This is a genomic window from Haemophilus sp. THUN1692, assembly GCF_059704395.1.
In genome coordinates this window covers 862,137-1,091,022 of record NZ_AP046579.1, presented here as the reverse complement: position 1 = coordinate 1,091,022, position 228,886 = coordinate 862,137, and the positions used below count along the sequence as shown (strand labels likewise).

Below are 228,886 nucleotides of genomic sequence, written 5' to 3'. Positions count from 1 at the left end.
GCATTCTATTTATTAAAAAGCCGTGATATTGGTTTTGCCAAACGTTCATTCTCTGTTGCGGCAACCTTTGGTTTTATCGCGGCATCAGCGGTGTTAATTATGGGGGATGAATCAGGTTACGACATTGGTAAAGCACAACCAGTGAAATTGGCTGCAATGGAAGCCGAGTTTGAAACTCATCCTGCGCCAGCGCCATTTCATCCAGTTGCAATTCCAAATACTGCAGAAATGAAAAATGATTTTGCGATTGAGATCCCATATTTGGGTGGTTTAATTGCAACGCGTTCTTTAGATACTGAAATTGTTGGTTTGAAAGATATTCAAGCGAAAAATGAAGGTCGTGTTCGTAACGGTATGGTAGCTTACGATTTATTCACGCAATTAAAAGCAGAGAAAAAATCAACAGGCCACGTAAATCCAGAAACTAAAGCAAAATTTGATGAAGTAAAAGGTGATTTAGGTTTTGGTTTATTATTAAAACGTTACACAGATAAAGTTGTAGATGCAACAGATGAACAAATTAAACAAGCTGCTCGCGATACTATTCCAAACGTAGGTCCTAACTTCTGGGCATTCCGTGGGATGTTAGCAGCTGGTGGTTTAATTATTTTACTGACCTTCGGCGCATTTGTTCAAAATTTACGTAACAAAGTCACTTCTTCTCGCTTATTGCTTAAAGCATTGCTTTGGAGTATCCCATTGCCAATCTTAGCAATTGAATTTGGTTGGTTCTTAGCTGAGTATGGTCGTCAACCTTGGGCAATCTATGAAGTTTTACCTGTTGGGGTATCGGCGTCTCAGTTAAGTACTGGCGATTTATGGTTCTCTATTGGTTTAATTTGTGCGCTTTATCTTGCGTTCATTATTGTTGAGATGTATTTGATGTTTAAATATGCGCGTTTGGGTCCAAGTGCGTTAAAAACCGGCAAATACTACTTTGAACAATCATCTAAATAAGCAGGAGATGAATTATGATTGATTATGAATTTCTACGTTTTATTTGGTGGGTGTTAGTCGTTGTATTATTGATCGGTTTCTCTGTAACTGATGGATTTGATATGGGCGTGACCGCACTTTTACCTGTAACAGGTAAAAAAGAAGTCGAACGCCGTATTATGATCAACTCTATTGCCCCACATTGGGATGGTAACCAAGTTTGGTTGTTAACTGCAGGCGGCGCAGTATTTGCGGCATGGCCAATTGTATATGCAGTTTCATTCTCAGGTTTCTACATCGCTTTAGTATTGGTTTTAGCAGCATTATTCTTACGTCCATTGGGTTTTGAATATCGTGCAAAAATTGATAACCCGACTTGGCGTTCAGTTTGGGATTGGGGACTATTCGCAGGTGGTTTTGTACCATCATTAGTATTTGGGGTGGCTTTTGGTAATTTATTACAAGGTGTTCCATTCCATTTCAACGAATTGACTCAAGTAACTTATACTGGTTCATTCTTCGAATTATTAAATCCATTTGCATTATTGTGTGGTGTTATTAGCTTATCAATGCTTGTGACTCACGGTGCGAACTGGTTACAAATGAAAACCACCGAAGAATTGCGTGATCGTGCTCGTTCAGTAAGCCAAATCGGTGCTATTGTGACTTTAATTGCATTCGTATTAGCTGGAGCATGGTTATACTTTAAAGAGGGTTATGTAGTAACGAGTGTTGTGGATCACTACGCGCCATCTTCTCCAATGAATAAAGAAGTTGCTGTTGAAACTGGGGCGTGGTTTAGAAATTTCAATGAAATGCCAATTCTTTGGATTTTCCCTGCATTAGCAGTAGTTGCTGCGCTATTAAATACGGCATTTTCTAAAGCTAATCGTTGTGGTTTCGCATTCTTTTTCTCTGCATTAACAATGGCTGGTGTGATTATTACTGCTGCAGTATCTATGTTCCCATTTGTGATGCCTTCAAGCTCACACCCTGAACAGAGTTTGTTAATGTGGGATGCAACTTCAAGTGAATTAACATTAACGTTAATGTTGATTTTTGCACTTATCTTTGTGGCTATTTCTTTGGCTTATACTATTTGGTCTTATTCGAAGATGTTTGGTCGCTTAGATGCGAATTTCATTGATGAAAATAAACACTCATTATACTAAGGAGATTAATATGTTATATGTAATTTGGGTAGTGGGTGTGTTATTAGCTATATTTGCCAGTGCGAAATTAACCATTGGCAAAGAAAAAGCAGGAAAATTTGACGAGTAATATGATTCATTCACTCTATCAATTAATTAATAAGGGTTCGTTTCGAACCCTTTCATTTATTTTAGCGCTAGGACTAACAGCCGTATTTTTCTTTAATATTGATAATTTTTCAACATTGTTACGAAATGATTCTCCTTGGTGGATTTTGATGATCTTTTGGGGATTGATTACGGTTTGGATTCATGGAATCGGATTTGAAATTAAAAGCGTAATTTGGAAACTAATTTTCTTACCTTATATCGCTTATATCATTATATTGATTAGTGCTGTAGAGCATTTTTATTTACGAGGATGATTTTTTTCTTCGGCATATTGCTTATCTAAAAAACAGGTTCTAAAATATCCGACCTATTGCGGTGGGCAAAGCTTAATAATGTCAAAAAAAACCTTCTCTCTTCCCGTTCGAGTATATTATGAAGATACTGATGCTGGTGGCGTTGTGTATCATGCTCGTTATTTGCATTTTTTTGAGCGGGCTAGAACAGAATATTTGCGAGCGTTAAATTTTACGCAGCAAACTTTATTACAAGAACAACAACTCGCGTTTGTTGTCAAATCGCTCGCTATTGATTATTGCGTTGCGGCAAAATTGGATGATTTACTCACGGTAGAAACAGATGTCATAGAGATAAAAGGCGCAACAATCCTTTTTGAGCAACGACTTATGCGTGATACGGTGATGTTATCAAAGGCTACAGTCAAGGTAGCCAGTGTTCATCTTAGCAATATGAAACCTGTGGCGCTTCCTAAAGAAGTAAAAGCTGCGTTTTACAACCTAAAATAAACTTTTCGGAGTATGCAATGACTGCAGAATTGAATTTTTTAGATCTTTTTCTAAAAGCAAGTATTGTTGTTCAACTTGTAATTGTGATTTTGATTTCATTCTCAATTATTTCTTGGGCGATTATTATCCAACGTAGCCGAGTTTTAACGGCTGCTTTAAAAGAAGCGAATACTTTTGAAGACCGTTTCTGGTCTGGTGAAGATTTGAATAAGCTATATGAAGGATTATCAAATCGTCGTGATATTTTAACGGGTAGTGAGCAAATTTTCTTTGTTGGTTTCAAAGAGTTTTCTCGCTTGAAACAAGTGAATCCTGATGCGCCTGAAGCGATTATTAAAGGAACTACGCGAGCAATGAATCTTACAATGAATCGTGAAGTTGAAAGCCTTGAAAGTCGCGTACCATTTTTGGCTACAGTAGCTTCTGTTAGCCCTTATATTGGTTTATTCGGAACTGTTTGGGGTATCATGCACGCTTTTATGGCATTAAGTGGTGCTAAACAAGCAACTTTACAAATGGTTGCTCCTGGTATCGCTGAGGCTTTGATTGCTACTGCAATCGGTTTGTTTGCTGCTATTCCGGCTGTAATGGCTTATAACCGTTTAAGTTTACGCGTGAATGCTATCGAACAGAATTACGGTAACTTTATTGATGAATTTACGACGATTTTACATCGCCAGGCTTTCGGCAAAGCACCACACTAAAATATAGAAAAAATATACCGCACTCTTTAGTTAAGTGCGGTGAAAAATAAGAGAGATTTGAATTATGGCTCGTCGTCAGCGTAAAGATATTAAATCTGAAATTAATATTGTACCGTTTTTGGATGTATTGTTAGTGCTTGTGTTGATCTTTATGGCAACAGCACCAATTATTAGCCAAAGCGTACAAGTGGAATTGCCGGATTCAGTGCAAAGTCAAAATGTATCTAATGAAGATAAAGTGCCGGTAATTCTTGAAGTTTCAGGGGTTGGACAATATGCGATTTCTATTGGCGGAGAACGTCAAGAAGGGTTAACGGAAGAAATGGTGACACAGTTATCTCGACAAGAATTTGATAAAGATAATAACACACTATTTTTAGTGGGTGGGGCTAAGGAAGTTCCCTATGAAGAAGTGATTAAAGCACTTAATCTGCTCCACCTTGCTGGAATTAAATCTGTTGGTTTAATGACAAACCCAATTTAACTAAGTAGGTAACCGTGCAAAATAATCGACAAAAAAAAGGCGCAAATGCATTTGTTATTTCTATAGTGATGCACCTTGTTTTGTTTGGATTGTTGATTGTCAGCTCTTTCTACCATACAGTTGAAATTATGGGTGGTGGTGAAGGTGATGGTGATGCTATGGGGGCAGTAATGGTCGATACTGGCTCTGCAGCGCAAGAATGGGGTAGAATTCAACAACAGAAAAAGGGGCGAGCTGATAAACAGAAGCGTCCAGACCCCGTTGTTGAAGAAAAACTGCCACAACCTAATCAAGAAGAGATTAAGCGTCAACAGGAAGTTCAACGACAAGAAGAGTTAAAACGTCAGCAAGAACAGCAACGTCAGCAAGAAATAAAAAAACAACAAGAGCAAGCTCGTCAAGAAGCGTTGGAAAAACAGAAACAAGCTGAAGAGGCAAAAGCTAAACAAGCTGCTGAAGCTGCAAAATTAAAAGCAGATGCAGAGGCTAAACGTTTAGCTGCAGCAGCAAAACAAGCTGAAGAAGAGGCGAAAGCTAAAGTGGCGGAACTTGCGGCACAAAAAGCAAAACAAGAAGCAGAAGCCAAAGCAAAAGCTGAGGCTAAAGCGAAAGCAGAAGCTGATGCAAAAGCTAAAGCTGCTGCTGATGCTAAGGCAAAAGCTGATGCAGAAGCTAAAGCTGCTGCAGAGGCGAAAGCTAAGGCTGCTGCCGATGCTAAAGCTAAAGCGGATGCTGCAAAACGAAAAGCTGACCAAGCCAGTTTAGATGATTTCTTAAATGGCGGAGATATTGGTGGCGGTAGTGCATCTAAAGGCGGAAATGCGAATAAAGGTGGAACTCAAGGTAGCGGTGCTGCGCTTGGTTCTGGCGATGGAGGCAAAGTAGGAGATCAATACGCTGGAGTGATTAAGAAAGAGATTCAACGTCGTTTCTTAAAAGATCCAAGTTTTGCAGGAAAAGTTTGTCGTATTAAAATTCAATTAAGTCGAGATGGAACAATCTTGGGATATCAAAAAATTTCGGGTCCTGATGATATTTGTACAGCAGCATTAAGTGCGGTGGCTAGAACGAAAAAAGTTCCTGCAGCTCCATCGGATACTATCTATGAGAAATATAAATCGCCAATTATTGACTTTGATATTCGATAATTCTTTAGAACAATTTATTGTTAAATTTTAAAGGTAACAAAATGAAATTATTAAAACGTTTAGTGAGCGTATTAGCGATTGTACTTGCTGTTGTAAGCAATGCATTCGCTGATGATGAAGTTCGCATTGTAATTGATGAAGGGGTTGATGGTGCACGTCCCATAGCTGTTGTGCCGTTTGCAGGATCTGCTCCAGAAGATATTAGCAAAATTGTTGCTGATGATTTACGTAACAGTGGTAAGTTTAATCCTATTGCAGTGTCTCAGATGCCTCAACGTCCAACTTCAGCTGCTGAAGTAAATCCTGAAGCTTGGTCTAATATTGGAATTGACGCAATTGTGGTCGGACAAGTTGTTCCGTCTGGTAATGGTTATAGTATTACTTATCAATTAATTGACACCGTTGGTGCATCAGGTACGCCAGGGGCGGTATTAATGCAAAATAGCTATACAGTGACAAATAAATGGTTACGCTATGGTGCCCATACTGTTAGTGATGAAGTTTTTGAAAAATTAACAGCGATCCGTGGTGCCTTTAGAACTCGTATCGCTTATGTTGTGCAAAAAAATGGCGGTTCACAACCCTATGAAGTTCGTGTTGCAGACTACGATGGCTATAATCAATTTATCGTAAATCGTAGCTCTCAACCAATTATGTCACCAGCTTGGTCTCCAGATGGTCAACGTTTAGCGTATGTGTCCTTTGAAAATAAAAAATCACAACTTGTTGTACAAGATTTAAATTCTGGTGCTCGTAAAGTAGTGGCTTCTTTCCCTGGACATAACGGTGCTCCCGCATTCTCTCCAGATGGTTCACGTTTAGCCTTCGCATCTTCACAGGATGGCTCATTGAATATTTATGTGATGAGTTCTCACGGCGGCGCGCCGACTCAATTAACTCGTGGCGCAGGTAATAATACAGAACCATCTTGGTCTCCTGACGGTAGCTCAATTTTATTTACATCCGATAGAAGTGGTTCACCACAAGTTTATCGTATGAGTGCAAACGGTGGTGGTGCAACACTGGTTGGTGGTCGCGGTAGTGCACAAATTAGCGCTGATGGCAAAACCCTTGTGATGATTAATGGAAACAATAATGTAGTTAAACAAGATCTCACATCTGGTGCATCAGAAGTACTTAGTACGTCTTTCTTAGGCGAAAGTCCAAGTCTTTCACCAAATGGAATTATGATTATTTATAGCTCTACACAAGGCTTAGGAAAGGTGCTACAATTAGTTTCTACAGATGGTCGCTTCAAAGCGAGCCTTCCAGGAAGTAATGGCCAAGTGAAATTTCCTGCTTGGTCGCCATACTTAACTAAATAAAGAAAACTCATTGAGGAGAAATCTAATGAACAAATTTGTTAAATCATTATTAGTTGCAGGTTCTGTAGCTGCATTAGCTGCTTGTAGTTCATCCAACAACGATGCTGCAGGCAATGGCGCTGGCCAAACTTTTGGCGGTTACTCTGTTTCTGATCTTCAACAACGTTACAACACCGTATATTTCGGTTTTGACAAATACAACATCGAAGGTGAATACGTTCAAATCTTAGATGCACACGCAGCATATTTAAATGCAACTCCAGCTGCTAAAGTATTAGTAGAAGGTAACACTGACGAACGTGGTACACCAGAATACAACATTGCGTTAGGTCAACGTCGTGCAGATGCAGTTAAAGGTTATTTAGCTGGTAAAGGTGTTGATGCTGGTAAATTAGGCACAGTATCTTACGGTGAAGAAAAACCTGCAGTATTAGGTCACGATGAAGCTGCATATTCTAAAAACCGTCGTGCAGTGTTATCATACTAATTCTTAGTATTTCTAATACTTGAAAAACAGGATCCATTTTTATTGGATCTTGTTTTGTTTTCATCGTTTGTAATTTAACCAATTAGTTTGAAAGAATGAATTTATTCTTTTGATTCTAAAACAAATGCGCTATCATTAATTCGTCAACACAGTGGGTCGTTAGCTCAGTCGGTAGAGCAGCGGACTTTTAATCCGTTGGTCGAAGGTTCGAATCCTTCACGACCCACCACTCTCTGATTTAGTTGTCCAGTTGGGTTGTTAGCTCAGTTGGTAGAGCAGCGGACTCTTAATCCGTTGGTCGAGAGTTCGAGCCTCTCACAACCCACCAAATAGAGTTTTCTAAGTATTGTAAGTTTTCTCTTTAGAATTAATAACTTACGTACTTTTTGTTTCTGGATAATCATCCAGTTTGTCGTTTTCTGCTATTCTGCTTTACCTAGCAAGGCGAGTGTTTGACGAGAATTTGACTTGATTCACGTATGACAATAAATGGTCGGCATTTAGGTGTGCATACTTCTGAACCATTTCTATCGTTTCCCATCCGCCTAACTCTTTGAGTACCATTAGCGGTGTTCCACGTTGGATATGCCAGCTTGCCCAAGTGTGACGTAAATCATGAAATCGGAAATTCTTAATATTGGCTCGCTGCAAGGCGCGCTTAAAATCCCTTCGTGAAATATCATCACGTAGTTTCCCTGTTCCGCTATGAAAAACATAGGGAGACACTTGATATTTCATCCTTTCTTTGATTAGATTAATTGCGTCATCACTTAAAGGCAGAGAACGTCCGCGTCCAGATTTTGCAATATCGCCAGTAACTATTGCCATTTTGTTAGCAAAATTAATTTTATCCCACGTCATTGACAAAATCTCCGTCATTCTAGCCCCCGTCAATAAGGCGAACTGGCAGACATCTTTCATCCAATTAAGATTTAAGCTATCTAATAATCGCTCTGCTTCCTTTTCAGTAATCCAGCGGATGCGTTTTTTGGGTTCGCTATTTTTAGCGATATAAGGCACGACATCAATCCAACCAGCTTGCTTTGCCAGATTGATTGCCCGCATAATGGACGAACGATAGCGGTTTTGGGTTGCTGGGGAAAGTATTTTCCCTGTGCGTACAACGTGCGTAGGAATCGCATTTTGAATATCTTCACTTGTTAAAGAACTAAGCAACTTGTTCCCGATTTCATCGCGCCAATATTTGGCGTGCTGAATTTTGGTGAGTTTGTCTTTTTTATGCTCTGCGTCTTTGAGCAATAAAATTAAGGCTTGCTCCACCGTTTTTTCGGGCTTTTTGTTAAGCTGCTCCACTTGCCATGCTTCGTGCTTGAGCTTATCGTGGAGATGTTGAGCTAATTTTTTGTCAGTTGTTTTACTACTGCATCGAACTCGCTCGCCGCTTGGTGTGGTAAAATCGATTTGCCACACGCCATTTTTATTTTTTCGGATCGGCATTTTTGTTTCTCCTGTGTATCACCGACCTTCGCATATAGATCGCTGAGATTTTCAGCTTTTTTGCGATTGCGATCAAGATCGGATTTAAAAACTCGCCACATTCTAGACCCTTCCATTTGGAAAAATCCCCACTTTAATTTATTTTTCCGCACGGTTGTTTCGCTAAGGTTCAAGCACTTTGCAACATCGCGAATAGTGAGCGTTTGTTCCATATTTCCTCCAATAAAAAACCGCCCATAAGAGCGGTGGTTTGTTAATATTGTTGTGTCTGTTCGGTGTGACAGATTTTGCCGTCACAGTCTTGATTAAGATTTAGGGCGTGCGCCATATACACCACAAATGCACACACGAGCGTAATGATTAATTTGTTCATTTTCTGTTCCTTTTGTCGGATTTTAGGTGTGAGAATCCGCCGCAGGCTTAAAAAAGTGCGGTCGGATTTTGTGATGTTTTACGCGTTAAAAGATATTTTTTTAATTTGCGTTAGTGATGGATTTTCTATTTGTTGTGCGAGCAGTTTTTCGCCCTCGTGTAAAAAATAAGAAAATTCACTAAGTAGGCTATTTGCACGGCTGGTAAGCTCGTTGCTTTGGTAATGGCGAGCTATGCCGAGTAAAGCAAATTGTTTTTCTTGATAGAAAATAACTTTCTCTGCCAGTTTTTGAGCCAGTTTTGCATGTTTCATAATGGCATCAAAAATATATTCAGGGATGATAACTTCTTCGCCTTTTTTAAATAAACCATCAAGATTTAGGGTAAGAAAGTGAATGTATTTAATGGCTTGAGAAAGTTGTTCTTGAGAAAGTTCATCAATGTGTTCGACGCCAAATTGTTGATGAATCAGTTGATAAACTTCAGAATAGATGAGCCCTTTTTTATTTACTAAGAAGCTGATGGCATTACGTAAGCCAGCGCGGTCATCAACGGTAGTTTTTTGTTGCGGTTGTTGCAAGGCTTTTAATGTTCTTTCGCAACGGATGAAGTATTGGCGGATTTGTCTGCCTCGTTCGTTTCTTTCGACCATGCCGAGTTCTTTGCCCATATCGAGGGTGATGTGATATTCCTTGCGTGGGCGTCCGTTGGTGCGTTCGGTGATGATGAAGTAGTCTTCATCTTGAATGAATCCATATTCGTTGATGCGGTTTTTAATCCAAGTTGCGTATTCTTGTTTGCTTTCTACGAATGCGTGAAGTTCACGAGCGTTGCAAAGTTGAACAGGTTGATTTTGGATTAAGCCGTTAAAAACAGGAATTAAGTTTGAATTTGTCATTTTGTGGTCTCTTTGTCAAAGTTTTAAAACTCATCACGAACCACTGCGAATAGTTGGTGATGAACTGAATAGGATTCGCAGTACCGTGACAAAGAGAAACGGCGGATCTTTCGATCCTCCTAAACAGTTCATCATTGGACTTTTTGATAAATTTATCAAAAAGGTAGATTTGCTGTTTTGCGGGTATAAAAAAAGCCGCGTTTGAGCGACTGTCTTTTTCACCGCTCTTTGTCATTCAGGACTGCGATCCCGACTTTCTGTTGAAAGTGAGAATATCCTAAATGATTGGGCGGTGGGTGTCAAATTTATTTTTATTCTTCCAACAAGGGTTTTTCTTTAAGCTGCGTGAGTGCGGCTGTTTGTAAGAGCGAGCTCATTTGTTGAATTGCAAGGCGATTTAAGATTGCCAGCCGTTCTTCTTGCGGGAATCCTTGCTGAATTAATAGGGCGTTTTGGCTTTCTAAACCTGCCAATACGGTTAATTGTTCAATAGTAGCGTGTTCACGCATATTACCTTTTAATTTGGGGTTAGCATCTTTCCATTGTTTAGCCGTTTGTCCAAATAAGGCTTGATTTAAAATATCTGCTTCAGTGGCATACACAAATTGATGTTGCTTTGTGTTGAGTAATTGTGGGATAAGGTGCGCTTTAATAGCGTCTGTGTGTATGCGATAGTTGGCTTTGGTGAGAATACGTTTGACATTCCACTCCAGTTTGTTTTCTTCGGCTTCTTTTTGTTTTAAGCGTTGGAATTCTTTGATTAGGTAGAGTTTGAATTCTGGGCTTAACCAAGAGCCAAATTCAAGGGCAATATCTTTATGCGCGTAAGTGCCGCTGCCGTAGCGACCTGTTTTAGCAATCAAGCCGATAGCATTTGTTGTAGACCATTTTTTTACTGACATTACGAACCGGTTTAACCCAACGTTATTTTTAATTTGGTGTAATTCCACCAAATTAAAATTCGGATTGTTTAGTTCTTCCCAAACCTGTAAAAACTCAATGGTATTTTTGTTTTGTAACCAGTTCTTAATGAGCTGGTCGCCATCACCAAACGCTTTACACATATCAGTAAGGCTGATGTAATCTTCATTCTCCCGTTGGGTTACTTTGATTTCAATGCCTTGTACAACGATTATATCATTTGCCATGTCTTACCCTTTAGATACAAAAAAAGCCGTTTGAGACGGCTTGAATGTGGGGTATCTTAATCCGAAGTGGGGGCGGTGTCAATAAAAAATCCCACGTTGTAAAGTGGGATTTGAAAACTATTTACTCTTTAATTTTTATAAATCATCAACGCTTAATGGATTTGATTTCCAGCGTAAAACAAGAATTTCTAAATCTTTAAATAGCGTATCTTTGCGTTCTTTATCTCGAATGCTCATTACTGTTGGTGATACAGCATCCCATAACTTTATCAGCCCTGTGCAGTAAAACTCCGTCCTTCAGGGCGGAGATATAAGGCACAAACGGCGTAGCTGTTTCAAAGCTAACACTAAGGTGAAAATCATATTTTTTGATGTTTTACGGGTTGATGTTATTGTGCAAACGGCGATGATAGCGGAAATAAAAATGACCGCACTTTGTGTGACTGAAGTCCAATCTTGCAGGGTTAATCCACTAAGATCAATCGGTTTATAGTATTCTTTGAAAAGCAAAAATCCGCCAATAAAAAAAGAGATTAACGATAGTGATAACGTTAACCCCTCTTTTCTTTTTACTGCCTTAAGCTGTTTGATAATTTTAGCCATTCCAACCTTCATTTAAATTTAAACTTTTCATTGTTACCTCCTATGCTTTTTAGACTAAAAAAGCCCACTAAAGTTTAGTAAGCCTAATTAAAATCTACGATTTTAGTTAAAGAACAATGATTGCTTTCGCCAACCACGTGTAATTGCGCTCATTATAGTGTTGCAACTTTATTTTTACAAATAAATATTTGCAGAATTGTCAAAATAAATAACAAAACAGCAAAAGTGCGATTATTTTCTTACTTGTTTTGGATTAATCACAGGCAACACATCAACAAGCGGACGTGCCGTGTTGTAATCTTGCGGTGCATTAAATTGACTTTTGGCCCACTCAATAAAATTATTTACATAATTATTAACTACCGCAGGATAGTGTGCTGATTCCGCCGTTCGGATAATGTCATTTCGCAATTCAGATCCAAACATAAGCCAACTATATTTAGCATCATCTAACGCCAGAGTAACAGCTGATGGGTCACCACTATTCATGCGCACATAAAAATAACACCCAAAAATATCGGAAAATCTTGAATAGGGGATATTGATATTAATTTCGTTCATTTTCGCCCTCCTTTTTTCTTATGGTGTTTAAAGTGCGGTCGATTTTCTCGGAGTTTTAAATTGTCCTGTCGAATTTGTTCCACTTTAATTCTTAGGTGGTCATTATCGCTTTCAAGCTCTTTAATGCGTCTTGATTTGGCGAGATTTTCATTGCCTAATTTTTCAAAATGATATTTATTATTTTCGATTTCCTCTTTGAGGATTTTTCGAGCGAGGGATTTTAGTAGGTTCATTGTTTTTCCTCTATCAATTCCAATGATTCCCAATTAACAATATAACCACCATGTCTACTTGATATTCCTTGATCTTGCCATTTTTTATTTTCTGCTGCCTGTTTATCTGTTAATACGCACACTTTTCCAAAAGGTAGGTAATTATTATTTTTATCCTCCATAATAATACCTTCTTTTAAACCCCATTTTACGCGACTACCGACAGAAAAAGGCAATGTATAAACATTGTCAGTTACCCATTGTTTAGATAGGCGGTTATTTTCTTTATCAAAATCATACTCAAGATTTTTTTCTTCAAATTCTTTGGCTTGGCGATAATCCCAGCCTTGCCATTTAATAAGATTTTCAGCGGCGTCTTCATTATCGCCACTCCACACTTTTAAAATGTCTTGATAAATGCCAAAATATTCAATATCAAATTCTTCATCTTCAAAGTACTCCTTGTCTGAATTAATTTCATCTTTGTATTCTTTTTCTACCCATTCTTTTAAAAACGCTGCAAATAAATGTTCATCATTAAGTGTTGGGCGCGGAACCTCAGGTGTCCATCTACTGTTTCTAATCATTCTATTTCTCCTATTTTTTTGGGTAATAAAAAGCCACTAATTAATAGCGGCAGATTTTAAGCATCATCTTCGTAATTAAATTATTTCATCGCATCACGAAGAGCGTTTAGAGAGTTATCTAATTCAGTTGTCACATCGAGGAGTTCATTTAGAGAGCGTTCAACTTTGCCTTTAGCCTGGAAACATGCGAGAATTAATGGTCTAATTTGTTTTTTAAGTACATCTCCATTCGCAATTTCTTGTTTTTTTACCTCTGAAAGTTTAAGCAGCTCTTGTGCCATTGCCGCTAACTCTTCTGGGGATTTATGCTCTAATGAGTTGGCTTTTTCTAGGGTTATTGATGTGTCTTTTTTAACGCTCATTTTTTGCTCCTTAATGAGTTTCTTTGGTTGGTAACTGATAGAGTAGATGTTATTTTTATCTACACTATTGTTATTTTGTTTATCAATATAAATAAGCTTTTCGCGTTCTAGTCTAGTAATGATTTTGGCTCTATCTTTTTTAGATAAACTATTTAACTCCGATTGATGTTTGATAGCCTCTTGAAAAGTGATACCCTTTTCTCTGGCGAAAGTAACTAGGCCAAAAAACTTTCTGCCAAAATATTGAAGATGCCGAGGCAAGCAATTATTAATTCGCTTTTGTAGATTCTCTTCATCGGACACCCAAAAGTGCCGCTCCTCTTTTTTAAAAAGCCCCAGCCTATCATTTGTTACGGCATTGGCACCCCATAATTCAACAGCTTTATTATCTCTAACCACTGCTGCTTTAACTGGGTCATCAAATAATCCCAACGTAAATAACTGAGCATTACTGGTAATTGTCGCCTTCCATTTCCGTTCAGGCTCGTACCAAGAAACACCAATAAAACCCGATTTACTGTTTTTAGCAAGATCTGTGAAGTACTTTGTTTGTCTCTCTGATAAAGGAAATGTTTTCATACTTTCCCCACTCAAAACGGAATATCGTCATCAAACCCATCTTGTTCTGCTGCTGCGCTTAATGGGTCGGGTTTTTCTTTGTCTTTGGTTGGCTGTTGTGTTTCATTGTTTGCCTTACTGTCTAGCATTTCAAAGGATTGTGTTGCTACTTTAAGTGCGGTGCGGTTATTGCCGTTTTGGTCTTGCCAGCTTTCCTGTACTAGTTTTCCTGTTACACAGATTTTTGAGCCTTTTTGCAGATATTGTCTTGCTACATCAGCAGAATTGCCATGCACCACAATAGGTATCCAATGCGTACGTTTTACTGTATTGCCTTGTCTATCTCGGTAATCATCGGCGATAGCAAGATTAAATGTGGCAATTTGCCCGCCATTTTGGAATTGGCGGATTTCTGGGTCACTGCCTAAATGACCGACTAATATCACGGTGTTGGTATTACGTGCCATTAGCTCATCTCCTGTATGAGTTGTTGATAATATTCTTGAGCAATTTCTACTCGCTCTTTGATTTTCTCTATGATTTTCTCATCACGTTTAATTGTGACGGTGGTGATACGTTTTTCTTGGGGGATTTGCTCAACCAAGTCAATGTATCTGTTTGGGTCGTCATAGCTTGATAATTGGTCATAAGGGGTAGGCAGGAGGACAAAATCAATTTGCGCCTCGTCACAATCCCATAGCCACATATAGCCTTGCATTTGTGCGTCATACCCCGCTTTTTTGGCTTTTTCTTCTGCCTCATCTGCAAAAAAAGGATGCGAGCCAATATCCCAAGAACATTTAGTGTCTATGATTAATCTTCGGCTTGGCACATAAATATCGCACTCGCCTGTAATCCAATCGTTTTCGCGTCTTTCCGTGTTCTTTTTAAGGGGTAAGCCACGTTTACGACCGCTTAACTTAATGGCTTGTTCTTCTAGTGCAATGCCTTTCTCGGTGTATTTATTCCCCTCAAAATCTCGATAACCGAATAAATCAAATTTCACTATCTTTCTCACCGCACTTTTTGCTGTAGCAGATATTCCATTACCGCTTTTAGGCTTTACCATTAAATCAGCCAAGCCAGAGCATCTAGCTTTGAGTTGGTACATTTCCATTCTCAATTGCCTCCAACTCCGCAATCTGCTCTTGACTAAACTCATAAGCCCCACTATCACAAAGTTCTTGTAGGGTGGTTTCGCCGTTCGCAATGCTTTGTTTGCATTGCTCAAATGTGGCTTCATCAACAACCGCTAAAAATTCCGCCTCTTGAATATTGTCGGTGTAGTTGAACTCTTGATTTTCTACATCTTTCACAACGGCTTGGTCGGCTAATACGGCTTGTTGCATTTCAACAGAGAGTGGGGCTTGTTTTGACAATAAGCGTTTTATGACAGTTTTAAGCGCCATAGCTTCAAAGTTTTCTGCCCATACAGATTGTGGCCATTGTCCTTTGGCTTTTTTATCAAGATAAGTGCGGTAGGTTTGACTGTATTTTTTCGCATGTGCATTGATTTCTTCATGCTTCATGTAAAGTTCAGCAGAAAACTCGTTCATCAATTTAAAATAAGCGTAGTAACCAATCGGCAATTCACCTTCTTCTGGCTCTTTCTCCCAGTCGAACTCAAAACCATTGATGAAATCTTTTTTGATAAGTTGCTTTTTGTACACAGGCAATGCGACTAAGCGTTTAAATTGCCCGCTACGTTGTGCCAATTGGATAAAACCTTTATAACCAATTTGGAATTGTGCTTCGGTTTTCTTTTCTTTGTTGTTTCTGAAAGGGACGATGTAGGCAAAGCCTAAGCCATTTTGTAGTGGCAAATTTAGTGTCGCCGCCATACAAGCCGCGTTAAAAATGCTCATTGGATCGGCAGTTTTAAGCATTGAATTGCTGTTGGCGATTTGCATGACACTTGTTGTAAAGGTTGCCGCATTTTTGCCAACAAGTTCCTTAATCTTATTTTGCACATTCGCACTTTTAAAAAATGTTTTAAGCGCAGGTGGCTGTTTATTTTGTTGATGTTGGACTTGGTTTGTCATCTCGCCCCTCCATTAATCTGGGTTATAATCATTCATTCTTGCGTTCAATTCACGCTCAGCGATTTTCTTAATCGCCTCTTGTCTATAAGGCTCATAACTTGCACCGCTACCAATGGCAAGCCAGAAATTATCGTTATCGCACAGCATTTCTGTGAGTTCGTGATAATGCGTTTGGTCGCCTTGTTTTAAATCGTTGTCGATTTCCGTGGCGACTTCATCTAAGGCGATTTCATAACCTGCTTGCCAATCCACTTTACGTTGGTGTGCAGCATCGAGTTGATAGTAGTAATCAGCGTAAGGTTTCATTGTTTTGCTCCTAAAGTGCGGTTAATTTCTGTTTGTTTTTGTTCTGTATAAACCAACGCTTCTTGTTTAGCTGGTTCGGTTAGATTTTGTTGATATTGCCCATATTCAGCAATCCACTGCACTCTCGCTTTTTCTCGTTCGAGTGGGGTAGGCTCACTTGCAAAACAATAGGAGATTCCGCCAATTAAAAAAGCAAGAACAAGGGCGATGACTGTTTTACAAAGAAAGGGGATGGCTTCGGCCAATACATCAGTAAATTTTTGCATTTTTTTGATTCCTCTTAATCTGTGCGGGTTGTTTTACCACGTCCGCACCCGTGGTATATTGGCGCTTCCACACAACCAATATAGGAGATTAAAAAATGGATTATCGTGAAATTAACTTTTCGCAAGCTGCGCAAATTGCCGCAATTTTGTTACGTAATGATGTTGAGATTTACTCTGATGATGGTACGCATATTTCAGAAAATCGTAATGAAGCGCACACTATCGCAGAACGTATTTTTATGCTGGCGGATTTAATTCTTGAGAAGAATGAGGATTATTCGAAACGTTAGTTATTGCTTGTTTCATCATCTCTTTACGCACTGCACTGCGCAGCGCTTTTCTTCCTTCGTCAAAAGGTTCTAAAAATGGTGCGATTGTCCTTAAAAAGAAATCATTAATACCGCTAGGGGTCACTGATTTGCAATTAAACTCAATTTTTTCATTGAAGTTCATCGGTGTATCATTAACTTTTACAGATAATGTAAGGGTGAATCTTGTCACTTTTGATTCCTTTTTAGTCAATTTAGTGAATTTAGGGTGTAGCAATCCGCCGCACGGATTTCTTTGGAAAAGTGCGGTCGGATTTTGTGGTGTTTTACGCGTTAAAAGATATTTTTTTAATTTGCGTTAGTGATGGATTTTCTATTTGTTGTGCGAGCAGTTTTTCGCCCTCGTGTAAAAAATAAGAAAATTCACTAAGTAGGCTGTTTGCACGACTGGTAAGCTCGTTGCTTCGGTAATGGCGAGCTATGCCGAGTAAAGCAAATTGTTTTTCTTGATAGCAAATAATTTTCTCTGCCAGTTTTTGAGCCAGTTTTGCATGTTTCATAATGGCATCAAAAATATATTCAGGGATGATAACTTCTTCGCCTTTTTTAAATAAACCATCAAGATTTAGGGTAAGAAAGTGAATGTATTTAATAGCTTGAGAAAGTTGTTCCTGAGAAAGTTCATCAATGTGTTCGACGCCAAATTGTTGATGAACCAGTTGATAAACTTCAGAATAGATGAGTCCTTTTTTATTCACTAAGAAGCTGATGGCGTTACGTAAGCCAGCGCGGTCATCAACGGTGGTTTTTTGTTGCGGTTGTTGCAAGGCTTTTAATGTTCTTTCGCAACGGATGAAGTATTGGCGGATTTGTCTGCCTCGTTCGTTTCTTTCGACCATGCCGAGTTCTTTGCCCATATCGAGGGTGATGTGATATTCCTTGCGTGGGCGTCCGTTGGTGCGTTCGGTGATGACGAGGTAGTCTTCATCTTGGATGAAACCATATTCGTTGATGCGGTCTTTGATCCAATCTGCGTATTTATTTTTAATTTCTAAGAAAGCGTGAAGTTCACGAGCGTTGCAAAGTTGAACAGGTTGATTTTGGATTAAGCCGTTAAAAACAGGGATTAAGTTTGAATTTGTCATTGTGTGATTCTCTTAAGTAAGTTTTAAAACTCATCACGAACCACTGCGAATAGTTGGTGATGAACTGAACAAGGTTCGCAGTACCGTACTTAAGAGAAAACGGCGGATCTTTCGATCCCCTCATTCAGCTCATCATTGGACTTTTTCGGAAATTTCCGAAAAAGGTAGATTTGCTGTTTTACGGCTACAAAAAAAGACGCTTGAGCGTCTGTCTTTCCACCGCTCTTAAGTAATTCAGAAACTGCGACATTCCCGACTTTCTGTTGAAAGTGAGAATATCCTAAATGATTGGGCGGTGGGTGTCAATAGCTAATTCTTGGCGATAGCTTGGTCAATGCGTTTTCCTACACCCTCAATAATAGTTTCAAGTGGTGTGCTTTGAAGTTCTTTATCAAATACAGATGTCGGATTTTTGCCAAGGTTATCAATGGCGATTTGTAATAGCTGTTGTTGCAATTCTGGATCTTGTTCTTGGATTTGTTTTTTATAACCTTCAAATGCCATTGCAGCAGAATATTTGTAGGCGTAATCTTCGCGCATTCTGAATAAATAGGCACGCTCTTTTGCTTTAATCCATGCGACAATCAAGAGCGGTAAAGAGATTATTGCTTTAGCGACAAATTGCCCCCATAAGAATAGGTTTTCAGCGTTAAAGCTAGTGTAAAATCCCCAGTAGGAAATGCCAGCGGTGGCAAGCAAGGAACCAATTAAGAAGCCATCAGCCCATTTCATTTTGCGGTTAATGTCATCAGATTGGGTTTTGAATGATCCTGCCATACTGGCACGGTTGGCATCGTCAATAATATCTTGGATGTCTTGTTTTTGTTTTTTGAATAGGGCTATCATTTCTTCGATCTCCTGTTTGTAGCGTTCGAGTTTTGGCTTATCTATTTCAGACTGTTGCGATAACAGTTCAATTGATTTAGAGCGATCTGCACCGAGCTTATGCCATTTAATCAAATCATCAGTGATTGAATCGGCTTGTTTGTGCCATTGTTCAATTTCTTCCGCTTGTTTTTTGTTGCGTTGGTAAAGTTCGTTGGCAAGTTTGAGTTTTTCTAATTCCGACTCTGTTTCTTGTTTGAGTTCGAGTAGTTCCGCCTTGGTGGTTCGCATAGTATTTCCTTGAATTTTGGGTACAAAAAAAGCCGTTTGAGACGGCTTGGATGTGGGGTATCTTAATCCGAAGTGGGGGCGGTGTCAAATGTTTAAAAAAAGACCGCACTTTTCAGGCGGTCAGTGGAGTAGTGCAATCAGTCTTTGCTGATTTTGTCTAGATAGGGTGCCTTTCTTTATGCTTGCAAGGCTCAAGCTTAGTTTAGATTTGCATTGTGCCAACACTGACTGAAATGCTTGTTTCTTTTAAAGCAAGCGTGAGCTTATCCGCAAATTCTTGCGCAATAGATTCTTGGATTTGTTCTGCTTTAATCAAACGAGCTACTAGCATTGGCTTATCACCACCCGTAAGGATTGATAAGCGAAGCGTAAATGCTTGGCTATCTAAGCCCTTGTATGTGTGCGTGTTAAACACAAAATATTTCGGTAGTTGTAACTTGCTTTTCGCTTCTACACTTTCCATCGCTGAACGTGATGCAGCAAACTCCCCAACTTCGTGTTCTTCATTTCTAGCATAATCTAAAGTAATTTTACGCACCGCTTGAATTGCTGAAGTGAATGACATTAATTCATCATCCTCACTGTAAGCAGTGATGAAATCGCGCCAATCTTCAAGCCATTCAGAAAATTCACGCTGATCACATTTTTTACCTTGGAAATCACATAGTGCTTTAAATGCCGACGTTTTTTCCATATTTAAAAGTGCGCGATGATTGGCGTGAAGCGGTTGTTTGAGAGAGCCAATATCAAAGACAATTTCTGCACCAAGATTTTTTTCATCAATAAAACATTGAGCATTTTCTTGCTGATACTGTGCGGCATAAGCAGTAAAACTATCAAAGTTATATGTTGAAAATACGGCACGAAATTGATTGCGGAATTGATTTTGTGATTCCAATGAATGGATTTTCATATCACTTGGCAGGATAGCGATTGGATAATCGCTTTTTCCTACGTGAACACTAGATAAAACAAGTTCTTTAAGTTGTTGTAAATTTTCGTTCATTTAAAGCTCCTATGCTGCTTTTACAATTTTTAAAGTGCCATTTGGTGTTGGCTCTGGTTTTTCAGGCGTTGCATAAAGTGCACCACCTTTATGTACGTACATTGGTGTCGCAGTAGTATCCTCTTCGGAAGATTTCCCGCGTTTTGTAGGTTTGATATAGCTTAGCTTGTGTTGAATTTGAACAGATGGATTATCGCTATCCATTCTCTTTAATGTAAACTCAACCTTCACTGTGCCTTGCTTGTCATTATTTAAAACACCTAATGCAACCTCTGAAAGAGCTGTGGCGAGTTTATTTTCAAAGATCCCAGCGTCAAGCTCTTCAAGAAACTCGTGTACGTTTGTTTTTGCCATTTTTATTTCTCCTATTTAAATAAGTGTTGTAGTGGTTTTGCCATTTCAAAACACACTTCATCTATCATTCGCAACGGTTTCACATGCCGTTGTGTCTCTGTACTAGCAAATGTGTTTTGAAATGTGATATTGCGTTTAGCTTTTCCCACCGACTGGCTTCGTTTGTCATTACCGCAATATCTCACACTCATTGGTGCAGGGCTTTTAATCTGCAACTGGCGATTTTCACAAATGGCATTTCACGAGTGTGTTTTTTTATCCAAATTGTCTAAAATTGTGATGATAGTCACTTACTTAACGAATATTTTTAGTTATTATTGCAATCAACCTTGCTATTTTTGAAAGCGGATTTTCTGGAATTTGTATTTCACATTTTAATTCGCCGTCATATATTGCTTGGGACATTGCCTTTATTTTTTCTTTGGCTTCTTCCGGGTTATTTGCGTAAACATCGCATGCCCATTTGGCGCCTTGGAAGTAATAATGGAATAAATACTTTTTCATTGAGGAACCCCTTATGAAATTTGAAACTTATGTGGACTCTCGCATTGAATGGCGATGGCGTCTAAAAGCGGATAACGGTAAAATCATTGCAGATAGCGGGGAAGGCTATAAAAACTACACTGATTGCTTACACGCTATTGATTTGGTTAAATCTACAAATCAATCAACTCAGGTTGAAATCCTCACTTAACCATAAAGCTCCGAAAGGGGCTTTTTTCATCACAATTTTTAAAGAGCATCGAGATTGTGTATCTCGTTTTGATGACATTGATTTTAAGTTATCTTAAACTAATAAGCAACAAAAATTTAAGATTTTTTATTATTTCATTTAAGTGAACTTAATTACATGGACAAAAAGCCACTTTGTGGCTTTGATTTATGCGTATTTTTGAGTGTATTGAAGTGCGGTTTGGAGAGAATTCAGAAAGGATGTCACATATTGTGGATTATTTTGCAGCCAGTTTTCGTATAGTGACTTATTTTTGATAAGATGCTGGATTTCTGGAGATTGATACCATTTCTTAAATAGCTTTCTAAGCGGAGGCTTTTCTTTTACTACATCGGATTCTCTATATTCATTAATGACTTGAACTAAATCAAATTTTTCCCCTGTATCAATATCTAATCTCATTGTGATATCTAATGAAGTCTGCAATGAGATGATCGTTGATTTGGGTATTTCATTCATTTCCCAAAACGAATCTTCTTCATCTTTATTTAGTAAGTACTCGAATAGTAACTGATCGGGGGGGAGTTCTGTTGGCAAGCATACTACATTTGTATTGTTGATGAGATCTTCATCTGTGCGATTATCTCCATCAAGAATAATAAGTGATTTTTTCGTAAACTCTGGAATATTATATTTGATAAATTGTTTGTAGTTTTTACATCCTATATATATTTCGTCAAGTATATTAAGTTGTTTTTTAATGGTACTATCATTACATAATTTATGTAAAAAATCTCTTGCCTCTTGATCTTCGGTATAAACATTTATGCCTTTTGGCGATGAAAGATATTCATCTGGAATGCAGTCTTTTATATCCGCTTTCATTTTATCTATATCTGAAAGCAGTTTTATTCTTCCATACGCATTTGTTAGATAATGAACCTTGAAATTATTTTCTTGCTCTTTCCTTTTACTTGATTTGTAAAGTCGCTCCATTATCTCAATGGAATGAGATGTAATAATTACCTGTAATTGCAGTTCTTTCGAGTACTTTTCTAGTAAGTTAAGTAGTCTAATTTGTACCGCGCAGAAAAGAGCTGAATCTAGTTCATCAATTAAAATAATCCCCCCTTTATAATTATCTCCCATGTCCTGTTTTAATTTCTTAAACGAGTAAATTGCTTGCAATATCTGGCCAATGTTATCTTCTCCCACTGATACCGATTGATGATCATAACTGTCAGAATGAGCGACAATAGAATTTACTATACCCAAGGTTGTAGTTACTTGAGAAGATCTTTTGGCAAGTATATTGTTATTATCTTTCAAAAAATCTTTGATGTTGTCCTGAATAAATTTTTCATTTTCTTTTTCTTCATATTTTCTTTCTGAAATAGGAAACATTCTTTTCAATCCAAGATAAATTACTGGGTGAGTTACCGCTCTGTCAGTATCTTGGTTATTTCTAAGTCTAGAACGTGGGACCAGCTGCCCATTTTTATTCGTCTCTTGAGTTAGGCGTAACTGTAATTTATCTAGATAAAGCTGATTAATTGCATCATAGACTTCAATGTTAATATCCATTGTGCCTGTAAGATCATACTTTTCAGATAATCTAAAATGTTCCGTTGCATAGGATATAAACTTTTTCCCTGTTAATGTTTTATAGGGAATATTTAAGAATTTTCCTTGATCATCTACTTGAGAGTAATCTTTATTAAAAGAAAAACATTGTGCAATAATCCCTAGTATTGTGGATTTACAAGTTCCATTTCTGCCAGCGATTAATGTAATGTTATCCGCAATAGATAAGTCAATTTCCTTTAGCCCGCGAAATGATTTTATATATATTCTTTTTATCTTAGTGAGCGTTTTATCTTTTATCTCTTTAGGGATTATTATTTCTTCTTGAATTGGTGGGGCATATTCATTTATTTCATTCAATAATATTTTAGGAATTTTTCGTTTCTTTATAACTTTTATCGTTGAATCTTTTCTTTGTCTATTAGAAGTTAAACTCAATGTTTTCATTTTTTCAATCATCCCCTTACCCATAACTTATCTCTTTCTTCTGTAAATTCGATGCTCCACCATCGTTCCTATAATTGATATTTGTTGCTTTAAGCTAGACATTTTAGGGTAATCTGAATTTAAAGGAATTAATTCAAATTGAGTTCGACCATATTCATCTATTTCTAGGGGGCGATATTTTTTAAAGGTTGCTTCATAATCTCCATTAACTGCAACGACAAATTCTCCTGCAACAGGTTGCACCTGTGGATCAATAATAATGACATCTTCCTCTTTAAATTCAGGCTCCATAGAATCCCCAATTATAGAAAGCGCAAAAGCATTTTCAGAAACATCAAGATCTGTAAAGACATAATTAAAATCACCACAACTTTCTTTAAGATATGATATTCCAGACCATTTTCCTGCTTGAACATAGCTAATTAAGGGGATTTTACTTCCACCAATGCTTGCTGGTAATACATTTGACTGCCCATTACCACGCAATAACCAGCTAATATCACATTGCAATACGGTTGATAAGTCTAAGATATTTTCAGAATTTGGCTTTGTGGTATCTGATTCCCATTGGGATATTGCCACATTTGAGACACCTTTAATTGCATTAGCTAACTCTTTTTGTGTCAGTTTTAACTCTGTTCTTCTACGCTTAATGCGCTCTCCAATTGTTTCATTGTTCATTAATTACTCCTTGTTTATTAAGCAATCTTAACCTTTATTGCATTAAAATTCCTTTAATGATAAGATTTAAAGTAATCTTAAATTACATTTAAGGAATCTTATGTTTAAAGATGATGTTATTAAATTCTTTGGCAACTCTAGAAAACTTGCCAGAGTTTTGAATATTAGTCCAGCCGCTATTTCCCAATGGGGAAAGGTAATCCCTGAAAAAAATGCATATAAATTGCAATACTTAACTAAGGGTAAGTTAAAAGTCGATTCGGATCTTTATTCAAAAGACTTGAAAAAAGTCTAAATCTTCCACGAAAAAAGAAAACCATAAAAACAAGGCAAAAATTATGGCAATGAAGAAAGTCATTATGGAAATGATTGAGAAGATACCTGGCGGCAAAAGTGCGGTTGCAGGGTTTCTCGGATTTTCAGAGGCTGAGCTGAATAACCGCTTGTATCACACAAAAGGTCAACGTTTTAAAAACGAAGAATTGATCGCATTGCAGCTTGAGTATGGCTGTACTGATTTTATCGAGGAGCTTTGCCGAAGTGCTGGTGGCCATTTTGTACCGGCACCAGTAGCGAGCGAATTGGACTCGGTAGAAATCTCAACCTTGCAACTGCGTGAACTGTCCGCGCGTGGATTGTTGTTTGAGGCGTTAGAAAAAGCGCTGGCAGACGGTGAAATCACAAGCGATGAAGAAGACACGATCCGCAAATTATTAAACAAGCATTTAGCAACAACACAACACTCAATCGAGTGCGTGATCTCGCTAAATAAACGGCAATAAAAAACCACGGCGGCAACCGTGGTTCAACTATGGAGATTTTATGCAAAATCAAATACAGCTTTATGATACACAAATTCGCCAAGATGAACAAGGGCGGTTTTGCTTAAATGATTTACATCGTGCAAGTGGTGGAAATCCGATTCATGCACCGAGTCAATTCTTACGATTAAAAGGCACAAAAGACTTTGTTCAAGTATTGGATAGCCACAATGCAAATATGCATTCTGCTTTAGAAATCATCAACGGCGGAATGAATCAAGGTTGCTATGCAAACGAGAAAATCGTTTACAAATATGCAGCCTGGATTAGCCCTGAATTTGAAGTAAAAGTTTATGAAACTTTTGATAAGGCGGTGAAAGGTGAGTTAAACCAAAAACCAACCGCACTTATTCCGCAATCTTTTTCTGAGGCGTTGATGTTAGCCGCTCAGTTACAAGCAGAAAAAGAGCGTAATGCGCCTAAAGTCGCTTTTGTTGATCACTATGTGGAAGTAGGGACGAGTAAATCATTTCGTGAGACGGCGAAGATTTTAAAAATGCCTGAGCGCGCATTAGTCAATCGCTTGGTGGAAGATAAATATTTGTATCGTCAATCGGGCGTGCTTTTGCCTTATCAATCAGCGCACACCAAAGATCTTTTTACGGTTAAAACAGGTACTGCCGAACACGGTCACAATTACACTCAGACACGTGTAACAAGCAAAGGCATTGAATTTATTGCGTCACGTTATGCTTCGGAGTTGATGCTATGAGTATGCGATTAATGGTTCAAGCAATGAATTGTAAAGTTGGTAATCCTGCTAGAAAACTTGTGCTTTTAAAACTCGCTGATAATGCCAATGATGATGGAATTTGTTTCCCAAGTTATCAATACATTGCCGATAAATGCGAGATGACCCGACGTAGTGCAATCAATCACATTGAATATTTAATCAAAATGGGATTAGTAAGCAAAAAAGAACGTAAAAATAAAGATGGTTCCATCTCAAATTTATACTTTTTACACCTTGAACAAGGTAGTGAAAATTTTGCACTGGGTAGTGAAAATATTTCACTAGGTAGTGAAAATTTTGCACCAGGGGGTAGTGAAAATATTTCACCCAGAACCAGTCACTCTTTAGAACCAGTCAATGAACCTAAAAAAACTACGCAAAAAAGCGAATCCGAAATTTTGCTTGAGCGGTTTGGCATAACAGAACAACTGGCGAAAGATTTTATCGCACACCGCAAAGCCAAAAAGGGCGTAATTAATCAAACACAGCTAAACCGTCTGCAAAAACAGGCGGACAAGGCTGGGATTTCGATTTGTGAAGCGGTGGAAATTTGCATCGAACGCAACTGGCAGGGATTTAACGCATCGTGGGATTGGCGTGATGAGAAACTGCGACCAAATTTACCGCACTTAGGGCAATCACACCCCAACAAACCCAAATTTGACGATACGCAGACAGGCTGGTCTGCAGGAATGAATTTCACAGTGGACGGTACGCAATGGCAAATTCCATAACAGAAAACCAAATTAACACGCTCCCGCGAGAACGAGCACAGCGTGCGGAAGAGACGATTAACTGGCTCTTTAACGAGCTTAAATCAATTTTTCCTGGTTGGCGTGCAGCCTTTGAAACCGAAGCGGATTATCTCTCTGCTAAAAAAACTTGGTTGCGTGTGTTGGCACGAGAAAAAATTACGAGACCTCAGTTGGAGAACGGGATTTGTGAAGCGGAAAAATCGCTTGATAAATTTTTACCTAGCGTAGGGTTGTTTGTTTATTGGTGCAAAGCCTACGACTATCACGCACTGGGTTTACCGAACGAAGTGGAATTATACCAACGTTATAACACTTTCTTAGGCTATGCCCGATTCAATCGGAATGAATTTCAATATCGTTCAAAAGTGGAATTTTGGTTGCTTAAAAATCTGTACGAAAAGTGCAAGAAAAAATCGGAAGAGGACACGTTGAAAGCTATTCCGAAATTACTCACAGAAGCGGCAGAAAAAGTGCGGTCGAATTTTCCTTTTGAGGATATTCCAAAGATGATTCCAGTAAAACCAAGTTTTTACGATAAAGCGAAAGCTGATAAGGCGCGCGATAGCTTGATGGCAACGATGAAAGGGGCGTTGCAATGACAAGCTACAAATGCCCGAAGTGCGGTGCGGAATTAGAGGATTTTTATACGCCAGATTATTTTATATCGAGTAGCGAATGGGATGACGATCGTTTTCGCTGTAACGGTAACTTAATTGAGCCGATACCGTTTCCGCAGGTAAGTAAATACAGCGCAGTAAATCGAACAAAATCTTGCGGTTATTTTGGGTTAGAAGATTTAGGTGTGGAGTATAAAAAATGAGTTTTGAAGAACATAATAATCGCAAGAAAGCGAATAAGTTTGCTGAGTACATCACGGGGGAATCTTTGCGTCGATATTTGGCTGGGAAAGTCGAGAAATACTTAGGTAAAAATCCAAGTGTTTTTGATGGTGCAGCAGGCAGCGGACAGCTTGAGCAATTTATTCAACCAAGTAAGTTTATTGCAGTAGAAATTCAATCGGAATCATGCGCAGCATTAGCCAATAATTATCCAGATGCTGAGATTCATAATACGAGTTTTTTCTTGTATCAAAGTGAGCCAAAAAGTGATTGTGTAGTGATGAATCCACCATTCTCACTTAAATTTAAAGAACTTGCCGAAGAAGAAAAAGCGGCTATTCAAGCGGATTTTCCGTGGAAAAAATCAGGTGTGCTTGATGATGTTTTTATGCTGAAAGGATTAGCCAATGCGTATCGTTTTGGGTTTTTCATTATGTTTCCAGGTATTGCCTATCGAAACACCGAAAAAACACTCCGTGAAGTTATTGGGAATCAATTAGTCGAGTTGAATTTGATTCAAAACGCTTTTGAAGATACGCCTATTTCGGTGCTTTTCTTGGTGGTTGATAAAACTAAGTCGAACAACAAGACATACCGTGAGTTGTATGACTGTGCCACGAATAAAATAATTAACGCTGATGAATGGCTAATTGATTCTGATAAATGGGACACGATATCGCCACCCGAACCACCGAAAGAAAAAATCGATCCAATGAAATTAGAGTTGATGTCGCAAGCTCAATTAAAAGAGCAAGTGAGAACTCAAGTTCAATTTAGCCGTTTGGTATTTGATTTAGAAGGCTGGCCACGTGAAGAATTTGAAAAATTCTGCGATGAAGTCTGTGCATTGATTCAGGAAGAGAAAAAATCAAATCGATTTTTATTTGGCTGGGGCAAATGATGAAAGATTTTTATATTCACCGTAGCGCGTATCACGACGGATCAACAAAAGGCTTTCGCCACGGTATTAAACATAAACGGCACGATTGCTTTCGTGGAGATGTGCGGGTGCTGCAACGTGTTAATGGTGAAATGGTGCAGATTTCTCGCGTGCGAAAACGCTTTAAAACCTATGAAGATGCGTATGCGTGGGCACGTGGTGTGGAGTATCGGGAATGATTATTCCAATGATGAAAAAGGTTGGTGGGTATATCCGCATGGAGAAATAGGTTAATGGCTTGTAGTGTTGATGATATTAAAAAGGCGCACGGGAAACGAACTGAAGGGCGATTAAAAATTCAGGTGATTAAGTTACAAGGCGGTGTGCTTGCACCACTTGATGAGCTGGAATCAGAAGAATTGAAATCATTAAAAAATGGCGAGCAGTATGAAATTGAAATCATCCGTACACGTAATCCCGCTTTTCATCGTAAGGTATTCGCTTTTTTTAAGTTCTGTTTTAACCATTGGGCTGCAGATAAAACAGAATGGGAACATTTTGATGAACGCAAGCAATTTGACACCTTTCGCAAGCATCTAACGGTATTGGCGGGGTTTTACGAATCTACATATAACATTAAAGGGGATTTGCGGATTGAGGCGCAATCCTTGAGTTATGGAAACATGGAGCAAGCGGAGTTTGAAAGCTGTTACAAGGCGTTAATTAGTGCAGCAATCAAGCATATTTTTAACGATACAACCGATGAAAATACGTTAAATCAGTTGTATGCGTTTTTTGGGTAATTATTGCCGTAGCTCTTTTTGCGAAGCAACTGCTAAAAAGTGGCTGCGGTCTTTGTAAATGGGGTTGCTTGCGACACGGCTATCAATGCGTTTGATAAGGTATTCAGGCAAGCTGATATTAATACGGTGGCGTTTGCCTTGATATGCGGAAATATCTACATCAAGTAACAACCAAGTATCGCAATAGTTGAAATCTTCTTGCGTTTGGTAGTGACGATAGCCTTTGTCTTGAAGTTCGTTGATATCTAAGCCGTCTTCAAACATCATTTCTAAGATGGAATGAATGGCATCAGTTACCTGCGTTGGGATTTCTTCAAGGGTATCAGCGGCACTAAAGCAGGAATATTCTTCAGTAAATAATGCTGGCACAGTAATGCCGTAGGCTTCATTTTCGTTTGTTGGGGTTTCAATGCCGATGGTAAATAACATAGTCGCTCCTTATGGGTTAGCTCGGCAGAGCTATAGAAGCCCTGCCGATTTTTTAATGGATCTTAATGTGCCGATGGGTACGTGTTGTTTTGGGTGTGGTACGGGGAACGTCTTCCCTGTGATGGGCGATTGCCAGATTTGATGATCGCCTTTACCGTGCCTGACAAAAGTACAACCTGCATTTTTAAGTTCCTTGATTAAGTCGCTGGATCGCATGCTTCCTCCTTGTCGTCTTAATCACGATAAATTATACACAAACATACACACAAAGTAAAGGGTGAAAATGAAATTAAATGATGACGAGATTCTAGAGTTAAAAATCGTGCTTTGGATTGTGGCAGTTTGGTTAATTTTTAATATGGTGTTTGGCTAATGGCGAAAGAGTATAAATGCAAGGTCTGCGGCAAAGCGTTTATAAAAACCTTTAGCTCAACACAGAAAGTGTGCTCGCCTGAATGTGCGATTAAATTAGCACGAGATAATGTGCAAAAAGCACAAGAACGAGCAGAAAAGAAAAAGCAAAGGGAACGTAAGGCTAAATTAAAAAGTCGTTCAGAATGGCTAAAAGAGGCGCAATCAGTATTTAATAAATTTATCCGTTTAAGGGATAAAGACCAGCCTTGTATCAGTTGCGGTCGGTATCATCAAGGACAATATCACGCTGGGCATTATCGGAGTGTGGGAGCATGCCCTGAATTAAGATTTTGCGAGCTCAACGTACATAAACAATGCGCACCCTGTAATGACCATAAGAGCGGAAACATCATCGAATATCGAATAAATCTCGTCAATAAAATCGGTGCGGATAAGGTGGCTTGGTTAGAACGCCAAGACCACGAGCAAAAGAAATACACCATTGAAGATTGCAAGGCGATTATTAAGTATTACAAGGCAAAAATTAAAGAGCTGGAAGGAGAGTAGAATGTCGTATAGCGTTGAGAGAGTGTTGGAAAAGTGGGGTAATTGCTGGGGTAGAGACAGAATTGGCACAGAATACCCAAGCACCACAATTTCTATTCCTGTTTTACCTACCGTGCGCAAGGCTCACATTCGATTCTTAACGGATGACGAATGCTTGAAAATTGAGGAGCAGATAATGAATCTTCACGAGGATAGTTTGCTGCAATACCAAATCTTAATGGCACTATACGTTCAACAAGCGAAAGAGCGAGATATTTGTACCGCACTTCATATTTCCCCTGCGCATATGTATCGTGAGCGTGCTAGGGGTGTAAGATTCCTAAAAGGTGCATTTACTGGGGCGAAGATTAAATTTATGTTTTTGGGGTAGGGAAGTGCGGTCGATTTTGACCGCATTTCTTTTAGGCGAATCGAGATTGTTGCACTTGGAATTGTAAATTTAGGGCTTTCATTACTTTCATTACAGTAGCAAAAGTAGGATTACCAGTGCCAGATAAGGCTTTATAGAGACCTTCTCGGCTTATCCCTGCATCACGAGCGATTTGGCTCATGTTACGCGCACGAGCTATGTCGCCAAGGGCGGATAAGATAAGCTCAATATTGTCTTCTTGTAGAATTTCATTAAGGTAAAGTTGAATTTCTTCTTCAGAAGTGAGGTGTTCTGCCACATCAAAGTCTTTTAATTGTTCAGTCATAATCCTAGCTCCTGTGTGAGAAGTTTTGCTTGTTTAATATCTTTTTCTTGTGTGGATTTATCTCCGCCACAAAGTAAAATCACTAATACGCCATTCTGGTTTTTAAGATAAATTCGATAACCTTGACCTTCATCAATCCGTAATTCAAAAATCCCATCATTCACGCTTTTGATGTCACCAAAATTGCCGAACTGTAAGCGTTTAATTCGAGCGTTTATTTTTGCTTTGGCACGTAAGTTTTTTAGTTTACTTAGCCACGAATCAAATGTAAGAGTAGTTTTGATTTGGATTGTCATTGTTAATCCTTATCGATTGCTTTGACGTTATTTTAGATAATTCCCATAGGGTGTCAAGTACAGTTCACAATAAAATATAATTTTCATGCTTTACATTCTCCAAATTTTCCTCTACTTTTTTATAAAAACACTTGATTACTTGCAAGTGAAAGTGTACTATATTCGGTAGGTTACGGTTTTAGCGCATAGCAAACGCAAGAAAGAATTTTACAGCCCTGATCGGAAACGGTCGGGGCTTTTTGTTTACAGTAATAGCTCCTTACCTTGTTAGACTTTATTGCGCGAGAAATCGCACGGGGTAAGGCCATCTATCACAAGCTCACGTTAATACGTGGGCTTTTTTTATTGCCTAAAAAACAGGTGGGAGAAAATATATGCCAATTAAAGAGCCTGATGTGTGGGCGTTAATATGGTCTTGGTTGCAAACAAATCTTAGTTCTAGCTCAGCACAGAGTGCTTTTTGGGCGTTATTTATTTCTCTTTTAAGATTTGGGTTTATGCGTAAAAAGCCAGCTATTCGTTATGTTTTAATTGATGCGGCTATGTGTGCATCTATTGCTGGCGTAGCAGTGCCTATCTGCACTCATATTTTTGGGCATAGCGAATATTCCTCATTTCTTGGCACGATGATTGGTTTTATTGGTACTGAGAAAATTCGCGAATTCTTATTTAAATTCATTAATCGGAGAATTGAAAAAGATGACAATGATGATTTCCGAAGTGACATTCAATAAAATTTTTCCGCACGCAGTTAAAGGTGTTTATCAAGCTATTTCAGCACAGATAGAAAAAGCAGGTTGTGTAACTAAGATGCAGCAAGCGATGTTTCTAGCGCAATGTGGACACGAAAGTGGCGGATTTACAAAATTTAAAGAAAATCTAAATTATTCTTGGCTTGGGCTTTCTAAAACTTTTCGTAAATATTTCCCAGACTCACTTGCAGCGAAGAAATATGAGCGTAAGCCTGAACTTATTGCTAATCGTGTTTATGCTAATCGTTTAGGTAATGGCGATGAGAAAAGTGGAGATGGCTGGAAGTATCGTGGTCGTGGACTGATTCAGATTACAGGTAAGGATAATTATGCCGCATTTAGAAAATGGTTAGGTAGAGACATTGAGCCAGAAGATGTGGCAAGCAATTTAGATTTATCTGTTAAAACTGCTATTTGGTATTGGCAATGCTGTGAATTGGCTGAACTTAATTCTGTAGAGAAAGTCACGCGAAGAATTAATGGTGGGCTAAACGGCATTGATGAGCGTTGCAAGCTCTATCGCACATTAATGGTAACTGATAATGACTAAGTACATTTACATAGCGTTAGGGACTGTTGTAGTGGTTTTGTTTGGTGTATTGCGTTACCAATCAAGTGTTATAGATGAGTTGAACATAACCACAAAGCAACAAGCTCAGACCATTCAGCAGCAATCAGAATCAATCATCCAATTAAAAGCTGATATTGCTGAGAATCAACGTATCACGTTAGAGCTTTCTAAAGCTGAAAACGCATCAAGAGAGGAACAAAATGAAGTCCTTAATTCTATCCCGAAAGCTGAAAAGCAAAGTAGTGTATTTAATACCGCTGCTCCTAACAGTCTTATTAACTTCCTGCGCAAGTAACCCGCAAGTTGTACATTGCCCTGTGTTACCCGTGGCTTATATAGCTCACTTAGACAAAACTTCTTTTAATGGTCGTACTTATGGCGATGTGACACAGTATGCGGTAATCCTAAAGCGTGAGCGTGATATGTGCCTACATCGGATTGACAAAATCCGCGAATGGCAGAAAGAAGAATTGAGCAAATAACATGTTACTACCTAAATCAAAAAAGAAATTGTTAAACGAGGGATACACTCACTACGGCAAGTTGTGGGGTATCCCTATTTATATTGGCAATATAGATAGCGAAGCGCCAATAATTCAGACTGCGAATTTTATCCCTCAGTGGGTTTTAAATATTGCTGATGAGATTTGCTTTTTTATGCTTAGTATTAAGTATAGAGATGACCCGTATTATAATCCCGCTTACCCTATATATGTGGGTAAGCCTATTACTTTAGGTGGTAAAGATGGAATTGAATAAAGGTGATGTAGTTAAGCTGCGTAATGGTCAACTATGCGATGTGGTGTATGAAACACAGTTTGGTAAGTGGTTGCTGGTTGAGCGTACGCATACGGAAGAACCACCATTCACACACTGGCATAATGCCGACGGTAGTTTTTACGCTGATGACGTTAGCTCGTTAGATGTGGTTGAAGTGGTTAATGTTAAATAATCTCATATTGAGAATATAGTTTAATAATTTATAAGGTGAGCAGTACTCACCTTATTTATTTGTAGCATATATATTACATTATTTATAGCAAAATAGAAAATAAAAGGTTTTACATGAAGCGAGACGTGAAAGGTAAAACCACGTCAAACGTCGTGGTTAAATCAAAGATGACAGATAAACAGAAACGATTTGTCGAAGAATACTTAATTGACTTAAATGCAACGCAAGCAGCAATTAGAGCTGGGTATAGTAAAGAAACTGCTCGCCAAATCGCAACTGAAAACCTTTCAAAACCTGTCATACAAGAAGCTATAGCGGAAGCCCAAAACAAGCGCACAACCCGCACACAAATCACCCAAGACGAAGTGATTCGTCGCTTAATTGAAAATGTAGATATTTCAATGGGCAAGAAAGCAACGGTTATCACCATTCCAAGCAAAAGCGAAAATGGTGAAGTGGTGGGCAATGATGTAGCACAGTTTGTGTATGAACCTTCTGCGGCAAATAAAGCGTTGGAGTTACTTGGTAAACATTTGGGTATCTTCAAAGACGGTGTCGATATTACTTCAGGAGGCAAACCATTACAGCCAACTATTATCGAACTTGTCGGGGTAAGCAGTGAGTAAAGTGCAGCTTTCTATTCCTGCCAAATTGATTGATGTATTCAAAGGTGAATGCCGTTATCGCGGTGCTTATGGTGGACGTGGCTCTGCCAAAACACGCACCTTTGCTTTAATGACGGCTGTTTGGGCGTATAAGCGAGATATGGCAGGCGATAGCGGTGTGATTTTATGCGCCCGTGAGTTTATGAACTCATTGGAGGAATCTTCACTTGAAGAGGTAAAACAGGCGATTCGCTCAACAGAATGGCTGTTGCCACATTTTATTATTGGTGAGAAATTTATTAAAACCAGAAGCGGTCGGATTTCTTACGTTTTTGCAGGATTAAGGCATAACCTTGATAGCATTAAATCCAAAGCCCGTATTTTGCTGGCGTGGGTAGAAGAAGCGGAAACCGTCAGCGAAATGGCGTGGCAGAAATTAGAGCCAACGGTGCGTGAGCATCAATCTGAAATTTGGGTAACGTGGAACCCTGAAAAACGAGGTTCGGCAACTGATGAGCGATTTCGACAGCATAAGCCTGAAAACAGTAAGATTGTGGAAATGAACTACCACGACAATCCGTGGTTTCCTGCTGAGCTTGAGCAAACACGTCTGGCGGACAAACAACGTCTCGATGATGCTACTTATCGTTGGATTTGGCAAGGTGATTATCTCGAACAATCTGAAGCACAGATATTCCGCGATAAGTTCAAAGAACTGATGTTTACACCGCAATCTGATTTCAACGGTCCGTATTACGGATTAGACTTTGGTTTTGCGAACGACCCGACTGCTGCGGTGAAATGCTGGGTGTTCAACAATGATTTATATATTGAATATGAAGCGGGCAAAGTGCGGTTAGAGTTGGACGAAACGGCAGAATTTATCACACAACGTATTCCTGAATTTGCTCAACATAAAGTGCGGGCTGATTCAGCTCGACCAGAGTCGATTAGTTACCTTAGACGACACGGTGTGCCGCAAATTGAAGGCGTGAAAAAATGGCAAGGCTCGGTTGAAGATGGTATTGAGCATATCAAGTCTTACAACAAGGTGTACATTCACCCGCGTTGCAAAGAGACGCTCAATGAATTTCGCTTATACAGCTACAAAATAGACCGTTTGTCAGGTGATGTGTTACCACAGATTATCGATGCAAATAACCATTACATTGATGCATTGCGGTATGCCTTAACGCCTTTGATTAAGAAACGAGGCGATTTTAAACAAACCAGCCTCAAACTCTATTAAGGATTCACTATGTCAGTTCATCTTCCCACCGCTGAAATGGTGGAATTAAATAAGAAATCCAAAATCATTGATGATTTACTTGGTGGCACGGCAACAATGCGAAAAGCCGCACAAACCTACCTTTTCCAAATGGAAATGGAAGAGCCCGATAGTTACCGCAAACGCCTTGAGCGTTCGACCCTTTACCCCGCCTTGTCGGAAACGCTTTCCCAAATGACAGGGCGTGTGTTCTTTAATCCCATTGATGTGGCTAATGTAACAGAAACGGTGCAAGCCCTTTTTGATGATGTGGATTTAGCAGGCAATAATTTAGATGTATTTGCCTCTCGGTGGTTTTATTCTGCATTGGCTTATGGTTGCTCGTTCGCTCTGATTGATTTTACTCGTGTTGATGCTGTAAAAAGTCGAGCAGAAGAAAAGTCATTGAATGCTCGACCTTATTGGGTACATATTAAACCGCATCAAGTACTGGGCATTAAAACCGCACGAGTAAATGGTAAACAAGCGATTACTCAATTCCGCTATGTTGTAAATGAACAGGTTGAGGATGGCGAATTTGGCGTGAAAACCGTGAAACGCGTTTATGTGTACGAAATCGGTAAAGTGCGGAAATTTAGCGAAGCGGAAGGCGAGTTTCGTCTTGAATCGGAATTGCTCCTCACTGCCCAAAATCGACCTCTTGATTTTGTGCCTGTCGTGCCATTTATCACAAAGCGTAACGAACTCACCAATGCCATTGAGCCGCCTTTAATGGAGTTGGCGTATTTGAATGTAAAACACTGGCAGTCTCAATCGGATCAGGACAATATCACTAACATTACTCGCGTACCGTTGTTAGCGATTTATTCCAATGATGAAGTGAAACAGCTTGCTATTGGTGGTAGCGCGATTCATTTACCTGTTGATAGCTCAATGCAATTTGTCGAACATTCAGGACATGCAATTGCTTCAGGTATTGAAAGCCTGAAAGATTTAGAAGAGCAAATGAAAACCGCAGGGGCGAAGTTGCTCACTAAAACCGCCTTAGCAATGACTGACAGCCAAGCCCGTGATGAAGCAGGCAAAGAAATTTCCCAGTTACGTTTACTGGCAAACCGCTTTGAAGATGCTATTGATTTAGCTTTGGAATATACAGGACATTGGCTTGGCATTGCTAAAGAGCAAGTGGGTAATGTACAGATTTCTGGCAACATTGAAAACGATCTCGACCCTTCTGCTTCAATGGCAAGTGTGATTCAGTTGCGTAATGCTGGCGTGATTTCGAATCAATCCACCTTTGACGAGGCCAAACGTCGTGGCTTATTAGCCGACGGCTTAGAATGGGGCACAGAGCAAGAACGCTTGCAATCGGAGGGAATGTATTTTGACCTCGAAGAAACATCAGAAACAAACGCTTAGACAACGCATTGCCCACGCTTTAACTGACCGCAAAATCTTGCATTTTCGCTATGATGCTCACTTGCGACAACAGGTGTACAAGCGGTTAAATGCATTGCAAAAATCGCTGATTAACCGCATCAGTGCTATCGGTGTCGAAGCCTTACCCGCTAAAAAACTAGATAAACTGCTCACCGAATTGAAATCAGAAATCGCAAAAACGTATCAAGAAACAACCGCTTACACGCAAGACGAGTTAAGCGGTTTTTTATGGCTTGAGGCAAGTAAAATTAATCAACTGTACAATGGTGAAGTCGGTTTTGATTTGTTTAATGCGGTATCGAAAGAGCGGATTAAGGCGATTAAAAATGTCGCCGTGATTGAAGGGCAACCACTTGAGGCATGGTGGAATAAGCAACGTGCGGATTTAGCCTTTAAGTTTGAAGGAATTATCCGTTCTGGTGTAGCAGAAGGAAAGCAAAACGGACAGCTGGCAACAGAAGTGCGAGAATTGATGAACATTAGCCGTCGCAATGCGGAAACATTAGTGATTACGGCGGTGGCAAAAGTGGCAGACACTGCTCACGAAGAACTTCGCGATGCAAATTTAGATATTCTCTCAGGTGAAGAGCACCTTTCTACGTTGGATATGCGGACTTCCACAGTTTGCCAAGTGCGAGATGGTAAACGATGGGATTTGGACAAAAAGCCAATCGGGCATAACATTCCCTATAAACGACCACCATTGCACCCTCGTTGTCGTAGCATTCTTCAGCTTGTCACGAAAAGCTGGGAGGAATTAGGCGTGCAAGGAATGGACGAAATGCCAACTAGCACCCGTGCTTCAATGAATGGACAGATAGATGAGCGGATTAACTATGAGAGTTGGCTCAACAATAAAACGGCTGAAGAGAAAGAGCAGGTTCTAGGCAAAGGTAAAGCGGATTTATGGGAACGTGGCGTGATTACGTTCTCGGATATGTTAGATCAGAGTGGTAGACCTCTAACGTTGCTAGATTTGCAAGACCAAGCAGAAATCCCAAAGGCAATTAGGGTGATTAGGCGCGCTCATTGGAGTGAGGAATTCAAAGCCAAAACAGAAAAAATCTACTATGATTTTGCTAACGAAGGGATTATCATTGATCATCATGGTTTAGGGCGTTTAGGAGAACGATTAGTTAAAGCAAAATTAACAGTCGTTGAAGCAATTCAAATTGTGAAAAATACACCGATTAATTACATTGATAAACGTAATGGTCGGTATGTTCGGTTTAATCAAGAAAGAAAAGTTGCTATTATTCAGTCAAATATAGATGACCAAATAATCACCTTTGAAAGAAAAACAACTCCTAATTTAGATAATTGGAAACCTTATGAATAATTTTCTTGATGTATTAAATAAATTTCTTTTAGCGAATACAGACACTGAACGTGAAGCATTGTATGTTTTGTTACCTGAAACTATCTTAGAGCATAAAAATTTCTTTTATCAAGAAATGTTTACTGATGCTTCTCAACATACGTTTTTTATCATAACTTCTTTATTTATTGATTGGATTTTTGAAATCGAAGATAAGCAAGCAGATAATCTTTCAAAGGAAGATTCCAAATTTTTAGGAAAACTTGAAGATTTATTTGAATATATAGATGATGAAATACCTCAAAACGAACAGTTGAAGATATTAAACCAAACAAAAGAAATTTTAAGTGATTATTTACTTTTAAAAAAGGTTTCTAGATAAATGTTTAAGGATATTATCCTGATGAACGAGAAGTTTTATTTAAAGATAGAACTAAGTTCTTTATAAAAGATCGCTATATGAATGGTAATGTTACCGTAATTGAAGCGAGGGAATTATAAATGTCAGTGCTTGATTTACCTTTAGAGGAGCAAAAACGGATTGCGAAAGAGGTTTTTCAAATGCCTTTTGAAGAATGGATGGAAGATATGAAAACTTCTTTGAAAGAGGCAAAAGAGTTTCAAAAGAAACTTGAAAATTACAAACCGACCGAAGAAGAAAAGGCTCGTAAAATAAAAGCACTTCGAGAAAATCCCAATGCTATTCATTTCTACCGTAGAGTAACTGATAATTACAATTTAACGGTGGAAGAAGCGATTGAAGCCATTAGACGTAGTTAATAAAACATTATATTGAACCGCTTACAGCAATGTAGGCGGTTTTTTTATATCTAAAATAAGGGAAAAATGATGAACTTACAAAAAATTGAAAACTTTAATCAATTTGTCCAAGTTAAAGGTAACAAAATTATTACTGATACATTAACCATCGCACGCGTGTTTAATAAACCGCATAAAGATGTATTGAAAGCAGTGCGTGATCTTAATGTTCCTAAGAAATTTGGTGGGCGAAATTTTTCGCTCACCTCATATAAAGATAAATGGAATCGTGAAAAACCAATGTACGAAGTCACGAAAAACGGCTTTATGTTCCTTGTCATGGGCTTTAACGGACGAAAAGCTGATGCGTTGAAAGTGGCATTTATTGAAGCCTTTGACTACCTCATTACTCAAGCCAATAAATCAAGCTATCAACTTTTGGAAGAATATCAGCGACTTTGCCTGAATAAACGAATGGAAGAAGAATTTGCAAGCTATTGCGGAAAAGGCTTAAATCGTTGGAAGGGCAAAAAGCCGAATATTAAACAGAAAATGAAATCACTTGAAGATAAAATCCAAATTAACTTGAATCTAATGATTGATGAAAATTTGTTAACGAATAAATAAACCCTGAACATTTATAGCGTTCAGGGTTTTTTATTACCCCAAATTCACCGCACTTAATGCGGTTTTTTTACGCCTTGGAAAAGGCACAACCTTAACTAACTAGAAGGAAATCCAATATGAAATTAAAACTTGATGAAAATGGGCACGTGGCTGTTGAAAACGGGATGCCTGTGTATGTTCACGAAGACGGGAAGGAAATTCCGTTTGATGCCACAAAAGCCACAGCCAAAATTGCAGAGCTTAACAGTGAGGCGAAAAAACACCGTGAAGCCAAAGAGCAGGCGGAAGCAAAACTCTCGGCATTTTCGGGGATTGACGATCCGAAAGCAGCAATCAAAGCCTTGGAAACGGTGAAAAATCTCGATGATAAGAAGTTGATTGATGCGGGCGAAGTGGAAAAGGTGAAAGCAGAAATGCGTAAAACCTTTGATGAACAACTGGCAGAATCCAAATCTCAAGCTGAAAAACTGCAATCGCAATTGCACGCAGAACTAATTGGTGGTTCGTTTGCTCGCTCTAAATATGCCGCAGAACATTTAAATTTACCTTCTGATGTGGTGCAAGCCTTCTTTGGTAAGCATTTCAGTATTTCAGATGAAGGTAAAGTGGTGGCGAAGTTCGCCGATGGCAATGAAATTTACAGCCGCTCACGCCCAGGTGAAAAAGCCGATTTTGAGGAAGCATTAGAGGCGTTAGTCGGTGCGTATCCAAATAAAGATGCGATTTTAAAACCATCAGGTACATCAGGTTCAGGTATTGGCGCGGGAACAGGCGGTAGCAATGCCCCTAAATCCTTAGCCGAATGTAAAACCGACGCAGAAAAAATTGCGTATATGCAACAACATTCATAATCGGGTGCAAGAGATTGCACCTTTTTTATTTACGGTGCAATCGCACCATAACATAGGAGCTTATTATGGCTTTTGACTTACAAGTCTTCAACAAACAAACGCATTTAGCGTTAACTGAAACCGTCGATCAGGATATTGGAAAATTCAATCAAGCTTCAGGCGGAGTGATTACATTGCAAAATGCGCCAACACAAGGTGATTTTGATATTCGTGCGAGCTTTAAAGCGATTCAAGGCTTAGTGCGTCGTCGTAATGCTTATGGCAGTGGTACAGTGCAAGCGAAACGCCTAGAGCAATTACTCAATGTAGCAGTAAAAGTGGCTGCAGGTACGCACCCGATTGAGTATGAACCGCAACAATATCGTTGGGTATTGCAAAACCCAGAATTGGCAGCCATTGAAATTGGTCAGCAATTAGCAAAAGCGCGCTTAGCGGATATGTTGAACACGGCAATTCTAGGTGCCGTTGCTGCGATTGGCGGGCAAACTACTGCAGTGTTAGACGACAAGAAAAACGCCCCGAATTTCCGCACGCTCAACAAAGCGGCAGCATTATTTGGCGACCGCTCCAGCGCATTAAAAGCGTGGATTGTTCATTCAACCACCTTACACACCTTGTACGACAATGCCTTAACTAACGCAGAACGTTTGTTTACTTACGACAACGTGAGTGTGATGCGCGATCCATTTGGTCGCTTGTTTGTGGTCACGGATAGCCCTGCGTTAGTTGATAGTACCGCTTCAGCCTATAACACTCTAGGCTTGCAAGAAGGGGCGATCGTGGTAAACGGTAACAACGATTTCAATAGCGAAATGCAACCGAAATTAGGCGGTGAAAATATCGCAGCAGTTTATCAAGCAGAATGGACTTATAACTTAGGTATTCTCGGTTATGAATGGGATATGACTGCAGGCGGTAAATCCCCCGACGACACCAAGTTAGGGGCATCAGCCAACTGGCGTAAAACCGCAACTTCATTGAAAGACACCGCGGGCGTATTGGTTAAAACCAAGTAGCCATATCGCTAAAAAAGCACCCCCAAGTAACGAATTACTCGGGGGTTCTTATTTCCCTTGCATATTAATTGCAAAAGAAAATAACTGTGCGAAATTGTACCAAAACAAAATTGAAGATTCTTCTAAATAAGGAGAAAAAATGAGCGCTTATGTTTCTGTAGAAGAAGCTGATGCATATCATAATCTCAGAATGAGTGCAGAAATATGGGGGGCACTAAGTGCAACAGAAAAGGCTCGCCGACTAGTCAATGCATCGGATTATATTGATAGTGGCTATATCTATTTAGGAAAGCCATCTGATAAACATCAATTACGAGCCTTCCCACGTAATGGGGATACAGACGTGCCAGTAAAAGTAAAAAATGCAGTCTGCGAATTAGCTTTGGAAGAAAATTTAACTCAAAATCCAGCCGCACTTAAAAGTGCAGTGAAAGTTGGTGAACTTTCTGTAACGTATTCTTATCCTTCAGCTGCAAACGGTGTAGAGAATCAGCGATTTAGTTATGTGGCTCAGTTATTGAGAGAGTTTGTTCGAGAGAAAGGCGCTATGCGTAGAGTATTGCTTGAACGGGGGTAAGAATGGGATTTTATGATGAGTTGGCTGATACTGCAAAGACCTTGTTAACCGAATTTGGGGTGCCATGTAGTATTGAACAAAACATTACCAGTGATTACAACGTTGAAACAGGTGAGGCAACTCGACGCAAGCGTCGCTTATTGGGTGTTTGTATATTTAACCAATTGGCCTATGACTTTCCTCAATTCCAAAGTTCTGGTGTTTTAAAAGGTGAGGCAAGCTTAGTTCAACAAGGAGATGTGTCTATTACGTTAAGCCTATCATCTCCTCTTTCGAGAGAGGAGCTGCTTTTAAGTGTACTCCTTGTTAATGGAGAGCGTTGGCAAATTGTGAATTGTCAGCCATTAAAACCATCTGGTATGACGATTTATTACAAGCTTCAGGCAAGGTTAGTAAATGGGTAAATTTGTAGCTGAAATTGATGCTTTTAGAGAACGAACGATGCAACGTGCAGATATGTTGGTACGGAAAATCGCATTGGATACATTTAAAAAAGTGCAATCTAAAACGCCTGTCGATAGCGGGCAGTTACGTCGGAGTTGGACAGTCTCGGTGGGAGAAGCGCCATCTGTATTTAATGGTTCTAATGAAGTGATTAACAATGCAAAATTTGGTAATACGCTTTACATTGCGACGGATAAGCCTTATGCCTTGACACTGGAATATGGTTTATACCCTAAACCAGGAGGGCGTAAAACAAACAATGGCTTTTCGATTCAGGCTCCAAAAGGCATGGTGAGGATTACTGTGCAAGAAATGGAAGCGTTATTAAAGAAAAGTAAGTGGTGATTTTAGATGAAACAAATTATTCGGTCTGTATTACAAACACACTTAAACCAATTAGGACAATTTAATACCGCATGGGAAGGCGTTTTAAATACGCCCAAACTACCATATCAAACGCTCCACTTAACTATTTCATCTAGCGATACAGTTGCAATCTCTGATCGGCCACATGCTGAAGAATTGGGTTTTTTGCAATTAACGTTATTTTATGAGGCAGGATTAGGCACAAAAGCCATTGAGGAGCGTGCGACAGCTATTCGACGGCATTTTTACGGTCAGTCCTTTATTAAGGATAACGTTCAAATCATCATACATAAACCGCCACTTATTGGCGGTATTTTTTTAAACGATAATAAACTGGCGTTGCCAGTTACAATCAATTTTACCGCTTATGAACTCTAGGAGGTTATATGGCAAATGCACAAGGTGTAAAACGTAAGGTTACGTTTGCAAAAGAAACAACATTTGGAGTACGTGCTGCAAAAGGTATTGGTAAAGTTATGCCTCGCACAGAAAGCTCACTGAACTCAACATTTGATTCATTCTCAAGTGAGGAAATTCGAGAAAATATGCAACGCTCTCCATCCATTGTTGGATTTGAAAAAGTGGAGGGCGATTTGAAAGGTGAATTGTCTGCAGGTCAATGGTCTGATTTTTTTGCAGCCGCATTGCGAGGAACATGGACAGAAGCGAAATCGCCTGTATTAAAGAAAACTAGCACTGGGGCAGGTGAAAAACAAGGTAAATTACTCGTAATTCCTGAAACTGGCCATACAACTGATTCCTTTACGCTTGAAGACACCTTCGCAGATATTGGATTAAGTCGCATTTATACAGGTTGTCGAGTATCTAAAATTAGCCTAGATATTCAACCGAATGGGATAGCATCGATTGCGGTTACCTTTTTAGGACAAAAAGGCGAGGAGAGTCAAACCGCATATTTTACTGGTGCGCAGGAAGTGACTCAATCAGCTAAGGTTGCAGGCGTAAATGGGCAGCTGATGGTCAATAAAACCAAAGCGGCGTTGGTTACTGGTTTGAAGATGGACATCGATTTGAATGCATCTAGTGAGGCGGTACTGGGCGCGAAATACGCACCTGACGTGTTTATTGGCACAGTGGCAATTAGCGGATCGTTTACGATGTATTTCCAAGATAAAACCATGATTGACGCTGTGCGTAGCGGCGCGAATCTTTCTCTTGCTTTAAGAATGGATGCCGAATCAGTCGACAACGGAGATTATTTAACATTCATCTTACCAGGCGTGAAAGCGACTTCTATTGAAATTGATGACGGTGCGAAAAACCTTATTCAAACCCTAAACTTTGATGCTTTCCCCGCGATTTATGATGCGGAAAGTACAATTGATGATGTATTAAAGAAACCAACAACACTCATCGTTCAAGATTCATTAGCCTAAAGTGCGGTGAAATTTAGTCATACTTTATAGAAAACAAACCCCGAAAGTTCATCACTTTCGGTTTTTTTATTTCAATCCAATTCATAAGGAAAACACAATGGACTTTTCTAAATTAAATACTGTTAAAGCCTCTGAAAATACTTATCGCTTTGAAGTCACTCACCCGATTACTGGGGAAGGAACTGGAGCAATGATTGATGTTTATGCCTCGCAAAGTGATGTTGTACAGCGTTTCCAATCTAACGTCTTACGCAAATTACAAAAGCAAGAATTTGAAAACCAGCGCACCCGCAAACCACAATTTAAAGAACTCTCTGAATTGAAATCGGAAGCTCTTGAAAACGCCATTGTGCGCGTAGCTAGCTGGGAGAATTTAGAATGGGAAGGAACCACTCTTGAGTTTACCCCCGCCAATGTGAAAATGCTGCTTACCCAGTGTCCTTGGTTAGCTGAACAAATTATTGAACAGTCAGAAGACTTGGGAAATTTCTTGAAGGCCTGATCGAACATCTCTACGAGTTTGCTCAGGCAGAATTTCGTCTTGATAAACGACCAGACAATTCCAAAGCGACACAACGCGAGCATCTTCAAGTTATTGAGCAGCAATTAGGTATAACGCCCGAAGAGCTAAATAACCCTCCGCCCAATATCGCGGTGGGTTATTTGCTTGAGTATTTTTATGCCGTATCCTCCTCCCGTCAGTGCGGAATGTCCGCTAATCCTATTACTTTTAGTGAAATATTGGCATGGTCTCAATTGGCTAATACTTCATTGGCAAGATGGGAGGTTGAGGTGATTAAACGACTTGATATATTGTGGTTGAATATTCAAGCTGAATAGCTCAAGGTTAGGCTTGAATCCTTAACTAAGGAATGAATATGAAAGAATTTACTTGGCAAGCCGATTGGAATATGAAGCGGAAAAAAAAGCCGAATGTAAATACAATTCGATTTGGTGACGGTTATGAACAGCGACAATCAGATGGCATTAATAATAACCTAAGAACCTACGATGTAGTCTTTAGTGGTTCAGAAGAAAAGATCAAGGCAATAGACATGTTCCTTGATGAATGTTGTGGGGTGACAGCCTTTTCATGGCAACCTTACGGAGATAAAAAAGGATTGTTTACCTGTGGTGAATGGGATGAAACCAAAAAAACAGGATATAGCACGCTAACAGCAACCTTTAAGGAAGTTGTTGCATAGAGGTAAATTATGGCAAATTTCGCACAATTAGGCATAGAGTTACGTTCTATAGGGGTTGATAAAGTTAATCGTGATATTCGTTCGGTGACGGATAACGCAAAATCTACTGAGCGCTCAGTGCAATCTCTTTTAGGTGTAATGGGTAAATTAAAAGTCTTAATGACAGCTGGATTGGGAATTCAAGGCCTTGGGCAATTTATTCAAATGTCCGACAAAATGAAAACCCTTGCTGCCCAGGTGAAATTTGTCACGAATTCATTTGAAGAATATAAAGCTGTTCAAAGCCAGCTTTTCTCTATTTCACAACGTACTCGTGCTGATTTAGAGGCGACAACCACAATTTACGCTCGTTCTGCTCGAGCATTGAAAGATTATGGTTATAGCCAAGAGCGGATTCTAACTTTTACTGAAACGTTAAATAAAGCGATGGCAGTAGGTGGAGTGGGCGCACAAGAGCAGGCGAGTGCACTTTTCCAGCTTTCACAAGCATTAGGTTCAGGTCGGTTACAAGGTGACGAGTTCCGTACTATTGCTGAAAGCGCACCCATTATTTTAGATGTTGTTGCGCAATATATGGGGAAAACCCGTTCAGAAGTGAAACAACTTGCTTCTGAAGGTAAAATCACCTCTCAATTGTTATTTGAAGCTATTACAGGCGCAACTGAGAAAATTTCAGCAGATTTTGAAAAAATGCCTTTGACTTTTGGTCAGGCAATGACTCAATTGAAAAACCAAACACTTAAATTTGTTGATGATGTCGGTAATCGCAGTGGTATCTTTGATGGGATGGCTGCATCTGTCTCATTTTTAGCCAAAAATATTGACTATCTTTCGGTGGTGATTGGTTCGGTTCTGTTAGGACAATTAGGTAAAGCCTCTGTAGCAGGGATTAAGTCTGTATTAACTAAACGGCAAGAGGCTCTTGTGGCTTTAGAGGTTGCACAGGCTACATCTGTTCAAGCTACGGCTGAATTAAGACTAGCACAAATACAAATGCAGTCTTTACGCGCCCAATTAAGTTTAGCTCAATCAGAACAAACAAGAATGGCGCTACGTGGTCAAATGGCTGCCCAAGCCTCTCAACTTACAGTATTAATGAACGCAGAGAGAGAGGCAACAGAAAGGGCGGCGCTTGCTAAACAAAAACTATCTTTGGCTGGGCGAGCATCAAGTGGTGTTTTAAGTCTATTAGGTGGACCTATTGGACTGGTCACTACTGCGCTTACTTTGGGAGCGGGGGCATTTTATACCTGGAAACAAAATGCAGAGCAAGCCAAACAGGAAAATCTTGATTATGCGAAAAGTCTTGATGTGACAAGTGATGCGTTACAAAAATTGACCGCAAATCAGCTAGAAGCAATGAGCGCAAAATTGAAGCGTTCTATGGCAGAGCAGAAGAATTACATACAGTCTTTGATTGAAGAAAAATCAAGAATGGAGCGCGCATTATCGATTCAAACTAAAAGTATGGATGAGGGGAACCTTTGGCAAAATCAATATGCACTGAAACGCTATAATCAACTTCTTGAAGATTTAAAAATCAAGAAAGGCGAAATAGATTCAGCTAATCAGCAGTTAGCGAAGTCAGAGCGAGATTTAAAATCTATTGGTGCAGAGGAGTCAGTTCAACGTTTGAAAGAGAGCGTAGAAAAGCTCTACCCTGAATTGCAATTTAATAAAGACAAATTTGTTGAGTTAAAACTTTCAACAGAAGACTTTAAAGATTTGTTACCAGACGCCAATGGTAAAATCTTAGGGATGGCTGATGCATTAGCTCAGGCGGCGCAAAAGGCAAGATTGCTACTTAGCGGTGTAATTGGCGTAAAAGAAGAAACTGCAGGTATTGGCGCAGATGCTCAAAAGGTTATTGACGATCTTCGCCTTGATCGAAAAATTGCTAATGCAAAAACGCCACAAGAAAGAGCAGCGGGAGAAACAGAAAAATATATTAAACGGCTTTCTGAGCAAGGCAAATATAGTAAGCCTGAACTTGATGCAATCGAAAAAGAATATCAAGCCAATGCGTTAGCTAGAGAGAATAGATCTAGCGGGGCAAAGGGGAGAGGGAATAAAGTTGATTATGTCAAACAGTACACTGATCAAGTGACCCAACTCCAACAACGCCTAGCGGACATAAAAGCCAATCTACAAGATGGTGGAATTAGCCAATATCAAGAGTTAAAAAAACTCACAAACGATATTGCTGCCAATGGTGAAAAATATGCGCACTTTGGTGCAGAAGGGCTTGCTAATCTAAAACGCCTTGCCAGTGAAATTGACAGTGGGCAGCAACAAGTTGCAATCCGCGATTTAGGTGACAATTACAAAGAGCAGATTGAGGCTCGACAATTTGAATTGACGCTTATTGGTCAAACAAGTGAAGCGGTAGATCAGTTACGTTTTAATCATCAACTAGAGCTTGAAACGGCAAGATTGCGCAAAGGCATGACGCAAGAAAATATTGCCTTACTTGAGCAGACAATTGATGAAATTAAACGCTTAAAAGAAGAACAAGCTAAACAAACCGCAGAACTAAAAAGCGATCCAGCGGCTGGATTTAGAGATGGTTTCCAAAAATTCCAAAACACAGCGGAAGATGTAATGGGCAACGTATCTCAAATCACGTTAAATGCGTTTAATGGAATGTCGGATGCCGTAACTGATTTCATATTAACAGGCAAAGGAAATTTCCGAGGCTTTGCGCAATCAGTGATTAAAGATATCACATCAATGATTGTAAAGATGATGATTTTTGCATCACTCAAGGCAGCATTTGGAGGAACATCTATTGGCAAATTTATGGGGTTCTCTGGAGGCGGTTTAGTCCCTGAATTAAAATATACTGGTGGACTTGTTGGATTTGATGAAGGGGGATTTACTGGCCAAGGAGGGAAATATACGCCAGCTGGTATTGTTCACAAAGGCGAATATGTCTTTACCAAAGAAGCAGTAAGCCGTTTGGGTGTGAATTACCTGGATCAGCTCAACTATCAACGCAAGGCTAAACCACAGGGCTACGCAAACGGCGGTTCAGTGGGTGGATACGCACCAAGCACACCAATGAATGCGAATAATCGGGGCGTGAAGGTAAATATCATCAACAACGGTGAGCCAACAAACGCTAACGTGGAAACCAAAGAGACCAGTGGCGGCTTAGAAATTACTGTGGAATTAGTGCAAGCCATTGCTCGAAAAGAGGCAGGAACAATAATGCAACAAAATATGAGACCAGGTGGAATGTTCGCCTAATTTTAGGCGAATTTTCCATTTTGTGATCTTGTTCAATGTTTTTTTAATTTTTTCAAAATATAATATTCCCCATAACCGTTATGTGGAGAATATTAATGAAAAAATTATTATTAATTGCAGGGCTAGGCGCAATTCTTGCCGGTTGTGCTCAACTTACACAAGAACAAATTAAAAATGCTGACTACGGTCAATACCCGACCAATTATGAACGCATAGTAAAAGAGTATTATGAAACAGTTGCAAAAGATCCAGACAGCCTGAAATATAAAGAAATCAGTACGCCAGAAAAGTCATGGGTAAATGATTTTGGCGATCATAAATTTGGTTATATGTCATGTGTTACTGTAAATGGTAAAAATTCATATGGCGCATATGTTGGGTATAAAACTGACGGCATTTTGATTAAAAACGGAAAAGTAATTCACATTATTAATAATATAGATCAGTACAATAGGGATTTTTGTAAAAAATAATAGCAAAATTTATTTCTCTTTAACTATAAAGCCCCTTGACTACAAAGGGGCTTTTTTATTAGTATGTTTTTCAAGGCTCGTAACCTTTACCAAAAGCGGAAGTCCGCACCCGACAGCATAGCGGTTTTTTTATGCGTGAAATTTATCAACCTTGTTTGTTTATTGCCATTAAACATTCATTGCGCATAACCACATCTTATCTATGCCGAGTGGGCGGAGAATACAACACCCGAAAGGGGAATAATCCCGGCCGACTTTTGGCGGTTTACGAACCACTCGGCGCCCTATTATGGGTAAACATCGTAAATATCCAAAAGGAGTCAGAAATGGCTAATCAAATCTCAACCCAAACAATTTCATTCAACAATCAATCATTAATTACAGTTGAACAAAATGGCAATCACTATGTTGCTATGAAGCCAATTTGTGAAAATATCGGCATTCAATGGGAATCGCAATACAATCGAATTAGACGTGACGATGTGCTAAATTCAGTTATATTCATCATGAATATGACTGGAAGCGATAGTAAGAATTATCAAATGATCTGCTTACCAATCGAATATTTAAACGGTTGGTTATTTGGTATTGATATTAATCGTTGTAAACCAGAAATCCGTGACACATTAATCAAATACAAAAAAGAGTGTTATCAAGCGTTACATGATTATTGGTTTAATGGTAAAGCAGAGCGTAAAACCACGGTAGATGATCGCACAGGCTTACGCAATGCTGTGAATATGCTCGTGAGCAAAAAGGGATTAATTTATTCTGACGCTTACCATTTAATCCACCAACGCTTTAATGTGGAATCAATCGAAGATTTAACATTAGAGCAGTTACCGCAAGCGGTGGAATATGTGCATAGAATTGTGCTTGAGGGTGAGCTTATCACTGAACAGAAAAAAGATGAGCTATTCATCCGTGAATTTACAGAGCATGACCTACAACAGCTTGTGTGGGCGTGGTTCGCTTTATTGCGTGGCATGGAACTTTGCCAAGTGCTTCACCCCGCATTAAAACAAATTGGCTCGCACTATGCCGCACCAGTTCATGACATTGCTTACGAATATCGCAGCACTCTCCGTCAGGCTCATAACGTATTGACACGCATTACAGAGCAATTTGAGTACGAGAAAGGCAATAACTGGCGTGTCTTAAAATATCTTCGAGCCTATAACCCTAAAGCAACAGGATTTCAGCTAGACATCCTATAAAACAACGAAAAATCCGACCGCACTTTTCCAAAAGAAATCCGTGCGGCGGATTGCTACACCCAAAATTTACAAAAAAGGACAAACTATGTTCAGAATTTTACTTGTGGTGGCGTTGTTATGGGCCACCTATCATTTAGACTTAAATCAAGATTGCGATGGGTATATTTGCCAAGTTGAACAGTCTTATCAAAAGTGATTATAAATTGACTTAACCCTAAATTTGCATTACTATTTCTAACAATAGCCGAATTGTAGCAATGCAGTTCGGCTTTTTTATTGAAATTTTACAACCCGCTTGAATTGGCGGGTTTTTTATTGCCTGTAAGATAGCGATGTACACGTGACAAGCGGTGCTTCCTTTCTCCACTCACTGCTTCTTACAGGCCCCTTTTTGTGGAGAAAGCAGGAGAAGATATGCAAACATTAACTGCAGAATTTTTAGGTAAAGAAGTTACTTTAGTGGATAACAACGGCGTGGCTTATGTGGCAATGCGTGAGATTGTGGAGGGAATTGGTTTGGCGTGGAAACCACAATACAAAAAACTAACTGACCACAGTCAAAAATTCAGTTGTTACCATATGACCACAACTGGTAAAGACGGCAAAAAATACGAAATGCTTTGTATGCCAATTAAAAAATTAAACGGCTGGTTGTTTAGCATTAACCCAAACAAAGTGCGTGCCGATTTAAAAGAACGCTTGGAAAATTACCAAGAAGAATGTTTCTTAGCTTTATGGGATTACTGGACAGAGGGTATTGCTCGCCGTGATGAAGTCAAAAACAAGTTGGCATTGTGGCAACAAAAGAAAGCCGAATATACGCAACGAGCTGGTGAACGGGGAAAATTATTGCAGCAATGCAAATCAGAAAAGCAAGCCCTTGAGCGTGAGCTTTTACAAATTAAACAGTTAGATCTTTTCGTGAACTTATAACCGCACTTTCTGAACAGACTGTGCGGTTTTTTATCGGGGTAAAAATGAGTATTTACGGACAACTGCAACAATACGCCTCTCATGGTTGGATAGAATTATTTGAACTCGATCTCACTAAATTTGGCGATATTGTTTATCGTTTCCACGATGGATTAAGTCCATTAGGTCAAGCTATTGTGTGGCAAGGGCTGGAATATACACCTTATCCAGTCAAAGCTGAGGGATTTGCAGTTGATGGGTTAAATCCTGTTAGACCAAGGATTACATTTTCCAACTTAGGAGGGGCGATTACATTAGTCTTGGCAAAATTAAAAGGCATTGAGGGCGCTCAACTTACTCGCAAACGAACGAAAATAATCTATCTTGATGCGGTAAATTTTGAAAATGGAAATTTGACTGCCGACCCAAACGCACATTTACCCGATGATATATTTTATATATCGCAAAAAACATCGGAAGACCATTTAACCGTTAGTTTCGAGCTATTACCTGCCACTGATTTAGAAGGGGTAAAATTACCTCGTCGGCAGATTGTGGCTCAATATTGCACTCATAAATATAAGGGGCAGTTTTGCGGATATACAGGTGATAAAGCAACTTGCGCTAAAACACTTGCTGACTGTAAAGCACATTTTGGTGAGCACTCTGAATTGCCTTTTGGTGGTTTCCCTAGTGCGGCATATATGAGGATTTAAAATGAAACATATTGATGATGCAATAGCACACGCCAAACAAAGTTATCCGCACGAAAGTTGCGGTTTTTTTGTGCTTAAAAATAGCAAATTGCAGTATGTCGCCTGTACCAATTTAGCAGCAGAAACAGAAGATGAATTTTTAATTGGCATAGAAGATTATGCCAGAGCGGAAGGAGTGGGGGAAATTAGAACCGTTGTTCATTCCCATCCAGACGAGAGCTGTTTACCAAGCATTGCAGATCAAGACGCACATAAAATGAGTGGATTGGAATGGTGCATTATTGGACTAGAGGGCGATGAGGTATCTACGCATTTTATGCCTGCACTTACAGAGGTGCCTGATTTGTATGGGCGTAAGTTTATCCATGGCATGACCGACTGCTACGGATTTGTGCGTGATTGGTATCGCCAAGAACTGGGTATTAATCTCCCAAACTACAATCGCACAGATGGCTGGTGGGATAATGGTGGCAATCTCTATGTTGATAACTTTGAGGACGCGGGATTTTATCCAGTCAAAGACTTAAAAATAGGCGACATGATTGTGATGCAAATTAACGCAAATGTACCTAATCATGCTGGTGTTTATCTTGGTGATGGTTTAATTGGCCATCACTTATACGGACGACTATCAAGTAAGGATGTATATGGACAATTCTACCGCGAACGAACAACGCACATCATGCGACATAAGGAAAATACGCCTTAAAGGTGAGTTAGGCAAACGCTTTGGTAAAGTCCATAAGCTGGCAGTAAAAACACCAGCGGAAGCCATCCGAGCCTTATGTGTTTTAAAAAGAGGATTTAAAGAGTTTCTCTTAGAATCTGAAAAACACGGAATAGTTTATCGGTTCTTGGTGCAGCGAGAAGAGCTGACAACATCATCTGATGAATTTCAAATGCGGTATGGACCTCAAGCCGAATTTCACCTTATTCCTGTCATTAGGGGATCTAAACGAGGGGGATTATTTCAGCTCATAGCGGGGGCTGCGATGATTGGTCTTGCATTTTGGAACCCTTTAGGGTGGGGAACTTTGGGTGGCGCAGGTTTTCTAGCCAAGGCTGCGACCGTTCCTCTTTTGATCGGGGCCTCGCTTGTGCTTGGTGGAATAAGTCAATTATTAGTACCGATACCAAAGACAAATGGACCACAAGAGCGACCAGAGAATAAACCCTCTTATTTATTTAATGGTGCGGTCAATACCACAGAGCAGGGACAACCTATTCCATTATTATATGGGGAATTAATAGTTGGATCTGCTGTTGTATCGGCAGGTCTTACCGATAAAGAAATTCCTATCAGAACAAACTCTACATCAAACAATGAGACTAGAGTAAAACTTAAATTTAAACGAGTTTCGGAGTGATAAATGCAGATAATCGGAAGAAAAGGCGGTGGGAAAGGTGGTGGAGGTGGCAGATCACCAGTTGAAGCGCCAGATTCGCTCAAATCTTGTTCCTATGCAAAATTTATTGATGTTATTTCTTGTGGAGAAATTGAAGGACCGGTAAATGGACTAAACTCAGTCTACTTTGGTGATGTACAGTTGCAAGATGAAAAAGGCAAATTCAATTTTAATAATGTTGCTATTGAGTGGCGACCTGGAAGTGTGAGACAAGCACCGTCAGAAATTTGCCAAACCAATGAAGTGACAACAGATGTTAATACCGAAGTAAAAAAAGACAAACCTATCACCCGCTCTATTATTGCACCAGAAGCAGATATTGTTAGAGTAACCATTACTGTACCTGGATTAAGCCATCAAAATAAAAACAATGGAGATATTAACGGTACAAAGGTTGAGCTAAAAGTCGAATATCAAGCTAACGGTAGTCAGTGGATAGATGCAGGTAATATCGTTATCGAGGGTAAAACCACATCATCATATAATCGCGAACATAGCTTTAGATTAACAGGCGAAGCTCCCTGGAATATAAAAGTGACGCGGTTAACTGATGATTCAGATAGCCAGGTTTTACAAAACAAAACCATTTTTTCGAAAATCACAACGGTTTTTGAGGAAAAATTAACTTATCCTGGTGTGGCATATGTCGGCGTGCAAATAGACGCTGAGCAATTTAGCTCAATCCCATCTCGTGGATATCATTGTCGTGGCATCAAACTAAAAGTGCCCTCAAACTACAATCCAGAAACTCGAGAATATAGCGGTGATTGGGACGGCACATTTATTGTCAAATACTCAAATAACCCTGTTTGGATTTATTTTGATTTACTCACTAACGAGGAATATGGGGCAGGGGAATACATCAAAGAGGATATGCTAGATAAATGGTCGATGTACCAAATAGCAAAATACTGTGATGAATTAGTCCCTGATGGTTTTGGTGGCCGTGAATCTCGATTTACTTGTAATGTTTATATCCAAACCAAACAAGAAGCCTTTAAGTTGCTACGGGATTTAACATCGGTATTTAGAGCAATGAGTTATTGGAGTAGTGGCACTCAAATGCTTGTCCAGGACTCACCCAAGGAGCCCATTTATCAGTTTAATAATACCAATGTTATCGGCGGTAAATTTAGTCGCTCAGGCTCGAATATTAAAACTCGTCACAATGTTGTATTAGTGACGTGGAACGACCCGAAAAAGTACTTTAAGCAATCTGTAGAGTACATCGAGGACCCGGAAGCGATTGTTAAGATGGGGTACATATCCCAAACGGAAGTTGTGGCATTTGGCTGCACATCGAGAGGGCAAGCGAGACGACTAGGGAAATGGCTACTTTATACTGAGCAATACGAAAGCGAAGTTATTACGTTTTCTTGTGGGCAAGATGGTGCTATTCCTGTACCTGGCGAGGTGATACAAGTATCTGATGTACATCGTTCAGGAGAGAGACGCGGTGGGAGAGTTAAAGACGGCTCAACAACAAACCGAATCATCCTCGATGCAGAAGTTGAAATCATAAAAGAATCAACGATTAGCATTGTGAATGAAAAAGGGGAGTTAGAACAAAGAGCAATTACACAACGTGGAAAACTCACTGAGATTGAGGTAAATCCAGGCTTTACATCGGTCACAGAAAATAGCACATGGATTATTGCTAGTGCAGACATAAAACCCGAGCTTTACCGAGTCATCTCAATTGTTGAAGGTGAAAATGGATCCTACACAATCAGTGCATCTGATTACAACCCCTCTAAGTTTGAGCATATCGAAAATGGAAATGAACTCATTGAATATGACACAACAAACAATACGCTAGATACTGGCATTAAAAATGTAGTGATTACTGATGAGATTTATCGTGGACTTGGTGGGAGTATCCAAACCAAAATTGTTGTAAGTTATGAGCCTGCTACATCGCTCACATCTCGATACCAAATCGAATATCGAGAGGGAAATGGTAACTGGAAACAGATGGATCCAACAACCTTAACATCAGTTGATATTCCCAACGTAAAAGATGGTGTGTTATATCAAATCCGCATCAAAACAAGCAATGTATTAGGTGTATGGTCCGATAATCCAATCCAAAACTATGAGCCAATAGGGAGATTACGTCCTCCGCATAATGTTTCTAATTTAAGACATAAGGCTATTGCTCAAGAAGGAGCTTTTTTAATTTGGGATTTATCGCCCGATATAGATTTAGAGTATTACGAGATTAAAAAAGGCGACACCTATGAAAGTTCTAAACCAGTTGGGAAAATCAAGGCAAACGAATTTAATCTTGGTTTTATTCACGCTGGTGAGCATAAGTATTGGCTAAGCGCGGTGGATTCATCCGATGTTCGCTCTGAATCGCCCACTGCAGTAACGTTTAATATTTCAGGTGGACAAGTAGAAAACTTAGTTGCAGAAATTGTCGGCGATGAAGTTTTGATGACTTGGGGTGAGACAAAAAACAACTCTTTTTCGACTGAGCTCTACGAGGTTAAAAAAGATGATGACGTGCTGGCTTTAGTTAAAAGTACATCATTTAAATTTAAGGCTGATTTTAACGGCAATAAAAAATTTACCGTTACTGCAATTGACTTAGGCGGAAATCGGAGTGAATCCGCTCAAGCGCAGCTAATTGTCCATCGACCGACACCTGTCTCTATATCTCAACAAGTTATCGATAACTACGTCATGTTGCGTTGGCAAAGTGCCAAGGCTACCTTGCCGATTGTCTATTATGAGTTGCGGAAAGGGGAAACAATAGAAAATTCAGAGTTTATCACAAATATTGATGGGTTAGCGTTTCCACAGTTTGAAACTGTAGGAGGGTTATATAAATACTGGATTATTGGTGTTGATAGTGCAGGTAACAGAAGTGAGCCGCAATATACGCTATCCAATGTTGCGCAACCGCCAGATTATATCCTTAAATACGACTACAACAGCTCGTATGATGGAATTAAAAATGGGTCGGATAAAATCGATGGCAAGTTATATCTACCAGTCAGACGAGATACATGGGCAGAGCATTTTAGATCCAATAATCTCGCTACTCCAAAATCTCAAATTAATAGAGGTTTCCCGTTGTACCTCCAGCCAACAGGCGAGAGCGGATATTATGAGGAGGAAATGGATTACGGCACGGTATTAGCATCATCCAAAATTACTCTTACCCCTAAGGTGATAAGCTCTGGCAGTTATGATATTAACTATCATATAGCAGTAAAAGAAAACGCTAAAGATAATTGGCGCGAACACGACCAACAATCCGTTTATGAAACCAACTTTAGGTACGTTAAGTTTAGAATTACAGTGAGCAATGCACAGAAACCTGTCGTAATAGAGTCACTTAATCTAAAACTCGATCAAAAACAAAAAACTGACGGAGGAACCGTACAGGCAAATGCGTCAGATATAAAAGGCACATGGGTAAACTTTGCAACGGAGTTTATCGATGCATCGGTCCCAGTTTTAACACCACAATCTAAACAACCACTTTTTGCAACATCTGACTTTAAGGATGAGCCAAAACCTAAAGGCTTTTACGTATTTTTATTTGATAAAAATGGGAATCGTGTAAGCGGTAAAGTTGGCTGGGTTGTAAAAGGAGTGTAAAGGAGCAAAAATGGCAGATTTAAACAAACCAACTGTCGATAGCGAGTATACGCAATTCCCAACCGAAATTAGAGCCGCCATTAGTGCGGCTTTATCATTTTTGGATGGGGAGCACACTAATATCCCACTAAAAGCAAAACGCTGGAATCCATCAGCAAAAATTTTTGAAGAATATAATGGCACTCAATGGGTGCCCATGGCTACAGAGTATAAATTACCTGTTGATTATAACTCACTCAAAAACAAGCCAACCCCAAACTCTGCTGTTGATGATGAAAGTAATATAACGTTTGCGAGTTCAGCAGCCGTTAAAACTGCTTATGATAAAGCGGAGGAAGCAAAAGAAGCTGCTAGCGCTAAACAATCCCCAGCCACAACCTTAGCGGGCTATGGCATTGGAAATTTTAAAGTTGAACCTTTTGTTGGCGATATTAACACCCTTAAAACCGATGGTATTTATGCGATTACACAAGCAAGCCGTTCACAAAATCTACCTGTAGCTGGCAATAGTTGTCACATCCAAGTTATTGCAGGAGGTGATGGTCATTGGTGTCGTCAAATTGCCTATATTGCTTATAGTACAGATATGTATGAGCGACATCAAACAAGTTATCAGACAGACAGTTGGTCGGCTTGGAAAAAACTCAATACCGATGGCATTCCTATTGGTGCGGTGGTGTCATTTCCGCGCGCGGTAACCAATCCAGTTGGCTTTTTAAAAACCAATGGTACGACATTTAACCAACAAACCTTTCCTGATTTGTATCGGGTGTTGGGTAGCAACAAACTCCCTGACTTAACCCGTAGCGATGTGGGGATGACCGCTTATTTTGCCGTGGATAATATTCCTGCTGGTTGGATTGCCTTTGATGAGATTGCCACACAAGTTACCGAGCAACGTTACCCCGAGTTATATCGTCACTTAGTCGGCAAATATGGCTCTATTGCTCGTGTGCCTAAAGTAGCAGATAGATTTTTGCGTAATGTGGGTGATGGGCTATCGGTAGGACAAACACAAGAAGACGAGTTAAAACGACATGTACATAGAGTACCGATAGACTACGATTCTTGGTTCGACGACTCAAGTCAAGGAAGAAATAATTCGTATTTTGACTATACAACATTTACTCATTCTTCAGATTTGTGGAGTGTCAATAGTTATGATGATAGAGATGGCGATAATGGTTTTGTTTCACCTAAAAACACCTCTCAAATGGCAACAGGTGGTGCCGAAACTCGCCCTAAATCATTAATCCTCAAATTATGCATCAAAGCCATTAATAGTTTTGATGATGTAGTCTTTTGGATTAAATCTCACGGCGAGGTAACTAATACTGGTGAGCTTGATGCTGGGCGATTAGCGCAAGGACTGCAAAATAAAGCAGAGCTCAATCATACCCATACCGTGAGCCAGATTACGGATTTTAATCAGTCAGTAAGAGAGATAGTTACACAATCCATTACTCAAGGTTTTACTCAAAATCTAGCTGAAACAGGATGGTGTAAATTGCCAAATGGAATGATTTTACAATGGGGGAAATTTAACAAAGGATATAGATTTGTATCCGACGAACAACGCCTTGTTACATTCCCAATCACTTTTCCTAATAAGGTACTTTTTGTGGGGCTTACAGAATTTACGAATGCGTGGTCGTATAGTACAACAGTAGAAAATCGACAACACATGACAAATAGTGGGTTCTATGTAATTAGCCAACGCAATGACAGTATGTATTTTGCATTAGGATTTTAACGGAGAAAGCTTATGTATTACTACGATAAAAAAACAAATGGGTTCTTAGCACAAGGTGTAAATTTAATCCCTGAAGGTGCTATTAATATTACTGATGAGTATCATCGGCAATTGTTAAGCGGACAATCTCAAGGCAAACAAATCATCGCAGACAAAAGTGGCAACCCCGTATTAATTGACCCACAACCCAGTGCAGCACACGAGTTAAATCTTGACACACTTACGTGGGAAATTTCAGCTGAAAAACAAACCGCACTTTTTGCACAACAAAAAGAAAGCTTACTCAATAAATTAGCGGACAAAGCTGACCAACTTAAAAATAGCTTACTGGCGGGCTATCCACAAACAGAAATTGAAAGTTTTTATCGTCAGGAAAAAGAGGCTCTCGCATGGCAAGCCGACCACAACACACCCACACCGATGCTTTCACAAATTGCTCGCGTGCGCGGTGTGCCGCTAGATGTGCTTATTAGCAAAGTGATTGAAAAATCCGCGCAATTTGCCGTCGCCATTGGCATCATCATTGGCCAACGCCAGGCATTTGAAGACCGTTTGTTGGCTTTAAAAACGCCCGATGATTTAACCGCACTTGAACAGGAGATTGAACAATGGCAGTTCCAAGTAAATTAAAAAAATATGGCTACCACGTTGTGATTGCCATAGACCAACTGTTTAACGCCCTCACAGGTGGCGCAGCAGATGAAACCCTTTCTAGCCGAACTTATCGCGGTGCGATGTTAGCCGAGCAGCCGAAAAAACGCTGGCGAGTATTATATCGTTTCATCAACGGTGTTTTCTTTGATAGCAGTCACTGCAAAACAGCTTATGAAAGCGAGGTTTCAGGCAAACAACATGATGAACGCTTTAAGGCGGTGCAACATGGCTGAGATTATTTTTAACTGGATTCGCGGTGATGACGAAGCGGAAACCTTAGTATTTACCGAAGAAAACGGCGAACCCTTAGATTTTACAGGCAGTCGGTTTGATTGCGATATTGTGCCTTTAAGTAGTGCAAGCGAGAAAATTCACCTATCGACCGACAACCAAGGCATTTTTATTGATCAGCTAGGATTAAATGATTTTAGTTTGACGAGAATTTGACAAGATAGGTGTAAAAAGGTATGGAAGGTTGATAGGACTAATGGATAAATATATAATATCTATATGCGTAAGTGGTTGATTTATAATTTATTATTGATTAATATCTATTATAACTGGTTCGGACTCTTAATCCGTTGGTCGAGAGTTCGAGCCTCTCACAACCCACCATTCTTATTTTTATTATTCATCTCTAATATCTTAAATTTCTTTAATTTGCTTAAATTCTTGACTATTTTTAGCGGTTATTGTGGTAGAATACCCTTAAATTTTAGTCGGGCATCATTATGTTGGAAAATATTCGTATTGTTTTAATTGAAACTTCGCATAGCGGTAATATTGGTTCTGCTGCTAGAGCAATGAAAACAATGGGATTGACCCAGCTTTGTCTTGTTTCACCAAAATCCGTTGATGAACAATCTTATGCTCTTTCAGCTGGCGCAGAAGATATTGTAAAAAATGCTAGAGTTGTCGATAGTTTTGATGAAGCTGCCTATGATTGCTCTTTGGTGATTGGAACAAGTGCTCGTTTACGTCATTTGCAAAGTACATTGATCGAGCCTCGAGAATGCGCGGAGAAAGTTGTAGCGTATGAAGGCAAGATAGCTATTGTGTTTGGTCGTGAACGTATTGGATTAACGAATGAAGAATTGTTGAAATGTCATTACCATTTGAATATTCCGGCTAATCCTGATTATTCTTCTTTAAATTTAGCAATGGCGGTACAGTTGGTAAGCTATGAATTGCGTATGGCATTTTTAGCTCAAGATAAGAAGGAAAATTCACTTTCTTTAATAGAACAAAGCTATCCAACAGCAGAACAATTCGCCTATTTTTTTGAGCATACTGAGCGTGTATATCAGTCACTAGGATTCATTCAAAATCAAGGTGTTATGCATAAATTAAAGCGTTTATATTATCGCGCTCAACTTGAAAAAAATGAATTAAATATTTTAAATGGCATGCTAAGTGCGGTCGAAAAACGGATTGATCTTGATTTAGATTAATTGACTGATTTAGTAGGATATGTAAATATTTCAACATCACTTTTTAGGAACACTTTATGAAACTTACATCGAAAGGTCGTTATGCAGTCACTGCGGTTTTAGATATCGCTTTAAATGCAGAAAAAGGTCCTGTGAGCCTTGCAGATATTTCTGAACGTCAACATATTTCGTTATCTTATTTAGAACAACTTTTTGCTAAATTACGTCGTGATGGATTAGTAAAAAGTGTTCGAGGACCTGGTGGAGGTTATCAACTAGGTTTACCAAGTGACCAAATTTCAGTGGGAATGATTATTTCAGCGGTAAATGAAAATATTCATGTGACCAAATGTCTTGGTCGTGGAAATTGTCAAAATGGCGTAGAATGTTTAACTCATACATTGTGGGAAGATCTGAGTAATCGCATTGAAAGTTTTCTCAATGAAATTACTTTGGCTGAATTGGTGAGTAAACGTGAGTCAAAACGCCAAACTCATAGCGATTTTGAGAATTTATTAATTGTTAATCAATAAAGGAAAGTAGTCCGTACAGTGCAAAATGCATTAAAAGTGCGGTCAAATTTAGAATGATTTAGGAGTGAAAAATGAAATTACCTATTTATTTAGATTATGCAGCAACTTGTCCTGTGGACGAGCGTGTTGCGAAGAAAATGATGGAATTTTTAACCATTGACGGTACATTCGGTAACCCAGCTTCTCGCTCGCATAAATTTGGTTGGCAAGCAGAAGAAGCGGTTGATGTGGCTCGTAATCAAATTGCCAATCTTATTGGTGCCGATTCTCGTGAAATTGTGTTTACTTCTGGTGCGACAGAATCAGATAACCTTGCAATTAAAGGTGCTGCACACTTTTACCAAACTAAAGGCAAGCATATCATCACTTGCAAAACCGAGCATAAAGCCGTATTAGATACTTGTCGTCAATTAGAGCGCGAAGGTTTTGAAGTAACTTATTTATCCCCCGAGTCTGATGGTTTAATTGATTTAGAAAAATTTAAAGCCGAACTTCGCCCCGATACTATTTTAGTTTCAATTATGCATGCCAATAATGAAATTGGCGTGTTGCAAGATATTAAAGCTATTGGTGAGCTTTGTCGTGCAAATAAAACGATCTTCCACGTGGATGCAACTCAAAGTGTGGGCAAAGTTGCGATTAATTTGGAAGAGTTGCCTGTTGATTTATTATCTATGTCTAGCCATAAACTTTATGGACCTAAAGGTATTGGTGCGTTATACGTTCGTCGTAAACCACGTATTCGTTTAGAAGCGATTATTCATGGCGGTGGTCATGAGCGCGGAATGCGTTCAGGTACATTACCTGTTCACCAAATCGTGGGAATGGGTGAGGCTTATCGAATTGCAAAAGAAGAAATGGCATCAGAAATGCCACGTTTAAAAGCTCTTCGTGATCGTTTGTATAATGGCTTAAAAGATATTGAAGAAACCTACGTAAATGGCTCAATGGAGCGCCGTTTAGATAGTAATTTAAATATTAGCTTTAACTATGTTGAAGGTGAATCTTTAATGATGGCCTTGCGTGATATTGCTGTATCTTCTGGTTCTGCTTGTACATCAGCTAGCTTAGAGCCATCTTATGTGTTACGTGCACTTGGTTTAAATGATGAATTGGCACACAGTTCAATTCGTTTTACATTGGGTCGTTACACCACTGAAGAAGAAATTGATTACACCATTAATTTAGTAAAAGGTGCGGTGGAAAAACTTCGTGCATTATCTCCATTATGGGATATGTTTAAAGAAGGTATCGATCTTAGTACAATTGAGTGGTCAGCTCACTAGGATTTAACTGCTATTATTAAATGGCGTTTCTCAATGATTTAAAAAAGGAAAGTTAAAATGGCTTATAGCGAAAAAGTAATCGATCATTATGAAAATCCACGAAATGTGGGTTCTATGGATAAAAAAGATAGCAATGTTGGTACTGGTATGGTGGGTGCGCCAGCTTGTGGTGATGTAATGCAGTTACAAATTAAAGTTAATGATAACGGCATTATTGAAGATGCAAAATTCAAGACTTATGGTTGTGGTTCTGCTATTGCATCTAGTTCATTAATTACAGAGTGGGTGAAAGGTAAATCTTTAGAAGAAGCAGGCGCTATAAAAAATAGCCAAATTGCAGAAGAGTTAGAATTGCCACCAGTGAAAGTTCACTGTTCTATTTTAGCGGAAGATGCAATTAAGGCGGCAATTGCTGATTACAAATCCAAAAAAGGCGAATAATATGAAAAAATGCGGTCGGTTTTGACCGCACTTTTAGTGGTTTTGGGGGATATATGAGTATTACATTAACAGAAAAAGCCGCTCAACGAGTGAAAGCTTTTTTGGATAATCGTGGCAAAGGCATTGGTTTGCGTTTAGGAGTGAAAACATCAGGCTGTTCTGGCTTAGCTTATGTGCTTGAGTTTGTCGATGTCTTAAATGAAGAAGATCAAGTTTTTGAACAGCACGGTGTGAATATTATTGTTGATCCAAAAAGCTTAGTTTATCTCAATGGTATTGAGTTGGATTATGTGAAAGAAGGCTTAAATGAAGGCTTCAAATACAATAATCCAAATGTAAAAGAATCTTGTGGCTGTGGTGAAAGTTTCCATGTTTAAGGTAATAATCTGATGTTAAATCCTTTTCAAATTTTTGATTTACCCGCTGATTTTCAGTTAGATGAGAAGGCGCTAAATACACGTTATTTAGAATTACAAAAGGCGCTACATCCAGATAATTTTGTGTCAAGTAGTGCGTTAGAACAACGCGTTGCGATGCAAAAATCCACCGAAGTGAATGATGCCTTAAAAACGTTAAAAGACCCAATTTTGCGAGCAGAAGCTATTATTGCGCTTAATACTGGTGAACAGATAGATCTTGAACAAAAAAGTACGCAAGATGTGGCGTTTTTAATGCAACAGTTACAGTGGCGAGAACAACTAGAAGAACTTGAAGATCAGAAAGATGAACAAGCATTAAACGCTTTTGCGAAAGAAATTAAACAAGAAACTCAGTCATTATTGACCGCGCTTTCTGAGAGTCTGACATCCCAACAATGGACGAAAGCATCTCAACAGTGTGATAAATTACGTTTTACTCGTAAGCTTTCTGAAGAAATTGAACGTGTAGAAGAACGCCTTTTTGAACTGTAATAGATCTATATCTCAATATCCCTTGATATTATGCAAACTCTCGAACAACTAATATCTCCAGAAAACTCTGCTTGGCCTATACTTTCCCAATGGATTGAAAGTGCACGTAATCATTGTTATGTCATTAAAAAAGATCAATCAAGTGCAGAACGTGAACTTTTTACCATGCAAATGCCTACGTCATCACCAATGGGGGCAGTGATTTATGAAACAGGTGGAATTTTAATTCATCATGGTTGGTTGCGTATTTTAGGTTCAGGAAGTTTTAAATTACCGCGTGGATTGATGGATTGGAATTTTAGTAAGTCTTTTAGTGAGTCTGGTGAAAAACCAAAGTATTTATTGGTTGCTGATGATGTGATAGGCGGTTACTTTGCATTAAATGGTGGTTCCTTAGGCGATAACCTTGGCAAAATTTATTATTTTTCACCAAAAGATCTTACTTGGCATAATTTAAATTTTACTTATACAGAATTTTTAGCTTGGGCATTGAATGGTGATTTAGAGGCTTTTTATCAAGATCTATTCTGGCAAAATTGGCAAGATGATGTGAAACAATTGGATGGTAATCAAATTTTTGTATTCACGCCTGATTTAAGCGAAGATAGAAAAATAGCGATTGATGAACGTCAAAAACACGAAGTCAATATTGAAACACATTACCAAGCAAGCTTTGCAGAAAAAAATAAATTTGATTTGGCGTATTCCGTCGCATAACCAGTAGAAAAATATCATATGGCATTATTACAAATTGCAGAACCAGGACAAGCTGCTGCACCGCATCAACATCGTTTAGCCGTTGGGATTGATTTGGGAACAACCAATTCTTTGGTTGCATCCGTGCGTAGTGGTCAATCCGTGATTCTTAATGATGAACAAGAACGCAGTCTTGTGCTGTCTGTTGTTCATTATGGCGTTGAAGAGAAGAAAGTTGGTTTAGAAGCCTTTGAACAATCCTCACTTGATCCAAAAAATACGATAATTTCGGTAAAACGCTTAATTGGTCGTAGCCTTGCTGATGTTCAGTCTCGTTATCCTAGTTTGCCTTATGAATTTGTGGCGAGTGAAAATGGATTGCCTTTAATTGTTACGGCACAGGGGCCAAAAAGTCCAATTGAAGTATCCTCAGATATTTTATCGCGTTTAAATCATATTGCAGAACAACGCCTTGGTGGTGAGCTTTCTGGGGTTGTGATTACGGTTCCAGCTTATTTTGATGATGCCCAACGTCAAAGCACTAAGGATGCTGCGCGTTTAGCTGGGCTAAATGTATTACGTTTATTGAATGAACCCACTGCAGCCGCAGTCGCTTATGGATTGGATAGCGGGCAGGAAGGAATTATTGCGGTGTATGATTTAGGTGGTGGTACATTTGATATTTCAATTTTACGCTTATCAAAAGGTGTATTTGAAGTTCTAGCAACAGGGGGCGATACTGCGCTAGGTGGTGATGATTTTGATCATTTAATTGCAGATTGGGTTGTTGAACAAACCCAACTAAAACCACAAACTCCAAATCAACAGCGTGAACTGATAACCCTTGCCAGCCAAGCCAAAATTGCTTTAAGTACTGAGAAAAGTGCGGTGATTTCTTGGTTGAATTTTTCAGTAGAAATTTCACGGGAACAATTTAATGAGTTGATTCATTCACTTGTAAAACGTTCATTGTTAACTTGTCGCCGAGCTTTGAAAGATGCCAACGTTGAATCTGAAGAAGTGCAAGCGGTGGTAATGGTTGGTGGTTCAACTCGAGTGCCATACGTACGAGAACAAGTTGGTGAGTTTTTTGGTAAAACACCACTGACCTCCATTGATCCAGACAAAGTTGTGGCACTTGGTGCCGCAATTCAAGCTGATATTTTAGTCGGTAATAAAACTGACTCTGATATGTTGTTGCTGGATGTCGTGCCACTTTCTTTAGGCATTGAGACGATGGGTGGATTAGTGGAAAAAATTATTCCACGTAACACAACAATTCCTGTGGCTCGTGCACAAGAGTTTACTACTTTCAAAGATGGCCAAACAGCAATGACTGTTCATGTCGTACAAGGGGAACGTGAGCTGGTAGATGATTGTCGCTCTTTAGGCCGTTTTACTCTACGAGGTATTCCGGCAATGGCTGCGGGTGCCGCTCATATTCGAGTGACTTATCAAGTTGATGCAGATGGTTTATTAAGTGTGACTGCAATGGAAAAATCGACGAAAGTACAGGCATCAATTCAAATTAAACCTTCCTATGGTTTAACCGATGAAGAAGTGACCGAAATGATAAAATCTTCTTTTGATAATGCGCAAGAGGATTTGCAAGCTCGTGAATTAGCCGAGCAACGAGTAGAAGCGGATCGTGTGATTGAAAGTGTGATTGTTGCGTTACAAGCTGATGGGGCTGAATTGCTGAGCACAGAAGAATTTCATCATATTGAAAGTGTGTTAAAACAATTAATGGATGTAAAACAAGGTTCAGATCGTGATGCAATTGCACAAGGCATTAAAGCCTTGGATATCGCTACTCAAGAATTTGCAGCACGTCGAATGAATGCATCAATTAATAAAGCTTTGACAGGCAAAAATTTGTCAGATATTGAAAAACCGTAAAAGTGCGGTCAGATTATTAAATAATTTTGAGGAAAGTGTTATGCCAAAAGTGATTTTTTTACCTAATGAAGAATTTTGTCCCGAAGGTATGGTTGTTGATGCGGCTGCAGGTGATAACTTATTAGAAGTTGCACATAATGCAGGGGTGGAAATCCATCATGCTTGCGATGGTTCTTGTGCTTGTACAACCTGCCATGTGATTATCCGTGAAGGGTTTGACTCTCTAAATGAAACGAGTGATCAAGAAGAAGATATGTTGGATAAAGCTTGGGGATTAGAAATGGATAGTCGTTTATCTTGCCAATGTGTCGTGGGAGACGAAGATCTTGTGATAGAAATTCCGAAATATAACATTAACCATGCGAATGAGGCTGCCCACTAATGAAATGGACTGATGCTCAATTAATTGCAGAAGAACTTTACGATCGTAATCCGGATTTAGATCCCAAAACAGTTCGTTTTACTGATTTACATAAATGGATTTGTGAACTTGAGGATTTTGATGATGATCCGAATAAGTCAAATGAAGCAATTCTTGAGGCTATTTTATTGAAATGGTTAGATGAATTTGAATAATTAGAAATTTGATTGAAAAAATACCCGCACTTTGATGCGGGTATTATTTTTTAAAGATTGTTTAATTTCATTTTGGCCATTTGTTGTTCTAATTGGCTACCACTTTGTTGTGCTTGCTCAAAGCTGCTTTTAGCCGCAACTTTATCTCCTTTAACGACTTGGATATCGCCAGTTAAGAGCGCTTTACGAGCATTAAAACTTTCACCCTTCACTTGATTTAAGGTGGTTAACGCATTGTCTAATTGACCTAATTGAAATTGCACCGCACTTAGACGTAATGCAACAATAGATGTTAATACTTCATCTTGAGATTGAGTTAATGCTTGATTTAAGTTTAGTTCTGCAGCTGCAAAATCTTGTTTTTCAACCGCTTTTTTCGTTTCATCTAACAAAGCAAAGACAGCGTATGCAGTTTTGCTGTTAGCTTGCACAAATTGTTCTATATTTGCTTTTTTAGCTTGTTCATCTTGTTGTGCAGAATAGATTAACGCATCATACTGAGCAGAAGCTTGAGCGATTTGTTCTGCTTGGTGCGCTTGCCAATAACGCCATCCAAACATACCACCAACCCCTAAGATAAAAGCGACAATAATTGTTTTGCCATTTTCTTTCCACCAGTCTTTCAACTGGTTAATCTCTTGTTCTTCTTCAATGGAATAAGCCATGTTTTTCCCCTTTTAAATTAAAATTGAGTTTGAATATAGTCGATTATATTCACTAAATCTAAGGTTTGCTGCTCTGCACCACCTTGTAAGTGTTTAACAACGACTTGTTTATTTTGTACTTCGCTTTCGCCGATAACTAATGCCAATGTTGCACCAGATTTATCTGCACGTTTAAATTGTTTTTTGAAATTACCGCCAGAGCAGTGCAACATGGTATTTAAGTGCGGTAATTCTGAGCGTACTTTTTCTGCTAATTCAAAAGCAGCTAATGTTGCACCTTCACCTTGATAAACAACATAAATATCCACCGCACTTTTCACAGGAATATTTGGATTAACTTCTTGCACCAACAAGACTAAACGTTCTAATCCCATTGCAAATCCGATGCTCGGGGTTGCGTGTCCGCCAAGTTGTTCTACTAGCCCGTCATAACGGCCGCCGCCACATACAGTACCTTGCGCACCAAGAGCGGAGGTTACCCATTCAAATACAGTTTTGTTGTAATAATCTAAGCCACGAACGAGTTTAGGATTAATTTCATATTGAATACCCACTGCATCTAATAATGAACATAATTGTTCAAAATGCTCACGGCTTTCATCGTCTAGATAATCAAGCAATTTTGGTGCGTTATCTAATACTTTTTGTAATTCTGGATTTTTGGTGTCCAAAATACGAAGCGGATTTTTTACCAAGCGATCTTTTTCTTCATCGCTCATTAAATCTTGATGGTTTTCTAAGAATCCAACCAAAGTTGAACGATAATTTGCTCGAGCTTCTAAAGAACCAATTGAGTTAAGTTGAAGTGTAACATGTTGATCGATACCTAATGCTTTCCATAAACGATAGGTAAGTATGATTAATTCGGCATCGATTTCTGGATTCGCAATACCGAATACTTCAACACCGGCTTGATGGAATTGACGGTAACGACCTTTTTGCGGACGTTCATGACGGAACATTGGCCCCATATACCACAAGCGTTGTTCATTGTTATAGATCCAACCGTGTTCAATGGCGGCACGCACGCAACCTGCAGTGCCTTCAGGGCGTAAGGTTAATTGTTCATTGTTATCCCAAAATGTGTACATTTCTTTTGAAACAACATCGGTTACTTCGCCGATTGCACGAGCAAATAATGGCGTGCTTTCTACAACTGGCATACGCACTTCGGAATAACCGTAATTGTTTAATACCTGGCGTACTTGCGCTTCAATCCATTGCCATAATGGAGATTCAGTAGGGGAGCAATCGTTCATTCCACGAATTGCTTGAATAGTTTTAGCCACGAGCTTTCCTTAAATAATTCTGTTTTTTGGATCTTGTTGTGCGACTTTTGCACGAATTTTTGCTTCTAATTGGTTAACAATATCTTCGTTATCGAAGCGTTCTTTTTGACGTTCGCCATTAAGATAATAACCGCTTTTTTTGTTACCACCGGTTACCCCGAGATCAGATACAAGTGCTTCACCTGGACCATTCACTACACAACCGATAATTGATACATCCATTGGTGTAATAATATCTTCAAGGCGTTGTTCTAACGCATTTACTGTACCGATTACATCAAACTCTTGGCGAGAACACGTTGGGCACGCAATAAAATTAATGCCACGAGAGCGAATTCGTAAAGATTTAAGAATATCAAAACCTACTTTAATTTCCTCTACGGGATCTGCAGCTAATGATACACGTAATGTGTCACCAATACCTTCGGCAAGTAACATACCTAAACCTATTGCAGATTTAATCGAACCTGCTCGCGCACCACCAGCCTCTGTAATCCCTAAGTGCAATGGCTGCTTGATAGATTTGGCAAGTAAACGATAAGCTTCCACAGCTAAGAATACATCGGAGGCTTTTACACTAACCTTAAATTGATCGAAATTAAGACGGTCTAGAATTTCTACATGACGTAATGCTGATTCTAATAATGCCTCTGGTGTTGGTTCGCCGTATTTTTCTTGCAGATCTTTTTCTAAAGAGCCTGCGTTTACGCCGATACGAATCGGAATATTTTTGTCACGAGCACAATCAACAACGGCACGGATGCGATCTTCACGACCAATATTGCCTGGATTGATACGTAAACAATCTACTCCATATTCTGCGACTTTTAGTGCGATACGATAGTCGAAATGAATATCTGCTACGAGAGGGACATTCACTTGCTGTTTAATTTGTTTAAATGCTTCTGCTGCATCCATTGTTGGAACGGATACACGAACGATATCTGCGCCAACACGTTCTAATGATTTAATTTGAGTAACTGTCGCCTCCACATCAGTGGTGCGAGTATTTGTCATTGATTGCACGGCAATTGGCGCATCACCACCAACTGGTACATTTCCTACATAAATTTTTGTCGATTCACGACGCTTAATGCTTGGTTGAAAAGCTGACATCTTTTTCCTTATTAAGGTTGTGAAAGTTTGAATTTTGCAATGCGGCCATCCACTTTTAGTGGATAATTTTCGCCTTTATAGGTGATACGTACATTACTTGGTGCGCCAACAATTAATGAAAACTCATCTCCATTAAAAGTTAATACTTCACCTTTTTTATACTCTTTTTGTGCTAATACTCGGCGATTTTTATCTTTTACGCTGAGCCAGCTCGTATTATTTAAGATTTCTACAATCAAGTCTCCTTTTACAGTCGGTGCTGCTGGAGAAATTGATGGATTTTCTACCGCACCTTGAGTGTCTAAAACTGATTTTTCATCGTTTTTTGTTTGTGAAACGGTATTTTCTTGTGCTATTTCTGGTAACACATTATTTGTTATTTCTACTGGTTGTGAGACAGCGGCTGTTGTTTCTGGTGCAGTTTTATTGCTTTCTTCTGTCGTCACAAGAGCTGCAGCTGGCTGATTGTTTTCGGTAGAAGCAACATAGCTTTGTACTAAGTCATCACGTTCTTGGTTATTTTGCTGATAACTTTGCCACCACCAAAGTCCCGTCATGCCAAGGACTAAAATAAGTACAATGATAGATAAACGTCCGACCCAACGAGAGTGCGATGAATATTGATTTGCTTCACGAGTTGAACGAGCATTTTTACTCAGATCGTTTTTATCATTCTCTGCAAATGTAATATTTTCCCATACAGAATCGGGTAAGCGTAAGAACTTGGCATAGCTACGCACATAACCTTTTACAAAGATTGCAGGGGTAGATTTTTGAATAAATTCGTTGTTTTCAAGTTGCTGTAATATGGAAGGACGCAGCGCAATTTCTTTGGCGACGTCTTCGAGAGAAAGATTCAAGTTTTCACGAGCTTGGCGAAAAATCTCACCTGGTGAAAGTTCTTGTTCAGTTGTTGGATTCATAAATTCAATCAAATAATATGCGATAAATAAAGGCTAAATTCTAAAGTCCAACGCTTGATTTGGCAATGTTTTATTTGAAGGTATTAAACTTTTCCGCTCGTTTACTATCAGTTTGTCGCAATTTTTGTAATGCTTGTTGATAAATATCCATTTTTTGAGAGGAATAAGCACAAAGAGCCATATTTTCAAATGTATCTGCTTGATGATAATAATTAGGTGAATTCAGTGCGAGTTGAAATTGCTGTTGAGCTTGTTCAAATTGTTTTTGACGACATAAAAATGTGCCAAAATTATTATGTAAATCCCCCTGTTGATTATTGAGCTTTAAAGCTATTTCATATTCACGATGTGCATTCTCTATTTCCCCTTGTCGCTGATAATAATGTGCAAGAGCTGAATGCACGAGATAGTAATCTTTATCGTGTTGAAGTGCTTTATCTAAGTTGATTTTAGCGAGTTGAGGATTATTTTGTTGAAGGTAACCGAGTGCAAGTTCTACACGAGCTTTCGCTGCAGATTGTTGATTGAAATCTTTAATGGTTGATTGAGAAACGCAAGCAGAAAAAATGAAAGGGAAAATAACCGCACTGAGTTGTTTACTTATTTTTTGCATTTTTTCTCCTTTTAACTAACAGGGCAGGAAGAAATATTTAATATGCTTTAATTTGTATGACAACATAGGGCATGTGAACTTGATTAATTCACATGCCTAGAATATTAATTAACTTCTGTCACCCCAATATTTTGTCTAAATTGGCGTTTCATTGCCGTACGTTTAGTACGATCGATAACATCTCCTGCTAACTGTCCGCAAGCTGCATCAATATCATCTCCACGCGTTTTACGAATAATCACGGTAAAGCCATATTCCATCAAGGTTTTTTGGAAGCGGTCAATACGCGTATTCGAGCTTTTTGCATAAGGTGCTTCTGGGAACGGATTCCATGGAATTAAATTAATTTTACAAGGCGTATTTTTTAATACTTCTGCAAGTTGATGAGCATGTTCTACGCCATCATTTACATGATCGAGCATGACATACTCAATCGTGACTTTGCCGTGGTTTGCATTTGATACGCTTAAATAACGATTTACCGAGTCAATCAACATTTTGATATTATATTTTTTGTTGATTGGCACAATTTCATCACGTAATTCATCGTTTGGAGCATGTAATGAAATAGCTAAAGCCACATCGATCATTTTGCTCAAATTATCTAGTGCCGGCACAACGCCAGAAGTTGATAAAGTGACACGACGTTTTGATAAACCGTAGGCAAAATCATCTAACATAATCTCCATTGCAGGAATAACATTAGCGACATTTAATAAGGGTTCGCCCATTCCCATCATTACCACATTTGTAATTGGTCTAATGCCAGTCACTCCAAAGTTGCCTATAATTTTAGAGGCTCTCCAAACTTGGCCGATAATTTCTGAAACCGTTAAATTGCGATTAAATCCTTGTTGTGCGGTTGAACAGAATGTACAAGCTAAGGCGCAGCCAACTTGGGAAGATACACAAAGCGTCGCGCGATCTGCTTCGGGGATATACACGGTTTCAACTTGCTGCTCGCCCACTTGCATTGCCCATTTTATCGTGCCATCGGCTGAACGCTGTTCAACGGCAACTTCTGGGGCTTTAATTTCTGCAACAGCCTTAAGTTTTTCACGTAATTTTTTATTAATGTTTGTCATATTGTCGAAGTTATCTTCGCCAAAATGATAAATCCATTTTACTAACTGATCTGCTCGGAATGGTTTTTCGCCGAGTTCTTTAAAAAATTCGCGCATTTGTTGGCGCGTTAAATCCATTAGATTAATTTTTTTAGCTGGTGCATCTGATTGCACTGACAATAATTCTGACATTTTAGCCTCGTTATTACACATTGTGGCGATAGCGTTGTGCTGGTGTTTTTATTAAAAACTCACAACGAAAAATTCGCAATTAAAAAATGAACGGCGATTGTACAGATTTGTCACCGCATAATCTAGCGGAATTGAAAAATGATGGAAAATATCACCGCACTTTTTTGCGATCTAGATCGCAAATATTTCCAATTACAGCGTAAAAAGTGCGGTAAAATGTAAGACTATTTTCTAAGGTGACCGATAATGTTTAAAAAAGCTTTATTTATTTTTTCTTTGTGTCCTTCTTTTGCGGTGGCACAGTCTTATGTTGTGTATGATTTTACGCATAATCGAGTGTTGGAAAGCCATGCGCCTGATAGCGTTCAGCCTATTGCTTCTGTAACGAAATTAATGACAGCGAACGTATTTCTAGAAAATAATACAAATCCTAATTGCACCATTGCGATAACCAGTGACGATCGTGATTACATTAAAGGTACAAGCACAAAATTACCGATGAATGTTCCGATGGCTTGCAGAGAATTATTAAAGGCGATGCTTGTACATTCTGATAACTATGCCGCCCATGCGCTTTCTCGTGCAGCAGGAATGAGCAGAGTACAATTTATTAATAAAATGAATGAAAAAGCTCGCCAATTAGGCATGTATTCTACTCGTTTTCATGATAGTTCTGGTTTATCGAGTAGCAATATTTCCAGTCCTATGGATTTAGTTAAACTTGCTAAACATTCTTTAAATAAACCTGAAATTCGACAACTATCTAATATCAGTGCTACGAATATTCAAGCTGGAAAACATAGTGTATTAATGAAAAATACAAATAAATTAGTGCGTGATGAAATTTTTGATGCGGTGGTAAATAAGACTGGATACATTCGAGAATCTGGTTATAACCTTGTTTTCATCAATAAACACCCATGTAAAAGTTCCACCATCGGTGTAATTAGTCTCAATAATTCTTCTTCTGCATATCGTTCTAGTTTTACTAAAAATAAATTAGAGAAATTTGGCTGCACGGCATTAAATGGAAGAAAAATTCGTGATGTAGTAGGAGAAGATCAATATGAAGATGGTTATGATGAAGTGGGCTTTAATATGCTAATTAAGAATTTATCAAAGTAGTATTTATGATACACGACAAAATGCGAGATGATAGCTTGTCCCATCTCGCATTTTTAGTTTCAATAGCTACTAGAAGAATTAGCTCTTGCTATATTTATCAAAAGTTTGAGCCTATTGATTAGCCTTGTCAGCTGCATCCTCAGCTTCTTTAGAAAGCTGAACTGAAAGTGTAGAAGCTGCTTTTGATTCTTCCGATAATTTCAAAGCTAAATTTGCTGCTGCATTAGACTCATCCATTTTTTGTTTAGCTAGTCTTTGCGCATCTTCCCCACCTTGCTTTAAAAGAACCTGTGCTTCTTCTTGCTTTTGCATTGCAACTTTCACCGCTTCTTTAGCTTTTAAAGATTTATCTTTCGCTTCCGTAGAGGCGTCTATTGCTTGTTTAGATTTATCTAGTGCAATCTGCTTATAGTTTAGGGAAGCCACCTTTTGAGCAGGTTGTTCCACTGTAGTTTTAGTTTGTTCAGATGTTTTAGGTTTATCATCACAGGCAGTTAAGGCTATTACTGAGCCCAATACTAACCAAAATACTTTTTTCATATATTATCCTCAAAAAGATGAATTCATAACGGTTACCACATTCTAGACTTAATTTTTGAAAAAGTCACTATAATAACAGAAAAATATTTGTACTTTTGTATCAGTAATTAAATCAATAAATTAAGGATAAAAGTTTTTGAAAACTTAGCTTATCACGATGATATAACACTTAAAAACATAGGGAAAATCTATCTCACTTTTTGTTATGCTTTCAAAAATCAAAATAACTTTAATGTTTGATAATTATTTTCATTTGAAAAACGTAATAAAAATAGTACTATTACCTGTGATGAATAATTGTTGAGCTGTTGAGCGATTATTCAGGCATCCAATCTAATACTTTTTTATAAGGACATCTTATGCGAAATTCATTAAAAATTATGACCGCACTTGCACTTGGTTTATTTGCAATGCAGGCTAATGCAAAATTCAAAGTCGTCACCACCTTCACCGTGATTCAAGATATCGCACAAAATGTGGCGGGTAATGCAGCTACAGTGGAATCTATCACCAAACCAGGTGCTGAAATTCATGAATATGAACCTACTCCAAAAGACATTGTGAAAGCACAATCTGCCGATTTAATTCTATGGAACGGCTTAAATTTGGAGCGTTGGTTTGAACGTTTCTTCCAAAATATTAAAGACAAACCAGCAGTAGTGGTGACTGAAGGTATTCAACCATTGTCTATTTATGAAGGCCCGTATAAAGATGCGCCTAATCCACATGCGTGGATGTCGCCATCTAATGCATTAATTTATATTGAAAATATTAAAAATGCATTGGTGAAATACGATCCACAAAATGCAGCAGTGTACGAAAAAAATGCTGCTGACTATGCTCAAAAAATTAAACAACTTGATGAGCCACTTCGTGCAAAATTAGCACAGATTCCAGAAGCTCAACGCTGGCTTGTGACAAGTGAAGGTGCTTTCAGTTATTTGGCGAAAGATTACAACTTAAAAGAAGGCTACTTATGGCCAATTAATGCTGAACAACAAGGCACACCACAACAAGTGCGTAAAGTGATTGATTTAGTTCGTAAAAACAATATTCCTGTTGTGTTTAGTGAAAGTACAATTTCAGCAAAACCAGCACAACAAGTTGCTAAAGAAAGTGGCGCAAAATACGGTGGCGTATTGTACGTTGATTCACTTTCTGCGAAAAAAGGCCCTGTGCCAACTTATATTGATTTGCTTAACGTCACTGTATCAACCATTGTTAAAGGATTCGGAAAATAATGGACTCTTTCTCGACATCAATTTGGGTTAATGATGTAACTGTTCGTTACAACAATGGTCACACAGCTATTCACAATATGACGTTCTCATTAAACAGTGGAACTATTTGTGCATTAGTGGGTGTGAATGGAAGTGGTAAATCCACGTTATTTAAAAGCATAATGGGGCTTGTGAAGCCACAACAAGGCGAAATCAAACTTTGCGATTTGCCAATTTCCCAAGCACTGAAACGTAATTTGGTTGCTTATGTTCCACAATCTGAAGAAGTGGACTGGCAATTTCCGGTGTCAGTTTATGATGTCGTGATGATGGGGCGTTATGGGTATATGAATTTCCTTCGTATCCCGAAAGCGATTGATAAACAAAAAGTTCAAGAGGCGATGCAGCGAGTGAACATTGAACATCTCGCGCATCGTCAAATTGGTGAGTTATCTGGCGGGCAGAAAAAACGCGTGTTTTTAGCCCGCGCTTTAGCACAACAAAGTCCAATTATTTTATTGGATGAACCTTTCACTGGCGTTGATGTGAAAACTGAAAATGCCATTGTTGATCTTCTTCAACAGCTTCGAGACGAAGATCATCTGATTCTTGTCTCAACTCATAACTTAGGCTCAGTTCCTGATTTCTGTGATCAAGTGGTGATGATTAATCGTACGGTGATTGCAGCAGGGAAAACGGAAGATACCTTTAACCAACATAATTTGGAAATTGTGTTTGGTGGGGTATTGCGCCATATTAAATTATTAGGCGAAAATTTACATAATGATGAAGATAAACGCGCTGTTACCGTCTTAACGGATGATGAAAAAGCAGTTGTATTCTATGGTGAAACTAAGCAAGATCCTCCAGCGCCAACAACACAGGATTGCCATTTTGAAGACTGTCCTTGTAAAAGTGCGGTCAAAAAAGAGAAGGATTAAGGCATGTTAGCATTATTATTAGAACCTTTTTCCTATGATTATATGCTCAAGGCGATGATCTTGAGTACCGCAGTTGGTGGGATTTGTGCTTTTTTGTCTTCATATTTAATGCTTAAAGGCTGGTCTTTGATTGGCGATGCACTTTCTCATTCCGTTGTTCCTGGTGTCGCGATTGCTTATGCCTTTTCTTTGCCTTATGCGCTTGGTGCATTTTTTGCCGGAATTTTAGCCGCACTTTCCATTCTTTGGATTAAATCCATTTCTAAACTGAAAGAAGATGCCATTATCGGATTTATTTTTAGTACTTTCTTTGCATTAGGTCTATTGATCATTTCTTTAAATCCAACCGCAGTAAATGTGCAAAGTATCATTTTAGGCAATATTTTAGGTATTGCTGACGAAGATATTTACCAAGTGGCAATTATCATCGGCGTCTGTTTAGTATTGCTTTTATTATTTTGGAAGGATTTACTACTGATTTTTTTCGATGAAACTCAAGCGATTACAGTCGGTCTGTCTCCATTATTTTATAAAATCTTATTTTTCACCTTATTAAGTGCGTGTGTGGTGGCGGCATTGCAAACTGTCGGCGCGATTTTAGTGATTGCGATGGTCATTACCCCGGGTGCTACGGCATATTTACTGACGGATAAATTCAAAACCTTGTCAATCATCGCGATTATTTTAGGGACGATGACAAGTTTTGTTGGTGTTTATATTAGCTATTATTTAGATGGTGCCACAGGCGGTGTGATTGTCACATTGCAAACCATATTGTTTTTGGCTGCTTTCTTATTTTCACCAAAATATGGTTTACTCACTCGTAATAAAAAGGCGGTAGAAAATGTTTGATTGTCTTTTAGAACCGCTACAATTTGAGTTTATGCAAAATGCCTTGCTGACTGCATTTATTGTTTCAATTATTTGTGCGTTGCTTTCTTGCTATTTAGTCTTGAAAGGTTGGTCATTAATGGGCGATGCGATTTCCCATGCCGTATTACCTGGTATTGTACTTGCTTATTTGGCAGGAATTCCTTTAGCGATTGGTGCATTTTTTTCAGGCATTTTTTGCTCGCTTGGCGTGGGATATTTAAAAGAAAATAGTCGTATAAAAGAAGATACAGCAATGGGCATTGTATTTTCTGGAATGTTTGCTATTGGTCTTGTTATGTTCACCAAAATTCAAACAGAACAGCATTTAACGCATATTTTGTTTGGTAATGTATTGGGTGTAAGCCATCAAGAGCTTATTCAAAGTGCGGTTATTTCTGCGATAATTTTTTGTATGATTGTTTTTAAACGTAAAGACTTTTTGCTTTATTGTTTTGACCCAAGTCATGCTCGTGTTGCAGGTCTTTCTCCAAAGATTTTACATTATGGCTTATTAATGTTGCTTGCTTTAACCATTGTAAGCACGATGCAAGTGGTAGGTGTTATTTTGGTGGTGGCAATGTTAATTGCGCCAGGAATTACAGCACTTACGCTCACAAAATCTTTTGATAAAATGTTATGGATTGCTATTGTCAGTTCCATTACATCAAGCCTAATAGGCGTAATATTGAGCTATCATTTTGATGCGTCAACTGGTGCTTGTATTATTCTTCTGCAAGCCGCATTTTTTGTTATAGCATTAGCTTATAGCAAAATTAAAACAAGATAATTTCCTTTCTTTAAAAACGGTACAAGCTTAAGTTTGTGCCGTTTTTGTTTGATGAAATATTCTTTCAACGCCTAATATTACAAAGTATATAAACGGTTCAACAAGGGATAATTGATTTTATAGTATTCGGTTTACATTTTTCTCTTTACTTTGGAATGGCATTCTTTATCCGATTTGATATATCTTTTCCTCATAATCCTCAAAATGTTGTTTAGCAAAGTTTTGTAATTGTATATAGAAGGATTTTTGGAAATTAATCGCTATAAAATCAACGATACTTTGTAAATCTATATTTGTCTTGAGGGGTTTAAAAAGATTTTTGATTGTTTTATTCGATTTTAGAACAAATAAAAAGGCGAATCTTTTGATTCGCCTTGCTTTTAATAATGTATTTCTAACAAATGATTAGAAGTAAACGCGTAAACCTACGCCCACTTTTTTATCTTTAGATACAGTAACGTTTGCTTTGTCAGTTTTTTTGGATTTGATGTAAGCGCCTTCAACATAAGTTAATACTTGTCTGTGAAGTTTGTAATCTACACCAAATAATACACCAGCTTCACGTTCTTTTAAACCTTGATCTACTGAATCGCGTTCATATTTGAAGTTACCATATACTTTGCTGGTATCTTTTACTAAATCGAATTGGAAACCTGGAGATACGAAGTAACGTTTCACGTGTTTAGCTGATTTCTTTTTAATTTTTGCGTAACCGCCATCAAGAGATACGAATAAACCAGCATCATCGAAACGGTAACCTAAAGTTGCTAATGCACCGTTAGTTTGTTGAATATCGTCTGGATCTGAATGTTTATAGTTAGTACGGCCATAAGCGATGCCTGCAACAATGTTGTTTGCATCATATTTTGCACCAACTTGAACACCATTACTGATTTCACCAGTGACTACTTCACCTGGAACTAGGTTAGGTAATGGATTTTCACCCTGACGTTCTTGTGCAAATACATAACTGGTGCTTAATGTTAAACCTTCAATACCTTGGTAGGTATAAGCCGCTGCTGAAGCGCCTTCATGTGGAACATAGTTAGACTTTTCGATAATACCGTATTCGTTATCTTCTGCACTTACCATTACATCAGCGATAGTTTTTTGACGACCGAAAGTAACTTGACCTAATTCTTTTTTGCCTAAACCAACATAAGCTAATTTAGTTTTTACATCACCAAAATCGTCAGATTTTTTTGCACCAGAACTAAAGCGTGTTTCAAAATAACCTAATGCATAGTAACCATCGCCTAAGTCATGAGTAGCTTTAATATGGAAACGTGAACCTGCATTGCGTAATGCACCATGTTGATGTTTTTGACCTTTCACAGTGGTTTTGTTTTGTTCAGCGATAACGCTTAAACGACCACCAAATTCTACTTTAGTCCCTTCGTTGTTATAAACAACAGCTGCGTTCGCTGCTGAAGCTGCGAATGCACCGATGATTAATGCTGCAAGTGTTTTTTTCATAATTTGTATTCCTTATGGTTGTTTACTACCTATGATTGAACTATTTTCATATAAGATTGTCCAACCGCCTATAAATAGACGTTGTGAACATAGCAAATTCTCTTTTTGATGTCAATTCCTCAATATTTTAATTTTCTTGAAATCTGATCTAGATCACACTTTTCGTACATTTTTGTCTGTTTTTTGTTCTGTTTTTGAGGCTTGAGTATTGCCTGTAAATATTTTTAGGTATTGGAGAATAGAATGCTATGCCACTTTTCTATATTATTCTTCCATGTAGCCAATATCTTCCTGTGTTGGGTTTTCTGCCCCTTTTTTAGCTAATTCATCGCATATTTCATTTTCTCTGTGTCCTGCATGACCTTTCACCCATTGCCAATTAATTTTATGACGTTGGATGGATTCATCTAAGGCTATCCATAAATCTTGGTTTTTTACAGGCTTTCCAGAACTTGCTTTCCAATTATTTTTTTTCCAGTTAAAAATCCATTTTGTTATGCCATTTTTCATATATTGGCTATCACTATAAAGCGTGATTAAGCAAGGTTCTTTTAATGCATTTAATGCCTCAATGACAGCGCGTAATTCCATTCGATTATTGGTGGTTTTAAAATAGCCTTTGGAGAGCATTTTTTCATGCTGTTTATAACGCAATACGGCGCCAATTCCCCCTGCGCCAGGATTACCTAAGCAAGATCCATCAGTAAAAATTTCAATCTGTTTTTGCATAACAAAAAGGTTGTTGTGTAGAATGGCAAGTATTTTAATGGAAAGAGATAGGTTGAACAAATGATTAATCCCAATCGCCAAATTGTGTTAGATACTGAAACTACAGGTATGAATCAGCTTGGCGCGCATTATGAAGGACACTGCATTATTGAAATTGGTGCAGTTGAATTAATAAATCGTCGTTACACAGGTAATAATTTCCATATTTACATTAAACCAGATCGCCCCGTTGATCCTGATGCGATTAAAGTTCATGGTATTACTGATGAAATGTTAGCGGATAAACCTGAATTCAAAGACGTTGCCCAAGATTTTTTGGATTATATTAATGGTGCGGAATTGCTTATTCACAATGCACCCTTTGACGTTGGATTTATGGATTATGAATTTCGTAAACTCAACCTTAATGTGAAAACTAACGATATTTGTTTGGTGACAGATACTTTGCAAATGGCGCGTCAGATGTATCCCGGAAAACGTAATAATTTGGACGCACTTTGTGATCGTTTAGGTATTGATAATAGCAAACGTACTTTGCACGGTGCGTTACTGGATGCCGAGATCTTGGCGGATGTTTATTTGATGATGACGGGGGGACAAACAAATTTATTCGATGAAGAAGAATCTGTTGAGTCTGAAGTTATTCATGTTGAGCAAGAAAAAACGGCGGAAGAAATAAAAAATGCGGTTGATTTTGCGCACAATTTAAAATTACTTCAACCTACTGATGATGAGCTACAAGCGCATTTAGAATTATTAAAGATGATTAATAAAAAAAGTGGAAATAATTGTCTTTGGGATAAACGCATTGGCAATGATAATATGCATTAATCGTTTGGAATTTAAGCAGGTAAGTAAAATTTAATAAAAAAAGATTGACGAGATTTATGTTCGTCATTATGATACGCACCACTTAGCGGAGTGGTAGTTCAGCTGGTTAGAATACCTGCCTGTCACGCAGGGGGTCGCGGGTTCGAGTCCCGTCCATTCCGCCAATTTAAAATTAATATCTTATCTCGGAGTGGTAGTTCAGCTGGTTAGAATACCTGCCTGTCACGCAGGGGGTCGCGGGTTCGAGTCCCGTCCATTCCGCCAATTAAGATAAATAAAGATAGCACCTAAGGGTGCTTTTTTTGTATCTGAAATTTATTCATCCTTGACAAAAATAAAGTAAACTTTTAAGATTTGAAGAACTAGGGAGCTGCATACTCCCTAGTATGTCGTGTTATTAGTAAGTCGGTAAACTCACTAATAATAGTAGTACGACAAGGATAATGAGTTTAATCATTTTCTTATCCTCTTCAAACGTTGCGAAAAAGCGCAACACTCGCTTTCAAGTTGGAGCCTTGAAAGCGAGATTATTATAACGTTAAGTTATAGATAAATAAACAGTGTTTAGAAAGCCATAGGATTGTATCCTGTGGCTTTTTCTTTTCTTTATGAAATCATTTTTTACCAATCCTTTAACTTCCGATATAATAGCCACCATTTTTGACAAAATAAGAGATTTTTTATGGCAACTCCAGTTGTGGCCCTTGTTGGTCGCCCGAATGTGGGAAAATCCACATTATTTAATCGCCTTACTCGCACACGAGATGCGTTAGTCGCGGATTTTCCGGGTTTAACTCGCGATAGAAAATATGGTCACGCACATATTGCTGGCTATGATTTTATCGTTATTGATACTGGCGGTATTGATGGAACCGAAGAGGGCGTAGAAGAAAAAATGGCGGAGCAATCTTTGCTTGCTATTGATGAAGCCGATATTGTTCTTTTACTTGTGGATGCTAGAGCGGGTTTAACGGCAGCTGATATTGGTATTGCTAATTACTTACGCCAACGTCAAAACAAAACGACGATTGTGGTAGCAAATAAAACCGATGGTATCGATGCGGATTCTCATTGTGCTGAATTTTATCAGTTGGGGTTAGGGGAAATTGAGCAAATCGCTGCTTCACAAGGCCGTGGTGTCACTCAGTTAATGGAACAAGTACTTGCGCCTTTTGCTGAACAAATGGAAAACCCCGATGAAAATGACCGCACTTCTGAGGAAGAACAAGACGAATGGGAACAAGAATTCGATTTTGATTCAGAAGAAGATACAGCCTTACTTGATGAGGCGTTAGAGGAATCGGAAGAAGATCAAGATAAAAATATTAAGATTGCGATTGTTGGCCGCCCAAATGTGGGTAAATCCACTTTAACCAATCGTATTTTAGGTGAAGATCGTGTGGTGGTTTACGATATGCCAGGCACGACACGCGATAGTATTTATATTCCAATGGAGCGTGATGGACAGCAATATATGTTGATTGATACGGCTGGTGTGCGTAAACGCGGTAAGGTGCATTTGGCAGTGGAAAAATTCTCCGTGATTAAAACCTTGCAAGCGATTCAAGATGCTAATGTTGTGTTATTGACTATTGACGCGAGAGAGAACATTTCTGATCAGGATTTATCTTTACTCGGCTTTATTTTAAATGCGGGTCGTTCTTTAGTGATCGTCGTGAATAAATGGGATGGTTTAGATCAAGATGTGAAAGACCGTGTGAAATCTGAACTTGATCGTCGTTTAGATTTTATTGATTTTGCTCGCGTGCATTTTATTTCCGCATTGCATGGAAGTGGTGTGGGTAATCTTTTTGATTCGATTAAAGAAGCCTATGCTTGTGCGACTCAAAAAATGACAACTTCGCTTTTAACTCGTATTTTGCAAATGGCAACGGATGAGCACCAACCACCGATGATTGGCGGTCGTCGAATTAAATTAAAATATGCCCATCCAGGTGGTTACAATCCACCGATTATAGTGGTGCACGGTAACCAAATGGATAAATTACCAGATTCTTATAAACGTTATTTATCTAATTATTATCGTAAGAGTTTGAAAATTATTGGCTCACCAATTCGTCTTCTTTTCCAAGAAGGCTCGAACCCATTTGCGGGGCGTAAAAATAAACTTACTCCAAACCAATTGCGTAAACGTAAACGTTTGATGAAGTTTATTAAAAAAGCGAAACGTTAAATTCGAGATATATAAAACTTAGCAAGATTTAACCACACTTTTAAAACTCTTTTTGGAGAACTAAAGTGCGGTTATTTTTTTATTTGTTTTGCAGAAGAAACGTATGGCGATATTTTAAGTGCGTTGTAATAAAAATGATAAAACCGATTAAACCTAATGCTGCGCCCGTATAACCAATTTCATTTAATCCTAAATAGGTTGTAGCAAGATTTCCAAATAATGCGCCGGCTCCAATTCCTGCATTGAAAATGCCCGAGTAAATAGCCGTGGCAACATCGGTTGCATCTGGAGCAAGTTTCAGTACGCGCATTTGTAGAGATAGTCCGATACAAGAAATGCCAATTCCCCAAATAAACACAAGGCTGAACATTGCTATCATTGTTTCGGTAGAGAAGAGGAGTAGCAATAGAGAGAGCATTAATAATCCCATCGAAACAACAATAAATTTTGTCGGAGCAAGTCGGTAGAATCTGTTAAATAATAGGCTTGCGGCAATACCTGAGAAACCAAAAACCAATAATACAGCCGTGGCAAAATTTGGATCCAAGTGCCCGACATCAATCATGAATGGTTCGATGTAAGTATAAGCGGTAAAGTGTGCTGAGATGACGATTGCCGTTGTTACATAAAGCCAAAGTAATAATGGGCGTTTCGCAAGCAAGGGTAAACTTGCAATAGAGCCAGCATTTTTACTTGGTAAATTTGGCAATAATCGAATAATTAAAAACATGATGGATAATGCCAGTACTGCAATAATGCCAAAAGTGACCCGCCAACCGACGAGCTGTCCGACAATTCGTCCAATCGGTAAGCCTAAGATGGTGGCAAGAGCGGTGCCAATAGCGAGCATTCCTAATGCTTGAGTTTTCTTGTGTTTAGGTGCGATGCGCATCACAAGTGAAGCGGTAATTGACCAAAACACTGAATGTGCTAATGCAATACACATTCGAGCGAGAAGTAATATCCAGAAATTCCAAGCAATGACCGATAAAATATGCCCAACAATAAATATAATGAAAAGTTTGATTAGCAGGCTTTTACGTTCCATGTTTCCTGTAGCGAGCATCGCAGGCAGAGACATAATTAGCACCGTCCAAGCATAAACTGTCATCATTAAACCAGTATCAGCAGTTTGCATATTAAAACTTTGTGCAATATCGCTTAACATTGCAACGGGTACAAATTCTGTAGTATTAAAAATAAATCCTGCGCAAGCCATAATAAGCACGCGCCATGATTGGATTTTTTCAGCTTTTAAATATAACGACATTAACGTAACTTTTCTTTAATCGCATCAATTAATCGATGGCGGAATTTCTTCGTAAAATTAATTTTATATTGTGGTGAACTGCAGTTACCAAAAAAATTGATTGGTAGTGTCAAATTTTGATAGCGTTGATCCGTAGAATGTAAATTGATATCCACATTACATTCCATTCGGCTTAAATCAATAATGCCTTTTCCTTGTCCCAAAAGTGCGGGTGTTTTTAATTCGATTTTTTCAGCAATAATTTGATTTTGTTGGAGAAATAATTGTAAGTAAAATTGTTCAAAGCGAGTATTTAACTCTTTGTTTTTTAACAAATCATTGTTGTAATTAATCGGGAAATATTGTGCCACCATATCCAATAGATTCACACCAAGAATTTCGCCATTTTGTGCTAAAAAATTTAATTTGCCTTGAATAAGCGCAGAAGATGAAAAGCTGAAATCAAGATTAAAATCGGCGTGTCCACTTAACATTTCTGGCAAATTTAACAGCGTGAATAAGCGTTTAACAGGGAAATATTTGCCTGAAAAATTGACCGCACTTTGGTTGCCAATTTGTTGATATTTCAATACGGCTAAACAATCGTTATCGCATTGTGGTTTTATATAGGTCACTATTTGTTGGTGGGCTGTGTGGGTTTCAATATAACCGATAGGCTGATTATTTAGGTTTGCATCTACAAATTGAAGTAGGGCAGATTCTGATGTTGATAAGTCTAAATTTGCTTTGTGGAAAGAAAAATGGAAAGTTTTTGTTTTTCCATAAATAGGTTTGTTAAATTCCATGCGAATATGGTTTTCGCCATTCAATATTACTTTTTTTGATAAAAGCTGTTTTAACGAAAAAGGCGAAACCTCCATCGATACATTGGCAGGATTTTGTGTGTTTTGAGTTAATTTGAGCTGTTGAATATTCAGTGAATGAAGTGCTGTATTACCATACAAAAGAGGCAAGAAATTAAGTTTAGCTTCAATTTTTTGAGCTGAAAATTGCGTAGTTTTTATATTTTTAAGAGAAAGTGCGGGTGGAAATAGAGATAAATTGACTGATTGAACCGCAATATTTTGTTGTGCTAGTTGTTCAACAATGTCACTTTGCACACGGTAAAGTTGAATATATAAAAAAGAAAAGATCGCCAAAGCGACGATCCCTACGCTAAGCGCGAACTTTTTCATCGATTATTCCTTGTCTTCGTCAATACGACTCGCAACCGCACTTTGTTGATTTTTATATTTTGCATCTTTGCGGCTACTGTATGGTCGTTTCGCTTCGCCACTTAATATTTCAAAACTTAATGCACCAATCACCATATTGGGGCGTAATGCTAATGGTAATTTCCCTGAATTATAAAATTCTAACACGATTTTTCCTTCCCAACCCGGATCAATACGGTGTGCAGTGACGTGTACCATTAAGCCTAAACGTGCTAAAGAAGATCGACCATCTAACCAACCTATAATATTGACGGGTAATTTCACTGATTCAAGTGTGGTTGCTAACGCTAAAGTACCTGGATGCAAGAAAAATGCTTCGTCTTCAGGCACAATAATTTCATCGCTCATTACAGATTCAAGCTGGGCGGACACTTCTTCTTTCGGACCGCTTAAATCAATGAAAGGCGCCGAGTGCTCACGAAATACGCGGAAAGAATTACCCAAGCGAACATCAATCGTCGCGCCGTTGATTTTGTCATTATTTGGACGAGGAGTTAAAGAAATAATGCCATCATCGAGATAGCGTTCAATATCAGTATCGCAAAGGCGCATAAGATTTCCTATTTTTGATTCAATAAATGAAGGATTTGAGCTTTTAACATATTGATGGCAATACGGTTTTTACCACCGCGAGGAATGACAATATCCGCATATTGTTTAGATGGCTCAATAAATTGTAAGAACATCGGGCGCACGGTTGCGCGATATTGATCAATAACCGATTGTAGGGAGCGACCACGTTCTTCCATATCGCGTTGTAAACGACGAATAAAACAAATGTCTAATGGCGTGTCCACGAATACGGAAATATCCGCAAGTTGACGAACGCGTTCATCAGTAAGCAGTAAAATCCCCTCTAAAATCACAATACGTTTTGGGGTAAATGTTGTGGTTTCACCCGTACGAGTATGATCAACATAGCTATAAACAGGTACATTAACAGATTTTCCTGATTTTAAATCTTTTAAATGTTGAATGAGCAAATCGCGATCCATAGAGCTTGGATGATCGTAATTTGTTTTTACGCGCTCAGTCATTTCTAAATGGCTTTGATCTTTATAGTAACTGTCTTCAGTAATGATACCAATTTCTTGGCAACCTAATTCATTACAGAGCTCTTTGTGAACGGTGGAAGCGATAGAACTTTTGCCTGATGCAGATGCACCTGTGATGGCGATAATGATACAAGAGGGATTTGACATAATCGTGTTTTGATGCAAGGAAAATTCGTGCAATTATAAAGAAAAGTTCGGTGAATTTCACGTTTATTTTTTCATTTGAATTTTAAAAAGTGTGAGCTTCATCACGGTATTATTTCCATTTTTCGAGTAGGATTTTAACGTTCTATCCAATAAGGAGTATGTATTATGAAATTCAACAAAATTTCTCTTTCTGTTTCTGCCGCACTTTTAGCAGCAGGATTGGCTATTTCTGGTTCTGCTAACGCTAAAGGTCGTTTAGTTGTGTACTGTAGTGCAACCAATATTTTGTGCGAAACCACCACGAAAGCATTTGGCGAAAAATATGATGTGAAAACATCTTTTATTCGTAATGGTTCAGGCAGTACTTTTGCTAAAGTTGAAGCTGAAAAAAATAACCCTCAAGCGGATGTTTGGTTCGGCGGTACTTTTGACCCTCAAGCTCAAGCTGCAGAATTAGGCTTAATTGAGCCTTATAAATCCAAGCACATTGATGAAATCGTAGAACGTTTCCGTGATCCGTCGAAAACGAAAGGCCACTATGTTTCCTCAATTTATATGGGTATCTTAGGTTTTGGTGTGAATACTGAACGTTTGGCAAAATTAGGTATTAAAGAAGTGCCAAAATGCTGGAAAGACCTAACAGATCCACGCTTAAAAGGCGAAGTTCAAATTGCAGACCCTCAAAGTGCGGGTACAGCTTACACAGCATTGGCAACTTTCGTCCAATTATGGGGTGAAAAAGAGGCGTTTGAATACTTAAAAGCATTGCATCCTAATGTGTCTCAATATACCAAATCGGGTATCACGCCATCACGTAACTCTGCGCGCGGTGAAGCGACAATTGGTGTGGGTTTCTTACATGATTATGCATTAGAAAAACGCAATGGTGCACCGTTAGAATTAGTCGTGCCTTGCGAAGGAACTGGTTATGAGTTAGGTGGCGTGAGTATCTTAAAAGGTGCGCGTAATATTGATAATGCAAAATTATTCGTCGATTGGGCTTTATCAAAAGAAGGTCAAGAATTAGCTTGGAAACAAGGGGATTCTTTACAAATCTTAACTAACACGACCGCAGAGCAATCACCAACCGTGTTTGACCCAAATAAACTTAAATTAATCAATTATGACTTTGAAAAATACGGTGCAACAGAACAACGTAAAGCCTTAATTGAAAAATGGGTACAAGAAGTTAAATTAGCGAAATAGCGCTGAATAAGTGCGGTAAAAAATACTGAAGTTTTTGACCGCACTTTTTCGTATTTTTAATGTGATTTCGTTTTCCCTCTAAGATATTGCAAAACCTTCATTCATAAGGGAGTTATAATCAGATGAAACTATCAAAAATCGCAGTAACCTTGTCTGGTGTGATGCTAAGTGGATTAGTGTTAAGTAATCCATCTTTTGCAAAAGGACGTCTAGTCATTTATTGCAGTGCGCAAAATACGATGTGCGAGCAAGAAGCGATGGCATTTGAGAAAAAATTTGATGTTAAAACAAGTTTTATTCGTGGTGGCACGGGAACCATTTTAGCGAAAATTGATGCTGAAAAAGATAATCCACAAGGTGATGTTTGGTATGGTGGAACGATGGATCCTCATTCTCAAGCAGGGGAAATGGGGTTATTAGAACCTTATAAATCATCCAATCTTCCTCAGATCGTAGAAAAATTCCGTGATCCAGCCAAAATGAAAGGGAATTATTCTTCAGCCATTTATTTAGGCGTGTTAGGTTTTGGGGTAAATCCAGAGCGTTTGAAAAAATTGAATTTACCTATTCCAAAATGCTGGAAGGATTTAGCTAACCCAATTTACAAAAATGAAATTCAAGCCGCAGATCCACAAAGTTCTGGTACGGGTTACACTCAGCTAGCAACTTATATGCAACTTTGGGGAGAAGACGAGGCGTTTAAATTCTTAAAAGAGTTGAATAAAAACGTATCGCAATATACCAAATCTGGTAATACAGCAACACGTAATACAGCGCGAGGAGAAACGGCAATTGGCATTGGTTTCTTACATGAATATTCTTTAGAAAAAGCGAAAGGCGCGCCAGTAGAATTAGTTGTACCTTGTGAAGGTACTGGCTATGAAATTGGCGGTGTGAGTGTTATTAAAGGTGCGCGTAATTTAGATAATGCGAAACTTTTTGTTGATTGGGCGTTATCCAAAGAGGCGCAAGAACTAACTTGGCAAAAAGGTGAAGCGTATTCCATTTTAACCAACACCACTGCACAACAATCGCCTTATGCGTTAGATTTTAAATCTATTAATTTAATTAACTATGATTTTGATAAATACGGTGCGACTGATTTACGTAAACGCTTAATCACAAAATGGGTTGATGAAGTAAAATTAGCCAAATAATGATGTCACTAACGAAGTGATATGTCGCATATCGCTTCGTTTTTTTACCTTATGCGAGGTTGTATGAACGCAAAAAAACTTTCCATAATGCATTCTGCTTATTTTTGGATTATTTTATCCTTATTGGCGTTTGCGCTCCTGCCTTCCAATGCACTTGATTACGGTTTGTTTGAAAGTACTTCAGATGAATATTTAGATGCAATGGGCTGGGCTTCTTTCAATTTAACTTGGGCTTGGTTCCTGCCTGTTATTGTGTATGGCGCTTTGCCGTTATTTAGATTGCCACAACAAACCCAAGCAAAAACAGAGCTATTTTTGACCGCACTTTCTGTGCTGTTTATGTTTATCAGTGCGACGGTGTGCAAAATCAGCATGGGCTATTCTGTGATCGTGTTACTTGTGGGCTATACCGCATTAGCAACACTTTCATTGGCAAAGCTAAAAGTGATGCAAGGTGATAAATTTATCATCGCTTCTTTGCTTTGCATTATTTTGCTCATTTTCTTCTTTATCGTTTATCCAACATTGGTGATTTTCGTTTCAATGTTTTATGACGGTGACACGTTTGCGCCACAGCAAGTGATGCGTATTTTAACGCAGAGCTATATTGTTCGGGTAATTACCAATTCGCTTTTCTTATCGGGCTTTGTGGGAGTCGTTTCGACTGTATTTGGTTTAGCCTTTGCGCTTTATACTACGCGTATCGCTCGTAGAACGGCATTTATCGGAAAAATTTTCTCTATTTTGCCAATTGTTACGCCACCATTTGTTGTGGGATTAGGGGTAACTTTAATGCTTGGCCGTTCTGGTTATGTAACCGAATTTTTAAGTACGAATTTTGGTTTCACCAATCATAACTGGCTGTATGGTTTTAATGGGATTGCGATTGCTCAGATTCTCGCATTTGCTCCGATTTCTTTTATGATTTTAGATGGCGCATTGAAATCGGTACATCCTTCTATTGAAGAAGCCTCTTATACGTTACGAGCCAATCGCTATCAAACTTTTTATAACATCATTTTCCCATTGTTACGCCCAGCATTGGCGAACTCATTTTTAATTGTATTTATCCAATCCCTTGCAGATTTTAGTAATCCATTGGTATTGGGTGGTAGCTTTGATGTGATTGCAACACAGATTTATTTCTATATTGCAGGTTCACAATTAGATTACGCATCAGCAAGTACCTTAGGTTCAATATTATTAATTTTCTCTCTAGCGATTTTTATCATTCAATACATTTGGATTGGTAACCGCTCTTATGTCACCGTTTCAGGTAAATCTTATCGTGGTGATGTGCAAGATCTTCCAACTGGTTTGAAATATACCATCATTGGTATGCTTGGATTCTGGGTCATCTTTAATATGGCGCTTTATGGAAGTATTTTCTACGGAAGCTTCACTGTAAACTGGGGCGTAGATTACACTTTAACCTTGAAAAACTATGGCATGTTATTCGGGCAAGGATTGAGCGATGGCGCGTGGCCGTCACTGATCAATACCTTAATCTATGCAGGTATTGCCGCACCATTAACCGCATTCTTTGGATTATTGATTGCGTACATTGTGGTGCGTAAAGATTTCCAAGGTAAAAAATCCCTTGAGTTCTTAACCATGCTTTGTTTTGCCGTGCCGGGTACTGTGGCTGGGGTGTCTTACATTTTAGCCTTCAACAATGCACCACTTTATATTACGGGTACAGGCATTATCGTGATCATTTCAATGGTTATGCGTGACTTACCAATTGGTATGCGAGCAGCGATTGCAGGGTTAGGTCAGCTTGATAAATCTCTTGATGAAGCATCGCTTTCTTTAAAAGGGAGTTCGTGGAAAACCTTATGGTATATCGTCTTGCCATTATTAAAACCCGCATTGCTTTCAGCGCTTGTTACCAGCTTCGTTCGTGCAATGACGACAGTGAGTGCAATTATATTCTTAGTGACAGCAGATACTCGGGTTGCAACAGCTTATATCCTAAATCGCGTTGAAGATGGCGAATATGGTATTGCTATTGCATACGGCTCAATCTTAATTGTTGTCATGATGGCAATTATTTTATTCTTCGACTGGATTGTAGGCGATACACGTATCTCTCGTTCTAAAGCGAAAAAAATGAATTAACTCGTTAAGTTGTAGGTAAAAATTATGAGTAATAATGATTTCTTAGTATTAAAAAATATCACCAAAGCATTTGGTAAAGCGGTTGTCATTGATAATTTAGATTTAACGATCAAACGTGGCACGATGGTGACATTGTTAGGGCCATCAGGTTGTGGCAAAACAACTGTATTGCGTTTGGTTGCAGGGTTAGAAAATCCAACATCAGGCCAAATTTTTATTGATGGCGAAGATGTAACAAAATCTTCTATTCAGAATCGAGATATTTGTATCGTCTTCCAATCTTATGCGCTATTCCCGCATATGAGCATTGGCGATAATGTGGGCTACGGCTTAAAAATGCAAGGCATTGGCAAAGAAGAACGAGCTCAGCGTGTAAAAGAGGCTTTAGAATTGGTGGACTTAGCGGGTTTTGAAGACCGTTTTGTAGATCAAATTTCAGGTGGTCAACAACAACGTGTGGCATTAGCACGTGCGTTAGTGTTAAAACCAAAAGTCCTATTGTTTGATGAACCACTAAGTAATTTGGATGCAAACTTACGTCGTTCAATGCGTGAAAAAATCCGTGAATTGCAGCAACGTTTAGGCATTACCTCGCTTTATGTGACACACGACCAAACAGAGGCCTTTGCGGTATCTGATGAAGTTATCGTTATGCATAAAGGTAAAATTATGCAAAAAGCGCCAGCGAAAGAGCTTTATCTCCGACCAAATTCTTTGTTCTTAGCAAACTTTATGGGTGAATCCAGTATTTTCGATGGAAAATTAGAAAATAGCGTGGTGGATATTAATGGCTATCATGTGCTTTTAAAGGATGCTGCACAGTTTAATTTACCCGATGGTGAATGCTTAGTTGGTATTCGCCCAGAAGCAATTTATCTTGCCGCAGAGGGCAGTGATGCTCAACGTTGTGAGATTAAAAGTGCGGTCTATATGGGCAACCATTGGGAAGTGGTCGCAAATTGGGCTGGAAAAGATTTATTGGTGAATTGTAAGCCAGAAGATTTTAATGCCGATTTAAAACAAGCTTATGTCAATTTATCTGATCACGGTATTTTCTTATTGAAGAAAGAGTAGTACAGAGCTTAAAAAAGCGCGGTGAAATTTCACCGCACTTTTGTGATTACAATTAAGGGGAAGGATTTTCCCCTTTTTTATTTCTGTTATTAAATCGCCCAACCGCCGGCATAGAATGCAACGAGTACGATTGCAATAATCACAGTACCTACATTTAAGCGTTTAATATCGCCGCTCACGATTCTTCCAATCACTAATGCCGCAAAACCTAACATAATTCCTGTTACGATATTGGCGGTAAGCACGATAAATACTGCACAGATTAATCCGCTCATCGCGCCAACGAAATCATCGAAATCTAATTTGCTTACATTGCTTAACATTAATAAACCAACGTACATTAATGCTGGGGCAGTTGCGTATCCAGGCACTAAGAAAGCTAATGGTTGGAAGAAAAGCATTAATAGGAATAACACCCCAACAACGATTGCAGTAATACCTGTTTTACCGCTTGCTGCTGTTCCTGCTGCTGACTCAATGTAAACGGCAGCTGGTGCTGTACCGAATAAACCTGAGAATAAGCTACTGATTGAGTCTGAAGTTAAGGCTTTATCTCCATTGATAATTTGACCATCCTTATCAAGCAAGTCGGCTTGACCTGCAACTGCGCGAATAGTGCCCGTTGCATCAAATACGGCAGTCATCATCAAAGCAAATACCACAGGCAAGATTGCAGGTTGTAGTGCGCCCATAAAGTCTAATTGTAAGAAAAGAGAATTTTCACCAAAGGTTGGCATTTTGAAAATCTCTCCGCCAAATTTTACATTTGGATCAAAAATTAAACCTACGATAGTAATAGCGATAATTACCCATAAAATACCGCCTTTAATTTTCATTTTTTCAAGGCCGATAATGAGCGCCAAACCAATTAAGGACATCATGACTGGGAATGAGGTGAAATCGCCTAATTTTACTGGCAAGCCAGCTTGATTGCTGACGACTAAACCAACGCCGTTTGCCGCAATTAAAAGTAAAAAGAGTCCGATACCAATGCCTGCTCCGTGAGCGATACTGGATGGTAAATTACGTAAAATCCATGCACGGATACCAGTGGCAGAAATTAAGGTAAACACAACCCCCATTAAGAATACTGCGCCTAGCGCAACGGGAATGGCGACCTTTTGACCAATTACTAAGCTAAATGCTGTAAAAGCAGTAAGAGAAATTGCACAACCAATTGCCATTGGTGCATTTGCCCATAAACCGATTAAGATAGAGCCTAAGCCTGCAACTAAACAGGTGGCAATAAAGACAGATTTCGCAGGAAAACCTGCAGCACCTAGCATATTGGGTACCACGATTACAGAATAAACCATTGCTAAGAAAGTGGTTAAACCCGCGATAATTTCCTGACGAACAGTTGAACCACGTTGCTTGAGCTCAAATGTTTTTTCTAAAGTTGACATAGTGTTCCTTAAAGTTGAGTGAAAAATTGAAGTGAATAAGGTGCGCTATTTTACATCATAAAAATGAGAAGTAAACGTTTGCGCGAGTTTTGTTTAGGATAAAGTGCGGTCAAAATTATGAATAGTTATGAAATAATCTATTTGCTGATTTTCTCTACAAATGAGACTGCGAGTCAGCAGAAAAACTGCTATACTTGTCGCGTTTTTTAACTTGATAAAATGAAGGAAACAAAATGGCTGATTTTAATCAAATTTTAACGCCAGGCGATGTAGATGCTGGCATTATCAATGTAGTAAACGAAATCCCCGAAGGTAGCTGCCATAAAATCGAATGGAACCGTAAAGTTGCGGCATTCCAATTAGATCGTGTTGAGCCAGCAATTTTTGCAAAACCAACTAACTATGGCTTCATTCCACAAACTTTAGATGAAGATGGCGATGAGTTAGATGTGTTATTAATCACTCGTCAACCATTAGCAACAGGCGTATTCCTTGAGGCTAAAGTAATTGGTGTTATGAAATTTGTTGATGATGGTGAAGTGGATGATAAAATCGTTTGTGTTCCTGCAGATGATCGTGATACAGGCAATGCGTACAATTCATTAGCAGATTTACCAGCAAACTTAATTAAACAAATTGAGTTCCATTTCAATAACTATAAAGCACTTAAGAAGCCAGGCTCAACGAAAGTAACTCATTGGGGCGATGTAGAAGAAGCGAAAGAAGTGATTCGTGAGTCTATTAAACGTTGGAATGAGCGTTATTAATAAACACATTTGATTGTAAAAGTCCCTGATTCTTTGAGTCGGGGATTTTTTTGTAGTGAGTCTAAGAAATTTAGATAATAAAAAAACACCTTTAGGTGCTTGCTTTATTTTTAAGTGGTGGGTCGTGAAGGATTCGAACCTTCGACCAACGGATTAAAAGTCCGCTGCTCTACCGACTGAGCTAACGACCCAATTAGATGATTTTAAAGTAAATTTTAAAATCTTTGGATTGGTGTTTAAATGGTGCCCGAAGCCAGACTTGAACTGGCACGCCTCGAAAGGCGAGGGATTTTAAATCCCTTGTGTCTACCGATTCCACCACTCGGGCATATAGACAACTAACATTTGCGTATTATGGAGGCGTGTCCCGGAGTCGAACCGAGCTACATGGATTTGCAATCCAGTGCATAACCGCTTTGCTAACACGCCACGAATTGGAGCGGGAAACGAGGCTCGAACTCGCGACCCCGACCTTGGCAAGGTCGTGCTCTACCAACTGAGCTATTCCCGCATTCGCTGTTAGTTGTGCGCATTTTACGGAAATTCAGATAACTGTCAATTACAGATTTAAAAAAATTGTCTAACCGTTTAAAAAAAGTTCATTTTGTTTAAATAAATTACAGAAAATGATGGAAAAATGGAATTTTATGTAATTTTCTAATTTCTACTTTTATCACTTTTTCCTTTGTGCCAAAATGCTAAACGTTTTTTAGCACGTAAAGTGCGGTTCATTTTTTCATTATTTTAGAGGATGTTATGACACAACAATATGCTATCGATACTTTATTAGCTCAAGCAGGCAATCGCAGCGATGAGCGTACGGGCGCGGTTTCTACACCAATTTTTCTTTCTACGGCTTATGGACATTATGGTATCGGTGAAAGTACGGGATTTGATTACACGCGTACCAAGAACCCAACTCGCACAGTATTAGAAGAAACGATAGCTAAATTAGAGAATGGAGATCGTGGTTTTGCGTTTTCTTCTGGTATGGCTGCAATTCAAGTTTTGATGACGCTTCTTACTGCACCAGATGAATGGATCGTTTCTAGCGATGTGTATGGTGGTACTTATCGACTATTAGATTTTTCTTATAAAAATAACAATAGTGTAAAACCTGTTTATGTTAATACAGCATCTGCTTATGAAATTGAGGCGGCAATTAACCCAAATACAAAAGCGATTTTTATTGAAACCCCATCAAATCCTTTAATGGAAGAATGTGATGTGGTTGAAATTGCAAAACTTGCGAAAAAACATAACTTAATGTTGATCGTGGATAATACGTTTTTAACGCCAGTGCTTTCTCGCCCATTAGATTTAGGCGCTGATGTGGTGATTCACAGCGGGACTAAATATATTGCTGGTCATAATGATGCACTTGTTGGGTTGATTGTTGCGAAAGGGCAAGAACTTTGTGATCGCATTGCTTATATTCAAAATAGTGCAGGTGCGGTGCTTTCACCTTTTGATTCTTGGCTGACTATTCGTGGTATGAAAACGCTTTCTTTGCGCATGAAACGTCATCAAGAAAATGCACAAGCTATTGCGGAATTTTTAAAAGCTCAACCACAAGTAGAATCGGTGCTTTATCCGAATAAAGGTGGAATGTTGTCTTTCCGTTTGCAAGATGAAGCTTGGGTTAATACATTCTTAAAATCCATCAAATTGATTACTTTTGCAGAAAGTCTAGGCGGCACAGAAAGTTTTATTACTTATCCTGCTACTCAAACTCATATGGATATTCCAGAATCCGAGCGTGTAGCTCGTGGGATTACTAATACCTTGCTGCGTTTTTCAGTCGGTATTGAAGATGTAGAAGATATTAAGGCGGACTTATTACAGGCTTTTGCAAACTTAAAATAATTGGAGCAAACCATGAAAATTGCAATCTATAGCACGAAAAGCTATGACAGAAAATATATTGAGCTCATTAACGCGAAATATAATTTCTATTTAGAATTTTTTGATTTTATGTTGAATGAGAGCACCGCGCGTTTGGCAGAACATTGCGAAGTAGTATGCATTTTCGTGAATGATAATGGTAGCCGAAAAGTATTAGAAAAATTAGCCGCACTTGGTGTGAAAATCGTGGCTTTGCGCTGTGCGGGTTTTAATAATGTTGATTTAAAAGCCGCTCAAGAATTAGGCATTCAAGTTGTACGGGTTCCAGCTTATTCGCCTGAAGCGGTAGCAGAACATACCATCGGTTTGATGATGACACTGAACCGTCGAATTCATCGTGCTTATCAGCGTACTCGAGAAGCGAATTTCTCTCTTGAGGGGCTAATTGGGTTCAATATGCACGGACGCACGGTCGGCGTAATCGGAACGGGTAAAATTGGGATTGCGGTGATGCGTATTCTGAAAGGTTTTGGCATGAATATCTTGGCGTACGATCCTTTTAAAAATCCAGTGGTAGAAGAATTGGGTGGACAATATGTTGAATTAGATGAGCTGTATGCTAAATCCCATGTCATTACGCTTCATTGCCCAGCAATGCCAGAAAACTATCATTTATTAAATCGCGAAGCTTTTGCAAAAATGAAAGATGGCGTAATGATCGTGAATACGAGCCGCGGCTCTTTGATTGATACCCAAGCTGCAATTGATGCGTTAAAACAGCGTAAAATCGGGGCGTTAGGTATGGACGTTTACGAGAATGAACGAGATTTGTTCTTTGAAGATAAGTCTAACGAAGTGATTCAAGATGATATTTTCCGCCGTTTATCTTCTTGCCATAATGTATTGCTAACAGGTCACCAAGCATTTTTAACTGAAGAGGCACTAACGAATATTGCGGACGTGACCTTATCAAATATTTATAAATTGAAATCGGGCAAAGTGTGTGAAAATATTGTTTTGCCGTCTTAGCTTTTGGCAATTAAAACGATTAGTTTACATTTTTTAAAACGATGTTATTCTGCACCGCACTTGTAAGTTTAAATAAAGCCCTTATATAGGGATTCCATTCACAAAATAAGGAAAACAAAATGAGCGAAGTATTACACATTAATGACGCAGATTTTGAAAGTGTTGTAGTTAATTCAGATATCCCCGTTTTATTAGACTTTTGGGCACCTTGGTGTGGACCTTGCAAAATGATTGCACCAGTGTTAGATGAACTTACGCCTGAATTTGCAGGTAAAGTTAAAATCGTGAAAATGAATGTGGATGACAACCAAGCAACACCAGCACAATTTGGTGTTCGTAGTATCCCAACATTATTATTGATTAAAAATGGTCAAGTTGTTGCAACTCAAGTTGGCGCATTACCAAAAACTCAATTGACTAACTTCATTAACCAACATATTTAATCGTTGCTTAAAGTTATAAGTAACTTTAGAGCATTGATAAGATTGCCCCTTAATGGGGCAATTTTTTTGTCTGAAATTTAGATGAACGACTTAATGAGAATCAAAGCACTTGCTCAAATTCTATATTTAAAGGAAAGGCTTTGGTTATCGTGTTGTAAATAAAACAACAGTGTAATGCGTTTTGTGTGAGTTGTGTGAAGATATCATCGGTTAAATCTGATGAAATAAAAATTTTAATTTTTCCGTCATTAATGACAGGCTGCTCACTATAGCCGCGAACACCCAGTAAGGTTAAAGGATTGGCGAGATTGAGCCAAATTTTTCCTTCCATTTCTACAATATCGGCTCGTTGTTGAGCAAAATGTGCTTTTATACTGCTCAAAATGCCCCCTAAAATAGAAACAGCAAAATAATCTACCGCACTTTTTTGTAACGATTGGTTATCGAAATTGACCTGTGAATAGAGAGAAATGCTGTCATTCGGAGTGAATAATTTAATTTCTTCTCCGCGTAATACGGCTCGATATTTCGCTGTAAAACATTCACTTTCAGGTACGTTATACATAACGTTCTCTCAATATTGATTTTGCCTCATTTAATACCTTGAGTTTGGCTTCAATAATGGCAAATCCATTTAAAGGGCGGTTAGAAAAAGTGGCAAATCCACAATCTGGATTTAGCCAAATTTGCTCTGGTGGAAGGTAATTTAAGGCTTTTTCTGCTCGTTGAACAATCTGATCTACGGTTTCCACTTCATCAGAACGAGGATTGATGACGCCTAAGCCTAAAATACATTTTTGCCTTAAGATTTTACTTTCTAATAACGAACTTAATTCTCCCGCTCTTGGTGTAGAAAATTCGAGCATTAAAATATCAGGTAATGCCGATTCAAATAAATCCACTAATGATGTATAAGGCCCGCGCAGTAATACGCTTTCATCTTTGCTCCAGTTGCCACGGCATACATGTAGTGCGGTTTTGATATTTTTATTTCTTGCATACTCAAAGATTTGAGTAATTAAACTTTTCGCAAACTGTAGTTCCGCTGCAAAATCTTGTTTTTCGCTTAACGCGGCACACATAAATGAACGAGTTTGATGGTGGCTAAAAATAATTTCTGTCAAAACAGGCTCATCAAATTGAACAACACTTACGCCTAGCTCACATAAATGATCAATTTCTTGCTTTAAGATAGCAACAACATCTTTTGCCATTTCTTCTTTTGATGAATAATGTTGCCCTGACACAGGCGAAAGCCACATGGAGCGAGCCATTAAGTAAGGCCCTGGCAAGGTTGCTTTAATTGGTTGCTTGGTTAGATTTTTCAGTAGTAGCATTTCATCTGCTACTAAAGATTGTTTGTAACTGATTTTCCCTACGCAAATCGCATTTTTTATGGAGAGTGCGGGAACATCCAAGGTTTCTAGCATTGACTCAAAAATTTGCTTTTCTTTAATGTGATCGAGCATTTCACTCATGCTCATTAAGGTCGCGCCTTGAATTTTTTGTGCAATAAAAGAAAGGTAATTGTCGCGAAGTAATTCACCGCTAGTGATGATATCAATGCCAGTTCGTTGTTGAAGTTCGACAATTTGTTTCGTTTCTTGAACAACGATTTGCTCAAGCTCTGCAGTGGTTATTTTGCCTAGTGCGTGCTTTTTACGCGCCATCAAAAGTGCTTGGCTACGAGGCATTGAGCCTAAAAGGGACGTTGTGAAAGGTTTCATAGAAAATCCACAATGATGGGCGTTTATTACACGCCCATCATGACATATTGATCTTAAAAGAATTTTAAATATTCATTGGCAGCTTGTAATTGAGCAAAACCTTTTGTTCTGCCCGCAACCCAACGTTTTAATCCTTCCAAATCCATCATTTCTTTATGTTCTGGATTGTTGTAATCCATTTTGAACAAGGTTTCGGTGAATGCATTGAATTTGGTTTCATCTAATCCCACGCGTCCACTGAAAATACAATGGTCAAATGATGGTGTTTTTGCGAGTACTCGAACTGTTGCAGGATCGAGCGTGCCATCTTTTGTCCAACGTTCAAAGTTGAAATCTAACATCCATGTTGCCGCGACTTGACGATCTTTTAATGCATTGGCTGCATCTAATTCACCGCCTACATGATCGCCGTGCAAACCAACACCCACATCAAAGCGTTTTTCTACATAATCTTGATCAAATTCCAAGCCATGTTGATGTAAAAACTTGATTGGAATTAACCGCGCTTGTGGGGAATCAATTGCACCAAAAGCAATAGTTTTATTTTTTAAATCTTCAATAGATTGGATGTTTGGATCATTTACAACTAAATAGCTTTGACGATCTTGGTCGGTATCACGCATTGCACCATTTAAGGTTTTACCGCCACTACGTAAGTAACCATCTAACCAAGCTAGGGGAGAGTTCCACGCTACATCAATTTCATTATTGAGTAACGCATCAACTTGCCCTTTATAGTCTTTGAAATACACGGGTTCAATAGGGAAGCCTTCTTTTTCGAAAAAGTTTGCAATAATGCCCCAAATCACTGTCACTTGTGGGGCGTAGATTACCGCCCCAATTTTTAATTTTTCACTCATTTTTCACCGCACTTTATGGAATTTGTTGACCTGTAATGGCTTTACCTAGCCAAATATTTAGCACATCGACACTTGGCGCCATCACTTGGCTTGCTAATGCATCGCGTAAATAGCGTTCCATTGGTCCCATTTTGTTATAGGCCTTGCCACCGCCAATACGCATGCCAATTTGTGCAAGGGTAATCGCGTTTTCGCTCGCGAGAATTCGGGCAGCTAATAATTTAGCCAATGCATCTGCATCACCTTCTGTGGCTGCACGAGCCGCATCACGCGTAGCACATACAGCAGCGTTTGTGTTTGCATAGATTTTAGCTAAGTGAATTTGCACGGTTTCGATTTCTGCTAATGATGTGCCAGATGTGTATTTACGGTGTGCTGAATGTTTAATTGCCTCAGTAAGCACGGCTTTACATACGCCACTATAAACAGCTGCCAAGCCACAAATAAAGGCGGGTGCAATGCCACCAAATACTTGTTCTGCGCCTGTGCCAACTTCACCAATACGCCAGCTACGATCTAATGGCATATCGGTCATTCGCATAAAGCAAGAGACATTGCTACGCATACCTAAGCCATTCCAGCTATCGGCTTCAAAAGTTAAGCCTTGAGTACCAAGTGGAAGCACCCAGTTATCAATAGTTTCACCATTTTCGGAAGGCAAAAGCGCTAAATAATAAGAAGCATAATTGCCCGATGTCACCATGGATTTTAAGCCATTGAATACTGCATGTTTAGCATTAAATTGTGCGGTTGCATCGGTAATATAGAAGTGAGTACCTGTGCCTAATTCACTATAGGCGAGTGCGGCAAAGGTTTGATTTTGAACAATATCAGAAAAGATTTTTTGTTTGAGTTGATCGCTGCCGAATAGATTTAAACAATTCACTGCAACGTTACTCATCATATAACAGAGACCAGCAGAGGCTGAACTTTCAGCTAACGCCATGCAGACTTCAGCATGTTCTTTTAGGGTTAATCCCATTCCGCCGTATTCTTTCGGAATTAAAAGTGAAAACCAACTGGCTTTACCTAACTCCTTAAATGCCTGAACAGGAAATTCTTTTTTTTGATCGAGTTCGTCGGCGTAAGGCTCAATAAACTGTTCCGCTAACTTTCTCACCTGAGTATAGATTTGCGACATAATATATCCTTATTGTGTGTTGAGAAAAACTTTCTACGAGGCGGATATTATTATGCTCAGTTTCTTTTTTCTAGTATTTAATTCAAAATAATTTCAGTAATGTGACGTGGATCAAGAAAAAATTTGGCAAGCATTTTCCCATGTGACTTTTTTAATCAATTCTGCGGGCTCATTTCTTAAGGCGCAAAGAGCTTTAAAACTTTCCACAATACGCTCTGGTCGATTAGGTTGCCCTTGAAAACCAAATACAGGCATATCAGGACTGTCTGTTTCCAACACTAAGGAATCAAGTGGTAGTTTTGCAATCGCTTGACGAGTTTTATTGGCGCGTTCATAAGTGATGGTGCCGCCAACTCCGATTTGATAGCCTAAATCAACAAAGCGTTTTGCTTGATCGTAGCTGCCTGAAAAACCGTGTACCACGCCAAGTTTAGATAATGGAATACGTTTTAAAAAAGTAAAAATTTGATCATGGGTTTTTCGACTGTGAATATTGACGGGTAAATTAAATTGCTTTGCCAAATAAAGTTGGCTTTCAAAAAAATGACATTGTTTTGCCCAAAGTTCATCGGTGAGCAAATTGGGAATCGCACGTTCCAAACCAATTTCTGCCACTGCTGTGCAATTTGCATCACGATTTTTTAAGGCTTGTTCTAACAGCATCAAATCATTTTCGGCGTGTTCTTGAATATAAAGAGGATGGAGCCCAAGCCCATAGCACAGATTATTAGGAAAAAGTGCGGTCATATTTTGGATTGTTTTAAAATCAGCTTCTTTCACCGCCACAATCAGTATTTTTTGCACATCGGCTTGCTTAGCATTATCAACAAGCTGTGACAAAGGCTCTCCAGTAAATTGTTGGAGATAATCGAGATGCGTGTGAGTGTCGAAGAAAGGCATGTGCATTTTCCTTTAGGTCGATAAAAAATGGCGGAATTTATCCGCCATTCACAATTATTCTACTGAAACTGATGTAATCACTACATCTTCAGTTGGAACATCTTGATGAAAGCCTTTGTTGCCGGTTTTCACTTTTTTGATTTTATCAACAACATCCATCCCTTCTACTACTTCGCCAAATACTGCATAGCCCCATTCTTGAACGACTTCGTGACCAAACATTTCTTTTGAACGATAATTTAAGAAATCATTATCTGCCACGTTAATGAAAAATTGTGCTGTCGCTGAATGTGGATCTGAAGTGCGAGCCATTGCAATGGTTCCACGTTTGTTACTTAAACGATTGTTCGCTTCATTTTGGATTGGTGCTTTAGTTGCTTTTTCGCGCATACCGCTTTCCATACCGCCGCCTTGAATCATAAAGCCATCAATAACACGGTGAAAAATTGTGTTATTATAAAAACCGTCTTTGCAGTAATTTAAGAAGTTTTCTGCTGTAACTGGAGCTTTATCAAAATCCAATTTAATTTTAATGTCGCCAAAGTTTGTGTGTAACGTAACCATTTTGTTTTCCTTCTGAAAAATTAAGGGTCGTATTATTCCACAATCGAGGTAAAAGTGCTATAAAAGTGCGGTTTGTTTTTATTTCATTTTACGAGCTTAAAAATGCTAAAAATTTTCAATACCTTAACGAGAGAAAAAGAAATCTTTAAACCTATCCATGAAAATAAAGTGGGAATGTATGTTTGTGGCGTCACTGTTTATGATTTGTGTCATATCGGTCATGGACGCACTTTTGTGTGTTTTGATGTGATTGCCCGTTATTTACGTTCTTTGGGGTACGATTTAACTTATGTGCGTAATATTACGGACGTAGATGATAAAATTATTAAACGTGCGTTAGAAAACAAAGAAACCTGCGATCAACTTGTGGATCGTATGGTGCAGGAAATGTATAAAGATTTTGATGCACTTAATGTATTACGTCCTGATTTTGAGCCTCGTGCGACCCATCATATTCCAGAAATTATTGAAATTGTGGAAAAATTAATTAAACGCGGACATGCTTATGTTGCGGATAATGGCGATGTGATGTTTGATGTAGAAAGCTTCAAAGAATATGGCAAATTATCTCGTCAAGATCTTGAGCAATTACAAGCTGGTGCACGTATTGAAATCAATGAAATCAAGAAAAATCCAATGGATTTTGTGCTTTGGAAAATGTCGAAAGAAAACGAACCAAGTTGGTCTTCTCCTTGGGGCGCAGGTCGTCCAGGTTGGCACATTGAATGTTCCGCAATGAACTGCAAACAGCTTGGCGAGCATTTTGATATTCACGGTGGTGGCTCTGATTTAATGTTCCCTCACCACGAAAATGAAATTGCACAATCTTGCTGTGCGCATGGCGGCCAATATGTGAATTATTGGATCCATTCAGGCATGATTATGGTGGATAAAGAAAAAATGTCGAAATCTCTCGGCAATTTCTTCACAATTCGTGATGTATTAAATCACTATAATGCAGAGACAGTACGTTATTTCTTATTAACGGCACATTATCGTAGCCAGCTCAATTATAGCGAAGAAAACTTGAATTTAGCGCAAGGTGCGTTGGAACGTTTATACACGGCTTTACGCGGAACGGATCAAAGTGCGGTTGTTTTTGGCGGAGAAAATTTTGTGGCAACTTTCCGTGAAGCAATGGATGATGATTTTAATACGCCAAATGCACTTTCTGTTTTATTCGAAATGGTGCGTGAAATTAACAAGTTAAAAACAGAAGATGCTGAGAAAGCCAATGGGCTTGCCGCTCGTTTACGTGAATTGGGTGCGATTTTAGGCTTACTTCAACAAGATCCAGAAAAATTCTTACAAGCCGGTTCTGACGATGATGAAGTGGCAAAAATTGAAGCACTCATCAAACAACGCAATGAAGCCCGCGCTGCTAAAGATTGGTCTGCCGCAGATGCAGCGCGTAATGAGCTTACCGCTATGGGCATCGTATTAGAAGATGGGCCGAATGGGACAACTTGGCGTAAGCAATAAATTCAAACATTAAATCACTTCCATTAAAAAGACTAAGTTCGGTATTCAATCGAACTTAGTCTTTTTATTCTTTCATCATTCTTAATTTTCGCTAAATTTTAGAAGTTAGTTTATCAGTAAAGCCTGCTTTTTATACCTACAAGAAAAAAAACGCTATCTAGTAAGTAGCGGTAAATTGTAGGCAAAATAAAAAGGGGTTTATAATAACCCCTTTCTTTTCAATTCATCATAATTTTTCTTTTGTTTTCTATATTCCCTCAAAGCTGCTCTATATTGCGCCCGCCTTACTTTCGGGGGCGGTTGATTAAAATAACCATATGCAAAAGATGCAACCGCAACAATCAAAAACAGAATACCCCAAAATGTAGGTTGATAAAGAATACTCATTATCAACACTAAAAAGCAGGGCATTAATAACCATACTAGTATATTTTAACCCCTTAATAAATTATAGACGGCTCAACAAATAGATCTAATTTTACGCCTTTTAGATTAAATCTTTCACGATATAGGCGGATTGCTTCCTTTTTTGAATATCCGCTAAATTTTACGCTATGATAGTGATAATCCATGCCGTTTACTGTTCTATTTTCAAAAATTAGCATTAATTCTTCTAATTTTTCTTTATAACTTTTATTTTCAAAATAACATTCGTACATTTCATCATTTCTTAATATAGGATTTCAATGTTTGTTCCACTTCATAAATCCAATCTAACTCATGCTGAGTGAAACCCGCTTGAATACGTGCATCGGTATTAATGACACCTTTAAAAATCACAATACGGTATTTGTGTAAAAGCTCTGTAAAGCATTTCATCGCATCCAAACCACGTTTTTTAGAAAGTGCGTGATACCAATGATTGCCGATATACACATGGCCAATTTCATCGCGCAAAATAATATCCAAAATGTTCACTGCGGCAAAATCTTTACGTTGTGCGATTTTCTCTTGCAGAACAGGGGTTACATCGAGGCCCCGTGCTTCTAATACACGAGGAACTAACGCCATTCGTTCCCAAATATCGTGCGCGGTGGCTTGTGCCATTTCCCATAATCCAGCATGGGCTTCAAAATCACCATATTGATAACCCAATGTTTTCAAATGTTCATTGACTAAGGAAAAGTGCGTGCTTTCTTCACGAGCGACACGCAGCCAATCTTTCACAAAAGCCAAACCATTGCCAAGTTCTTCTTGTGCATTCCTCCCGAATCGCCAAGCCGCATCTAAGCCTAAATTAATCGCATTAAACTCAATATGTGCGATAGCGTGCAATGTGGCAGCATAGCCTTCTTCTGTGGCAAAAGAACGTTTTGGTACATCTTTCGGTGCAACTAAGAGTGGTTTTTCAGGAAAAGCGGCAATATTATCTTGCGGTACGACTTCGGGAAAATCTTCTAATTTAATCAACTGAATTTGTGGCAGAAGATTATCGTAGAGATCATTAACTAAACTGCATTTTTCTTGTGGATTTGCTGTTTTCAGCGCGGTTTCAACTTGTTGCCAAAATTGTGTAATAAGTGCGGTCATTTTTTCTCTCTTATTAGTTAAAACGGATCAAGCCTTCTTGTTGTGTTGTTGCGATTAATTGACCATCTTGCGAGAAAATTTGTCCGCGTGCTAAGCCACGACCGCCAAAGGCATTATTGCTTTCAATTGCGTGCAAATGCCAGTGATTTAAATCAAACGGACGATGGAACCAAATACTATGATCAATGGTTGCTACTTTCATTCCTTTTTGCAAAAAGCCTTTTTCATGCGGATGAAGTGCGGTCAAAATACAGTGAAAATCGGAAAAATAAGCCAATAAACATTGCTGAATTTTTATATCAAGCGGCGTTTCACCATTAGTTTTAAACCAAGAATATTGCTCGGCTGGCAATTTTGTCCCGTTAAATGGGTTATTCAAATATTTGGTACGTACCTCAAATGGACGCTCTGCCGCAAATTTTTCATTGAGTGGTTCTGGCAAGGTTTGAGCTACTTTTTGTAGCATCACATTTTCATCTGTAAAGTTTTCAGGCGCACCAACATTTGGCATCGTATTTTGATGTTCAAAACCTTTTTCAGGCACTTGGAAAGAAGCTGTTACATGACAGATAGCATTTTTATGTTGAATGGCTTTTACGCGTAATGCAGAAAAGTTACGCCCTTCACGCAAGGTTTCCACATCGTAAATAATCGGATATTGGCTATCTCCCAGAGCAAGGAAATAGGCATGACAAGAATGTAAAATGCGATCTTCTGGCGCCACCTGCATTGCCGCTGATAATGCTTGAGCCACAACTTGCCCACCAAATACTTGGCGAAAACCTAAATCTTGGCTTTCACCACGAAAGATTAAATCATCAATTTTTTCAAGTTTAAGAAGATGAATAAGGTTATTGAGAATATCTGACATATTGCTTTCCTTGAAGAGACGATAAAAGTGCGGTTATTTTAGCGGAGATTTTTTGGGAATGCCAAAGTGGGAAACAAAAAGCACGCATTAAAAAACGCGTGCTATTGCTAGAGAGTTAAATCAAAGGTGTTTAACTCTTCTCTTCACTTCTTCCTGTTTTCCTGCATTAAATGGGCGGGCATCAGGGCTGCCTAGATAGCCACATACGCGGCGAGTGACAGATACTTTTGTGCTATCGTGATTGCCACATTTTGGGCAAACAAAGCCTTTGCTGGTACATTCAAACTCGCCAGTGAAACCACATTCATAACATTCGTCAATCGGTGTGTTTGTGCCGTAGTAAGGCACGCGATCGTAGCTATAATCCCACACATCTTCCAATGCTTTTAAGTTGTGTTGAATATTTGGATATTCGCCGTAGCAAATAAAACCGCCACTAGCGAGTGGGGGATATGCCATTTCAAAATCCAGTTTGTCGTAAGGATTCACTTTCTTTTCTACATCTAAGTGGTAACTATTTGTGTAGTAGCCTTTATCCGTGACGCCTTCAATCACGCCAAATTTTTTGGTATCTAGACGGCAGAAGCGGTCACATAAGTTTTCGCTTGGCGTGGAGTAAAGGCTGAAGGCATAGCCTGTTTCTTTTTGCCAGCGTTTAACTGCCTCGCTAAGGTGGCGAACAATCGAAATGCCTTTTTCGCGTAATTGTTCATCATCAAAAATATGCCCTTTGTTATATAGCGCATTAATGGTTTCGTGAATACCGATATAGCCAAGTGAAATAGAGGCACGCCCATTTTTGAAAATTTGTGCCACATTTTCATCCGCTTTTAACCGCACTCCGCAAGCTCCTTCCATATAAAGAATGGGGGCAACGCGAGCTTTGGTATTCTCAAGGCGCGCAATACGCGTCATTAATGCTTTTTTCGCAATAGCCAAACGTTCATCTAAAGTGCGGTAGAAATCTTCTTCGTTTTTAGACTCCAACGCGATACGCGGTAAATTTAAACTTACCACACCAAGATTATTGCGCCCGTCGTGAATTTCGTGGCCTTTTTCTTCGTATGCACCTAAAAAGCTACGGCATCCCATTGGGGCTTTAAAAGAGCCCGTGACTTTGACAACCTGATCGTAATTGAGAATATCTGGATACATACGTTTTGATGCACATTCCAATGCGAGTTGTTTGATATCGTAATTCGGATCGCCTTGAGTTTGGTTCAAGCCTTTTTTAATAGTGAAAACCAGTTTTGGAAATACAGGAGTTTTATGATTTTTTCCAAGTCCACGAATCCGATTTTTCAAAATAGCTTGCTGAATTAAACGGGATTGCCAGCTTGTACCTAAACCAAAACCAAAGGTCACAAATGGTGTTTGTCCATTCGAAGTATGCAGTGTATTAACTTCATATTCTAAGGATTGGAAGGCATCGAAACATTCTTTTTCAATCAATGCTTTTGCGTAACCTTCAACATCAGGCACGTTCCATTCTTGGGCATGTTTGAGGTGTTTTTCGTAACTGATTTGCACATAAGGGGAAAGCACTTCATCAATACGGTTAATGGTTGTGCCACCGTAAATATGGCTGGCGACTTGGGCGATAATTTGTGCTGTCACTGCCGTTGCGGTGCAGATAGATTTAGGGGGTTCGATTTCCGCATTACCCATTTTGAAACCACGAGAAAGCATGCCTTCTAAATCTACTAACATACAGTTAAACATCGGGAAGAATGGAGAGTAGTCTAAATCGTGATAATGAATTTCACCTTTTTCGTGAGCTTCTACTACATCGCGTGGAAGAATATGGTGCTTGGCATAATGTTTTGCCACAATCCCAGCAAGCAAATCTCGTTGTGTTGGAATCACTTTCGCGTCTTTATTGGCGTTTTCATTAAGTAATTCTACGTTGCTTTGTTCAATCAAACCTTCAATTTCTTTTGTTAGCTGACTACGTTTTTCGCGAGCTAAATCACGATCATGACGATATTCGATATACGCACGAGCAACCTCGGGATAACGACTTGCCATCAATTTATCTTCAACGATTTTTTGAATCTGATTAATATCAGTTTCGCTTTGATGATGGGTGAAAATTTCATTTCCTACTTCTTGCCCAATTTGCTGGCAATAAAATTCATCGGAAATATTGACCGCACTTGCGGCTTTTTTAATGGCATTGATGATACGTTGAATCTCAAATTCCGCACGAGAACCATCGCGCTTGATGACCCCAAAGTTACTCATGATATAGCTCCAATATATAGTGTTTTTGAAATGCGGAGTGCACTATATATAGATCTAAAAAGATAATCAACACACAATATGTAGTGTTTTTAGGCCTTTTATCGTAAGAGGATTTTGTTAGAGATTGATTTTATTAGAAAAATATCAAATTAAGTTGTTGAGAACTTTTCTCAAATATTTTTTGATTTTGTGAGCGAGATCAAAGTTTTGATTTTTAGAACCGAGGGGAGAGTGAACAATAAAATTAATCATATAATTTTTATTGATGGGTATAAAAACGGCCGAAAAATCGACCGCTCTTTAGACAAAATATAAATTAAGCTGCCACCATTACCATCGCTGGGCGAATGACTCGACCATTTAAGGTGTAGCCTTTTTGCAATACGACGCTAATTTGATTGGTTTCAAAGCCTTCCGCGGGTTGCATTGAAATGGCTTGATGTAAATCAGGATTAAATGCTTCGCCGACAACCCCGACAGCTTCCACGCCAAAACGACCAACGGTTGAAACTAATTCTTTTAAGGTCAGTTCAACACCGTCAAATAAGGCTTTTACGCTTTCATCTTCTTTATTTGCTGGAGTGGCAAGTGCACGTTCTAGGTTATCGATAGTATTCAAAATGTCTTTTGAGAATTTTTCCAATGCGAATTTATGTGCTTTTTCTACGTCTTGTTCAGTACGACGACGAAGATTTTCAATTTCAGCACGAGAGCGAAGTAAAATATCCTGTTCTTTGTTTGCCGCTTCTTCTATTTGAGTTTTTAGCTGTTCTTCAAGCTCTTGCACTCGCGCAATAGCTTCTTCTAAAGGATCAAGTTCTTGAGAAGGCTCTGTTTGTTGTGTTTCTTCCACAACAGAGTCTTCTTGCTTTTCTACTTCTGGTGTTTCAATTTTTTGTTCTTGTTCTGACATTTTTTTCTCCGTAAATACAAAGTTCGCCATAGTCGTTAGCTATAGTCTAACAAAAAACTATATAATGACGAAAATGTTAAATTCAAGTGCGGTTTATTTTATGAATAATTTATATCGTTCCTTTAAAACCATTGGGCTTGTAGGAAAACCTAGAAATGACATTAACCTACAAATGCACAAAAATTTGTTTCACTGGTTAACGGAACGTGGCTATCAAGTAATGATGGAAAAAGATGTTGCTGAAAAACTGGGGCTTCCTGCAGAAAATCTTGCAACACTTGATGAAATTGGTTGCCAAGCTCAGTTGGTTATCGTGATTGGTGGGGATGGCAATATGTTGGGGCGTGCTCGCGTATTAGCAAAATATGATATTCCATTGATTGGTATTAACCGTGGTAATTTGGGATTTTTAACAGATATTGACCCTAAAAATGCCTATGCTCAACTTGAAGCTTGTTTAGAACGTGGAGAATTCTTTGTGGAAGAACGTTTTTTATTGGAAGCAAAAATTGAGCGTGCAGGTGAAATTGTATCGACAGGTAATGCAGTGAATGAGGCGGTTATCCACCCTGCGAAAATTGCGCATATGATCGATTTTCATGTATATATCAATGATAAGTTTGCATTTTCACAACGTTCTGATGGATTAATTGTTTCTACTCCAACAGGTTCTACGGCTTATTCTCTTTCCGCTGGTGGCCCGATTTTGACACCGAATCTTAATGCAATTGCGCTAGTGCCAATGTTTCCACATACATTAACTTCTCGTCCTCTTGTTATTGATGGCGATAGCAAAATATCGATTCGTTTTGCTGAGCATAATACATCTCAATTGGAAGTGGGCTGTGATAGTCAAATAGCCTTACCTTTTACGCCTGATGACATGGTGCATATTCAAAAAAGCGAGCATAAACTCAGATTGCTTCATCTAAAAAATTATAGTTATTACAATGTATTAAGTACCAAATTAGGTTGGCTGAAATCATTTTAATTTTTATAAAAAAGCATAGTATAAACGCATTATTAAAATACTGTAAAAAAAACCTTTACTGTAAATTAAATCAGTTGTAATATGATCGATATACAGTTAAAGGATTTTGCTATGCTTACTCAACTTACTATCAATAATTTTGCGATTGTTCGCCAGCTTGATATCGAATTGGCGAAAGGAATGTCTGTTATTACTGGGGAAACTGGGGCTGGTAAATCTATCGCCATTGATGCTTTAGGTTTATGTTTCGGACAAAGGGTAGAAACCTCAATGGTACGCGAAGGGCAAGAACGTGCAGAAATTTGTGCAACTTTCCAACTAGAATCACAGAATCCTGCTTATCAATGGTTGAATGATCAAGAATTACAAGATCCCGATAATCCAACTGAATGTATTTTGCGTCGTGTGATTAATGCAGACGGACGTTCTAAAGCTTTTATTAATAGCACTCCAGTATCCGCTTCTCAATTAAAAGAAATTGGTCAATATCTTGTTCATATTAATGGGCAGCACGCTTCTCAATTATTGCTAAAAAATGACTATCAGCTTCAGTTAGTTGATAATTTTGCCGCTCATCCTGAATTACTTGTGAAAATGCGTGAAGATTATCAGGCATGGAAAAATCTTCAAAATCAAGTTAAAACCTTTCAACAAAAAGTGGCAGAAAATGAAGCGCGTAAACAACTTTTACAGTATCAAGTGGATGAATTAGATGAGTTTAACCTTCAACCAAATGAATATTTGGAATTAGAAGATGAACAGCGTCGTTTATCTAGCAGTGAACAGTTAACTCAACTTTCTCAATCAGTCCTGCAAATTTTAAGTGAAAATGATACGGTAAATATCGATAGTTTGCTTTATCGTGCGACACAATATATTGATGAATTAGCTGAACTTGATCCGCAATATGCTGAAGTGCAAAGTATGTTGAATGATGCGTTGATTCAAGTGCAAGAAGCAACCAGTGAAGTGCGAAATTTATCAAGTAATATCGAGCAAGATCCTCAACTTTTACAAGAAATTGAACAGAGAATTACTCAGGCTTTACAGCTTGCTCGTAAACATCAAGTTAAACCTGAAGATCTTGTGGAACATCACAAAAAATTAAAAGCAGAATTAACCGCACTTTTAGATTTTTCTGAAAGTGAAGGGATGTTGATTGAGCAAGAAAAACTCGCATTTGAACAAATGCAAGCAACGGCTAAAGCATTAACAGCAAGTCGTCAGCAATCTGCAGCTCGCTTAGCGCAGAATGTCACGCAGTCGATAAAACAACTTGCAATGGAAAATGCAGAATTTTATGTAGAGTTGAATACGGATTTAGATAAAGTAGGATCAAACGGTGCGGATAATGTGATTTTTACTTTGCGTAGTAATTTAGGTCAACAACCTCAAGCGTTAGCTAAAATTGCCTCTGGTGGTGAGCTTTCTCGTATTTCTTTAGCGATTCAAGTTTTAACTTCTGATCAATCGGCTATTCCAACGTTAATTTTCGATGAAGTGGACGTAGGCATTAGCGGAAAAACAGCAAGTGTTGTCGGAAAACTTTTACGTCAATTAAGTGAACGTTGCCAAGTATTATGCGTAACCCACTTGCCACAGGTTGCTTGTCATGGCCATCATCAGTTCAATGTAGAAAAATTTACTGTGGATAATAAAACTGAAACACAAATGACTGCACTTTCACAAGCTGAACGTGTACCGGCCTTGGCAAGACTCTTGGGCGGAAGTGAAATTACAGAATTAGCCTTAGCCAATGCACAGGAAATGCTAGATTTAGTTCATTAAAATGAGATTTAATTGCTATTTTATGAACTAAATAGCTTATCCCAAAATGCTTGAATAAATGACCGCTCTTTGACAAATTCAGTTTCATCTACAACAGAGGATTTACCTATCAAATTTAAATGGTGAATAGCATTGCGTAAATCAACATAACATTGTTTTAATGTGTCGCAGTCTGTTTGGCTAATAATTTGAGCCTCTGCCATATCATCGAAAATACGTACGTTGTCTGACCATTTTGTTAGTTGTGGGTTTTGCGGAGCATTGGCAAGCATTAAATATTGAGCGATAAATTCAATATCAGTGATACCGCCGCGATCTGTTTTAAGATTAAATTCACCATTTTTTGAATGGGACAAATGCGTGAACATTTTTTCTCGCATTTCCACAACATCTCGTTTTAATTGTTCAATATCTCGTGATGCAGAAAGTACTTGTTGGCGGATATGCTCAAATTTAGCTTTAAGAGATGATTCACCAAATACAGGGCGAGCACGCACAAGAGCTTGTTTTTCCCATGTCCAAGCTTCATTCAATTGATAATGGGCAAATGCAGAAAGAGAGCAGCCAATTAAGCCAGTATCGCCAGACGGGCGTAGACGCATATCTGCCTCATAAAGTACGCCAGCGGAAGTATTTATGCTGAAAATACTCACAATCTTTTGTGCCAAACGCAGGTAAAATTGATTGCTATCAATCACTTTTTTGCCACCTGTTGTTTGACTTTCTACGGCATCGTACAAAAATACCAGGTCTAAATCGGATTTATAACCGAGTTCAATACCACCCAGTTTTCCATAACCAATAACTAAAAATCCTTTTTCATCATTTTGTAAATGTTCAGGTATGCCAAATCTAGAGGAAACTTGTTTCCAAGCTAGATTCACAACGACTTCAATAATCGCTTCAGCAAGATAGGTTAAATGACCGCTTACCTTCATTACTGGTAATGCCCCTAAAATATCTGCTGCGGCCACTTTTAATAGGGTTACTTGTTTAAATTGACGTAAAGCATCAATAAGCTGTTCTTCATCATCAGGTGGTAAACGAAGTAAATATTGGTGTAACTCTGCAGGATATTGGGTAAATGGCAATGGATAGCGTAGCGCTTCTGTATTAAGTAATTCATCTAATAAGATAGGGTGGCGAGCCAGTTGTTCTGAAATAAGTTGAGACTGTGCACAAAGTTCAATAACTTGCTGAAGGGCACGAGGATTTTCCAACAATAATTCTAAATAAGTCGTGCGACTCGAAATTTTTTCAATAATGTTCAGAATTCGGGGGAGTAAAGTGCGGTAATTTTCTTGTTCAAAAATGAGTGCAAGCACTATTGGCATTAAATGGCTCAAAACATCACGCCCACGCGAACCAATCACTCTGTGATTTAGGCTGTCCTTGAATTGACAAAGCTTTTCTAAAACTTCATCAATATTATTTTCTGATACACCACTCTCTAATAATATTTGTTCAATATCCTCAAAATCTGATTCTAAAAAATCTTGCCATTGGCTATCAGTTTGTGAAGGCTCATCTTGTTCATCACCGATTAATTGAGTAAATACTGCTCGCACTTTTTCTTGTTTTTGTTGCAAGGTGAGGTAAAAATCGTCCCAATTTTCTATTGGATAATGTTTTTCAATGGTTTGATTATTTTCATTTAAACAGGTGAATGTTTTACATGCCTCGACTAAACGAATTTGATCTATTTCATCGGTTGGTAGTGTTTGAGTTTGTTGATCATTAATTGCTTGTAGAATGTTTTCTACACGACGTAAAAAAATATAACTTTCACGTAAATCGTGGAATTGTTGTTCGGTAATTAATCCTAGTTTGGTAATTTCAGGCAAGATCTTTAAGAGTGAATGTTGTTGCAGATTGATTTCTCGCCCTCCTCGAATGAGTTGAAAAACTTGCACGATAAATTCGACTTCACGAATCCCCCCTGCACCCAATTTAATATTATCTTTCAAACCACGACGACGTACTTCTCGCTCAATTTTGCCTTTCATCTCTCGTAAAGATTGAATCACACTAAAGTCAATGTAACGGCGATAGACAAAAGGGCGTAACATTTTTTGTAATTTTGAAACGTTGGGATTCTTTGTTTGTGCACCCAATATTCGCCCTTTGATCATCGCATAGCGTTCCCAATCTCGACCTTGATCTTGATAATATTGTTCCATTGCCGCAAAGCTGAGAACAAGCGCACCGCTGTCACCAAATGGGCGCAAGCGCATATCGGTTCGATACACAAAACCATCAGATGTAAATTCATCTAAGGCAGAAATAAGGCGTTGTCCTAAACGCGTAAAAAATTTTCCATTATCCACAGAACGTCGAGCATTCGTATTCTCAATGGACGTTTCCCCTTGTGATGGATAAGTGAAAATTAAATCAATATCCGAGGAAAAATTTAGTTCAAAGCCACCTAGTTTCCCCATTCCTAGGATATAAAGCTGTTGCGGATTACCTTGTTCATCCATTGGTGTGCCCATCTCCGCACAGGCTTGATGATAAAGCCAATCGCGAGCAGCGATAATTAAACTTTCTGCAAGTTGTGAAAGATGAACAAAAATTTCTTCTACAGTGGCAAGATTCAAACTTTGACAAAAACTTAATTTTGCCATTTCAATGTTACGGAATTGGCGTAATGTTTGATAGAGTGCGGTTTCGTCATGTACATTGGTTAACTCTCTATTCAAACGTTCAATATAGGTAGAGCAATCTGCAAAACACGGCGATTTTTCCAACCATAGTTTCCCTAAGTGCGGGTATTTTTGCAAGACTTTTTCCACAAAGTCAGACATTGCCATAGCATAGCCTAATTGGTAAATAGGCAGTTCAGGATGGTTTAAATTTTTTTGAATGGCGTCGTGAATTTTTTCTGGGGATAGCTCTGGAAAAGATTGGCACAGAATTGTGCCAAGAGATTGTAATTTTTGTTCAATGAGGGCAGAAAGTGCGGTCATTTTTTCTAACCTTTTTGATAGGAATCTAAGTGACGTAATACGGTTTCTTTCGCTTGTTTAGGTTGTAAACTATCCAGCCATTGTATTGGCGTTTTCCAACCGCGTAGCCAAGTGAGTTGGCGTTTTGCAAGTTGTCGAGTTGCGCAAATACCACGGAAAATCATTTCCTCGTGATCGTAATCACCTTGCAAATATTCCCACATTTGACGATAGCCCACGCAGCGAATCGACGGTAGATTAATATTTAAATCACCACGCGCATAAAGTTTCTCCACTTCTGATTGAAAGTCCAGTTCAATCATTTTATGAAAGCGTTGTTCAATGCGGTTATGCAAAATATGACGATCTTGCGGCGCAATTGCAAATTGCACAAAATCATAAGGCAAGCCTTCGCCTTTTTCTTCCGTCAGCTCTGTGAGTGATTTTCCTGTGATGTAAAAAACCTCTAAAGCACGATTGATTCGTTGAGAATCACTCGGATTAATTCGGGCGGCAGAAATAGGATCGATTTTGGCGAGTTCTGTATGTAATGCTGTCCAACCTTGTTGAGCCGCTTTTTGTTCAAGCTCGGCGCGAATATTTTCATCAGCAGAAGGTAATGGCGAAAGTCCTTCAATTAAGGCTTTGTAATACAACATCGTGCCGCCCACTAGTAACGGAATTTTACCTTGTGCAGTAATATCAGCCATTTCTCGTAGTGCATCATCGCGAAAATTCATTGCGGAATAGCTTTCTGACGGATCTAAAATATCGATCAATCGATGAGGCGCAAGGTCAAGTTCTTCTTTTGATGGTTTCGCTGTGCCAATATCCATTCCCTTATAAATGAGTGCTGAATCCACACTAATCACTTCGACTGGAAGCGAGCTTCGTAGTTGAATGGCTAAATCTGTTTTACCGGAGGCTGTTGGGCCCATTAAAAAAATTGCGGTTGGTTTCATGAAGAATCTAAATTTCGTTTAATAAAGGCTGCCAGTTAACAGGTTTTAGCAACTGGGTAAATGCCGTGCGATTTGTTTGCGTCAGTAAACGTTCCGTCTCGCTCAATAAATTGAGTGCATCCGCTAAAGCGTCAAAGGTTTTACATTCTAATTGTGAGCAAAGTGCGGTTAAAAATGGTGATGAATTTTCCTCTCTAGTCAGCATTGCCATCACGCATTTTTGTAGATTTTGTGTGCGTAATACACTTGGCACTTTATTTAAGGTTAAGCGTAATTGTGCTTGATTTTCGATAAATTCAAAGCCAATTTTTTTGAAGTCATCTGAATATTGTTGCCATGCTTGAAATTGTGATTCAGTTAAGCGAAACACGATTGGAATCAATAAAGGCTGTTGTTCAATGTATGTTTGTTGTAAAGCCAATTGCCATTGCAAGCGTTGTAATTTTTCCAATGAAAGCAAAAAGAAATCTTGATTTTGTTGTAATAAGAGCGCGCGATTTTCAATAAGTGAAAGGGCGCGTAGATGTGATGAGCACTCAGTTATTTCAGTTGAGATGATTTTAACTGTATCTGAAATATTTTGTTGTGCTGTATTCGATATATCCTTTTGCTCTGTAGGCGGTAATGTGCGTAATAATTCACCATATAAACGTTGCTCAGTTTTACTCGGTGCATCAGAACGGTAATCTCGATAACCTGTACTTACATGATTTGGCAACACTGGTGTATTAGAAAAGTGCGGTTGATTTTGCTGTGATTTTTCGTGATGTTGTGGCGCAAAGATATTTTGCCCCGCAGCTGCACGATTAGGACGAATGCTGTAATTCGGTTGGGGTTCATGCACCGTATTTTCTTCGTGATTTCCTACTGCACTTTGGTCTGTGTGCCAATTAAGTTGTTCTTGATTGTTTAGCGCATGGCTGATGCCTTCGTAAATAAAATCATGAATGAGGCGTTGTTGGTGAAAGCGCACTTCATGTTTGGTTGGATGAACGTTGACATCCACATCGTGTGGGTTTAAGTCAATAAACAACACAAACGCAGGATAAGCATCGGTTGGTAAATATTGTGCATAGGCTTGTCGAATAGCATGGCTGATCACTTTATCTCGAACCATTCGACCATTAATATAGCAATAACTTAAATCATTTTGAGTTCGGCTAAAATTTGGTGTGGCTACCCAGCCCGATAAGTGTAAATCATCGTGTTTCCAATCAATTCGTAAGGCATTTTTGATAAAATCATCTCCACAAATAGCAGCAACACGTTTTAGTTGCTGATTGAGCGCTTCAGCAGGACGATATTGACGGATAATTTTCCCATTATGCGTTAATGTAAATGCCGTGTTGAATTTTGTTAAAGCAATGCGGCGAATGACTTCATCAATATGAGCAAATTCTGTTTTATCTGTGCGCAAAAATTTTCGGCGGGCTGGCGTGTTGAAAAAAAGATTGGCAACTTCAACTGTTGTGCCGACAGGATGTGATGCGGGTTTGATCGTTGTTTTCATATCACGACCTTGTGCATAAACTTGCCAAGCCTCAGTTTGTGCTTCGGTGCGAGAGGTGAGCGTTAAGCGTGATACCGAGCTGATACTTGCCAAAGCTTCACCACGAAAACCTAAACTTAAAATTGCCTCGAGATCGTCAAGATCGGCTATTTTACTCGTAGCATGTCGTGCCAAAGCAAGACTTAATTCTTCTTTTGGAATACCACAGCCGTTGTCACGAATTCGGATTAAATTTGCCCCACCATTTTCGATATCGATTTGGATTTTATTTGCACCTGCATCAAGGCTATTTTCCACTAATTCTTTCACTACAGACGCAGGGCGTTCTACCACTTCACCAGCAGCAATTTGGTTCGCAAGTTGTGGGGAAAGAATTTTAATTGGCATTTATTTTTCTCTTAATTTAATTTTTTGTCCGCTTAGGGCTTTACCATCTTTTAATTTTGGATTCAGCTTTAAAATTTGATTGACTGAAATATTGTATTCTCGCGATACCGCATAGATTGTCTGATCTTTTTGAATGACATGGTAAAGCGGAATCTCTTTTTTCTCATCCGATTTTTTAGTGGATGAGGTTTCCTCTTTTTTTGTTTTATTTGAGGATTTATTTTTATCCGTTTTATTTTCTGATTTTTCTACTTTTACAGTATTGGTTTTTTCAGTCGTTTTTTCACTCTTTTTCACCGCACTTTCTTTATTTTTTGATGAATTTATTTTTTCATCTTGTGCTTTTTGAGTTTTTCCATTATCTGGAATTTTGATGGTTTCACCAATCCAAAGCGTTTCGCGCTTTAATTTGTTTAACGACACAATGTCTGCCACTTTGACATCATATTTATTCGCAAGGTTGCCTAAACTTTCACCCTTTTTCACAATATGACGAATACCACTGTCTTTTATGTTATTTTCATTTGTATTTTGTTCGGAAATGCGGTTATTTTTTTCTGAATTTTTTGTGTCATTTTGTTTGCTATTCAGAACAATGTCATCTCTTATGAAAGATTTAGGTTTTCCGCCGCGGAATGCAACCAACCCCTCATAAATCATATAAGCAATGCGGCGACGATAGGCTTGAGAGTTAAGTTTTTTTTCTTCTTCTGAATTGGAAAGAAATCCCGTTTCTACCAACACAGAAGGAATATCTGGCGAACGTAGAACACCTAGACTTGCATGTTGTGGCGTACTGCGACTTAATGTTGTTACTTTAGCAAAATGGCGCAAAATATGTTCGCCTAGCGCATAGCCAGTACGTTGGCTATGTCCGAATTGCAGATCAAGTACAGTCTGGTCAAGATATTTGTCATTATTGTGTGAAAGTACTTTTCCTGCGCCACCGAGTAATTCGGAGCGTTTTTCATCGTCTTCTAACCATTGACCCATTTCATCATTGGCTCGACGGTTTGACAACACCCAGACTGATGCACCGCGACGTTCAGGTGATTCAGATGAGTCCGCATGAATGGAAATGAGATAATTCGCTTTAAATTTACGTGCGATTTCTGAACGCTCAGGCACGGAAATATAGTAATCGCCGCTGCGCGTTAATACGCCACGAAAATTTGGATCTTTATCAAGTAAGGCTTTTAACTCTTTTGCAATCGAAAGAGTGACATTTTTTTCATAAATTCCCAAGTTTCGGCTGATTGCACCAGGGTCTTTTCCTCCATGACCTGGGTCAATCGCAATCGTAATTGGGGCTGCAAAAAGAGAGATGCTAAACGTTGAGAAAAAAAGAAAAAATAAAATTTTAGTTTTCATAAATAAATTAATTAGAAAATTCGCTTATAATATTTTCACCTAAGTTTGTTTGTGCGATTAATTCAATATTTCGTGCATCATCATAATAATCAATATTCACTAAAATATCTGCTTCCGGCAATATGCCTTGTCCTTTTTCAGACCATTCAATTAAGCAGATGCTATCCGTATTAAAATAATCTCTAATGCCCATAAATTCGAGCTCTTCAGGATCTGCTAAACGATATAAATCAAAATGATAAATCATTTTGCCTGCAATATTGTATTCTTCAACTAGCGTATAAGTTGGGCTTTTTACATTACCCTGATGACCGATACCTTGCAGCATTCCGCGTGTCATCGTTGTTTTTCCTGCCCCAAGATCACCGTTAAGATAAACCATAATTGCTTTTCCAGTATGCAATTTTAAAAGAATTTCCGCGAGTTTTTTGCCGAAGCGAAGCATAGAAAATTCATCAGGGATATATTGAGTTAAGCTTTCCATAACGGGTCATTAATGAAGAAAAATGTGGGCAGATTCTACCGCACTTTTGAGGTTCATAAAAGTGCAGTGAAATTTCTAGGGATTTAATTTTACCATTTCATGGTCATCAAATTGCTTGACCAAATCTACTAGTGGTTGAGTGTTAGGTAAGACCAGATCCGATGAGATTTCAAATAACGGCACAATGACAAACTCACGGTTATGCATATCATAATGGGGAATCGTTAAGCGCTCGTTTTGAATGATTTCATTGCCGTAGAGTAAAATATCCAAATCTAATGTACGCTCACCCCAGCGACGTAAACGAACTCGACCTTGTTCATTTTCAATGCGTTGCAATTCATCTAATAGTGCTAGCGGGCTAAGCTCGGTTTCAATTTTTGCAACTGCATTCACATAATCGGGTTGATCTTGTGGGCCGAGCGGTTTGCTTTTATACAAAGAGCTCGTCGTTACCAAATGCGTGTTTGGTAACTGACTTATCGCTTTAAGCGCAGCATGTAATTGTTCTACTGGTGTATTCAAATTGCTACCAAGGGCAATATATGCAGTAATCATCTCTTCCCTTATTCTGCTGAACGCGTTGTTTTACGACGGCGTGGACGGTAGTATTTTTTCTTTGGTTTGGGATGTAAGCGTTGTTGCTCGTGTACTAACTGTTCGCGTTGTTCACCATTGCTCAATTGATATTCGTGCCACCATTTAGCTAATTCAATCGTTTCGCCACCTTCAATTTCTGCACGCATAGCCAGTAAATCAAAGCCTGCACGGAATTTTGGATGTTCCATGGTACGCATTGGTGCTGAGCCTGTACGTTTTAATAATTGCAGCTGTAAGAACCAAATATCACGAATAACTGCAGTGTGACGACGTGGTGCAGCCAAAGCGCGACAGAATAAATCTAAAACCTCATTACCCGCTAAAGCATAAGCATCATGATTATTTAAACCGCCTTCATTTTTCAAAATTTCCACTTTTTCGCGTAATGGATACCAGAAAAATGCTGCAAATAAAAATGCAGGATTAATACGAAGTTTATCCGCAACACGTTCATCCGTAGAAGTAAGCGAGGTGACGATCATGCGTTCTGCAAAGCTATCTTCTTTCTCTGTAAAATATGCGCTTAATGCAGGGAAAAGTTGTTCAAATAAACCATATTGGCGTAATAATCGATAGGTTTTTACCCCTTGTCCCGCCTGCAATAATTTTAAACTTTCGTCAAATAAGCGGGCTGGCGGAATATTTTTTAATAAAGGCGCAAGTTCACGAATTGGCTGTTCGCTCGGTTTTTCAAGGAACATATCAAGTTTTGCCATGAAACGAATTGAGCGTAGCATGCGCACAGGATCTTCTTGATAACGCGTAACTGGATCTCCAATTAAGCGTAGCTTTCCTGCTTTGAGATCATGAATACCATCAAAATAATCACGTAAGGTATTGTCTTGCGGATTGTAATATAGCGCATTGACCGTAAAGTCTCGGCGTTCTGCATCTTGTTCAATAGTACCGTAAACATTATCGCGCAGTAACATGCCTTCATTGCTCTGTTTCGCTTGATTTTCATTGCGAGCATCACTGTGATTGGCACGGAAAGTGGCGACTTCAATAATATCTCGACCAAACATAATATGTGCTAATCGGAAACGGCGACCCACTAAACGGCATTGGCGTTGAAAAATGTTTTGGATTTGCTCAGGACGGGCGTTTGTTGCCACATCAAAATCTTTTGGTTTTTTACCGAGCAATAAATCACGGATACATCCACCGACGATATAAGCCTCGAAACCTTGACGTTGTAGTTTTTCCACTACGGTGAGTGCATTACGGCTAAAATCACGCGGTGAAATATCAAATTGAGCCGCTTTAATCACATTTTTATCGTAGCGGTGTGTTTGTTCTGATTTTTTTGCTCGCGCTTTTGGCATTTGACTATTAGAACGCTCAACTCGTTTAGAATGAGCACTTGTTTTGGCAACCTCTTTTAATTTTTTTGTCTTCTTGCCAAACAAATTTTTAATATAAGTAAGAATAATTTACTCCGTTTTTTAGTTGGAAATAAATGACTTAGCTCTTTTCTTGTTGGAAAAGGTAAGGGAAAATTTTCCGCATTTTTAAATGCAAAAAAGTGCGGCTAATTTTAACCGCACTTTTGTATTTTTCAATAGAATGAATTAACCAGCGACTTGTTTTTCGCGGATTTCAGCTAACGTTTTGCAGTCAATGCAAAGATCTGCTGTTGGGCGTGCTTCTAAACGGCGAATGCCAATTTCTTCACCACAACAATCGCAGTAACCGAAATCATCGGTATCAAGTTTTTTCAAGGTTGCTTCAATTTTTTTCATTAGTTTACGTTCGCGATCGCGATTACGTAATTCTAGACTGAATTCCTCTTCCTGAGTCGCTCGGTCTGCGGGATCGGGGAAATTGGTCACTTCATCCTGCATATGTGCAACGGTGCGAGAAGCTTCTTCCACGATTTGCTCGTGCCAAGCACTAAGAATTTTTCTGAAATGAAGAATTTGATCTTCACTCATATATTCTTCATCTTTTTTCATTTGATAAGGCTTTACGCCTGCTAAATCTAGCAAGCTCAACGATGCTTTTGACATCTCTCACTCCTAATACATACAGAATTTAAGCGTGAACTTCACGACTTCCTGTCTTGTTATTTTAGTTTGTTCCTGATAGCACTTTTAGGAACCCAATTTTTGAGGGCGCTATAAATATCAGAAGTTGTTTGTTTTAGCAAGTAAATTTTCCTGAAACATTTATTTTTGCGATATAGATCGCAGAAACGTCAGTAACCTTTTGCACACAGAGATAAGTCTATTTTAGGCTTAGAACGATAAGCCTAAAATTGCGATAAAAATGAAATTAAACTTAATAACTTTAGTTATCTTGTTGATTGTTGCGGATTTAACGTTGTTATTTCTACCGCAGTCATTGCTATTGCCTTGGCAAGTTGCTCTCGTTATTGAGCTTGCTTTGATTTTTCTTTTTATTTTTTTGCGTAGAAATTTCTTAGTTTTTCTTGCTTTTTTTGTTGTATCTCTAGGTTATACACACCATTCGACGATTAGCTTGTTACAACAGGCTCAAAGCGTTACCGCTCAAAAACAAGTGGTGACTTTTGAGATCCAAGAAATTTTGCACCAGCAGGATTATCAAACGCTTATCGCTACAGCAACATTGGTGGATAACTTACGAGAGCAACGAATTTTTTTAAATTGGAAAGCAAAAGAGGTGCCTCAATTATCGGAAATTTGGCAAGCTGAAATTTCCTTACGCCCCCTTTCTGCGCGATTAAATTTTGGTGGATTTGATCGGCAACAATGGTATTTTTCAAAGGGGATTACGGCTGTCGGAACCGTAAAAAGTGCGGTGAAAATTGCTGATGTTTCATCATTGCGTGCAGCAAAATTGCAACAAGTAAAGAGGCAAACGGAAGGATTATCTCTACAAGGTTTATTGATCGCGTTAGCTTTTGGCGAGCGGGCTTGGTTAGATAAAACCACTTGGTCAATTTACCAACAAACCAATACCGCACATCTTATTGCCATTTCTGGCTTACATATTGGGTTGGCTATGGGAATTGGATTTTACTTGGCGCGTGTTGTGCAAGTATTTTTACCCACCCGTTTTATTCATCCTTATTTTCCTTTAGTTTTTGGTGTTTTATTTGCTTTAATTTATGCGTATTTGGCTGGTTTTAGCGTGCCAACTTTTCGTGCCATTTCAGCACTTGTTTTCGTTTTCTTCGTTCAAATAATGAGGCGATATTATTCACCCCTTCAGCTTTTTATGCTGGTTGTCGGATTCTTGCTTTTCTGCGATCCATTAATGCCGCTTTCGGTCAGTTTTTGGCTTTCTTGTGGAGCTGTTGGTTGTTTGATCGTCTGGTATCGTTATGTGCCTTTTTCTCTTTTTCAATGGAAAAATCGCCCCTTTTCACCAAAAGTGCGGTGGATTTTGAGTTTATTTTATTTGCAATTTGGGTTATTGCTCTTTTTTACGCCTTTGCAACTTTTTCTATTTAATGGCTTATCGCTGAGTGGATTTTTAGCCAATCTTATTGCCGTACCACTTTATAGCTTCTTCCTTGTTCCCTTGATTTTATTTGCTGTTTTTACCAACGGCGCAGTTTTTGCTTGGCAACTTGCAAATAAGCTAGCCGAAGGGATTACTTGGTTAATTTCTGTTTTTCAAGGAAATTGGTTTAATGTTTCATTTAATTTAGCGCTGATTTTAACCGCGCTTTGTGCGGGAATTTTTATGTTAATTATTTGGAGTATTTACCGAGAACCTGAAGTTTCATCATCAACCAGGCAAGTAAAACGAGCAAGATTTTTTACATTAAATCTCAGTAAACCTTTGCTAAAAAATGAACGAATCAACGTTTTGCGATGTTATTTCGGCATTATGTCGCTTTGTTTTATGATTTTGTTGTTTAAACAATTGAGCAAGCCGAATTGGCAATTAGATACGTTGGATGTTGGGCAGGGATTAGCAACGCTGATTGTTAAAAATGGTAAAGGGATTCTCTATGATACAGGACCTGCATGGCAAGGGGGGAATATGGCTGAATTAGAAATTTTGCCTTATTTGCAAAGAGAAGGAGTTACTTTGGAAAAATTGATTTTGAGCCACGATGATAACGATCATGCAGGTGGTGCTTCGACAATTTTAAAGGCGTATCCCAATGTAGAATTTATTACCCCTTCACGAAAAAACTATGGGGAAAATCACCGCACTTTTTGTACTGCTGGACTTCATTGGGATTGGCAAGGGCTACATTTTCAAATACTTTCACCATATTCTATTGTGGATCGAGCAGATAATCCCCATTCTTGTGTAATTTTAGTTGATGATGGAAAGCATAGCGTTTTGCTAACAGGCGATGCTGAAGTAAAAAATGAGCAAATTTTTGCCCGCACTTTAGGAAAAATTGATGTGTTACAAGTGGGGCATCATGGGAGTAAAACATCGACAAGTGAATACTTGCTTTCTCAGGTTAGACCAGATGTAGCGATTATTTCTAGTGGGCGTTGGAATCCGTGGAAATTCCCCCATTATTCGGTTATAGAAAGGCTTCAACGCTATAAAAGTGCGGTAGAAAATACCGCAATTTCAGGGCAAGTGCGGGTAAATTTTTTTAAAGACCGATTAGAAATCCAACAAGCACGCACAGAATTTTCCCCTTGGTATGCGCGTGTAATTGGATTATCGAGCGAATAAAAGGTACAATGCGCGCAATTTTTACCATTAGATAGCGATTATGCAAGAGCAAAAATTACAAGAAAATGATTTTTCAACCTTACAAACTTTTAAGCGTTTGTGGCCAACAATTAAACCTTTTAAAGCGGGGCTTGTTGTTTCGGGTATTGCATTAGTTTTGAATGCGTTGGCTGACTCTGGTTTGATTTACTTGTTAAAACCTTTGTTGGACGATGGTTTTGGCAAGGCAAACCATTCATTTTTGAAAATTATGGCTTTTGTTGTCGTTGGAATGATTATTTTACGCGGTGTGACCAACTTTATTTCTAATTATTGTTTGGCATGGGTATCAGGCAAAGTTGTCATGACAATGCGTCGCCGCTTGTTTAAACATTTAATGTTTATGCCAGTGAGTTTCTTTGACAGAAATTCAACAGGTAAATTACTTTCTCGTATCACTTATGATTCTGAGATGATTGCAAGTTCTTCTTCGGGATCCTTGATTACTATTGTGCGAGAAGGGGCATATATTATTTCGCTATTGGCCGTAATGTTTTACACAAGCTGGGAATTAACGCTTGTTTTATTTGTGATCGGGCCAATTATTGCGGTGTTGATCACTATCGTGTCAAAAATTTTCCGTAAATTGAGTAAGAATTTACAAGATTCAATGGGGGAATTAACCTCTGCAACGGAACAAATGCTAAAAGGGCATAAAGTGGTGCTTTCTTTTGGTGGGCAATTAGTGGAAGAGGAACGTTTCGATATCGTGAGTAACGATATGCGTCGTAAAGGCATGAAAATGGTCACCGCAGATTCCATTTCCGACCCTGTTGTGCAGATCATTGCTTCTCTTGCTTTGGCGGCAGTATTGTTTTTAGCGACGACTCCGTTGATTGCGGAAGATAACCTAAGTGCGGGTTCTTTTACGGTGGTTTTTTCATCTATGTTGGCGATGATGCGTCCATTAAAATCTTTAACGAACGTAAACTCTCAATTCCAACGCGGAATGGCAGCATGTCAAACTTTATTTGCCATTTTAGATTTAGAACCAGAAAAAGATAATGGCACTTATCAAGCAGAACCCGCGAAAGGCGAATTAGAATTTAAGAATGTGAGTTTTGCATATCCAGGAAAAGAGGAACTTGCATTAAATAATATTTCTTTTAGCGTGCCTGCAGGAAAAACCGTAGCTCTAGTGGGGCGTTCTGGATCGGGTAAATCAACCATTGCTAATTTAGTGACGCGTTTTTACGATATTGAGCAAGGTGAAATTTTACTGGATGGCGTAAATATCCAAGATTATCGTTTATCTAATTTACGTGAAAACTGCGCTGTGGTTTCTCAACAAGTACATTTATTTAGCGATACCATTGCGAATAATATTGCTTATGCAGCACAAGATAAATATTCTCGCGAAGAAATTATCGCTGCAGCAAAAGCGGCTTATGCTTTAGAGTTTATTGAAAAATTACCACAAGGTTTTGATACGGTAATTGGTGAAAACGGTGCGAGCCTATCCGGTGGCCAACGTCAACGTTTAGCGATTGCTCGAGCTTTATTGCGTAATTCTCCAGTATTAATTTTAGATGAAGCCACATCTGCACTAGATACAGAGTCAGAACGAGCAATTCAATCTGCATTAGATGAATTGAAGAAAGATCGTACTGTTATCGTAATTGCTCATCGTTTATCAACCATTGAAAATGCGGATGAAATTCTTGTGATTGATCATGGTGAAATTTGTGAGCGTGGCAGCCATAAAACATTGCTTGAACAAAATGGCGCCTATAAACAATTACACAGTATGCAGTTTAGTGGCTAATTTATTGATTATCGAAAACGCGAGTTGAAAAACTCGCGTTATTTTATCCGCACTTATTAGAAAGGATTTTCTATGCCCTTCTGGTATTCCAACTCCAAACTTATTTGGCTCTTATCGCCTTTTTCTTTATTGTTTTGGTTGATTAGCCAAATTCGTCGCGCCTTATTCTCTTTGGGGCTCAAGCCTTCTTATCGCGCACCGAAACCAGTGATAATTGTGGGAAATTTGTCTGTTGGTGGAAATGGCAAAACGCCCGTGGTTGTTTGGCTTGTGGAAGAATTAAAAAAACGAGGTTTACGCGTAGGTGTGATTTCTCGTGGTTATGGAAGCAAATCTAAAACTTATCCGTTATTCGTTACTGAAAATACAAGTCCGATTGAAGGTGGAGATGAGCCTGTATTGATCGCTAAACGCACCAATGCGCCAGTTGTGATTTCCCCGAATCGCCAGCAAGCGATTGAATTACTCTTAAGCCAAGCAGAGTGCGATATTATTATTTCTGACGATGGTTTACAGCATTATCAATTACAGCGTGATTTAGAAATTGTCGTAATGGATGCTGAGCGCGCGTTGGGAAATGGTTTTGTATTGCCTGCAGGTCCATTGCGTGAATTACCTAGCCGATTAAAATCCGTAGATTTTGTGATCACTAATGGTAGAAAAAATCAGTATTCAGATGCGGTTATGCGTCTCGTGCCTCATTTTGCGATTAATTTAACAACCAATGAAAAACGTCAATTAAATGAATTTCAATCAGGTGTTGCCATCGCAGGGATTGGCAATCCACAGCGTTTTTTCACTATGTTAGAAAGGTTAGGGATTCAGTTACAGCAAACTCAAGCATTTCAAGATCATCAACATTTTGAAGCATCTCAATTAGAAAAACTTGCTGAAAATCAACCGCTCTTTATGACGGAAAAAGATGCCGTAAAATGCCAATCTTTTGCCAAAGATAATTGGTGGTATGTCCCTGTCGATGCGGAGATTATTGAGGCTGAAAAACAAAGTGAAAATTTACCGCTCTTTTGGGCCAAAATAGACAAACTTGTGGAGCAATACAGAAATGTTTGAAAAGATTAATCCTCAGTTGCTTGAAGTGATCGCTTGCCCTCGTTGTTTAGCACGATTGCAATATGATCAGGAAAATCAACGATTAATTTGTTGTTATGAACAGATTGCTTATCCTATTAAAAATGGTGTGCCAGTGTTGCTTGCCGATAAAGCTGAAATATTAAAGAATAAGGAATAAATTATGTCATTTACCGTGATTATCCCCGCTCGTTTTGCATCAAGTCGTTTACCTGGAAAACCTCTTGCTGATATTGCAGGTAAGCCAATGATTCAACATGTATTTGAGAAAGCGTTGCAGTCTGGGGCGAGTCGAGTGATTATTGCCACTGATAATGAAAATGTTGCTGATGTTGCCAAAAGTTTTGGCGCAGAAGTGTGTATGACTTCGGTTAATCATAATTCTGGTACAGAACGTTTAGCGGAAGTTGTAGAAAAATTAGCGATTCCTGACAATGAAATCATTGTCAATATTCAAGGCGATGAGCCTTTGATTCCCCCCGTTATTGTGCGACAAGTGGCAGATAATTTAGCAAAATTTAACGTGAACATGGCAAGCCTTGCGGTAAAAATTCATGATGCTGAGGAATTATTCAATCCAAATGCAGTGAAAGTGTTAACAGATAAAGAGGGCTATGTACTGTATTTTTCCCGTTCGGTTATTCCTTACGATCGTGATCAGTTTATGAATTTACAGGATGTTCAGAAAGTACAGCTTGCGGACGCTTACTTACGTCATATTGGCATTTACGCATATCGTGCGGGGTTCATAAAGCAATACGTGCAATGGGCACCGACTCAACTTGAAAATCTAGAAAAACTTGAGCAGCTTCGTGTGTTATATAACGGTGAACGCATTCATGTGGAGCTTGCGAAAGAAGTGCCTGCTGTGGGAGTGGATACCGCTGAAGATTTGGAAAAAGTGCGGGCAATTTTAGCGGCGAATTAAAATGTTTGATGCTAAAAAATTCTTAGCGGATGTCTCTCACGAACCTGGTGTTTATCGTATGTATGACGATAAAGATCAGGTTATTTATGTTGGAAAAGCAAAGGATCTAAAAAAACGTCTTTCAAGCTACTTTCGTAAAAATCTGAGCAGTAAAAAAACAGAGGCGTTAGTGGCGTCAATTCATCATATTGACACCACGCTAACTTCATCTGAAACGGAAGCTTTACTGCTAGAGCATAATTTTATCAAGCTTTATCAGCCTCGCTATAACGTATTATTGCGTGATGATAAGTCCTATCCATTTATTTTATTAACCAAAGAACCTCATCCAAGAATCACTTCTTATCGAGGTTCTAAAAAATTTTCAGGTGAATATTTCGGGCCTTATCCTCACGCGGGAGCCGTGCGTGAAACCTTATCGCTTTTGCAAAAACTTTTCCCTGTTCGCCAATGTGAAAATTCCGTTTATTCCAACCGCTCTCGTCCTTGTTTGCAGTATCAAATTGGGCGTTGTTCCGCACCTTGTGTTCAGGGATATGTTTCTGATGAAGAATATAATCAGCAAGTTGAATTAGCGCGCTTATTTTTGCAAGGCAAAGATCAACAGGTGTTAGATTATTTAATCGGTAAAATGGAGCAGGCAAGCAGAAATTTAGATTTTGAACAGGCTGCGCGTTATCGCGATCAAATTCAGACGGTGCGTTCAGTTATAGAAAAACAATTTGTATCCAATGAGCGTTTAGATGACATGGATATTATGTCTATCGCATACCAGCACGGTTTGGCCTGTGTACAAGTGATGTTTATTCGTCAAGGAAAAGTACTAGGCAATCGCAGTTATTTCCCAAAAGTACCGGCCAATACGGATTTATCGGAACTTACCGAAACTTTTGTGGGGCAATTTTATTTACAAGGTCATCAAGGACGAAGCATCCCGAATAGCATTATTGTCGATCGTCAATTAGCTGAAAAATCAGAGCTTGAGCAACTTCTTACGGATCAAGCAGGCAGAAAAGTGACGATTCAAGAAAGTGTAAAAGGCGATAAGAGTAAATACTTACAGCTCGCACAAGTTAATGCTAAAGCGGCTTTAAATGTACAACTTAAACAATCTTCACGAATGTCGGAGCGTTATCAAGCGTTGTGTGAGCTGTTAAATCTTCCTGAAATTAAGCGTATGGAATGTTTCGATATAAGCCACACGATGGGAAATCAAACAGTAGCATCTTGTGTTGTCTTTAATCAAGAAGGCCCACTGAAATCTGATTATCGTCGTTTTAATATTGAAGGCATTACTGGCGGGGATGATTATGCTGCGATGGAACAAGCGCTGCAGAAACGTTATGAGCGTGATTTAGAAGAAGACAAAATTCCCGATATTATTTTTATTGATGGTGGAAAAGGGCAATTAAATCGTGCATTGAATGTGTTCCAACATTTTCAAGTAAAATGGGATAAAAATAGACCGCACTTAATTGGTGTAGCAAAAGGAGTGGATCGTCGAGCAGGGCAGGAAGTACTGATCATCAGCAAACAAGACCAAGAAATTCATTTGCCTGATGATAGTTTGGCATTGCATTTGATTCAGCATATTCGTGATGAAAGCCATAATCACGCAATAAGTGGACACCGTAAAAAACGTCAAAAAGCCTTTACACAAAGTGGTTTAGAAACCATTGAAGGTGTGGGCGCTAAACGTCGTCAGGCTTTACTGAAATATCTTGGTGGTTTACAAGGTGTGAAAAAAGCGACCTTAGATGAAATAGCCTCTGTACCTGGAATTTCCCTTAAACTTGCCGAAACGATTTTTGAAACACTCAAAAACGATTAATCAATTATCTCTTAAATGTAAATAACGATTGCTTTTCATCATAAAGCCATTATGATCCGCACTTTCGGAGTTATTTAACTCTATTATAGGAAAAATTATGTTTGAATGGATTACTGATCCTGAAGCGTGGATATCACTTGCGACACTTGCTGCTTTGGAGATCGTTTTAGGGGTCGATAATATTATTTTTATTAGTATCCTAGTTGGGCGTTTACCTGAAAGCCAACGCCAGTCTGGTCGTATTGTTGGACTTGGTTTAGCAATGCTGACAAGAATTTTACTTTTAATGTCACTTGCTTGGATGATGAAACTTACTGCACCGTTATTTACTGTGTTTAATCAAGAAATTTCTGGGCGTGATTTGATTTTATTAATCGGTGGTTTATTCCTGATTGTAAAAAGTTCAGGCGAAATTAAAGAGGCAATCAATCATCAAGACCATCATGAATCGGAAAGAAAAAATAAAGTGAGTTATCTTGGCGTATTAATTCAAATTGCAGTGCTAGATATTGTATTTTCTTTAGATTCCGTGATTACAGCGGTAGGTATGGCAAGCCACCTTCCTGTGATGATTTTGGCGATTATTATTGCCGTTGGCGTGATGATGTTTGCGGCAAAACCAATCGGCGATTTTGTGGATACACACCCAACGCTGAAAATTCTAGCTTTAGCCTTCTTGGTTTTAGTCGGAATTAGTTTAATTGCAGAAAGTTTAGATATTCACATCCCGAAAGGTTACATTTATTTTGCAATGGGATTCTCTGTTGTAGTCGAAATGATCAATATTCGAATGAGAAAACGGATGATATAGAAGATTAAAAATAATTTAAGGGCTGAGTTCTGTTATTTGAGGAACTTGGCCCTTTTAGTTTATTTAGTTAATCTTTATATAACTAAATCATCTATTCAGTTCCATTTCAACATAAAGCAGACTCTTTTAGTGTGGTATTATTTTAACAAAAGTTTTTATTTAAAAGAGTGCATAATGAAATTACAACAATGGGTTAAACAATATCAACTAGGTTTACTTTTTTAGCAAGGTCAATTTGGTTTAGAAAAGGAAAGTCAACGTATTGACGATAAGGGAAATATTGTGACGACGCCTCATCCACGTGTATTTGGTAATCGTTCTTATCATCCCTATATTCAAACAGATTTTGCCGAAAGCCAGCTTGAGTTGATTACGCCACCAAATGCTAAACTGGAAGATAGCCTACGTTGGCTTTCTGCAATTCATGAGGTGGTGCTGCGTTCTTTACCTGTAAATGAATACATTTTCCCATTTAGTATGCCTGCGGGATTACCACCAGAAAATGAGATTCAAGAGGCGCAGCTTGATAAACAGGAAGATGTGGAATATCGAGAGCATCTGTCTAAACAATATGGCAAATACAGGCAAATGGTAAGTGGAATTCATTACAATTTCCAGTTGTCACCCGAATTTGTGAAAGCTGTATTCCTGTTGCAAGATGAATATGTTCGTCTTAAAGATTTTCAGAATGCTTTATATATGAAATTGGCTAATAATTTTCTACGCTATCAGTGGATCTTAGTTTATTTACTTGCAGCAAGTCCTATAGTGGAAGCAAATTATTTTTCTCGAAATGGCGTACTGAATTTTCCTTTGAAAGAGGGGCAGTTAGTACGTAGTTTACGTTTTAGTCCCTATGGTTACGTTAATTCATCTAATGTTGTGGTGAATCATGATAACCTTGAAAATTATGTAGAAACATTAGAGTTTCAAGTTAAATTTGGTCATTTGATTGCAGAAAAAGAATTTTATTCTAATGTTCGTTTACGAGGTTCGAAAAAAGCTCGTGAATTGCTAGAAAAAGGCGTTCAGTATGCAGAATTTCGTTTGTTTGATTTGAATCCACTTGAGCCATATGGTATCAGTCTAGATGATGCAAAATTTATTCATATTTTCTTATTAGGAATGTTATGGCTTGATGAGACAAGTGGTCAAAAAGAAGTAGAGCTTGGTAAACAAAGATTATATCAAGTATCTCTTGAAGATCCTCGTGAGCAAACAGCATTTAGAGAAGAAGGTGAAGCAATATTAAGCCAAATTATTGATATGTTGAAAATTATCAATGCAGATGAAAGAGCGGTTAAAATTTCGGAAGAAAAATTGGTGCAATTGGCAGAACCAAGTCTAACAGTAAATGGAAAATTGCTCAAAGCGATTGAGCAGGAGGGAAGTTATAAAGCCTTGGGGGTAAAACTTGCGAAGCAATATAAAGCTCAAGCTTTTAAATGTTTTTATGCTTTATCTTCATTTGATAATACGGAACTCTCCACTCAAGCTTTATTATTTGATTTAATTCAAAAAGGTGTTACGACTGAAATTTTAGATGAGAATGATCAATTTCTTGCGCTTAAATTTGGTGAACACCTTGAATATGTTAAAAATGGTAACATGACTAGTCATGATCAATATATCTCTCCATTGATTATGGAAAATAAGGTAGTGACAAAGAAAGTATTATCAAAGGCTGGTTTTAATGTACCAAAAAGCTTGGAATTTACATCGATTGAACAGGCCGTTGCACATTATGCTTTATTTGAAGGACGCGCTGTCGTTATTAAGCCAAAATCCACAAATTATGGTTTAGGTGTCACAATTTTCAAACAGGGTGTGACACATCGAGATAATTTTGTCAAAGCGATTGAAATTGCTTTTCGCGAAGATAAAGAAGTGATGGTTGAAGATTATTTAGTTGGTACAGAATATCGCTTCTTTGTTTTGGGGGATGAAACGCTTGCAGTGTTATTATAGCCAGCCAAAAGTCTGGCTATAAAAACCATACGCTATGCGTATGGAGCCAAATAGCTTAAGCGATGAACAGAAAAAATCCTCGCTATATAATGAACAAAGCTGACAACCAAAATTCAACATATAGGAGGATTATCATGGTAAGTAAAACCAGTGACGATTCAAGTCTATCACACACAAAATGGAACTGTAAGTATCACATTGTATTTATCCCGAAGTATAGAAGAAAAGCAATTTATGGAAAGTTAAGAGCAGATATAGGTCAAATATTGAGGCAGTTATGTGACTATAAAAATGTGGAGATAATAGAAGCGCATGCAATGCCAGACCATATCCATATGCTCTTAAAAATCCCAGCTAAAATATCAGTATCAGGTTTTATGGGCTATCTGAAGGGGAAGTCAGCGCTGATGATTTTTGAAAGACACGCGAACTTAAAATATAGATATGGAAATAGGCATTTCTGGGCGAAAGGATTTTTTGTAAGCACAGTAGGGTTAAATACAAAAGTGGTAGAGGATTATATAAGAAACCAAGAAAAAGAAGATATGGTTCAAGATAATTTATCAACGAAAGAACATGTTGATCCCTTTAAGGGGTAATCAAGGAAATAATTAGATGCGGTTGTCAGTTCTCACAAGCCCCTTAAGTGGCTTGTGAAGTATAGGCTCTTATAGGGGCCTAAAAACCGCACGTTTTACGTGCGGATTGTTATTGTGTGTACCTGCAAATGTTATTGGTGATGGAAAGAATACGGTGCGTGAATTGGTCGAGATAAAAAATGCAGATCCTTTACGGGGAGATGGTTCTCGTTCACCTCTCAAAAAGATCGCTTTAGGTGACATAGAATTATTACAGTTAAAAGAACAAGGATTAATACCTGATAGTGTACCTCAGGCTGGTCAAATTGTGCAGTTACGTGCTAATTCTAATATTAGTACAGGTGATGATTCTATTGATATGACTGATAAAATGCATGAGAGTTATAAACAGATTGCTGTAGGGGTTGCTCGTGCGATGGGGGCTAAAGTTTGCGGGGTCGATTTAATTATTCCTGATTTAACAAAACAAGCTGAACCATCCTTAAATTCCTGCGGAGTGATTGAAACTAATTTTAATCCAATGATGATGATGCATATTTTCCCTTATCAAGGTAAATCAAGAAGATTGACTAAGAATGTCATTAAAATGTTGTTTCCAAATATAGAAATGTAGTATCAACTTAAGTTAAGAGATAAGAAATTATCTGCACCCCAAGAGTTGGATTAAACAAACCAACAATTGAGGTACAGATTTTATTATAGGTATAAACACTACACAATCGAATTTAAATTACAGGTTCTCCAATCTATTCTGAATTGAAAAATGAGTATCAGAGAAGCGGCTAGTTTTTATAATATTCCCTCAGACACATCAGTTAGAACCTAGTTGAAATGCATTGAAAAAATGGCATAAATAGGCTGATTCCTTGTAACCTATTAGGACGACCATCTATGAAATAAATATGCCAAAATACCTTCTTCTAAAACGGAAGAAGACTGCTTATGTTTGATAATTTTACAGCTGGAAGCGAAGATAGCTTATTTAAAGGGGGTGAGAATACTCTGATTTTAGGACGAAATCGAACAACGGAAATTATCCAAACGCCAAAGAATTAAACAAAGCTTGTGGTGTCATTTTACATTCAGCTCAAGGCTGGCAGTATTAAATGGCGATTTATCGTCGAATCTTGGCTGAACATGGCATCATTCAAAAGTAGGTCGAGAAAAGGGAGTTGCTTCTTGGACAATGCCGCGATGGAAAGTTTCTTTGGGCGATTAAAAACAGAATGTTTTTATGGCTTGGAATTTACAGTAGAGAAGAGATAGTTGATGCCGCCAAGGATTATTTGGATTACTATAATCATCGACGTCAACTAAAATTAAAAGGACTGAGTCTAATATAATATCGAAAACAATTCTTTAAATAACAGTCTAACTTTCTTGGGGCAGATCAATTTAGACCGCATTTTTGTTTGATTAAGCTTTTTTCAAAAACTCAGATTTCAACATGATTTTGCCGCAATCGACGTTATGATCGCCATTTACTAAGCGGATGTTTTTGAATTTTTTACCTTTTTTCAATACTTCTGATGAACCTTTTAATTTTAAATCTTTAATCAAAAGTACATCATCGCCATCTACAAGCAAATTCCCATTGCTGTCTTTTACGATGAGTTGATCTTCATCGGATTCTTGAATTTCATTATTATCCCATTCATTACCGCAATCAGGGCAAACAAAATTAATTGAATCGTGGTAAACGTATTCACTTTGACATTTTGGGCAATTAGGCATTTGATCCATTGGGTTTTCCTTCTTGATTACATATAATAGGCGCGCGAGTATAGCAAAAAAGATGTCTTTCTCCAAAGCGTGAAAGTTTTTGATGAATTTTTGAGGAAAATGTATGAAAAAACAAATTCTTGCCTTAGTTTGTGGCGTAATGTTTAGTAGTTCAACTTGGGCGCACAATTTGCAATTAGACCAATCTTTACCATCGGTCAAAGTGAATGAGTATGGTGAAATTGTACTTTCTGGAAAAGATACTGCGTTTCAACCTTGGGGTTCTGCTGGGTTAGCAGGTAAAGTGCGTGTAGTTCATCATTTGGCTGGTAGAACTGCAGCAAAAGAGAAAAATCAGCCAATGATCGATGCGATAAAAGCATCTCATTTTAATCCTGCAAAATACCAAACAACGACCATTATTAATGCAGATGATGCGATTGTTGGTACAGGTATGTTTGTAAAAAATGGTGCACAAAAAGGAAAACAGCAAAATCCACATAGCCAGGTTGTATTAGATGATAAAAGTGCGGTGAAAAATGCTTGGGGATTAAATTCTAAAGATAGCGCAATTATCGTGTTAGATAAAACGGGAAAAGTAAAATTTGTGAAAGAAGGAAAGTTGTCTGATAGCGATATTCAGGCTGTTATTTCACTAGTGAATGGATTGATTAAATAATGTAATACAAAGTAAAAATTCCTAAGCCTTTCGACTTAGGGATTTTTTTAATTCTGATGGCGGAGGAATAGGGATTCGAACCCTAGGAGGGCGTAAACCCTCGCCGGTTTTCAAGACCGGTGCCTTCAACCACTCGACCATTCCTCCGTGATTGATGTCCGTAGTATAATGAATATTTTATTGATGTAAACAGAAATCTCATGATTTAAGTTTAGGTGATGATAATTTATTCATTTTGATGAAATTAATTCTATCAATACCATTGACTTTTTTAACTCTACCCCTTACTTTACAGGAGACTTTTTACTTATTTTACAAGGAGCTTTTATGCAATCACGTCTTATTGTGGATGCTCAGCAGGAATCGCTACTCAGCACACATAAAGTGTTGCGTAACACGTATTTTTTATCGGGATTAACAATGGCATTTTCAGCGGTTGTTGCGTTTATTTCAATGAGTCTAAACTTGCCATATCCAAATATTATTGTGTTATTAGTGGGTTTTTATGGCTTACTTTTCTTAACAAATAAATTAGCTGATCGTCCTGCTGGTATTTTGGCGGCCTTTGCTTTCACAGGATTTATGGGATACACCATCGGGCCAATTTTAAATATGTATGTGGCACGTGGAATGGAAGATTTGATTATGCTTGCATTCGCAGGAACTGCAATTGTGTTCTTCGCATGTTCAGCCTATGTGTTAACTACGAAAAAAGATATGTCATTCTTATCAAGCGCAATGTTCGCATTATTTATTGTGCTATTGCTTGGTATGGTGGCAAGTTTCTTCTTCCAAATTCCTGCATTATCAGTCGCAATTAGTGCATTATTTGTTGTGTTCTCTACAATGACTATTTTGTATGAAACGAGTAATATCATCCATGGTGGTGAAACGAATTACATTCGCGCAACCGTTAATATTTATGTTTCAATCTACAATTTATTCTTGAGTTTATTAAGATTACTTTCTATCTTCTCAAGCGATGAATAATGATTGAATTTTGACATTGTAACCCCACTTTTCAGTGGGGTTATTTTTTGGAATAGGCAATGGAAAAACAAATTTTTGAACATGCAGTCAACGTTGAGGAAGAACAATATCAGCCTAAGCAAGAGTTTCATCATGTAGAAACAAAGCTGGATGAACCCTTGGAAGGGGAATTACTTGATGCTCAACTTGAGCAGGCATTGAAACCAAAATCAGGTTTTGGAAAAACGGTATTAAAATTTACCGCACTTTTATTTGGTGCGGCGACATTTGCGCAATCCATCCAGTGGATTTGGGATAGCTATCAACAACATCAATGGATTTATCTTGCTTTTGCTTTAGTTAGTTTAATTGTCATTTTATTGGGGATTAAAGAGATTATTGGCGAGTGGCAACGTTTAGTTCGTTTAAAAAAACGTGAGCAATTGCAACAACAAAGTCAGCAGATTTGGTTAGAAAGTGCAGTAAAAAATGGCGATGTTTTTTCTGTTCATAACGCAGAAAAAAGTAAAGTTCTTTGCTTAGATATTGCAAAATCTCTACGTTTGGAAAATGATTCTCCAGCGGTAATTCAATGGCAACACCAATTAAATGAAGCTTATTCTGCGCAAGAAATTACTCATTTATTCAGTCGTAATGTTTTGTCTACTTTTGATGCACAAGCTAAAAAATTGATTAGTAAAATGGCTGCTGAATCAGCTGTGATTGTCGCGATTAGTCCACTTGCTGTAGTTGATATGTTTTTTATTGCGTGGAGAAATCTTCGATTAATGAATAGGATTGCTGACATTTATGGGATTGAATTTGGGTATTTTTCACGCATTCGATTGTTAAGAATGGTATTGGTCAATATCGCTTTTGCTGGGGTAACCGAAGTGGCACAAGATATTGGAATGGATTGGCTTTCTCAAGATATAACAGCAAAGCTTTCTGCGCGTATAGCTCAAGGAATCGGTGTGGGATTGATCACTGCTAGATTAGGCGTGAAAGCAATGGAGCTTTGTCGCCCATTAGCATTTCAATTAAATGAAAAACCAAAGCTTTCACATATTCAACAGGAATTACTTAGCTCGGTGAAAGATATTGTTCTCGGTAAAAATAAAATTTACAAAAAGGAGCAAGTCTGATGAAAATTGAGGTTGTTTATCAACATAGCGATTTTATTATTATCAATAAGCCTGAAGGTATTAGTGTTCATAAAGATCAAGAAGAACAAGGCTTAACAGAACTTGTTGCAAAACAACTGAATATACCTCAAGTATGGTTGGTTCATCGCTTGGATAAAGTGACGTCGGGTCTATTAATTTTGGCACTGAATACTGAAAGTGCGGCTGAATTTTCACGACTTTTTTCTGAACATAAAATTCATAAAACGTATCTGGCATTAAGTAACCAAAAGCCTAAAAAGAAACAAGGTTTGATTATCGGGGATATGAAGAAATCCCGAGATGGCGCATGGAAACTTTGCCAAACAAAAGACAATCCCGCAATTACGCGTTTTGAAAGTGTAAGCTGTGAGCCTAATTTACGTTTATTTATTTTAAAACCAAAAACGGGGAAAACTCATCAATTACGCGTTGCGATGAAAAGTTTAGGTAGTCCGATTTTAGGCGATGAACTTTATGGTAAAAATACTGAAAAAATTGACCGCACTTATTTGCATGCTGTCCAATTGGAATTTGATTATTTGAATGATTTTATTTCGGTAACTTGTTTACCCTCTCAAGGTCAATTTTGGATTAAATCCAGTGTGTTTGCACAAATTAAGGCTTATCTGGCAAAGCCGTTTTTATCAAAATAGAAATCTCTGTATAATAAAGACAATTTTACTCTTTAATAGGAACAAAAATGAAATTTATCTCTTTTAATATAAATGGTTTACGTGCTCGACCACATCAACTTGAAGCTATTATTGAAAGATATCAGCCAGATGTAATCGGCTTGCAAGAAATTAAAGTTGCTGACGAGGCTTTTCCTTATGAAATTACAGAAAACTTAGGTTATCACGTATTTCATCACGGTCAGAAAGGTTACTATGGCGTAGCATTATTGACAAAACAAGAGCCTAAAGCGGTTCGTCGTGGTTTTCCAACAGACAATGAAGATGCGCAAAAACGCATTATTATGGCTAATCTCGAAACTGATTTTGGTTTGCTAACTGTAATTAATGGCTATTTCCCTCAAGGGGAAAGTCGTGCGCACGAGACAAAATTTCCAGCTAAAGAGAAATTTTATGCAGATCTTCAACAGTATTTAGAAAAAGAACACGACAAATCGAATCCTATTTTAATTATGGGCGATATGAATATTAGCCCAAGTGATTTAGATATTGGTATCGGAGATGAAAATCGTAAACGTTGGTTACGCACAGGTAAATGTTCTTTCTTACCTGAAGAACGAGCGTGGTATCAACGTTTGTACGATTACGGATTAGAAGATAGTTTCCGTAAACTGAACCCGACAGCAAATGATAAATTCTCGTGGTTTGATTACCGTTCTAAAGGTTTTGATGATAATCGAGGTTTACGAATTGATCATATTTTAGTAAGTCAAAAATTGGCTGAACGCTGTGTCGATGTGGGCATTGCACTAGATATTCGAGCAATGGAAAAACCTTCTGATCACGCACCGATTTGGGCTGAATTTAAATAGGAAAGCGAAATGGATATGGCAAATTGGCAGAATTATCGTTCTACCGTGAACGGTATGCCTGCCGTGTTTACCGCAAATATTGAAGATGTTGAAAAATATCACGGTAAAGAGCTCGATAAAATAGTGCAATTCACTATCGCTTATAAGGCAGATGATAAAAGCGGTTTGCCCTCAGAAGTTGAATACGATAAGTTAATTAATCGTGTATTTAAAATTCTGGCGCAATTAACCGCACTTCCGAATGTATTTTTTGCGGGACATTTTATTTGTAATTCCCAAGCGAAAATGCATTTTTATTGTGAGCATGAAAATCTTGTAGTAGAAACCTTACAACAAATTGATTTTGTTAAAGATATTAATGTACAAAAGGATTTAAGTTGGGATACTTATTTTGACTTTTTGCTTGCTTCTCCATTAGAGATTAAATTAAATGCAACGGAAGAGTTACTTGATTTACTGAAAAATAAAAGTCGTGATTTAAGTGATACCTATCTGGTGGAGCATAGTTTTCATTTTGATGAAGAAGAGAAAATGTTTCCTTTCATGGATGAACTTAGTTTAGGGGATTATTCTTTCACGACATTACAATATTCCGCACAAGCTATTCAGTTTAATGAAGATGATGAACCTTATTTCTTGGTGAAATTAGAGCAAGAAATTTCATTAGATAATGGTGAAATTTTTGAACAAGTAGAACGGTTTGAAAAACTGGCTGGACAATTTGCGGGAGAGTATATTGGCTGGGAATGTGATTCTTTAATGGATGCGAACAAGCAGTTGAATTAGGTGTTTGCACATTCACAAGTCATAAAAAGAGAGATATTTATCTCTCTTTTTTAATGTAATTTAACTTTTCGGCGCATTTTACGCATTAATAAAAATACCCATGGCCATAGTATTCCCGACGCTAAAGCCCCAAAGATTTCTTGCCAGTTAAAAAATGCGGTATGCAGGGAGAATTCGACTAAGAAAATAGCTAATCTGACAATAAACACAAACGCAATCACTAAAAGACTTTGAAACCAAAGCGATAAATTTCTGAGTACCAGATAGTTTTTTGCCACAAAATAAATTGTCATAGAAAGGACTAGGGCATGAATACCCAATGTAGAGCCTAGGATTAAATCCCATACCAGACCTAATAAAAATGCCCATCCAATACTGACTTTATTTGGAATAGCCAGAACCCAGTAAAGTAAAACGAGAACTAACCAAGCAGGCTTAAATGCCTGAAAACCAAGTGGCCAGGGTGCGAGTTCTAGCACTAATGCCACCACAAAGAAACTCAAAATAGTGAGCCATTGTAAAATAAAGCGAGTTTGCATTAATCTTCTTCCCTATGTTCTTGTTGTTCGGACGGTACAGCTTCTTCATTTTGTGGTGCATCAGTTGGAATTTCAGGTTCAACCGTTGATTTATCCTTATTTTCTTGAAGATTATCGTCTGTTAATGGGGCTTTTTTTACCTTGTAATCAGCTTCATTTGCTTGGCTTTCTAAACGTTTTTGCACTAAATTACGCACTTCTTCTGGAGACATCGATTTTACTTTAGACATATCTAAATTGCTCGGCCAAAGCAGCAATACATAGCGTAAGCGTTCAAGGGCGGCGAGAGGTTTAGCTTTAACCGTTGCAAAGTAATTTGAACCATCGCGTGACACGCTTTGTACAACCGCTACTGGATAGCCTTCAAGGAAACGGCCACCAAGACCAGACGTTACAAGTAAGTCGCCTTTTTCGATATCCACAGAACGAGGTACATTATCAAGAGTTAGCTCATCAGTATGCCCAGTTCCACTTGCAATGACGCGAACATCGTTACGTAGAACTTGTACTGGAATAGAATGGGTGACATCAGTTAAGAGTAATACTCGGCTCGTGTTCTCCCCCACAGAAATAATTTGACCAATAACGCCTTTTTCATCAATTACAGGCTGGCCTACATATGCACCGTCTTTTTCCCCTTGGTTAATAACAATTTGTTGACGATAAATATCTGTTTCTGCAGTTAAAATTTCTGCAATCTTTTTGTATTCATCTGTGCGTAAAGGGGAGTTTAACAATAAACGTAAACGCTGATTCTCAACTTTGAGTTGATCTAGTAAAAGTAAATCTGCATTTTTTTCACGTAATTGTTCGCGTAACACTTTATTTTCGATTTGTAATTTACTGGTATCTACTAAATTATCTGATACCCCATCTAATACTGTACGAGGGCTATTGGCAAGATAATAGAGACCACCCACTGCAGTTTCCATGGCACTGCGAGCTTTAGTCATTGAATTAGTTTGACCATCAGCTAAGATTAAAGAAAGGGAAGCTGCTATAGCTAATAATAATCGAATGCCAAGCGGGGGGGCTTTACCGAAAATAGGCTTCATTAAGCGTCCTACGTTGAGATAAAAAGATTAAAAGGAAAAGTGCGGTCATTTTAACCGCACTTTTTATTTTTGTTCTAAATTAAATTTCGTCACTAAAAATGTCGCCACCGTGCATATCGATCATTTCTAATGCCTCACCGCCACCGCGAGCAACACAGGTTAATGGATCTTCTGCGATAATTACTGGAACGCCAGACTCTTTAGAGAGAAGCGTATCAATATTACGCAATAGTGCACCACCACCAGTTAACACCATACCTCGTTCAAAAATATCAGCAGCGTGCTCTGGTTGACATTCTTCGAGTGCAGTTCGAACAGCCGCAACAATACCATTTAATGGCTGTTGGATAGCTTCTAAAACATCACGTGAGGTTAAGGTGAATGAACGAGGTGCCCCTTCAGCAAGGTTATGACCATGCACTTCCATTTCTTTAATTTCATCACCTTCTTGAATATAGGCTGTACCGATTTCTTGTTTGATACGTTCTGCTGTTGGTTCGCCGATAATAGAACCAAAAGTGCGACGAACATAAGAAATAATTGCTTCATCAAAACGGTCACCACCAATACGAACTGAAGAAGAATATACGATACCGTTTAAGGAAATAACAGCGACTTCAGTTGTACCACCACCGATATCAATTACCATAGAACCAACTGCAGTAGAAACAGGTAATTTAGCGCCGATTGCGGCTGCCATTGGTTCTTCAATTAAATATACTTCACGCGCACCAGCACCGATTGCGGATTCTTTGATTGCACGACGTTCCACTTGTGTTGCACCAGCAGGAACACATACCAGTACACGAGGGCTTGGACGCATAAAATTACCGCTGTGAACTTGTTTGATAAAGTATTGCAACATTTTTTCTGTAACAAAGAAGTCTGCGATAACACCATCTTTCATTGGGCGAATGGCAGCGATGCTTTTCGGTGTACGCCCAAGCATTAATTTTGCTTCTTTACCTACTGCCGCAATACTTTTTAATGTGCCAACACGATCTTGGCGAATTGCGACAACAGAAGGTTCATCTAAGACAATACCTTGTCCTTTGACATAAATTAATGTATTGGCTGTACCCAAGTCGATAGAAAGATCGTTTGAGAAAAGTCCACGAATTTTTTTAAATAACATAATTATTCCATTCTAAAATCAGAGTTAATTTTGTTTGGCTGAAAAAGTGAAATTATTTCACAGCCAAGCACGCAAAAAACTTTGCTAAATGTACCAAAAAATGTGTTGAAATTACAGTTGTTTTTCGTGTTTTTTATATTAGTTGCCACTGACCTTTATCTTGCAGCGTCAGTTGTTGCTGATGTAAAGATTTCAACGTTGAACGGTGGCCAACACTGATTAGCGTGGTTTTTGGTAGCTCTTGTTTTAATAGTTGATACATCGCAAATTCTAAACCTTCATCCATACTTGCTGTGGCTTCATCTAAGAAGGCTACGGCAGGTTTGTGTAGAATCAAACGAGCAAATGCCAAACGTTGTTGCTCTCCAAGAGAAAGAATACACGTCCAGTCTTGTTCTTTTTCTAATTGTTCAGCCAAATGTCCCAGTTGCACTTTGTTTAATATTTCTACCGCTTGAGTATGTGAAATATTGTCGGGCTTATTGGGATAAGTTAATGCCGACATCAAATTTCCTTGTGGCACATAGGGTTTTTGCGATAAGAAAAGTTGACTGTTTGTTGGGCTACTTACTTCGCCTTCTGCGTAGCTCCAAAGTCCAGCGATTGTTCGTAAAAGTGTCGTTTTCCCTGCCCCCGATTTTCCTTGAATGAGTAAACTTGTTCCTGGCGGTAGCGTAATGTTGAGATTTTCTATCAGTGTGTGACCTAATGGATTTTTAACACTTAAGTTTTTGAAAATCACATCTGTAGAATGATTGTGGATTTGTATTTGTGATTTATGATTCACCATTTCAATGGCATAGCTGAAACTGGTTAAACGATCGAGCGTCGCTTTATACCCTGCAAAACTATCGTAAGTATTGCGGAAGAATGAAAGATTTGCGTGTAACTGACCGAATACTTGTAAGGTTTGCATTAGATCACCCAGTTTTATTTGCTTTTCAAAGTAACGTCCAACTTGAATTAATAATGGAAAAACAATAGAAACTTGGCTTACAACTAAGTTAAATCCTGAAAATTTTAGTGTTCTAAACACAATGATCCACATATTATGAATGACAGCGTTGAATTGTTGATAAAGCTGATTTTTTTCGACTTTTTCGCCTGCATAAAAAGCAATGCTTTCGGCATATTCTTTTATGCGAATTAAAGAATAACGGTAGTTTGCGTTTAAGCGTTCATTAATAAAATTCAACGATATTAATGGACGACCGAGCCAAAATGCAATGAGGGTAGTGAAAATGACATAGCCAAACACTAAGAACACCATCATATGTGGAATTTCCACGCCAAGTACCATCATTGGACCGGCTAATCCCCATAACAAAATCGTGTAAGAGATTATAGAGGTGACCGCATCAATCACTCCGGTGCTTAAAGAAAGCGTGGTTTTTACATAAGATTGAACATCTTGTTGAATACGTTGATCGGGGTTATCTAGATTTTCTGATAAATACTGTGTTTTGTAATAGGCTCGATGTGCCATCCATTTATCAACAAGCTGTTCGTTAAGCCACTCAATCCAGTTGATGACGAAACGTTGCTCTAAATAATAGCTTACTAATGCTGCTGAAACAGAACTTGCGGCAATGACGCAGAACAAGCCCATTTGTTGCCAAAATACATGTTCATTAAATTCTTGCAATGATGTGTACATATTTTTGTACCACTCAGAATGTACAAGGCTGATACGTACGCTGAGTAATGTCATCGCAACAATAAGTAGAAAGAATAGGATAGGTTTTATGCTACGTTTAGGTGAAAGATAACCGCCTGCAAACATCCAAAATTGTTTTCCCCATTGGGTAAAGCGGACTAAAAGAAAAATGCCAAAATTAAAGACGATTGAGGTAATCGCGAGCGTTTGTAAAATCCAAATAAGAGAAGTAATGGCTTCTTGGCCGTAATCCATAAATATTCCATCCGAGATAAAAGTGCGGTGAAAAATAACCGCACTTTTTTGTAAAAGGGTCAAAAATTTTCGGTATTGTAGAGCCTATGCTCAATTTCGCAAGAAAAAATGTGACGAACGTATCATTTTTTGAGTTTGGTTAAGGTTTTCAAAAAATAACTTGGATATAATCCGAAGGAGTTAAATTTCATTTTTAAGGGGTCAATATGAGTGATATTGCAATCACGATTAGTCTTCTTGCCCTTGTTGCCGTAATCGGTCTATGGATCGGGCATTGGAAGATCCGTGGGGTTGGGCTTGGCATCGGTGGTGTGCTGTTTGGTGGCATCATTGTGGCTCATTTCACCAATCAATATGGCTTGCAACTGGATGCACATACGTTGCATTTTGTGCAAGAATTTGGTTTGATTTTATTTGTTTACACTATTGGTATTCAGGTTGGGCCGGGCTTTTTTTCTTCTTTACGAAAATCTGGTTTAAAGCTAAATGCCTTTGCTATTTTGATTGTTTTACTGGGTTCTGTTGCGGTGGTTCTTGTACATAAAATTACAGATGTTCCGCTTGATATTGCCCTAGGTATTTATTCTGGTGCTGTCACCAATACGCCTGCGTTGGGGGCAGGGCAGCAAATTCTGGCAGAATTAGGGGTGCCTCAAACCACTGTGACTATGGGGATGTCTTATGCGATGGCTTATCCATTCGGAATTTGTGGTATTTTGCTTGCAATGTGGTTAATCCGCTTGTTTTTTAAAGTTAAAGTGGACGATGAAGCCGCTCGTTTTAATGCTGAGAGCAGTCAAGATAAAGAAAGTTTACATAATATTTCTTTAAAAGTGACTAACCAAAATCTAGATGGTCTTACGTTAATTCAAATTCCAGGATTTAGTGATGAAGAAGTCGTATGTTCACGTTTAAAACGCGATGATATGGAAATCGTTCCAAAGGCAAGTACTGAGATTCGTACCAACGATATTTTACAACTAGTTGGGGATGATAATTCGCTTGCCAAAATGCGTTTGATTATCGGGCACGAAGTTGATGCACCAACCGTTGCCTATAGTGGCGAAATTCGTTCCGAGCGAGTTGTAGTGACGAACGAAAAAGTTTTAGGTAAAAAGATCCGCACTTTGGGGATTCATCAAAAATATGGCGTGGTGATTTCACGTTTAAATCGTGCAGGTATTGAGCTAGTTCCAACGGGAAATACCACATTGCAATTTGGCGATGTGCTACATATGGTTGGACGCAGTGATGTACTAAATCAAGCCATTTCAGTCATTGGCAATGCACAACAGAAATTACTTCAAGTGCAAATGTTACCAGTGTTTATCGGTATTGGTTTAGGTGTGCTTGTCGGCTCGATTCCATTTTATATTCCAGGTTTCCCAGTTGCGTTAAAATTAGGGCTTGCTGGTGGACCATTAGTGGTTGCGTTGATCTTAGCGAGAATTGGTACGATTGGTAAACTTTACTGGTTTATGCCACCTAGTGCTAACTTGGCATTGCGTGAAATAGGGATTGTTCTTTTTTTGGCCGTGGTAGGTTTAAAATCAGGCGGAAGTTTCTTTGATACCTTGTTGAATGGCTCAGGTCTTGAATGGATGGGATACGGTATTTTTATCACCTTTATTCCATTAATGATTACCAGTATTTTAGCTCGTTTATATGGCAAACTGAATTACCTTACAATCTGTGGTTTACTTGCCGGTTCAATGACAGATCCTCCAGCTTTAGCATTTGCTAATGAAATTAAAGAAGATAACGGTGCGGCGGCACTTTCTTATGCCACTGTGTATCCATTAGTGATGTTCTTGCGGATAATGTCGCCGCAGTTATTGGCAGTGTTATTGTGGGCGGCATAGCCAAAATAAGTTCAATTTATACAAACAAAAGCGCGGTTAATTTCGCGCTTATTTTTTGTATGGATTTTGCGCGAGAGGGTATTCAATGATAGAATCTCGCACTTTTATTGCGAAGCGAGAACAAAATGGCATTAGTTGAATTTTTGATGGAAACCTTAGATGGGTTAAAGGGAACAGATATTGTACATTTTGATGTGCGTGGAAAATCATCAATTACAGATAATATGATTATTTGCACGGGGACGTCGAGCCGCCAAGTTTCTGCAATGGCGGATAATTTAATTACAGAATGTAAAAAAGCTGGTTTTGAAACTTTTGGTGAAGAAGGTAAAAATACTGCGGATTGGATTGTGGTGGATCTTGGTCAAGCAATCGTACATATCATGCAACGTGACGCGCGTGAAATGTATCAATTAGAGAAACTTTGGGCGTAAATATTGGTAAAGTGCGGTGAAAAATAACCGCACTTTTTAGATAAGGATGACTTGTGAAACTCACGTTAATTGCTGTCGGAACAAAAATGCCTTCTTGGGTTACAACGGGTTTTGAGGAATATCAACGCCGTTTTCCAAAAGATATGCCTTTTGAACTGATTGAAATCCCAGCAGGCAAGCGTGGAAAAAATGCTGATATTAAACGTATTTTAGAACAAGAAGGTAAAGCGATGTTAGCTACCTGTGGAAAAGGTAAAGTCGTGACGTTAGACATTCCAGGTAAACCTTGGACCACACCACAGTTAGCCGAGCAACTAGAAGTGTGGAAAAACGATGGTCGTGATGTATGTTTGTTGATCGGTGGACCTGAGGGGCTTTCGCCTGAATGTAAAGCTGCCGCAGAGCAAAGTTGGTCGCTTTCGCCCTTGACATTACCTCACCCACTTGTTCGTGTTGTGGTTGCTGAAAGTTTGTATCGTGCATGGTCGCTAACTACTAATCATCCTTATCATCGAGAATAGTAAATCCTCATTTTTAGTCAGATGAATTTAAAAAGATTCTTCAATACGCCAACTCATGAACCGTTCCGCGATAAAAAAGCGGAGCGTAACCTTTTTGCACGCCGAACTTTAGTGGCTTTTTTGGGGATTTTGTTACTAACAGGCGCGTTATTCACCAATATTTATCAGCTACAGATTGTTAATTTTGATACTTACCAAACGCGTTCTAATGGTAACCGAATTAAATTATTACCTTTACCTCCAACGCGTGGATTAATCTATGATCGTTACGGGAAATTATTAGCCGAAAATCTTACTTTTTTTGGTTTATACATTGTGCCAGAAAAAACTGAAAATTTAGACCGCACTTTAGATGAATTACGCTACATTGTGGGCTTGACGGATAACGATATTGAAAATTTTAAAAAAGAACGTCGCCGCGGAACGCGTTACACGCCTATTTTATTGAAACCTAATTTAACAGAAGAACAAATCGCACGTTTTGCAGTGAGTGGCTATCAATATCCGAGTTTAGATGTACGTCCTTATTTTAAACGCTATTACTTATATGGCGAGATTATGACGCATATTTTAGGCTATGTGGGAAAAATCAATGATAAAGACGTTGAACGTTTGAAAAAAGATGAAAAATTTGCTAATTATTCTGGTAGTAATGATATGGGCAAATTGGGGATTGAACGTTATTACGAAGATAAGTTACACGGAACCACAGGTTTTGAAGAAGTAGAAATTAACAACCGTGGTAAAGTTATTCGTAAGTTACGTGAACAACCTTCAGTTGCAGGAAAAAGTATTTATCTTACTATTGATTTAGAATTGCAGCGTTACATCACAGATCTTTTGGCTGGGCAAAAAGGTGCGATTGTTGTATTGGATCCGAAAGATAGCGGTGTGCTGGCTATGGTGTCTACGCCAAGTTATGACAATAATTTGTTTGTTGATGGTATTTCCTCCGAAGATTATAAACGTTTATTAAATGATCTTGCTCATCCACTTTATAGTCGTGCGACACAAGGTGCGTATCCGCCCGCTTCAACAGTCAAACCTTTTATTGCAGTAGCCGCACAAACTGAAAATGTGATTACACCAAACACAACGATTTTTGATCCGGGATATTGGGTATTACCTAACTCCACAAAACGTTTTCGTGATTGGAAAAAAACAGGCCACGGAGATACGGATTTGAATAAAGCGATTACTGAATCCTCTGATACTTATTTTTATCAAGTGGCTTATAATATGGGTATTGATCGCCTTTCTAATTGGATGAAGGATTTTGGTTTTGGTATGCCAACGGGGATTGAAATTCAAGAAGAAACGGCTGCCAATATGCCAACTCGAGAATGGAAACAAAAACGCTATAAACGCCCTTGGGTACAAGGCGATACGATTTCGGTTGGGATTGGTCAAGGTTATTGGACGGCAACACCACTACAAGTAGCAAAAGCAACGACGATATTGGTCAATAATGGCAAAGTAAATACGCCGCATTTGATGAAAGCAATTGAGGGGGCAGTTCTAGAGCCTTATGAAGATCCGTTAATTTATCCTGATATTAGTACACCTAAAGTGACGGCTTGGGAGGCAGCGAAACGCGGTATGTACAATGTTGTTAATGCTGCAAATGGAACTGGGCGAAAAGCCTTTGCAGATGCCAATTATCGTGTTGCAGGAAAATCTGGTACTGCTCAAGTGTTTAGTTTAAAAGAAAATGAAAAATACAATGCGGTGGGATTGAAAAAAGAATTACATGATCACGCATGGTTTACCGCATATGCGCCTTATGAAAACCCTAGATTGGTTGTGACAGTGATTTTAGAAAATGCAGGTGGTGGTTCAAGTAATGCCGCACCGTTAGCGCGTAAAGTGATGGATTACTATTTAAATCAGCGTTTACCACAAGTTGAAAAATATAATGTACCTATTCAGCAAAAAAAAGATTTGTCACAAGAGAGCGAACAAATAAATGGAAGATAAAATCCCTTTTTGGTTGCGTGTTTGGCAACGTTTGCATATTGATTTTTGGCTGTTTATCGGACTTCTTGCAATAACGGCTTATGGTATGCTGGTGTTATATAGTGCATCAGGTGCCAGTGAAATGATGTTTAATAACCGAATTATTCAGGTTTTACTTGGATTTATTGTTATGCTGTTAATGGCTCAATTTCCACCAAGATTTTACCAACGCATCGCACCTTATCTTTATTTAATTGGTTTTGTGTTGTTGATCTTAGTAGATGCTATTGGCACGACAAGTAAAGGTGCGCAGCGTTGGCTTGATCTGGGATTTATTCGTTTTCAACCCTCTGAAATTGTAAAGCTTGCGGTGCCATTAATGGTCGCTGTGTATTTAGGTAATCGACCACTTCCACCTAAATTAAGTGAAACATTTATTGCGATTGTAATGATTATGATTCCGACTTTACTTGTAGCTATACAACCTGATTTAGGCACATCAATTTTGGTAAGTGCGTCAGGTTTATTTGTCGTGTTTTTAGCTGGAATGAGTTGGTGGCTTATTTTAGCTGCAGTGATTGGTCTGGCTGGGTTTATTCCGATCATGTGGTTATATCTAATGCATGATTATCAACGTACTCGTGTACTTACATTATTAGATCCAGAAAAAGATCCTCTCGGTGCAGGCTATCATATTTTGCAATCAAAAATTGCGATTGGTTCTGGTGGATTAAACGGAAAAGGCTGGATGCAGGGGACTCAATCACAATTAGAATTTTTGCCCGAACCTCATACAGATTTTATTTTTGCGGTAATGGGTGAAGAGCATGGAATGATTGGTTTCTTGATTTTAATAGCGATTTACTTATTTATTATTGTGCGTGGTTTAATGATTGCTGTAAATGCTCAAACTTCTTTTGGGCGTATTCTTGCTGGCGCAACAACATTAATTTTCTTTGTCTATGTATTTGTTAATATTGGAATGGTGAGCGGTATTTTGCCTGTTGTGGGTGTGCCATTACCTTTATTTAGCTATGGTGGTACATCTTATGTTGCTATTATGGCGAGCTTTGGTTTACTGATGTCTATTCATACGCACAAAAGTCAATTTATGAAAAGGAACTAATTTCATTTTTTTCTTTCTTAAAGAGAGGTTAAATGAAAAGCGTCAATACTTATGAAATTAAAAACTTGGTTAAATTTGACCGCACTTTCGCTGTTTATGGTAAGCATTAATCTTCCAGTGCAAGCGAATACACAAAAAATGTATGGCATTCGAGGTGATAATCTGTCTATTACGACTAAAATGCCAACACCAATTACTTATTCGGTGAAAGGGAAAACCTATACGACTAAAAGTGGAGATGATGCCAAATTTTATATAAAAGAAGGAGTGGCGAGTTACTACCATTCTAAGTTTAATGGTCGCAAGACGGCAAATGGTGATATTTATCGTGCTACACAATTTACTGCAGCACATAAAACATTACCAATGAATTCTTATGCTTTGGTCACAAATCTGAATAATAATCGTAAAGTTATCGTTCGTATTAATGATCGTGGGCCTTTTAGTGATAAACGTTTAATTGATCTTTCGCACGCTGCAGCAAAAGAAATTGGCTTAATTTCCCACGGCACTGGACAGGTAAGGATTGAGGCGTTGCACGTTGCTAAAAATGGAAATTTATCAGGTGCAGCCACAAAAACACTGGCTAAACAAGCAAAAACTCAGGAAGCTGCCGATCGTTTAGTATTAAAATCTAACACGCTTTTTGATAACGCATCTAAGTCAATAAATGATCTAAAAGGAACTGAATTTTATCGTTTGAAAATGCTTGAACTAACCTCTCGTAGCCAAGCAAATAAGTTAATTACGCAACTTGCGTTAGCGAATATTCAGGCTAAAGTAAATCGCTCGGGAAATAAATATGAAATTCATATTGGGCCTTTTGATGACAAAACAAAAATGGCACAAGTGAGAACTAAATTACAAAAAATGGCAAATAATAAGCCATTAATTGTTTATACGTATAAAAATTAATTGTAGGAAGATCTTATGTTGAAAAGAACAACAAAAATCGCATTTTTATCTGGATTTGTGGCACTTAGCACTTTTTCCGTATCTGCTGAAGATATTCAGTTTGCTGTAATGCCTCCACAAATTACGGCTCAAACGTATGTACTGATGGATTATAATTCAGGCGCAATTTTAACCGCACTTAACCCAGATCAACGTCAATATCCTGCATCACTGACTAAAATGATGACAAGTTATGTGGTTGGCGTCGCATTAAAACAAGGCAAAATCCATAATACTGATATGGTGACTATTGGCGAGAGTGCGTGGGGGCGTAATTTCCCTGACTCATCAAAAATGTTTTTAGATTTAAATACACAAGTATCTGTAGCAGATTTGAATCGAGGCGTGATTGTTGTTTCTGGAAATGATGCAACAGTGGCTTTAGCCGAACATATTTCTGGCAATGTACCGAACTTTGTAGAAACAATGAATAAATATGTTCAAAAATTTGGTTTGAAAAACACTAATTTCACTACGCCACATGGTTTGGACGATCCAAATCAATATTCTTCCGCGCATGATATGGCAATTATTGGTGCGCATATTATTCGTGATTTACCTGAAGAATATAAAATTTACTCAGAAAAAGATTTCACATTTAACAAGATTAAACAACCTAACCGTAATGGCTTACTGTGGGATAAAACTATCAATGTTGATGGGATGAAAACGGGTCATACCAGTCAAGCAGGATATAACTTAGTTGCTTCTGCCACGGCACCAAACAATATGCGTTTGATTTCAGTGGTAATGGGGGTTCCAACTTATAAAGGTCGTGAAGTAGAAAGTAAAAAACTTTTACAATGGGGTTTTGCTAATTTTGAAACCTTTAAAACTTTAGAAGCAGGTAAAGTCATTTCAGAGCAACCTGTTTATTATGGTGATAAAGGTAGCGTGAAATTGGGAACGCTACAAGACCGCTTTATCACTATTCCGAAAGGTAAACAAAATGAGCTTAAAGTGCGCTATGAGTTAGAAGGTAAAAACTTACAAGCACCTTTAGCAAAAGGACAAATTGTAGGGAAAGTCGTTTATCAATTAGAAGGCAAGGATATTGCAGCGGTAAACTTACAAGTAATGGATGAAGTTGGCGAAGCCGGTATTTTTGGAAAAGCTTGGGATTGGCTGGTGCTCACTGTAAAAGGCTTGTTTGCATAAAATATCTGAGAAATTACCGCACTTTTTTAATTAAGAGATTACGTACTATGCGGGTAGTTTGCCATCCACGCATAATTTTTATTACTGAGAAATAATATGACAACGGAAAATGATTACGCAAAACTTAAAGAATTAATGGAATTTCCAGCAAAAATGACCTTTAAAGTTGCTGGGATTAATCGAGAAGGGTTAGTACAAGATCTTATACAAGTGGTTCAAAAATATATTAAAGGCGATTATATTCCTAAGGAAAAACGCAGTAGTAAAGGCACTTATAATTCGGTATCAATCGACATTATTGCTGAAAACTTTGAGCAGGTAGAAACACTTTATAAAGAACTGGCTAAAGTTGAAGGCGTGAAAATGGTTATCTAGTATGAATAATTCCCTTATCGTTCATCAGTTAGGGTTGCAAGATTATCAAGACATTTGGCATAAAATGCAGAATTTTACAGATAGTCGAACCGAGGAAACGCAAGACGAAATTTGGTTGGTGCAACATCCTCCTGTATTTACCCAAGGGCAAGCAGGTAAACCAGAGCATCTTTTACAACGTAGTGAAATACCTGTAGTGCAGTCCGATCGTGGTGGGCAAATAACCTATCATGCACCCGGTCAGCAAGTGATGTATGTGCTCATTGATATTAAGCGTCATGAGAATTTAAATGTACGTCAATTAGTTACCGCACTTGAACAAACGGTGGTAAAAACTTTAGCTGAATATGGTATTGAAAGTTATCCAAAACCTGATGCACCAGGCGTGTATGTGGATGGAAAAAAGATTTGTTCGCTTGGACTGCGTATTCGTCGTGGTTGCTCTTTTCACGGATTAGCATTGAATATCAATATGGATCTGAATCCATTTCATTATATTAACCCGTGTGGCTATGCTGGTCTTGAAATGTGTCAATTAGCGGATTTTGTTAATCAAGATGAGGCTAATTGCGATAAGGTTTCACCAAAATTAATTAAACACTTTGCTGAGCTTTTAGGCTATAATGTAACAAATTTGTAATATTTAATGATCAAAAATGCCCGGTTTGGGCATTTTTATTTAGGAACGCTTATGTCAACGCCTTTCAAAATGGAACGCGGTGTAAAATATCGCGATGCGGCAAAAACGTCGATTATTCCAGTAAAAAATATTGATCCAAACCAAGAGCTATTGAAAAAGCCCGAATGGATGAAAATTAAACTTCCAGCAAATTCACTTAAAATTGAAAGCATCAAAAATGGAATGCGTCGTCATGGTTTGCATTCCGTGTGTGAAGAAGCATCTTGTCCAAATTTACACGAATGTTTTAATCATGGAACAGCAACTTTTATGATTTTAGGCGCAATTTGTACTCGCCGTTGTCCGTTCTGTGATGTTGCGCATGGGAAACCATTACCGCCCGATCCTGAAGAGCCACAAAAATTGGCTGAAACTATCCAAGATATGAAACTTAAATATGTAGTGATTACATCGGTGGATCGCGATGATTTGCCTGATCGTGGCGCGGGTCATTTTGCAGAATGTGTAAAAGCTGTGCGCGAGCTTAATCCTAATATTAAGATTGAAATTTTAGTGCCTGATTTCCGTGGTCGCATTACACAGGCATTGGAAAAATTAAAAGATAATCCGCCAGATGTTTTTAACCATAATTTAGAAAACGTACCGCGCCTATATAAAGAGATTCGTCCAGGGGCAGATTACGAATGGTCACTTAAATTATTGCGTGAATTTAAAGAAATGTTCCCAAATATCCCAACCAAATCTGGTTTAATGGTGGGATTAGGAGAAACTAACGAGGAAATTTTGCAAGTAATGCAAGATTTACGAGATAATGGTGTAACGATGCTGACATTAGGACAATATCTCCAACCTAGCCGTCACCATTTGCCTGTTGCGCGTTATGTTCCGCCTACCGAGTTTGATATATTTCGTGATAAAGCTAATAAAATGGGCTTTGAACATGCAGCTTGTGGGCCATTTGTTCGCTCTTCTTATCATGCTGATTTACAAGCCAGTGGCGGATTAGTGAAATAATTTAAAACTACGCTGAATTAAACCGCACTTTTTGCTTCTTACAAAAGTGCGGTTTATTTTTACAACTCAGAGTAACCGCCAATATTGCCTATTCATTAATCAACTATTAAGCATATCATCATTTCCGCAATTGTAAGGAAAAGGATATCAAGAAAATAGTATTTTTAACTTATATGATCGAGTACCATGTAAGTTTTTGAAAAAAAAGGAAATATCTATAAATTATTCAATGTATAATGCAGTGTGAAGATAATATTAGATTATAAAGTTGGGGAAAATATGAGCTTATCTTATATCGTAATTTGCTCATCGCTTATAATAACTCTATACTACTAACTTGGTAGTGATGTTATGTTTTCTTCTTTTTTGGAGAGTCGATGCAATTTGAGCGAATTTCTACTGAACAAAAAAAACTTTCTCTCATTCAGACATTTTTACATCAAAATGCGCTTAAATTAGATGAACAAATCGAGTATTTTGTTGTTGGCTATAATGATAACGAACAAATCGTTGTCTGTGGAGGTTTAGCAGGCAATATCATAAAATGTGTTGCGATTGATGAGTCTTTGCGTGGTAGCGGTGTTGCCCTGCAATTAATTACTGAATTGGTTGATTTAGCTTACACGCTAAAACGCCCACACCTTTTTATTTATACAAAACCCGAATATGCAACGTTGTTCAAATCTTGCGGTTTTTATATCATCTCTGATGCCAATCCTTATGTAGTATTGTTAGAAAATAGTGCTACGCGTTTACAAAAACAATGCTCATTATGGGAGAAAATGCGTGTGGATGGTAATCGAATTGGCTCGATTGTAATGAATGCGAATCCATTTACCTTAGGTCATCGTTATTTAATTGAGCAAGCATTACAACAATGTGATCATCTGCATTTATTTATTGTTGGTGAAGACGCATCGCAATTTTCTTACGCTGAACGATTTGAAATGGTTAAACAAGGTATTTTCGATTTACCCAATATCACTCTTCATTCTGGCTCTGACTATATTATTTCTCGTGCAACATTTCCAAATTATTTCCTAAAAGATCAATTAATTACAGATGAAAGTTATGTTGAGGTTGATCTGAAGTTATTCCGTTTACATATTGCTCAAGCTTTGGGCATAACACATCGCTTTGTTGGTACTGAGCTAAATTGTCCCGTCACTGCCGAATATAATCGCCAAATGCATTATTGGTTAAGGGATGTCGAAATGAATGCAGTAAAAATAAATGTTATCGAGATACCTAGAAAAACAGCAAGCAACCAGATTATTTCTGCTTCTACAGTACGAAAGCATTTGGCTGAAAAAAATTGGGCTCAACTCGCAGAGTTTGTGCCTATGACTACGTTAAATTATTTACAAAAGTGCGGTCGTTTTTAAATACATTTTTATTCATCAATATACGGAAGGAAAATCTATGAAAATAACAAAAGTAGCTGTTGCAGGGACACTGGAATCCAGTGATGTTCAAGTACGCGTTCAACCTTTTGATTCACTCGATATTGAAATCAATAGCTCAGTAGCAAAACAATTTGGTGAACAAATTGAAGCGACAGTTCGTGAAGTATTAGCAAAACTTGGTATTACAGCAGCACAAGTCATTGTAGAAGACAAAGGGGCGTTAGATTGCGTGTTACAAGCTCGAGTAAAAGCTGCTGCAATGCGTGCAACTGATGAAATGATTAACTGGGAGGCTGTGTTATGAAATTAAGAAGAAGTATGTTATTTGTGCCAGGCTCAAATGCCGCCATGTTAAGTAATAGCTTTATTTATAAACCAGATTCCATTATGTTTGACTTAGAAGATGCGGTTGCTCTCAAAGAAAAAGATTCTGCTCGTTTATTAGTCGCTCACGCACTTCAGCATCCGCTTTATAAAGAAATTGAGACCGTAGTTCGTGTTAATCCGCTAGATTCTGAATTTGGTTTATTGGATTTGAATGCGGTAGTGCGTGCGGGTGTGGATGTGGTACGTATGCCAAAAACTGAAAGCGCGCAAGATGTGTTGGATATGGATCACGCCATTACTGAGATTGAGAAAGCTTGCGGTCGAGAAGCAGGTTCGACTAAAATGCTAGCAGCCATCGAATCACCATTAGGTATCACTCAAGCCAACCAAATAGCTTTCGCTTCTAAACGTTTAATTGGTATCGCATTGGGTGCTGAGGATTACGTACGTAACTTAAAAACCGAGCGTTCACCAGAGGGGATTGAACTGCTTTTTGCTCGTTGTTCTATTTTACAAGCGGCACGTGCGGCTGGCATTCAGGCCTTTGATACCGTATATTCTAACGCGAACAATGAAGAAGGCTTCTTAAAAGAGGCTGCGTTAATTAAACAGCTTGGTTTTGACGGTAAATCCTTAATCAACCCACGCCAAATTGAATTGTTACACAACTTATTTGCACCGACACAAAAAGACGTGGAGCAGGCAAAACGCATTATTGAAGCGGCAGCAGAAGCTGAACGACAAGGGGCTGGTGTTGTTTCGTTAAACGGTAAAATGATTGATGCACCGATTATTGATCGCGCAAAATTGGTATTGGAACGTGCGAAATCAGGTGTTCGTGAAGAGTAAGTGAGATAAAAAGATGACAACAAGAGAACAACGTATTGAAAAATATCATGCTAGTCGCCCAGTTTATCAAGCTGAGCTTAAATCTGAATCCCTTGCGTGCACTGAGAAAGATCGTAAACTTTGTACTTCTTTAGAAGAAGCAATTAAACGCTCGGGCTTAAAAGATGGTATGACTGTTTCATTTCATCATGCTTTTCGGGGCGGAGATTTCGTGGTGAATATGGTGATGAATAAAATTGCCGAAATGGGTTTCAAAAATCTGACCCTTGCATCTTCATCCTTAATTGATAGCCACTTCCCGATTGTCGAACATATCAAAAATGGCGTGGTCACCAAAATCTATTCTTCTGGTTTACGCGGTGAACTTGCAGAGCAAATCTCTCGCGGTTTATTAAATGAACCTGTAAATATTCATTCTCATGGTGGACGTGTTCACTTAGTAAAATCTGGCGAATTAAAAATTGACGTTGCTTTTTTAGGCGTACCTTGCTGTGACACATTCGGTAATTCCAATGGATTTACTGGAAAAAGTAAATGCGGCTCTCTAGGCTATGCGCGTGTCGATGCTGAATACGCAGACAAAGTTGTGTTGCTCACAGAGGAATTTGCTGAATACCCGCACCACCCAATCGGCATTGCTCAAGATCAAGTAGATTTAATCGTGCAAGTTGAAGCCGTCGGTGACCCGAAAAAAATTGGCGGTGGCGCAACCCGAATGACTACCAATCCACGCGAATTACTCATCGCGCGTAAATGTGCAGAAGTAATTTTTGCCAGTGGTTATTTTAAGGATTGCTTCTCATTACAAACTGGTTCTGGGGGGGCAGCATTAGCTGTTACACGCTTCCTAGAAGAAAAAATGCGTCGTGAAAATATCACTGCCGATTTCGCACTTGGCGGTATTACCGCAAGTATGGTGGCATTACATGAAGCTGGTCTTATTAAAAAATTATTAGATGTACAAAGCTTTGATTCTGTTGCAGCTGAATCACTTTCCCGTAACCCAAATCATATTGAAGTCTCCGCTAACCAATATGCGAATTACAGTTCCAAAGGCGCATCTGTTGGACGTTTAGATATGGTTATTCTTTCTGCTCTAGAAATCGACACTAAATTTAACGTGAATGTATTGACTGGCTCTGACGGTGTGATTCGCGGTGCATCTGGTGGTCATTGCGATACCGCAGCTTCTGCACAAATAGCAATCATTGTGGCACCATTAGTTCGTGGTCGTATTCCAACCGTGGTGGAAAACGTGATTACCTGTGTAACACCTGGTGAAAACGTCGATATTCTCGTTACCGATCATGGTGTAGCAGTAAATCCTAAACGTCCAGATTTGATAGACGCTTTAAATAAAGCAGATATTCCTTTGTTTACCATTGAACAGCTTTGTGAGCGCGCTTACAGCATTACAGGTAAACCAAAAGAAATTGAGTTTACTAATAAACCTGTGGCTGTTGTTCGTTATCGTGATGGTTCGGTGATTGATACGGTGTATCAAGTTAAAGACTAGAATCAGCATTACAAGCGATCTACTTTCAATAGCCAAAATTAACTCTTGTCTTCCCATGATTATCAGGAAAGGAGCCCAAAGAGTTGAAAGAGACTCAATTAGCTCTTTCAGCTTTCGCCAACACCCTATAAATGGAAAGCGTTAAGAAAATTTATTTTTATACAAAAGAGCGGTCAAATTTTGCAGCATTTTTTTACGACATTCTCTACAGAGGGTTCAGAAATTTCACTTGAAGCATTACTTAATGCTCGAGAGGAACGTGCAATTTTACAACAACAGCTTATAACACAATATGGACAAACCTTACTTTGCATCACTTTAACTGCTGTGGGTGGAGTAAAAAAAAATGCTTTGTTGGATTATGTTTTTAGAAAAGCTCTAGAAAATCTGACCGCACTTTTTACTCAGTTAAACATTACAGCAGTAAAAGAAATAATCCGTCCGTTAGAAACGGGGCATGAAGCCTATTTTGTATTACCGATAGATGCTCGTACGCTAAAAGTGCTGATGATTGAATTGGAAGAAAGCATTCCTCTTGCTCGTTTGTGGGATTTAGATGTGTTTAATGCTAAAGGCAATCTACTGAGTCGTACAGATTTTGATCTTTCTCCAAGAACTTGTTTAGTGTGCGGGGAAAATGCAAAAATCTGTGCCAGAACCCGCAAGCACGAGATTGATGAGATTGTGGATAAAATTCAATCTCTTGCACAAAATCATGATTTCGCAGAACATATTGGTGAACAAGTTTATCTGGCATTAATACAAGAGGCTCGCTTATCGCCAAAACCTGGTTTAGTGGATGCCATCAATAACGGTTCGCACAAAGATATGAACCTGCATACTTTTGAGCAAAGTGCGATTAGTTTAAAACCTTTTTTTACGCAGTTTGTTCTCAAAGGCATGATGACCGCGCATTTGTCTGAAAATCAAATTCTCGCTGAAATTCGTCCTTTAGGTTTATTGGCGGAAAAAGCAATGTTTAAAGTTACTGATGGCGTAAACACCCACAAAGGTGCTATTTTTTCTTTTGGTTTAGTGTGTACGGCAATTGGACGATTATTGGCACAAAAAAGTTTGGCTCAAAGTGCGGTAGATTTTGATGTTAAATTAATCTGCTCACTTATTGCACAATTTACTCAAGGTTTAACGGATGAACTCAAAAATTATCCTGAACACTTGCCTAGTACGGCTGGAGTGCGTTTATTCCAAAAATATGGCTTAACAGGTGTCCGTGGCGAAGCAGAAAATGGTTTTAATCTCATTCAAACGTTGTTGCCACAATTTGATGAGTACCATCAGTTAGAATGGGAACATCGTTTACTGATTTTGTTGTTGAATTTAATGGCAATTAACTCCGACACTAACGTGGTTCATCGAGGTGGTTTAGCAGGATTGCATTTCATACAGCAAACAGCACGGGATCTGCTTACAGATCAACATCTTGTGACAGATAAAGCAGCGCTGACACAAGCATTAATGAAATTTGATACCGCCTGCATTGAACGTAATTTAAGTTCGGGCGGTAGTGCTGATTTATTAGCACTAACAATTTTCTTTTTATCATTTAGAGGTAATTAATATGGCATTATCCAAAAATACAAAACTGGTGATTTTAATGGCTATCCCATTGATCACTTTCTTACTACCTGCTCCTGATGGGCTTTCTTTGATTGCTTGGCGATTACTTGGTGTTTATATCGCCACTATCGTTGGGCTTGTGCTTAAACCTTATGGCGAGCCCGTTATCTTATTGGCTGCAATTGCGGTTTCTGGTGTTATCATCGGTAATACTGAAGGGGCTAAAGAATTGGTTAAAGTCGGCAATATATTGGATGGTTATAAATCTGGCACAACATGGCTTATTTTTACCGCATTCACTTTGAGTTCAGCATTTGTAATCACAGGTCTAGGTAAACGTATCGCCTATCATATGATCGGCGCAATGGGTAGCACAACCCTACGCTTAGGCTATGTTACCATGTTCTTAGATCTTTTACTCTCGCCAGCAACGCCCTCTAACACCGCACGTTCAGGTGGGATTATCTTTCCAATCATTAATAGCGTAGTGGTTGCTCTTGGTTCAGATCCAGAAAAAAGCCCGAAAAAAGCAGGGCGTTATTTGATGATGAACGTATATATGGTGGTTAAAACTACCTCTTATATTTTCTTAACCGCAATGGCGCCTAATGCCTTAGCTCTTTCATTAATGGCACCAATTCTTGGTTTTGAAACCACTTGGATTAAATGGTTCTTAGCTGCATCCGTACCTGGCTTACTCTGCTTATTCTTAATTCCATTAATTTGTTATTGGGTATCTCCACCAGAATTGAAAAAAGTGGATAATAAAGCCGTTGCGAAAAAAGGCTTAGAAGAATTAGGTCCAATGTCTTTTCGTGAAAAAGCACTCAGCGTGTTATTCGTAATTGCATTATTCGGCTGGATTTTCTCTAATTCACTTCATATCAATGCTACCATTGTTGCAATCATTGTAATGGTGCTTTGTATTGTATTAAGTATAGTCACCTGGGACGATATCCTAAAAAGCAAAGGCGCATGGAATACCCTAGTATGGTATGGTGGTATCATCGGTATGTCTGGCTTGCTTGAAAAAGCTGGCTTCTTCAAATGGTTAGCAAAAACCCTAAGTACCATACTTCAGTTTGAGGGACATGGTATGATGGCGTTAATAGTGATTCTTACCTTAAGTGTCTCTGTACGTTATTTATTTGCATCAGGCGGTGCATATGTAGCTGCAATGGTACCCGTATTTGCAACGGTCGGACATGTAGCAGGTGCTCCTACTGAATTGCTTGCTCTAGGCTTAGTCTTTGCTAATTCTTATGGTGGTTCAGTAACTCACTACGGAGGCGGACCAGGTCCAATTGCATTCGGTGCAGGTTATAATGATATAAAATCTTGGTGGATTACTGGCGCGATCATTGCTTTTGGTAGTTTAATTATCCATCTAACTATCGGTATGGCATGGTGGAAATTATTAATGAGTTTAGGCTGGTTATAGGCTGATCTTTTTTTAATTTAACTGCTATTTTGACGGTGTAGTAGACAAAGTAGTTGATTATAAATATATGCTTGCGCTTTCCTAAAAAGTGAGCTCTATTTAATCCTTTTGGTTTACCTTGAATATATACATCGTTGTAATCGTGATAAGCTAGTATTTCCTTTAATTTTATGAACTAATATTTACCTCATACTGCATTATATCTTGAGTATATTTATGAATATCTTATTTTTTAATGATTTACAAGCCTTTCTAGCTTATCAAAATATCCTGTTTAGTGTCTTTCACCGAATATTTACTAGCCAGAATTATTGCAAGCCTGTAAAATAGCCCACCGCTTTATTCGACTAATTATTTATAACACCTGACGATATTGTAGAAAATGATTCAAAAATTACATATTAAAACTTGGGGCTGCCAGATGAATGAATACGATTCATCTAAAATGGCCGATCTTTTATTAAGTACTCATGGGCTAGAACTTACCGAAATTCCTGAAGAAGCAGACGTATTATTATTGAATACCTGTTCTATTCGTGAAAAAGCACAAGAAAAAGTGTTCCACCAACTTGGGCGTTGGAAAGAATTAAAGAAACATAATCCAAATTTAGTGATTGGCGTGGGCGGCTGTGTAGCTTCTCAAGAAGGGGAACATATTCGTCATCGTGCGCCTTATGTAGATATTATTTTTGGTCCGCAAACTTTGCATCGCCTGCCTGAAATGATTAACCAAATTCGTGGAGGTAAGAGCTCAGTTGTAGATGTAAGTTTCCCTGAAATTGAGAAATTTGACCGCTTACCTGAACCTCGAGCAGAAGGTCCAACGGCATTTGTTTCGATTATGGAAGGCTGTAATAAATACTGTACTTTCTGTGTTGTACCTTATACACGGGGTGAAGAAGTCAGCCGTCCTGTGGATGATGTCTTATTTGAAATTGCGCAGCTTGCAGATCAAGGTGTGCGTGAGGTTAATTTGCTTGGTCAAAACGTGAATGCTTATCGTGGTCCGACACATGATGGTCAAATTTGTAGCTTTGCTGAGTTGCTTCGTCTCGTAGCCTCTATCGATGGTATTGACCGTTTACGTTTTACAACCAGTCATCCAATAGAATTTACAGATGATATTATTGATGTATATCGTGATACGCCTGAATTGGTGAGTTTCTTGCATCTCCCAGTTCAAGCAGGTTCTGACCGTGTATTAACGATGATGAAACGTGGTCATACAGCATTAGAATATAAATCTATTATTCGTAAACTTCGTGCTGTGCGCCCAGATATTCAAATCAGCTCAGACTTTATTGTTGGTTTCCCAGGTGAAACAGCGGAAGATTTTGAGCAAACTATGAATTTGATTGCACAAGTGAACTTTGATATGAGCTTCAGTTTTGTGTATTCTGCTCGACCAGGTACGCCAGCTGCAGATATGCCAGATGATGTGACGGAAGATGAAAAGAAACAGCGCCTTTATTTGTTACAAGAGCGTATTAATCAACAAGCTGCACAATTTAGCCGTCGTATGCTTGGCACAGAGCAGCGCGTGTTAGTTGAAGGGCCATCGAAGAAAGACATTATGGAATTAACGGGACGTACTGAAACGAATCGTATTGTCAATTTCCAGGGTTCTCCTGAAATGATTGGTAAATTTGTGGATGTGAAAATCACTGATGTTTATACCAATTCTCTACGTGGTGAAGTGGTGCGTACTGAAGATGAAATGGGATTACGTATTGCGCAATCTCCACAAGAAGTGATGAATCGCACACGTAAAGAAGATGAATTAGGTGTAGGGCGTTACCACGGCTAATTGAAATCTTGAAATATTTAACCGCACTTTGAGAAATTAAAGTGCGGTTATTTTTTAGGGTATATGGTTTAGATTTGCCAATCTATCGGTTTTATTCCGTGGCTTTCCAAATATGAATTTGTTTTGGAAAAATGATGACAGCCAAAGAAACCTCGATGTGCTGAAAGTGGGGAAGGATGTGGCGCCGTTAAAACAAGGTGACGAGTGCGGTCAATAATTTGCCCTTTTTTTTGTGCGTGACTGCCCCAAAGTAAAAACACGAGTTTTTCACGATGTTCATTAAGCGCTGCAATAACACGATCAGTAAACGTTTCCCAGCCGAAATTAGCATGTGAATGTGCCATACCACGTTCTACGGTAAGCACTGTGTTGAGCAGCAATACTCCTTGTTCTGCCCATTTGACTAAATAACCATGAGATGGCATGTGGAATCCAGAAATATCTTGTGTAAGCTCTTTATACATATTTAATAGGGAAGGGGGAATGGCTACTTCAGGTTTTACTGAAAAAGCCAATCCATGAGCTTGGCTTGGTCCATGATAAGGATCCTGACCTAAAATCACCACTTTTACATCTTCAAAAGCGGTATATTTGAATGCATTAAATACATCTTCTTGTGGTGGATAAATCGTTTTTCCGATTGCTCTTGCAAGATGAACCTGTTGTAGTGCGTGTTGAAAGTAAGGTTGTTCTTTTTCTTTTCCTATAACATCTGTCCAGGTTTTCATTATTTTGATCCTATTAATAAGTTTGCTCTTATTATAAACAAAAAGATTAAGGCAATAAAAAAATTAAAAGGTTAAATTAATGTTAAATAATTTTGGATAAATCGATATGTAGATAAATAAAGTTTAATTTAGATCAGATTTGTAAAATTATCTTAAAAAGATAACCTGTTCTTTATCAAAAAATCCAAAATAATTTGAAATCTTCAAATTATTTGATAAAATTTGCACAGTTTTTATGATTATTCCAATGCCAATTAGGAGGCTATTATGATTAAAGGTATTCAAATTACTCAAGCGGCAAATGATAATTTGCTTAATTCATTCTGGTTATTAGACAGCGAAAAAAATGAAGCGCGTTGCTTATGTGCAAAAGGCGAATTCGCTGAAGACCAAGTTGTTGCAGTGAGCGAATTAGGTCAAATCGAATACCGTGAATTACCAGTAAACGTAGCGCCAACTGTTAAAGTTGAAGGTGGTCAACACTTAAACGTAAATGTATTACGTCGTGAAACTTTAGAAGATGCGGTAAATAACCCAGATAAATATCCACAATTAACTATCCGTGTTTCTGGTTACGCAGTACGTTTCAACTCTTTAACGCCAGAACAACAACGCGACGTTATCACTCGTACTTTCACTGAAAGCCTATAATTTCAGCTTGAATGAAAAAAGAAACCCCGAATTAATTCGGGGTTTTGTTTTATCTAAAATTTGACCGCACTTTTCCCTTTCATCCCTAGCGATTTCTATGCTTTTCAGGTACAATCCGCCAGTTAAATTTATTGATTTTTTTGAGAAAAACTATCTTTTATGAAGAATATTCGCAACTTTTCTATTATTGCCCATATTGACCACGGTAAATCGACGCTTTCTGACCGTTTGATTCAAACTTGTGGTGGCCTTTCGGATCGCGAAATGGAAGCGCAAGTGCTAGATTCTATGGATCTTGAGCGTGAACGTGGAATTACCATCAAAGCACAAAGTGTTACTTTAAATTATAAAGCCAAAGATGGCGAAACTTATCAATTAAACTTTATCGATACACCGGGACACGTGGACTTTTCCTATGAAGTGTCTCGCTCTCTTGCTGCTTGTGAAGGGGCGTTGTTGGTAGTCGATGCTGGTCAAGGGGTAGAAGCCCAAACTCTGGCAAACTGTTATACTGCAATCGAAATGGATTTAGAAGTGGTGCCGATTTTAAACAAAATCGATTTACCTGCAGCAGATCCTGAACGCGTAGCAGAAGAAATTGAAGATATAGTAGGAATTGATGCGATGGAAGCGGTTCGATGCTCTGCTAAAACAGGTGTAGGTATCGAAGATGTATTAGAAGACATCGTGGCAAAGATTCCTGCACCAGAAGGTGATCCTAATGCGCCATTACAAGCATTGATTATTGATTCTTGGTTCGATAACTATTTGGGCGTGGTATCTTTAGTTCGCATTAAAAACGGGGTCTTACGTAAAGGCGATAAAATTAAAGTGATGTCTACAGGACAAACTTACAATGTAGACCGTTTAGGGATTTTCACGCCAAAACAAGAAGATACTGCCGTTTTAGAATGCGGTGAAGTTGGTTGGGTAGTTTGTGCGATTAAAGATATTTTAGGAGCGCCAGTTGGGGATACTTTAACGCTTCAACATAATCCTGCAACTGAAGTTTTACCAGGCTTTAAAAAAGTAAAACCGCAGGTTTATGCTGGACTTTTCCCTGTAAGTTCTGATGATTATGAAGCATTTCGCGATGCTCTCGGCAAATTAAGTTTAAATGATGCCTCACTTTTCTATGAGCCAGAAAATTCTACCGCACTTGGCTTTGGTTTCCGCTGTGGTTTCCTTGGACTTTTACACATGGAAATCATTCAAGAGCGTTTAGAACGTGAGTATGATTTAGATCTTATCACTACTGCGCCAACGGTAATTTACGAAGTGCAATTAACGAATGGTGATGTGGTTTACGTCGATAGTCCATCGAAATTGCCTCCGCTTAATAATATTGCTGAAATCCGCGAGCCGATTGCAGAATGTAATATGTTGGTGCCGCAAGAATATTTAGGTAACGTCATTACTCTTTGTGTGGAAAAACGTGGCGTGCAAACTAATATGGTATATCACGGTAATCAGATTGCGCTGACTTATGAAATTCCAATGGGCGAAGTTGTTCTAGACTTCTTTGACCGTTTAAAATCAACATCCCGTGGTTATGCCTCATTAGATTACGGTTTCAAACGTTTCCAAGCTGCAGATATGGTTCGCGTGGATATTATGATTAACAGCGAACGAGTAGATGCTTTGGCTTTAATCGTTCATAAAGATAATTCACAATATCGTGGGCGTGAATTGGTTGAAAAAATGCGTGAGTTAATTCCTCGTCAGCAATTTGATATTGCTATTCAAGCGGCAATTGGAAACCACATTATTGCTCGTTCTACGGTAAAACAATTACGTAAGAACGTATTAGCAAAATGTTATGGTGGAGACGTGAGCCGTAAGAAAAAACTCTTACAGAAACAGAAAGAAGGTAAAAAACGTATGAAATCTTTAGGTAATGTAGAAGTACCACAAGAAGCGTTTTTAGCAATTTTACATGTAGGAAAAGATAAATAAGGGAAATTATGTCAAATTTATTTTTTGTAATTTTACTAGCTGTTGGTTTTGGAGTATGGAAATTATTGGATTATTTCCAATTACCAAACACATTCAGTATTGTACTGCTAATTTTGACCGCACTTTCAGGGGTCTTATGGTGCTACCATTATTTTGTGGTAACGCCAAAACGGAATCGTAAAATCGCACGTGCTGAACAGCGTTCAGGTCAGGCATTAACAGATGAAGAAAAAGCAAAAATTGAACCGGTTTCTGAGGCTTCTGAATTTTTATCATCTCTTTTTCCAGTACTTTCTGTCGTATTCTTAGTGCGTTCTTTTTTATTTGAACCATTTCAAATTCCTTCTGGCTCAATGGAGTCAACCCTACGAGTGGGCGATTTTTTAATCGTAAACAAATATACTTATGGCATCAAAGATCCTATTTTCCAAAATACAATTATTGCTGGAAATAAACCTCAACGTGGGGATGTCATTGTATTCAAGGCTCCTGAACAAGCTTTAATTCGTACGGGTCTAGGTGCAACTCGAGCTGCTTTTGCAGAAAATCTTGCGTTAAGTTCAAAAGATAATATGTCTGGTGTTGATTATATTAAACGTATTGTTGGAAAGGGCGGAGACCGCGTCATTTTTGATGCGGAACAAAAAACGTTAAAAGTGGTATATGGAAAAGAAGGTAAACCTTGTGAAATTGATTGCGAAACCAAGGTGTTTGAATATACCCAGAATCCAACAAATCCAGCCTTTCCTAATGAATTAGAATTGACTGAAAAAGGTGATGTGACACACAATGTATTAATTAGTGAATATCGTCGTTATTCAGGTCCTGAGTTTTTCCCACAAGAAGGTATGCAAACTGCAGAATGGCTTGTGCCAGAAGGGCAGTATTTTGTGATGGGGGATCACCGCGATCACAGCGATGATAGCCGTTTCTGGGGCTTTGTGCCTGAAAAAAATATTGTGGGTAAAGCCACTTATATTTGGATGAGCTTAGAAAAAGAAGCGAATGAATGGCCAACCGGTTTCCGCTTTGATCGTTTCTTTACAGCAATAAAATAAGATGAATCATTTAGATCGACTTGAGCGTAAAATCGGTTATCGTTTTAATGATATTGCGCTTTTAAAGCAGGCACTTACGCATCGAAGTGCGGTGACTCAACATAATGAACGCCTAGAATTTCTAGGCGATTCTATTCTTAATTTTACTATCGCTGAGGCGCTTTATCATCAGTTTCCACGTTGTAATGAAGGTGAACTGAGCCGTATGCGAGCTACTTTGGTGAGAGAGCCCACTTTAGCGATTTTAGCGCGTCAATTTGAATTGGGAGATTATATGTCTCTTGGTTCTGGCGAGCTAAAGAGCGGTGGTTTTCGCCGCGAATCTATTCTTGCCGATTGTGTAGAAGCGATTATTGGCGCAATGTCTTTGGATCAAGGATTGGCTGTGACAACCCAAGTGATTCGAAATTGGTATCAACAATTATTGGCTGAAATTAAACCAGGTGATAACCAAAAAGATGCGAAAACTCGTTTACAAGAATATTTACAGGGTAAACATCTGCCATTGCCAACTTATGAAGTAGTCAATATTCAAGGGGAAGCCCATTGCCAAATTTTCACTGTTGAATGCAAAGTGAAAAGTGCGGATAAAATTGACCGCACTTTTGTGGCAAAAGGAGCTAGCCGTCGTAAAGCAGAACAAGCGGCAGCAGAACAAATTTTAAAAGAACTGGACATTAAATGACCGAACAATTCGACAAAACCTATTGCGGCTTTATTGCTATCGTAGGTCGCCCAAATGTGGGTAAATCAACGCTCTTAAATAAAATTTTAGGACAAAAAATTTCAATTACATCGCGTAAAGCACAAACCACGCGTCACCGCATTGTGGGAATTAAAACTGAAGGGGCGTATCAAGAAATCTATGTGGATACTCCGGGACTTCATATTGAAGAGAAGCGTGCTATTAACCGTTTAATGAACCGAGCAGCAAGTAGTGCTATAGGCGATGTTGATTTAATTATTTTTGTCGTAGATGGCACACACTGGAATGCAGATGATGAGATGGTGCTAAACAAATTACGCAATGCAAAGGCACCGGTTGTGTTAGCTATTAATAAAGTAGATAACATCAAAAATAAAGATGATTTGTTACCGTTTATTACGGAATTTAGCAGTAAATTTAATTTTGCTCACATTGTGCCAATTTCTGCACAGCGTGGTAATAATGTTCATGAATTAGAGAAAATTGTACGCCAATCTTTACGCGAAGGTGTCCATCATTTTCCAGAAGATTATGTCACAGACCGTTCGCAACGTTTTATGGCCTCGGAAATAATCCGTGAAAAATTAATGCGTTTTACGGGGGAAGAATTGCCTTATTCTGTTACTGTTGAAATCGAACAGTTCAAAGTGAATGAACGTGGCACTTATGAAATAAATGGCTTAATTCTCGTTGAACGTGAAGGTCAGAAAAAAATGGTAATTGGTGCGGGCGGTCAAAAAATTAAAACTATTGGTATAGAAGCGCGCGCTGATATGGAACGTTTATTTGATAACAAAGTCCATCTTGAACTTTGGGTGAAAGTGAAGTCAGGTTGGGCAGATGATGAACGTGCACTGCGTAGTTTAGGATATATGGATGAATAAAGTGCGGTGAAATCCATCAGTAATAAATAGAAAAATCCCCATTATTGCGATGGGGATTTTTTGTTATAGCCAGCCAAAAGTCTGGCTATAAAAACCATACGCTATGCGTATGGAGCCAAATAGCTTAAGCGATGAACAGAAAAAATCCTCGCTATATAATGAACAAGGCTGACAACCAAAATTCAACATATAGGAGGATTATCATGGTAAGTAAAACCAGTGACGATTCAAGTCTATCACACACAAAATGGAACTGTAAGTATCACATTGTATTTATCCCGAAGTATAGAAGAAAAGCAATTTATGGAAAGTTAAGAGCAGATATAGGTCAAATATTGAGGCAGTTATGTGACTATAAAAATGTGGAGATAATAGAAGCGCATGCAATGCCAGACCATATCCATATGCTCTTAAAAATCCCAGCTAAAATATCAGTATCAGGTTTTATGGGCTATCTGAAGGGGAAGTCAGCGCTGATGATTTTTGAAAGACACGCGAACTTAAAATATAGATATGGAAATAGGCATTTCTGGGCGAAAGGATTTTTTGTAAGCACAGTAGGGTTAAATACAAAAGTGGTAGAGGATTATATAAGAAACCAAGAAAAAGAAGATATGGTTCAAGATAATTTATCAACGAAAGAACATGTTGACCCCTTTAAGGGGTAATCAAGGAAATAATTAGACGCGGTTGTCAGTTCTCACAAGCCCCTTGAGTGGCTTGTGAAGTATAGGCCCTTGTAGGGGAGCCTAAAAACCGCACGTTTTACGTGCGGATTGTTATTTCTAATTTTTCACTGAATACACTTTAAATTTTCCTGTTTGAGCAAGAACTTCGTAATCACCGAAATGTTGTTTAAGTAACTCAGGATAAGGCAAGAATGCATTGGCGACAATGCGTAATTCTCCACCTTGATTGAGATGCCATTTTGCTTGCGTGATGAGCTCTGTTACTGCTCGATAGGCGGTATCAATACCATCATGGAATGGTGGATTCGAAATGATCAAATCAAATTTTCCTTCTATATCAGAAAAGACATCACTGGCGTAAATCTCGCCTTGTAATTGATTTTCAGAAAGTGTTTTACGCGCTGATTCTAACGCCATAGCATGAATATCAGTCATGGTAATTGGTGCGTTAGGAGAGTGTTTTTTGATCATAGATCCAATTACTCCCGCCCCACAGCCAAGATCAAGCACTTTTCCTTTTATTTTATTATCAATGGTTGAAAGTAACAGCTCTGTGCCCGTATCTAATTCCGCAGCACTAAATACCCCAGGTAAACTATATATAGTTAAGCCTTGTAGCGTAGGATGTTGATAGGTTTTCCAGAAATTTTTAAGTTCAAAGTGCGGTTTGTTTTGCAGTGAAAAATGATATAAACCGCAACGACGAGCAGAGTCAATTTTCGCTATTTCACCATAGGGTTCTAATGTTTTTTCTACTGAACGCACGCCACAACGGTTTTCTCCAATAATTAATATTTCTTGGTCAATAGGCGCCCGAGCTAATAGTTGAAGTAGTTGGAAATTGACTTCTTGTTTGTTTTTAGTCCAATAATAAACGATTAAATCAGCTTGCTCTTGAAATTCAAGGGAAAAATTGACCGCACTTTGCGTTCTTGTATAGTCAAAATAGCAACTCCAAATTTGGATTGATGGGCATTTAGAGGCTAATGTTTGAGGAAAATTATCAGAAATACCACCAGCAAATAATACTGATTTACCATCAAAAAATGAAAGATGTCGTTCTAAAACTTGGCTCTCTAGAGAAATCACGCTTTGAATCCTGTGGGTTATTAGTTAAAATTACGCGCTATTTTAGCAAAATTATTAATAAAAATTGATTAAAACTATTTTAGGAAAATCCTTTATGAAAAAAATTCTCTCTGCAGCCTTAATGGCAACGTTACTATCTGGATGTCAAGTTCTCGACCTTGTTCAAGGTACGCCTCAAAAGGCATCTAAAGTATCAAAGCCGGTATTAACGCCTGCTCAAACTGAAGTATTACAAAAGTTAGATGCACAGTTTCAGCGTATTTCAGATAAAGGTATCGAAATTGAATTCAATGGCGAGAAATATGTGAAACAAACACAAGCAGTAAAAGGTGATGATCCTCGTTTTGTGAGTTTGGCATTAAGTAAAAACAGTGAGGCTCGTAAAGCCGTGTTAAGTGATACATTCTATTTAACTGATGTTTCTCATGAGAAAGCTATTACGGAACGTTATTTTGCAAAAAATAAAGAGACGTGCCAGTTACAAGCTGTGAAATCAGATATTCATGATTATTATGCTTGTGCCAGTGATAAATTTAAACGTTATGTTGCTTTAGTACATAAAGATAAAAATATTATTGCTTATCGTAGTTATACGTCATACCAAGTTGAACTTACACAGGCTGAAGAACGTGCGATTATTAAGGCATTAGTCGATTATCCATTTGATAGTATTGCTCGTTAATATGAATAGACGCGATTTTCTTTTACAAGAAATGGGTATTTCCCAGTGGACGTTATATCGCCCAGAAGTGCTACAAGGTTCGGTAGGAATTAGTGTTGCTGAGAATATTCGCTTTATCACTGTTTCTGATGAAAATATAAGTGGCTCGCCTTTGTTGGCTGATGTGCTATTAAGCCTTGATCTTAAAAAAGAAGATTGCTTATGTTTGAATTACGATCAAATCCAGCATATCGAATGTAAGCAGCCTATTCGTTATTGGTTATTATCAGAAAATAGCGACAAAATTGACCGCACTTTATCATTTTGCATACAGGCTGAGCGTGTTTATCGTTCGCCAAGTTGGCAACAATTTCAATTTAATCACCAAGCCAAACGAGAGTTGTGGCAACAAATTCAGCAGCCTTAATTATGTCTATTATTTCTCAAATTGAAGCCAGTGATTTCGACCGATTGTATGAAATCGAGCAGCAAGCGCATCTTGTGCCTTGGTCATTTGGTACGTTAAAAAACAATCAAGGTGAGCGTTATCTCAATTTAAAATTAGTAGAGAATAATCAAATTATTGGTTTTTCTATTTGCCAAACAGTATTGGATGAAGCGACTTTGTTTAATATTGCTATTGTACCGTCTCATCAAGGTAATGGATTGGGGAAATTATTGTTGAATGAGTTAATCGCTCGGTTGAAAGAAAAAGGTGTACAGACCTTATGGCTAGAAGTCAGAGAGTCTAACCCCGCTCGTTTCTTGTATGAAAAAATTGGTTTTAATGAAGTCGATATTCGAAAAAATTATTATCCGAAACTCAGTGGTGGACGAGAAAATGCCGTAGTAATGGCCTGTTATTTATAGACACGAATGATATAGCCTAGGATGTTTATCCTAGGCTATATTTTTATGCTTCTTCTGCAGGAAAAACAAATGGATTTAATCCGCTGCGTGCGAAACCTTTTTCTTCCATTTCAATGTCTAAGAAAATAGAAGCCAAATCGTCAGCTACTGGCTCTACATGAGGATCTTTTTCTTGGAACATGATTTTCAAGTAACTTTCACAGCTGCCACAGGTTTCGGCACGAACAAGTGCGAGCTCTTCATTTAATGACCACATTTCGAGTTTGTCGTGGCTATTACAGTTGGTGCATTGTGCGCGTACTAAATTCCATTCACTTTCACATAAATTACAATGTAAGTAGCGTAAACCTTGTGATGTACCAATTTGTACAATACTCGCAACAGGTAATGAGCCACAAACAGGGCAGTGATGTAAATTTTCGGCATTTTCGACTTGGCTATTATGAGGAATTTGTTGAGCTGCTTGTAACCAATAAAGTGAAAGTGCGGCCCAAATAAAGACGGCTTTATCACTGCTGACTAAATTAAATTCTTGTGCTAAGAGTTTATTTGCCATTTCTTCTAATTCTGCAGAGGATGCTTTTTCAAGAAATTCAATCGTAGCAGAGACTTGCTCATTAGCCTTTGGTTTAATCTCATCAAGAATTTCAGTTAAGTAGTCACGCCAGATGCAGTTTCTTTTAAAGGTTTTCGCATTTAGTGGCTCGATATCATTTAGCTGTTCAAACTGTTGTGGCGGTAAAGGATTTTTTTCTAACGTGGAAAGTTGGCTTTCAACTATGTCTGCAGCAAATAATAAATAATCTGATAGTGGGTGATTTTGTGCTAAATCTCTTAAACGTTTTGCTCTGCGTTGATAAAGATTTTTAGGGTTGGCAAATAATACAGCAGGAGTCTGGAAGGAATTCGCTGCTTGTTTGATTTCTGATTCTGATAAGATTTTGATACTCATGTTCTTTTCTCACTTTCATAATAAAAAGTGCGGTCAATTTTAACCGCACTTTTTTCTTTTTCAAGATTTCAGCTTATTTGCCAAATCCTTTAAATAATACTTTGGTTTTGCCTTTTTTACCTGATTGCTCGTTGAGTAAATCTTCTTCAAGCTCTGGTAAAATTTCTTCTCGATACCATTTCGGGTGGTGTTTTTTCGCCCAACGAACGGTTACCCAACCTTCAATGATTCCTCGAATCGAACCTTTAATCCAGAATGCCATATACATATGCACTAAGATACCAGTGAATAACATAAATGCACTCAAAGAATGGAGCAGAATCGAAAAACGCAATACTGGGATTGAGAAGTAGTGCGAAAAATATTGACGCCACATAATGATGCCGGTTACTAATAACGTTACCATCGCCAAATTTAATGTCCAGAAGAGCATTTTTTGACCAAGATTATATTTGCCATTATCAGCCACCGCGTGTTCGTTCCCTTTAAGAACTTCAACTACACCTTTTGCCCAGCGAATATCGTTTTTCTCTGGAATATTGTGATCCCAGTACAATAATGCCAAGTAGATGAAGGCGAAGAACATTAAAATCCCAGTGAATGGGTGAATTGCACGCGCAATTTGTGGTGTACCTAAAATTTCTGTTAACCATGCGAAATCAGGGAAGAAAAACGCAACACCAGTGAACATCGTCATAAAGAAACAGATTACCAACATCCAGTGACTGATACGCGCTGGTGTTCTATGGCGGACGATTCGAGTATCGTTGTTGATATCAATTTTACTCATTGTTTTCCCCCTTAGATGGTTTTTCTTCTTCAAATTCGTGGTGATGATCTTCCACATCTTCTTCAATATTAGGACCTACAGTTAAGTAGTGAGCGATTTCAGCTAATGCCAAGCCACCCATTGCAACTGCCGCTACTGGTTTCAATACATCTTTCCATAAGGTCACACTTAAATCAATTTGTGGATCTTTTGGAAGACCATTGTAAAGCTCTGGTTTATCCGCATGATGTAACACATACATTACGTGTGTTCCGCCTACGCCTGGAGGATCGTAAAGTCCTGCATTTTCATAACCGCGAGATTTTAAATCAGCTATGCGTTTTTCCGCGTAGAGTTTCATTTCTTCTTTAGAACCAAAACGAATCGCACCAGTTGGACAAGTTTTCACACATGCAGGCTCTTGACCTACAGAAACGCGGTCCACACAAAGGGTACATTTGTACACACGGTTGTCATCTGGATTCATACGTGGAATGTTGAATGGACAGCCAGCAATACAATAACCACACCCGATACATTTATCAGATTGAAAATCCACAATACCATTGGCGTATTGAATGATAGCACCTGGTGCAGGACAAGCCTTTAAACAACCAGGCTCTGCACAGTGCATACAGCCATCTTTACGGATTAACCATTCTAAACGATCGTTTTCTTCTACTTCGTTAAAGCGCATCACAGTCCATGCTTTAGCATTTAGATCTACAGGGTTATCGTAAATACCATGACACTGCGCATTTACATCAGAGCGGATGTCATTCCACTCTGAGCAGCCAACCTGGCAAGCTTTACAACCAATACATGCACTGACATCGATTAATTTTGCCACTTCAACTTTATGATCTCGCGCTTGTGGTGCAGGCGTTAAGCCTGAAGTTGCGGAGATTTTAATAACGTCTTGCGTTTGAACGCCTTGAGCAGTTCCAGCCATATTATGCCACCCCAACTTTTTCAATATTTACCAAGAATGTTTTGTATTCTGGTGTTTGCGTGTTTGCCTCACCCCAAGATGGTGTTAAGGTATTAGTAGAGAATCCACGATTACCTTTTCCATTTAAGGCCTTCATATTCCAGTGAATTGGAAGACCTACATGGTGTACGGTACGTCCATCAATTTCGAGATCTTTAAGACGTTTCGTAACCACGGCAACAGCTTTAATATAGCCACGACGAGAAGTAATTTTTACCATATCGCCTTTTTGGATGCCTTTTTCTGCCGCTAATTTTTCACCGATTTCCACAAATTGTTGTGGTTGTGCGATGATATTTAATGCAGATTGCGCAGTCCAACTATGGAAGTGTTCTGTTAATCGGTAAGTTGTTGCCACGAATGGGAACTCTTTATTTGAACCGATAAATTCTTTATCTTCAGGATAAATACGTACTGTAGGATCACTTACCACTGCAGCGTGTAATGGGTTAGTATCTATTGGGCTTTCAACTGGCTCATAGTGTTCAGGCATTGGACCATTTGCAATTTTATCAACTGCAAATAAACGACCTACACCTTCAGCAGACATAATAAATGGTCCGGTATCAGAACCTGGTGGTTGTGTACCATAGTCTGCTACATCATGCCAGTTCCAGTTTTTACCATTCCATTTGATTAATTGGCGGTTTTTATCCCAAGGATTACCATTGATATCTAATGATGCACGGCTATAAAGTATGCGGCGGTTTGCAGGCCATGCAAAGCCCCAACCAATGGTGCAGCCTAAACCTGATGGATCTGAGTTATCATGATTTGCGGTTTGATTGCCTTTTTCAGTCCATTGACCAACATATAACCAGTTACCTGATGTTGTTGTCCCATCATCACGTAAATGTGCAAATCCATTGAGTAATTGACCTTTCTTGTACATCAAGTTGCCGTTTGGATCATAAAGATCTTCTAGCGCATAACCATTTAATTCTTTGGCTAATTCTACCGCACTTGGTGAGTGTGGTTGAGCATAATTCCAAGTCATTGCTTCAAATGATTCAATACCACGACCACCTTCTTTTTGGTAAAGATGATGCATTTCTTCACGAATCATAGAAAGAATTTCAACATCTGGTAATGCTTCACCTGGTTGATCGCAACCTTTCCAGTGCCATTGAGCCCAACGCCCTGAGTTTACAATCGAACCATCTTCTTCAGCAAAACAGGTTGTTGGTAAGCGGAAGACTTCAGTTTGAATTTCTGAAGAATTTACATTGTTTGACTCACCAAAGTTTTTCCAGAATTCGGAAGATTCAGTTTGAAGCGGATCCATCACGATTAAGAATTTTAACTTACTCATTCCTGCAACAGTTTTGTTTTTGTTTGGTAATGAGTTTAATACGTTAAAGCCTTGTAAAATCCAACCGTGTAATTTGCCTTCATTCATCAATTTAACATGAGTAATCGGGTCATATAAGCGATCTGCTTTTGGTAAGAAATCGAAACCCCAACCGTTTTCTTTGGTTGCTTTATCACCATAGAAGGTTTTCATCATACTAACAAAGAATTTTGAAGTATGACGATAATAGTTCACTTGGTTTGGAACGATATCCTTTGGTGTAATCGTGTTAATGTATTGCTCGTAAGAGGTATCTTTATCGTTTGGTAAACGCATGTAACCCGGTAAAGACATTGGCAATAAGCCCATATCTGTTGTACCTTGTACATTGGAGTGTCCACGTAATGCGTTAATGCCACCACCAGGCATCCCCATATTACCTAAAAGTAATTGGATCATCGCCATAGAACGAATATTTTGTGTACCGATTGAATGCTCGGTAAAGCCTAACGCATATAGATGCGTCATCGTTTTATTTGGTACAGAGGTTTTACCAATTTCTTCACAGATTTGTAAGAAGACTTTTTGTTTTACACCTGTAATGCGTTCAACCATTTCTGGGGTATAACGAGAAACATGCTCTTTTAAGATATTAATGACACAACGAGGGTGTTGTAATGTCATATCACGTTTAGCCTGTCCGTTCTCATCAAACTGATAGTTCCATTTAGATTTATCGTAGTTACGTTTTTCTTCGTTGTAACCTACAAATAAACCGTCCTCAAATTTGAAACCTTCATCAATTAAGAATGAGGCATTAGTATAGTGTTTAACGTATTCGTGTTGAATTTGGTTTGTTTCCAATAGGTAACGGATGACACCCATTAAAAATGCTATATCAGAACCAGAACGAATTGGGGCGTGAAGATCAGCAACAGATGCAGTACGGTTAAAGCGAGGGTCGATCACGATGATTTTCGCACCGTTTTTCTTCGCTTCAATTGCCCAACGGAAGCCAACAGGGTGGGCTTCAGCAGGGTTACCACCTTGAACAATGATAAGGTTTGCGTTTTTGATATCAACCCAGTTATTTGTCATGGCACCGCGACCAAATGATGGAGCAAGACTTGCTACCGTTGGTCCGTGTCAAGTATTCGCTTGGTTACACATCGGCACTATGCCTAACATTCTCACCCATTTATGAGTAAGAAGTGCAGCTTCATTACTCATAGCAGATGCAGTCATAATACCTGTAGTTGCCCAACGGTTCACAGTTTTGCCACTTGCGTCTTTTTCAACAAAGTTAGCATCACGGTCATCTTTCATTAAACGGGCAATACGCTTAATAGCATCATGCCAAGAAATTCGCTCCCATTTATCAGAACCTGGTGCGCGATATTGAGGGTATAAAGAACGGCTTTCACTATTTACATAATCAAGGGCGCCAGCACCTTTAGGACAGAGTGCACCACGGCTAACCGGATGATCTGGATCGCCCTCGAGATGGAATAATTTTGAACGAGTATTGGTGCCAGTGTGGCTGCTTAACGTATCGTAAGGTTTGCCTGTACTGTATAACAACATACCGCAGCTTACGGCACAATATGTACAAGTGTTACGAGATTCAAATGCGCGTAATAATTTATATTCACGCGGCGCAGCTAACGCACTTGCTGGAGCAAAACCCAACATCGCAGCTGATGTTCCCGCCATACCACCTGCACAGACCTTAAAGAATTTTCTTCTTGAGATCTGCATAATCACTCCTTTCAACAACAAGTTGTTGAGATGTTTAGATAGTAATAAATTCGTCTAGTGTAACTAGATAATTTGGTTGATTTCGTTAAAATAACGTTACTCAACATCGCAAATTGGTTCAAAAATAGACCAATCTATGGGCGCCTAGAATAACGATTTTTTAACGATAAATCTATAATCAAATGGCATTATAACGCATAAATATTATGATCTAGATCATAAATTTATAAAAATATTAACATTTTTTTTACATTTTAGTAATGGGTATGTGAAGAATGGATTGGCTGATTAAACAAACGATTAACTTTTTTAAAAGAAATAAAAGTATAGAAAATTCAACCGCACTTTTACAATCAAAAGAAGATTTTCTAGCTGTCGAAATGCCAGTTTCATTAGTTTATAACGGTATTTCTCATGCGGTTATGATGTGTTCACCGAAAGATTTAGAGGTGTTTGCTCTGGGGTTTTCTCTCACGGAAGGCATTATTGAAAAACCTTCGGATATTTACGGTATCGATGTTGTGGAAGTTTGCAATGGTATTGAAGTGCAAATTGAACTGTCTAGCCGAAAATTTATGGCATTAAAAGAGCATCGTCGTAATCTTACAGGACGTACGGGGTGTGGTATTTGTGGCACGGAGCAGCTTAATCAGGTATATAAAAACTTTCCAAAATTAGACCGCACTTTTAAGTTTGATTTGAATTTACTAGATGACTGTTTGTCAGATCTTCATAAAAATCAACAACTAGGTCAGCAAACAGGTTCGACTCATGCTTGTGGTTTTTTTGATTTAGAAGGTAAGATGCTTACTATTTTTGAAGATGTGGGTCGTCATGTTGCGCTTGATAAATTACTTGGCTGGCATGCAAAATCAGGCAAACCTAATGGAATTATTGTTGCTTCGAGTCGTGCAAGTTATGAAATGGTTCAAAAAACTATTTCTTGTGGGGTGGAAATGTTAGTGACCATTTCTGGGGCAACTGATCTTGCTGTGAAAATGGCTGAAGCACATCATTTGACTTTGATTGGTTTTGCAAGAGAAGGTAAAGGGAATATCTATAGTGGAGATGAACGAATTAATGGTTGATATCTGAAGTAACTCTATACATACGAGATATTTTTTCTATTTATTTGTAATCCAACTCGCTAGCGCGATAAAAATAGCAAAGATGCAAAACCAAATTATGTGAAGTTTTGTGCTTTTATGATTGATTTCAGCGTTATGTAATCTGCGTGCTTCTAATTGTTGTTTATAAATTTCTAAATCCGTTTGTTTGAAAGAAAAACCACAATTAGGGCAGTTTTCTGCATTTTCACTAATCTTTTTTCTGCATTCAGGGCATCGAGTTAAGGCCATCTTTTTCTCTATAATTATAAAATTACTTATTTATTAGTATTCTAATAGAATTCTTCAGTTTTACAAATGTGATGTAAGTCACAAATCCTTAAATTCAATTTTTGATTTTAAACAATTTGAAATAGAATACCGCGGCTTGTTTAGGGCATCTACTAAATACTTTCTTTTATCTTTTGAGGAGCCTTTCTATGTTATGGTTTTTCTTTTGTATAGCCATTTTGATTCTTGGTTACTTTGTTTATGGAAAAATTATCGAAAAAATCTTTGTGATTAATCCACAACGTCAGACCCCTGCTTACCAGGTAAATGATGGCGTGGATTATATGCCAATGTCAAAAACCAAAATTTGGTTAATTCAATTATTAAACATTGCTGGAACTGGTCCTATTTTTGGTCCAATTCTTGGTGCTTTATACGGACCAGTAGCAATGCTTTGGATTGTAATCGGTTGTATTTTTGCCGGTGCAGTACATGACTATTTCTGTGGTATGTTGAGTATCCGTCATGGTGGTGCAACGATGCCTCATTTAGCTGGTAAATTCTTAGGTCGCCCTGTAAAAGTATTTATTAACACATTAGCACTTGTACTTTTATTATTAGTAGGTGTTGTGTTTGTATCAAGCCCAGCTCAATTAATGGGTACGATTACCATGGACTTATTGGGCGCATCTCAAGGCACGTTACAATTAGGTGATGCTGAGGCAGTTCATCATGCTGTTGAAGCCGGTGGTATCAAAGTATGGGGAATGGATAAAGCAACTGTTGTTGCAGTTTGGACGATTATTATCTTTGCTTACTATATTCTTGCGACTTTATTACCGATCGACAAAATTATCGGTCGAATCTATCCGCTCTTTGGCGCATTGTTGCTATTTATGTCTGTGAGTATGGTCTATGGCTTAGTTTCTGCACACTTTAGTGCTGTTGATCCTATTGAGTTCTTCCGTACTATCAATGCAGATGGTCAAGGTTTAACTTTAGAGAAATTCACGCAAAACTTCCAAGTGAAGGGTGATGTTCCAATTTGGCCATTATTGTTCTTAACTATTTCTTGTGGTGCATTATCTGGTTTCCATGCAACTCAAACTCCTTTAATGGCGCGTTGTGCTGAAAATGAAAAAGAAGGTCGTTTTATCTTTTACGGTGCAATGATTGCTGAAGGTGTAATTGCGTTAATCTGGTGTATGGTTGGTCTTGCATTCTATGAAAACCCACAAGCATTACAAGATGCAATTGCTGCGGGTTCACCATCTAAAGTTGTATATGATAGTTCATTACACTTCTTAGGTTTTATCGGTGGTATCTTTGCTGTGTTAGGTGTAGTGGTTTTACCTATTACTTCTGGGGATACCGCATTCCGTGCAGCTCGTTTACAATTAGCGGAAATTTTCCATATCGACCAACGTTCATTACCTAAACGTTTACTAATTGCTGTACCACTATTCGTATTAGGCTATTTTGTTTCAACCATTGACTTTAGCGTATTATGGCGTTATTTCACTTGGGCAAACCAAATGACAGCAATGGTAATGTTATGGACTGCAGCAGCATACTTATATCGCTACCATAAATTCCACTGGGTTGCGTCTATTCCAGCTTGGTTTATTACAACAGTATGTGCAACTTACTTGTTCTACAACAAAATCGGTTTCGGTTTAGATTATCAACTTTCAGTTTATCTTGGTTTTGCAACAACAATTGTTTGTATCGTATTATTCTTCGCTATGCTTAAGCCATTAGGTGAGCGTGATGAAGAAGCGTATGTGAATAATTAATCAAGATAATTTGGTTTAAAAAAAGCCGTTTGAGATATCGTCTCAAACGGTTTTTTTTTGATAAAAAATAGGGGTATTTCAGGGATAATCGCTTGCAACTTAAGCAAACAAATTATAAACTTACGCAGATGTGGAGAAAAGTGGTGTTTTGTGGAGATTTTTAGAAAAATTTCTCAAAATAAGTTTAATTTTGAAGGCGTAATATGTTTCGTGGTGCAACAGCGGTTAATTTAGATTCTAAGGGACGCGTAGCGATTCCAACCCGCTATCGCTCTGAAATTTTTGAAAAGAATCAAGGGCAAATGGTTTGTACTGTAGATATTCGCCAACCCTGTCTTTTACTTTATCCCCTTGATGAATGGGAAAAAATCGAACAAAAACTTCTCGCACTTTCTAACTTTGATCCTACCCAACGCCGTTTGCAACGAGTAATGCTTGGCCATGCTACTGAGTGTGAGATGGATGCTCAGGGTCGTATTTTGCTTAGTGGACCATTACGCCAACATGCAAAATTAGAAAAAGGTTTAATGTTGGTAGGACAACTTAATAAATTTGAAATTTGGAGTGCTGTAGAATGGCATGCCCAAATTGAAGAAGATATGGAACTTGGTTCAAGTGCAGACTTTGCGTCTGAGGCTTTGAAAGATTTCTCATTATAGAAAATGATTCACCGTTTTTTACTTTTATATTGTATTTATGGATACCGAAAATTCCTTTTCTTCACCTGAACATATCACAGTTTTACTTCATGAGGCCGTGAATGGCTTGGCACTGAAGGAAAATGGAATTTATATTGACGGTACTTTTGGCCGTGGTGGACATTCTCGCTTAATCCTTTCTAAATTATCCCCAAATGGTCGTCTCATTGGCGTTGACCGCGATCCTAGAGCCATTGCTGAAGCTCAAAAAATTCAAGACTCACGTTTTCAGATTGAACACAACAGCTTTTCCCATATTCCTGAAATTTGTGAAAAATTAAATTTGGTTGGCAAAATTGATGGTATTTTGCTTGATCTTGGCGTGTCATCCCCACAGCTTGATGAAGCAGAGCGTGGTTTTAGTTTTATGAAAGATGGCCCGCTTGATATGCGTATGGACACGACTCAAGGTTTGTCAGCAGAAGAATGGTTAAAACAAGTATCGGTTGAGGATTTAACTTGGGTTTTGAAAACTTTTGGCGAAGAGCGTTTCGCTAAACGTATTGCGACGGCCATTGTGGATTACAATAAAAGTGCGGCCAAAAATGGCACCGAATTTTTATCGCGTACTAGTCAATTAGCTGAGCTTATTTCACAAGCGGTACCTTTCAAAGATAAACATAAACACCCTGCGACTCGCAGTTTCCAAGCTATTCGTATTTTCATCAATGCAGAATTAGATGAATTGGAAAGTGTACTCAATTCTGCTTTAGACATGTTAGCGCGAGAAGGGCGTTTATCAATTATTAGTTTCCATTCATTAGAAGATAGAATGGTAAAGCATTTTATGAAAAAACAAAGTAAAGGTGAGGATATTCCTAAAGGTTTGCCATTGCGAGAAGATCAAATTCAACGTAATCAAAAATTAAAAACTATTGGTAAAGCAATTCAACCAAGTGATGCAGAAATTCAAGCAAATCCTCGTTCAAGAAGTGCGGTATTGCGTGTAGCAGAGAGAATTTAGTGATGTCTGAAAATAATAAACCTCGTTATCCGTTACAGCAGATTTTGGTCGAAGATCTATTTTCTTCAAATAAATTAATTGTGTTGTTATTGGTTGCGATTTTGATTTCATCAATGAGCGTGATTTGGGTAACTCATCAGACTCGCCGATTAATTTCTGAAAATGGTCAATTGGTTTTACAGCGCCAAGCACTGGAAAGTGAATATCGAAATTTGCAAGTACAAGAAGCAACAGAAGGAGACAGTACTCGAGTAGAATCTATTGCTGTTGGCACCTTAAAAATGAAAACATTATCCCCAGAACAAGAAGTTGAAATTAGAGAATAATAGGTAGAAAAGATGGTTAAGTTCAATTCTTCTCGTAAATCAGGTAAAGCAAAAAAAACAATTAGAAAATTGACCGCACCTGAAGCTGTAAAACATAACAAACCGAAAATTGTGTTTGAGAAATGTTTTATGCGTGTTCGTTATTGGGTTTCTGCTTTTTTTATTTTGGCCAGTTTATGTGCTTTAGTCGCTCGTGCGGCTTATGTACAGTCTGTTGATTCAAGTACTTTATCTGGAGAGGCTGATAAACGTTCTTTGCGTAAAGACGAAGTGTTATCTGTGCGTGGTTCAATTTTAGATCGTAATGGTCAGCTTTTATCTGTGAGCGTGCCGATGAATGCAGTGGTTGCAGATCCGAAAACCATGTTAAAAGAAAATGCACTTGCGGATAAAGAACGGATTACTGCTTTAGCCCAAGAATTGGGTATGAGTGAAAATGATTTGGTGAAAAAAATCGAGAAGAATTCCAAATCTGGTTATTTGTATTTGGCCCGTCAAGTAGAATCTAACAAAGCAGATTATATTCGTAAACTTAAGATTAAAGGTATTAATTTAGAAACTGAGCATCGCCGTTTTTATCCTCGCGTAGAAGAAGCTGCGCATGTGGTGGGTTATACCGATATAGATGGAAACGGTATTGAAGGCATTGAGAAAAGCTTTAATTCCATGCTTGTGGGTAAAGATGGGTCACGTACCGTTCGCAAAGATAAACGCGGAAATATTGTTGAACATATTGCGGATGAGAAAAAATATGATGCGCAAGATGTCACCTTGAGTATCGATGAAAAATTACAATCCATGGTATATCGTGAGATTAAAAAGGCGGTATCTGATAATAATGCTGAGTCCGGTACTGCGGTATTAGTTGATGTTCGAACTGGTGAAGTGTTGGCTATGGCTACTGCACCATCTTACAATCCAAACAACCGTGTCGGTGTGAAATCTGAGTTAATGCGTAACCGTGCAATCACCGATACGTTTGAGCCAGGTTCTACTGTAAAACCTTTCGTAGTTTTAACCGCACTTCAACGTGGAGTAGTGCGCCGTGATGAAATCATCAACACGGGATCATTCACAGTGAGTGGCAAAGAAATTGTGGACGTTGCACCTCGCGCACAACAAACTTTAGATGAGATTTTAATTAATTCTAGTAACCGTGGTGTGAGTCGCCTTGCATTGCGTATGCCACCTAGTGCATTGATGGAAACTTATCAAAATGCAGGTTTAAGTAAACCAACAGATTTAGGCTTGATTGGTGAACAAGTTGGGATTTTGAACGCAAACCGTAAACGCTGGGCAGATATTGAACGTGCAACAGTTGCTTATGGTTATGGTATTACTGCGACACCTTTACAAATTGCTAGAGCCTACGCAACCCTTGGTAGTTTTGGGGTGTATCGCCCGCTTTCTATCACTAAAGTTGATCCGCCAGTCATTGGAAAACGCGTTTTCTCTGAAAAAATAACTAAAGATATCGTAGGGATTTTAGAGAAAGTAGCAATCAAAAATAAACGCGCAATGGTGGAAGGCTACCGTGTTGGCGTGAAAACGGGTACGGCACGTAAGATTGAAAATGGACATTATGTAAATAAATATGTGGCATTTACTGCGGGGATTGCACCGATTAGTGACCCTCGTTATGCATTAGTGATTTTGATTAATGATCCAAAAGCCGGTGAATATTATGGTGGTGCAGTTTCTGCGCCTGTATTCTCTAGCATTATGGGCTATGCTTTGCGTGCAAATGCTATTCCACAAGATGCTGAACCTGTTGAAAAAACAGCAACGAAAAGCGCAAAACGTATCGTATATGTTGGTGATCACAAGAATCAAAAAGTGAATTAAGGAAAAATTATGAAAAAACTCACCGCACTTTTTAATTTGCCTGAATTAAAGAATGATATAGAACTCCATAATATGGTGTTGGATAGCCGTAAAGTTAAAGCTGGAGATCTTTTTGTGGCGATAAAAGGTCATCAAGTCGATGGAAATCAATTTATTGATTCGGCTATTCATTCTGGTGCAAGTGCGGTGGTTTCTGAGACAGAATTATCTGGCGAGCATTTAACTGTGGCGTTTATCGGGAATGTGCCAATCGTTAAATATTATCAACTTGCACGTCATCTTTCGTATTTGGCGGATATTTTCTATGATTCGCCTTCTAAAAAATTAACGCTTGTTGGCGTAACAGGGACAAATGGCAAAACTACTATTTCTCAATTATTAGCACAATGGGCGGAATTATTAGGTCATCGTGCTGCTGTCATGGGAACCATTGGTAATGGTCTTTTAGGTCAAGTTGTCGAAGCTAAAAATACAACTGGCTCAGCTGTGGAAATTCAATCATCACTTTTTAGTTTTAAGCAAGCAGGGGCAGATTTTGCCTCTATTGAAGTTTCATCGCATGGTTTGGCACAACATCGCGTAGAGGTGCTGAGTTTTAAAGCAGGGATTTTTACGAATTTAACGCGTGATCATCTAGATTATCACCAGACTATGGAAAATTACGCTTCCGCTAAAAAACGCTTATTCACCGAATTAGATACGCAAATTAAAGTGATTAATGCTGATGATGAGATTGGAAGCCAATGGTTAAGTGAATTACCTGATGCTATTGCGGTAAGTACGAGCACTGACTTCCAATCAAACTCACATCAATGGATGAAGGCAATAAATATCCACTTTCATGCTAAAGGCGCAGATATTACTTTTGAATCTAGCTGGGGTAATGGCGTATTGCATAGTCCATTAATCGGTGCTTTCAATGTAAGCAATTTGTTATTAGTGATGACCACGTTATTATCATTTGGTTACCCATTGGAAAATTTACTCGCTACGGCGAAATCTTTGAAAGGAGTATGTGGAAGAATGGAAATGATTCAATATCCAAATAAACCAACAGTTATTGTAGATTATGCGCATACACCTGATGCATTAGAAAAAGCCTTGATGGCAGCGCGTGAACATTGCCAAGGTGAGCTATGGTGTATTTTTGGCTGTGGTGGAGACCGCGATAGAGGCAAACGCCCATTAATGGCACAAGTCGCAGAGCAGTTTGCTGAAAAGGTTATAGTGACAAAAGATAATCCTCGAACAGAATTACAAAGCCAAATTGAATCAGATATTGTCGCTGGCTTTAAAAATATGGATAAAGTAGGCATTATTCCTGATCGAGAACAGGCGATTCAGTTTGCGATTGAAAGTGCGGTTGAAAATGATGTGATTTTAATTGCTGGCAAAGGCCATGAAAATTATCAAATTATTGGCACTGAAATCGTGCATTTTTCAGACCAAGAAATTGCCCATGATTTTTTAAAATAATAACAATTAAATTATGATTAAACTCTCTACTGAACAATTAGCACAGATTCTTCAAGCTAAATTAATTGGCGATAAAAATGTGCAAGTTGAAGAAATTAATACAGATACCCGAAAAAGCGTATCAAATAGTTTATTTTTTGCGTTGAAAGGTGAAAAGTTTGATGCTCACCAATATCTTGAGCAAGCGGTAGCACAAGGTGCGGTAGCCGTTGTTGTTCAGCAAGAAAATTCTTCCATTTCTGTTCCACAACTTGTGGTTAAAGATACCCGTATTGCTTTGGGTGAACTTGCAAAATGGTTACGTGAGAAAATTAATCCGCGTACTGTCGCGATGACAGGGTCTTCTGGTAAAACCACGGTAAAAGAAATGACGGCGAGTATTTTGCAACATACTGCTGGTGATTCGGAAGCGGTACTTTTTACCAATGGAAATTTTAATAACGATATTGGTGTGCCCTTAACCCTTCTTCGCTTAACAGAAAAACATCGTTTCGCTGTGATTGAACTTGGTGCCAATCATCAAGGTGAAATTGATTACACCACAAAATTAGCTCAACCTGATGCCGCATTGATTAATAATATTGCGCCCGCGCATTTAGAGGGTTTTGGTTCTTTAGAGGGCGTTGCACAAGCTAAAGGTGAGATTTATTGTGGTTTAACATCGAATGGTGTGGCGATTATTAACGCAGAACATAATCATTTAAATGTTTGGCAAAAAGAAATCGGTGAACATGAGATTCAATATTTCAACGGTAAAGATTATTCTGCAAAAAATATTCATCATACTGGTCAAGGCTCCACTTTTACACTTATTTCCCCACAAGGTGAAATTGAGATTAACTTGCCTTATCTGGGGGAACATAATGTAAAAAATGCTTTGGCAGCGACTGCACTTGCAATGCATGTTGGTGCCACTCTTACAGATGTAAAAGCTGGATTAGAACAACGTTCACAAGTGAAAGGACGTTTATTCCCAATTCAAGTAACGTCTAACTTATTGCTGTTAGATGATACTTATAATGCGAATAAAGATTCTCTCTGTGCTGCCATTGATGTCCTAAAAAGTTATGATGCTTTCCGTATTTTGTGTGTTGGTGATATGAAAGAGTTAGGTGAAAACTCTCTCGCTATTCACCGTGAAGTAGGAGAACATGCCAATTCGGCAAATTTAGATTTAATTTGTTCTTATGGCAATGAAAGTGCGGTTATTTCTGAGGCTGTTTCGGGTAAGCATTTTACTGATAAGGTGGAAATGGTTGATTTTCTTGTGCTATTGATTGAAACCCAATTACAACAAAATAATAAAGTCGTGGTGCTAGGAAAAGGCTCGCGCTCAATGAAAATGGAAGATGTGATCTATTCATTAAAGGATAAAATTAAATGTTAGTCTGGCTTGCTGAATATCTTGTTCGTTATGAAACCGCCTTTAATGCGATTTCTTATATTACCGTCCGTGCAATTCTTGCATTATTAACCGCACTTTTTATCTCACTTTGGATTGGCCCTAAAGTGATCAAACGTTTACAGATTTTAAAATTTGGTCAAGAAGTGCGAAATGATGGCCCTGAAAGTCACTTTGCTAAAAAAGGCACCCCTACTATGGGCGGTGTGATGATTCTATTCTCTATTGGCGTAAGTACGTTATTATGGGCAAATCTCGCGAATCCTTATATTTGGGTTTGTTTATTTGTATTATTTGGATATGGTGCAATTGGTTTTGTGGATGATTTCCGTAAAATTACCCGTAAAAATACAGACGGTTTAATTGCGCGTTGGAAATATTTTTGGATGTCTGTTGTGGCATTAGTGGCAATCCTTTGGCTTTATTGGCTTGGCCACGACACTGATGCAACCCGTTTAGTGATTCCATTCTTTAAAGATATTATGCCTCAATTAGGTTTGTTCTATATAGTGTTGTCTTACTTTGTGATTGTTGGCACCGGTAATGCAGTGAATTTAACAGACGGTTTAGATGGATTAGCGATTATGCCAACAGCGCTTGTCGCAGGCGCGTTTGCGTTAATTGCATGGGCGACGGGTAACGTGAATTTTGCAGAATACTTGCACATCCCATACATTAAATATAGCTCTGAAGTGGTTGTATTCTGTACAGCTATTGTTGGTGCAGGGTTAGGATTCTTATGGTTCAATACTTATCCAGCACAAGTCTTTATGGGCGATGTAGGTTCCCTTGCATTAGGCGGAGCGCTAGGTGTAGTGGCGATCCTAGTTCGTCAGGAATTTTTGCTTGTGATAATGGGCGGGGTATTTGTTGTTGAAGCGCTCTCTGTTATTTTGCAAGTGGGCTCTTATAAGTTACGTAAACAACGCATTTTTAGAATGGCACCGATTCACCACCATTTTGAATTGAAGGGATGGCCAGAGCCAAGAGTGATTATTCGGTTTTGGATTATTTCCTTAATGTTAGTGTTGATGGGATTAGTCACCTTGAAGTTGCGTTAATAAATATAGCTTGGCTCGCTCTTTCAGTTTTTGAAAGGGCGACATTTTTTACGTTAGTAAAGGAAATTTATATTTCCATCCATAATATAATTTTAAAATTTATAGCAATTAAGAAGAAAGAAAATGAACGCCTATCAAAACAAAAATATTACTATCATCGGGCTTGGCAAAACAGGTCTTTCTTGCGTGGATTATCTCTTATCCCAACAGGCTAATATTCGTGTGATTGATACCCGAAAAAATCCTACTGGTGTTGATAAACTTCCTCAAAATATCCCTCTTCATACTGGTAGTTTAAATCAGGAATGGTTACTTGAAAGCGATATGATTGTTATTAGTCCTGGGCTTGCAGTAAAAACACCTGAAATTCAAACCGCACTTAAAGCCGGCGTAGAAGTAATCGGTGATATTGAATTATTCTGCCGAGCGGCGACGAAGCCAATTGTCGGGATTACTGGTTCAAATGGAAAAAGTACCGTGACTACTTTAGTTTATGAAATGGCGAAAGCTGCTGGCGTAAAAGTTGGAATGGGCGGCAATATTGGGATTCCCGCTTTGTCATTGTTGAATGAAGATTGTGAACTTTATGTATTAGAGCTGTCTAGTTTTCAGCTTGAGACAACTTATAGCTTAAAAGCCGCAGCTGCAACGGTCTTGAACGTGACTGAAGATCATATGGATCGCTATGTGGATTTAGAAGATTATCGTCAAGCAAAATTGCGAATTTATCATAATGCTGAGGTCGGCGTTTTAAATAATGAGGATAAGCTGACTTTTAGTGAAGGTGAAAATCAAGCGAAACAAAACGTTTCTTTTGCGGAAAAGTCAGCAGATTATTGGCTAAAAACGGAAAACGGCAAGCAATACTTAATGGCAAAAGATGAAGTAATTTTGCCTTGTGAAGAAGCAACATTAGTCGGTCGCCATAATTATATGAATATTTTGGCGGCAACGGCATTGGCACAAGCTGTCGGTATTAATTTAGATTCAATTCGTACCGCACTTCGTCATTTCAAAGGGTTAGATCATCGTTTTCAATTAGCACATCAAGCTAATGGCATTCGTTGGATTAATGACTCTAAAGCAACAAATGTAGGGAGTACAGTTGCCGCATTAGCGGGCCTTTATGTTGAAGGCAAATTACATTTGTTGTTAGGCGGTGATGGAAAAGGGGCTGATTTTTCAGAATTAGCTGACTTAATTAATCAACCACATATTATTTGTTATTGTTTTGGTCGAGATGGTGCGCAACTCGCTAAGCTTTCATCGCAAAGTTATTTGTTCGATACAATGGAACAAGCGATAGAATTTTTACGCCCAACATTGCAAAGCGGAGATATGGTATTATTGTCGCCAGCTTGTGCAAGTCTCGATCAGTTTGCCTCTTTTGAAAAGCGCGGTGAAGAATTTACCCGTTTAGCGCAATATTCAGCCTAATTTAGTCATTAATAAAAATAAGATGGAATTTTTACAAAACATCAAAAAAAATTACGATGAATGGACACGTATCACACCGCAAGGTTTGTTGTATGATCGTGCGCTATTTTGGTTATTTGTTATTTTGCTTTTAATTGGTTTAGTTTCGGTAACATCTGCATCTATTCCTTATAGCTCTCGTTTATTTAATGATCCTTTTTACTTTGCAAAACGAGATGCTTTTTATGTATTTCTTTCTTTAGCGATTTGTTATGCCATGTTGTATATTCCAACTGAAAAGTTGGAAAAATGGAATGTAAATATTTTCTGGGCAGCCGTGGCTTTATTGATAGCCGTATTATTTATCGGTACATCAGTAAATGGTGCTAAACGTTGGATTTCATTGGGAATTTTGAATTTTCAACCAGCTGAATTTGCGAAGCTGGCACTGACTTGTTTCTTGGCAAGCTATTTTACTCGTCGTTATGATGAGGTTCGAGGTAGAAAATTTAGTGCGATAAAACCCTTTATTGTGATGGGCGTGATGGGGATGTTCCTCTTAGTTCAGCCTGATATGGGAAGTACAGTTGTGCTTTTTGTTATTACTTTCGGTATGCTATTTATCGTTGGCGCTCACTTTTTCCAATTTATTTTGCTTGGTGCAACAGGTGTAATTCTTGGCGCTTGGTTAATCATCTCTGCTTCTTATCGTTTAAAACGTTTTACCGGTTTTTTAGATCCATTTAAAGACCCTTATGGCACAGGCTTCCAATTAACGAACTCTCTTATGGCATTTGGTCGTGGAGAAATAACGGGTGAGGGGTTAGGTAATTCAATTCAAAAACTAGATTATTTACCTGAAGCGCATACTGACTTTATCATGGCGATTATTGGTGAAGAGTTTGGCTTTATAGGCATTTTAATTGTCGTTATTTTGCTCGGTTTACTTGTTTTTCGCGCCCTGAAGATTGGTAAAGAATCTTTAATGTTAGAACAACGTTTTAGAGGATTTTTAGCGTTAGGCATTGGCTTTTGGATTTTCTTCCAAGGCTTTGTTAATTTAGGTATGGCTCTAGGAATGTTACCGACTAAAGGTTTAACCTTTCCACTCGTGAGTTATGGTGGTTCGAGTATTATTATTATGTCAGCGACTATTGGCATTTTATTACGTATTGATCACGAAAACCGTTTACTTCGCGCAGGTCAAGCACGCCTACGCGATGATTAGAGATAAAGAAGATGAAAAATAAAAAATTATTAGTGATGGCTGGTGGAACTGGCGGTCATGTTTTTCCCGCGATAGCGGTGGCCCAATTTTTACAAAAACAAGGATGGGATATTTGCTGGTTAGGTACCAAAGATCGAATGGAGGCTCACCTTGTACCAAAACATGGAATCCCAATTAGATTTATCCAAATTTCGGGTTTGCGTGGTAAAGGTATAAAAGCTTTATTAAGCGCGCCTTTTGCGATTTTCCGTGCCGTGTTACAGGCAAAAAAAATTATTCAAGAAGAAAAGCCTGACGCTGTACTTGGAATGGGGGGGTATGTTTCAGGTCCAGGTGGTATTGCTGCAAAACTTTGTGGTGTACCGATAATTTTGCATGAACAAAATGCGATAGCTGGTTTAACGAATAAATGGTTAGCTAAAATCGCTACTCGCATATTGCAAGCATTTCCAACTGCTTTCCCTAATGCGGAAGTTGTTGGTAATCCAGTTCGAGAAGATTTATTTAAGATGCCATATCCAACGCTTCGTTTTGCTGAACGTGAGGAAAAATTACGTGTTTTAGTGGTCGGTGGTAGCCAAGGCGCGAGAGTGCTTAATCATACTTTACCTAAAGTAGTAGCACAGCTTGCAGATAAATTAGATGTTCGTCATCAAGTAGGTAAAGGTGCGGTAGAAGAAGTTACCCAACTTTATAGTGAGAATTCAGAACAAGTTAAAATAACAGAATTTATTGATGATATGGCTGCGGCTTATGCTTGGGCTGATGTGATAATTTGTCGCTCTGGCGCATTAACTGTATGTGAAATTGCGGCAGTTGGCGCTGCAGCTATTTTTGTACCTTTCCAACATAAAGATCGTCAACAATATTTGAATGCGAAATATTTATCGGATGTTGGAGCGGCGAAAATTATAGAACAGACAGATTTAACGCCTGAAATTCTGGTGAATTATTTAAAAAACTTTACTCGTGAAAATTTATTACAAATGGCTGAGAAAGCAAAAGCAATGTCGACACCTCTCTCTGCACAGCGAGTTGCTGAGGTTATTATAGAAAATTCAAACTAATTGATATTCCAAAGAATAAGAAAAATATTGCGATTTTTAACCGCACTTTTAGAATAGGCACCAATATTTTGCCAATGTGTCAAAAAGGAAAAATAAATGAAACATTCCCACGAAGAAATTAGAAAAATTATCCCTGAAATGCGTCGAGTGCAACAAATTCATTTTATTGGAATTGGTGGCGCGGGAATGAGTGGTATTGCTGAGATTTTATTGAATGAAGGCTATCAAATCTCTGGCTCAGATATTGCTGACGGCTTAGTAACGCAACGTTTAACTCAAGCGGGAGCAAAAATCTATATTGGCCATGCAGAAGAACATATTGAAGGTGCCAGTGTTGTTGTCGTATCTAGCGCAATAAAAGATGATAACCCTGAATTAGTTGCAGCGAAACAAAAACGCATTCCAGTGATTCAACGAGCACAAATGTTGGCTGAAATCATGCGTTTTCGTCATGGTATTGCTGTTGCAGGGACACATGGGAAGACGACGACAACTGCTATGATTTCCATGATTTACACCCAAGCAAAACTCGATCCAACATTTGTTAATGGTGGTTTGGTGAAATCTGCAGGTAAAAATGCACATTTAGGTGCTAGTCGTTATTTAATTGCAGAAGCGGATGAAAGTGACGCCTCGTTTTTACATTTGCAGCCAATGGTGTCTGTTGTAACCAATATGGAACCAGATCATATGGATACTTACGAAGGTGATTTCGAAAAAATGAAAGCCACCTATGTGAAGTTCCTGCACAATTTACCCTTCTATGGTTTAGCAGTGATGTGTGCAGATGATCCTGTATTAATGGAACTTGTGCCAAAAGTTGGTCGCCAAGTGATTACATATGGTTTTAGTGAACATGCAGATTATCGCATTGAAGATTATGAACAAACAGGTTTTCAAGGTCATTACACAGTGATTTGCCCAGATAATGAGCGTATTAATGTGCTGTTAAATGTGCCAGGAAAACATAATGCGTTAAATGCAACGGCTGCACTTGCTGTAGCCAAAGAAGAAGGTATTAGCAATGAGGCTATTTTAGAAGCACTTGCTGATTTCCAAGGTGCAGGTCGTCGTTTTGATCAGTTAGGTGAGTTTATTCGTCCAAATGGTAAAGTGCGTTTAGTTGATGATTATGGTCATCACCCAACAGAAGTGGGCGTAACGATTAAAGCCGCACGGGAAGGATGGGGAGATAAACGTATTGTTATGATTTTCCAACCGCATCGTTATTCTCGTACCCGTGATTTATTTGATGATTTTGTACAAGTGCTTTCACAAGTGGATGCATTAATTATGCTTGATGTGTACGCAGCAGGAGAAGCGCCGATTGTTGGAGCTGATAGTAAATCTCTTTGTCGTTCCATTAGAAATTTAGGAAAAATTGATCCAATCTTGGTTTCTGACACCTCACAATTAGGCGACGTTCTTGATCAAATTATTCAAGATGGCGATTTGATTTTGGCGCAAGGTGCGGGTAGCGTAAGTAAAATCTCTCGTGGCTTAGCTCAATCTTGGAAAAATTAAGACGTTTATAAGTAGATTTTAGAAATTTGAGATAGCCTTATCTATTAATTAAGGACATCAGAATAAGATATATAAGTAGGATAAAATGAATTTAAAACAAGAAAAAATTGCAGTGTTATTAGGCGGAACATCCGCTGAGCGTGAAGTTTCTCTCAATTCAGGTAAAGCGGTATTAGAGGCTTTATTAAATCAAGGTTATGATGCTCATCCTATTGATCCTAAAGAATATAATGTTGCTAATCTTAAAAAGGATGGCTTTAATCGAGTGTTTAATATTTTGCATGGCCGAGGTGGTGAAGATGGCACAATGCAAGGTTTATTAGAGCAAATTGGTTTACCTTACACTGGTTGTGGGGTGATGGCTTCCGCATTAACTATGGATAAAATGCGTACAAAAATGTTGTGGAAAGCATTTGGATTACCTGTAGCAGATATGGAAGTAGTAACCCGAGAAACCTTTTCTGAATTAGATGCTCAGGCTGTAGTGGAAAAACTAGGTTTACCATTAATGGTGAAACCTTCTTTAGAAGGCTCTAGTGTTGGATTAACTAAAGTTAAAGCAGCGGATGAGCTAAAAAGTGCGGTGGAATATGCACTTAAATTTGATAATACGATTCTGATTGAAGAATGGTTATCTGGCGATGAATTAACTGTGCCTGTATTGGATAGTCAAGTGCTTCCGGCTATTCGTATTGTTCCTGAAGGTGAGTTCTACGATTATAATGCGAAATATATTTCTGATAATACTCAATATTTCTGCCCTGCAGGCTTAATGTCTGAGCGCGAGCAAGAGTTAGCTATATTAGTGAAACGCGCTTATGATGCAGTGGGATGTCGTGGTTGGAGCCGTATTGATGTTATGTGCGATGAGAAAGGTGATTTTCGTTTAGTTGAAGTAAATACGAATCCAGGAATGACGAGCCACAGTTTATTCCCAAAATCTGCCGCAAGCGTGGGTATTTCTTTTGAACAGCTTGTTGTGAAAATTTTGGAGCTAAGTGTGTAATGAACATTCTGAAAAGGAAAACTCCACAGAATATTCGTTTTGGTGAACAAAAGCCTAAATATTATTTTCATATTCGGGCTTTCTTGGCTTTGCTTGGTATACTTTTTGCTCTTGGTATTTATTTTAATTGGCAAACTCTGCTAGAGAAAATGGATGATAAGCCTATTAGCGGTTTTGCATTGGCTGGACAAAAGATTTTTACCACGGATGCCGATATTAAGGAAAGCTTATTAAAAATGGGTTCTCTTAAAGGCTTTTGGGGGCAAGATGTCGAGCCAATTCAAGCTCAAATAGAAGCTTTACCTTGGGTTAAAAGCTCAATTGTGCGAAAAATATGGCCAAATCGTTTAAGTATTTGGATTACTGAATATCAACCAGTGGCATTTTGGAATCAGAATCAATTTGTTACTCAGGATGGCGTTGTATTCCAACTTCCAATTGAACGCTTAAAAGAAAATACTTTGCCTTATTTAGGTGGGCCTGATTATCAAAGTTTAAAAGTATTGGAAGCATGGAATCAGATTTATGCAGATTTTAAATCAAAAAATTTAATTGCAAAAGGCATGAATATTGATGAACGCGGTGCATGGCAAGTAACACTTGATAATGACATTGTGTTAAAGTTAGGTCGTGGAGAATGGAAATCTAAGCTTGAACGATTTGTCACGATTTATCCGCAAGTTGATGTTCCAGAAAATAAAAAAATAGATTATGTAGATTTACGATATGCGGCAGGCGCTGCTGTGGGTATGGCTGATAAATAAAAACTAGGTGCGAAAATGGTTAAAGGTGTGGAAGCTAAAACAATTGTAGGATTAGAAGTCGGTACGTCAAAAATTGTTGCCGTAGTGGGCGAGGTATTTCCTGATGGCGTAGTGAATGTGTTAGGTGTTGGTAGTTGCCCATCTAAAGGGATTGATCGTGGCAGTATCACCGATCTTGAAGCTGTCGTAAATTCTATTCAAAGAGCCATTGAAGCAGCTGAATCTATGGCTGATTGTCAGATTATGAGTGTAACTTTGGCAATTACTGGTGAACATATTCAAAGTTTAAATGAAAGTGGTTTTGTGCCAATTTCAGATAGCGAAGTAACACAAGATGAAATTGATTCTGCACTGCATACAGCGAGCTCCATCAAGTTGCCTGAAGGTTTATCCTTATTGCATGTGATTCCTCAAGAATATGCGGTGGATCGTCAGTTGAATATTAAAAATCCATTGGGTTTGCAAGGTGTTCGTTTAAAAGCACAAGTACATTTAATTGCCTGTCATCAAGATTGGCAAAACAACCTGAAAAAAGCGGTTGAGCGATGTGGTTTACAAGTGGATAAAGTCGTTTTTTCTGGTTTTGCAGCAACACATTCAGTATTAACCGAAGATGAAAAAGATCTTGGTGTTTGCTTGATTGATTTAGGTGCAGGCACAATGAATGTGATGGTTTATACAAACGGTGCATTACGTTTCAGTAAGGTTATTCCTTATGCAGGAAATATTGTGACTAACGATATTGCTCACGCTTGTACTATTTCGCGTGCAGAAGCTGAACGAATTAAAGTTAATTATGCAAGTGCATTTTATCCAGCTCGTTTGCACGGAGATAAAAAAATTGAAGTTGCAAGTATTGGTGGACGAGCACCCCGTTCATTAACAAAAAGTGATTTATCCTTAATTACATCAGCTCGCTACACGGAACTTCTAGGTGTTGTGAAAGACGAATTAGATAAATTAAAGGCTGAGTTGGAAACAAAACACGTGAAGTTTGAGCTTATTGCTGGCGTAGTCATTACTGGTGGTGGTGCGCAAATAGAAGATTTGAAAGAATGTGCATCTGATGTATTTAATTGCCAGGTACGTATTGGTAGCCCGCTGAATATTACTGGATTGACAGATTACGTGAATCGCCCTCAATATTCAACGGTGGTGGGGTTGTTACAGTATAACCATAGTAACAGTGATGATGATTTGATTTCAGGAAATGATGAATCTGATGACGGAGTACTAAAACAAATTTTGAATGGAATTAAAAAAATTATGGATAAAGTGCGGTCAGAATTTTGATTATTCTGATTTTTCATCTACAATAGAGAGAATTTAGGTTTTATATTGAGCCAGCTTATCTGGCCTTAACGGAGAACATCGATGTTATACCCAGAGTACCCTGAGTACGATAATTTTAATGAGTCCGGCGCACTGATCAAAGTCGTAGGTGTCGGCGGCGGTGGCGGTAATGCTGTAAACCATATGGTTATGAGTATGGTCAAGCAAGAAATGGGTGGAACTTATTTGGGTGAAAGCTCATTAACTTCAGAAGAGCATGGCCGTATTATTTTTTACGCTGTAAATACAGACGCTCAAGCATTACGCAAAAGTCAAGTTCAACAAACTGTACAAATTGGTGGAGAAACAACCAAAGGTTTAGGCGCTGGGGCAAATCCAAATATTGGTCGTAAGGCTGCGGAAGATGATCAGGAAGAAATTCGCAAAATGCTTGAAGGTGCGGATATGGTCTTTATTGCAGCTGGTATGGGCGGCGGTACTGGTACTGGTGCAGCGCCTGTTGTCGCAAAAATTGCTAAAGAATTAGGCATGTTAACCGTTGCTGTTGTAACCAAACCATTTGCTTTTGAAGGCAAAAAGCGTATGCAATTTGCAGAGCTCGGTATTAAAGATTTATCCCAATATGTTGATTCAATGATTATTATTCCGAATCAACAAATCCAAAAAGTTCTCTCTAAAAATGCTAAATTAATTGATGCTTTTGCTGCTGCAAACGACGTGTTGCGTAATTCCGTGATGGGAATTTCAGATATGATTACCTCTCCTGGTTTAATTAATGTGGACTTCGCTGATGTAAGAACGGTAATGTCCGTTCAAGGACAAGCTATGATTGGTTTTGGTTCAGCTGTGGGAGAACCTGGTGCGGGTAGAGCAGAAGAGGCGGCTCGTCTTGCGGTACGTAACGATCTTCTAGAAAAAATAGATCTTTCTAACGCTCAAGGTATTTTAGTTAATATTACTGCTGGAATGGATTTAGTTTTTGATGAGTTTAACATTATAGGTGAGACAATAGGTAGTTTTGCTTCTGAAGAAGCGACAGTTGTTGTTGGTACGAGTCTAGTGCCTGAGATGAGTGATGAAATTCGAGTGACTATTGTGGCAACAGGATTAGGGGAAATCGCCCCAACTGAGTCTGTTCAAGTGTTGTGTCTTTCTCGTCCAGTTGAGTCAGAAGGTACAGGTCGCGTAAATATTGTGCCTGATATACATACTCGTGAGCCAGTAGAAACTCAAAAAACTCCTGCGGAAGAATATCATCGTCCGTTGGATAAACCGATCACAGATCGTTTAGAAGCATTTAAGAAAAATAGTTTCTTTAATCCTGCACAACGTGAAGAGAATTAATTTAATTGGTTTTGAGAAATACCTGGAATATTAAGGTAGTAGAATGATTAAACAAAGAACATTAAAACAAAGTATTAAAGTAACAGGTGTTGGTTTACATAGCGGTAAGAAAGTGACTTTAACATTACGTCCGGCTATGCCAAATACTGGTGTTGTTTACTATCGTACAGATTTAAATCCTGCAGTGGCATTCCCTGCTGATCCTAATTCAGTACGTGATACAATGCTTTGTACCGCATTAATTAATGAGCAAGGTGTGCGCATTTCTACCGTTGAACATTTGAATGCAGCACTATCAGGTCTTGGAATTGATAATATTATTATTGAGGTTGATGCACCTGAAATTCCTATTATGGATGGTAGCGCGAGTCCATTTATCTATTTGTTGTTAGATGCTGGAATTGAAGAACAAAATGCGCCTAAGAAATTTATTTGTATTAAAGAACATGTTCGAGTTGAAGATGGTGATAAATGGGCTGAATTTAAACCTTACAATGGTTTTCGTTTAGATTTCACTATTGATTTTGATCATCCTGCTATTGGCAAAAATGTTCGTAATTATGTCATGGATTTCTCTGCTCAAGCATTTGTTCATCAAATTAGTCGAGCAAGAACATTTGGTTTTATGAAAGATATAGAATATCTTCAATCTCAAGGTTTAGCATTAGGGGGTAGCCTTGATAATGCTATTGTTCTTGATGATTATAGAATTTTAAATGAAGATGGCTTACGCTTTAAAGATGAACTTGTTCGTCATAAAATGTTAGACGCAATTGGCGATCTTTATATGGCTGGTTATAACATTATTGGTGATTTCAAGGCTTATAAATCTGGTCATGGTTTAAATAACAAGTTACTACGTGCTGTATTAGCAAATCAAGAAGCATGGGAGTTTGTAACTTTTGAAGATAAAGAACAAGTACCGCAAGGATATGTTGCGCCTGTTCAAGTATTTATCTAATCATTTTATTTTTAAAAAAGCTATATTTCTGCTAGGAAGTATAGCTTTTTTATTTTCATCGCACTTTAAATGACTAATGCTTAAAAGTGCGGTTGGTTTTTCTTATTTTTTATAAGGGGATGCTATGAAGCTAGAATTATCTGAAATTCGCCAACAAATTACGCAAATAGATCGTAGTTTATTAAAATTGCTTTCTGAGCGTCATCGTTTAGCTTTCGATGTAGTGAGAAGTAAAGAGATCTCGCAAAAAGCTTTACGTGATGTAGAGCGAGAGCAGCAACTTTTACAAGAATTAGTTCAATTTTCAGAAAATGAGAATTATCAACTTGAACCACAATATATCACTTCAATTTTCCAAAAAATCATTGAAGATTCAGTATTGACACAGCAAGTCTATTTGCAGAATAAACTTAATGAACAACGTAATCAAAATTTACATATTGCTTTTTTAGGTAAGAGAGGTTCTTATTCAAATTTAGCTGCACGTAATTATGCTGCTCGTTATCAAAAACAATTTGTAGAACTAGGATGTCAGTCTTTTGAGCAAGTATTTGAAAAAGTGCAAAATGGTGAAGCAGATTTTGGTGTATTGCCTTTAGAAAATACAACATCAGGTGCTATTAATGAAGTCTATGACTTGCTCCAGCATACTGACTTATCATTGGTAGGCGAGCTGGCTTACCCAATTCAGCATTGTGTTTTGGTAAATGGCACGACTGAATTAAGTGAAATCGATACTTTATATAGTCATCCTCAAGTGATTCAACAATGTAGTCAATTTATACATAGTCTTGATCGAGTACATATTGAATATTGTGAAAGTAGTTCCCATGCAATGCAACTTATTGCAAGTTTAAATAAGCCGAATATTGCGGCATTAGGGAATGAAGATGGTGGTAAATTATATGGACTTAGTGTATTAAAAACTAATATTGCTAATCAAGAGAACAATATTACGCGTTTTATTGTCGTTGCTAAAGAACAGCGTGAGGTTTCACCACAGATACCAGCAAAAACATTATTGCTAATGACAACTTCACAGCAAATTGGCTCATTAGTTGATGCACTTTTAGTTTTCAAAAAACATCAAATTAATATGACAAAATTAGAATCTCGTCCAATTTATGGGAAACCTTGGGAAGAAATGTTTTATCTCGAAATAGAAGCGAATATCCATCATCCTGATATTCAGCAAGCTTTGGAAGAGTTAAAGAATTGTAGTAATTATCTAAAGATTTTAGGTTGTTATCCTAGCGAGATTGTAAAACCAGTTAATTTATAAGAAAGTGCGGTCAATAAAATTATTTTTGACCGCACTTTTTTATGCTTTTTTATTTCGTTCTAAAGATTTGTGCTGAATTTGGACGATTTTTCCTTTAGCTTGAAAATATTCACCTAACTGCTGGGCAATATAAACGGAACGGTGTTTTCCTCCTGTACACCCAATAGCAATAGTTAAATAGCTACGATTGTTTTTTTCTAACATAGGCAACCAAGTATCAATATAGTTACGAGTGAGGTAGATAAATTCATTCACCTGCGTGTGACTATTCAGAAATTCTGCTACTGGCGCATTTAATCCTGTCATTGAGCGTAATGTTGGATCCCAATGTGGGTTAGGTAAGAAACGTACATCGAAAACATAATCCGCATCTAAAGGAATTCCATATTTAAAGCCAAAAGATTCAACAACGATTTTTAGTTCTTTATCACTATTTCCTCGTAAAAATTCGCGTAGGCGTTCAGCAAGGGTATGAGTAGAAAGGTGGGTGGTATCAATAATAAAGTTTGCGTGTTGAATTAATGGCTCAAGGTAGCGATATTCTTCATCTATTGCAGCTTCAAGAGATAAATCTTTCAAGGAAAGTGGGTGCAGACGGCGTGAGTCGCTATAACGACGAATCAATGTGCCACGATCTGCTTCAAGGAAAATAATCTTTAATTGATGATATTTTTGTAAGGTATTTAGAGTTTGTTCAAGGGTATTGGTTGAATTAGGAATATTACGAATATCAAGGCTGATTGCGACCGAAGATTGGGATTGAGATAGAATATCAGTCAATTGAGGAAGTAAATCCAGGGGAATATTATCAACACAATAATATCCGGCGTCTTCTAATGCTCGTAAGGCTACGGATTTTCCTGCGCCAGAACGTCCACTAATAATGATAATTTCCATAATTCCCCCTTTAAATTATTCTTGCGTTTCTTCCAGCGAACTTTCAGCTCTATCTGAAATCTCAAAAACTTGCCAAATTTCATCCGCACTTTTGGCTGAACGTAATTGTTTTAACATATTTTTATCGGTAAGTTTTTCGATTAATGATGCCAATATAGGGATGTATGTTTCGCACTGATTATCTGGAATAAGTATAGCAAAGATTAAATCTACAGGTTTACCATCAAGCGAATCATAATTAATTGGGTTATCCAATTGCATAAACATAGCAATTGCTTTGTCACATACCTCAAGAGGTATTTTCGCCTTAGGCATTGCTATGCCATTTCCTAGCCCTGAGTTACCCAGTTTTTCACGCTCAAAAAGGGATTCAAAGCACGCTTGCTCACCTTTATCACAGTGAAGTTTTTCTTCTACAAAATGTGCGATAGATTCAAATAATCGTTTTTTGCTAGAAAAACTAACGCCCTGACGAATATTCTCAGGGCTTAATAGTTCAGTTATTTTCATTTTTATAATTTGAATTGTTCGCCAAGATAAACGCGTTTAACGTGTTCATCGTTCATAACTTGTTCTGGTGTGCCTGTTGCGATAATTTTACCTTCGCCAACAATATAAGCGCGTTCACATACATCAAGTGTTTCACGTACATTATGATCGGTAATCAAAACTCCTAACCCTCGGTTACGTAAGTCGGTGATAATTTTCTTAATATCGCTCACAGAAATTGGATCTACACCAGCAAATGGCTCATCTAATAGAATAAACTTGGGATTGGCAGCTAATGCTCGTGCAATTTCAACTCGACGACGTTCACCGCCAGATAATGACTGACCTAAACTATCTCGAATATGGCCAATATTAAATTCCTCAATCAACTCATCAGCCTTTTCTCGACGTTGTTGAGTGGTTAAATCTTTGCGTATTTCTAATACAGCCATTAGATTTTCATATACAGTCAAACGGCGAAAAATAGAGGCTTCTTGTGGTAAATAACCAATTCCACGTTGCGCACGATTATGCATTGGGAGTAAACTAATGTTTTCTCCGTCAATAATAATTTTGCCTTGATCTTGGCGAACTAACCCGACAACCATGTAGAAGGTTGTTGTTTTCCCAGCACCGTTTGGTCCAAGCAAACCGACAATTTCATTAGAGTTTACAGTTAAACTTACATCTGAAACAACTTTACGGCTTTTATAGCTTTTAGCTAAATTTTCAGCAGTCAGAATTGACATAAATTATTTCCCTTTAGCTTGTTGTAATTGCGATGGAATAAGGACTGTTGTTACACGTGATTTTCCATTGCCATTAGCTTTAAGTTGCTGTTTTTTCACATCGTAGGTAATTAGTTGTCCATTAATCTTACTATCAAATTGCTTTAATTCAGCATTGTCAGTTAATGTCAAAAATTCAGTACCAAGATCATAGTGAACTTTATTTGCTTTACCATCCACTGGCTTACCATTATCTAGCTTTTGATGGAATGTTACTGGAGTACCAAATGCTTCTACGGTTTCTTTTTTACCTGAATTTTCAGGTGGGCGCGTAATGACAACTTTATTTGCCTTGATTAAAATTGAACCCTGAGTAATTGAAACGTTATCAGTAAAAGTGACAACACTTTTTTCCATATCTAATGATTGATTATCAGAAACAATGTTAATTGGTTGATTCGTGTCATCTTTCAACGCTAAAGCAGAGAAAGAGGTCATGATTAATACAGCGAGTAAAATAATTTTATTGTTTGTTAATTTCATAATATGTTTTTACCTGTTCTTTTAATGTTGCAATTTGTTGGCGTAGATTGCCAACCATTTTTAAGCCTGTTGAGTTAAAATTTTGTCCATTTATTTTCACCATTGTATCTGATGAAATATCTTGAGTTTTTAAGTTAACCACGGCAACTTGAGTTTCGACTCTCTGTAAACGAGAAGTCGGTTCTAAACTTTCTGCAACGACATCACCTTCTAAATAAAGCATTTCATTTTTCGTCAATTTGGCTTTTTTGGCGCTAAGTTTCCAACTTTGTGATTCTAATAATTTTGCTGAATTATTTGATTTTTCAGCATTATTAGATGTAGAGACATCAAATAAGTACACCAAAGGCATTTCAAACTCAGTATGGCCATCAACTGTATAGTGTTTCACTTTGTCTGCAGTTGAGAGATATTGTTTCTTACCTTCAGGGGAAAACACCGTAGTTTCCATTTTATTTCCAATATAATCTGGACTATCTGGTTTTTTTACTAAGTTTGATAAATCAGGTTTATCGCTATTTAAAGAATAAAACCATCCCAGTGAACCGAGAGCGATAAGACCTAAAATTACATTCCAACGAATATTCATATTTTTAAATTTGTTACTCGAAAAGTGCGGATAAAAATTTAATATTTTTTAATCTTCTAACATCAATGCTTTGAGCATTTGATAAATTTCTCGATATGCTTTCGATGGTTTATTTTGCTCACGTTCTTTTTGTGCTGAACGAACAAGATTACGTAGTTGTTGACGATCTACATCTGGATAATCATTTAATAAATCGGTTAGAGCCATATCACCTTTTTCTACTAATTCATCCCGCACTTTTTCGATTTTATGCAGCATAGCCTGCTGTTGGTTATGTTTATTTTCGATTTTATCTAATGCTTCACGAATAGGCTCAACATTAATGCCTCGAAATAATTTACCGATATACTGTAATTGACGGCGACGAGCTTCTTTTTGTAAACGCTGTGTAAGTTCAATGGCATCAAGTAAGGATTCATCAAGTGGGATTTTCGCAAGATTGGCTTTGGTTAAATTTACAATTTTTTCACCAAGTTGTTTTAAATCTTCAGCATCGCGTTTGATTTCGCTTTTACTTACCCAAATAATTTCTTCTTGCTCTTCATCTTCCCAATTGAAAGCTTCTTTTTTCTTACGTTTTGCCATAATTTCTCTCAACTAAAATTTGGCGCGTATTTTAGCACAAAGTTTCAAAATAATATAAAATGCGACAAATTTTTAATGGGAAAAAATAATGAAAATAGCCGAAAATCAAACCGCACTTTTGAAAGCTCAAGAACAAGAATTACGTCAAGCAGTCAGCTTTGCTGTTGAATTAGCAACAAAATCAGGGGCGACTGCAGAAGTCGCCGTCACTAAAGTGAGTGGATTGTCAGTATCCACACGCTTGCAAGAAATTGAAAATGTTGAATTTACTAATGATGGTGCATTGGGGATTTCCGTTTATATGGGACAACAAAAAGGCAATGCATCAACATCAGATTTAAGTGAAGGCGCAATTCGAAACGCAGTGGAAGCCGCACTTGCTATTGCAAAGTACACTTCACCCGATGATTGCACAGGCCTTGCGGATAAGGATTTAATGGCTTTTGATGCGCCTGATTTAGAACTTTATCATGCTGCTGATATGGATGTTGATAAAGCAACAGAACTTGCACTTCAGGCTGAAAAGGCGGCTTTAGAGGCGGATGAGCGTATTATAAATAGTAATGGTGCAAGTTTTAATTCACATACAGGCGTGAAAGTGTATGGAAATAGTCATGGCATGTTGCAAAGTTATTTATCAAGCCGTTATTCCTTATCTTGTTCGGTTATTGGTGGTGTAGAAGATGCCTTAGAAAATGATTACGAATACACGATCTCTCGTGAATTCGATAAACTCCAATCTCCAATTTGGGTTGGCGAAAATTGTGCAAAGAAAGTTATTTCTCGTTTAAACCCTCAAAAATTGAGTACACGAGAAGTGCCAGTTATTTTCTTAAATGATGTTGCAACTGGTCTTATTTCTCATTTCGCCGCAGCAATAAGTGGTGGCAGTTTATATAGAAAATCGAGTTTCTTGCTCGATCATTTGGGTAAGCAGGTCTTACCTGATTGGTTCAATATCAGTGAGAAACCACATTTATTACGCCGTTTGGCTTCAACGCCTTTTGATAGTGAAGGTGTTCGTACGCAAGATCGTGAAATTGTTGAAGACGGGATATTACAAACTTATTTAGTGACAAGTTATAGTGGTAAAAAACTTAGTATGCCAAGTACTGGTCATGCTGGTGGAATTCACAACTGGCTTGTTAAGCCAAATTTGGCCGGTGGATTGACCGCACTTTTACGTCAAATGGGAACTGGATTGTTAGTAACGGATGTCATGGGACAAGGTGTCAATATTGTTACAGGCGATTATTCACGTGGTGCATCAGGTTTTTGGGTGGAAAATGGTGAAATTCAATATCCAGTTGCCGAAATTACTATTGCGGGCCAACTGCAAGATATGTTGAAGAATATGATTACTGTAGCGGATGATATAGAGCATCGTTCTAACATCCAAACGGGTTCTATTCTGTTAGATAAGATGAAAATTTCAGGAAATTAAAAAATATTTTTAAAATTGAGAATTATTCTTATTGACAATAACTAAATGTCTGCTACTATACGCACATCTGTTAAGCGATTGCAGGTTGCTCCAACAGGTAGAGTAGAAAGTAAATTCGTTAGGGTTCAAAAAGGCTGAAGGTTTAAACTTCAGCCTTTTTTTTGTAAAATAGCAAACGATTTTATCCCCTGTCATTTCATAAGGAAACACAATGAAAAAACACCACGTTGACGTTTTAATCTCAGAGAACGATGTTCATGCTCGTATTGCTGAATTAGGTGCTCAAATTACAAAATTTTATCAAGAAAAACAGATCGATAGCCTTGTTGTTGTAGGGCTTTTACGTGGTTCCTTTATGTTTATGGCGGATATCGTTCGTCAGATAAATTTACCTGTGGAAATTGAATTTATGACCACTTCAAGTTATGGCACAGGCATGACTACGAATCACGACGTTCGAATTACCAAAGATTTGGACGGCGATATAAAAGGTAAACACGTTTTAATTGTGGAAGATATTATTGATACGGGTTATACCTTGGAAAAAGTGCGTGATATTTTGAATTTGCGTGAGCCTGCTAGCCTTGCAATTTGTACTTTGCTTGATAAACCTTCTCGCCGTGAAGTGGAAGTGCCTGTTGAATGGGTTGGTTTTGAAATTCCTGATGAATTTGTGGTGGGGTATGGTATCGATTACGCGCAACGCCATCGTAATTTAGGCTATATCGGTAAAGTTGTTTTAGAAGAATAATTTGATTTTATTGAAAAGTGCGGTTGAAATTTTAAATGAATTTTTAACCGCACTTTTTATAACTTAAATCGATGAATAATTTGATTTGCTGAGCCCCGCCAAACTAAACTTGGGTCAGCCTGTTCTTGAATAAATTTCCCATCAATTAAGACATCAATATAAGGCAACATAGCACGTTGTTGTTCATCTAATTCATCTAGCTTATAACCCGTCCAAACCCAGATGTCTTTATCAGGACATTCTCGTTTTACGCGTTGCACAAAGGGCAATAATGTTTCTACGTTAAGGGGATGAAGTGGATCGCCACCTGAAAGCGTCAACCCTTGGCGTTTAATGCGAGTGTCTTTTAAATCATTGATGATTTGTTGTTCCATCGCTTCATCAAATAATACACCCGCTGAAAATGACCAACTTTTTTGGTTATAGCAACCTTTGCAAGCATGCGTACATCCACTGACGAAAAGTATGCATCTTGTACCTTCGCCATTGATAACATCGGTAGGGTAGTATTGGAGATAGTTCATTTCATAAAAATCCTAAAAATGTAGCTTAAATTCTCGCCAAATTCACCGCGCTTTTTAATTAATCTTTGCAATACGGCAGTAATTTCTGCATAATAGCGCGCAATCGCATTGCGATATCAATGGAAACCTTCTCGGTCTCTCGCAACGGTGTCTGGTTTACTCGGTCAGGTCTGGAAGGAAGCAGCCAAAGTCGGAATTACTGTGTGCCGAGAAGAAGCTGGGAAGGTTTCCGCCCAACTTTCTTTTCTTATACTCGCTCAATCAATCTTTTAAAGAAACCATTTTCTTTTGTGATTAAGCTATTGTAATCGCCTTCTTCGATTAATCTTCCGTTATCAATTACACAAATTTTATCGAATTGTTCAATTGAACTTAGACGGTGAGTGACCATAATTAGGGTTTTATTTTCGGCATGTTGCAAAATTAAACGTAAAATTTGACGTTCAGTTTCGCGATCTAAACCTTCTGTTGGTTCATCTAACAATAAAATTGGCGCATTATTGAGTAAAATACGTGCTAAACCTAAACGGCGTTGTTCCCCACCAGAAAGTGGACGACCGCCGTCCCCAAGCCAAAGATTTAAACCTTTTTCTTCTTGCTCAAGTAATTTGCTTAAACCAACTTGATGTAGCACTTCAATCATTTTTTCATCAGAAATTTCCTCCGCACTTGCAAATTGTAAATTTTGACGAAGCGTATCGCTAAATACGTGAACACGTTGAGTTAAAAAACAAATTTGTCGGCGTAATGTTTCTTCTGAATAGGCGGAAATGGGTTTTTCTGCCAATAAAAGCTCTTCTTGATTCGCATCATAATTGCGTACTAAAAGTTGAAGGAGTGAAGATTTTCCACTTCCAGTTTTGCCTAAAATAGCAATTCTTTGGCCTTGTTCTAAATCTAATGTAAGATTTTTTAATACAAGCGTTTCTTGCCCTGGATAGGAAAAACTTAAATCCTTCGCAGAAATTAACCGCACTTTTGTTTCAAATTCCTCATTACCATTAAACTCAACAAGCGGTTTTTGCTCAATGATTTCGGTTACACGCTCTGCTGCAGCAATCACTTGACCTATATGTAAAAATGCCGCACCCAATGGCATGATGATCTCAAAGGCTGCAAGTGCAGCAAAAGTGAAAAGTGCAATATAAGCCGTGTGGTATTCATCTGTGCCAAAATCGGCGTTACTTGCAAACCATAACATTCCAGAAATTAATAAACCATTTAGAAAAAGAACAAGAGCGGTAGAAAATCCGCTTAATTTGGCTTCTTTGGCTTGATCTTCCTGCCATGTTTTTTCTGTGGCTGACATTTTCTCTTTTAATTTATCTTCTGCATTAAATAATAAAAGCTCGGCTTGTGCTTGGATAAATTCTAAAAACTGGGTTCGATAGGTCGCGCGTGCTTGGATTAAGCGTTCACCAAATTGCTGTCCTAGTCGATAGAAAACAGTCGGGATAATGATTAATAAAATTAACAAAAATAAGCCTAAACCAAGTGCGAGTGGAATATTGACGAAGCTGAGTCCAATCGTCATGGCAATGATTACAAATGCAGCAGTGAAAAATGGCGCAAGTAAACGCAAATAGAGGCTATCAAGTGTATCCACATCGGACACTAAACGATTTAACAAATCGCTGTTACGATAACGATTTAATACCGCTGGACTTAAAGGAATGATTTTTTCAAATATTTGTACGCGTAATTTGGACAAAATGCGGAATGTTGCATCATGCGTCACTATTTTTTCAAAATAGCGCATGACGGTTCGTCCGATAGCTAAACCTCGCACACTGGCTGAAGGGTAGAAAAAGTTAAATAGCGTGCCTAGTCCTGCAATGGCTGTAGCAGCTAAAAACCAGCCTGAAACGGTAAGTAAGCCCATGCTGGATCCCAATCCTAAAATCATCAGCACCAAGCCTAAAATAAGAGGAAATTTGGCGAATTTAAATAAACGTATAAACGGAAGTAATGTGCGCATTATTGGATATCCTGTTGTCGTTGAGCGAGTAGTTCAGCAAAGAAACCTTCATGTTGTAATTCGGTAAATTTACCTTGCTGTACTATTTCTCCTCGTTGCATCACAAAAATTTGATCACATTGTTTCAAATCTTCAATTCGGTGGGTAATCATCAGCGTAGTTTGATGCTGGCTTGCTTCATTCAATGCTTGTAAAACAAGATTTTCTGATTGTGCATCTAAGCTTGCGGTTGGCTCATCGAGTAGAAGTAGATTGCCTTTGCGTAACAGTGCACGAGCAATGGCAAGGCGTTGAGCTTGACCCACAGAAACACCTAATCCACCATCCTTTATTTCGTGATGAAGTCCAAGTTTATCGGTAAATTCTTTCGCTTGAGAGCGTATTAACGCTTGATTAATTTCTTCATCGTTGGCTTGAATATTGCCAAGTAGTAAGTTTTCTTTAATTGTGCCTTGTAGTAACAATGGATTTTGTCCTACCCAGGCAATATGTTTGCGCCAGTCAGCTAGATTACTTTCGCGAAGTTCTTGCCCATTAATTTTGAGAGAGCCCTCATAAGGTAAAAAGCCCAAAATTACGTTCATTAATGAGGTTTTTCCTGCGCCGCTTTGTCCTACAAGCGCAACATTGTGATTTGCTGGAATTTGGAAGTTTAATGGCTTGGTTAATGCTGAACCCTGTGTCGAAAGCACCATTAAATTTTCGGCAGAAATTTCAACCGCATTTTCTAAAGAAATTGTTTTTTCATTTTGATGAACGGTTAAATAATCGGATTCTAAGAAATCAACAATGGCATCTGCTGCACCAATACCCGCTGCTCGGTCATGGTAATAAGCGCCCAGATCGCGTAAGGGTTGATAAAATTCAGGTGCAAGAATTAAACAAAAGAAACCTGTGAAAAGTGTAAGCGGTGCATTATAAGTACCAAATTCAATTTGACCTAAGTAGCTAAAACCAAAATAGACCGCCATCAGTGCAATGGAAATAGAGGTAAAAAATTCCAATACGGCAGAAGAGAGAAAAGCGAGTTTTAACACATCCATTGTGGTTTCACGGAAATCTTCAGTGGCATTTTCAATATGCTCCGTTTGTTCAGAAGTGCGGTTAAAAAGACGCAAGGTTTCCAAGCCGTGTAAGCGATCTAAAAATTGGGCACTGAGGCGAGAAAGGGTATCCATATTTTTTTGGCTGTTGTCAGCCGCAGCAATACCGACAATGATCATAAACATAGGAACAAGCGGTGCGGTAATCATTAAGATTAAGCCTGCAGCCCAGTTCAATGGAAATACAGCAATGAAAATAACGATTGGAACAATGGCTGAAAGACTTTGTTGAGGCAGAAAACGGGCATAGAAATTATGTAAGTTTTCTACTTGTTCCAACATAATGCTTGCCCAACTTCCAGCTGGTTTTTGATTGATTGTCGCAGGGCCGACAAGATGAATTTTATCCAGAATTTTTTGACGAATATGGTTGCGTAATAATTGTCCGCTTTGGAAACCTATTTTTTCGCGTGCCCATAAAATAATAGCACGCATCCCGAAGCCGATAATTAGCCCGAGAAAATAAGGAATAAGTTCATCACGAGGCACATTTTGCATAATCAGTTTATCAAGCAACGTTGCCAGAAAATAAGTTTGTGCAACTAAAATGAGTGCAGAAAGTGTAGCTAAGACAATGTTTGCGCGCATTAATTTTTTGATAGGTTCTTGTTGTGCGCGAAGCCATTTTTGTAAATATTTTTGGCGAAGTTTGTTCATAGTTTTATCGTGATATAGAAAAAGTTCCCCTCTTTTTAAAAGAGGGGAGTTAGTTAGAGAATTTATGCTTCTTGAGCATCTAAATAGCGTTCTGCATCCAAGGCTGCCATACAACCAGTTCCCGCAGAGGTAATGGCTTGGCGATAATTGTGATCCATTACATCGCCTGCTGCGAACACGCCTTCCACAGAAGTAGCTGTTGCATTTCCTTCAAGGCCTGATTTTACAACGATATAGCCATTATTCAGTTCTAATTGACCTTGGAAAATTTCCGTATTTGGCGAGTGACCAATCGCTACAAATAAACCATCTAATTTGAGATCTTCTTTCTCTCCAGTTTTAGTGTCGGCTAAACGTAATCCTGTTACGCCCATATTGTCACCCAACACTTCATCTAAAGTGCGGTCAGTATGCAGAACGATTTTTCCTTCTTCCACTTTTTTGTACAAACGGTCGATAAGGATTTTTTCCGCACGGAAGCTATCGCGACGGTGGATTAAATGCACTGTACTTGCGATATTGGCTAAGTAAAGCGCTTCTTCCACCGCAGTATTTCCACCACCAATCACACCGACAGGCTTATTACGATAAAAGAACCCATCACAGGTTGCGCAAGCAGAAACACCACGTCCTTTGTAGTTTTCTTCTGAAGGTAAGCCAATATAGCGTGCTGAGGCACCTGTTGCGATAATTAACGCATCACAAGTGAAATTTTGCACATCACCAAAAAGTTTGAATGGGCGAGAAGATAAATCTACGCGATTGATATGATCAAAGACGATTTCTGTTTCAAATTTTTCTGCATGTTGCAACATACGTTGCATTAAACCTGAACCAGTAGTCATCTCAAAATCACCCGGCCAGTTTTCGATTTCATCTGTGGTAGTAAGTTGGCCGCCTTGTTGCAAACCCGTCACCAATACTGGTTTTAAGTTTGCACGTGCCGCATAAATAGCAGCTGTATAACCAGCAGGACCTGAGCCTAAAATTAAAAGTTTTGCGTGTTTGATATCTGACATAAAGAATCCTTGTTTTTCGTAAAGAGAGAATTAATTGAATTTAAGTCTATTCTGGTAATTGCTATGTATGAAATTGTTCCATACACCTTATCAATTATAAACCTTTCGATTAATAGAGCAGTGAATAAAGCAATCGGCGAAACTTATTTGTTAACGGATCAGCATTGCCCATTGCACTTAAAATGGATAAAAATTGTTGTTTAACTTCACCATTCTGCGCGCCTAAGTCGGTTTTTAAAATACCGAAAAGTAGTGTCAGTGCTTCTTCATTTCGTCCAGCTTGATGAAGTTGTACGGCAAGTTTTATTGCAATTTCAGCTGTTGGGTTTTTAGCATAATCGGCCTGTAATTGTTGGATTTCAGGCGTATCTGCAGCTTGAATTTGTAGCTCAATTTGTGCTTGTAATCCGTGCCAACGGCTATCACGATCTTGCAATGGAATTTGTTTTAGAATTTCCTGTGCTGGCTCCGTTTTTTTCATTGCAATATAGGTTTCTGCATAGAGTAGGGCGACATCACTATTTTTCTTATCAGAAAGTTCCCATGCATCTTTCAATAATGGCAATGCTGCCTCATAATTTTCTACTTGCAAGAAATCTAACGCTTGCTGGAATTTTAAATCTTCTTCTTTTGGTAAAATAATACTTAATCGTTGGATTAATGACGCTTTATCAAGTGCGCCTGGAAATGCATCTAATGCCTGTGCTTCTTTAAATAAATAGGTAGTTGGCAATGCTTGGATGCGGAATTGTGCGGCAATCATTTGCTCTTTTTCACAATTTACTTTTCCAAGAATAAATTGTCCTTGATATTGTTCTGCAACTTGCTCAAGTATAGCCAAGAAATCTGATGATTCTTTATGCGTTGGCGCGTAAAAATTGATGACAAGTGGTTTTTCTAAGGATTGTTGCAGTATTTCAGTAAGATTTTGTTCGTTGATGTCAACGATAAAAGGAAAATCAGCCATGTTTTATCCTTGTGAAAAAATAATGGCTGATTTTAGCAAAGTGCGGAAGATTTTAGAAACGTTTTACCATTTCTATTATTAAGCAAGTTTTTCCAGGATCAATTTCCCCATCATTTCAATATGTGCATGCTCTACATTAAGTGCTGGAATATATTGATAAGATTGCCCGCCGTTGTTTAAGAAATTTTCTCGATTTTCTTTGTCAATTTCTTCAATGGTTTCTAAACAATCAACGGAGAAACCTGGGCAAATAACGGCAATTTTTTGAATGTTCTGTGTTGCAGCAGATTCTAAAAATTTATCGGTATAAGGCTGTAGCCATTCTTCACGTCCAAAGCGAGATTGAAACGTCATTCCCCATTGGTTTTCTGTTAAGCCCAGCTTATTAACAACTGCAATAGTCGTTTGTTTACAATGTTCACGATAATAATCGCCCATTTTTTCGTAACGCAAAGGAATACCGTGATAAGAAAATAGCAAAAACTCATCGGGTTTTAACCGCACTTTTATTGAATCAGCTAAAGCATTAATGTAATTCTCATCGATATGATAAGAATGGATGAAATCAAAAGGCACTAATCCTCGTTCTTCTTTAAGGGCGTTAGCGAAAGCATCAAATACTGCGCCCGTAGTTGAGCTAGAGTATTGCGGATAAAGTGGCAAAATAATAATTCGCTCAACTTGATTTTTGAGCAAATTTTTCACCGTACTTTGCATTGATGGATTGCCGTACGTCATGGCAATTTCTACTTGGATATCGATATTTTGCTTATCTAAATAGGCTTGTAATGCGTCTTTTTGTTGTCGTGAAATGGCAAGTAAAGGCGAGCCTTGTTCTGTCCAAATCGCTTGATAATTTTTAGCGATGCGTTTTGAACGCAATGGCAAAATAATCGCCTTGAGTAGTGGATACCATTTGCAACGCGGTAAATCGACCACGCGAGGATCCGTTAAAAATTGCCATAAATAACGGCTGATTGACTTCGGTGTCGGGCTATCTGGCGTGCCTAGATTGGCAAGTAATACGCCAATTTTTGCGGATTTTGTCATAAATTGATTACGGAAAGGGTTAATCTAGAAACACAACAAAGTTTATTCTCTTCTGTGCGGATGTCAATTTGCCAAACTTGGATATTTCTGCCTAAATTAAGTGGCGTGGCTCTCGCGGTTACTTTACCTGAACGAACTGGATGAAGATGATTGGCGTGAATATCTAATCCCACCGCAGTTTTGCCTTCTTCCAAACAAAGTGAACCAGCAAGAGAACCAATTGTTTCAGCTAAAGCAACCGAAATCCCTCCATGCAAGAAACCAAACGGCTGCATAGTACGATGATCCACTGGCATTGTCGCTTCAATCCAATCCTCGCCAAAAGCAGAAATTTCAATTCCAAGATGACTAACTGCACTGTTGGAGCAAAGTTGATTTAAGTTTTCAAGGGTAAAAATTTTTTTCCAGCGCATTTGATCTATTCCTGTTATTTATTCTCTCAACTCCATTTATTTATAGGAGAAACTGCCGAAGGCTGAGAGGGGAATGTTCAATTTCAACCTAAATTGTTTTAGGTACATTATCTATTTTTTAATATTTCATCATTCCAAAATTTTATTTCGAATATCCCTATATCCCCCTTCTGCCCTTTGGGCATCTCCCCCCGCAAGCAGGGGAAGGCAAGTTATCATTATTTATTTTAGAGCTTCTAATCTTGGCTCCACCCATTTATGGGGGGAGCTGCCGAAGGCTGAGGGGGGATGAATGTTCAATTTCAACATAAATTGTTTCAAGCACATTATCTATGTTTTTTAGTACTTCATCATTCCAAAAGCGAATAACTTTATAGCCTTGTGCTGTTAAGAATTTTGTTCTTTCTAAATCATATTGTTCTTGTTCTACGTGCTGAATGCCATCTAATTCAATAACAAGTTTTAATTTTCTACTGCAAAAATCCACAATGTAATGACCAATAATAACCTGTCTATTAAAACGGATACCACAAAAGAGTTTATTCCTTAAATGATACCATAGTGCATACTCTGCATCTGTCATATTACGTCTTAATTCTGTAGCATATTGGGCTAATCGTTGATTTTTATTTCGCATATCCCTATATCCCCCTTCCGCCCTTCGGGCACCTTCCCCCGCAAGCAGGGGAAGGCAAGTTATCATTATTTATTTTAAAACCTCAAGTAACGCCTGCACAGGATGCTTTAACACCACATTTTCATAACGTTTTACCTGACTGCGACAAGAATAACCAGTTGCTAAACAAAAGTGCGGATCTTTTCCATGCAGTTTTTTATGCCACGATACATCGTAGATTTCTCGGCTCATTTTTTGATTTTGAACTTCATGTCCAAATACACCAGCCATACCGCAACATCCTACTTTTTCTACATTCAGTTGTTGTCCAAAACTTCCAAAAATTTCTTTCCATTCTTTTGGACTGTTTGGCATAAAGGTAGATTCCGTACAATGCGGGAATAAATACCAATCGGAAGTGCGGTCAGTTTTGGCGATGTTTTTCAGTTTATCTTGTAACGCCGTATTTTGTAATCTTTGTTTTAACCATTCGTGTGCGGTGAGAACGTAAAAATCGCCACGTTTTTCTTGTAGAGCTTCCTTGTATTCATCTCGATAAGACAGCACGATGGCTGGATCAACGCCTACAAGTGGAATGCCTAATTTTGCCATTCGATTTAAAAACTCTGCTTGGTTTTGTGCTGTTTTGCTAAAGCGTTTTAAGAAGCCTTTAATGTGCATTGCTTTGCCGTTTGGTTTAAATGGCAACAGAATTGGTGTGAAGTCTAATTTCTGCGTAAGTATAACAAAATCGCGTACCACTTTCGCATCATAGTAAGAGGTATAAGGATCTTGCACAATAAATAAAATATTGGTTTTTTCTACCGCACTTAGGTCTTCCAATTCTTCTAAGGATTTGCCTTGATAATGAATTTCCACCAGCTGTTGTTGCAAATTGGGTTCAGAAAGCAAGGGCAAATCGGTCATGCCTAGTGTTTTTTCCACTAATGTTTGCGTGACTTTTAGCTTGGTAAAATAATTAAATAATTTTGCCTGTTTCGCCATATAAGGCGCAGCGATTTCTAAATTTGCCACAACGTGATCTTTTGTTGGTCGTAAGTAGCGGCTATGATAAAAATGAAAGAATTTCGCACGGAAACTTGGCACATCAATTTTAATCGGGCATTGGCTCGCACAGGCTTTACAAGCAAGGCAAGTATCCATCGCAGCTTTCACTTCGTGAGAAAAATCATAGTCGCCTCGCCATTTTTGAATCGTATTGCTTAGTCTTTTTACAAGTGCGGTTAGTTTTATTTCTGTTTTACGGAAGTCTAATTGTGCGGGAGAAACATTTTCATTCGCCATTAATCTCAGCCATTCTCGAACCATGGCTGCACGACCTTTCGGTGAAAATACACGGTTTTTACTTACTTTCATCGATGGGCACATAATGCTGTGTTCATCAAAATTAAAACATAACCCGTTTCCATTGCAGTTCATCGCACCCTTAAATTCATCGCGTATTTGGATAGGAATTTGGCGATCGTTATCAGCCCGCATCGGCGAAAGAATAGAATAAAGTTCCTCTTTGGAATCCAAAGGCGTACAGATTTTGCCGGGATTTAAGCGATTGTTTGGATCGAATAAGGTTTTGATATAACGAAGTTCGTGCCAGAGTTCTGGCGTAAAGAATTTTTCGCCGTAATGGGAACGCACGCCTTTTCCATGTTCTCCCCAGAGTAATCCACCATATTTAATCGTAAGTTCTGCTACTGCATCTGAAATTTGTTTAAATAATTTCACTTGTTCTTTATCGCATAAATCAAGCGCTGGGCGAACGTGCAACACGCCCGCATCCACGTGACCAAACATGCCATATTGTAAATTGTGTTTGTTTAATAAAGCACGAAATTCGCTGATGTAATCCGCAAGATTTTCTGGGGGGACACAAGTATCTTCTACAAAAGGAATTGGTTTGGCTGCGCCTTTTGCATTACCAAGTAAGCCCACGGCTTTTTTTCGCATTGCATAAATACGCTCAATAGAAGGTAAATCCGAGCAAATTTGGTAGCCAATAATGTGATCTAGGTTGTGTTCGATTTTTTCATCAAGTGAGCGACAAAGTGCGGTGACTTGGCGGTCTATTTTTTCTTTATTATTACCAGCAAATTCCACAATATTTAAACCAAGAATTGGATCTTCTTCATCTTCTGTAAGAAGTTCATTCACCGAGTGCCAAATAATATCTTGTTTGGCGAGGTTTAAGACTTTGGAATCAACGGTTTCCACAGAAAGCGCATTGGTTTTCACCATAAAAGGGGCATTGCGTAATGCCGCATCAAAGGAACGATATTTAATATTGATGAGCGTGCGATACTGAGGAATTGGCAGTAGATTGATTTTGGCTTCACAAATAAATGCGAGAGAACCTTCAGAACCAGTGAGGATTCTGGTGAGATTAAATTCACTTTCATCTTCATTGAATACATTTTTCAGATCATATCCCGTTAAAAAACGGTTAAGTTGTGGCAGATCTTTAATGATAGCTGCTCTTTTTTCTTTACAGCGTTGCGCAATGGTTTGATGGAGTCTTTTGCTACTATCACTTAATTCAAGCGCATCGATGTTTTCTAAAACATCAACAGAATTGACCGAACTTGTATCTAAAATCTCACCGTTCATTAATACTGCGCGTAATGCCAAAACGTGATTAGAGGTTTTACCGTATTGCAATGAACCTTGCCCAGAGGCATCGGTATTAATCATTCCACCTAAAGTCGCTCGATTGCTGGTGGATAACTCTGGGGCAAAGAACAAACCATATGGTTTTAAAAATTGATTAAGTTGATCTTTTACTACGCCTGCTTGTACTCGAACCCAACGTTCTTTTACATTGAGCTCTAAAATAGCAGTCATATGGCGAGAAAGATCCACTATTATATTGTTATTGATGGATTGTCCATTTGTGCCAGTACCTCCACCGCGAGTCGTAAAGCTGAGTGATTGATATTTTGGTACATTTGCCAATTTTGTTATACGTACTATATCAGCTACAGTTTTCGGAAAAAGAATCCCTTGGGGAAGCTGTTGGTAAACGCTGTTATCCGTAGCAAGACTTAATCTATCCGAATAATTTGTCGCAATATCCCCCTCAAAATGTTGGCGTTGAAGATCATCAAGATAATCAAGTACATATTGTTCAATTTGAGGAATGCGATTTAGACTATGGCAACATAGTATTTAACTCATTTAAAGGCATAAATAGCTGGATGCTCTCGATAATATCTTAAGGTGCGAATAATGTCGAATTAGATTTTAAGCGTTTTTAAGAAGTGTTTTATGGAGTAAATGAGTCAAGAAAAGCGTATTTTTGAGTAAAAAACGAACAAAAAGTTCAAAAGAATTTGATCTTTTCGATTTTTATAGGATAATAAGCGCACTTTTGAACGTTCCTTTGGCGTAAACAAAGGAATTGAATTTGTCAAAAGGTAAAAAGTAGGGCAAATTCAAAACCCTAGTTAAGCGACTGTTTAGAATGTAACTTTAATTAAAAGTTCAGTATAAACAAGGACACTTTTTATTACTATTCGATGGCTAAATAGAGGACATCAAAATGAAAAAAACTGCAATCACATTAGTAGTTGCTGGTTTAGCAGCAGCTTCAATAGCTCAAGCAGCTCCACAAGAAAACACTTTCTATGCAGGTGTTAAAGCTGGTCAAGCATCTTTCCACGATGGTATTAGCAAAAACAGTTTTATTGCTGACATATTAGGTCTTGATAATTATGGTTATAACCGTAATTCTTTCACTTATGGTGTATTTGGTGGTTACCAAATCTTAAATCGTGATAACTTAGGTTTAGCGGTTGAATTAGGTTACGATGATTTCGGTCGTGTTAAATTCAAAGAACCTAGTCCTGGTAAAACATCAATAAAACATACTAACCACGGTGCTCACTTAAGCTTTAAAGGTAGCTACGAAGTGTTAAATGGTTTAGATGTTTACGGTAAAGCAGGTGTTGCTTTAGTTCGTTCTGACTATAAATTCTACGATGCAAATGGTGCTCGCAAACGTGCAAATAGTCGTCACAGCTTACGTACCTCTGGCTTATTTGCAGTCGGTGCAGAATACGCAGTATTACCAGAGTTAGCAGTTCGTTTAGAATACCAATGGTTAACTCGCGTAGGTAAATTGCGTACTCAAGAAACTCACAACAGCTCTGTAGATTACAACCCATGGATTGGTTCTATCAACGCTGGCGTTTCTTACCGTTTCGGCCAAGGTGCAGCGCCAGTTGTTGCAGCACCTGAAGTTGTAAGCAAAACTTTCAACTTAAACTCTGATGTGAATTTCGCATTCGGTAAAGCAAACTTAAAACCACAAGCTCAAGCAGCTTTAGATGGTATCTACGGTGAAATCGCACAAGTTAACAGCGCTAAAGTAGCTGTTGCTGGTTATACTGACCGTATCGGTTCTGATGCGTTCAACGTTAAACTTTCTCAACAACGTGCTGAGACTGTAGCTAACTACTTCGTAGCTAAAGGTGTTTCTGCAGATGCAATCTCTGCAACTGGTTACGGTAAAGCAAATCCAGTGACTGGCGCAACTTGTGACCAAGTTAAAGGTCGTAAAGCGCTTATCGCATGTCTTGCTCCAGACCGTCGTGTAGAAATCGCAGTTAACGGTACTAAATAATTTTAGTGTTCGTTTAACGAAAGATTAAATACAGCAAAAGGCTTAAACTTCGGTTTAGGCCTTTTGTCTTATATGAATCTAAAACCAAGCATTTCAATCAAGTTTTAACTTATGATAGAATGCGGTCCTCATTTATTTATAGGGAACATTATGGAAACCTTAGACAAAATCAAAAAGCAAATTAGTGAAAATCCAATTCTTATTTATATGAAAGGTTCACCAAAATTACCATCCTGTGGCTTTTCTGCTCGTGCATCTGAAGCATTGATGAATTGTAAAGTACCTTTTGGTTATGTAGATATTTTGCAACATCCAGATATTCGTGCTGAATTACCAGCATATGCAAACTGGCCAACTTTTCCGCAATTATGGGTAGAGGGAGAATTAATTGGTGGTTGTGATATCATTTTAGAGATGTATCAATCTGGTGAATTACAAACTTTATTATCTGAAGTTGCAGCAAAACACGCTTAAGATATGAGAAAAATGAAACCCGCTTATAGCGGGTTTTTTATACAAATAAATTTATTTTTTATTGAACACATAGTCTAGGCAAGTTTTAATACCTTAGAAAGTGCGGTAAAAAATCGATCATTTTCCTCAGGTAAACCAATACTTATGCGCAAATGATTCGGCATGCCATACCCAGCAATTGGTCGAACAATTACGCCTTCATATAATAATGCATCATAAATTGGGGCTGCAGGTTGTTTGAAATCAATCGTTATAAAATTTCCTTTGGAAGGAATATATTCTAATTGATGACGTTGACAAAAGTCTTCATAACGTCTCATTTCTACTCGATTATTTTCAGCTACTTTCTCAACAAATTCATCGTCATTCATTACGGCAACTGCAGCGGCTAATGCTAAAGAATTACAGTTAAATGGTTGTCGAACTCGATTTAATAAATCTGCGATTTCAGGATTAGATACCGCATAACCAATGCGTAAGCCCGCTAAGCCATAGGCTTTAGAAAGAGTGCGTGAAATAATTAAATTTGAATATTTTTTTAATAAACGGAAGGAGTTCACTCGTTCTTCAGATCTGGTAAATTCAGTGTAGGCTTCATCTAATATCACGACTACATTTGGGGGAACTTCTGCTAAAAAATCTTCAATTTCTTGTGACGTTAAAAAATTGCCCGTTGGATTATTGGGATTAGCAATGTAAATGAGCTTTGTTTTATCAGAAAGTGCGGTCAAAAATCCTTGTAAATCATGCCCCCAATTTTTAGCCGGAATTTCTTTTGCAACTGCATTTATCGCTTTAGTTACTAAAGGATAAACAATAAAGGCATATTGTGAATAAATGATTTCATCGCCTTCGGTTGCGAAAGTGTGAGCAAAAAGTTCTAATAAATCATTTGAGCCATTTCCGAGCGTAATTTGATTTGGTTGAATGTCAAATTTCTTTGCGATAGTCTGTTTTAGTTCAAAGCCATTCGCATCAGGATAACGAGTCAGTTTATCTAATTGTTCGAAAATTGCTTTTTTTGCACTTTCTGGAAAACCAAATGGGTTTTCGTTTGAGGCCAGTTTAACGATATTGGTAATACCAAGTTCGCGTTCTAATTCTTCAATGGGTTTGCCAGCTTGGTAAGGTGATAAGGATTTTACGCCACGATTGGCAATGTTGATGTATTGCATAGTGTTATTTGAAAATATTGATGTGGATTAGGATTTATTTTCAAGTAAATTGGGGCGTAGTAAATACGCCCATTGAAAATATTCTTTAACTATTGAGGAAGATTTTCAGCTTCAAATTTTTTCATAAATGAAATGAGTGCCTCAACGCCTTCTTGTGTCATTGCATTGTAAATAGACGCACGCATTCCACCTAAAACCTTGTGACCTTTCAAGGCTTGCAAGCCCGCAGCAGTAGACTCTGCGACAAATTTTGCATCTAATTCAGGATTGCCTGTGATGAAAGTGACATTCATTGTTGAGCGGTTTTTTTTTGCTACAACATTGTGGTAAAGTTTGCTCGAATCAATATAATCATAAAGCGTTTGTGCTTTTAGCGCATTACGTTTTGCGATCACGGCTAAGCCACCCATCTCTTTAAGATGTTTAAATACGAGGGAACATAAATACCAAGCAAATGTTGGCGGTGTATTGATCATTGAGTCTGCATCACGTTGAGTCGCATAATTCCAAATAGATGGGGTTTCTTTACGCGCATGACCGATCAAATCATCACGAATAATGACTAATGTAATGCCTGCAGGGCCAAGATTTTTTTGAGCACCTGCATAAATTACCCCAAATTTACTGATATCGATTTGGCGTGAAAGAATATTTGAAGACATATCAGCGACCAATACGGCATTTCCCACATTTGGTACATCAAAAATCTCTACTCCACTGATAGTTTCATTTGGGCAATAATGAACGTAGTCATATTGCTCAGCGATATGGCTAAAATCAAGATCGGTAATTCGTGTCTGCTCGCCATTTTCTACAATAGTGATTTCATCAATTTCTGTGAAATTTCTCGCTTCTTTTGCTGCAGTCGCTGACCAATGCCCACTATTTAAATAAAGGGCTTTGCCTTTTTTACCGATTAAGTTCATAGGAATCGCTGCAAATTGACCGCGAGCACCACCTTGTAAGAAAAGTACGCGATAGTTATCAGGAATACTGTAAACCTCACGTAGATCTTTTTCTGCTTGAGCAATAAGTTCCATGAAATATTTACCGCGATGGCTCACCTCCATCACGGATACGCCTTGATTGAGCCAGTTTGTCAGTTCACCTTGTGCTTTTTGTAGCACTTCTGGAAAAATCATCGCTGGGCCAGCGCTAAAATTAAAGACTTGTGACATTGTGTTTCCTTATTTTTGTAGATAGTTGAATCTGTTTTATCACTAGAAAAGCAGAGAATCAAACGCTTTTTCGGTAAATAAAAAATTTTTTTGAGCTGACTCACAAAATTTACTTTCAGCTTTTGACGAATTACCAAAAAGAGGCTACATTACCGCTATCAATTTTCTTACTAAAAGAGAGTCATTATGGAAACTGTAAACAAGCAATCTTTCCAAGAAGTGTTGGAATACGTGCGTATGTATCGTTCGAAAAACAAAATTAAGCGCGACATGGAAGACAATAATCGTAAAATCCGTGACAATCAAAAACGCGTATTATTGTTAGATAACTTAAATCAATACATTCGTGATGATATGACCATTGAAGAGGTGCGTGGAATTATTGAAAGTATGCGCGATGACTATGAAGGTCGTGTCGATGATTATACGATTCGCAATGCAGAGCTTTCTACGCAATGTCGTGAGATTAGTGCGAAAATGAAAAGTCAGAAAAAAGCGCATGCGGAATTGTTGAAAAATTCTGAAAAATAATTGTAATAAAATAGCCGCCTGAATTAGTCGGCTTATTTTTATAAGCTATTCATTGCATTAATGATTTTAATTTCATCAAAATTGACAATATCTTCTTGGAATATTGTGCATTCTTGAATTTTCCCTTCTTGTAATAATATTTCTCGTTGTGTGCCTAAAAGCAATGGAGTATCAGGTGTGTACCATTTTTTCTCTTGGCGGAAAATTAAATTACCAATGGAACAATCTGTCACTTTTCCATTTTTGATAATAATAATTTCATCACAAGCACCACGTTGAGCAAACAATGTATTAATTAAACTGCGATCAGAATATTTCAAGCCATATTCGATATCATCACAAATTACAGGTTGAAAAGTGCGGTAAATTTTTCGATGGTATTCAAAATATTGAATTTGTGTAGTTTCGGCATTGTAATCAATGCGGCAGCGAACTAATCGATTTTGTAAGGGAACAGGAAGCTGAATGAGTGAAAAAAGATTAAAAATTTTCACCGCACTTTTGCCATAATATTCACGCAAACTACGTTCATATCGCGCTTGGTGTAAATCGATATTTTGAATTTTCCCGTTTTCAATACAAAGGGTTTCAAATAGAGGATACATTAATCAGCACCTTCAATCGGTAAATAGACTTTTTCTAACAATTCTTCATATTCATCTTGCACATTGCTATGAATGGTAATTCCCCCTCCACTATGAAAATAAAATTTTTCATCTACTTGAGAAATAAATCGAATTGCCACCGCACTTTGTAGTGTTTTACCATCAAATATGCCAAAAATTCCTGTGTAATGACCGCGTTTTTGTTTTTCTGCTTGTTGAATAATTTGCATGGTTTTTTCTTTTGGGGCGCCACTTATGGAACCAGCAGGCAAGAGTTTCGCTAAAATATCCCCAATTTGATTTTGCCAGTTTTCATTCAATTTTCCGCAAATTTCAGAACTGGTTTGTAGTATTTCGCCTTTCTGGGTTTTGATGCGATCGATATAACGAAATTTTTTCACTTGAATGTGTTCTGCCACCATGGATAAATCATTACGCATTAAATCAACAATTGTGTGATGCTCGCGTTGTTCTTTTTCATTTGTGAGTAACTGATTTTCTGCATCGGGCAGAGACGCATTAATTGTCCCTTTCATGGGATAGGTAAAAATATTGTTGTCACGAATATTGACAAAACATTCAGGCGAAAAGCAAACAAATTGATCTTGTAACCACAATTTATAAGGCGCATTGGTTTGATAAAAAATCTGTTCAAGTGACAGATTACCTGAAATTTCAGTGGGGTAGGTGAGATTTAATAAATAAGAATTGCCTTTTTGCAATTCACTTTGAACAAGTTCAAAACCTTGTTGATAACGCGAGAAGGGCATTGGATGTTTGGTAAAATTAAGAGGGAGAGGTTGTGGGAAAATTGTGCTATTTCTTTTCCCTAAAATATCAAAATAAATGCCTTGTTGTGCAGAATTTTCGAGAGGACAAATCAAGGGTTTTTCTTTTTCAAAATCAATAAGAAAGAAAAATGGCGTGCGTTGTTTGCCATAATGATTAGCCTGTTTAATAAAATGTTGCATTGTGCTTTATGTTATTTTGCGTAAAATTGCACGATTATAACGAATACCGAGCGGTTATGAAATTACTCATCATTAATAATCACGATTCTTTTACTTTTAACTTGGTGGATTTAATTCGAAAATTAAATGTGCCTTATGACGTTTTAAACGTGGAAGATTTGAAAGAAAATACAGCGGAGAACTATAGTCATATATTGATTTCGCCAGGACCCGATGTGCCACGCGCTTATCCACAACTTTTTTCCATGTTGGAAAAATATTATCAGCAGAGATCTATTTTAGGTGTGTGTTTAGGGCATCAAACCTTATGTGAATTTTTTGGCGGTACATTGTATAACTTAGAGAAAGTTCGTCACGGGCAGAAAAGAACATTAAAAGTGCGGTCAAATTCCCCATTGTTTTTTGATCTTCCAACTGAATTTAATATCGGTTTATACCATTCTTGGGCAGTACAGGAAGAAGATTTTCCTCATAGCCTAGAAATTACCGCACTTTGTGATGAAGATGTAGTGATGGCTATGCAGCATAAATCTTTACCAATTTATAGTGTCCAGTTTCATCCAGAATCTTATATGTCAGACTTTGGAGAGCAAATTTTGCGTAATTGGTTGACTATTCCTACGACGATTAATCAATAATAGCGCTTGCTTATTAAGCAAAAATACGTATTATAGCCGTCTATACGTCAATACATCTAAATTTAAAAGAAAAAGAGAGAAAATATGTCTAGCTATTTATTTACATCTGAATCTGTATCTGAAGGGCATCCAGATAAAATTGCCGATCAAATTTCTGATGCAGTACTTGATGAAATCCTAAAACAAGATCCAAAAGCACGTGTAGCTTGTGAGACTTATGTAAAAACTGGTATGGCATTGGTGGGCGGTGAAATTACAACATCAGCATGGGTCGATATTGAGAATTTAACGCGTAAAGTGATTTGTGATATTGGTTATGAACATTCTGAAATGGGGTTTGATGGTCATTCTTGTGCGGTGCTTAATGCGATTGGTAAACAATCTGCAGATATTAATCAAGGCGTTGATCGTGAAAATCCATTAGATCAAGGCGCAGGCGACCAAGGTATTATGTTTGGTTATGCTACCAATGAAACGGATGTATTAATGCCAGCGGCTATTACTTATGCACATCGTTTAATGGAAAAACAAGCTGAAGTGCGTAAAAGCGGTAAATTAGCATGGTTACGCCCAGATGCAAAAAGCCAAGTAACGTTAAAATATGAAGATAATAAAATTATTGGTGTGGATGCGGTTGTGCTTTCTACTCAACATTCTGAAGAAGTTAGCCAAAAAGATTTACATGAAGGTGTGATGGAAGAAATTATCAAACCTGTATTACCAAGCGAATGGCTTTCTAAAGAAACAAAATTCTTCATTAACCCGACTGGCCGTTTTGTTATTGGTGGACCTATGGGGGATTGTGGTTTAACTGGTCGTAAAATTATCGTAGATACTTACGGTGGTGCCGCTCGTCACGGTGGTGGCGCATTCTCAGGAAAAGATCCATCTAAAGTTGACCGTTCAGCAGCTTATGCTGCACGTTATGTCGCAAAAAATATTGTTGCAGCTGGTTTGGCAGAC

General features: G+C 38.3%; 242 protein-coding genes, 9 tRNA genes, 1 other RNA gene and 4 pseudogenes (2 of these 256 only partly in view). 159 read left to right on the top strand and 97 right to left on the bottom strand.

Features of this window, described 5'->3' with window-relative positions:
* The 11 genes from AC6H0A_RS05410 to AC6H0A_RS05360 all read left to right on the top strand — a co-directional run.
* Positions 1–957: the 3' portion of a cytochrome ubiquinol oxidase subunit I gene (locus AC6H0A_RS05410; protein ID WP_005641615.1), read on the top strand. It extends 609 nt beyond the left edge of the window; only the last 957 of its 1,566 coding nucleotides appear in the window; its start codon lies beyond the left edge, outside the window; its stop codon occupies positions 955–957.
* Positions 958–971: 14 nt separating this feature from the next.
* Positions 972–2,108 carry a cytochrome d ubiquinol oxidase subunit II gene (cydB, locus tag AC6H0A_RS05405; protein ID WP_005641613.1) on the top strand — a complete coding sequence of 379 codons (1,137 nt, stop codon included), beginning with the start codon at positions 972–974 and terminating at the stop codon, positions 2,106–2,108.
* A gap of 110 nt (positions 2,109–2,218) precedes the next feature.
* Complete coding sequence (ybgE, locus tag AC6H0A_RS05400; protein ID WP_005641612.1) at positions 2,219–2,512, top strand: cyd operon protein YbgE; 294 nt, start codon at positions 2,219–2,221, stop codon at positions 2,510–2,512.
* A gap of 78 nt (positions 2,513–2,590) precedes the next feature.
* Positions 2,591–3,001 (top strand): tol-pal system-associated acyl-CoA thioesterase, encoded by a 411-nt coding sequence (gene ybgC, locus AC6H0A_RS05395; protein WP_070046992.1) that lies wholly within the window; start codon positions 2,591–2,593, stop codon positions 2,999–3,001.
* Positions 3,002–3,018: 17 nt separating this feature from the next.
* On the top strand, positions 3,019–3,705 hold the full coding sequence (gene tolQ / locus AC6H0A_RS05390; protein WP_005626973.1) for a protein TolQ: 687 nt from the start codon (positions 3,019–3,021) through the stop codon (positions 3,703–3,705).
* Positions 3,706–3,769: 64 nt separating this feature from the next.
* Positions 3,770–4,189 (top strand): colicin uptake protein TolR, encoded by a 420-nt coding sequence (gene tolR / locus AC6H0A_RS05385; RefSeq protein ID WP_005641608.1) that lies wholly within the window; start codon positions 3,770–3,772, stop codon positions 4,187–4,189.
* Between the two features lie 14 nt (positions 4,190–4,203).
* Complete coding sequence (gene tolA, locus AC6H0A_RS05380; protein ID WP_179230900.1) at positions 4,204–5,337, top strand: cell envelope integrity protein TolA; 1,134 nt, start codon at positions 4,204–4,206, stop codon at positions 5,335–5,337.
* Between the two features lie 41 nt (positions 5,338–5,378).
* On the top strand, positions 5,379–6,662 hold the full coding sequence (tolB, locus tag AC6H0A_RS05375; protein WP_044232784.1) for a Tol-Pal system beta propeller repeat protein TolB: 1,284 nt from the start codon (positions 5,379–5,381) through the stop codon (positions 6,660–6,662).
* A 25-nt stretch (positions 6,663–6,687) separates the two neighbouring features.
* On the top strand, positions 6,688–7,149 hold the full coding sequence (pal, locus tag AC6H0A_RS05370) for a peptidoglycan-associated lipoprotein Pal (RefSeq protein ID WP_005641602.1): 462 nt from the start codon (positions 6,688–6,690) through the stop codon (positions 7,147–7,149).
* Between the two features lie 153 nt (positions 7,150–7,302).
* Positions 7,303–7,378, top strand: a tRNA-Lys gene (locus tag AC6H0A_RS05365).
* A 23-nt stretch (positions 7,379–7,401) separates the two neighbouring features.
* A tRNA-Lys gene (locus AC6H0A_RS05360) sits at positions 7,402–7,477 on the top strand.
* Between the two features lie 104 nt (positions 7,478–7,581).
* Here AC6H0A_RS05360 and AC6H0A_RS05355 read toward each other — a convergent pair.
* The 15 genes and pseudogenes from AC6H0A_RS05355 to AC6H0A_RS05285 all read right to left on the bottom strand — a co-directional run bounded on the left by AC6H0A_RS05355 (position 7,582) and on the right by AC6H0A_RS05285 (position 16,522).
* Entirely contained in the window at positions 7,582–8,607 is a 1,026-nt protein-coding gene (locus AC6H0A_RS05355) for a tyrosine-type recombinase/integrase (protein WP_005641600.1), read from the bottom strand.
* Positions 8,505–8,819 carry a helix-turn-helix domain-containing protein gene (locus AC6H0A_RS05350; protein ID WP_044232818.1) on the bottom strand — a complete coding sequence of 105 codons (315 nt, stop codon included), beginning with the start codon at positions 8,817–8,819 and terminating at the stop codon, positions 8,505–8,507. The genes AC6H0A_RS05355 and AC6H0A_RS05350 overlap by 103 nt, the downstream gene beginning before the upstream one ends.
* A 239-nt stretch (positions 8,820–9,058) precedes the next feature.
* Complete coding sequence (locus tag AC6H0A_RS05345) at positions 9,059–9,877, bottom strand: antA/AntB antirepressor family protein (RefSeq protein ID WP_497512543.1); 819 nt, start codon at positions 9,875–9,877, stop codon at positions 9,059–9,061.
* A 311-nt stretch (positions 9,878–10,188) separates the two neighbouring features.
* The gene (locus tag AC6H0A_RS05340) at positions 10,189–11,025 is read right to left on the bottom strand and encodes a KilA-N domain-containing protein (RefSeq protein WP_005641597.1); all 837 of its coding nucleotides are present in this window, start codon (positions 11,023–11,025) and stop codon (positions 10,189–10,191) included.
* Positions 11,026–11,160: 135 nt separating this feature from the next.
* Positions 11,161–11,304: pseudogene (locus tag AC6H0A_RS05335) on the bottom strand (hypothetical protein); the annotation flags it as partial.
* Between the two features lie 18 nt (positions 11,305–11,322).
* Positions 11,323–11,628, bottom strand: coding sequence for a hypothetical protein (locus tag AC6H0A_RS05330; RefSeq protein ID WP_144064304.1), 306 nt, complete (start codon positions 11,626–11,628; stop codon positions 11,323–11,325).
* Between the two features lie 231 nt (positions 11,629–11,859).
* On the bottom strand, positions 11,860–12,189 hold the full coding sequence (locus tag AC6H0A_RS05325) for a hypothetical protein (protein ID WP_044232778.1): 330 nt from the start codon (positions 12,187–12,189) through the stop codon (positions 11,860–11,862).
* Positions 12,186–12,422, bottom strand: a complete 237-nt coding sequence (locus AC6H0A_RS05320) for a hypothetical protein (protein ID WP_005641595.1) — start codon at positions 12,420–12,422, stop codon at positions 12,186–12,188. Before AC6H0A_RS05320 ends, AC6H0A_RS05325 begins: the two co-directional genes overlap by 4 nt.
* Complete coding sequence (locus tag AC6H0A_RS05315; RefSeq protein ID WP_005641732.1) at positions 12,419–12,988, bottom strand: hypothetical protein; 570 nt, start codon at positions 12,986–12,988, stop codon at positions 12,419–12,421. The genes AC6H0A_RS05320 and AC6H0A_RS05315 overlap by 4 nt, the downstream gene beginning before the upstream one ends.
* A gap of 80 nt (positions 12,989–13,068) precedes the next feature.
* The gene (locus AC6H0A_RS05310) at positions 13,069–13,929 is read right to left on the bottom strand and encodes an AP2/ERF family transcription factor (RefSeq protein WP_005641729.1); all 861 of its coding nucleotides are present in this window, start codon (positions 13,927–13,929) and stop codon (positions 13,069–13,071) included.
* Between the two features lie 11 nt (positions 13,930–13,940).
* The gene (locus AC6H0A_RS05305; protein ID WP_005641726.1) at positions 13,941–14,375 is read right to left on the bottom strand and encodes a single-stranded DNA-binding protein; all 435 of its coding nucleotides are present in this window, start codon (positions 14,373–14,375) and stop codon (positions 13,941–13,943) included.
* A complete protein-coding gene (locus tag AC6H0A_RS05300; protein ID WP_005641724.1) occupies positions 14,375–15,025 on the bottom strand; it encodes a hypothetical protein in 651 nt (216 codons plus the stop codon). The genes AC6H0A_RS05305 and AC6H0A_RS05300 overlap by 1 nt, the downstream gene beginning before the upstream one ends.
* Positions 15,000–15,950 carry a recombinase RecT gene (locus tag AC6H0A_RS05295; protein WP_005641722.1) on the bottom strand — a complete coding sequence of 317 codons (951 nt, stop codon included), beginning with the start codon at positions 15,948–15,950 and terminating at the stop codon, positions 15,000–15,002. The genes AC6H0A_RS05300 and AC6H0A_RS05295 overlap by 26 nt, the downstream gene beginning before the upstream one ends.
* A gap of 12 nt (positions 15,951–15,962) precedes the next feature.
* Positions 15,963–16,256 (bottom strand): hypothetical protein, encoded by a 294-nt coding sequence (locus AC6H0A_RS05290; RefSeq protein WP_179231044.1) that lies wholly within the window; start codon positions 16,254–16,256, stop codon positions 15,963–15,965.
* A complete protein-coding gene (locus tag AC6H0A_RS05285) occupies positions 16,253–16,522 on the bottom strand; it encodes a hypothetical protein (protein WP_179231045.1) in 270 nt (89 codons plus the stop codon). The genes AC6H0A_RS05290 and AC6H0A_RS05285 overlap by 4 nt, the downstream gene beginning before the upstream one ends.
* A 95-nt stretch (positions 16,523–16,617) precedes the next feature.
* On the opposite strand from AC6H0A_RS05285, the gene AC6H0A_RS05280 reads away from it, so the two are divergent.
* On the top strand, positions 16,618–16,812 hold the full coding sequence (locus AC6H0A_RS05280) for a hypothetical protein (RefSeq protein ID WP_179231046.1): 195 nt from the start codon (positions 16,618–16,620) through the stop codon (positions 16,810–16,812).
* On the opposite strand, the gene AC6H0A_RS05275 is transcribed toward AC6H0A_RS05280, so the two are convergent.
* From AC6H0A_RS05275 to AC6H0A_RS05250, 6 genes are all read right to left on the bottom strand, one after another.
* Positions 16,760–17,023: a hypothetical protein gene (locus tag AC6H0A_RS05275; protein ID WP_179231047.1), complete on the bottom strand. Its 264-nt coding sequence runs from the start codon at positions 17,021–17,023 to the stop codon at positions 16,760–16,762. The two genes, AC6H0A_RS05280 and AC6H0A_RS05275, sit on opposite strands and share 53 nt — an antisense overlap.
* A gap of 94 nt (positions 17,024–17,117) precedes the next feature.
* Positions 17,118–17,936, bottom strand: coding sequence for an antA/AntB antirepressor family protein (locus tag AC6H0A_RS05270; protein ID WP_497512539.1), 819 nt, complete (start codon positions 17,934–17,936; stop codon positions 17,118–17,120).
* Between the two features lie 309 nt (positions 17,937–18,245).
* Positions 18,246–19,052, bottom strand: coding sequence for a hypothetical protein (locus AC6H0A_RS05265; protein ID WP_005641711.1), 807 nt, complete (start codon positions 19,050–19,052; stop codon positions 18,246–18,248).
* A 202-nt stretch (positions 19,053–19,254) separates the two neighbouring features.
* Positions 19,255–20,058 carry a DUF2303 family protein gene (locus AC6H0A_RS05260; RefSeq protein WP_005641709.1) on the bottom strand — a complete coding sequence of 268 codons (804 nt, stop codon included), beginning with the start codon at positions 20,056–20,058 and terminating at the stop codon, positions 19,255–19,257.
* A 9-nt stretch (positions 20,059–20,067) separates the two neighbouring features.
* The gene (locus AC6H0A_RS05255) at positions 20,068–20,412 is read right to left on the bottom strand and encodes a YfdP family phage-associated protein (protein ID WP_005643240.1); all 345 of its coding nucleotides are present in this window, start codon (positions 20,410–20,412) and stop codon (positions 20,068–20,070) included.
* A 294-nt stretch (positions 20,413–20,706) separates the two neighbouring features.
* A complete protein-coding gene (locus AC6H0A_RS05250) occupies positions 20,707–20,916 on the bottom strand; it encodes a hypothetical protein (protein ID WP_005643242.1) in 210 nt (69 codons plus the stop codon).
* 13 nt (positions 20,917–20,929) lie between these two features.
* Between AC6H0A_RS05250 and AC6H0A_RS05245 the strand changes: the two genes are divergently transcribed.
* On the top strand, positions 20,930–21,106 hold the full coding sequence (locus AC6H0A_RS05245; RefSeq protein WP_005643244.1) for a YegP family protein: 177 nt from the start codon (positions 20,930–20,932) through the stop codon (positions 21,104–21,106).
* A gap of 186 nt (positions 21,107–21,292) precedes the next feature.
* Here the strand turns inward: AC6H0A_RS05245 and AC6H0A_RS05240 are convergent, their stop codons facing one another.
* Both AC6H0A_RS05240 and AC6H0A_RS05235 read right to left on the bottom strand, forming a co-directional pair.
* Positions 21,293–23,140, bottom strand: coding sequence for an AAA family ATPase (locus tag AC6H0A_RS05240; RefSeq protein WP_005643246.1), 1,848 nt, complete (start codon positions 23,138–23,140; stop codon positions 21,293–21,295).
* Positions 23,141–23,143: 3 nt separating this feature from the next.
* Positions 23,144–23,797 (bottom strand): LexA family protein, encoded by a 654-nt coding sequence (locus tag AC6H0A_RS05235; RefSeq protein WP_005643248.1) that lies wholly within the window; start codon positions 23,795–23,797, stop codon positions 23,144–23,146.
* Positions 23,798–23,897: 100 nt separating this feature from the next.
* Between AC6H0A_RS05235 and AC6H0A_RS05230 the strand changes: the two genes are divergently transcribed.
* Genes AC6H0A_RS05230 through AC6H0A_RS05190 form a run of 9 tightly spaced genes read left to right on the top strand, consistent with a single transcriptional unit; the run spans position 23,898 to position 28,628 of the window.
* Entirely contained in the window at positions 23,898–24,092 is a 195-nt protein-coding gene (locus tag AC6H0A_RS05230) for a Cro/CI family transcriptional regulator (RefSeq protein WP_005643249.1), read from the top strand.
* Positions 24,093–24,135: 43 nt separating this feature from the next.
* Positions 24,136–24,579: a YmfL family putative regulatory protein gene (locus AC6H0A_RS05225; RefSeq protein ID WP_005643251.1), complete on the top strand. Its 444-nt coding sequence runs from the start codon at positions 24,136–24,138 to the stop codon at positions 24,577–24,579.
* A gap of 40 nt (positions 24,580–24,619) precedes the next feature.
* The gene (locus AC6H0A_RS05220; RefSeq protein ID WP_005643253.1) at positions 24,620–25,330 is read left to right on the top strand and encodes a phage antirepressor KilAC domain-containing protein; all 711 of its coding nucleotides are present in this window, start codon (positions 24,620–24,622) and stop codon (positions 25,328–25,330) included.
* Positions 25,327–26,085, top strand: a complete 759-nt coding sequence (locus tag AC6H0A_RS05215) for a helix-turn-helix domain-containing protein (RefSeq protein ID WP_070047028.1) — start codon at positions 25,327–25,329, stop codon at positions 26,083–26,085. Before AC6H0A_RS05220 ends, AC6H0A_RS05215 begins: the two co-directional genes overlap by 4 nt.
* On the top strand, positions 26,070–26,705 hold the full coding sequence (locus AC6H0A_RS05210; protein ID WP_179231058.1) for a replication protein P: 636 nt from the start codon (positions 26,070–26,072) through the stop codon (positions 26,703–26,705). Before AC6H0A_RS05215 ends, AC6H0A_RS05210 begins: the two co-directional genes overlap by 16 nt.
* Positions 26,702–26,926, top strand: coding sequence for a hypothetical protein (locus AC6H0A_RS05205; protein WP_005643258.1), 225 nt, complete (start codon positions 26,702–26,704; stop codon positions 26,924–26,926). Before AC6H0A_RS05210 ends, AC6H0A_RS05205 begins: the two co-directional genes overlap by 4 nt.
* The gene (locus AC6H0A_RS05200) at positions 26,923–27,846 is read left to right on the top strand and encodes an N-6 DNA methylase (protein ID WP_005643260.1); all 924 of its coding nucleotides are present in this window, start codon (positions 26,923–26,925) and stop codon (positions 27,844–27,846) included. Before AC6H0A_RS05205 ends, AC6H0A_RS05200 begins: the two co-directional genes overlap by 4 nt.
* Complete coding sequence (locus tag AC6H0A_RS05195; RefSeq protein WP_044233278.1) at positions 27,846–28,064, top strand: hypothetical protein; 219 nt, start codon at positions 27,846–27,848, stop codon at positions 28,062–28,064. The genes AC6H0A_RS05200 and AC6H0A_RS05195 overlap by 1 nt, the downstream gene beginning before the upstream one ends.
* A gap of 54 nt (positions 28,065–28,118) precedes the next feature.
* The gene (locus AC6H0A_RS05190) at positions 28,119–28,628 is read left to right on the top strand and encodes a DUF1367 family protein (RefSeq protein WP_044233275.1); all 510 of its coding nucleotides are present in this window, start codon (positions 28,119–28,121) and stop codon (positions 28,626–28,628) included.
* On the opposite strand, the gene AC6H0A_RS05185 is transcribed toward AC6H0A_RS05190, so the two are convergent.
* Positions 28,629–29,057 carry a type II toxin-antitoxin system HicB family antitoxin gene (locus AC6H0A_RS05185; protein WP_105899288.1) on the bottom strand — a complete coding sequence of 143 codons (429 nt, stop codon included), beginning with the start codon at positions 29,055–29,057 and terminating at the stop codon, positions 28,629–28,631.
* A gap of 30 nt (positions 29,058–29,087) precedes the next feature.
* Complete coding sequence (locus AC6H0A_RS05180) at positions 29,088–29,273, bottom strand: type II toxin-antitoxin system HicA family toxin (protein ID WP_085012525.1); 186 nt, start codon at positions 29,271–29,273, stop codon at positions 29,088–29,090.
* 156 nt (positions 29,274–29,429) lie between these two features.
* Between AC6H0A_RS05180 and AC6H0A_RS05175 the strand changes: the two genes are divergently transcribed.
* Both AC6H0A_RS05175 and AC6H0A_RS05170 read left to right on the top strand, forming a co-directional pair.
* Positions 29,430–29,978: a recombination protein NinG gene (locus AC6H0A_RS05175; protein WP_005643900.1), complete on the top strand. Its 549-nt coding sequence runs from the start codon at positions 29,430–29,432 to the stop codon at positions 29,976–29,978.
* Between the two features lies 1 nt (position 29,979).
* Positions 29,980–30,348: an antiterminator Q family protein gene (locus AC6H0A_RS05170; RefSeq protein ID WP_005643898.1), complete on the top strand. Its 369-nt coding sequence runs from the start codon at positions 29,980–29,982 to the stop codon at positions 30,346–30,348.
* Positions 30,349–30,379: 31 nt separating this feature from the next.
* On the opposite strand, the gene AC6H0A_RS05165 is transcribed toward AC6H0A_RS05170, so the two are convergent.
* Together AC6H0A_RS05165 and AC6H0A_RS05160 are read right to left on the bottom strand one after the other, a co-directional pair.
* Positions 30,380–30,673 carry an addiction module antidote protein gene (locus AC6H0A_RS05165; protein WP_005643896.1) on the bottom strand — a complete coding sequence of 98 codons (294 nt, stop codon included), beginning with the start codon at positions 30,671–30,673 and terminating at the stop codon, positions 30,380–30,382.
* On the bottom strand, positions 30,670–30,969 hold the full coding sequence (locus AC6H0A_RS05160) for a type II toxin-antitoxin system RelE/ParE family toxin (protein ID WP_005643894.1): 300 nt from the start codon (positions 30,967–30,969) through the stop codon (positions 30,670–30,672). The genes AC6H0A_RS05165 and AC6H0A_RS05160 overlap by 4 nt, the downstream gene beginning before the upstream one ends.
* Positions 30,970–31,343: 374 nt before the next feature.
* Between AC6H0A_RS05160 and AC6H0A_RS05155 the strand changes: the two genes are divergently transcribed.
* The 45 genes from AC6H0A_RS05155 to iscX all read left to right on the top strand — a co-directional run bounded on the left by AC6H0A_RS05155 (position 31,344) and on the right by iscX (position 66,841).
* The gene (locus AC6H0A_RS05155; RefSeq protein WP_005643387.1) at positions 31,344–31,703 is read left to right on the top strand and encodes a phage holin, lambda family; all 360 of its coding nucleotides are present in this window, start codon (positions 31,344–31,346) and stop codon (positions 31,701–31,703) included.
* Positions 31,669–32,271, top strand: coding sequence for a glycoside hydrolase family 19 protein (locus tag AC6H0A_RS05150; RefSeq protein ID WP_179231061.1), 603 nt, complete (start codon positions 31,669–31,671; stop codon positions 32,269–32,271). Before AC6H0A_RS05155 ends, AC6H0A_RS05150 begins: the two co-directional genes overlap by 35 nt.
* On the top strand, positions 32,264–32,587 hold the full coding sequence (locus AC6H0A_RS05145; protein WP_005643819.1) for a DUF2570 family protein: 324 nt from the start codon (positions 32,264–32,266) through the stop codon (positions 32,585–32,587). The genes AC6H0A_RS05150 and AC6H0A_RS05145 overlap by 8 nt, the downstream gene beginning before the upstream one ends.
* Positions 32,493–32,774 (top strand): Rz1-like lysis system protein LysC, encoded by a 282-nt coding sequence (gene lysC, locus AC6H0A_RS05140; protein ID WP_167351479.1) that lies wholly within the window; start codon positions 32,493–32,495, stop codon positions 32,772–32,774. Before AC6H0A_RS05145 ends, lysC begins: the two co-directional genes overlap by 95 nt.
* A gap of 1 nt (position 32,775) precedes the next feature.
* Entirely contained in the window at positions 32,776–33,051 is a 276-nt protein-coding gene (locus AC6H0A_RS05135) for a hypothetical protein (RefSeq protein ID WP_005643817.1), read from the top strand.
* The gene (locus AC6H0A_RS05130) at positions 33,038–33,244 is read left to right on the top strand and encodes a hypothetical protein (RefSeq protein WP_044233321.1); all 207 of its coding nucleotides are present in this window, start codon (positions 33,038–33,040) and stop codon (positions 33,242–33,244) included. Before AC6H0A_RS05135 ends, AC6H0A_RS05130 begins: the two co-directional genes overlap by 14 nt.
* A gap of 113 nt (positions 33,245–33,357) precedes the next feature.
* Positions 33,358–33,870, top strand: coding sequence for a terminase small subunit (locus tag AC6H0A_RS05125; protein ID WP_005643815.1), 513 nt, complete (start codon positions 33,358–33,360; stop codon positions 33,868–33,870).
* The gene (locus AC6H0A_RS05120) at positions 33,863–35,098 is read left to right on the top strand and encodes a PBSX family phage terminase large subunit (protein ID WP_005643813.1); all 1,236 of its coding nucleotides are present in this window, start codon (positions 33,863–33,865) and stop codon (positions 35,096–35,098) included. Before AC6H0A_RS05125 ends, AC6H0A_RS05120 begins: the two co-directional genes overlap by 8 nt.
* A gap of 9 nt (positions 35,099–35,107) precedes the next feature.
* The gene (locus AC6H0A_RS05115) at positions 35,108–36,496 is read left to right on the top strand and encodes a DUF4055 domain-containing protein (RefSeq protein WP_005643811.1); all 1,389 of its coding nucleotides are present in this window, start codon (positions 35,108–35,110) and stop codon (positions 36,494–36,496) included.
* Complete coding sequence (locus AC6H0A_RS05110; RefSeq protein WP_005643810.1) at positions 36,462–37,856, top strand: minor capsid protein; 1,395 nt, start codon at positions 36,462–36,464, stop codon at positions 37,854–37,856. Before AC6H0A_RS05115 ends, AC6H0A_RS05110 begins: the two co-directional genes overlap by 35 nt.
* Complete coding sequence (locus AC6H0A_RS05105; protein ID WP_044233320.1) at positions 37,849–38,217, top strand: hypothetical protein; 369 nt, start codon at positions 37,849–37,851, stop codon at positions 38,215–38,217. The genes AC6H0A_RS05110 and AC6H0A_RS05105 overlap by 8 nt, the downstream gene beginning before the upstream one ends.
* 119 nt (positions 38,218–38,336) lie before the next feature.
* Complete coding sequence (locus tag AC6H0A_RS05100; protein ID WP_044233319.1) at positions 38,337–38,615, top strand: hypothetical protein; 279 nt, start codon at positions 38,337–38,339, stop codon at positions 38,613–38,615.
* Between the two features lie 69 nt (positions 38,616–38,684).
* A complete protein-coding gene (locus AC6H0A_RS05095; RefSeq protein ID WP_497512529.1) occupies positions 38,685–39,221 on the top strand; it encodes a Rha family transcriptional regulator in 537 nt (178 codons plus the stop codon).
* A 116-nt stretch (positions 39,222–39,337) separates the two neighbouring features.
* Positions 39,338–40,072: a DUF6651 domain-containing protein gene (locus AC6H0A_RS05090; RefSeq protein WP_005643806.1), complete on the top strand. Its 735-nt coding sequence runs from the start codon at positions 39,338–39,340 to the stop codon at positions 40,070–40,072.
* A gap of 65 nt (positions 40,073–40,137) precedes the next feature.
* Complete coding sequence (locus AC6H0A_RS05085) at positions 40,138–41,088, top strand: major capsid protein (RefSeq protein WP_179230992.1); 951 nt, start codon at positions 40,138–40,140, stop codon at positions 41,086–41,088.
* Between the two features lie 139 nt (positions 41,089–41,227).
* Positions 41,228–41,665 carry a DnaT-like ssDNA-binding protein gene (locus tag AC6H0A_RS05080; RefSeq protein WP_005643802.1) on the top strand — a complete coding sequence of 146 codons (438 nt, stop codon included), beginning with the start codon at positions 41,228–41,230 and terminating at the stop codon, positions 41,663–41,665.
* Positions 41,666–41,667: 2 nt separating this feature from the next.
* Positions 41,668–42,069 (top strand): hypothetical protein, encoded by a 402-nt coding sequence (locus AC6H0A_RS05075; protein WP_005643801.1) that lies wholly within the window; start codon positions 41,668–41,670, stop codon positions 42,067–42,069.
* A complete protein-coding gene (locus tag AC6H0A_RS05070; RefSeq protein ID WP_005643799.1) occupies positions 42,062–42,454 on the top strand; it encodes an HK97 gp10 family phage protein in 393 nt (130 codons plus the stop codon). The genes AC6H0A_RS05075 and AC6H0A_RS05070 overlap by 8 nt, the downstream gene beginning before the upstream one ends.
* Before the next feature lie 6 nt (positions 42,455–42,460).
* Complete coding sequence (locus AC6H0A_RS05065; protein ID WP_179230991.1) at positions 42,461–42,853, top strand: phage tail terminator-like protein; 393 nt, start codon at positions 42,461–42,463, stop codon at positions 42,851–42,853.
* An 8-nt stretch (positions 42,854–42,861) separates the two neighbouring features.
* Positions 42,862–43,872: a phage tail tube protein gene (locus AC6H0A_RS05060; protein ID WP_005643795.1), complete on the top strand. Its 1,011-nt coding sequence runs from the start codon at positions 42,862–42,864 to the stop codon at positions 43,870–43,872.
* Positions 43,873–43,969: 97 nt separating this feature from the next.
* The gene (locus tag AC6H0A_RS05055) at positions 43,970–44,374 is read left to right on the top strand and encodes a phage-derived protein YdaY family protein (protein ID WP_005643793.1); all 405 of its coding nucleotides are present in this window, start codon (positions 43,970–43,972) and stop codon (positions 44,372–44,374) included.
* Complete coding sequence (locus AC6H0A_RS05050; protein ID WP_442564490.1) at positions 44,371–44,712, top strand: phage tail assembly chaperone; 342 nt, start codon at positions 44,371–44,373, stop codon at positions 44,710–44,712. The genes AC6H0A_RS05055 and AC6H0A_RS05050 overlap by 4 nt, the downstream gene beginning before the upstream one ends.
* A 38-nt stretch (positions 44,713–44,750) precedes the next feature.
* Entirely contained in the window at positions 44,751–45,077 is a 327-nt protein-coding gene (locus AC6H0A_RS05045; protein ID WP_044233317.1) for a phage tail protein, read from the top strand.
* A 9-nt stretch (positions 45,078–45,086) separates the two neighbouring features.
* The gene (locus tag AC6H0A_RS05040; protein WP_179230990.1) at positions 45,087–48,326 is read left to right on the top strand and encodes a phage tail tape measure protein; all 3,240 of its coding nucleotides are present in this window, start codon (positions 45,087–45,089) and stop codon (positions 48,324–48,326) included.
* 95 nt (positions 48,327–48,421) lie between these two features.
* The gene (locus AC6H0A_RS05035; protein WP_179230989.1) at positions 48,422–48,799 is read left to right on the top strand and encodes a hypothetical protein; all 378 of its coding nucleotides are present in this window, start codon (positions 48,422–48,424) and stop codon (positions 48,797–48,799) included.
* Between the two features lie 326 nt (positions 48,800–49,125).
* Positions 49,126–50,016, top strand: coding sequence for a phage antirepressor N-terminal domain-containing protein (locus tag AC6H0A_RS05030; RefSeq protein WP_179230988.1), 891 nt, complete (start codon positions 49,126–49,128; stop codon positions 50,014–50,016).
* A 414-nt stretch (positions 50,017–50,430) separates the two neighbouring features.
* On the top strand, positions 50,431–50,949 hold the full coding sequence (locus AC6H0A_RS05025; protein WP_005640697.1) for a phage antirepressor N-terminal domain-containing protein: 519 nt from the start codon (positions 50,431–50,433) through the stop codon (positions 50,947–50,949).
* Positions 50,950–50,993: 44 nt separating this feature from the next.
* A complete protein-coding gene (locus tag AC6H0A_RS05020) occupies positions 50,994–51,644 on the top strand; it encodes a phage minor tail protein L (RefSeq protein WP_044232408.1) in 651 nt (216 codons plus the stop codon).
* A gap of 1 nt (position 51,645) precedes the next feature.
* Positions 51,646–52,353, top strand: coding sequence for a C40 family peptidase (locus AC6H0A_RS05015; RefSeq protein WP_497512524.1), 708 nt, complete (start codon positions 51,646–51,648; stop codon positions 52,351–52,353).
* Positions 52,292–53,011, top strand: a complete 720-nt coding sequence (locus AC6H0A_RS05010; RefSeq protein ID WP_005640703.1) for a tail assembly protein — start codon at positions 52,292–52,294, stop codon at positions 53,009–53,011. Before AC6H0A_RS05015 ends, AC6H0A_RS05010 begins: the two co-directional genes overlap by 62 nt.
* 3 nt (positions 53,012–53,014) lie before the next feature.
* On the top strand, positions 53,015–56,662 hold the full coding sequence (locus AC6H0A_RS05005) for a TipJ family phage tail tip protein (RefSeq protein WP_179230987.1): 3,648 nt from the start codon (positions 53,015–53,017) through the stop codon (positions 56,660–56,662).
* 10 nt (positions 56,663–56,672) lie between these two features.
* The gene (locus AC6H0A_RS05000; protein WP_497512521.1) at positions 56,673–58,415 is read left to right on the top strand and encodes a pyocin knob domain-containing protein; all 1,743 of its coding nucleotides are present in this window, start codon (positions 56,673–56,675) and stop codon (positions 58,413–58,415) included.
* A 12-nt stretch (positions 58,416–58,427) separates the two neighbouring features.
* Entirely contained in the window at positions 58,428–59,045 is a 618-nt protein-coding gene (locus AC6H0A_RS04995; RefSeq protein WP_179230849.1) for an HI_1402-related protein, read from the top strand.
* Positions 59,024–59,302: a DNA helicase UvrD gene (locus AC6H0A_RS04990; protein ID WP_179230850.1), complete on the top strand. Its 279-nt coding sequence runs from the start codon at positions 59,024–59,026 to the stop codon at positions 59,300–59,302. Before AC6H0A_RS04995 ends, AC6H0A_RS04990 begins: the two co-directional genes overlap by 22 nt.
* The gene (locus AC6H0A_RS04985; protein WP_253181202.1) at positions 59,295–59,516 is read left to right on the top strand and encodes a hypothetical protein; all 222 of its coding nucleotides are present in this window, start codon (positions 59,295–59,297) and stop codon (positions 59,514–59,516) included. Before AC6H0A_RS04990 ends, AC6H0A_RS04985 begins: the two co-directional genes overlap by 8 nt.
* Positions 59,517–59,800: 284 nt before the next feature.
* Entirely contained in the window at positions 59,801–60,520 is a 720-nt protein-coding gene (gene trmJ / locus AC6H0A_RS04980; RefSeq protein ID WP_005640714.1) for a tRNA (cytosine(32)/uridine(32)-2'-O)-methyltransferase TrmJ, read from the top strand.
* A gap of 56 nt (positions 60,521–60,576) precedes the next feature.
* Positions 60,577–61,032: a Fe-S cluster assembly transcriptional regulator IscR gene (iscR, locus tag AC6H0A_RS04975; protein ID WP_005630093.1), complete on the top strand. Its 456-nt coding sequence runs from the start codon at positions 60,577–60,579 to the stop codon at positions 61,030–61,032.
* Between the two features lie 71 nt (positions 61,033–61,103).
* The gene (locus tag AC6H0A_RS04970; protein WP_005640717.1) at positions 61,104–62,318 is read left to right on the top strand and encodes an IscS subfamily cysteine desulfurase; all 1,215 of its coding nucleotides are present in this window, start codon (positions 61,104–61,106) and stop codon (positions 62,316–62,318) included.
* A 57-nt stretch (positions 62,319–62,375) separates the two neighbouring features.
* Positions 62,376–62,759 (top strand): Fe-S cluster assembly scaffold IscU, encoded by a 384-nt coding sequence (gene iscU / locus AC6H0A_RS04965; protein WP_005626962.1) that lies wholly within the window; start codon positions 62,376–62,378, stop codon positions 62,757–62,759.
* Positions 62,760–62,812: 53 nt separating this feature from the next.
* On the top strand, positions 62,813–63,136 hold the full coding sequence (gene iscA / locus AC6H0A_RS04960; protein WP_005626961.1) for an iron-sulfur cluster assembly protein IscA: 324 nt from the start codon (positions 62,813–62,815) through the stop codon (positions 63,134–63,136).
* Positions 63,137–63,148: 12 nt separating this feature from the next.
* Positions 63,149–63,670 carry a Fe-S protein assembly co-chaperone HscB gene (gene hscB, locus AC6H0A_RS04955; protein ID WP_005640719.1) on the top strand — a complete coding sequence of 174 codons (522 nt, stop codon included), beginning with the start codon at positions 63,149–63,151 and terminating at the stop codon, positions 63,668–63,670.
* A 30-nt stretch (positions 63,671–63,700) separates the two neighbouring features.
* The gene (locus tag AC6H0A_RS04950) at positions 63,701–64,387 is read left to right on the top strand and encodes a DUF2625 domain-containing protein (RefSeq protein WP_005640720.1); all 687 of its coding nucleotides are present in this window, start codon (positions 63,701–63,703) and stop codon (positions 64,385–64,387) included.
* 18 nt (positions 64,388–64,405) lie between these two features.
* Positions 64,406–66,265 carry a Fe-S protein assembly chaperone HscA gene (hscA, locus tag AC6H0A_RS04945; protein WP_005640722.1) on the top strand — a complete coding sequence of 620 codons (1,860 nt, stop codon included), beginning with the start codon at positions 64,406–64,408 and terminating at the stop codon, positions 66,263–66,265.
* A 40-nt stretch (positions 66,266–66,305) separates the two neighbouring features.
* Positions 66,306–66,647 (top strand): ISC system 2Fe-2S type ferredoxin, encoded by a 342-nt coding sequence (gene fdx / locus AC6H0A_RS04940; protein ID WP_005640724.1) that lies wholly within the window; start codon positions 66,306–66,308, stop codon positions 66,645–66,647.
* Positions 66,647–66,841 carry a Fe-S cluster assembly protein IscX gene (gene iscX / locus AC6H0A_RS04935; protein WP_005630102.1) on the top strand — a complete coding sequence of 65 codons (195 nt, stop codon included), beginning with the start codon at positions 66,647–66,649 and terminating at the stop codon, positions 66,839–66,841. The genes fdx and iscX overlap by 1 nt, the downstream gene beginning before the upstream one ends.
* Positions 66,842–66,891: 50 nt before the next feature.
* Here the strand turns inward: iscX and AC6H0A_RS04930 are convergent, their stop codons facing one another.
* From AC6H0A_RS04930 to rlmN, 6 genes are all read right to left on the bottom strand, one after another.
* Complete coding sequence (locus AC6H0A_RS04930) at positions 66,892–67,506, bottom strand: YfgM family protein (RefSeq protein WP_005640726.1); 615 nt, start codon at positions 67,504–67,506, stop codon at positions 66,892–66,894.
* Positions 67,507–67,523: 17 nt separating this feature from the next.
* Entirely contained in the window at positions 67,524–68,795 is a 1,272-nt protein-coding gene (gene hisS, locus AC6H0A_RS04925; RefSeq protein WP_005640728.1) for a histidine--tRNA ligase, read from the bottom strand.
* 9 nt (positions 68,796–68,804) lie between these two features.
* Positions 68,805–69,911, bottom strand: coding sequence for a flavodoxin-dependent (E)-4-hydroxy-3-methylbut-2-enyl-diphosphate synthase (gene ispG, locus AC6H0A_RS04920; protein WP_005640731.1), 1,107 nt, complete (start codon positions 69,909–69,911; stop codon positions 68,805–68,807).
* Positions 69,912–69,922: 11 nt separating this feature from the next.
* On the bottom strand, positions 69,923–70,834 hold the full coding sequence (locus AC6H0A_RS04915) for a RodZ domain-containing protein (protein WP_005640734.1): 912 nt from the start codon (positions 70,832–70,834) through the stop codon (positions 69,923–69,925).
* A gap of 70 nt (positions 70,835–70,904) precedes the next feature.
* Positions 70,905–71,447 carry a type IV pilus biogenesis/stability protein PilW gene (gene pilW, locus AC6H0A_RS04910; RefSeq protein ID WP_005640737.1) on the bottom strand — a complete coding sequence of 181 codons (543 nt, stop codon included), beginning with the start codon at positions 71,445–71,447 and terminating at the stop codon, positions 70,905–70,907.
* A 104-nt stretch (positions 71,448–71,551) separates the two neighbouring features.
* Entirely contained in the window at positions 71,552–72,703 is a 1,152-nt protein-coding gene (gene rlmN / locus AC6H0A_RS04905) for a dual-specificity RNA methyltransferase RlmN (protein ID WP_044232413.1), read from the bottom strand.
* A gap of 246 nt (positions 72,704–72,949) precedes the next feature.
* Here rlmN and AC6H0A_RS04900 point away from each other — a divergent pair, with 246 nt between their 5' ends.
* Positions 72,950–73,828: a D-alanyl-D-alanine carboxypeptidase family protein gene (locus AC6H0A_RS04900; protein ID WP_179230851.1), complete on the top strand. Its 879-nt coding sequence runs from the start codon at positions 72,950–72,952 to the stop codon at positions 73,826–73,828.
* Between the two features lie 111 nt (positions 73,829–73,939).
* On the opposite strand, the gene AC6H0A_RS04895 is transcribed toward AC6H0A_RS04900, so the two are convergent.
* The gene (locus AC6H0A_RS04895; protein ID WP_005640743.1) at positions 73,940–74,368 is read right to left on the bottom strand and encodes a hypothetical protein; all 429 of its coding nucleotides are present in this window, start codon (positions 74,366–74,368) and stop codon (positions 73,940–73,942) included.
* Between the two features lie 359 nt (positions 74,369–74,727).
* On the opposite strand from AC6H0A_RS04895, the gene AC6H0A_RS04890 reads away from it, so the two are divergent.
* From AC6H0A_RS04890 to AC6H0A_RS04875, 4 genes are read left to right on the top strand one after another with little or no spacing between them, the layout of a single operon-like run.
* Positions 74,728–75,609: a metal ABC transporter substrate-binding protein gene (locus AC6H0A_RS04890; RefSeq protein WP_005637458.1), complete on the top strand. Its 882-nt coding sequence runs from the start codon at positions 74,728–74,730 to the stop codon at positions 75,607–75,609.
* Positions 75,609–76,529 (top strand): ATP-binding cassette domain-containing protein, encoded by a 921-nt coding sequence (locus tag AC6H0A_RS04885; protein WP_005640745.1) that lies wholly within the window; start codon positions 75,609–75,611, stop codon positions 76,527–76,529. The genes AC6H0A_RS04890 and AC6H0A_RS04885 overlap by 1 nt, the downstream gene beginning before the upstream one ends.
* 3 nt (positions 76,530–76,532) lie before the next feature.
* On the top strand, positions 76,533–77,381 hold the full coding sequence (locus AC6H0A_RS04880) for a metal ABC transporter permease (RefSeq protein WP_005640748.1): 849 nt from the start codon (positions 76,533–76,535) through the stop codon (positions 77,379–77,381).
* Positions 77,374–78,189 (top strand): metal ABC transporter permease, encoded by an 816-nt coding sequence (locus AC6H0A_RS04875; RefSeq protein WP_005640750.1) that lies wholly within the window; start codon positions 77,374–77,376, stop codon positions 78,187–78,189. Before AC6H0A_RS04880 ends, AC6H0A_RS04875 begins: the two co-directional genes overlap by 8 nt.
* A 405-nt stretch (positions 78,190–78,594) precedes the next feature.
* On the opposite strand, the gene AC6H0A_RS04870 is transcribed toward AC6H0A_RS04875, so the two are convergent.
* Positions 78,595–79,665 (bottom strand): porin, encoded by a 1,071-nt coding sequence (locus AC6H0A_RS04870; RefSeq protein WP_005640752.1) that lies wholly within the window; start codon positions 79,663–79,665, stop codon positions 78,595–78,597.
* A 264-nt stretch (positions 79,666–79,929) separates the two neighbouring features.
* Positions 79,930–80,394, bottom strand: coding sequence for a ribonuclease HI (rnhA, locus tag AC6H0A_RS04865; protein ID WP_070047010.1), 465 nt, complete (start codon positions 80,392–80,394; stop codon positions 79,930–79,932).
* Positions 80,395–80,454: 60 nt separating this feature from the next.
* Between rnhA and dnaQ the strand changes: the two genes are divergently transcribed.
* The 3 genes from dnaQ (at position 80,455) to AC6H0A_RS04850 (ending at position 81,489) form a co-directional block, all read left to right on the top strand.
* On the top strand, positions 80,455–81,225 hold the full coding sequence (gene dnaQ / locus AC6H0A_RS04860; RefSeq protein WP_005640755.1) for a DNA polymerase III subunit epsilon: 771 nt from the start codon (positions 80,455–80,457) through the stop codon (positions 81,223–81,225).
* Positions 81,226–81,312: 87 nt separating this feature from the next.
* Positions 81,313–81,389, top strand: a tRNA-Asp gene (locus AC6H0A_RS04855).
* 23 nt (positions 81,390–81,412) lie between these two features.
* Positions 81,413–81,489, top strand: a tRNA-Asp gene (locus AC6H0A_RS04850).
* Positions 81,490–81,622: 133 nt separating this feature from the next.
* On the opposite strand, the gene AC6H0A_RS04845 is transcribed toward AC6H0A_RS04850, so the two are convergent.
* Positions 81,623–81,682 carry a hypothetical protein gene (locus AC6H0A_RS04845; protein ID WP_371316042.1) on the bottom strand — a complete coding sequence of 20 codons (60 nt, stop codon included), beginning with the start codon at positions 81,680–81,682 and terminating at the stop codon, positions 81,623–81,625.
* 225 nt (positions 81,683–81,907) lie between these two features.
* Here AC6H0A_RS04845 and der point away from each other — a divergent pair, with 225 nt between their 5' ends.
* Positions 81,908–83,419, top strand: a complete 1,512-nt coding sequence (gene der, locus AC6H0A_RS04840) for a ribosome biogenesis GTPase Der (RefSeq protein ID WP_005640757.1) — start codon at positions 81,908–81,910, stop codon at positions 83,417–83,419.
* A 79-nt stretch (positions 83,420–83,498) separates the two neighbouring features.
* On the opposite strand, the gene AC6H0A_RS04835 is transcribed toward der, so the two are convergent.
* From AC6H0A_RS04835 to udk, 4 genes are read right to left on the bottom strand one after another with little or no spacing between them, the layout of a single operon-like run.
* Positions 83,499–84,689, bottom strand: a complete 1,191-nt coding sequence (locus tag AC6H0A_RS04835; protein WP_005640758.1) for a sugar transporter — start codon at positions 84,687–84,689, stop codon at positions 83,499–83,501.
* On the bottom strand, positions 84,689–85,864 hold the full coding sequence (locus AC6H0A_RS04830; RefSeq protein WP_005640760.1) for a hypothetical protein: 1,176 nt from the start codon (positions 85,862–85,864) through the stop codon (positions 84,689–84,691). Before AC6H0A_RS04830 ends, AC6H0A_RS04835 begins: the two co-directional genes overlap by 1 nt.
* A 3-nt stretch (positions 85,865–85,867) precedes the next feature.
* A complete protein-coding gene (gene dcd, locus AC6H0A_RS04825) occupies positions 85,868–86,455 on the bottom strand; it encodes a dCTP deaminase (protein WP_005640763.1) in 588 nt (195 codons plus the stop codon).
* Positions 86,456–86,463: 8 nt separating this feature from the next.
* Positions 86,464–87,105, bottom strand: a complete 642-nt coding sequence (gene udk, locus AC6H0A_RS04820) for a uridine kinase (protein WP_005640766.1) — start codon at positions 87,103–87,105, stop codon at positions 86,464–86,466.
* 165 nt (positions 87,106–87,270) lie between these two features.
* On the opposite strand from udk, the gene AC6H0A_RS04815 reads away from it, so the two are divergent.
* The 4 genes from AC6H0A_RS04815 (at position 87,271) to fbpC (ending at position 92,663) form a co-directional block, all read left to right on the top strand.
* Entirely contained in the window at positions 87,271–88,311 is a 1,041-nt protein-coding gene (locus tag AC6H0A_RS04815) for an ABC transporter substrate-binding protein (protein ID WP_005640768.1), read from the top strand.
* A gap of 122 nt (positions 88,312–88,433) precedes the next feature.
* The gene (locus AC6H0A_RS04810) at positions 88,434–89,468 is read left to right on the top strand and encodes an ABC transporter substrate-binding protein (RefSeq protein WP_005627956.1); all 1,035 of its coding nucleotides are present in this window, start codon (positions 88,434–88,436) and stop codon (positions 89,466–89,468) included.
* Between the two features lie 63 nt (positions 89,469–89,531).
* Positions 89,532–91,589 (top strand): ABC transporter permease, encoded by a 2,058-nt coding sequence (locus tag AC6H0A_RS04805; RefSeq protein ID WP_044232420.1) that lies wholly within the window; start codon positions 89,532–89,534, stop codon positions 91,587–91,589.
* A gap of 24 nt (positions 91,590–91,613) precedes the next feature.
* Complete coding sequence (fbpC, locus tag AC6H0A_RS04800) at positions 91,614–92,663, top strand: ferric ABC transporter ATP-binding protein (protein WP_005640773.1); 1,050 nt, start codon at positions 91,614–91,616, stop codon at positions 92,661–92,663.
* 89 nt (positions 92,664–92,752) lie between these two features.
* On the opposite strand, the gene AC6H0A_RS04795 is transcribed toward fbpC, so the two are convergent.
* Positions 92,753–94,069, bottom strand: a complete 1,317-nt coding sequence (locus AC6H0A_RS04795) for an NCS2 family permease (protein WP_005640776.1) — start codon at positions 94,067–94,069, stop codon at positions 92,753–92,755.
* Between the two features lie 233 nt (positions 94,070–94,302).
* Here AC6H0A_RS04795 and AC6H0A_RS04790 point away from each other — a divergent pair, with 233 nt between their 5' ends.
* Entirely contained in the window at positions 94,303–94,836 is a 534-nt protein-coding gene (locus AC6H0A_RS04790; protein WP_005640779.1) for an inorganic diphosphatase, read from the top strand.
* A gap of 115 nt (positions 94,837–94,951) precedes the next feature.
* Here AC6H0A_RS04790 and AC6H0A_RS04785 read toward each other — a convergent pair.
* The 4 genes from AC6H0A_RS04785 to AC6H0A_RS04770 all read right to left on the bottom strand — a co-directional run bounded on the left by AC6H0A_RS04785 (position 94,952) and on the right by AC6H0A_RS04770 (position 95,347).
* Positions 94,952–95,027: transfer RNA gene (locus AC6H0A_RS04785), tRNA-Lys, on the bottom strand.
* A 50-nt stretch (positions 95,028–95,077) separates the two neighbouring features.
* Positions 95,078–95,164 (bottom strand) — tRNA-Leu (locus AC6H0A_RS04780).
* Positions 95,165–95,191: 27 nt separating this feature from the next.
* Positions 95,192–95,265: transfer RNA gene (locus AC6H0A_RS04775), tRNA-Cys, on the bottom strand.
* A gap of 6 nt (positions 95,266–95,271) precedes the next feature.
* A tRNA-Gly gene (locus AC6H0A_RS04770) sits at positions 95,272–95,347 on the bottom strand.
* A 245-nt stretch (positions 95,348–95,592) separates the two neighbouring features.
* On the opposite strand from AC6H0A_RS04770, the gene AC6H0A_RS04765 reads away from it, so the two are divergent.
* From AC6H0A_RS04765 to trxA, 3 genes are all read left to right on the top strand, one after another.
* The gene (locus tag AC6H0A_RS04765) at positions 95,593–96,702 is read left to right on the top strand and encodes a methionine biosynthesis PLP-dependent protein (RefSeq protein ID WP_005643501.1); all 1,110 of its coding nucleotides are present in this window, start codon (positions 95,593–95,595) and stop codon (positions 96,700–96,702) included.
* A 12-nt stretch (positions 96,703–96,714) separates the two neighbouring features.
* Positions 96,715–97,710, top strand: a complete 996-nt coding sequence (locus AC6H0A_RS04760; RefSeq protein WP_005643499.1) for a 2-hydroxyacid dehydrogenase — start codon at positions 96,715–96,717, stop codon at positions 97,708–97,710.
* Between the two features lie 119 nt (positions 97,711–97,829).
* Complete coding sequence (trxA, locus tag AC6H0A_RS04755; RefSeq protein ID WP_005643497.1) at positions 97,830–98,153, top strand: thioredoxin; 324 nt, start codon at positions 97,830–97,832, stop codon at positions 98,151–98,153.
* A 100-nt stretch (positions 98,154–98,253) separates the two neighbouring features.
* Here trxA and AC6H0A_RS04750 read toward each other — a convergent pair whose 3' ends face one another.
* From AC6H0A_RS04750 to AC6H0A_RS04725, 6 genes are all read right to left on the bottom strand, one after another.
* The gene (locus AC6H0A_RS04750) at positions 98,254–98,718 is read right to left on the bottom strand and encodes a hypothetical protein (protein ID WP_005643495.1); all 465 of its coding nucleotides are present in this window, start codon (positions 98,716–98,718) and stop codon (positions 98,254–98,256) included.
* On the bottom strand, positions 98,711–99,880 hold the full coding sequence (locus AC6H0A_RS04745; RefSeq protein ID WP_179230918.1) for a cobalamin-independent methionine synthase II family protein: 1,170 nt from the start codon (positions 99,878–99,880) through the stop codon (positions 98,711–98,713). The genes AC6H0A_RS04750 and AC6H0A_RS04745 overlap by 8 nt, the downstream gene beginning before the upstream one ends.
* A 53-nt stretch (positions 99,881–99,933) precedes the next feature.
* Positions 99,934–100,740, bottom strand: coding sequence for a phosphate/phosphite/phosphonate ABC transporter substrate-binding protein (locus AC6H0A_RS04740; protein ID WP_005643492.1), 807 nt, complete (start codon positions 100,738–100,740; stop codon positions 99,934–99,936).
* Positions 100,741–100,753: 13 nt separating this feature from the next.
* On the bottom strand, positions 100,754–101,881 hold the full coding sequence (locus tag AC6H0A_RS04735; RefSeq protein WP_005643490.1) for an acyl-CoA dehydrogenase family protein: 1,128 nt from the start codon (positions 101,879–101,881) through the stop codon (positions 100,754–100,756).
* Positions 101,882–101,992: 111 nt separating this feature from the next.
* Positions 101,993–102,781 (bottom strand): TatD family hydrolase, encoded by a 789-nt coding sequence (locus tag AC6H0A_RS04730; RefSeq protein ID WP_044233296.1) that lies wholly within the window; start codon positions 102,779–102,781, stop codon positions 101,993–101,995.
* A 54-nt stretch (positions 102,782–102,835) separates the two neighbouring features.
* Positions 102,836–103,345: a peptidylprolyl isomerase gene (locus tag AC6H0A_RS04725; RefSeq protein ID WP_005643485.1), complete on the bottom strand. Its 510-nt coding sequence runs from the start codon at positions 103,343–103,345 to the stop codon at positions 102,836–102,838.
* Positions 103,346–103,447: 102 nt separating this feature from the next.
* Here AC6H0A_RS04725 and cysS point away from each other — a divergent pair, with 102 nt between their 5' ends.
* Complete coding sequence (gene cysS / locus AC6H0A_RS04720) at positions 103,448–104,827, top strand: cysteine--tRNA ligase (RefSeq protein ID WP_005643483.1); 1,380 nt, start codon at positions 103,448–103,450, stop codon at positions 104,825–104,827.
* A 440-nt stretch (positions 104,828–105,267) separates the two neighbouring features.
* On the opposite strand, the gene AC6H0A_RS04715 is transcribed toward cysS, so the two are convergent.
* The 5 genes from AC6H0A_RS04715 to grpE form a co-directional block, all read right to left on the bottom strand.
* On the bottom strand, positions 105,268–105,486 hold the full coding sequence (locus AC6H0A_RS04715) for a hypothetical protein (protein WP_044233294.1): 219 nt from the start codon (positions 105,484–105,486) through the stop codon (positions 105,268–105,270).
* Between the two features lie 4 nt (positions 105,487–105,490).
* Entirely contained in the window at positions 105,491–106,357 is an 867-nt protein-coding gene (locus AC6H0A_RS04710) for a ferritin-like domain-containing protein (protein WP_005643481.1), read from the bottom strand.
* Between the two features lie 13 nt (positions 106,358–106,370).
* On the bottom strand, positions 106,371–107,228 hold the full coding sequence (gene tesB / locus AC6H0A_RS04705; RefSeq protein WP_005643478.1) for an acyl-CoA thioesterase II: 858 nt from the start codon (positions 107,226–107,228) through the stop codon (positions 106,371–106,373).
* A 120-nt stretch (positions 107,229–107,348) separates the two neighbouring features.
* Entirely contained in the window at positions 107,349–109,472 is a 2,124-nt protein-coding gene (gene nrdD / locus AC6H0A_RS04700) for an anaerobic ribonucleoside-triphosphate reductase (protein ID WP_005643476.1), read from the bottom strand.
* Positions 109,473–109,788: 316 nt separating this feature from the next.
* Complete coding sequence (gene grpE / locus AC6H0A_RS04695; RefSeq protein WP_044233293.1) at positions 109,789–110,385, bottom strand: nucleotide exchange factor GrpE; 597 nt, start codon at positions 110,383–110,385, stop codon at positions 109,789–109,791.
* Between the two features lie 100 nt (positions 110,386–110,485).
* Here grpE and AC6H0A_RS04690 point away from each other — a divergent pair, with 100 nt between their 5' ends.
* Together AC6H0A_RS04690 and recN are read left to right on the top strand one after the other, a co-directional pair.
* A complete protein-coding gene (locus AC6H0A_RS04690; protein WP_044233301.1) occupies positions 110,486–111,376 on the top strand; it encodes an NAD(+) kinase in 891 nt (296 codons plus the stop codon).
* Between the two features lie 111 nt (positions 111,377–111,487).
* Positions 111,488–113,164 carry a DNA repair protein RecN gene (gene recN, locus AC6H0A_RS04685; RefSeq protein WP_179230917.1) on the top strand — a complete coding sequence of 559 codons (1,677 nt, stop codon included), beginning with the start codon at positions 111,488–111,490 and terminating at the stop codon, positions 113,162–113,164.
* Between the two features lie 20 nt (positions 113,165–113,184).
* Here recN and glnE read toward each other — a convergent pair whose 3' ends face one another.
* The 8 genes from glnE to dksA form a co-directional block, all read right to left on the bottom strand.
* Positions 113,185–116,130, bottom strand: a complete 2,946-nt coding sequence (glnE, locus tag AC6H0A_RS04680) for a bifunctional [glutamate--ammonia ligase]-adenylyl-L-tyrosine phosphorylase/[glutamate--ammonia-ligase] adenylyltransferase (protein WP_179230916.1) — start codon at positions 116,128–116,130, stop codon at positions 113,185–113,187.
* 5 nt (positions 116,131–116,135) lie between these two features.
* Positions 116,136–117,071, bottom strand: a complete 936-nt coding sequence (gene miaA / locus AC6H0A_RS04675; protein WP_005643466.1) for a tRNA (adenosine(37)-N6)-dimethylallyltransferase MiaA — start codon at positions 117,069–117,071, stop codon at positions 116,136–116,138.
* A 7-nt stretch (positions 117,072–117,078) separates the two neighbouring features.
* Positions 117,079–118,968 carry a DNA mismatch repair endonuclease MutL gene (gene mutL, locus AC6H0A_RS04670; protein WP_005643465.1) on the bottom strand — a complete coding sequence of 630 codons (1,890 nt, stop codon included), beginning with the start codon at positions 118,966–118,968 and terminating at the stop codon, positions 117,079–117,081.
* Positions 118,969–120,339, bottom strand: coding sequence for an N-acetylmuramoyl-L-alanine amidase (locus AC6H0A_RS04665; protein ID WP_070047006.1), 1,371 nt, complete (start codon positions 120,337–120,339; stop codon positions 118,969–118,971).
* Between the two features lie 7 nt (positions 120,340–120,346).
* Complete coding sequence (tsaE, locus tag AC6H0A_RS04660; RefSeq protein ID WP_005643462.1) at positions 120,347–120,823, bottom strand: tRNA (adenosine(37)-N6)-threonylcarbamoyltransferase complex ATPase subunit type 1 TsaE; 477 nt, start codon at positions 120,821–120,823, stop codon at positions 120,347–120,349.
* A 75-nt stretch (positions 120,824–120,898) separates the two neighbouring features.
* The gene (folK, locus tag AC6H0A_RS04655) at positions 120,899–121,381 is read right to left on the bottom strand and encodes a 2-amino-4-hydroxy-6-hydroxymethyldihydropteridine diphosphokinase (protein ID WP_005643460.1); all 483 of its coding nucleotides are present in this window, start codon (positions 121,379–121,381) and stop codon (positions 120,899–120,901) included.
* 8 nt (positions 121,382–121,389) lie between these two features.
* Positions 121,390–122,832: a polynucleotide adenylyltransferase PcnB gene (gene pcnB / locus AC6H0A_RS04650; protein ID WP_005643458.1), complete on the bottom strand. Its 1,443-nt coding sequence runs from the start codon at positions 122,830–122,832 to the stop codon at positions 121,390–121,392.
* A 162-nt stretch (positions 122,833–122,994) separates the two neighbouring features.
* Positions 122,995–123,432 (bottom strand): RNA polymerase-binding protein DksA, encoded by a 438-nt coding sequence (dksA, locus tag AC6H0A_RS04645; RefSeq protein WP_005643456.1) that lies wholly within the window; start codon positions 123,430–123,432, stop codon positions 122,995–122,997.
* Positions 123,433–123,691: 259 nt separating this feature from the next.
* Here dksA and AC6H0A_RS04640 point away from each other — a divergent pair, with 259 nt between their 5' ends.
* The 11 genes and pseudogenes from AC6H0A_RS04640 to AC6H0A_RS04590 all read left to right on the top strand — a co-directional run.
* Entirely contained in the window at positions 123,692–126,058 is a 2,367-nt protein-coding gene (locus tag AC6H0A_RS04640; RefSeq protein ID WP_005643455.1) for a DNA internalization-related competence protein ComEC/Rec2, read from the top strand.
* A gap of 40 nt (positions 126,059–126,098) precedes the next feature.
* On the top strand, positions 126,099–127,862 hold the full coding sequence (gene msbA / locus AC6H0A_RS04635) for a lipid A ABC transporter ATP-binding protein/permease MsbA (protein WP_005643453.1): 1,764 nt from the start codon (positions 126,099–126,101) through the stop codon (positions 127,860–127,862).
* A gap of 72 nt (positions 127,863–127,934) precedes the next feature.
* Entirely contained in the window at positions 127,935–128,933 is a 999-nt protein-coding gene (lpxK, locus tag AC6H0A_RS04630) for a tetraacyldisaccharide 4'-kinase (RefSeq protein ID WP_005643451.1), read from the top strand.
* A 4-nt stretch (positions 128,934–128,937) separates the two neighbouring features.
* Positions 128,938–129,111, top strand: a complete 174-nt coding sequence (locus AC6H0A_RS04625; RefSeq protein WP_171898282.1) for a Trm112 family protein — start codon at positions 128,938–128,940, stop codon at positions 129,109–129,111.
* Positions 129,112–129,114: 3 nt separating this feature from the next.
* A complete protein-coding gene (gene kdsB, locus AC6H0A_RS04620; RefSeq protein WP_005643449.1) occupies positions 129,115–129,879 on the top strand; it encodes a 3-deoxy-manno-octulosonate cytidylyltransferase in 765 nt (254 codons plus the stop codon).
* Position 129,880: 1 nt separating this feature from the next.
* Positions 129,881–131,710: an excinuclease ABC subunit UvrC gene (gene uvrC / locus AC6H0A_RS04615; RefSeq protein ID WP_005643448.1), complete on the top strand. Its 1,830-nt coding sequence runs from the start codon at positions 129,881–129,883 to the stop codon at positions 131,708–131,710.
* 97 nt (positions 131,711–131,807) lie between these two features.
* Positions 131,808–132,521, top strand: a complete 714-nt coding sequence (locus AC6H0A_RS04610) for a TerC family protein (RefSeq protein ID WP_005643446.1) — start codon at positions 131,808–131,810, stop codon at positions 132,519–132,521.
* A gap of 174 nt (positions 132,522–132,695) precedes the next feature.
* Positions 132,696–134,486, top strand: a pseudogene (gene gshAB, locus AC6H0A_RS04605) (bifunctional glutamate--cysteine ligase GshA/glutathione synthetase GshB); the annotation flags it as partial.
* A 137-nt stretch (positions 134,487–134,623) separates the two neighbouring features.
* On the top strand, positions 134,624–135,088 hold the full coding sequence (gene tnpA / locus AC6H0A_RS04600; protein ID WP_005639541.1) for an IS200/IS605 family transposase: 465 nt from the start codon (positions 134,624–134,626) through the stop codon (positions 135,086–135,088).
* Positions 135,089–135,191: 103 nt separating this feature from the next.
* Positions 135,192–135,701, top strand: a pseudogene (locus tag AC6H0A_RS04595) (bifunctional glutamate--cysteine ligase/glutathione synthetase); the annotation flags it as partial.
* A 460-nt stretch (positions 135,702–136,161) separates the two neighbouring features.
* Positions 136,162–136,504: pseudogene (locus AC6H0A_RS04590) on the top strand (IS3 family transposase); the annotation flags it as partial.
* Here the strand turns inward: AC6H0A_RS04590 and AC6H0A_RS04585 are convergent.
* Entirely contained in the window at positions 136,505–136,831 is a 327-nt protein-coding gene (locus tag AC6H0A_RS04585) for a zinc ribbon domain-containing protein YjdM (protein WP_005639543.1), read from the bottom strand.
* A gap of 103 nt (positions 136,832–136,934) precedes the next feature.
* Between AC6H0A_RS04585 and AC6H0A_RS04580 the strand changes: the two genes are divergently transcribed.
* The gene (locus AC6H0A_RS04580; protein ID WP_005639544.1) at positions 136,935–137,489 is read left to right on the top strand and encodes a YtfJ family protein; all 555 of its coding nucleotides are present in this window, start codon (positions 136,935–136,937) and stop codon (positions 137,487–137,489) included.
* A gap of 57 nt (positions 137,490–137,546) precedes the next feature.
* Here AC6H0A_RS04580 and AC6H0A_RS04575 read toward each other — a convergent pair.
* A tRNA-Ser gene (locus AC6H0A_RS04575) sits at positions 137,547–137,636 on the bottom strand.
* 180 nt (positions 137,637–137,816) lie between these two features.
* Here AC6H0A_RS04575 and AC6H0A_RS04570 point away from each other — a divergent pair.
* From AC6H0A_RS04570 to AC6H0A_RS04550, 5 genes are read left to right on the top strand one after another with little or no spacing between them, the layout of a single operon-like run.
* Positions 137,817–138,479 (top strand): Bax inhibitor-1 family protein, encoded by a 663-nt coding sequence (locus AC6H0A_RS04570; RefSeq protein ID WP_005639545.1) that lies wholly within the window; start codon positions 137,817–137,819, stop codon positions 138,477–138,479.
* Between the two features lie 59 nt (positions 138,480–138,538).
* Entirely contained in the window at positions 138,539–139,603 is a 1,065-nt protein-coding gene (locus tag AC6H0A_RS04565; protein WP_005639546.1) for a YcjF family protein, read from the top strand.
* Positions 139,603–140,277 (top strand): TIGR01621 family pseudouridine synthase, encoded by a 675-nt coding sequence (locus AC6H0A_RS04560; protein ID WP_005639547.1) that lies wholly within the window; start codon positions 139,603–139,605, stop codon positions 140,275–140,277. The genes AC6H0A_RS04565 and AC6H0A_RS04560 overlap by 1 nt, the downstream gene beginning before the upstream one ends.
* A gap of 47 nt (positions 140,278–140,324) precedes the next feature.
* On the top strand, positions 140,325–141,128 hold the full coding sequence (gene xthA / locus AC6H0A_RS04555) for an exodeoxyribonuclease III (RefSeq protein ID WP_005639548.1): 804 nt from the start codon (positions 140,325–140,327) through the stop codon (positions 141,126–141,128).
* Between the two features lie 9 nt (positions 141,129–141,137).
* On the top strand, positions 141,138–141,914 hold the full coding sequence (locus AC6H0A_RS04550; protein WP_005639549.1) for a TIGR01619 family protein: 777 nt from the start codon (positions 141,138–141,140) through the stop codon (positions 141,912–141,914).
* Between the two features lie 50 nt (positions 141,915–141,964).
* On the opposite strand, the gene mreD is transcribed toward AC6H0A_RS04550, so the two are convergent.
* From mreD to AC6H0A_RS04530, 4 genes are all read right to left on the bottom strand, one after another.
* Positions 141,965–142,453: a rod shape-determining protein MreD gene (gene mreD / locus AC6H0A_RS04545; protein WP_005639550.1), complete on the bottom strand. Its 489-nt coding sequence runs from the start codon at positions 142,451–142,453 to the stop codon at positions 141,965–141,967.
* Positions 142,453–143,508, bottom strand: a complete 1,056-nt coding sequence (gene mreC / locus AC6H0A_RS04540) for a rod shape-determining protein MreC (protein ID WP_005639551.1) — start codon at positions 143,506–143,508, stop codon at positions 142,453–142,455. Before mreC ends, mreD begins: the two co-directional genes overlap by 1 nt.
* Before the next feature lie 79 nt (positions 143,509–143,587).
* On the bottom strand, positions 143,588–144,643 hold the full coding sequence (locus AC6H0A_RS04535; protein ID WP_005639552.1) for a rod shape-determining protein: 1,056 nt from the start codon (positions 144,641–144,643) through the stop codon (positions 143,588–143,590).
* A 133-nt stretch (positions 144,644–144,776) separates the two neighbouring features.
* Positions 144,777–146,555 (bottom strand): ABC transporter ATP-binding protein/permease, encoded by a 1,779-nt coding sequence (locus tag AC6H0A_RS04530; RefSeq protein ID WP_044232009.1) that lies wholly within the window; start codon positions 146,553–146,555, stop codon positions 144,777–144,779.
* Between the two features lie 206 nt (positions 146,556–146,761).
* Here AC6H0A_RS04530 and AC6H0A_RS04525 point away from each other — a divergent pair, with 206 nt between their 5' ends.
* From AC6H0A_RS04525 to miaB, 17 genes are all read left to right on the top strand, one after another.
* Entirely contained in the window at positions 146,762–148,417 is a 1,656-nt protein-coding gene (locus AC6H0A_RS04525) for a putative transporter (RefSeq protein WP_005639555.1), read from the top strand.
* A 125-nt stretch (positions 148,418–148,542) separates the two neighbouring features.
* Positions 148,543–148,851: a ribosome silencing factor gene (rsfS, locus tag AC6H0A_RS04520; RefSeq protein WP_005635481.1), complete on the top strand. Its 309-nt coding sequence runs from the start codon at positions 148,543–148,545 to the stop codon at positions 148,849–148,851.
* 53 nt (positions 148,852–148,904) lie between these two features.
* Positions 148,905–149,372: a 23S rRNA (pseudouridine(1915)-N(3))-methyltransferase RlmH gene (gene rlmH / locus AC6H0A_RS04515; RefSeq protein ID WP_005639560.1), complete on the top strand. Its 468-nt coding sequence runs from the start codon at positions 148,905–148,907 to the stop codon at positions 149,370–149,372.
* A 21-nt stretch (positions 149,373–149,393) separates the two neighbouring features.
* On the top strand, positions 149,394–151,349 hold the full coding sequence (gene mrdA, locus AC6H0A_RS04510; RefSeq protein ID WP_005639564.1) for a penicillin-binding protein 2: 1,956 nt from the start codon (positions 149,394–149,396) through the stop codon (positions 151,347–151,349).
* Positions 151,339–152,454 carry a rod shape-determining protein RodA gene (rodA, locus tag AC6H0A_RS04505; protein ID WP_005639567.1) on the top strand — a complete coding sequence of 372 codons (1,116 nt, stop codon included), beginning with the start codon at positions 151,339–151,341 and terminating at the stop codon, positions 152,452–152,454. Before mrdA ends, rodA begins: the two co-directional genes overlap by 11 nt.
* A 51-nt stretch (positions 152,455–152,505) precedes the next feature.
* A complete protein-coding gene (locus tag AC6H0A_RS04500) occupies positions 152,506–153,369 on the top strand; it encodes a septal ring lytic transglycosylase RlpA family protein (RefSeq protein WP_005639571.1) in 864 nt (287 codons plus the stop codon).
* A 15-nt stretch (positions 153,370–153,384) separates the two neighbouring features.
* On the top strand, positions 153,385–154,566 hold the full coding sequence (locus tag AC6H0A_RS04495; RefSeq protein ID WP_005639574.1) for a D-alanyl-D-alanine carboxypeptidase family protein: 1,182 nt from the start codon (positions 153,385–153,387) through the stop codon (positions 154,564–154,566).
* A 96-nt stretch (positions 154,567–154,662) separates the two neighbouring features.
* Positions 154,663–154,941, top strand: coding sequence for a DUF493 family protein YbeD (ybeD, locus tag AC6H0A_RS04490; protein ID WP_005639577.1), 279 nt, complete (start codon positions 154,663–154,665; stop codon positions 154,939–154,941).
* Position 154,942: 1 nt separating this feature from the next.
* Complete coding sequence (gene lipB / locus AC6H0A_RS04485; RefSeq protein WP_005639581.1) at positions 154,943–155,581, top strand: lipoyl(octanoyl) transferase LipB; 639 nt, start codon at positions 154,943–154,945, stop codon at positions 155,579–155,581.
* A gap of 51 nt (positions 155,582–155,632) precedes the next feature.
* Entirely contained in the window at positions 155,633–156,595 is a 963-nt protein-coding gene (lipA, locus tag AC6H0A_RS04480; protein WP_005639583.1) for a lipoyl synthase, read from the top strand.
* Between the two features lie 377 nt (positions 156,596–156,972).
* Positions 156,973–157,980: a [citrate (pro-3S)-lyase] ligase gene (gene citC, locus AC6H0A_RS04475; RefSeq protein WP_005639585.1), complete on the top strand. Its 1,008-nt coding sequence runs from the start codon at positions 156,973–156,975 to the stop codon at positions 157,978–157,980.
* A 37-nt stretch (positions 157,981–158,017) separates the two neighbouring features.
* Positions 158,018–158,305, top strand: coding sequence for a citrate lyase acyl carrier protein (citD, locus tag AC6H0A_RS04470; protein WP_005639587.1), 288 nt, complete (start codon positions 158,018–158,020; stop codon positions 158,303–158,305).
* Complete coding sequence (gene citE / locus AC6H0A_RS04465; protein ID WP_005639589.1) at positions 158,302–159,177, top strand: citrate (pro-3S)-lyase subunit beta; 876 nt, start codon at positions 158,302–158,304, stop codon at positions 159,175–159,177. Before citD ends, citE begins: the two co-directional genes overlap by 4 nt.
* A 13-nt stretch (positions 159,178–159,190) precedes the next feature.
* Positions 159,191–160,693: a citrate lyase subunit alpha gene (citF, locus tag AC6H0A_RS04460; RefSeq protein ID WP_005639591.1), complete on the top strand. Its 1,503-nt coding sequence runs from the start codon at positions 159,191–159,193 to the stop codon at positions 160,691–160,693.
* A 180-nt stretch (positions 160,694–160,873) separates the two neighbouring features.
* Positions 160,874–162,271 (top strand): triphosphoribosyl-dephospho-CoA synthase CitG, encoded by a 1,398-nt coding sequence (gene citG, locus AC6H0A_RS04455; protein WP_005639593.1) that lies wholly within the window; start codon positions 160,874–160,876, stop codon positions 162,269–162,271.
* A gap of 1 nt (position 162,272) precedes the next feature.
* Positions 162,273–163,712, top strand: coding sequence for an anion permease (locus tag AC6H0A_RS04450; protein ID WP_005639594.1), 1,440 nt, complete (start codon positions 162,273–162,275; stop codon positions 163,710–163,712).
* Positions 163,713–164,094: 382 nt separating this feature from the next.
* Positions 164,095–165,519 (top strand): tRNA (N6-isopentenyl adenosine(37)-C2)-methylthiotransferase MiaB, encoded by a 1,425-nt coding sequence (gene miaB, locus AC6H0A_RS04445; protein WP_005639596.1) that lies wholly within the window; start codon positions 164,095–164,097, stop codon positions 165,517–165,519.
* Positions 165,520–165,587: 68 nt separating this feature from the next.
* On the opposite strand, the gene ung is transcribed toward miaB, so the two are convergent.
* Positions 165,588–166,247 (bottom strand): uracil-DNA glycosylase, encoded by a 660-nt coding sequence (gene ung / locus AC6H0A_RS04440; protein ID WP_005639598.1) that lies wholly within the window; start codon positions 166,245–166,247, stop codon positions 165,588–165,590.
* Positions 166,248–166,514: 267 nt separating this feature from the next.
* Between ung and grcA the strand changes: the two genes are divergently transcribed.
* The 6 genes from grcA to tnpA (AC6H0A_RS04410) all read left to right on the top strand — a co-directional run bounded on the left by grcA (position 166,515) and on the right by tnpA (AC6H0A_RS04410) (position 172,170).
* Positions 166,515–166,898: an autonomous glycyl radical cofactor GrcA gene (gene grcA / locus AC6H0A_RS04435; protein ID WP_005628746.1), complete on the top strand. Its 384-nt coding sequence runs from the start codon at positions 166,515–166,517 to the stop codon at positions 166,896–166,898.
* A 159-nt stretch (positions 166,899–167,057) separates the two neighbouring features.
* Positions 167,058–168,854, top strand: coding sequence for a translation elongation factor 4 (gene lepA, locus AC6H0A_RS04430; protein ID WP_005639601.1), 1,797 nt, complete (start codon positions 167,058–167,060; stop codon positions 168,852–168,854).
* A gap of 8 nt (positions 168,855–168,862) precedes the next feature.
* Positions 168,863–169,912 carry a signal peptidase I gene (gene lepB, locus AC6H0A_RS04425; protein WP_005639603.1) on the top strand — a complete coding sequence of 350 codons (1,050 nt, stop codon included), beginning with the start codon at positions 168,863–168,865 and terminating at the stop codon, positions 169,910–169,912.
* A 1-nt stretch (position 169,913) separates the two neighbouring features.
* Entirely contained in the window at positions 169,914–170,597 is a 684-nt protein-coding gene (gene rnc, locus AC6H0A_RS04420; protein WP_005639605.1) for a ribonuclease III, read from the top strand.
* A complete protein-coding gene (era, locus tag AC6H0A_RS04415) occupies positions 170,594–171,502 on the top strand; it encodes a GTPase Era (RefSeq protein ID WP_005639607.1) in 909 nt (302 codons plus the stop codon). The genes rnc and era overlap by 4 nt, the downstream gene beginning before the upstream one ends.
* A gap of 203 nt (positions 171,503–171,705) precedes the next feature.
* Entirely contained in the window at positions 171,706–172,170 is a 465-nt protein-coding gene (gene tnpA / locus AC6H0A_RS04410; RefSeq protein WP_005639541.1) for an IS200/IS605 family transposase, read from the top strand.
* Between the two features lie 117 nt (positions 172,171–172,287).
* Here tnpA (AC6H0A_RS04410) and rsmC read toward each other — a convergent pair whose 3' ends face one another.
* Positions 172,288–173,280, bottom strand: a complete 993-nt coding sequence (gene rsmC, locus AC6H0A_RS04405) for a 16S rRNA (guanine(1207)-N(2))-methyltransferase RsmC (RefSeq protein WP_005643527.1) — start codon at positions 173,278–173,280, stop codon at positions 172,288–172,290.
* 94 nt (positions 173,281–173,374) lie between these two features.
* Here rsmC and AC6H0A_RS04400 point away from each other — a divergent pair, with 94 nt between their 5' ends.
* The 3 genes from AC6H0A_RS04400 to rimI are packed head-to-tail and all read left to right on the top strand — an operon-like array spanning position 173,375 to position 174,811.
* A complete protein-coding gene (locus tag AC6H0A_RS04400) occupies positions 173,375–173,962 on the top strand; it encodes a YdgH/BhsA/McbA family protein (protein WP_044233303.1) in 588 nt (195 codons plus the stop codon).
* A gap of 1 nt (position 173,963) precedes the next feature.
* Positions 173,964–174,368 carry a DNA polymerase III subunit psi gene (holD, locus tag AC6H0A_RS04395; RefSeq protein WP_005643531.1) on the top strand — a complete coding sequence of 135 codons (405 nt, stop codon included), beginning with the start codon at positions 173,964–173,966 and terminating at the stop codon, positions 174,366–174,368.
* 2 nt (positions 174,369–174,370) lie between these two features.
* Positions 174,371–174,811, top strand: coding sequence for a ribosomal protein S18-alanine N-acetyltransferase (rimI, locus tag AC6H0A_RS04390; RefSeq protein WP_005643533.1), 441 nt, complete (start codon positions 174,371–174,373; stop codon positions 174,809–174,811).
* A gap of 43 nt (positions 174,812–174,854) precedes the next feature.
* Here rimI and fdhE read toward each other — a convergent pair whose 3' ends face one another.
* The 4 genes from fdhE to fdnG form a co-directional block, all read right to left on the bottom strand.
* The gene (gene fdhE / locus AC6H0A_RS04385; protein ID WP_005643535.1) at positions 174,855–175,763 is read right to left on the bottom strand and encodes a formate dehydrogenase accessory protein FdhE; all 909 of its coding nucleotides are present in this window, start codon (positions 175,761–175,763) and stop codon (positions 174,855–174,857) included.
* Between the two features lie 73 nt (positions 175,764–175,836).
* Entirely contained in the window at positions 175,837–176,553 is a 717-nt protein-coding gene (locus AC6H0A_RS04380) for a formate dehydrogenase subunit gamma (protein WP_005643537.1), read from the bottom strand.
* Complete coding sequence (gene fdxH, locus AC6H0A_RS04375; protein ID WP_005643539.1) at positions 176,546–177,484, bottom strand: formate dehydrogenase subunit beta; 939 nt, start codon at positions 177,482–177,484, stop codon at positions 176,546–176,548. The genes AC6H0A_RS04380 and fdxH overlap by 8 nt, the downstream gene beginning before the upstream one ends.
* Position 177,485: 1 nt before the next feature.
* Entirely contained in the window at positions 177,486–180,572 is a 3,087-nt protein-coding gene (gene fdnG, locus AC6H0A_RS04370; RefSeq protein ID WP_179230822.1) for a formate dehydrogenase-N subunit alpha, read from the bottom strand.
* 275 nt (positions 180,573–180,847) lie between these two features.
* On the opposite strand from fdnG, the gene fdhD reads away from it, so the two are divergent.
* Entirely contained in the window at positions 180,848–181,660 is an 813-nt protein-coding gene (gene fdhD, locus AC6H0A_RS04365) for a formate dehydrogenase accessory sulfurtransferase FdhD (protein WP_179230821.1), read from the top strand.
* A gap of 36 nt (positions 181,661–181,696) precedes the next feature.
* On the opposite strand, the gene AC6H0A_RS04360 is transcribed toward fdhD, so the two are convergent.
* Entirely contained in the window at positions 181,697–181,930 is a 234-nt protein-coding gene (locus AC6H0A_RS04360; protein ID WP_005643547.1) for a zinc ribbon domain-containing protein, read from the bottom strand.
* 188 nt (positions 181,931–182,118) lie between these two features.
* On the opposite strand from AC6H0A_RS04360, the gene AC6H0A_RS04355 reads away from it, so the two are divergent.
* From AC6H0A_RS04355 to AC6H0A_RS04270, 18 genes are all read left to right on the top strand, one after another.
* Positions 182,119–183,705 (top strand): carbon starvation CstA family protein, encoded by a 1,587-nt coding sequence (locus AC6H0A_RS04355; RefSeq protein ID WP_005643549.1) that lies wholly within the window; start codon positions 182,119–182,121, stop codon positions 183,703–183,705.
* Positions 183,706–183,908: 203 nt separating this feature from the next.
* A complete protein-coding gene (gene mraZ / locus AC6H0A_RS04350; RefSeq protein WP_179230820.1) occupies positions 183,909–184,364 on the top strand; it encodes a division/cell wall cluster transcriptional repressor MraZ in 456 nt (151 codons plus the stop codon).
* A gap of 37 nt (positions 184,365–184,401) precedes the next feature.
* A complete protein-coding gene (rsmH, locus tag AC6H0A_RS04345; RefSeq protein ID WP_497512495.1) occupies positions 184,402–185,367 on the top strand; it encodes a 16S rRNA (cytosine(1402)-N(4))-methyltransferase RsmH in 966 nt (321 codons plus the stop codon).
* Positions 185,368–185,369: 2 nt separating this feature from the next.
* On the top strand, positions 185,370–185,693 hold the full coding sequence (gene ftsL / locus AC6H0A_RS04340) for a cell division protein FtsL (protein WP_005643553.1): 324 nt from the start codon (positions 185,370–185,372) through the stop codon (positions 185,691–185,693).
* 12 nt (positions 185,694–185,705) lie between these two features.
* A complete protein-coding gene (locus AC6H0A_RS04335; protein WP_179230818.1) occupies positions 185,706–187,538 on the top strand; it encodes a penicillin-binding transpeptidase domain-containing protein in 1,833 nt (610 codons plus the stop codon).
* Between the two features lie 9 nt (positions 187,539–187,547).
* Positions 187,548–189,014: a UDP-N-acetylmuramoyl-L-alanyl-D-glutamate--2,6-diaminopimelate ligase gene (gene murE / locus AC6H0A_RS04330; RefSeq protein ID WP_497512492.1), complete on the top strand. Its 1,467-nt coding sequence runs from the start codon at positions 187,548–187,550 to the stop codon at positions 189,012–189,014.
* A gap of 13 nt (positions 189,015–189,027) precedes the next feature.
* Positions 189,028–190,401 (top strand): UDP-N-acetylmuramoyl-tripeptide--D-alanyl-D-alanine ligase, encoded by a 1,374-nt coding sequence (gene murF, locus AC6H0A_RS04325; protein ID WP_005643559.1) that lies wholly within the window; start codon positions 189,028–189,030, stop codon positions 190,399–190,401.
* Positions 190,395–191,477, top strand: coding sequence for a phospho-N-acetylmuramoyl-pentapeptide-transferase (gene mraY / locus AC6H0A_RS04320; RefSeq protein ID WP_005630348.1), 1,083 nt, complete (start codon positions 190,395–190,397; stop codon positions 191,475–191,477). The genes murF and mraY overlap by 7 nt, the downstream gene beginning before the upstream one ends.
* A 123-nt stretch (positions 191,478–191,600) precedes the next feature.
* On the top strand, positions 191,601–192,914 hold the full coding sequence (murD, locus tag AC6H0A_RS04315) for a UDP-N-acetylmuramoyl-L-alanine--D-glutamate ligase (RefSeq protein WP_005643561.1): 1,314 nt from the start codon (positions 191,601–191,603) through the stop codon (positions 192,912–192,914).
* A 22-nt stretch (positions 192,915–192,936) separates the two neighbouring features.
* On the top strand, positions 192,937–194,121 hold the full coding sequence (ftsW, locus tag AC6H0A_RS04310; protein ID WP_005643563.1) for a putative lipid II flippase FtsW: 1,185 nt from the start codon (positions 192,937–192,939) through the stop codon (positions 194,119–194,121).
* Between the two features lie 11 nt (positions 194,122–194,132).
* Entirely contained in the window at positions 194,133–195,188 is a 1,056-nt protein-coding gene (gene murG / locus AC6H0A_RS04305; protein ID WP_179230817.1) for an undecaprenyldiphospho-muramoylpentapeptide beta-N-acetylglucosaminyltransferase, read from the top strand.
* Between the two features lie 96 nt (positions 195,189–195,284).
* Complete coding sequence (murC, locus tag AC6H0A_RS04300) at positions 195,285–196,712, top strand: UDP-N-acetylmuramate--L-alanine ligase (protein ID WP_005643568.1); 1,428 nt, start codon at positions 195,285–195,287, stop codon at positions 196,710–196,712.
* Positions 196,713–196,797: 85 nt separating this feature from the next.
* Positions 196,798–197,718, top strand: a complete 921-nt coding sequence (locus AC6H0A_RS04295; RefSeq protein ID WP_005643570.1) for a D-alanine--D-alanine ligase — start codon at positions 196,798–196,800, stop codon at positions 197,716–197,718.
* Positions 197,718–198,482, top strand: a complete 765-nt coding sequence (locus AC6H0A_RS04290) for a cell division protein FtsQ/DivIB (protein WP_005643573.1) — start codon at positions 197,718–197,720, stop codon at positions 198,480–198,482. Before AC6H0A_RS04295 ends, AC6H0A_RS04290 begins: the two co-directional genes overlap by 1 nt.
* 15 nt (positions 198,483–198,497) lie before the next feature.
* Positions 198,498–199,775 carry a cell division protein FtsA gene (ftsA, locus tag AC6H0A_RS04285; RefSeq protein WP_497512489.1) on the top strand — a complete coding sequence of 426 codons (1,278 nt, stop codon included), beginning with the start codon at positions 198,498–198,500 and terminating at the stop codon, positions 199,773–199,775.
* 81 nt (positions 199,776–199,856) lie between these two features.
* Positions 199,857–201,119: a cell division protein FtsZ gene (ftsZ, locus tag AC6H0A_RS04280; RefSeq protein WP_005643578.1), complete on the top strand. Its 1,263-nt coding sequence runs from the start codon at positions 199,857–199,859 to the stop codon at positions 201,117–201,119.
* Positions 201,120–201,162: 43 nt separating this feature from the next.
* The gene (lpxC, locus tag AC6H0A_RS04275; RefSeq protein ID WP_005643581.1) at positions 201,163–202,080 is read left to right on the top strand and encodes a UDP-3-O-acyl-N-acetylglucosamine deacetylase; all 918 of its coding nucleotides are present in this window, start codon (positions 201,163–201,165) and stop codon (positions 202,078–202,080) included.
* A 124-nt stretch (positions 202,081–202,204) separates the two neighbouring features.
* A complete protein-coding gene (locus tag AC6H0A_RS04270) occupies positions 202,205–203,362 on the top strand; it encodes a chorismate mutase (RefSeq protein ID WP_005635006.1) in 1,158 nt (385 codons plus the stop codon).
* Between the two features lie 39 nt (positions 203,363–203,401).
* Here the strand turns inward: AC6H0A_RS04270 and rapZ are convergent, their stop codons facing one another.
* From rapZ to yjgA, 6 genes are read right to left on the bottom strand one after another with little or no spacing between them, the layout of a single operon-like run.
* Entirely contained in the window at positions 203,402–204,259 is an 858-nt protein-coding gene (gene rapZ / locus AC6H0A_RS04265; protein ID WP_005643587.1) for an RNase adapter RapZ, read from the bottom strand.
* A 15-nt stretch (positions 204,260–204,274) separates the two neighbouring features.
* On the bottom strand, positions 204,275–204,769 hold the full coding sequence (ptsN, locus tag AC6H0A_RS04260; RefSeq protein WP_005643590.1) for a PTS IIA-like nitrogen regulatory protein PtsN: 495 nt from the start codon (positions 204,767–204,769) through the stop codon (positions 204,275–204,277).
* A 2-nt stretch (positions 204,770–204,771) separates the two neighbouring features.
* A complete protein-coding gene (gene lptB / locus AC6H0A_RS04255; protein ID WP_005643593.1) occupies positions 204,772–205,497 on the bottom strand; it encodes an LPS export ABC transporter ATP-binding protein in 726 nt (241 codons plus the stop codon).
* A 3-nt stretch (positions 205,498–205,500) separates the two neighbouring features.
* Positions 205,501–206,019 (bottom strand): lipopolysaccharide transport periplasmic protein LptA, encoded by a 519-nt coding sequence (lptA, locus tag AC6H0A_RS04250; protein WP_005643596.1) that lies wholly within the window; start codon positions 206,017–206,019, stop codon positions 205,501–205,503.
* Positions 206,000–206,608, bottom strand: coding sequence for an LPS export ABC transporter periplasmic protein LptC (lptC, locus tag AC6H0A_RS04245; protein WP_005643598.1), 609 nt, complete (start codon positions 206,606–206,608; stop codon positions 206,000–206,002). The genes lptA and lptC overlap by 20 nt, the downstream gene beginning before the upstream one ends.
* A gap of 48 nt (positions 206,609–206,656) precedes the next feature.
* The gene (yjgA, locus tag AC6H0A_RS04240) at positions 206,657–207,193 is read right to left on the bottom strand and encodes a ribosome biogenesis factor YjgA (RefSeq protein ID WP_005643600.1); all 537 of its coding nucleotides are present in this window, start codon (positions 207,191–207,193) and stop codon (positions 206,657–206,659) included.
* A gap of 88 nt (positions 207,194–207,281) precedes the next feature.
* Here yjgA and pmbA point away from each other — a divergent pair, with 88 nt between their 5' ends.
* Together pmbA and hpt are read left to right on the top strand one after the other, a co-directional pair.
* Positions 207,282–208,637, top strand: coding sequence for a metalloprotease PmbA (gene pmbA, locus AC6H0A_RS04235; RefSeq protein WP_005643602.1), 1,356 nt, complete (start codon positions 207,282–207,284; stop codon positions 208,635–208,637).
* A gap of 211 nt (positions 208,638–208,848) precedes the next feature.
* The gene (gene hpt / locus AC6H0A_RS04230; RefSeq protein WP_005627201.1) at positions 208,849–209,388 is read left to right on the top strand and encodes a hypoxanthine phosphoribosyltransferase; all 540 of its coding nucleotides are present in this window, start codon (positions 208,849–208,851) and stop codon (positions 209,386–209,388) included.
* Positions 209,389–209,444: 56 nt separating this feature from the next.
* Here the strand turns inward: hpt and nrdG are convergent, their stop codons facing one another.
* Complete coding sequence (nrdG, locus tag AC6H0A_RS04225; RefSeq protein ID WP_005643606.1) at positions 209,445–209,912, bottom strand: anaerobic ribonucleoside-triphosphate reductase-activating protein; 468 nt, start codon at positions 209,910–209,912, stop codon at positions 209,445–209,447.
* A gap of 128 nt (positions 209,913–210,040) precedes the next feature.
* Here nrdG and ffs point away from each other — a divergent pair.
* Positions 210,041–210,139: signal recognition particle sRNA small type (gene ffs, locus AC6H0A_RS04220), an RNA gene on the top strand.
* Between the two features lie 20 nt (positions 210,140–210,159).
* Here the strand turns inward: ffs and cydC are convergent.
* From cydC to ydiJ, 8 genes are all read right to left on the bottom strand, one after another.
* Entirely contained in the window at positions 210,160–211,890 is a 1,731-nt protein-coding gene (cydC, locus tag AC6H0A_RS04215; RefSeq protein ID WP_005643608.1) for a heme ABC transporter ATP-binding protein/permease CydC, read from the bottom strand.
* Positions 211,890–213,650: a heme ABC transporter permease/ATP-binding protein CydD gene (gene cydD, locus AC6H0A_RS04210; RefSeq protein WP_179230816.1), complete on the bottom strand. Its 1,761-nt coding sequence runs from the start codon at positions 213,648–213,650 to the stop codon at positions 211,890–211,892. The genes cydC and cydD overlap by 1 nt, the downstream gene beginning before the upstream one ends.
* A 62-nt stretch (positions 213,651–213,712) precedes the next feature.
* Entirely contained in the window at positions 213,713–214,669 is a 957-nt protein-coding gene (trxB, locus tag AC6H0A_RS04205) for a thioredoxin-disulfide reductase (protein ID WP_005643612.1), read from the bottom strand.
* Between the two features lie 109 nt (positions 214,670–214,778).
* Positions 214,779–215,636, bottom strand: coding sequence for a co-chaperone YbbN (locus tag AC6H0A_RS04200; protein ID WP_005643614.1), 858 nt, complete (start codon positions 215,634–215,636; stop codon positions 214,779–214,781).
* Between the two features lie 78 nt (positions 215,637–215,714).
* Positions 215,715–216,686: a ferrochelatase gene (gene hemH, locus AC6H0A_RS04195; RefSeq protein WP_044233304.1), complete on the bottom strand. Its 972-nt coding sequence runs from the start codon at positions 216,684–216,686 to the stop codon at positions 215,715–215,717.
* Positions 216,683–217,099, bottom strand: a complete 417-nt coding sequence (locus tag AC6H0A_RS04190) for a hotdog fold thioesterase (RefSeq protein WP_005643617.1) — start codon at positions 217,097–217,099, stop codon at positions 216,683–216,685. The genes hemH and AC6H0A_RS04190 overlap by 4 nt, the downstream gene beginning before the upstream one ends.
* A 256-nt stretch (positions 217,100–217,355) precedes the next feature.
* The gene (locus AC6H0A_RS04185; RefSeq protein WP_005643619.1) at positions 217,356–217,736 is read right to left on the bottom strand and encodes an endonuclease domain-containing protein; all 381 of its coding nucleotides are present in this window, start codon (positions 217,734–217,736) and stop codon (positions 217,356–217,358) included.
* A 69-nt stretch (positions 217,737–217,805) separates the two neighbouring features.
* Positions 217,806–220,895, bottom strand: coding sequence for a D-2-hydroxyglutarate dehydrogenase YdiJ (gene ydiJ, locus AC6H0A_RS04180; protein WP_179230823.1), 3,090 nt, complete (start codon positions 220,893–220,895; stop codon positions 217,806–217,808).
* Between the two features lie 373 nt (positions 220,896–221,268).
* Between ydiJ and ompA the strand changes: the two genes are divergently transcribed.
* Both ompA and grxD read left to right on the top strand, forming a co-directional pair.
* On the top strand, positions 221,269–222,351 hold the full coding sequence (ompA, locus tag AC6H0A_RS04175; protein WP_179230815.1) for a porin OmpA: 1,083 nt from the start codon (positions 221,269–221,271) through the stop codon (positions 222,349–222,351).
* A 150-nt stretch (positions 222,352–222,501) separates the two neighbouring features.
* Complete coding sequence (grxD, locus tag AC6H0A_RS04170) at positions 222,502–222,825, top strand: Grx4 family monothiol glutaredoxin (RefSeq protein ID WP_005643625.1); 324 nt, start codon at positions 222,502–222,504, stop codon at positions 222,823–222,825.
* Between the two features lie 74 nt (positions 222,826–222,899).
* On the opposite strand, the gene hisC is transcribed toward grxD, so the two are convergent.
* On the bottom strand, positions 222,900–224,000 hold the full coding sequence (gene hisC / locus AC6H0A_RS04165; protein WP_005643627.1) for a histidinol-phosphate transaminase: 1,101 nt from the start codon (positions 223,998–224,000) through the stop codon (positions 222,900–222,902).
* Positions 224,001–224,089: 89 nt separating this feature from the next.
* Positions 224,090–225,178: a 3-phosphoserine/phosphohydroxythreonine transaminase gene (serC, locus tag AC6H0A_RS04160; RefSeq protein WP_070047076.1), complete on the bottom strand. Its 1,089-nt coding sequence runs from the start codon at positions 225,176–225,178 to the stop codon at positions 224,090–224,092.
* 186 nt (positions 225,179–225,364) lie between these two features.
* Between serC and AC6H0A_RS04155 the strand changes: the two genes are divergently transcribed.
* On the top strand, positions 225,365–225,709 hold the full coding sequence (locus tag AC6H0A_RS04155) for a DUF496 family protein (protein WP_005643629.1): 345 nt from the start codon (positions 225,365–225,367) through the stop codon (positions 225,707–225,709).
* Between the two features lie 38 nt (positions 225,710–225,747).
* On the opposite strand, the gene AC6H0A_RS04150 is transcribed toward AC6H0A_RS04155, so the two are convergent.
* Together AC6H0A_RS04150 and AC6H0A_RS04145 are read right to left on the bottom strand one after the other, a co-directional pair.
* Entirely contained in the window at positions 225,748–226,314 is a 567-nt protein-coding gene (locus tag AC6H0A_RS04150) for an aminotransferase class IV family protein (protein WP_005643630.1), read from the bottom strand.
* Positions 226,314–227,285: an aminodeoxychorismate synthase component I gene (locus AC6H0A_RS04145; protein ID WP_005643631.1), complete on the bottom strand. Its 972-nt coding sequence runs from the start codon at positions 227,283–227,285 to the stop codon at positions 226,314–226,316. Before AC6H0A_RS04145 ends, AC6H0A_RS04150 begins: the two co-directional genes overlap by 1 nt.
* Before the next feature lie 56 nt (positions 227,286–227,341).
* On the opposite strand from AC6H0A_RS04145, the gene AC6H0A_RS04140 reads away from it, so the two are divergent.
* A complete protein-coding gene (locus tag AC6H0A_RS04140; RefSeq protein WP_044233305.1) occupies positions 227,342–227,923 on the top strand; it encodes an anthranilate synthase component II in 582 nt (193 codons plus the stop codon).
* Between the two features lie 84 nt (positions 227,924–228,007).
* On the top strand, positions 228,008–228,886 hold the 5' portion of the coding sequence (metK, locus tag AC6H0A_RS04135; protein ID WP_005643633.1) for a methionine adenosyltransferase. It continues 276 nt past the right edge of the window; the window shows 879 of its 1,155 coding nt (coding positions 1–879); it begins with the start codon at positions 228,008–228,010; the stop codon falls past the right edge of the window.

Excerpts from the sequence above, each read along its gene's own strand:
- cydB (WP_005641613.1), top strand. The coding sequence starts at position 972 with ATGATTGATTATGAATTTCTACGTTTTATTTGGTGGGTGTTAGTCGTT.
- ybgE (WP_005641612.1), top strand. The coding sequence starts at position 2,219 with ATGATTCATTCACTCTATCAATTAATTAATAAGGGTTCGTTTCGAACC.
- ybgC (WP_070046992.1), top strand. The coding sequence starts at position 2,591 with ATGTCAAAAAAAACCTTCTCTCTTCCCGTTCGAGTATATTATGAAGAT.
- tolQ (WP_005626973.1), top strand. The coding sequence starts at position 3,019 with ATGACTGCAGAATTGAATTTTTTAGATCTTTTTCTAAAAGCAAGTATT.
- tolR (WP_005641608.1), top strand. The coding sequence starts at position 3,770 with ATGGCTCGTCGTCAGCGTAAAGATATTAAATCTGAAATTAATATTGTA.
- tolB (WP_044232784.1), top strand. The coding sequence starts at position 5,379 with ATGAAATTATTAAAACGTTTAGTGAGCGTATTAGCGATTGTACTTGCT.
- pal (WP_005641602.1), top strand. The coding sequence starts at position 6,688 with ATGAACAAATTTGTTAAATCATTATTAGTTGCAGGTTCTGTAGCTGCA.
- AC6H0A_RS05355 (WP_005641600.1), bottom strand. The coding sequence starts at position 8,607 with ATGCCGATCCGAAAAAATAAAAATGGCGTGTGGCAAATCGATTTTACC.
- AC6H0A_RS05350 (WP_044232818.1), bottom strand. The coding sequence starts at position 8,819 with ATGGAACAAACGCTCACTATTCGCGATGTTGCAAAGTGCTTGAACCTT.
- AC6H0A_RS05345 (WP_497512543.1), bottom strand. The coding sequence starts at position 9,877 with ATGACAAATTCAAACTTAATTCCTGTTTTTAACGGCTTAATCCAAAAT.
- AC6H0A_RS05340 (WP_005641597.1), bottom strand. The coding sequence starts at position 11,025 with ATGGCAAATGATATAATCGTTGTACAAGGCATTGAAATCAAAGTAACC.
- AC6H0A_RS05330 (WP_144064304.1), bottom strand. The coding sequence starts at position 11,628 with ATGGCTAAAATTATCAAACAGCTTAAGGCAGTAAAAAGAAAAGAGGGG.
- AC6H0A_RS05325 (WP_044232778.1), bottom strand. The coding sequence starts at position 12,189 with ATGAACGAAATTAATATCAATATCCCCTATTCAAGATTTTCCGATATT.
- AC6H0A_RS05320 (WP_005641595.1), bottom strand. The coding sequence starts at position 12,422 with ATGAACCTACTAAAATCCCTCGCTCGAAAAATCCTCAAAGAGGAAATC.
- AC6H0A_RS05315 (WP_005641732.1), bottom strand. The coding sequence starts at position 12,988 with ATGATTAGAAACAGTAGATGGACACCTGAGGTTCCGCGCCCAACACTT.
- AC6H0A_RS05310 (WP_005641729.1), bottom strand. The coding sequence starts at position 13,929 with ATGAAAACATTTCCTTTATCAGAGAGACAAACAAAGTACTTCACAGAT.
- AC6H0A_RS05305 (WP_005641726.1), bottom strand. The coding sequence starts at position 14,375 with ATGGCACGTAATACCAACACCGTGATATTAGTCGGTCATTTAGGCAGT.
- AC6H0A_RS05300 (WP_005641724.1), bottom strand. The coding sequence starts at position 15,025 with ATGGAAATGTACCAACTCAAAGCTAGATGCTCTGGCTTGGCTGATTTA.
- AC6H0A_RS05295 (WP_005641722.1), bottom strand. The coding sequence starts at position 15,950 with ATGACAAACCAAGTCCAACATCAACAAAATAAACAGCCACCTGCGCTT.
- AC6H0A_RS05290 (WP_179231044.1), bottom strand. The coding sequence starts at position 16,256 with ATGAAACCTTACGCTGATTACTACTATCAACTCGATGCTGCACACCAA.
- AC6H0A_RS05285 (WP_179231045.1), bottom strand. The coding sequence starts at position 16,522 with ATGCAAAAATTTACTGATGTATTGGCCGAAGCCATCCCCTTTCTTTGT.
- AC6H0A_RS05280 (WP_179231046.1), top strand. The coding sequence starts at position 16,618 with ATGGATTATCGTGAAATTAACTTTTCGCAAGCTGCGCAAATTGCCGCA.
- AC6H0A_RS05270 (WP_497512539.1), bottom strand. The coding sequence starts at position 17,936 with ATGACAAATTCAAACTTAATCCCTGTTTTTAACGGCTTAATCCAAAAT.
- AC6H0A_RS05265 (WP_005641711.1), bottom strand. The coding sequence starts at position 19,052 with ATGCGAACCACCAAGGCGGAACTACTCGAACTCAAACAAGAAACAGAG.
- AC6H0A_RS05260 (WP_005641709.1), bottom strand. The coding sequence starts at position 20,058 with ATGAACGAAAATTTACAACAACTTAAAGAACTTGTTTTATCTAGTGTT.
- AC6H0A_RS05255 (WP_005643240.1), bottom strand. The coding sequence starts at position 20,412 with ATGGCAAAAACAAACGTACACGAGTTTCTTGAAGAGCTTGACGCTGGG.
- AC6H0A_RS05250 (WP_005643242.1), bottom strand. The coding sequence starts at position 20,916 with ATGAAAAAGTATTTATTCCATTATTACTTCCAAGGCGCCAAATGGGCA.
- AC6H0A_RS05245 (WP_005643244.1), top strand. The coding sequence starts at position 20,930 with ATGAAATTTGAAACTTATGTGGACTCTCGCATTGAATGGCGATGGCGT.
- AC6H0A_RS05240 (WP_005643246.1), bottom strand. The coding sequence starts at position 23,140 with ATGGGTAAGGGGATGATTGAAAAAATGAAAACATTGAGTTTAACTTCT.
- AC6H0A_RS05235 (WP_005643248.1), bottom strand. The coding sequence starts at position 23,797 with ATGAACAATGAAACAATTGGAGAGCGCATTAAGCGTAGAAGAACAGAG.
- AC6H0A_RS05230 (WP_005643249.1), top strand. The coding sequence starts at position 23,898 with ATGTTTAAAGATGATGTTATTAAATTCTTTGGCAACTCTAGAAAACTT.
- AC6H0A_RS05225 (WP_005643251.1), top strand. The coding sequence starts at position 24,136 with ATGGCAATGAAGAAAGTCATTATGGAAATGATTGAGAAGATACCTGGC.
- AC6H0A_RS05220 (WP_005643253.1), top strand. The coding sequence starts at position 24,620 with ATGCAAAATCAAATACAGCTTTATGATACACAAATTCGCCAAGATGAA.
- AC6H0A_RS05215 (WP_070047028.1), top strand. The coding sequence starts at position 25,327 with ATGAGTATGCGATTAATGGTTCAAGCAATGAATTGTAAAGTTGGTAAT.
- AC6H0A_RS05210 (WP_179231058.1), top strand. The coding sequence starts at position 26,070 with ATGGCAAATTCCATAACAGAAAACCAAATTAACACGCTCCCGCGAGAA.
- AC6H0A_RS05205 (WP_005643258.1), top strand. The coding sequence starts at position 26,702 with ATGACAAGCTACAAATGCCCGAAGTGCGGTGCGGAATTAGAGGATTTT.
- AC6H0A_RS05200 (WP_005643260.1), top strand. The coding sequence starts at position 26,923 with ATGAGTTTTGAAGAACATAATAATCGCAAGAAAGCGAATAAGTTTGCT.
- AC6H0A_RS05195 (WP_044233278.1), top strand. The coding sequence starts at position 27,846 with ATGAAAGATTTTTATATTCACCGTAGCGCGTATCACGACGGATCAACA.
- AC6H0A_RS05190 (WP_044233275.1), top strand. The coding sequence starts at position 28,119 with ATGGCTTGTAGTGTTGATGATATTAAAAAGGCGCACGGGAAACGAACT.
- AC6H0A_RS05185 (WP_105899288.1), bottom strand. The coding sequence starts at position 29,057 with ATGTTATTTACCATCGGCATTGAAACCCCAACAAACGAAAATGAAGCC.
- AC6H0A_RS05180 (WP_085012525.1), bottom strand. The coding sequence starts at position 29,273 with ATGCGATCCAGCGACTTAATCAAGGAACTTAAAAATGCAGGTTGTACT.
- AC6H0A_RS05175 (WP_005643900.1), top strand. The coding sequence starts at position 29,430 with ATGGCGAAAGAGTATAAATGCAAGGTCTGCGGCAAAGCGTTTATAAAA.
- AC6H0A_RS05170 (WP_005643898.1), top strand. The coding sequence starts at position 29,980 with ATGTCGTATAGCGTTGAGAGAGTGTTGGAAAAGTGGGGTAATTGCTGG.
- AC6H0A_RS05165 (WP_005643896.1), bottom strand. The coding sequence starts at position 30,673 with ATGACTGAACAATTAAAAGACTTTGATGTGGCAGAACACCTCACTTCT.
- AC6H0A_RS05160 (WP_005643894.1), bottom strand. The coding sequence starts at position 30,969 with ATGACAATCCAAATCAAAACTACTCTTACATTTGATTCGTGGCTAAGT.
- AC6H0A_RS05155 (WP_005643387.1), top strand. The coding sequence starts at position 31,344 with ATGCCAATTAAAGAGCCTGATGTGTGGGCGTTAATATGGTCTTGGTTG.
- AC6H0A_RS05150 (WP_179231061.1), top strand. The coding sequence starts at position 31,669 with ATGACAATGATGATTTCCGAAGTGACATTCAATAAAATTTTTCCGCAC.
- AC6H0A_RS05145 (WP_005643819.1), top strand. The coding sequence starts at position 32,264 with ATGACTAAGTACATTTACATAGCGTTAGGGACTGTTGTAGTGGTTTTG.
- lysC (WP_167351479.1), top strand. The coding sequence starts at position 32,493 with ATGAAGTCCTTAATTCTATCCCGAAAGCTGAAAAGCAAAGTAGTGTAT.
- AC6H0A_RS05135 (WP_005643817.1), top strand. The coding sequence starts at position 32,776 with ATGTTACTACCTAAATCAAAAAAGAAATTGTTAAACGAGGGATACACT.
- AC6H0A_RS05130 (WP_044233321.1), top strand. The coding sequence starts at position 33,038 with ATGGAATTGAATAAAGGTGATGTAGTTAAGCTGCGTAATGGTCAACTA.
- AC6H0A_RS05125 (WP_005643815.1), top strand. The coding sequence starts at position 33,358 with ATGAAGCGAGACGTGAAAGGTAAAACCACGTCAAACGTCGTGGTTAAA.
- AC6H0A_RS05115 (WP_005643811.1), top strand. The coding sequence starts at position 35,108 with ATGTCAGTTCATCTTCCCACCGCTGAAATGGTGGAATTAAATAAGAAA.
- AC6H0A_RS05105 (WP_044233320.1), top strand. The coding sequence starts at position 37,849 with ATGAATAATTTTCTTGATGTATTAAATAAATTTCTTTTAGCGAATACA.
- AC6H0A_RS05100 (WP_044233319.1), top strand. The coding sequence starts at position 38,337 with ATGTCAGTGCTTGATTTACCTTTAGAGGAGCAAAAACGGATTGCGAAA.
- AC6H0A_RS05095 (WP_497512529.1), top strand. The coding sequence starts at position 38,685 with ATGAACTTACAAAAAATTGAAAACTTTAATCAATTTGTCCAAGTTAAA.
- AC6H0A_RS05090 (WP_005643806.1), top strand. The coding sequence starts at position 39,338 with ATGAAATTAAAACTTGATGAAAATGGGCACGTGGCTGTTGAAAACGGG.
- AC6H0A_RS05085 (WP_179230992.1), top strand. The coding sequence starts at position 40,138 with ATGGCTTTTGACTTACAAGTCTTCAACAAACAAACGCATTTAGCGTTA.
- AC6H0A_RS05080 (WP_005643802.1), top strand. The coding sequence starts at position 41,228 with ATGAGCGCTTATGTTTCTGTAGAAGAAGCTGATGCATATCATAATCTC.
- AC6H0A_RS05075 (WP_005643801.1), top strand. The coding sequence starts at position 41,668 with ATGGGATTTTATGATGAGTTGGCTGATACTGCAAAGACCTTGTTAACC.
- AC6H0A_RS05070 (WP_005643799.1), top strand. The coding sequence starts at position 42,062 with ATGGGTAAATTTGTAGCTGAAATTGATGCTTTTAGAGAACGAACGATG.
- AC6H0A_RS05065 (WP_179230991.1), top strand. The coding sequence starts at position 42,461 with ATGAAACAAATTATTCGGTCTGTATTACAAACACACTTAAACCAATTA.
- AC6H0A_RS05060 (WP_005643795.1), top strand. The coding sequence starts at position 42,862 with ATGGCAAATGCACAAGGTGTAAAACGTAAGGTTACGTTTGCAAAAGAA.
- AC6H0A_RS05055 (WP_005643793.1), top strand. The coding sequence starts at position 43,970 with ATGGACTTTTCTAAATTAAATACTGTTAAAGCCTCTGAAAATACTTAT.
- AC6H0A_RS05045 (WP_044233317.1), top strand. The coding sequence starts at position 44,751 with ATGAAAGAATTTACTTGGCAAGCCGATTGGAATATGAAGCGGAAAAAA.
- AC6H0A_RS05040 (WP_179230990.1), top strand. The coding sequence starts at position 45,087 with ATGGCAAATTTCGCACAATTAGGCATAGAGTTACGTTCTATAGGGGTT.
- AC6H0A_RS05035 (WP_179230989.1), top strand. The coding sequence starts at position 48,422 with ATGAAAAAATTATTATTAATTGCAGGGCTAGGCGCAATTCTTGCCGGT.
- AC6H0A_RS05030 (WP_179230988.1), top strand. The coding sequence starts at position 49,126 with ATGGCTAATCAAATCTCAACCCAAACAATTTCATTCAACAATCAATCA.
- AC6H0A_RS05025 (WP_005640697.1), top strand. The coding sequence starts at position 50,431 with ATGCAAACATTAACTGCAGAATTTTTAGGTAAAGAAGTTACTTTAGTG.
- AC6H0A_RS05020 (WP_044232408.1), top strand. The coding sequence starts at position 50,994 with ATGAGTATTTACGGACAACTGCAACAATACGCCTCTCATGGTTGGATA.
- AC6H0A_RS05015 (WP_497512524.1), top strand. The coding sequence starts at position 51,646 with ATGAAACATATTGATGATGCAATAGCACACGCCAAACAAAGTTATCCG.
- AC6H0A_RS05010 (WP_005640703.1), top strand. The coding sequence starts at position 52,292 with ATGGACAATTCTACCGCGAACGAACAACGCACATCATGCGACATAAGG.
- AC6H0A_RS05005 (WP_179230987.1), top strand. The coding sequence starts at position 53,015 with ATGCAGATAATCGGAAGAAAAGGCGGTGGGAAAGGTGGTGGAGGTGGC.
- AC6H0A_RS05000 (WP_497512521.1), top strand. The coding sequence starts at position 56,673 with ATGGCAGATTTAAACAAACCAACTGTCGATAGCGAGTATACGCAATTC.
- AC6H0A_RS04995 (WP_179230849.1), top strand. The coding sequence starts at position 58,428 with ATGTATTACTACGATAAAAAAACAAATGGGTTCTTAGCACAAGGTGTA.
- AC6H0A_RS04990 (WP_179230850.1), top strand. The coding sequence starts at position 59,024 with ATGGCAGTTCCAAGTAAATTAAAAAAATATGGCTACCACGTTGTGATT.
- AC6H0A_RS04985 (WP_253181202.1), top strand. The coding sequence starts at position 59,295 with ATGGCTGAGATTATTTTTAACTGGATTCGCGGTGATGACGAAGCGGAA.
- trmJ (WP_005640714.1), top strand. The coding sequence starts at position 59,801 with ATGTTGGAAAATATTCGTATTGTTTTAATTGAAACTTCGCATAGCGGT.
- iscR (WP_005630093.1), top strand. The coding sequence starts at position 60,577 with ATGAAACTTACATCGAAAGGTCGTTATGCAGTCACTGCGGTTTTAGAT.
- AC6H0A_RS04970 (WP_005640717.1), top strand. The coding sequence starts at position 61,104 with ATGAAATTACCTATTTATTTAGATTATGCAGCAACTTGTCCTGTGGAC.
- iscU (WP_005626962.1), top strand. The coding sequence starts at position 62,376 with ATGGCTTATAGCGAAAAAGTAATCGATCATTATGAAAATCCACGAAAT.
- iscA (WP_005626961.1), top strand. The coding sequence starts at position 62,813 with ATGAGTATTACATTAACAGAAAAAGCCGCTCAACGAGTGAAAGCTTTT.
- hscB (WP_005640719.1), top strand. The coding sequence starts at position 63,149 with ATGTTAAATCCTTTTCAAATTTTTGATTTACCCGCTGATTTTCAGTTA.
- AC6H0A_RS04950 (WP_005640720.1), top strand. The coding sequence starts at position 63,701 with ATGCAAACTCTCGAACAACTAATATCTCCAGAAAACTCTGCTTGGCCT.
- hscA (WP_005640722.1), top strand. The coding sequence starts at position 64,406 with ATGGCATTATTACAAATTGCAGAACCAGGACAAGCTGCTGCACCGCAT.
- fdx (WP_005640724.1), top strand. The coding sequence starts at position 66,306 with ATGCCAAAAGTGATTTTTTTACCTAATGAAGAATTTTGTCCCGAAGGT.
- iscX (WP_005630102.1), top strand. The coding sequence starts at position 66,647 with ATGAAATGGACTGATGCTCAATTAATTGCAGAAGAACTTTACGATCGT.
- AC6H0A_RS04930 (WP_005640726.1), bottom strand. The coding sequence starts at position 67,506 with ATGGCTTATTCCATTGAAGAAGAACAAGAGATTAACCAGTTGAAAGAC.
- ispG (WP_005640731.1), bottom strand. The coding sequence starts at position 69,911 with ATGTCAGCTTTTCAACCAAGCATTAAGCGTCGTGAATCGACAAAAATT.
- AC6H0A_RS04915 (WP_005640734.1), bottom strand. The coding sequence starts at position 70,834 with ATGAATCCAACAACTGAACAAGAACTTTCACCAGGTGAGATTTTTCGC.
- pilW (WP_005640737.1), bottom strand. The coding sequence starts at position 71,447 with ATGCAAAAAATAAGTAAACAACTCAGTGCGGTTATTTTCCCTTTCATT.
- rlmN (WP_044232413.1), bottom strand. The coding sequence starts at position 72,703 with ATGTCAGAATTATTGTCAGTGCAATCAGATGCACCAGCTAAAAAAATT.
- AC6H0A_RS04900 (WP_179230851.1), top strand. The coding sequence starts at position 72,950 with ATGTTTAAAAAAGCTTTATTTATTTTTTCTTTGTGTCCTTCTTTTGCG.
- AC6H0A_RS04895 (WP_005640743.1), bottom strand. The coding sequence starts at position 74,368 with ATGAAAAAAGTATTTTGGTTAGTATTGGGCTCAGTAATAGCCTTAACT.
- AC6H0A_RS04890 (WP_005637458.1), top strand. The coding sequence starts at position 74,728 with ATGCGAAATTCATTAAAAATTATGACCGCACTTGCACTTGGTTTATTT.
- AC6H0A_RS04885 (WP_005640745.1), top strand. The coding sequence starts at position 75,609 with ATGGACTCTTTCTCGACATCAATTTGGGTTAATGATGTAACTGTTCGT.
- AC6H0A_RS04880 (WP_005640748.1), top strand. The coding sequence starts at position 76,533 with ATGTTAGCATTATTATTAGAACCTTTTTCCTATGATTATATGCTCAAG.
- AC6H0A_RS04875 (WP_005640750.1), top strand. The coding sequence starts at position 77,374 with ATGTTTGATTGTCTTTTAGAACCGCTACAATTTGAGTTTATGCAAAAT.
- AC6H0A_RS04870 (WP_005640752.1), bottom strand. The coding sequence starts at position 79,665 with ATGAAAAAAACACTTGCAGCATTAATCATCGGTGCATTCGCAGCTTCA.
- rnhA (WP_070047010.1), bottom strand. The coding sequence starts at position 80,394 with ATGCAAAAACAGATTGAAATTTTTACTGATGGATCTTGCTTAGGTAAT.
- dnaQ (WP_005640755.1), top strand. The coding sequence starts at position 80,455 with ATGATTAATCCCAATCGCCAAATTGTGTTAGATACTGAAACTACAGGT.
- der (WP_005640757.1), top strand. The coding sequence starts at position 81,908 with ATGGCAACTCCAGTTGTGGCCCTTGTTGGTCGCCCGAATGTGGGAAAA.
- AC6H0A_RS04835 (WP_005640758.1), bottom strand. The coding sequence starts at position 84,689 with ATGTCGTTATATTTAAAAGCTGAAAAAATCCAATCATGGCGCGTGCTT.
- AC6H0A_RS04830 (WP_005640760.1), bottom strand. The coding sequence starts at position 85,864 with ATGAAAAAGTTCGCGCTTAGCGTAGGGATCGTCGCTTTGGCGATCTTT.
- dcd (WP_005640763.1), bottom strand. The coding sequence starts at position 86,455 with ATGCGCCTTTGCGATACTGATATTGAACGCTATCTCGATGATGGCATT.
- udk (WP_005640766.1), bottom strand. The coding sequence starts at position 87,105 with ATGTCAAATCCCTCTTGTATCATTATCGCCATCACAGGTGCATCTGCA.
- AC6H0A_RS04815 (WP_005640768.1), top strand. The coding sequence starts at position 87,271 with ATGAAATTCAACAAAATTTCTCTTTCTGTTTCTGCCGCACTTTTAGCA.
- AC6H0A_RS04810 (WP_005627956.1), top strand. The coding sequence starts at position 88,434 with ATGAAACTATCAAAAATCGCAGTAACCTTGTCTGGTGTGATGCTAAGT.
- AC6H0A_RS04805 (WP_044232420.1), top strand. The coding sequence starts at position 89,532 with ATGAACGCAAAAAAACTTTCCATAATGCATTCTGCTTATTTTTGGATT.
- fbpC (WP_005640773.1), top strand. The coding sequence starts at position 91,614 with ATGAGTAATAATGATTTCTTAGTATTAAAAAATATCACCAAAGCATTT.
- AC6H0A_RS04795 (WP_005640776.1), bottom strand. The coding sequence starts at position 94,069 with ATGTCAACTTTAGAAAAAACATTTGAGCTCAAGCAACGTGGTTCAACT.
- AC6H0A_RS04790 (WP_005640779.1), top strand. The coding sequence starts at position 94,303 with ATGGCTGATTTTAATCAAATTTTAACGCCAGGCGATGTAGATGCTGGC.
- AC6H0A_RS04765 (WP_005643501.1), top strand. The coding sequence starts at position 95,593 with ATGACACAACAATATGCTATCGATACTTTATTAGCTCAAGCAGGCAAT.
- AC6H0A_RS04760 (WP_005643499.1), top strand. The coding sequence starts at position 96,715 with ATGAAAATTGCAATCTATAGCACGAAAAGCTATGACAGAAAATATATT.
- trxA (WP_005643497.1), top strand. The coding sequence starts at position 97,830 with ATGAGCGAAGTATTACACATTAATGACGCAGATTTTGAAAGTGTTGTA.
- AC6H0A_RS04750 (WP_005643495.1), bottom strand. The coding sequence starts at position 98,718 with ATGTATAACGTACCTGAAAGTGAATGTTTTACAGCGAAATATCGAGCC.
- AC6H0A_RS04745 (WP_179230918.1), bottom strand. The coding sequence starts at position 99,880 with ATGAAACCTTTCACAACGTCCCTTTTAGGCTCAATGCCTCGTAGCCAA.
- AC6H0A_RS04740 (WP_005643492.1), bottom strand. The coding sequence starts at position 100,740 with ATGAGTGAAAAATTAAAAATTGGGGCGGTAATCTACGCCCCACAAGTG.
- AC6H0A_RS04735 (WP_005643490.1), bottom strand. The coding sequence starts at position 101,881 with ATGTCGCAAATCTATACTCAGGTGAGAAAGTTAGCGGAACAGTTTATT.
- AC6H0A_RS04730 (WP_044233296.1), bottom strand. The coding sequence starts at position 102,781 with ATGCCTTTCTTCGACACTCACACGCATCTCGATTATCTCCAACAATTT.
- AC6H0A_RS04725 (WP_005643485.1), bottom strand. The coding sequence starts at position 103,345 with ATGGTTACGTTACACACAAACTTTGGCGACATTAAAATTAAATTGGAT.
- cysS (WP_005643483.1), top strand. The coding sequence starts at position 103,448 with ATGCTAAAAATTTTCAATACCTTAACGAGAGAAAAAGAAATCTTTAAA.
- AC6H0A_RS04715 (WP_044233294.1), bottom strand. The coding sequence starts at position 105,486 with ATGTACGAATGTTATTTTGAAAATAAAAGTTATAAAGAAAAATTAGAA.
- AC6H0A_RS04710 (WP_005643481.1), bottom strand. The coding sequence starts at position 106,357 with ATGACCGCACTTATTACACAATTTTGGCAACAAGTTGAAACCGCGCTG.
- tesB (WP_005643478.1), bottom strand. The coding sequence starts at position 107,228 with ATGTCAGATATTCTCAATAACCTTATTCATCTTCTTAAACTTGAAAAA.
- nrdD (WP_005643476.1), bottom strand. The coding sequence starts at position 109,472 with ATGAGTAACTTTGGGGTCATCAAGCGCGATGGTTCTCGTGCGGAATTT.
- grpE (WP_044233293.1), bottom strand. The coding sequence starts at position 110,385 with ATGTCAGAACAAGAACAAAAAATTGAAACACCAGAAGTAGAAAAGCAA.
- AC6H0A_RS04690 (WP_044233301.1), top strand. The coding sequence starts at position 110,486 with ATGAATAATTTATATCGTTCCTTTAAAACCATTGGGCTTGTAGGAAAA.
- recN (WP_179230917.1), top strand. The coding sequence starts at position 111,488 with ATGCTTACTCAACTTACTATCAATAATTTTGCGATTGTTCGCCAGCTT.
- glnE (WP_179230916.1), bottom strand. The coding sequence starts at position 116,130 with ATGACCGCACTTTCTGCCCTCATTGAACAAAAATTACAATCTCTTGGC.
- miaA (WP_005643466.1), bottom strand. The coding sequence starts at position 117,071 with ATGAAACCAACCGCAATTTTTTTAATGGGCCCAACAGCCTCCGGTAAA.
- mutL (WP_005643465.1), bottom strand. The coding sequence starts at position 118,968 with ATGCCAATTAAAATTCTTTCCCCACAACTTGCGAACCAAATTGCTGCT.
- AC6H0A_RS04665 (WP_070047006.1), bottom strand. The coding sequence starts at position 120,339 with ATGAAAACTAAAATTTTATTTTTTCTTTTTTTCTCAACGTTTAGCATC.
- tsaE (WP_005643462.1), bottom strand. The coding sequence starts at position 120,823 with ATGGAAAGCTTAACTCAATATATCCCTGATGAATTTTCTATGCTTCGC.
- folK (WP_005643460.1), bottom strand. The coding sequence starts at position 121,381 with ATGATTACTGCATATATTGCCCTTGGTAGCAATTTGAATACACCAGTA.
- dksA (WP_005643456.1), bottom strand. The coding sequence starts at position 123,432 with ATGTCAAAAGCATCGTTGAGCTTGCTAGATTTAGCAGGCGTAAAGCCT.
- AC6H0A_RS04640 (WP_005643455.1), top strand. The coding sequence starts at position 123,692 with ATGAAATTAAACTTAATAACTTTAGTTATCTTGTTGATTGTTGCGGAT.
- msbA (WP_005643453.1), top strand. The coding sequence starts at position 126,099 with ATGCAAGAGCAAAAATTACAAGAAAATGATTTTTCAACCTTACAAACT.
- lpxK (WP_005643451.1), top strand. The coding sequence starts at position 127,935 with ATGCCCTTCTGGTATTCCAACTCCAAACTTATTTGGCTCTTATCGCCT.
- kdsB (WP_005643449.1), top strand. The coding sequence starts at position 129,115 with ATGTCATTTACCGTGATTATCCCCGCTCGTTTTGCATCAAGTCGTTTA.
- uvrC (WP_005643448.1), top strand. The coding sequence starts at position 129,881 with ATGTTTGATGCTAAAAAATTCTTAGCGGATGTCTCTCACGAACCTGGT.
- AC6H0A_RS04610 (WP_005643446.1), top strand. The coding sequence starts at position 131,808 with ATGTTTGAATGGATTACTGATCCTGAAGCGTGGATATCACTTGCGACA.
- tnpA (WP_005639541.1), top strand. The coding sequence starts at position 134,624 with ATGGTAAGTAAAACCAGTGACGATTCAAGTCTATCACACACAAAATGG.
- AC6H0A_RS04585 (WP_005639543.1), bottom strand. The coding sequence starts at position 136,831 with ATGGATCAAATGCCTAATTGCCCAAAATGTCAAAGTGAATACGTTTAC.
- AC6H0A_RS04580 (WP_005639544.1), top strand. The coding sequence starts at position 136,935 with ATGAAAAAACAAATTCTTGCCTTAGTTTGTGGCGTAATGTTTAGTAGT.
- AC6H0A_RS04570 (WP_005639545.1), top strand. The coding sequence starts at position 137,817 with ATGCAATCACGTCTTATTGTGGATGCTCAGCAGGAATCGCTACTCAGC.
- AC6H0A_RS04565 (WP_005639546.1), top strand. The coding sequence starts at position 138,539 with ATGGAAAAACAAATTTTTGAACATGCAGTCAACGTTGAGGAAGAACAA.
- AC6H0A_RS04560 (WP_005639547.1), top strand. The coding sequence starts at position 139,603 with ATGAAAATTGAGGTTGTTTATCAACATAGCGATTTTATTATTATCAAT.
- xthA (WP_005639548.1), top strand. The coding sequence starts at position 140,325 with ATGAAATTTATCTCTTTTAATATAAATGGTTTACGTGCTCGACCACAT.
- AC6H0A_RS04550 (WP_005639549.1), top strand. The coding sequence starts at position 141,138 with ATGGATATGGCAAATTGGCAGAATTATCGTTCTACCGTGAACGGTATG.
- mreD (WP_005639550.1), bottom strand. The coding sequence starts at position 142,453 with ATGCAAACTCGCTTTATTTTACAATGGCTCACTATTTTGAGTTTCTTT.
- mreC (WP_005639551.1), bottom strand. The coding sequence starts at position 143,508 with ATGAAGCCTATTTTCGGTAAAGCCCCCCCGCTTGGCATTCGATTATTA.
- AC6H0A_RS04535 (WP_005639552.1), bottom strand. The coding sequence starts at position 144,643 with ATGTTATTTAAAAAAATTCGTGGACTTTTCTCAAACGATCTTTCTATC.
- AC6H0A_RS04530 (WP_044232009.1), bottom strand. The coding sequence starts at position 146,555 with ATGGATTACGGCCAAGAAGCCATTACTTCTCTTATTTGGATTTTACAA.
- AC6H0A_RS04525 (WP_005639555.1), top strand. The coding sequence starts at position 146,762 with ATGAGTGATATTGCAATCACGATTAGTCTTCTTGCCCTTGTTGCCGTA.
- rsfS (WP_005635481.1), top strand. The coding sequence starts at position 148,543 with ATGGCATTAGTTGAATTTTTGATGGAAACCTTAGATGGGTTAAAGGGA.
- mrdA (WP_005639564.1), top strand. The coding sequence starts at position 149,394 with ATGAATTTAAAAAGATTCTTCAATACGCCAACTCATGAACCGTTCCGC.
- rodA (WP_005639567.1), top strand. The coding sequence starts at position 151,339 with ATGGAAGATAAAATCCCTTTTTGGTTGCGTGTTTGGCAACGTTTGCAT.
- AC6H0A_RS04500 (WP_005639571.1), top strand. The coding sequence starts at position 152,506 with ATGAAATTAAAAACTTGGTTAAATTTGACCGCACTTTCGCTGTTTATG.
- AC6H0A_RS04495 (WP_005639574.1), top strand. The coding sequence starts at position 153,385 with ATGTTGAAAAGAACAACAAAAATCGCATTTTTATCTGGATTTGTGGCA.
- ybeD (WP_005639577.1), top strand. The coding sequence starts at position 154,663 with ATGACAACGGAAAATGATTACGCAAAACTTAAAGAATTAATGGAATTT.
- lipB (WP_005639581.1), top strand. The coding sequence starts at position 154,943 with ATGAATAATTCCCTTATCGTTCATCAGTTAGGGTTGCAAGATTATCAA.
- lipA (WP_005639583.1), top strand. The coding sequence starts at position 155,633 with ATGTCAACGCCTTTCAAAATGGAACGCGGTGTAAAATATCGCGATGCG.
- citC (WP_005639585.1), top strand. The coding sequence starts at position 156,973 with ATGCAATTTGAGCGAATTTCTACTGAACAAAAAAAACTTTCTCTCATT.
- citD (WP_005639587.1), top strand. The coding sequence starts at position 158,018 with ATGAAAATAACAAAAGTAGCTGTTGCAGGGACACTGGAATCCAGTGAT.
- citE (WP_005639589.1), top strand. The coding sequence starts at position 158,302 with ATGAAATTAAGAAGAAGTATGTTATTTGTGCCAGGCTCAAATGCCGCC.
- citF (WP_005639591.1), top strand. The coding sequence starts at position 159,191 with ATGACAACAAGAGAACAACGTATTGAAAAATATCATGCTAGTCGCCCA.
- AC6H0A_RS04450 (WP_005639594.1), top strand. The coding sequence starts at position 162,273 with ATGGCATTATCCAAAAATACAAAACTGGTGATTTTAATGGCTATCCCA.
- miaB (WP_005639596.1), top strand. The coding sequence starts at position 164,095 with ATGATTCAAAAATTACATATTAAAACTTGGGGCTGCCAGATGAATGAA.
- ung (WP_005639598.1), bottom strand. The coding sequence starts at position 166,247 with ATGAAAACCTGGACAGATGTTATAGGAAAAGAAAAAGAACAACCTTAC.
- grcA (WP_005628746.1), top strand. The coding sequence starts at position 166,515 with ATGATTAAAGGTATTCAAATTACTCAAGCGGCAAATGATAATTTGCTT.
- lepA (WP_005639601.1), top strand. The coding sequence starts at position 167,058 with ATGAAGAATATTCGCAACTTTTCTATTATTGCCCATATTGACCACGGT.
- lepB (WP_005639603.1), top strand. The coding sequence starts at position 168,863 with ATGTCAAATTTATTTTTTGTAATTTTACTAGCTGTTGGTTTTGGAGTA.
- rnc (WP_005639605.1), top strand. The coding sequence starts at position 169,914 with ATGAATCATTTAGATCGACTTGAGCGTAAAATCGGTTATCGTTTTAAT.
- era (WP_005639607.1), top strand. The coding sequence starts at position 170,594 with ATGACCGAACAATTCGACAAAACCTATTGCGGCTTTATTGCTATCGTA.
- tnpA (WP_005639541.1), top strand. The coding sequence starts at position 171,706 with ATGGTAAGTAAAACCAGTGACGATTCAAGTCTATCACACACAAAATGG.
- AC6H0A_RS04400 (WP_044233303.1), top strand. The coding sequence starts at position 173,375 with ATGAAAAAAATTCTCTCTGCAGCCTTAATGGCAACGTTACTATCTGGA.
- holD (WP_005643531.1), top strand. The coding sequence starts at position 173,964 with ATGAATAGACGCGATTTTCTTTTACAAGAAATGGGTATTTCCCAGTGG.
- rimI (WP_005643533.1), top strand. The coding sequence starts at position 174,371 with ATGTCTATTATTTCTCAAATTGAAGCCAGTGATTTCGACCGATTGTAT.
- fdhE (WP_005643535.1), bottom strand. The coding sequence starts at position 175,763 with ATGAGTATCAAAATCTTATCAGAATCAGAAATCAAACAAGCAGCGAAT.
- AC6H0A_RS04380 (WP_005643537.1), bottom strand. The coding sequence starts at position 176,553 with ATGAGTAAAATTGATATCAACAACGATACTCGAATCGTCCGCCATAGA.
- fdxH (WP_005643539.1), bottom strand. The coding sequence starts at position 177,484 with ATGGCTGGAACTGCTCAAGGCGTTCAAACGCAAGACGTTATTAAAATC.
- fdhD (WP_179230821.1), top strand. The coding sequence starts at position 180,848 with ATGGATTGGCTGATTAAACAAACGATTAACTTTTTTAAAAGAAATAAA.
- AC6H0A_RS04360 (WP_005643547.1), bottom strand. The coding sequence starts at position 181,930 with ATGGCCTTAACTCGATGCCCTGAATGCAGAAAAAAGATTAGTGAAAAT.
- AC6H0A_RS04355 (WP_005643549.1), top strand. The coding sequence starts at position 182,119 with ATGTTATGGTTTTTCTTTTGTATAGCCATTTTGATTCTTGGTTACTTT.
- mraZ (WP_179230820.1), top strand. The coding sequence starts at position 183,909 with ATGTTTCGTGGTGCAACAGCGGTTAATTTAGATTCTAAGGGACGCGTA.
- rsmH (WP_497512495.1), top strand. The coding sequence starts at position 184,402 with ATGGATACCGAAAATTCCTTTTCTTCACCTGAACATATCACAGTTTTA.
- ftsL (WP_005643553.1), top strand. The coding sequence starts at position 185,370 with ATGTCTGAAAATAATAAACCTCGTTATCCGTTACAGCAGATTTTGGTC.
- AC6H0A_RS04335 (WP_179230818.1), top strand. The coding sequence starts at position 185,706 with ATGGTTAAGTTCAATTCTTCTCGTAAATCAGGTAAAGCAAAAAAAACA.
- murE (WP_497512492.1), top strand. The coding sequence starts at position 187,548 with ATGAAAAAACTCACCGCACTTTTTAATTTGCCTGAATTAAAGAATGAT.
- murF (WP_005643559.1), top strand. The coding sequence starts at position 189,028 with ATGATTAAACTCTCTACTGAACAATTAGCACAGATTCTTCAAGCTAAA.
- mraY (WP_005630348.1), top strand. The coding sequence starts at position 190,395 with ATGTTAGTCTGGCTTGCTGAATATCTTGTTCGTTATGAAACCGCCTTT.
- murD (WP_005643561.1), top strand. The coding sequence starts at position 191,601 with ATGAACGCCTATCAAAACAAAAATATTACTATCATCGGGCTTGGCAAA.
- ftsW (WP_005643563.1), top strand. The coding sequence starts at position 192,937 with ATGGAATTTTTACAAAACATCAAAAAAAATTACGATGAATGGACACGT.
- murG (WP_179230817.1), top strand. The coding sequence starts at position 194,133 with ATGAAAAATAAAAAATTATTAGTGATGGCTGGTGGAACTGGCGGTCAT.
- murC (WP_005643568.1), top strand. The coding sequence starts at position 195,285 with ATGAAACATTCCCACGAAGAAATTAGAAAAATTATCCCTGAAATGCGT.
- AC6H0A_RS04295 (WP_005643570.1), top strand. The coding sequence starts at position 196,798 with ATGAATTTAAAACAAGAAAAAATTGCAGTGTTATTAGGCGGAACATCC.
- AC6H0A_RS04290 (WP_005643573.1), top strand. The coding sequence starts at position 197,718 with ATGAACATTCTGAAAAGGAAAACTCCACAGAATATTCGTTTTGGTGAA.
- ftsA (WP_497512489.1), top strand. The coding sequence starts at position 198,498 with ATGGTTAAAGGTGTGGAAGCTAAAACAATTGTAGGATTAGAAGTCGGT.
- ftsZ (WP_005643578.1), top strand. The coding sequence starts at position 199,857 with ATGTTATACCCAGAGTACCCTGAGTACGATAATTTTAATGAGTCCGGC.
- lpxC (WP_005643581.1), top strand. The coding sequence starts at position 201,163 with ATGATTAAACAAAGAACATTAAAACAAAGTATTAAAGTAACAGGTGTT.
- AC6H0A_RS04270 (WP_005635006.1), top strand. The coding sequence starts at position 202,205 with ATGAAGCTAGAATTATCTGAAATTCGCCAACAAATTACGCAAATAGAT.
- rapZ (WP_005643587.1), bottom strand. The coding sequence starts at position 204,259 with ATGGAAATTATCATTATTAGTGGACGTTCTGGCGCAGGAAAATCCGTA.
- ptsN (WP_005643590.1), bottom strand. The coding sequence starts at position 204,769 with ATGAAAATAACTGAACTATTAAGCCCTGAGAATATTCGTCAGGGCGTT.
- lptB (WP_005643593.1), bottom strand. The coding sequence starts at position 205,497 with ATGTCAATTCTGACTGCTGAAAATTTAGCTAAAAGCTATAAAAGCCGT.
- lptA (WP_005643596.1), bottom strand. The coding sequence starts at position 206,019 with ATGAAATTAACAAACAATAAAATTATTTTACTCGCTGTATTAATCATG.
- lptC (WP_005643598.1), bottom strand. The coding sequence starts at position 206,608 with ATGAATATTCGTTGGAATGTAATTTTAGGTCTTATCGCTCTCGGTTCA.
- yjgA (WP_005643600.1), bottom strand. The coding sequence starts at position 207,193 with ATGGCAAAACGTAAGAAAAAAGAAGCTTTCAATTGGGAAGATGAAGAG.
- pmbA (WP_005643602.1), top strand. The coding sequence starts at position 207,282 with ATGAAAATAGCCGAAAATCAAACCGCACTTTTGAAAGCTCAAGAACAA.
- hpt (WP_005627201.1), top strand. The coding sequence starts at position 208,849 with ATGAAAAAACACCACGTTGACGTTTTAATCTCAGAGAACGATGTTCAT.
- nrdG (WP_005643606.1), bottom strand. The coding sequence starts at position 209,912 with ATGAACTATCTCCAATACTACCCTACCGATGTTATCAATGGCGAAGGT.
- cydC (WP_005643608.1), bottom strand. The coding sequence starts at position 211,890 with ATGCGCACATTACTTCCGTTTATACGTTTATTTAAATTCGCCAAATTT.
- cydD (WP_179230816.1), bottom strand. The coding sequence starts at position 213,650 with ATGAACAAACTTCGCCAAAAATATTTACAAAAATGGCTTCGCGCACAA.
- trxB (WP_005643612.1), bottom strand. The coding sequence starts at position 214,669 with ATGTCAGATATCAAACACGCAAAACTTTTAATTTTAGGCTCAGGTCCT.
- AC6H0A_RS04200 (WP_005643614.1), bottom strand. The coding sequence starts at position 215,636 with ATGGCTGATTTTCCTTTTATCGTTGACATCAACGAACAAAATCTTACT.
- hemH (WP_044233304.1), bottom strand. The coding sequence starts at position 216,686 with ATGACAAAATCCGCAAAAATTGGCGTATTACTTGCCAATCTAGGCACG.
- AC6H0A_RS04190 (WP_005643617.1), bottom strand. The coding sequence starts at position 217,099 with ATGCGCTGGAAAAAAATTTTTACCCTTGAAAACTTAAATCAACTTTGC.
- AC6H0A_RS04185 (WP_005643619.1), bottom strand. The coding sequence starts at position 217,736 with ATGCGAAATAAAAATCAACGATTAGCCCAATATGCTACAGAATTAAGA.
- ompA (WP_179230815.1), top strand. The coding sequence starts at position 221,269 with ATGAAAAAAACTGCAATCACATTAGTAGTTGCTGGTTTAGCAGCAGCT.
- grxD (WP_005643625.1), top strand. The coding sequence starts at position 222,502 with ATGGAAACCTTAGACAAAATCAAAAAGCAAATTAGTGAAAATCCAATT.
- hisC (WP_005643627.1), bottom strand. The coding sequence starts at position 224,000 with ATGCAATACATCAACATTGCCAATCGTGGCGTAAAATCCTTATCACCT.
- serC (WP_070047076.1), bottom strand. The coding sequence starts at position 225,178 with ATGTCACAAGTCTTTAATTTTAGCGCTGGCCCAGCGATGATTTTTCCA.
- AC6H0A_RS04155 (WP_005643629.1), top strand. The coding sequence starts at position 225,365 with ATGGAAACTGTAAACAAGCAATCTTTCCAAGAAGTGTTGGAATACGTG.
- AC6H0A_RS04150 (WP_005643630.1), bottom strand. The coding sequence starts at position 226,314 with ATGTATCCTCTATTTGAAACCCTTTGTATTGAAAACGGGAAAATTCAA.
- AC6H0A_RS04145 (WP_005643631.1), bottom strand. The coding sequence starts at position 227,285 with ATGCAACATTTTATTAAACAGGCTAATCATTATGGCAAACAACGCACG.
- AC6H0A_RS04140 (WP_044233305.1), top strand. The coding sequence starts at position 227,342 with ATGAAATTACTCATCATTAATAATCACGATTCTTTTACTTTTAACTTG.